General features: G+C 63.8%; 213 protein-coding genes, 5 tRNA genes, 1 other RNA gene and 6 pseudogenes (1 of these 225 cut by a window edge). 94 read left to right on the top strand and 131 right to left on the bottom strand.

Going from position 1 to position 229600, the window contains the following annotated elements; translation table 11 throughout:
- Together OS914_RS03255 and OS914_RS03260 are read left to right on the top strand one after the other, a co-directional pair.
- Positions 1 to 698 (top strand): annotated as a pseudogene (locus tag OS914_RS03255) (hypothetical protein); the annotation flags it as partial.
- 114 nt (positions 699 to 812) lie between these two features.
- On the top strand, positions 813 to 2258 hold the full coding sequence (locus OS914_RS03260) for a PucR family transcriptional regulator (RefSeq protein WP_267544640.1): 1446 nt from the start codon (positions 813 to 815) through the stop codon (positions 2256 to 2258).
- A gap of 38 nt (positions 2259 to 2296) precedes the next feature.
- Here the strand turns inward: OS914_RS03260 and OS914_RS03265 are convergent, their stop codons facing one another.
- The 11 genes from OS914_RS03265 to OS914_RS03315 form a co-directional block, all read right to left on the bottom strand.
- On the bottom strand, positions 2297 to 3376 hold the full coding sequence (locus OS914_RS03265; RefSeq protein WP_267544641.1) for a DNA topoisomerase IB: 1080 nt from the start codon (positions 3374 to 3376) through the stop codon (positions 2297 to 2299).
- Positions 3377 to 3472: 96 nt separating this feature from the next.
- On the bottom strand, positions 3473 to 4963 hold the full coding sequence (locus OS914_RS03270) for an FAD-dependent oxidoreductase (RefSeq protein WP_267544642.1): 1491 nt from the start codon (positions 4961 to 4963) through the stop codon (positions 3473 to 3475).
- Between the two features lie 53 nt (positions 4964 to 5016).
- Positions 5017 to 6282, bottom strand: coding sequence for a uroporphyrinogen-III C-methyltransferase (gene cobA / locus OS914_RS03275; protein WP_267544643.1), 1266 nt, complete (start codon positions 6280 to 6282; stop codon positions 5017 to 5019).
- A 79-nt stretch (positions 6283 to 6361) separates the two neighbouring features.
- Complete coding sequence (locus OS914_RS03280) at positions 6362 to 7324, bottom strand: ABC transporter permease (RefSeq protein ID WP_267544644.1); 963 nt, start codon at positions 7322 to 7324, stop codon at positions 6362 to 6364.
- Positions 7314 to 8099, bottom strand: a complete 786-nt coding sequence (locus tag OS914_RS03285; RefSeq protein ID WP_267544645.1) for an ABC transporter ATP-binding protein — start codon at positions 8097 to 8099, stop codon at positions 7314 to 7316. Before OS914_RS03285 ends, OS914_RS03280 begins: the two co-directional genes overlap by 11 nt.
- Positions 8096 to 9265: an ABC transporter substrate-binding protein gene (locus tag OS914_RS03290; RefSeq protein WP_267544646.1), complete on the bottom strand. Its 1170-nt coding sequence runs from the start codon at positions 9263 to 9265 to the stop codon at positions 8096 to 8098. The genes OS914_RS03285 and OS914_RS03290 overlap by 4 nt, the downstream gene beginning before the upstream one ends.
- Positions 9266 to 9596: 331 nt before the next feature.
- Entirely contained in the window at positions 9597 to 10523 is a 927-nt protein-coding gene (locus OS914_RS03295) for an ABC transporter substrate-binding protein (protein ID WP_267544647.1), read from the bottom strand.
- A 141-nt stretch (positions 10524 to 10664) separates the two neighbouring features.
- A complete protein-coding gene (locus OS914_RS03300; RefSeq protein WP_267544648.1) occupies positions 10665 to 12125 on the bottom strand; it encodes a sulfate adenylyltransferase subunit 1 in 1461 nt (486 codons plus the stop codon).
- Positions 12125 to 13087, bottom strand: coding sequence for a sulfate adenylyltransferase subunit CysD (gene cysD / locus OS914_RS03305; protein ID WP_267544649.1), 963 nt, complete (start codon positions 13085 to 13087; stop codon positions 12125 to 12127). Before cysD ends, OS914_RS03300 begins: the two co-directional genes overlap by 1 nt.
- Positions 13084 to 13794 (bottom strand): phosphoadenylyl-sulfate reductase, encoded by a 711-nt coding sequence (locus OS914_RS03310; RefSeq protein ID WP_267544650.1) that lies wholly within the window; start codon positions 13792 to 13794, stop codon positions 13084 to 13086. The genes cysD and OS914_RS03310 overlap by 4 nt, the downstream gene beginning before the upstream one ends.
- On the bottom strand, positions 13791 to 15545 hold the full coding sequence (locus OS914_RS03315; protein WP_267544651.1) for a nitrite/sulfite reductase: 1755 nt from the start codon (positions 15543 to 15545) through the stop codon (positions 13791 to 13793). Before OS914_RS03315 ends, OS914_RS03310 begins: the two co-directional genes overlap by 4 nt.
- Before the next feature lie 170 nt (positions 15546 to 15715).
- Here OS914_RS03315 and OS914_RS03320 point away from each other — a divergent pair, with 170 nt between their 5' ends.
- On the top strand, positions 15716 to 16345 hold the full coding sequence (locus tag OS914_RS03320) for a class I SAM-dependent methyltransferase (protein ID WP_267544652.1): 630 nt from the start codon (positions 15716 to 15718) through the stop codon (positions 16343 to 16345).
- Here OS914_RS03320 and OS914_RS03325 read toward each other — a convergent pair.
- Entirely contained in the window at positions 16342 to 17136 is a 795-nt protein-coding gene (locus tag OS914_RS03325; RefSeq protein WP_267544653.1) for a sirohydrochlorin chelatase, read from the bottom strand. The genes OS914_RS03320 and OS914_RS03325 overlap by 4 nt on opposite strands.
- A gap of 102 nt (positions 17137 to 17238) precedes the next feature.
- Here OS914_RS03325 and OS914_RS03330 point away from each other — a divergent pair, with 102 nt between their 5' ends.
- From OS914_RS03330 to OS914_RS03340, 3 genes are all read left to right on the top strand, one after another.
- Complete coding sequence (locus OS914_RS03330) at positions 17239 to 17898, top strand: trimeric intracellular cation channel family protein (RefSeq protein WP_267544654.1); 660 nt, start codon at positions 17239 to 17241, stop codon at positions 17896 to 17898.
- A 38-nt stretch (positions 17899 to 17936) separates the two neighbouring features.
- Positions 17937 to 18380 (top strand): hypothetical protein, encoded by a 444-nt coding sequence (locus OS914_RS03335; protein ID WP_267544655.1) that lies wholly within the window; start codon positions 17937 to 17939, stop codon positions 18378 to 18380.
- Positions 18381 to 18547: 167 nt separating this feature from the next.
- A complete protein-coding gene (locus OS914_RS03340) occupies positions 18548 to 20554 on the top strand; it encodes an acyltransferase family protein (RefSeq protein ID WP_267544656.1) in 2007 nt (668 codons plus the stop codon).
- A 23-nt stretch (positions 20555 to 20577) separates the two neighbouring features.
- Here the strand turns inward: OS914_RS03340 and OS914_RS03345 are convergent, their stop codons facing one another.
- The 3 genes and pseudogenes from OS914_RS03345 to OS914_RS03355 form a co-directional block, all read right to left on the bottom strand.
- On the bottom strand, positions 20578 to 21678 hold the full coding sequence (locus OS914_RS03345; RefSeq protein WP_267544657.1) for a polyprenyl synthetase family protein: 1101 nt from the start codon (positions 21676 to 21678) through the stop codon (positions 20578 to 20580).
- 71 nt (positions 21679 to 21749) lie between these two features.
- Positions 21750 to 23024: a geranylgeranyl reductase family protein gene (locus OS914_RS03350; RefSeq protein WP_267544658.1), complete on the bottom strand. Its 1275-nt coding sequence runs from the start codon at positions 23022 to 23024 to the stop codon at positions 21750 to 21752.
- A gap of 62 nt (positions 23025 to 23086) precedes the next feature.
- Positions 23087 to 23848 (bottom strand): annotated as a pseudogene (locus OS914_RS03355) (demethylmenaquinone methyltransferase); the annotation flags it as partial.
- A gap of 86 nt (positions 23849 to 23934) precedes the next feature.
- On the opposite strand from OS914_RS03355, the gene OS914_RS03360 reads away from it, so the two are divergent.
- From OS914_RS03360 to OS914_RS03375, 4 genes are all read left to right on the top strand, one after another.
- Entirely contained in the window at positions 23935 to 25272 is a 1338-nt protein-coding gene (locus OS914_RS03360) for an isochorismate synthase (RefSeq protein ID WP_267544660.1), read from the top strand.
- A gap of 206 nt (positions 25273 to 25478) precedes the next feature.
- On the top strand, positions 25479 to 26417 hold the full coding sequence (locus tag OS914_RS03365; protein ID WP_267544661.1) for an ABC transporter substrate-binding protein: 939 nt from the start codon (positions 25479 to 25481) through the stop codon (positions 26415 to 26417).
- A gap of 41 nt (positions 26418 to 26458) precedes the next feature.
- Positions 26459 to 27415 (top strand): amino acid ABC transporter permease, encoded by a 957-nt coding sequence (locus OS914_RS03370; protein ID WP_267544662.1) that lies wholly within the window; start codon positions 26459 to 26461, stop codon positions 27413 to 27415.
- A gap of 8 nt (positions 27416 to 27423) precedes the next feature.
- Entirely contained in the window at positions 27424 to 28239 is an 816-nt protein-coding gene (locus OS914_RS03375) for an amino acid ABC transporter ATP-binding protein (protein ID WP_324290620.1), read from the top strand.
- A 21-nt stretch (positions 28240 to 28260) separates the two neighbouring features.
- Here the strand turns inward: OS914_RS03375 and menD are convergent, their stop codons facing one another.
- Both menD and OS914_RS03385 read right to left on the bottom strand, forming a co-directional pair.
- Positions 28261 to 30030, bottom strand: a complete 1770-nt coding sequence (gene menD / locus OS914_RS03380) for a 2-succinyl-5-enolpyruvyl-6-hydroxy-3-cyclohexene-1-carboxylic-acid synthase (RefSeq protein WP_267544663.1) — start codon at positions 30028 to 30030, stop codon at positions 28261 to 28263.
- A gap of 27 nt (positions 30031 to 30057) precedes the next feature.
- The gene (locus OS914_RS03385) at positions 30058 to 31062 is read right to left on the bottom strand and encodes an o-succinylbenzoate synthase (RefSeq protein ID WP_267544664.1); all 1005 of its coding nucleotides are present in this window, start codon (positions 31060 to 31062) and stop codon (positions 30058 to 30060) included.
- Between the two features lie 96 nt (positions 31063 to 31158).
- Here OS914_RS03385 and OS914_RS03390 point away from each other — a divergent pair, with 96 nt between their 5' ends.
- Positions 31159 to 32079 (top strand): phosphatase PAP2 family protein, encoded by a 921-nt coding sequence (locus OS914_RS03390; protein ID WP_267544665.1) that lies wholly within the window; start codon positions 31159 to 31161, stop codon positions 32077 to 32079.
- A gap of 10 nt (positions 32080 to 32089) precedes the next feature.
- Here the strand turns inward: OS914_RS03390 and OS914_RS03395 are convergent, their stop codons facing one another.
- The 5 genes from OS914_RS03395 to OS914_RS03415 form a co-directional block, all read right to left on the bottom strand.
- Entirely contained in the window at positions 32090 to 33322 is a 1233-nt protein-coding gene (locus OS914_RS03395; RefSeq protein WP_267544666.1) for an MFS transporter, read from the bottom strand.
- Between the two features lie 65 nt (positions 33323 to 33387).
- Positions 33388 to 34218 carry an MBL fold metallo-hydrolase gene (locus OS914_RS03400; protein WP_267544667.1) on the bottom strand — a complete coding sequence of 277 codons (831 nt, stop codon included), beginning with the start codon at positions 34216 to 34218 and terminating at the stop codon, positions 33388 to 33390.
- A 70-nt stretch (positions 34219 to 34288) separates the two neighbouring features.
- Positions 34289 to 35695 (bottom strand): dihydrolipoamide acetyltransferase family protein, encoded by a 1407-nt coding sequence (locus tag OS914_RS03405; RefSeq protein ID WP_267544668.1) that lies wholly within the window; start codon positions 35693 to 35695, stop codon positions 34289 to 34291.
- Positions 35692 to 36807: an alpha-ketoacid dehydrogenase subunit beta gene (locus OS914_RS03410; protein ID WP_267544669.1), complete on the bottom strand. Its 1116-nt coding sequence runs from the start codon at positions 36805 to 36807 to the stop codon at positions 35692 to 35694. Before OS914_RS03410 ends, OS914_RS03405 begins: the two co-directional genes overlap by 4 nt.
- Positions 36804 to 37928, bottom strand: a complete 1125-nt coding sequence (locus OS914_RS03415) for a thiamine pyrophosphate-dependent dehydrogenase E1 component subunit alpha (protein WP_267544670.1) — start codon at positions 37926 to 37928, stop codon at positions 36804 to 36806. Before OS914_RS03415 ends, OS914_RS03410 begins: the two co-directional genes overlap by 4 nt.
- 205 nt (positions 37929 to 38133) lie before the next feature.
- Here OS914_RS03415 and OS914_RS03420 point away from each other — a divergent pair, with 205 nt between their 5' ends.
- Positions 38134 to 38586 (top strand): Lrp/AsnC family transcriptional regulator, encoded by a 453-nt coding sequence (locus OS914_RS03420; RefSeq protein ID WP_267544671.1) that lies wholly within the window; start codon positions 38134 to 38136, stop codon positions 38584 to 38586.
- 176 nt (positions 38587 to 38762) lie between these two features.
- Here the strand turns inward: OS914_RS03420 and OS914_RS03425 are convergent, their stop codons facing one another.
- The 6 genes from OS914_RS03425 to paaA all read right to left on the bottom strand — a co-directional run bounded on the left by OS914_RS03425 (position 38763) and on the right by paaA (position 43816).
- Positions 38763 to 39542 carry an enoyl-CoA hydratase/isomerase family protein gene (locus OS914_RS03425; protein ID WP_267544672.1) on the bottom strand — a complete coding sequence of 260 codons (780 nt, stop codon included), beginning with the start codon at positions 39540 to 39542 and terminating at the stop codon, positions 38763 to 38765.
- 87 nt (positions 39543 to 39629) lie between these two features.
- On the bottom strand, positions 39630 to 40856 hold the full coding sequence (paaE, locus tag OS914_RS03430) for a 1,2-phenylacetyl-CoA epoxidase subunit PaaE (protein ID WP_267544673.1): 1227 nt from the start codon (positions 40854 to 40856) through the stop codon (positions 39630 to 39632).
- The gene (paaD, locus tag OS914_RS03435) at positions 40856 to 41419 is read right to left on the bottom strand and encodes a 1,2-phenylacetyl-CoA epoxidase subunit PaaD (protein WP_267544867.1); all 564 of its coding nucleotides are present in this window, start codon (positions 41417 to 41419) and stop codon (positions 40856 to 40858) included. The genes paaE and paaD overlap by 1 nt, the downstream gene beginning before the upstream one ends.
- Positions 41419 to 42306, bottom strand: coding sequence for a 1,2-phenylacetyl-CoA epoxidase subunit PaaC (gene paaC, locus OS914_RS03440; protein WP_420713862.1), 888 nt, complete (start codon positions 42304 to 42306; stop codon positions 41419 to 41421). The genes paaD and paaC overlap by 1 nt, the downstream gene beginning before the upstream one ends.
- Positions 42307 to 42356: 50 nt before the next feature.
- The gene (paaB, locus tag OS914_RS03445; protein ID WP_267544674.1) at positions 42357 to 42815 is read right to left on the bottom strand and encodes a 1,2-phenylacetyl-CoA epoxidase subunit PaaB; all 459 of its coding nucleotides are present in this window, start codon (positions 42813 to 42815) and stop codon (positions 42357 to 42359) included.
- A complete protein-coding gene (gene paaA, locus OS914_RS03450; protein ID WP_267544869.1) occupies positions 42812 to 43816 on the bottom strand; it encodes a 1,2-phenylacetyl-CoA epoxidase subunit PaaA in 1005 nt (334 codons plus the stop codon). Before paaA ends, paaB begins: the two co-directional genes overlap by 4 nt.
- Before the next feature lie 245 nt (positions 43817 to 44061).
- Between paaA and OS914_RS03455 the strand changes: the two genes are divergently transcribed.
- From OS914_RS03455 to OS914_RS03475, 5 genes and pseudogenes are all read left to right on the top strand, one after another.
- Positions 44062 to 45504 (top strand): DUF2254 domain-containing protein, encoded by a 1443-nt coding sequence (locus tag OS914_RS03455; RefSeq protein ID WP_267544675.1) that lies wholly within the window; start codon positions 44062 to 44064, stop codon positions 45502 to 45504.
- Positions 45505 to 45599: 95 nt separating this feature from the next.
- The gene (locus OS914_RS03460) at positions 45600 to 47801 is read left to right on the top strand and encodes a S9 family peptidase (protein WP_267544676.1); all 2202 of its coding nucleotides are present in this window, start codon (positions 45600 to 45602) and stop codon (positions 47799 to 47801) included.
- A 61-nt stretch (positions 47802 to 47862) separates the two neighbouring features.
- Positions 47863 to 48288: pseudogene (paaI, locus tag OS914_RS03465) on the top strand (hydroxyphenylacetyl-CoA thioesterase PaaI); the annotation flags it as partial.
- A gap of 101 nt (positions 48289 to 48389) precedes the next feature.
- A complete protein-coding gene (gene paaK, locus OS914_RS03470; RefSeq protein ID WP_267544677.1) occupies positions 48390 to 49742 on the top strand; it encodes a phenylacetate--CoA ligase PaaK in 1353 nt (450 codons plus the stop codon).
- Between the two features lie 23 nt (positions 49743 to 49765).
- Positions 49766 to 50395 (top strand): TetR/AcrR family transcriptional regulator, encoded by a 630-nt coding sequence (locus OS914_RS03475; protein ID WP_267544678.1) that lies wholly within the window; start codon positions 49766 to 49768, stop codon positions 50393 to 50395.
- A gap of 42 nt (positions 50396 to 50437) precedes the next feature.
- On the opposite strand, the gene fabF is transcribed toward OS914_RS03475, so the two are convergent.
- From fabF to paaZ, 3 genes are all read right to left on the bottom strand, one after another.
- Positions 50438 to 51715 (bottom strand): beta-ketoacyl-ACP synthase II, encoded by a 1278-nt coding sequence (gene fabF / locus OS914_RS03480; RefSeq protein WP_267544679.1) that lies wholly within the window; start codon positions 51713 to 51715, stop codon positions 50438 to 50440.
- Positions 51712 to 53397: a class I adenylate-forming enzyme family protein gene (locus OS914_RS03485; RefSeq protein WP_267544680.1), complete on the bottom strand. Its 1686-nt coding sequence runs from the start codon at positions 53395 to 53397 to the stop codon at positions 51712 to 51714. The genes fabF and OS914_RS03485 overlap by 4 nt, the downstream gene beginning before the upstream one ends.
- 187 nt (positions 53398 to 53584) lie before the next feature.
- Positions 53585 to 55699 (bottom strand): phenylacetic acid degradation bifunctional protein PaaZ, encoded by a 2115-nt coding sequence (paaZ, locus tag OS914_RS03490; RefSeq protein ID WP_267544681.1) that lies wholly within the window; start codon positions 55697 to 55699, stop codon positions 53585 to 53587.
- Positions 55700 to 56089: 390 nt separating this feature from the next.
- Here paaZ and OS914_RS03495 point away from each other — a divergent pair, with 390 nt between their 5' ends.
- Both OS914_RS03495 and OS914_RS03500 read left to right on the top strand, forming a co-directional pair.
- Positions 56090 to 56446: a hotdog fold thioesterase gene (locus tag OS914_RS03495; protein WP_267544870.1), complete on the top strand. Its 357-nt coding sequence runs from the start codon at positions 56090 to 56092 to the stop codon at positions 56444 to 56446.
- Between the two features lie 107 nt (positions 56447 to 56553).
- Positions 56554 to 57048, top strand: coding sequence for a DUF2269 family protein (locus OS914_RS03500; RefSeq protein ID WP_267544682.1), 495 nt, complete (start codon positions 56554 to 56556; stop codon positions 57046 to 57048).
- A gap of 29 nt (positions 57049 to 57077) precedes the next feature.
- Here the strand turns inward: OS914_RS03500 and OS914_RS03505 are convergent, their stop codons facing one another.
- The 6 genes from OS914_RS03505 to abc-f all read right to left on the bottom strand — a co-directional run bounded on the left by OS914_RS03505 (position 57078) and on the right by abc-f (position 64077).
- On the bottom strand, positions 57078 to 57671 hold the full coding sequence (locus tag OS914_RS03505) for a GNAT family N-acetyltransferase (protein ID WP_267544683.1): 594 nt from the start codon (positions 57669 to 57671) through the stop codon (positions 57078 to 57080).
- An 86-nt stretch (positions 57672 to 57757) separates the two neighbouring features.
- Positions 57758 to 58636 carry a 3-hydroxyacyl-CoA dehydrogenase family protein gene (locus OS914_RS03510; protein ID WP_267544684.1) on the bottom strand — a complete coding sequence of 293 codons (879 nt, stop codon included), beginning with the start codon at positions 58634 to 58636 and terminating at the stop codon, positions 57758 to 57760.
- Positions 58633 to 59469, bottom strand: coding sequence for an enoyl-CoA hydratase/isomerase family protein (locus OS914_RS03515; protein ID WP_267544871.1), 837 nt, complete (start codon positions 59467 to 59469; stop codon positions 58633 to 58635). The genes OS914_RS03510 and OS914_RS03515 overlap by 4 nt, the downstream gene beginning before the upstream one ends.
- A gap of 44 nt (positions 59470 to 59513) precedes the next feature.
- Positions 59514 to 60716, bottom strand: coding sequence for an acetyl-CoA C-acyltransferase (locus tag OS914_RS03520; RefSeq protein ID WP_267544685.1), 1203 nt, complete (start codon positions 60714 to 60716; stop codon positions 59514 to 59516).
- A 152-nt stretch (positions 60717 to 60868) separates the two neighbouring features.
- Positions 60869 to 62332: an amino acid permease gene (locus OS914_RS03525; protein WP_420713856.1), complete on the bottom strand. Its 1464-nt coding sequence runs from the start codon at positions 62330 to 62332 to the stop codon at positions 60869 to 60871.
- A gap of 104 nt (positions 62333 to 62436) precedes the next feature.
- Entirely contained in the window at positions 62437 to 64077 is a 1641-nt protein-coding gene (abc-f, locus tag OS914_RS03530; protein WP_267544686.1) for a ribosomal protection-like ABC-F family protein, read from the bottom strand.
- A 273-nt stretch (positions 64078 to 64350) separates the two neighbouring features.
- Between abc-f and OS914_RS03535 the strand changes: the two genes are divergently transcribed.
- From OS914_RS03535 to OS914_RS03545, 3 genes are read left to right on the top strand one after another with little or no spacing between them, the layout of a single operon-like run.
- Positions 64351 to 65319 carry a 1,4-dihydroxy-2-naphthoyl-CoA synthase gene (locus tag OS914_RS03535; protein WP_267544687.1) on the top strand — a complete coding sequence of 323 codons (969 nt, stop codon included), beginning with the start codon at positions 64351 to 64353 and terminating at the stop codon, positions 65317 to 65319.
- Between the two features lie 11 nt (positions 65320 to 65330).
- Positions 65331 to 66563, top strand: a complete 1233-nt coding sequence (locus OS914_RS03540; RefSeq protein ID WP_267544688.1) for an AMP-binding protein — start codon at positions 65331 to 65333, stop codon at positions 66561 to 66563.
- Positions 66564 to 66574: 11 nt separating this feature from the next.
- Positions 66575 to 67456, top strand: coding sequence for a 1,4-dihydroxy-2-naphthoate polyprenyltransferase (locus OS914_RS03545; RefSeq protein WP_267544689.1), 882 nt, complete (start codon positions 66575 to 66577; stop codon positions 67454 to 67456).
- Positions 67457 to 67540: 84 nt separating this feature from the next.
- Here the strand turns inward: OS914_RS03545 and OS914_RS03550 are convergent, their stop codons facing one another.
- Entirely contained in the window at positions 67541 to 67909 is a 369-nt protein-coding gene (locus OS914_RS03550) for a DUF4229 domain-containing protein (protein WP_267544690.1), read from the bottom strand.
- A gap of 72 nt (positions 67910 to 67981) precedes the next feature.
- Here OS914_RS03550 and OS914_RS03555 point away from each other — a divergent pair, with 72 nt between their 5' ends.
- Together OS914_RS03555 and OS914_RS03560 are read left to right on the top strand one after the other, a co-directional pair.
- Entirely contained in the window at positions 67982 to 68389 is a 408-nt protein-coding gene (locus OS914_RS03555) for a PLD nuclease N-terminal domain-containing protein (protein ID WP_267544691.1), read from the top strand.
- Between the two features lie 197 nt (positions 68390 to 68586).
- Positions 68587 to 69537, top strand: a complete 951-nt coding sequence (locus tag OS914_RS03560) for a DUF559 domain-containing protein (protein WP_267544692.1) — start codon at positions 68587 to 68589, stop codon at positions 69535 to 69537.
- Between the two features lie 122 nt (positions 69538 to 69659).
- On the opposite strand, the gene ccsB is transcribed toward OS914_RS03560, so the two are convergent.
- The 5 genes from ccsB to OS914_RS03585 all read right to left on the bottom strand — a co-directional run bounded on the left by ccsB (position 69660) and on the right by OS914_RS03585 (position 74698).
- A complete protein-coding gene (gene ccsB / locus OS914_RS03565; RefSeq protein WP_267544693.1) occupies positions 69660 to 70778 on the bottom strand; it encodes a c-type cytochrome biogenesis protein CcsB in 1119 nt (372 codons plus the stop codon).
- Complete coding sequence (gene resB, locus OS914_RS03570; RefSeq protein WP_267544873.1) at positions 70778 to 72505, bottom strand: cytochrome c biogenesis protein ResB; 1728 nt, start codon at positions 72503 to 72505, stop codon at positions 70778 to 70780. Before resB ends, ccsB begins: the two co-directional genes overlap by 1 nt.
- Before the next feature lie 107 nt (positions 72506 to 72612).
- Positions 72613 to 73368: a cytochrome c biogenesis CcdA family protein gene (locus OS914_RS03575; protein WP_267544694.1), complete on the bottom strand. Its 756-nt coding sequence runs from the start codon at positions 73366 to 73368 to the stop codon at positions 72613 to 72615.
- Entirely contained in the window at positions 73365 to 73955 is a 591-nt protein-coding gene (locus OS914_RS03580) for a TlpA family protein disulfide reductase (RefSeq protein WP_267544874.1), read from the bottom strand. The genes OS914_RS03575 and OS914_RS03580 overlap by 4 nt, the downstream gene beginning before the upstream one ends.
- A gap of 80 nt (positions 73956 to 74035) precedes the next feature.
- Entirely contained in the window at positions 74036 to 74698 is a 663-nt protein-coding gene (locus OS914_RS03585) for a histidine phosphatase family protein (RefSeq protein WP_267544695.1), read from the bottom strand.
- A 212-nt stretch (positions 74699 to 74910) separates the two neighbouring features.
- On the opposite strand from OS914_RS03585, the gene OS914_RS03590 reads away from it, so the two are divergent.
- The 3 genes from OS914_RS03590 (at position 74911) to OS914_RS03600 (ending at position 77091) form a co-directional block, all read left to right on the top strand.
- Positions 74911 to 75468: a YceI family protein gene (locus OS914_RS03590; RefSeq protein ID WP_267544696.1), complete on the top strand. Its 558-nt coding sequence runs from the start codon at positions 74911 to 74913 to the stop codon at positions 75466 to 75468.
- A gap of 143 nt (positions 75469 to 75611) precedes the next feature.
- A complete protein-coding gene (locus OS914_RS03595; RefSeq protein WP_267544697.1) occupies positions 75612 to 76361 on the top strand; it encodes a hypothetical protein in 750 nt (249 codons plus the stop codon).
- 151 nt (positions 76362 to 76512) lie between these two features.
- Entirely contained in the window at positions 76513 to 77091 is a 579-nt protein-coding gene (locus OS914_RS03600; RefSeq protein ID WP_267544698.1) for a hypothetical protein, read from the top strand.
- Here the strand turns inward: OS914_RS03600 and OS914_RS03605 are convergent.
- Both OS914_RS03605 and OS914_RS03610 read right to left on the bottom strand, forming a co-directional pair.
- Complete coding sequence (locus tag OS914_RS03605; protein WP_267544875.1) at positions 77088 to 77741, bottom strand: redox-sensing transcriptional repressor Rex; 654 nt, start codon at positions 77739 to 77741, stop codon at positions 77088 to 77090. The two genes, OS914_RS03600 and OS914_RS03605, sit on opposite strands and share 4 nt — an antisense overlap.
- A gap of 155 nt (positions 77742 to 77896) precedes the next feature.
- Complete coding sequence (locus OS914_RS03610) at positions 77897 to 78202, bottom strand: glutaredoxin family protein (RefSeq protein ID WP_267544699.1); 306 nt, start codon at positions 78200 to 78202, stop codon at positions 77897 to 77899.
- An 88-nt stretch (positions 78203 to 78290) separates the two neighbouring features.
- On the opposite strand from OS914_RS03610, the gene OS914_RS03615 reads away from it, so the two are divergent.
- Complete coding sequence (locus OS914_RS03615; RefSeq protein WP_267544700.1) at positions 78291 to 79100, top strand: HAD family hydrolase; 810 nt, start codon at positions 78291 to 78293, stop codon at positions 79098 to 79100.
- 56 nt (positions 79101 to 79156) lie between these two features.
- Here OS914_RS03615 and OS914_RS03620 read toward each other — a convergent pair whose 3' ends face one another.
- The 6 genes from OS914_RS03620 to OS914_RS03645 all read right to left on the bottom strand — a co-directional run bounded on the left by OS914_RS03620 (position 79157) and on the right by OS914_RS03645 (position 84465).
- A complete protein-coding gene (locus OS914_RS03620) occupies positions 79157 to 79255 on the bottom strand; it encodes a 30S ribosomal protein bS22 (RefSeq protein WP_003792170.1) in 99 nt (32 codons plus the stop codon).
- 118 nt (positions 79256 to 79373) lie between these two features.
- Positions 79374 to 79610 (bottom strand): helix-turn-helix domain-containing protein, encoded by a 237-nt coding sequence (locus OS914_RS03625; RefSeq protein WP_267544701.1) that lies wholly within the window; start codon positions 79608 to 79610, stop codon positions 79374 to 79376.
- Positions 79611 to 79742: 132 nt separating this feature from the next.
- On the bottom strand, positions 79743 to 80894 hold the full coding sequence (locus OS914_RS03630) for a 3-deoxy-7-phosphoheptulonate synthase (RefSeq protein ID WP_267544702.1): 1152 nt from the start codon (positions 80892 to 80894) through the stop codon (positions 79743 to 79745).
- Positions 80895 to 81131: 237 nt separating this feature from the next.
- A complete protein-coding gene (gene gdhA, locus OS914_RS03635; protein ID WP_267544703.1) occupies positions 81132 to 82472 on the bottom strand; it encodes an NADP-specific glutamate dehydrogenase in 1341 nt (446 codons plus the stop codon).
- Between the two features lie 186 nt (positions 82473 to 82658).
- Complete coding sequence (locus OS914_RS03640; protein WP_267544704.1) at positions 82659 to 83174, bottom strand: ArsR/SmtB family transcription factor; 516 nt, start codon at positions 83172 to 83174, stop codon at positions 82659 to 82661.
- 79 nt (positions 83175 to 83253) lie between these two features.
- Positions 83254 to 84465 (bottom strand): acetoin utilization protein AcuC, encoded by a 1212-nt coding sequence (locus tag OS914_RS03645; RefSeq protein WP_267544705.1) that lies wholly within the window; start codon positions 84463 to 84465, stop codon positions 83254 to 83256.
- Positions 84466 to 84629: 164 nt separating this feature from the next.
- Between OS914_RS03645 and OS914_RS03650 the strand changes: the two genes are divergently transcribed.
- Together OS914_RS03650 and OS914_RS03655 are read left to right on the top strand one after the other, a co-directional pair.
- Entirely contained in the window at positions 84630 to 86036 is a 1407-nt protein-coding gene (locus OS914_RS03650; RefSeq protein WP_267544706.1) for a TrkH family potassium uptake protein, read from the top strand.
- Positions 86029 to 86721: a potassium channel family protein gene (locus tag OS914_RS03655; RefSeq protein WP_267544707.1), complete on the top strand. Its 693-nt coding sequence runs from the start codon at positions 86029 to 86031 to the stop codon at positions 86719 to 86721. The genes OS914_RS03650 and OS914_RS03655 overlap by 8 nt, the downstream gene beginning before the upstream one ends.
- A gap of 12 nt (positions 86722 to 86733) precedes the next feature.
- Here the strand turns inward: OS914_RS03655 and OS914_RS03660 are convergent, their stop codons facing one another.
- From OS914_RS03660 to OS914_RS03690, 7 genes are all read right to left on the bottom strand, one after another.
- A complete protein-coding gene (locus OS914_RS03660; protein WP_267544708.1) occupies positions 86734 to 87783 on the bottom strand; it encodes a glucose 1-dehydrogenase in 1050 nt (349 codons plus the stop codon).
- 134 nt (positions 87784 to 87917) lie between these two features.
- Positions 87918 to 88754 (bottom strand): pyrroline-5-carboxylate reductase, encoded by an 837-nt coding sequence (proC, locus tag OS914_RS03665; RefSeq protein WP_267544709.1) that lies wholly within the window; start codon positions 88752 to 88754, stop codon positions 87918 to 87920.
- A gap of 322 nt (positions 88755 to 89076) precedes the next feature.
- Complete coding sequence (locus OS914_RS03670; RefSeq protein ID WP_267544710.1) at positions 89077 to 90069, bottom strand: Ppx/GppA family phosphatase; 993 nt, start codon at positions 90067 to 90069, stop codon at positions 89077 to 89079.
- Positions 90070 to 90198: 129 nt separating this feature from the next.
- Positions 90199 to 92949 (bottom strand): type I DNA topoisomerase, encoded by a 2751-nt coding sequence (topA, locus tag OS914_RS03675; RefSeq protein ID WP_267544711.1) that lies wholly within the window; start codon positions 92947 to 92949, stop codon positions 90199 to 90201.
- Positions 92950 to 93096: 147 nt separating this feature from the next.
- Positions 93097 to 94860 (bottom strand): DUF7059 domain-containing protein, encoded by a 1764-nt coding sequence (locus OS914_RS03680; RefSeq protein WP_267544712.1) that lies wholly within the window; start codon positions 94858 to 94860, stop codon positions 93097 to 93099.
- A gap of 29 nt (positions 94861 to 94889) precedes the next feature.
- A complete protein-coding gene (gene trhO / locus OS914_RS03685) occupies positions 94890 to 95774 on the bottom strand; it encodes an oxygen-dependent tRNA uridine(34) hydroxylase TrhO (protein ID WP_267544713.1) in 885 nt (294 codons plus the stop codon).
- A 4-nt stretch (positions 95775 to 95778) separates the two neighbouring features.
- Positions 95779 to 96249, bottom strand: coding sequence for a hypothetical protein (locus OS914_RS03690; protein ID WP_267544714.1), 471 nt, complete (start codon positions 96247 to 96249; stop codon positions 95779 to 95781).
- A gap of 130 nt (positions 96250 to 96379) precedes the next feature.
- On the opposite strand from OS914_RS03690, the gene OS914_RS03695 reads away from it, so the two are divergent.
- Positions 96380 to 98761, top strand: coding sequence for a DEAD/DEAH box helicase (locus OS914_RS03695; RefSeq protein ID WP_267544715.1), 2382 nt, complete (start codon positions 96380 to 96382; stop codon positions 98759 to 98761).
- Here OS914_RS03695 and OS914_RS03700 read toward each other — a convergent pair.
- The 7 genes and pseudogenes from OS914_RS03700 to ssd all read right to left on the bottom strand — a co-directional run bounded on the left by OS914_RS03700 (position 98727) and on the right by ssd (position 104229).
- Positions 98727 to 99200, bottom strand: a complete 474-nt coding sequence (locus OS914_RS03700) for an Rv3654c family TadE-like protein (RefSeq protein WP_324290613.1) — start codon at positions 99198 to 99200, stop codon at positions 98727 to 98729. The genes OS914_RS03695 and OS914_RS03700 overlap by 35 nt on opposite strands.
- Complete coding sequence (locus OS914_RS03705) at positions 99197 to 99637, bottom strand: TadE family type IV pilus minor pilin (protein WP_267544716.1); 441 nt, start codon at positions 99635 to 99637, stop codon at positions 99197 to 99199. The genes OS914_RS03700 and OS914_RS03705 overlap by 4 nt, the downstream gene beginning before the upstream one ends.
- Before the next feature lie 86 nt (positions 99638 to 99723).
- Positions 99724 to 99957 (bottom strand): DUF4244 domain-containing protein, encoded by a 234-nt coding sequence (locus OS914_RS03710; RefSeq protein ID WP_267544877.1) that lies wholly within the window; start codon positions 99955 to 99957, stop codon positions 99724 to 99726.
- Positions 99958 to 100164: 207 nt separating this feature from the next.
- The gene (locus OS914_RS03715; protein WP_267544717.1) at positions 100165 to 100740 is read right to left on the bottom strand and encodes a type II secretion system F family protein; all 576 of its coding nucleotides are present in this window, start codon (positions 100738 to 100740) and stop codon (positions 100165 to 100167) included.
- Positions 100737 to 101612 (bottom strand): hypothetical protein, encoded by an 876-nt coding sequence (locus OS914_RS03720; RefSeq protein ID WP_267544718.1) that lies wholly within the window; start codon positions 101610 to 101612, stop codon positions 100737 to 100739. Before OS914_RS03720 ends, OS914_RS03715 begins: the two co-directional genes overlap by 4 nt.
- A 341-nt stretch (positions 101613 to 101953) precedes the next feature.
- Positions 101954 to 103060, bottom strand: a pseudogene (locus OS914_RS03725) (TadA family conjugal transfer-associated ATPase); the annotation flags it as partial.
- Entirely contained in the window at positions 103057 to 104229 is a 1173-nt protein-coding gene (gene ssd / locus OS914_RS03730; protein WP_267544719.1) for a septum site-determining protein Ssd, read from the bottom strand. The pseudogene OS914_RS03725 and the gene ssd, both read right to left, overlap by 4 nt.
- A gap of 296 nt (positions 104230 to 104525) precedes the next feature.
- On the opposite strand from ssd, the gene OS914_RS03735 reads away from it, so the two are divergent.
- The 5 genes and pseudogenes from OS914_RS03735 to mmsB all read left to right on the top strand — a co-directional run bounded on the left by OS914_RS03735 (position 104526) and on the right by mmsB (position 107856).
- Positions 104526 to 104816, top strand: a complete 291-nt coding sequence (locus OS914_RS03735; RefSeq protein ID WP_267544720.1) for a hypothetical protein — start codon at positions 104526 to 104528, stop codon at positions 104814 to 104816.
- Between the two features lie 619 nt (positions 104817 to 105435).
- Positions 105436 to 105915: a hypothetical protein gene (locus OS914_RS03740; protein ID WP_267544721.1), complete on the top strand. Its 480-nt coding sequence runs from the start codon at positions 105436 to 105438 to the stop codon at positions 105913 to 105915.
- Positions 105916 to 106013: 98 nt separating this feature from the next.
- Positions 106014 to 106376 (top strand): CoA transferase, encoded by a 363-nt coding sequence (locus tag OS914_RS03745; RefSeq protein WP_267544878.1) that lies wholly within the window; start codon positions 106014 to 106016, stop codon positions 106374 to 106376.
- A pseudogene (locus OS914_RS03750) lies at positions 106319 to 106944 on the top strand (alcohol dehydrogenase catalytic domain-containing protein); the annotation flags it as partial. The gene OS914_RS03745 and the pseudogene OS914_RS03750, both read left to right, overlap by 58 nt.
- A gap of 12 nt (positions 106945 to 106956) precedes the next feature.
- Positions 106957 to 107856 (top strand): annotated as a pseudogene (mmsB, locus tag OS914_RS03755) (3-hydroxyisobutyrate dehydrogenase).
- Between the two features lie 122 nt (positions 107857 to 107978).
- Here mmsB and OS914_RS03760 read toward each other — a convergent pair.
- A complete protein-coding gene (locus tag OS914_RS03760; protein WP_267544722.1) occupies positions 107979 to 109337 on the bottom strand; it encodes an MFS transporter in 1359 nt (452 codons plus the stop codon).
- A 257-nt stretch (positions 109338 to 109594) separates the two neighbouring features.
- On the opposite strand from OS914_RS03760, the gene OS914_RS03765 reads away from it, so the two are divergent.
- Positions 109595 to 111349 carry a bifunctional 3'-5' exonuclease/DNA polymerase gene (locus OS914_RS03765; RefSeq protein ID WP_267544723.1) on the top strand — a complete coding sequence of 585 codons (1755 nt, stop codon included), beginning with the start codon at positions 109595 to 109597 and terminating at the stop codon, positions 111347 to 111349.
- A gap of 18 nt (positions 111350 to 111367) precedes the next feature.
- On the opposite strand, the gene OS914_RS03770 is transcribed toward OS914_RS03765, so the two are convergent.
- From OS914_RS03770 to OS914_RS03780, 3 genes are read right to left on the bottom strand one after another with little or no spacing between them, the layout of a single operon-like run.
- The gene (locus OS914_RS03770; protein ID WP_420713857.1) at positions 111368 to 112084 is read right to left on the bottom strand and encodes an NUDIX hydrolase; all 717 of its coding nucleotides are present in this window, start codon (positions 112082 to 112084) and stop codon (positions 111368 to 111370) included.
- A complete protein-coding gene (gene nth, locus OS914_RS03775) occupies positions 112081 to 112932 on the bottom strand; it encodes an endonuclease III (protein ID WP_267544880.1) in 852 nt (283 codons plus the stop codon). The genes OS914_RS03770 and nth overlap by 4 nt, the downstream gene beginning before the upstream one ends.
- Positions 112933 to 112992: 60 nt before the next feature.
- Positions 112993 to 114291 (bottom strand): MFS transporter, encoded by a 1299-nt coding sequence (locus OS914_RS03780; RefSeq protein ID WP_267544724.1) that lies wholly within the window; start codon positions 114289 to 114291, stop codon positions 112993 to 112995.
- A gap of 273 nt (positions 114292 to 114564) precedes the next feature.
- Here OS914_RS03780 and acs point away from each other — a divergent pair, with 273 nt between their 5' ends.
- From acs to aroQ, 7 genes are all read left to right on the top strand, one after another.
- Positions 114565 to 116604 (top strand): acetate--CoA ligase, encoded by a 2040-nt coding sequence (acs, locus tag OS914_RS03785; protein WP_267544725.1) that lies wholly within the window; start codon positions 114565 to 114567, stop codon positions 116602 to 116604.
- A gap of 231 nt (positions 116605 to 116835) precedes the next feature.
- On the top strand, positions 116836 to 118158 hold the full coding sequence (locus OS914_RS03790) for an ABC transporter substrate-binding protein (protein ID WP_267544726.1): 1323 nt from the start codon (positions 116836 to 116838) through the stop codon (positions 118156 to 118158).
- A gap of 95 nt (positions 118159 to 118253) precedes the next feature.
- Positions 118254 to 119216, top strand: a complete 963-nt coding sequence (locus OS914_RS03795; RefSeq protein ID WP_267544727.1) for a carbohydrate ABC transporter permease — start codon at positions 118254 to 118256, stop codon at positions 119214 to 119216.
- On the top strand, positions 119213 to 120127 hold the full coding sequence (locus OS914_RS03800; protein WP_267544728.1) for a carbohydrate ABC transporter permease: 915 nt from the start codon (positions 119213 to 119215) through the stop codon (positions 120125 to 120127). The genes OS914_RS03795 and OS914_RS03800 overlap by 4 nt, the downstream gene beginning before the upstream one ends.
- 153 nt (positions 120128 to 120280) lie before the next feature.
- Positions 120281 to 121069 (top strand): DeoR/GlpR family DNA-binding transcription regulator, encoded by a 789-nt coding sequence (locus OS914_RS03805; protein ID WP_267544729.1) that lies wholly within the window; start codon positions 120281 to 120283, stop codon positions 121067 to 121069.
- Positions 121070 to 121117: 48 nt separating this feature from the next.
- Positions 121118 to 123340 (top strand): alpha-galactosidase, encoded by a 2223-nt coding sequence (locus tag OS914_RS03810; RefSeq protein WP_267544881.1) that lies wholly within the window; start codon positions 121118 to 121120, stop codon positions 123338 to 123340.
- A gap of 78 nt (positions 123341 to 123418) precedes the next feature.
- Positions 123419 to 123883, top strand: coding sequence for a type II 3-dehydroquinate dehydratase (aroQ, locus tag OS914_RS03815; RefSeq protein WP_267544730.1), 465 nt, complete (start codon positions 123419 to 123421; stop codon positions 123881 to 123883).
- Positions 123884 to 123968: 85 nt separating this feature from the next.
- Here the strand turns inward: aroQ and OS914_RS03820 are convergent, their stop codons facing one another.
- Entirely contained in the window at positions 123969 to 125153 is a 1185-nt protein-coding gene (locus OS914_RS03820) for a MarP family serine protease (RefSeq protein ID WP_267544731.1), read from the bottom strand.
- 229 nt (positions 125154 to 125382) lie between these two features.
- Here OS914_RS03820 and OS914_RS03825 point away from each other — a divergent pair, with 229 nt between their 5' ends.
- From OS914_RS03825 to OS914_RS03840, 4 genes are all read left to right on the top strand, one after another.
- Complete coding sequence (locus tag OS914_RS03825; protein ID WP_267544732.1) at positions 125383 to 126426, top strand: lipid II:glycine glycyltransferase FemX; 1044 nt, start codon at positions 125383 to 125385, stop codon at positions 126424 to 126426.
- Positions 126427 to 126483: 57 nt separating this feature from the next.
- Entirely contained in the window at positions 126484 to 127557 is a 1074-nt protein-coding gene (locus OS914_RS03830; protein WP_267544733.1) for a lipid II:glycine glycyltransferase FemX, read from the top strand.
- Between the two features lie 133 nt (positions 127558 to 127690).
- Positions 127691 to 128368 carry a Crp/Fnr family transcriptional regulator gene (locus tag OS914_RS03835; protein WP_267544734.1) on the top strand — a complete coding sequence of 226 codons (678 nt, stop codon included), beginning with the start codon at positions 127691 to 127693 and terminating at the stop codon, positions 128366 to 128368.
- Between the two features lie 102 nt (positions 128369 to 128470).
- The gene (locus OS914_RS03840) at positions 128471 to 129187 is read left to right on the top strand and encodes an SRPBCC family protein (RefSeq protein WP_267544735.1); all 717 of its coding nucleotides are present in this window, start codon (positions 128471 to 128473) and stop codon (positions 129185 to 129187) included.
- A gap of 17 nt (positions 129188 to 129204) precedes the next feature.
- Here OS914_RS03840 and mctP read toward each other — a convergent pair whose 3' ends face one another.
- Complete coding sequence (gene mctP / locus OS914_RS03845; protein ID WP_267544736.1) at positions 129205 to 130854, bottom strand: monocarboxylate uptake permease MctP; 1650 nt, start codon at positions 130852 to 130854, stop codon at positions 129205 to 129207.
- On the bottom strand, positions 130851 to 131201 hold the full coding sequence (locus OS914_RS03850; RefSeq protein ID WP_267544737.1) for a DUF3311 domain-containing protein: 351 nt from the start codon (positions 131199 to 131201) through the stop codon (positions 130851 to 130853). Before OS914_RS03850 ends, mctP begins: the two co-directional genes overlap by 4 nt.
- A 120-nt stretch (positions 131202 to 131321) precedes the next feature.
- Between OS914_RS03850 and tgt the strand changes: the two genes are divergently transcribed.
- Both tgt and OS914_RS03860 read left to right on the top strand, forming a co-directional pair.
- Entirely contained in the window at positions 131322 to 132605 is a 1284-nt protein-coding gene (tgt, locus tag OS914_RS03855) for a tRNA guanosine(34) transglycosylase Tgt (RefSeq protein ID WP_267544738.1), read from the top strand.
- Between the two features lie 51 nt (positions 132606 to 132656).
- Positions 132657 to 133499, top strand: coding sequence for a hydroxymethylpyrimidine/phosphomethylpyrimidine kinase (locus OS914_RS03860; RefSeq protein ID WP_267544739.1), 843 nt, complete (start codon positions 132657 to 132659; stop codon positions 133497 to 133499).
- Here the strand turns inward: OS914_RS03860 and OS914_RS03865 are convergent.
- Positions 133496 to 134272 carry a queuosine precursor transporter gene (locus OS914_RS03865; RefSeq protein ID WP_267544740.1) on the bottom strand — a complete coding sequence of 259 codons (777 nt, stop codon included), beginning with the start codon at positions 134270 to 134272 and terminating at the stop codon, positions 133496 to 133498. The genes OS914_RS03860 and OS914_RS03865 overlap by 4 nt on opposite strands.
- 96 nt (positions 134273 to 134368) lie before the next feature.
- Entirely contained in the window at positions 134369 to 135877 is a 1509-nt protein-coding gene (locus OS914_RS03870; RefSeq protein WP_267544741.1) for a helix-turn-helix transcriptional regulator, read from the bottom strand.
- Between the two features lie 113 nt (positions 135878 to 135990).
- Between OS914_RS03870 and aceA the strand changes: the two genes are divergently transcribed.
- From aceA to OS914_RS03910, 8 genes are all read left to right on the top strand, one after another.
- A complete protein-coding gene (aceA, locus tag OS914_RS03875) occupies positions 135991 to 137331 on the top strand; it encodes an isocitrate lyase (protein WP_267544742.1) in 1341 nt (446 codons plus the stop codon).
- A gap of 81 nt (positions 137332 to 137412) precedes the next feature.
- Complete coding sequence (gene aceB / locus OS914_RS03880) at positions 137413 to 139089, top strand: malate synthase A (RefSeq protein ID WP_267544743.1); 1677 nt, start codon at positions 137413 to 137415, stop codon at positions 139087 to 139089.
- 98 nt (positions 139090 to 139187) lie between these two features.
- Positions 139188 to 139913: a DsbA family oxidoreductase gene (locus OS914_RS03885; protein WP_267544744.1), complete on the top strand. Its 726-nt coding sequence runs from the start codon at positions 139188 to 139190 to the stop codon at positions 139911 to 139913.
- Positions 139914 to 140173: 260 nt separating this feature from the next.
- Positions 140174 to 140908 carry a sugar phosphate isomerase/epimerase family protein gene (locus OS914_RS03890; protein ID WP_267544745.1) on the top strand — a complete coding sequence of 245 codons (735 nt, stop codon included), beginning with the start codon at positions 140174 to 140176 and terminating at the stop codon, positions 140906 to 140908.
- Complete coding sequence (locus tag OS914_RS03895) at positions 140909 to 142066, top strand: Gfo/Idh/MocA family protein (protein WP_267544746.1); 1158 nt, start codon at positions 140909 to 140911, stop codon at positions 142064 to 142066.
- Between the two features lie 83 nt (positions 142067 to 142149).
- Positions 142150 to 143241 (top strand): Gfo/Idh/MocA family protein, encoded by a 1092-nt coding sequence (locus tag OS914_RS03900; RefSeq protein ID WP_420713863.1) that lies wholly within the window; start codon positions 142150 to 142152, stop codon positions 143239 to 143241.
- A gap of 27 nt (positions 143242 to 143268) precedes the next feature.
- The gene (locus OS914_RS03905) at positions 143269 to 144270 is read left to right on the top strand and encodes a sugar phosphate isomerase/epimerase family protein (protein ID WP_267544748.1); all 1002 of its coding nucleotides are present in this window, start codon (positions 143269 to 143271) and stop codon (positions 144268 to 144270) included.
- A gap of 145 nt (positions 144271 to 144415) precedes the next feature.
- On the top strand, positions 144416 to 145060 hold the full coding sequence (locus OS914_RS03910) for a TetR/AcrR family transcriptional regulator (RefSeq protein ID WP_267544749.1): 645 nt from the start codon (positions 144416 to 144418) through the stop codon (positions 145058 to 145060).
- 1 nt (position 145061) lies between these two features.
- On the opposite strand, the gene OS914_RS03915 is transcribed toward OS914_RS03910, so the two are convergent.
- Complete coding sequence (locus tag OS914_RS03915) at positions 145062 to 145910, bottom strand: LytR C-terminal domain-containing protein (RefSeq protein WP_267544750.1); 849 nt, start codon at positions 145908 to 145910, stop codon at positions 145062 to 145064.
- A complete protein-coding gene (locus tag OS914_RS03920; RefSeq protein ID WP_196395135.1) occupies positions 145903 to 146202 on the bottom strand; it encodes a type II toxin-antitoxin system VapB family antitoxin in 300 nt (99 codons plus the stop codon). The genes OS914_RS03915 and OS914_RS03920 overlap by 8 nt, the downstream gene beginning before the upstream one ends.
- A gap of 154 nt (positions 146203 to 146356) precedes the next feature.
- On the opposite strand from OS914_RS03920, the gene OS914_RS03925 reads away from it, so the two are divergent.
- Together OS914_RS03925 and OS914_RS03930 are read left to right on the top strand one after the other, a co-directional pair.
- Positions 146357 to 147199 carry a Cof-type HAD-IIB family hydrolase gene (locus tag OS914_RS03925; RefSeq protein WP_267544751.1) on the top strand — a complete coding sequence of 281 codons (843 nt, stop codon included), beginning with the start codon at positions 146357 to 146359 and terminating at the stop codon, positions 147197 to 147199.
- Positions 147200 to 147361: 162 nt separating this feature from the next.
- Positions 147362 to 148273, top strand: a complete 912-nt coding sequence (locus tag OS914_RS03930; RefSeq protein ID WP_267544752.1) for an oxygenase MpaB family protein — start codon at positions 147362 to 147364, stop codon at positions 148271 to 148273.
- 151 nt (positions 148274 to 148424) lie between these two features.
- Here the strand turns inward: OS914_RS03930 and OS914_RS03935 are convergent.
- Positions 148425 to 148512, bottom strand: a tRNA-Ser gene (locus OS914_RS03935).
- A gap of 94 nt (positions 148513 to 148606) precedes the next feature.
- Here OS914_RS03935 and OS914_RS03940 point away from each other — a divergent pair.
- The 5 genes from OS914_RS03940 to OS914_RS03960 all read left to right on the top strand — a co-directional run bounded on the left by OS914_RS03940 (position 148607) and on the right by OS914_RS03960 (position 155203).
- Positions 148607 to 150127, top strand: coding sequence for an HNH endonuclease signature motif containing protein (locus OS914_RS03940; protein WP_267544753.1), 1521 nt, complete (start codon positions 148607 to 148609; stop codon positions 150125 to 150127).
- A 56-nt stretch (positions 150128 to 150183) separates the two neighbouring features.
- An RNA gene (gene ffs / locus OS914_RS03945) (signal recognition particle sRNA small type) lies at positions 150184 to 150280 on the top strand.
- 67 nt (positions 150281 to 150347) lie between these two features.
- Positions 150348 to 152984, top strand: a complete 2637-nt coding sequence (locus OS914_RS03950; RefSeq protein WP_267544754.1) for a DNA polymerase III subunit gamma and tau — start codon at positions 150348 to 150350, stop codon at positions 152982 to 152984.
- A gap of 124 nt (positions 152985 to 153108) precedes the next feature.
- Complete coding sequence (recR, locus tag OS914_RS03955) at positions 153109 to 153708, top strand: recombination mediator RecR (protein ID WP_324290621.1); 600 nt, start codon at positions 153109 to 153111, stop codon at positions 153706 to 153708.
- A 208-nt stretch (positions 153709 to 153916) separates the two neighbouring features.
- Positions 153917 to 155203 carry an aspartate kinase gene (locus OS914_RS03960; protein WP_267544756.1) on the top strand — a complete coding sequence of 429 codons (1287 nt, stop codon included), beginning with the start codon at positions 153917 to 153919 and terminating at the stop codon, positions 155201 to 155203.
- A gap of 17 nt (positions 155204 to 155220) precedes the next feature.
- On the opposite strand, the gene OS914_RS03965 is transcribed toward OS914_RS03960, so the two are convergent.
- Together OS914_RS03965 and OS914_RS18065 are read right to left on the bottom strand one after the other, a co-directional pair.
- Complete coding sequence (locus OS914_RS03965; RefSeq protein ID WP_267544757.1) at positions 155221 to 155436, bottom strand: hypothetical protein; 216 nt, start codon at positions 155434 to 155436, stop codon at positions 155221 to 155223.
- A 124-nt stretch (positions 155437 to 155560) separates the two neighbouring features.
- Positions 155561 to 155689 (bottom strand): hypothetical protein, encoded by a 129-nt coding sequence (locus OS914_RS18065; RefSeq protein ID WP_324290615.1) that lies wholly within the window; start codon positions 155687 to 155689, stop codon positions 155561 to 155563.
- 188 nt (positions 155690 to 155877) lie between these two features.
- On the opposite strand from OS914_RS18065, the gene OS914_RS03975 reads away from it, so the two are divergent.
- Positions 155878 to 156363: a MarR family winged helix-turn-helix transcriptional regulator gene (locus tag OS914_RS03975; protein WP_267544759.1), complete on the top strand. Its 486-nt coding sequence runs from the start codon at positions 155878 to 155880 to the stop codon at positions 156361 to 156363.
- Positions 156360 to 157280 carry a 3-methyladenine DNA glycosylase gene (locus OS914_RS03980; RefSeq protein ID WP_267544760.1) on the top strand — a complete coding sequence of 307 codons (921 nt, stop codon included), beginning with the start codon at positions 156360 to 156362 and terminating at the stop codon, positions 157278 to 157280. Before OS914_RS03975 ends, OS914_RS03980 begins: the two co-directional genes overlap by 4 nt.
- A 91-nt stretch (positions 157281 to 157371) precedes the next feature.
- On the opposite strand, the gene OS914_RS03985 is transcribed toward OS914_RS03980, so the two are convergent.
- A complete protein-coding gene (locus OS914_RS03985) occupies positions 157372 to 160086 on the bottom strand; it encodes a sialidase family protein (RefSeq protein WP_267544761.1) in 2715 nt (904 codons plus the stop codon).
- 140 nt (positions 160087 to 160226) lie between these two features.
- Positions 160227 to 160523 (bottom strand): DUF503 domain-containing protein, encoded by a 297-nt coding sequence (locus OS914_RS03990; protein WP_267544762.1) that lies wholly within the window; start codon positions 160521 to 160523, stop codon positions 160227 to 160229.
- Positions 160524 to 160728: 205 nt separating this feature from the next.
- On the opposite strand from OS914_RS03990, the gene purS reads away from it, so the two are divergent.
- Genes purS through purL form a run of 3 tightly spaced genes read left to right on the top strand, consistent with a single transcriptional unit; the run spans position 160729 to position 164104 of the window.
- The gene (gene purS, locus OS914_RS03995) at positions 160729 to 160980 is read left to right on the top strand and encodes a phosphoribosylformylglycinamidine synthase subunit PurS (protein WP_267544763.1); all 252 of its coding nucleotides are present in this window, start codon (positions 160729 to 160731) and stop codon (positions 160978 to 160980) included.
- A gap of 2 nt (positions 160981 to 160982) precedes the next feature.
- Positions 160983 to 161786, top strand: coding sequence for a phosphoribosylformylglycinamidine synthase subunit PurQ (purQ, locus tag OS914_RS04000; protein WP_267544764.1), 804 nt, complete (start codon positions 160983 to 160985; stop codon positions 161784 to 161786).
- Positions 161783 to 164104 (top strand): phosphoribosylformylglycinamidine synthase subunit PurL, encoded by a 2322-nt coding sequence (gene purL / locus OS914_RS04005; RefSeq protein ID WP_267544765.1) that lies wholly within the window; start codon positions 161783 to 161785, stop codon positions 164102 to 164104. The genes purQ and purL overlap by 4 nt, the downstream gene beginning before the upstream one ends.
- Positions 164105 to 164218: 114 nt before the next feature.
- On the opposite strand, the gene OS914_RS04010 is transcribed toward purL, so the two are convergent.
- The 7 genes from OS914_RS04010 to OS914_RS04040 form a co-directional block, all read right to left on the bottom strand.
- Positions 164219 to 164848 carry a DUF1990 family protein gene (locus OS914_RS04010; protein ID WP_267544766.1) on the bottom strand — a complete coding sequence of 210 codons (630 nt, stop codon included), beginning with the start codon at positions 164846 to 164848 and terminating at the stop codon, positions 164219 to 164221.
- A complete protein-coding gene (locus OS914_RS04015; RefSeq protein ID WP_267544767.1) occupies positions 164845 to 165258 on the bottom strand; it encodes an MmcQ/YjbR family DNA-binding protein in 414 nt (137 codons plus the stop codon). Before OS914_RS04015 ends, OS914_RS04010 begins: the two co-directional genes overlap by 4 nt.
- A gap of 31 nt (positions 165259 to 165289) precedes the next feature.
- Entirely contained in the window at positions 165290 to 166174 is an 885-nt protein-coding gene (locus tag OS914_RS04020; RefSeq protein WP_267544768.1) for a polysaccharide deacetylase family protein, read from the bottom strand.
- Between the two features lie 88 nt (positions 166175 to 166262).
- Entirely contained in the window at positions 166263 to 166685 is a 423-nt protein-coding gene (locus OS914_RS04025; RefSeq protein ID WP_267544769.1) for a CoA-binding protein, read from the bottom strand.
- Between the two features lie 4 nt (positions 166686 to 166689).
- On the bottom strand, positions 166690 to 167106 hold the full coding sequence (locus tag OS914_RS04030) for an SUKH-4 family immunity protein (protein WP_267544770.1): 417 nt from the start codon (positions 167104 to 167106) through the stop codon (positions 166690 to 166692).
- A gap of 23 nt (positions 167107 to 167129) precedes the next feature.
- Positions 167130 to 167948, bottom strand: coding sequence for a carbon-nitrogen hydrolase family protein (locus OS914_RS04035; RefSeq protein ID WP_267544771.1), 819 nt, complete (start codon positions 167946 to 167948; stop codon positions 167130 to 167132).
- 79 nt (positions 167949 to 168027) lie between these two features.
- A complete protein-coding gene (locus tag OS914_RS04040) occupies positions 168028 to 169317 on the bottom strand; it encodes an adenylosuccinate synthase (RefSeq protein ID WP_267544772.1) in 1290 nt (429 codons plus the stop codon).
- A 374-nt stretch (positions 169318 to 169691) separates the two neighbouring features.
- On the opposite strand from OS914_RS04040, the gene OS914_RS04045 reads away from it, so the two are divergent.
- The 3 genes from OS914_RS04045 to OS914_RS04055 are packed head-to-tail and all read left to right on the top strand — an operon-like array spanning position 169692 to position 171731.
- A complete protein-coding gene (locus OS914_RS04045) occupies positions 169692 to 170438 on the top strand; it encodes an SDR family NAD(P)-dependent oxidoreductase (RefSeq protein ID WP_267544773.1) in 747 nt (248 codons plus the stop codon).
- Positions 170431 to 170934 carry a MarR family winged helix-turn-helix transcriptional regulator gene (locus OS914_RS04050; protein ID WP_267544774.1) on the top strand — a complete coding sequence of 168 codons (504 nt, stop codon included), beginning with the start codon at positions 170431 to 170433 and terminating at the stop codon, positions 170932 to 170934. The genes OS914_RS04045 and OS914_RS04050 overlap by 8 nt, the downstream gene beginning before the upstream one ends.
- Positions 170931 to 171731, top strand: coding sequence for an SDR family NAD(P)-dependent oxidoreductase (locus OS914_RS04055; RefSeq protein WP_267544775.1), 801 nt, complete (start codon positions 170931 to 170933; stop codon positions 171729 to 171731). Before OS914_RS04050 ends, OS914_RS04055 begins: the two co-directional genes overlap by 4 nt.
- Before the next feature lie 130 nt (positions 171732 to 171861).
- Here OS914_RS04055 and OS914_RS04060 read toward each other — a convergent pair whose 3' ends face one another.
- The 3 genes from OS914_RS04060 to OS914_RS04070 form a co-directional block, all read right to left on the bottom strand.
- Positions 171862 to 172284, bottom strand: a complete 423-nt coding sequence (locus OS914_RS04060) for a DUF3151 domain-containing protein (protein ID WP_267544776.1) — start codon at positions 172282 to 172284, stop codon at positions 171862 to 171864.
- Positions 172284 to 173303, bottom strand: a complete 1020-nt coding sequence (fbaA, locus tag OS914_RS04065) for a class II fructose-bisphosphate aldolase (protein ID WP_267544777.1) — start codon at positions 173301 to 173303, stop codon at positions 172284 to 172286. Before fbaA ends, OS914_RS04060 begins: the two co-directional genes overlap by 1 nt.
- A 104-nt stretch (positions 173304 to 173407) precedes the next feature.
- Positions 173408 to 174070, bottom strand: a complete 663-nt coding sequence (locus tag OS914_RS04070; RefSeq protein ID WP_267544778.1) for a TrmH family RNA methyltransferase — start codon at positions 174068 to 174070, stop codon at positions 173408 to 173410.
- Positions 174071 to 174219: 149 nt separating this feature from the next.
- Between OS914_RS04070 and OS914_RS04075 the strand changes: the two genes are divergently transcribed.
- Positions 174220 to 175014 (top strand): HAD-IIA family hydrolase, encoded by a 795-nt coding sequence (locus OS914_RS04075; RefSeq protein WP_267544779.1) that lies wholly within the window; start codon positions 174220 to 174222, stop codon positions 175012 to 175014.
- 27 nt (positions 175015 to 175041) lie between these two features.
- Here OS914_RS04075 and pyrE read toward each other — a convergent pair whose 3' ends face one another.
- Positions 175042 to 175614: an orotate phosphoribosyltransferase gene (gene pyrE, locus OS914_RS04080; RefSeq protein WP_267544780.1), complete on the bottom strand. Its 573-nt coding sequence runs from the start codon at positions 175612 to 175614 to the stop codon at positions 175042 to 175044.
- A gap of 87 nt (positions 175615 to 175701) precedes the next feature.
- Between pyrE and nadE the strand changes: the two genes are divergently transcribed.
- Genes nadE through OS914_RS04095 form a run of 3 tightly spaced genes read left to right on the top strand, consistent with a single transcriptional unit; the run spans position 175702 to position 178213 of the window.
- Positions 175702 to 176523 carry an ammonia-dependent NAD(+) synthetase gene (gene nadE, locus OS914_RS04085; RefSeq protein ID WP_267544781.1) on the top strand — a complete coding sequence of 274 codons (822 nt, stop codon included), beginning with the start codon at positions 175702 to 175704 and terminating at the stop codon, positions 176521 to 176523.
- A 40-nt stretch (positions 176524 to 176563) separates the two neighbouring features.
- A complete protein-coding gene (locus OS914_RS04090) occupies positions 176564 to 177367 on the top strand; it encodes an exodeoxyribonuclease III (RefSeq protein WP_267544782.1) in 804 nt (267 codons plus the stop codon).
- A gap of 3 nt (positions 177368 to 177370) precedes the next feature.
- Positions 177371 to 178213, top strand: a complete 843-nt coding sequence (locus OS914_RS04095) for a DUF8083 family protein (protein WP_267544783.1) — start codon at positions 177371 to 177373, stop codon at positions 178211 to 178213.
- Positions 178214 to 178223: 10 nt separating this feature from the next.
- Here the strand turns inward: OS914_RS04095 and OS914_RS04100 are convergent, their stop codons facing one another.
- The 5 genes from OS914_RS04100 to OS914_RS04120 form a co-directional block, all read right to left on the bottom strand.
- Positions 178224 to 179237 (bottom strand): LacI family DNA-binding transcriptional regulator, encoded by a 1014-nt coding sequence (locus OS914_RS04100; protein ID WP_267544784.1) that lies wholly within the window; start codon positions 179235 to 179237, stop codon positions 178224 to 178226.
- A 74-nt stretch (positions 179238 to 179311) separates the two neighbouring features.
- Positions 179312 to 179581: a hypothetical protein gene (locus OS914_RS04105; protein ID WP_267544785.1), complete on the bottom strand. Its 270-nt coding sequence runs from the start codon at positions 179579 to 179581 to the stop codon at positions 179312 to 179314.
- The gene (locus OS914_RS04110; protein WP_267544786.1) at positions 179581 to 180471 is read right to left on the bottom strand and encodes a carbohydrate ABC transporter permease; all 891 of its coding nucleotides are present in this window, start codon (positions 180469 to 180471) and stop codon (positions 179581 to 179583) included. Before OS914_RS04110 ends, OS914_RS04105 begins: the two co-directional genes overlap by 1 nt.
- Positions 180468 to 181517 (bottom strand): carbohydrate ABC transporter permease, encoded by a 1050-nt coding sequence (locus OS914_RS04115; protein WP_267544787.1) that lies wholly within the window; start codon positions 181515 to 181517, stop codon positions 180468 to 180470. The genes OS914_RS04110 and OS914_RS04115 overlap by 4 nt, the downstream gene beginning before the upstream one ends.
- A 130-nt stretch (positions 181518 to 181647) precedes the next feature.
- Entirely contained in the window at positions 181648 to 182928 is a 1281-nt protein-coding gene (locus tag OS914_RS04120) for an ABC transporter substrate-binding protein (protein ID WP_267544788.1), read from the bottom strand.
- Between the two features lie 159 nt (positions 182929 to 183087).
- Here OS914_RS04120 and OS914_RS04125 point away from each other — a divergent pair, with 159 nt between their 5' ends.
- Entirely contained in the window at positions 183088 to 185070 is a 1983-nt protein-coding gene (locus OS914_RS04125) for a glycoside hydrolase family 13 protein (protein ID WP_267544789.1), read from the top strand.
- On the opposite strand, the gene OS914_RS04130 is transcribed toward OS914_RS04125, so the two are convergent.
- The 8 genes from OS914_RS04130 to OS914_RS04165 form a co-directional block, all read right to left on the bottom strand.
- The gene (locus tag OS914_RS04130; RefSeq protein WP_267544790.1) at positions 184966 to 185586 is read right to left on the bottom strand and encodes a hypothetical protein; all 621 of its coding nucleotides are present in this window, start codon (positions 185584 to 185586) and stop codon (positions 184966 to 184968) included. The genes OS914_RS04125 and OS914_RS04130 overlap by 105 nt on opposite strands.
- A complete protein-coding gene (locus OS914_RS04135; protein ID WP_267544791.1) occupies positions 185583 to 186176 on the bottom strand; it encodes a DUF6286 domain-containing protein in 594 nt (197 codons plus the stop codon). The genes OS914_RS04130 and OS914_RS04135 overlap by 4 nt, the downstream gene beginning before the upstream one ends.
- A 13-nt stretch (positions 186177 to 186189) precedes the next feature.
- Positions 186190 to 186534, bottom strand: a complete 345-nt coding sequence (locus tag OS914_RS04140) for a hypothetical protein (RefSeq protein ID WP_267544792.1) — start codon at positions 186532 to 186534, stop codon at positions 186190 to 186192.
- Between the two features lie 35 nt (positions 186535 to 186569).
- Entirely contained in the window at positions 186570 to 186761 is a 192-nt protein-coding gene (locus OS914_RS04145; RefSeq protein ID WP_267544793.1) for a hypothetical protein, read from the bottom strand.
- On the bottom strand, positions 186758 to 187198 hold the full coding sequence (locus tag OS914_RS04150) for an Asp23/Gls24 family envelope stress response protein (protein WP_267544794.1): 441 nt from the start codon (positions 187196 to 187198) through the stop codon (positions 186758 to 186760). Before OS914_RS04150 ends, OS914_RS04145 begins: the two co-directional genes overlap by 4 nt.
- Before the next feature lie 190 nt (positions 187199 to 187388).
- Positions 187389 to 187461 (bottom strand) — tRNA-Phe (locus OS914_RS04155).
- A gap of 58 nt (positions 187462 to 187519) precedes the next feature.
- A tRNA-Asp gene (locus tag OS914_RS04160) sits at positions 187520 to 187593 on the bottom strand.
- Positions 187594 to 187666: 73 nt separating this feature from the next.
- A tRNA-Glu gene (locus OS914_RS04165) sits at positions 187667 to 187742 on the bottom strand.
- 146 nt (positions 187743 to 187888) lie between these two features.
- Between OS914_RS04165 and OS914_RS04170 the strand changes: the two genes are divergently transcribed.
- Both OS914_RS04170 and OS914_RS04175 read left to right on the top strand, forming a co-directional pair.
- On the top strand, positions 187889 to 188296 hold the full coding sequence (locus tag OS914_RS04170) for a metallopeptidase family protein (protein ID WP_267544795.1): 408 nt from the start codon (positions 187889 to 187891) through the stop codon (positions 188294 to 188296).
- 337 nt (positions 188297 to 188633) lie between these two features.
- The gene (locus tag OS914_RS04175; RefSeq protein ID WP_267544796.1) at positions 188634 to 190280 is read left to right on the top strand and encodes a C40 family peptidase; all 1647 of its coding nucleotides are present in this window, start codon (positions 188634 to 188636) and stop codon (positions 190278 to 190280) included.
- Between the two features lie 108 nt (positions 190281 to 190388).
- On the opposite strand, the gene OS914_RS04180 is transcribed toward OS914_RS04175, so the two are convergent.
- Positions 190389 to 191405, bottom strand: a complete 1017-nt coding sequence (locus OS914_RS04180; protein WP_267544882.1) for a universal stress protein — start codon at positions 191403 to 191405, stop codon at positions 190389 to 190391.
- A 460-nt stretch (positions 191406 to 191865) separates the two neighbouring features.
- Between OS914_RS04180 and OS914_RS04185 the strand changes: the two genes are divergently transcribed.
- Positions 191866 to 192453 carry an NAD(P)-binding protein gene (locus OS914_RS04185; RefSeq protein ID WP_267544797.1) on the top strand — a complete coding sequence of 196 codons (588 nt, stop codon included), beginning with the start codon at positions 191866 to 191868 and terminating at the stop codon, positions 192451 to 192453.
- Here OS914_RS04185 and OS914_RS04190 read toward each other — a convergent pair.
- Entirely contained in the window at positions 192450 to 193103 is a 654-nt protein-coding gene (locus OS914_RS04190; protein WP_267544798.1) for a copper resistance CopC family protein, read from the bottom strand. The genes OS914_RS04185 and OS914_RS04190 overlap by 4 nt on opposite strands.
- 198 nt (positions 193104 to 193301) lie before the next feature.
- Between OS914_RS04190 and OS914_RS04195 the strand changes: the two genes are divergently transcribed.
- The gene (locus OS914_RS04195) at positions 193302 to 194747 is read left to right on the top strand and encodes an NCS2 family permease (protein ID WP_267544799.1); all 1446 of its coding nucleotides are present in this window, start codon (positions 193302 to 193304) and stop codon (positions 194745 to 194747) included.
- Positions 194748 to 194840: 93 nt separating this feature from the next.
- Complete coding sequence (hutG, locus tag OS914_RS04200; protein ID WP_267544800.1) at positions 194841 to 195830, top strand: formimidoylglutamase; 990 nt, start codon at positions 194841 to 194843, stop codon at positions 195828 to 195830.
- Here hutG and hutH read toward each other — a convergent pair.
- The 3 genes from hutH to OS914_RS04215 form a co-directional block, all read right to left on the bottom strand.
- The gene (gene hutH / locus OS914_RS04205; RefSeq protein ID WP_267544801.1) at positions 195823 to 197397 is read right to left on the bottom strand and encodes a histidine ammonia-lyase; all 1575 of its coding nucleotides are present in this window, start codon (positions 197395 to 197397) and stop codon (positions 195823 to 195825) included. The two genes, hutG and hutH, sit on opposite strands and share 8 nt — an antisense overlap.
- A 152-nt stretch (positions 197398 to 197549) precedes the next feature.
- The gene (gene hutU / locus OS914_RS04210) at positions 197550 to 199307 is read right to left on the bottom strand and encodes a urocanate hydratase (RefSeq protein ID WP_267544802.1); all 1758 of its coding nucleotides are present in this window, start codon (positions 199305 to 199307) and stop codon (positions 197550 to 197552) included.
- A gap of 192 nt (positions 199308 to 199499) precedes the next feature.
- Positions 199500 to 200294 (bottom strand): IclR family transcriptional regulator, encoded by a 795-nt coding sequence (locus OS914_RS04215; RefSeq protein ID WP_267544803.1) that lies wholly within the window; start codon positions 200292 to 200294, stop codon positions 199500 to 199502.
- Positions 200295 to 200629: 335 nt separating this feature from the next.
- Here OS914_RS04215 and OS914_RS04220 point away from each other — a divergent pair, with 335 nt between their 5' ends.
- A complete protein-coding gene (locus OS914_RS04220) occupies positions 200630 to 201382 on the top strand; it encodes a GAF and ANTAR domain-containing protein (RefSeq protein ID WP_267544804.1) in 753 nt (250 codons plus the stop codon).
- A 39-nt stretch (positions 201383 to 201421) separates the two neighbouring features.
- On the opposite strand, the gene OS914_RS04225 is transcribed toward OS914_RS04220, so the two are convergent.
- The 9 genes from OS914_RS04225 to OS914_RS04265 form a co-directional block, all read right to left on the bottom strand.
- Positions 201422 to 202282 carry a spermidine synthase gene (locus OS914_RS04225; protein ID WP_267544883.1) on the bottom strand — a complete coding sequence of 287 codons (861 nt, stop codon included), beginning with the start codon at positions 202280 to 202282 and terminating at the stop codon, positions 201422 to 201424.
- A 32-nt stretch (positions 202283 to 202314) separates the two neighbouring features.
- Positions 202315 to 203265, bottom strand: coding sequence for a DNA-methyltransferase (locus OS914_RS04230; protein WP_267544805.1), 951 nt, complete (start codon positions 203263 to 203265; stop codon positions 202315 to 202317).
- Positions 203258 to 203626 carry a thiamine-binding protein gene (locus OS914_RS04235; protein WP_267544806.1) on the bottom strand — a complete coding sequence of 123 codons (369 nt, stop codon included), beginning with the start codon at positions 203624 to 203626 and terminating at the stop codon, positions 203258 to 203260. Before OS914_RS04235 ends, OS914_RS04230 begins: the two co-directional genes overlap by 8 nt.
- A gap of 3 nt (positions 203627 to 203629) precedes the next feature.
- Positions 203630 to 203830, bottom strand: coding sequence for a ferredoxin (locus tag OS914_RS04240; RefSeq protein ID WP_267544807.1), 201 nt, complete (start codon positions 203828 to 203830; stop codon positions 203630 to 203632).
- Positions 203831 to 203965: 135 nt separating this feature from the next.
- Positions 203966 to 204277 carry an AzlD domain-containing protein gene (locus tag OS914_RS04245; protein WP_267544808.1) on the bottom strand — a complete coding sequence of 104 codons (312 nt, stop codon included), beginning with the start codon at positions 204275 to 204277 and terminating at the stop codon, positions 203966 to 203968.
- On the bottom strand, positions 204277 to 205035 hold the full coding sequence (locus OS914_RS04250) for an AzlC family ABC transporter permease (RefSeq protein WP_267544809.1): 759 nt from the start codon (positions 205033 to 205035) through the stop codon (positions 204277 to 204279). The genes OS914_RS04245 and OS914_RS04250 overlap by 1 nt, the downstream gene beginning before the upstream one ends.
- A complete protein-coding gene (locus OS914_RS04255) occupies positions 205035 to 205469 on the bottom strand; it encodes a DoxX family protein (protein ID WP_267544810.1) in 435 nt (144 codons plus the stop codon). The genes OS914_RS04250 and OS914_RS04255 overlap by 1 nt, the downstream gene beginning before the upstream one ends.
- The gene (locus OS914_RS04260; RefSeq protein ID WP_267544811.1) at positions 205466 to 207298 is read right to left on the bottom strand and encodes a glycoside hydrolase family 15 protein; all 1833 of its coding nucleotides are present in this window, start codon (positions 207296 to 207298) and stop codon (positions 205466 to 205468) included. The genes OS914_RS04255 and OS914_RS04260 overlap by 4 nt, the downstream gene beginning before the upstream one ends.
- 57 nt (positions 207299 to 207355) lie before the next feature.
- Positions 207356 to 208273, bottom strand: a complete 918-nt coding sequence (locus OS914_RS04265) for a glycerophosphodiester phosphodiesterase (protein ID WP_267544812.1) — start codon at positions 208271 to 208273, stop codon at positions 207356 to 207358.
- Between the two features lie 165 nt (positions 208274 to 208438).
- On the opposite strand from OS914_RS04265, the gene OS914_RS04270 reads away from it, so the two are divergent.
- The gene (locus OS914_RS04270; protein ID WP_267544884.1) at positions 208439 to 209731 is read left to right on the top strand and encodes a DUF445 domain-containing protein; all 1293 of its coding nucleotides are present in this window, start codon (positions 208439 to 208441) and stop codon (positions 209729 to 209731) included.
- Between the two features lie 23 nt (positions 209732 to 209754).
- On the opposite strand, the gene OS914_RS04275 is transcribed toward OS914_RS04270, so the two are convergent.
- Genes OS914_RS04275 through OS914_RS04290 form a run of 4 tightly spaced genes read right to left on the bottom strand, consistent with a single transcriptional unit; the run spans position 209755 to position 213086 of the window.
- Entirely contained in the window at positions 209755 to 210663 is a 909-nt protein-coding gene (locus OS914_RS04275; RefSeq protein WP_267544813.1) for a 5-oxoprolinase subunit C family protein, read from the bottom strand.
- On the bottom strand, positions 210664 to 211359 hold the full coding sequence (locus OS914_RS04280) for a 5-oxoprolinase subunit B family protein (RefSeq protein WP_324290616.1): 696 nt from the start codon (positions 211357 to 211359) through the stop codon (positions 210664 to 210666). It lies immediately after the preceding gene.
- Positions 211343 to 212104 (bottom strand): 5-oxoprolinase subunit PxpA, encoded by a 762-nt coding sequence (locus tag OS914_RS04285; RefSeq protein WP_267544814.1) that lies wholly within the window; start codon positions 212102 to 212104, stop codon positions 211343 to 211345. The genes OS914_RS04280 and OS914_RS04285 overlap by 17 nt, the downstream gene beginning before the upstream one ends.
- Positions 212088 to 213086 (bottom strand): hypothetical protein, encoded by a 999-nt coding sequence (locus OS914_RS04290; protein ID WP_267544815.1) that lies wholly within the window; start codon positions 213084 to 213086, stop codon positions 212088 to 212090. Before OS914_RS04290 ends, OS914_RS04285 begins: the two co-directional genes overlap by 17 nt.
- Before the next feature lie 215 nt (positions 213087 to 213301).
- On the opposite strand from OS914_RS04290, the gene OS914_RS04295 reads away from it, so the two are divergent.
- The 6 genes from OS914_RS04295 (at position 213302) to OS914_RS04320 (ending at position 221047) form a co-directional block, all read left to right on the top strand.
- The gene (locus OS914_RS04295; protein WP_267544816.1) at positions 213302 to 214090 is read left to right on the top strand and encodes a DeoR/GlpR family DNA-binding transcription regulator; all 789 of its coding nucleotides are present in this window, start codon (positions 213302 to 213304) and stop codon (positions 214088 to 214090) included.
- Positions 214087 to 215067 (top strand): 1-phosphofructokinase family hexose kinase, encoded by a 981-nt coding sequence (locus OS914_RS04300; protein ID WP_267544817.1) that lies wholly within the window; start codon positions 214087 to 214089, stop codon positions 215065 to 215067. Before OS914_RS04295 ends, OS914_RS04300 begins: the two co-directional genes overlap by 4 nt.
- Positions 215064 to 217148 (top strand): PTS fructose transporter subunit IIABC, encoded by a 2085-nt coding sequence (locus OS914_RS04305; protein WP_267544818.1) that lies wholly within the window; start codon positions 215064 to 215066, stop codon positions 217146 to 217148. Before OS914_RS04300 ends, OS914_RS04305 begins: the two co-directional genes overlap by 4 nt.
- Positions 217145 to 218818, top strand: a complete 1674-nt coding sequence (gene ptsP / locus OS914_RS04310) for a phosphoenolpyruvate--protein phosphotransferase (protein WP_267544819.1) — start codon at positions 217145 to 217147, stop codon at positions 218816 to 218818. Before OS914_RS04305 ends, ptsP begins: the two co-directional genes overlap by 4 nt.
- 87 nt (positions 218819 to 218905) lie before the next feature.
- A complete protein-coding gene (locus OS914_RS04315) occupies positions 218906 to 219181 on the top strand; it encodes an HPr family phosphocarrier protein (RefSeq protein ID WP_267544820.1) in 276 nt (91 codons plus the stop codon).
- 285 nt (positions 219182 to 219466) lie between these two features.
- Positions 219467 to 221047: an MFS transporter gene (locus OS914_RS04320; protein WP_267544821.1), complete on the top strand. Its 1581-nt coding sequence runs from the start codon at positions 219467 to 219469 to the stop codon at positions 221045 to 221047.
- A gap of 158 nt (positions 221048 to 221205) precedes the next feature.
- Here the strand turns inward: OS914_RS04320 and OS914_RS04325 are convergent, their stop codons facing one another.
- From OS914_RS04325 to OS914_RS04340, 4 genes are all read right to left on the bottom strand, one after another.
- On the bottom strand, positions 221206 to 221979 hold the full coding sequence (locus OS914_RS04325) for an SDR family NAD(P)-dependent oxidoreductase (RefSeq protein WP_267544822.1): 774 nt from the start codon (positions 221977 to 221979) through the stop codon (positions 221206 to 221208).
- Positions 221980 to 222043: 64 nt separating this feature from the next.
- A complete protein-coding gene (locus tag OS914_RS04330) occupies positions 222044 to 222364 on the bottom strand; it encodes a GNAT family N-acetyltransferase (RefSeq protein ID WP_267544823.1) in 321 nt (106 codons plus the stop codon).
- The gene (locus OS914_RS04335; RefSeq protein WP_267544824.1) at positions 222361 to 223362 is read right to left on the bottom strand and encodes a hypothetical protein; all 1002 of its coding nucleotides are present in this window, start codon (positions 223360 to 223362) and stop codon (positions 222361 to 222363) included. The genes OS914_RS04330 and OS914_RS04335 overlap by 4 nt, the downstream gene beginning before the upstream one ends.
- A tRNA-Lys gene (locus OS914_RS04340) sits at positions 223335 to 223410 on the bottom strand. Before OS914_RS04340 ends, OS914_RS04335 begins: the two co-directional genes overlap by 28 nt.
- Before the next feature lie 140 nt (positions 223411 to 223550).
- Between OS914_RS04340 and OS914_RS04345 the strand changes: the two genes are divergently transcribed.
- From OS914_RS04345 to OS914_RS04355, 3 genes are all read left to right on the top strand, one after another.
- Positions 223551 to 224198, top strand: coding sequence for a hypothetical protein (locus OS914_RS04345; RefSeq protein WP_267544825.1), 648 nt, complete (start codon positions 223551 to 223553; stop codon positions 224196 to 224198).
- Positions 224199 to 224458: 260 nt separating this feature from the next.
- The gene (locus tag OS914_RS04350) at positions 224459 to 225076 is read left to right on the top strand and encodes a DUF47 domain-containing protein (protein WP_267544826.1); all 618 of its coding nucleotides are present in this window, start codon (positions 224459 to 224461) and stop codon (positions 225074 to 225076) included.
- A gap of 1 nt (position 225077) precedes the next feature.
- Positions 225078 to 226088, top strand: a complete 1011-nt coding sequence (locus OS914_RS04355) for an inorganic phosphate transporter (RefSeq protein ID WP_267544827.1) — start codon at positions 225078 to 225080, stop codon at positions 226086 to 226088.
- A 10-nt stretch (positions 226089 to 226098) separates the two neighbouring features.
- Here OS914_RS04355 and pstB read toward each other — a convergent pair whose 3' ends face one another.
- The 4 genes in view from pstB to pstS are tightly spaced (at most 10 nt apart) and all read right to left on the bottom strand, a layout consistent with a single transcriptional unit that may run on beyond the window.
- Positions 226099 to 226896, bottom strand: coding sequence for a phosphate ABC transporter ATP-binding protein PstB (gene pstB, locus OS914_RS04360; RefSeq protein ID WP_267544828.1), 798 nt, complete (start codon positions 226894 to 226896; stop codon positions 226099 to 226101).
- A gap of 10 nt (positions 226897 to 226906) precedes the next feature.
- Positions 226907 to 228007 (bottom strand): phosphate ABC transporter permease PstA, encoded by a 1101-nt coding sequence (gene pstA / locus OS914_RS04365; protein ID WP_267544829.1) that lies wholly within the window; start codon positions 228005 to 228007, stop codon positions 226907 to 226909.
- Positions 228004 to 229074 (bottom strand): phosphate ABC transporter permease subunit PstC, encoded by a 1071-nt coding sequence (gene pstC / locus OS914_RS04370; protein ID WP_420713860.1) that lies wholly within the window; start codon positions 229072 to 229074, stop codon positions 228004 to 228006. Before pstC ends, pstA begins: the two co-directional genes overlap by 4 nt.
- Positions 229075 to 229076: 2 nt before the next feature.
- A protein-coding gene (gene pstS / locus OS914_RS04375; RefSeq protein ID WP_267544830.1) for a phosphate ABC transporter substrate-binding protein PstS crosses the window boundary here: on the bottom strand, positions 229077 to 229600 show its final stretch. The gene runs 604 nt beyond the window's last position; the window shows 524 of its 1128 coding nt (coding positions 605–1128); its start codon lies beyond the right edge, outside the window — the gene reads right to left on this strand; it ends in the stop codon at positions 229077 to 229079.

Consider the following 229600-nt stretch of genomic DNA (forward strand, 5'->3'; position numbering starts at 1 on the left):
GCGGGATCACCGGGATCAACCTCCACCTCGTCATAACCGACAGGACCCTGTTCCAAGGCGACAGCGAACCCGCCCACCTCACCGGCTACGGCACCGTCCCGGCCCACTGGGCCAGAAACCTCCTCCACCACAAAAACCCCAATACCGGCGGGGCCGGGACCGGCACGAAAAACGGACCCGGCGCTGAAACAGACCACGGACTGGCCACGGCGTTAGCGGACCCGGCGTTCCGGGTCTGGATCCGCCGCCTCTACACCGCCCCCGGCACCGGGAACCTCGCCGCCATGGACTCCAAAAAACGGCTCTTCCCGCCCGGGCTGCGCAGATTCATCATCACCCGGGACCAAACCTGCCGGACCCCCTGGTGCGACGCCCCGATCCGGCACATCGACCACATCATCCCGCACCACAACCACCACCCCGGCAAAAACCACCACCCCGGCAAAAACCACGGCCCAGTCGGCGGCGGACAGACCAACGAACCCAACGGCCAAGGCCTCTGCGAACGCTGCAACTACCGCAAAGAAACCCCCGGCTGGACCTCCACCCCACACCCCGGAACCCCACCAGGAACAGAACCAACCACCGGATCACTCCCACGACACACCGTCATAACCACCACACCCCTGGGCTTCACCTACACCTCCACAGCACCCGCACTCCCCGGCACCACCCGGAACGAACCACCACCACAATAGAGGTCGCGAAACCCTGCTGTGTTATGACTTCCCCCATATCCCGACGCGCCGCCAAGGCATTGGTGCTCCCGCACGGTGACACGAGCACTTGTAGTGCATTTGTATAATCAAGGCATGTCAATCTCCTTGGCGGATCTGCTGGCAGCCCCGCAGCTTCACCTCACGAATCTCGGGGCAGCACAGGGCACCTTGAACACCCCGATCCAATGGGCTGCGGTCACCGAATTGGAGAATCCGCAGCCATTCCTCAGCGGTGGTGAGCTGGTGCTCACTACGGGGCTTAATAGTGTCACGGCCGCGGCCCAGCGATCGTTTGTTCGTCAGGTGCAGCGTGCCGGCGCAGTCGGAATCGGTTTTGGCATCGGCCTCGGCCACGATCAGGTGCCCCCGGCGTTAATTGCGGAGGCGAACCGATGGGGAGTTCCCGTCGTCGAGGTCCCGTACCGGACCCCGTTTATTGCCATCGGCAAGCTTGTGGCAGACTCCCGCTCCGCGGATCACTACGCCAAGCTCGAAAGGCTGCTGACCCAGCATCAGATTCTTGCCCAATCGCTGCTCTCCGGCGGCGGGCTGAACGCCCTCCTGGCCAAGCTGGCCGGGATGATTCGCACGGACGCGGTATTGACGCAATTTAACAGCGAACTTTTCAGCACCTGCCCCGGCACCGCCGTCGACGACGAAAACTGGCTGCCGGTGGTCCTCGCCACAGGTAAGCGCGACGCGAGCACGCTCTGGCTGCGTAAACCATTCGAGGACGGAGCGATCATCGATTATGCCAAGGGCCTGATCGGCGTCGAACTGAATAATGTGGTGCAGCGCCGACACGCGGCACGGCAGCTTGCCGGGCAGGTGATTGCGGATATTATCCGCGGCTCATTGGAGGGTCCCGAGGCCGCCGCCCGGCTACAGAGTGTCGGCATCAACCCGGGGATCAAGAATATGTTGCTGCTGGTACAGTCCCCGCCCGGCCGAGCGTGCACCCTGGGCGCCATGGCCCTGCCGCAGCTGCTGGAACCGGCGGTGGCCGCAGTTCTGGGCGACGGGGACAAGCAGGAACTGCTCATAGTCTGCCCGGCAGGCATCGGCTCCCCTGCCGCTTTAGGGCGTGCATTGGGCCGGCAAGTGGCCGATGTAGGCGTTACCGCAGCAGTGGGGATCGGGGGCGCCTATGCACAGGCCAACGGACTGAGGTGGAGCTATTTCGAAGCCAAAGAAGCCGCTTCCCGCGGGCTTGCGGTCAATGAGCCGGAACGGCTCAGCTTGACGTCGCTGTTGCTGGCCAGTGAGGATGTGCCGATGGCGGACATGGCAGCCGAGGCGTTAGCCCCCCTTCTGGCCTTTGATGCCGCTCATGCTGCTGAACTGGTCACTACGCTGGAAAGCTATCTGCAGCTCAATGGCTCTGTGGCGTCCGTGGCGGAGGCGCTGACCTTGCACCGGAATACCGTCCGCTACCGGCTGACGCAGATCGCCGAGCTGACAGGCTACGACCCGGCAGTTACGGCGGATCGGGTGCAGCTGTGGCTGGCGCTGGCCGTGCGGCGGCTTGCCCGGGCCTAGCTGCTCAACCCGGTCCGCCGGCGTCGCCCCCGGTTGTCTCAGACGCGCCCAGTGTCCCGGTTTCCCGCTGAGGCATCCATTGCCGCATTCGCCGACTTGTCGGGATCCGCGGTCTCCGGATGCAGCCGTTTACTCAGTGGAATGATGTCCCCTTCGCGATAGAGCAGCGCACGGAGCTCCGATTCCACTGAGTCCGGACGTTTCGGGTCAACCGTCTCACCCGCGGTGTAATGATCCAGTACGCGTGGATCGACGTAACTTTTCCGCGCGATCGTGGGGGTGTTTCCCAGGACGTGCGCCGCATCCTCAACTGCCCGGCTGATCGCCTTCTTGCGGTCGGTCACCTTTTTCTGTGGACCGATCCGCCCTAAACTCGCCGCCGCCGCCGCAGTGCCGCGCAAGGTGCGGAAATCCTTGGCGGTGAAATCCTCACCCGTCTGGTCTTTGACGTAGGCGTTGATTTCCGCACTGGTCACCGGATGCCAGCTTCGTCCATCCTTGTAGGCGAGCAGACGAGCCTTGCCGCCGCGCCGTTTGAGCGACCTGACGAGGGCTGCCAGATCGGGATCCGTAATTTCTGATGTCCAGGTCTTACCGCTCTTCGCCGGGAAGTTCAGCCGCAGGGTGTCCCCTTTTACTCTCACGTGAGCGCAGAGCAGGGTCGCTAGGCCACGACTACCGTTGTCGTTTGTATAGCGTTCGGACCCCACCCGAAGCGAGCCGCTGTCCAGCATTCGGAACGCTGCCGCCAACACCCGTTCCCTGCCCACCCCGTCGCGGCGCAGATCCATAGTGACCCGTCGCCGTGCGGTCGGAAGTGATTCTGCCAGGGCCAGTGCGCGGTCAAATTTGACCCTGTCCTTTTGCTCCCGCCACGTGGGGTGGTAGATATATTGGCGTCTGCCAACCGCGTCCACCCCGGTCGCTTGGATATGGCCGTTCTCAAACGGCGCGATCCACACATCCGTCCACGCCGGCGGAATGCCGATGCCCTCGAGGCGTTCCCGGAGCGCCCCGTGGGCCAGGGTTTCACCACGAAAATCCCGATAGCTGAAACCGCTGCCGGATCTGACCCGGCGGTAGCCGCGTCCGGAGGTATTGCTGCGTCGAAGCCTCACCGCTATTTCTCCTGCCCACGATGCAACGGGCCGCATTACTGTTTCTCGGCCCGTTGCTTTTGCCTATCGTAAGCCTACTGACCTGATTCGCTTGCCTCAGACCCGTGCGTTGGCGCCGCGCGCAGCGGTGAGCATATCTGTTCGTGACACCACCTTAACCCGCTCCCGCTGGACTCCGCCGTGCGCGGAGGCGGCGGCGCCCAGCACCCTTTCATGGCTGTCCAGTTCCAGCCAGCCCTCCCAACCGGTGTAGTGGATGCCGCGGGATGCGAGCAGTCCGACGACGGCGTCCGGGTCAGGGTTTGCCGCCGCCGGCAGCTGGGCCAGGTCCTGCAGGAGGTAAGTGACGGTTTCCAGCGCGTCCCCCTTGGTATGGCCGATCAGGCCCACAGGACCGCGCTTGATCCAGCCGGTGGCATAGATGCCGGGAACCGGTGTACCGTCCGCGGCCAAGACGCGGCCGCCGTCGTTAAGCACTACACCGCGCTGATGATCGAACTCAACGTCTCCCGGCGCGGAACCGAAATAGCCTACTGAGCGGTAGACGGCCTGCACCGGGTAGTGAACCATCTCGCCGGTACCGCGGGCACGGCCGGTACCGTCGAGCTCGGTCAGCTCGAACTTGATCCCGCTGACTTTCCCATCCGTGCCGGTGATCTCCACCGGGCTGTGCAGGAAATGCAGGTGCAGCCGCCTGGACGCCGGTGTCCTTGCGGGAGTGACGTCGTCATCCTGCTCCACCAGCCAGTTCGTCAAGGTGTTGACCATGGTCCTGACCTGGTTATTCGTCCGGATCGCCTCATCCGAGGCCGCATCAAAGACAAAATCCTCCGGATACAAAACAATGTCCACATCCTTCGAATGCGACAACTCCCGCAGCTCCAACGGCGTGAACTTCACCTGCGCCGGCCCGCGGCGGCCAAAAATATGCACATCCGTCACCGGCGAGGACTTCAACCCCCGGTACACATTGTCCGGAATCTCCGTCACCAACAAATCATCGGCATGCTTGGAGAGCATCCGCGCCACATCCAAAGCCACATTGCCGTTCCCGATCACAGCAATTTCCTTCGCCTCCAACGGCCACTCCCGCGGCACATCCGGATGCCCGTCATACCAGGAGACAAAATCCGCCCCGCCAAACGAGCCCTCCAGCTCGATGCCCGGAATGTTCAGATCCGCATCGTTGACGGCACCGGTGGCAAAGATGACAGCGTCATAGTAGGTCTTCAGCTCCGCCAAAGTGATGTCGGTTCCGACGTTGACATTGCCGAAGAAACGGATATCACCCCGATCCAGAACCTTGTGCAGGGCGTTCACAATTCCTTTTATCCGGGGATGATCCGGAGCCACACCATAGCGGATCAGACCGTAGGGGGCCGGGTAGCGGTCAAAGAGGTCGATGCTGACCTGCAGCCCGTTGCGGACTTCTTCGCTCTTGGTCAGGATATCGGCGGCATAAACGCCGGCTGGCCCGGAACCAATGACCGCGACGCGCAGCGGCCTTTCCGTGGAGCCAGGTGCGGCTTCTGCTGTCGGCTTCGCGGCCGGGGAGCCCGCACGTTTCTCGTTTTCGGAGGTTTTCATCGACACAGTGGTAATTTCCTTACGTCGGCCCAACTCAGTAGCAGCACCTGCAGTCAAAACGCGTTTTGCGTGCAGGTGCTGCTACTGAGCGTGCAGGTGCTGCTACTGAGTTGGGTGGGATGGGGGCTGGGTGTGTAGGGACTGAGGCGGACAACATCACCGACGACGACGACGGCCGGGTTCGCCACGCCCACGGCGTCGGCCTGGTCAGCGATGGAACCCAGTGTTCCGATGGTCACACGCTGATCCGGGGCATAGCCGTTTTCGATGATCGCGACAGGGCACTGCGCTCCCCGGCCACCGGCGGCCAGGATCCCGGCGGAGCTACGGAGCGTACGCACGGCCATCAGCAGCACCACCGTGTGGTCGCTGCCGCCGGGGACGCTGGACAATTCCTCATGGCCACTGATCATGGTGAAGGCCTTGGCAAGACCCCGGTGGGTGACGGGGATGCCCGCCGCGGCAGGGACCGAGACGGCCGAGGTCACACCGGAGACGACTTCGACATCAACGCCATGCTCGCGGCAGAACAATGCTTCTTCGCCCCCGCGGCCCAGCACAAAGGGATCACCGCCTTTGAGCCGGACCACGCTATGCCCCGCTTTGGCTTCGCGGACCAGGATGGCGTTGATCTGCGCCTGCGTTACCGGATGGTGTCCCGGTGTCTTCCCGACCTCGATGACCCGGACGTCCGGGTCCAGGTCCGCAAGCAGCGCGCGGGGCCCAAGCCGGTCCGCCACGACAACGTCGGCGGCGGCCAAGAGCCGCCGGCCGCGCACGGTGATCAGTCCGGGGTCCCCCGGTCCGCCACCCACCAACGCTACGGCCCCGGCAGAATTCCGGCGCCGGCGCAACGGCAGGTCTCCGCATTCCAACGCTGTCACTACTGCGTTGCGCAGCCGCTGCGCCAGACGCGGATCCCCACCGGCGCTGACGGCGACCTTGACGCCGTCGACCTCGGCAACCGCCGGCGTCCACGCTGCAGAGGCCTCGTGGTCGGAGGCATTAACGCACCAGGTGTGGGCCGCTTCCGCGTCCGCCGCTACCTGTGCGTCCACGCCCGGCACCCCGGTAGCGCTCTGCACAAACCACACGCCGTCCAGATCAGTGGAAACATACTGACGCTGGATCCATTGCACCAGCCCGGCGTCCACCAGGGCCAGTACTCCCGTCCCCGCAACCGGGGCGACCACCGTAACCACGGCTCCGGCGTCGAGCAGACCCCGCGCGCGCCGGGCAGCAACGGAGCCTGCTCCCACCACCAGAACGCGGCGGCCCAGCAGCCGCAGCGAGATGGGATAGATATCTTGAACAACCATAGAAAAACCTTAAGGAGAGGGGAACGGCAGAGCCAAAGACTACGAAATGCCCGGTCATGCGGCGTCACGCGCCGACACACTAGCCGGCGATGCCCAGCAGCCCACGGCCCCGCAGCAACCGGCGTTCCAACGGGGAAAACAGCAGCAGCTCGACGGCGATTCCGACAATGAGGATCAGCAGGACGGCGCTCATCACGGTGCCCATGTCGGACAGATCGCGGCCCTGCTGCAGCAAGGAACCGAGCCCGAAGCCAATAGACCCGCCCATCGCGATGATTTCCGCGGCCATCAGCGAGCGCCAGGAGAAGGCCCATCCCTGCTTGAGACCGGCCAAATAACCCGGCAGTGCCGCAGGGAGCACAATCTGCACCGCCATTTCCCAGCGGCTGGCCCCGAGCACGTGGCCCATCCGGCGGTGCTGCGGCGGAATCTGGTCCACCCCGGCAATCAGCCCGTTGATAATCGACGGCACGGCTCCCATCAGCAGCACAAAATAGACCGTCGCGTCGGAGAGGCCGAACCAGATGATTGCGGCCGGAACCCACGCGACCGAAGGGAGCACCTGCAGGCCGGAAATCAACGGCCCCAACGCGGTGCGGAGCGGGCGCACCTGTGCTATCAGCAGCCCGATCGGCGTGGCAATCAGCGCACTCACGCCGAAACCAATCAGCCCGCGCTGCACACTGGTCCACAGCGAGTCCTGCAGTTTGCCCTCACCCCACAGCAGTGCCAGCGATGCGGCGACGTCCAGCGGCCCGGGAACCAGATCCGCGCGCCTGTGGGCCAGCAGCACATAGAGCTGCCACAGCAGCACCAGAACGACGACGGCGCTCAGCGGCGCCAGGACTTTGGCGGGCTTAAGCGTCGGGCGGGCAATGGGCTGGGACTGTAGGACGTCCAGCCCGGCTTCTACACTGCCGGGTTCCGGTGATCGGCCCTGGCCACCCGCGGCCGCGCAGAGATCCTGTGGCGTGGGGGGATCCTGTGCCGCGGTGGGATCCTGTGGCGCGTCCTCGGTGAAAGTCTCCTGCTTAGCGGACATGGCGGCGGATCTCCTTGCGCAGTTCGGTGGTGATTTCCGCAGCCAACCGGGCCGCTTCTGCCGGCTCTTTTTGCCCGGCGGAGACTCGCCATTCATTGACCACACGGCCCGGGCGTGAGGACATCAGCAGTACCCGCTGGCCCAGCCGGACCGCTTCCCGCACGTTATGCGTGACGAAAACGATGGTCCTCCCGGTCTCGCGCCAAATCCGCTCCAACTCGTCGTGCAGCAGGTCGCGGGTGATCGCGTCCAGGGCGGCGAATGGCTCGTCCATGAGCAGTACGTGCCGCTCCTGCGCCAGTGAGCGGGCCAGCGCCACGCGCTGGCGCATTCCGCCGGAAAGCTCGTGTGGGCGCTTGTGCCCGGCACCGGCCAGGTGCACCAGCTCCAGCAGCTCCCCGGCGCGGGCGGCACGCTCGGACCGGGGTACGCCGCGCAGCTGCAGCGCCAGCTCGATATTTCCCCGTGCGCTCAGCCAGGGGAAGAGGGTTGCGTCCTGGAACATGAAAGCGGCGCCGTCGGCCGGAATCTCCAGGATGCCCGAACTCGGCGGTTCCAGGCCTGCCACCAGGTTCAGCAGCGTCGACTTGCCGCAGCCAGAGGCACCGAGCAGGGCCACGAACTCCCCCGGACGAATGGTGAGATTGACGTCGTCGAGCACCGGCGCCCCCGCGCCGAAGCGCTTGCCTACGCCGCTGAGTTCAATCGCGACCTGTTCACGGACACCGCGTTCAACGACATTGGATGCACCGGCGGTCCGGACCGGGGCGGTCATTGGCTGCCCAATCCGGCCGCGGAAACGGCCGGCAACCCGGCGTCGCGGAGCACCGCGTTCAGCGGGCCCAGGTCAACAATGCCGTTCAGGTCTGCGCTCTTGGTAGTGCCCGCGTCCACCCCGTCCTGGAGCAGCTTCCGGTAGGTTCCGACAAGCGGATCCTGTGTGAAACGCAACCCGGATAGGGACCGGGCGAGCACGTCCGCCGGCAGTGCCGACCCCGCGTCCGCCTTCAAAGCGCTGTTGATGCCTTCCGCCGCCAGGGTTGGGTTCTGCTGCAGCCACTGCACGGATTCCACATGCGCCTTCAGCAGGGCGCGAACCGTCTCCGGGTGCTCCTGCAGAAACGTCTTGTTCACAATGAGAATAGTGGTCGGGAATTCGCCGGCGTTGGCCGTCAGCGAACCGTCCCATAGGTCCTTCTCATCCACCAGTACCTTCGCCCCGGCCTGAAGCACCAAACGGGAGGCCCACGGCTCGGGCAACCAGGCGCCGTCGAGCTTTCCGTCCTGGAACAGCTTCAGGGACGCGGCGTTATCCGTTGGGTTAATGCTCACCGTATCCGCGGCTCTGGCTCCGGCATCCTGACCGAACCTTAGACCCTGCTTGGCCAGCCAGCCGCGCAGCGCCACGTCCTGCGTTCCGCCCAACTGCGGTGTGGCCAGCGTCGTGCCCTTCAGATCCGCCGCGGTCTGGATGGACGGCCTGACCACCAGCTGAGCCCCGCCCGAGGCGGCCCCGGCGATGATGCGCAACGATGCGCCCTTGCTCTTGACGAAGGAATTAATAGCCGGGTTCGGGCCCAGATACGCCGCATCGATGGCCCCGGCGTTGAGCGCCTCCACGGCCGCCGGACCAGCATTGAACACCTGCGTGCTCAGCTTCGTTGCGCCCAGATCCCGTTGGAAGAACCCACGGCTCATGCCGATCAGCGCGGGCGCGTGCGTGACATTGCCGAAGTAGCCCAGCTTCAGCGTTGCCGCCGGGGAGGCGGCTGGGGCGGGCGCTGCTGGCCCGCTATTTTGCGAAACGGATGCGACGGCGGCGCCCGCGCCGATCAGCAGCACCAGGGTTGCGAGGATGAGGCTTTCCAGACCGCGGCGGCGGCGCGTTGGGCCCTCACCGGCGACGATTTTGATGGTGGCCAGCTTTGGTTCAGTGGTCATTGACTCACCCTAGAGACGCCCGGCCGCCGGCTCAACGGCGCGGAAACCCGGGGTCATCTGCGTTCACGTGGCGTCACACGAAGGCTTTGCGGGACGGGCTTGGACGGCAGACAATGCGATGCATTATGAACGTTGACCTGCCCAACAGACGGCTGGGAGCATCAAAGCGCTCGCTCATTACCGAGGTGGCCCGGCGGTGCTTACCCTTGACAGCTCCGACGAATTTGCCGCTCGAGGGCTTCGACCCAGCAGGATAGTTACAGGCCAACGCACAGTGACCGAGTCATGGGCGCGGCGAGCATTTAGCCGCATCGTCTCTTCCACATAGAAGCTATTTGGCGACGTCCGGATTGACCTCGGCCTTCGTAACGGCGATGTTGCCAACGCCCCACTCATCGAGGATCTTCTTGTAGTCGCCGTTTTCGATCAGCTTGTTCATGGCCTTGGCCACCACATCCGTCAGGGGAAGGTCGCTCTTCGCTACGGCGATTCCCACCGGGGAGGCGTCATAGGCGGGGCCAAGGGCCTCGAGCTGGCCCTTGGTCTGCGTGATCGCGTAGGCGATGGTGATGGACCCTGCGGGCATGGCGTCAACACTGCCGTTGACCAGGCGGGTGGAGACATCCGTCTGGTTCTGCAGGCTGACGATCTTGATAGCAGGCTTTCCCGCTGCGACACACTTATTATTGCGGTCCACCAGGTCTTTGGTCTCCTGGAAGGACCCCGTCTGTACGGCGACGCTGCGACCGCAGATGTCGTCCAGGCTGAACTTCTTCGGGTTGCCCTTCTGCACGGCCCACTGGGTGCCGGCGTCGAGGTAACTGACAAAGTTCGCAGCTTGCTTGCGCTGATTCGTAATGAAGAAAGATGACGCGCTCAGGTCATACTTGGGCCCTAGGGAGGGCAGGATGCTGGTGAAGGCCGCACTCTGCACCTCGACCTTGAGCCCCAGCAGCGCGCCTATGGCCTTGACCAGATCGACGTCGTAGCCAATCGGAGTCTGGCCATCGGTGCCACCCAAATATTCCGCCGGGGCATACGTGGTGTCGGCTCCCATCACCAAGGTGCCCTTGTCGCGCAGCGCCTGCGGGACCGCGGCGGCCAAGGTCGCGTCCTTTTGAATGGTGGTGACATCGAACGACGCCGATGAAGGGGACACCGCTGCGTTTTGTTGGGAGGCGGTGGTGCACCCCGTCAGCGCCAGGACGCCGACGACGAGGAGGCCTGTCGAGCGCGAAATTATCGACTTTGCGGCCATGAGATCCTCCAGGATCGGGATAGGTAAAAGACGGCGGAACAGAAAATCAGAATGTGTGACACGCCCGACACTTGTCAAATTGACGGGCGATAGTTGGCCATGTATTACGGGAGCAGACCCTTGCCGGCCGGCGCGTGCCGCTTAGATCGCGTACCGCTCGCCCTCCGGATCGCCGGGATGGCTCTTGACCAATCCAGCGGCCAGGGTGTTGCCGTCGGCGGGGTCGATGACCAAAAAGGCTCCGGTGCGCCGGTGCGCCGCGTAGTCCTCCACGGGCAGCACCGAAGCCAGCCGGATCTGGACGCTGCCAATGTCGTTCAGTTCCAGGCCGGAGGCCGGTTGTTCCTGGAAGGTCGCCAGATCCAGCCTTCCGGTGACGGCGCGGACCAGTGCCTGCACGGTCCGGCTGCCGTGCTTGACGAGGACTTTGGCGCCTTCGCGCAGTGGCTTGGGCGAGAGCCAACACAGCTGGGCCGACAAGTCCTGCGCCGGAGCGCTGAAGGTCCCGGCGGCGGCAATTAGGTCCCCGCGGGCAATGTCTATCTCATCGGCGAGCCGGAGCGAGACGGACTGTGGGGCCACTGCGCGCTGCAGCTCCGAACCGGCGAAATCAATGCCGACAACGCTCGTTTGCCGTCCGGAGGGAAGTACGGTCACCCGGTCCCCCAGTGCGACGGACCCGGAGGCCAGCTGGCCGGCATAGGCGCGGTAATCGCGGAAGGTGTCCGGGCCGGCGTCGCCCGTTCCCGCAGGCCCGGCAACGAGCTCAGGCGCCAAGGCCCCCTGCGGACGGATCACCAGCTGAACGGGAAACCGGAAGGGCTCCTGCCCGCGCTCCAACTCATCGGTGGAGGGCAGCGTCTGCAGAATCTGAAGCAGGCTCGGCCCCGAATACCAGGGCGTGCGTGCGGACCGGCCCACCACGTTGTCACCCGCCAGTGCGGAAACCGGGACCACCTGCACATCCGCCAGCCCCAGCTGGGCGCTGACTTTACGGATGTCCTCAGCGATGGCGGTGAACACCTCCGCGCTGTAGTCAACCAGATCGATCTTGTTCACGGCCACGAGCACGTGGGGCACGCGCAGCAGCCGCAGCACGCAAAGATGCCGCCGGGTCTGCTCCAGCACGCCCTTGCGCGCGTCAATGAGGACGACGACGGCGTCGGCCGTGGACGCGCCGGTCACCGTGTTCTTGGTGTACTGCACGTGACCGGGGCAGTCCGCCAGGATGAAGCTGCGCCGATCGGTGGCGAAGTAGCGGTAGGCGACGTCGATGGTAATGCCCTGTTCGCGTTCGGCGCGGAGCCCGTCGGTGAGCAGTGCCAGATCGATCTGCTGGCCGGCGGGCACAGAGCCCGGCTCGCCGCCGCCGAAACCGCGCTCCGCCGAGGTCCGGGTGACCGACTCCAGCTGGTCGGCCAGGATGGCTTTGCTGTCATGGAGCAGCCGGCCCACGAGCGTTGACTTGCCGTCATCGACGGACCCGGCGGTGGCGAACCGGAAGAGCGTTCCCACCCGCTCTCCACCCTCGTGTCGCTCCGCAGGGTAGCCGTACGGGCGGGCGCCCAGTTCCGATACGAGTGTTTGTGTACTGGTGCTCATTAGAAATAGCCATCCTTCTTGCGGTCTTCCATGGCGGCCTCGGAAATGCGGTCATCGGCCCGGGTGGCACCGCGTTCGGTGATGGTTGAGGCCGCTACTTCGCGGACCACCTCTGCCACGGTGGCAGCGGTGGATTCGACGGCGCCGGTGCAGGACATGTCGCCCACCGTGCGGTAGCGCACCGTTTTCACCAAGACTGTCTCGCCCGGCGTCGGCGCGGAAACGTCCCCGACGGCCCGCCACATGCCGTCGCGGGCATATACCTCGCGTTCGTGCGCGTAGTACAGGCCGGGCAGTTCGATGCCTTCACGTTCGATGTACCGCCAGATGTCCAGTTCGGTCCAGTTGCTGATCGGGAAAGCCCGGACGTGCTGCCCGACGGTGTGCCGGCCGTTATACAGATTCCACAGCTCCGGACGCTGATTGCGTGGATCCCACTGGCCGAATTCGTCCCGCAGGCTCAAAATCCGCTCCTTGGCACGCGCCTTGTCCTCGTCCCGGCGGCCGCCGCCGAACACGGCGTCGAACTTGTTGACCCTGATCGCTTCCAGCAGGGGCGCGGTCTGCAGCGGGTTCCGGGTGCCGTCGGCACGCTCCGCCAGCTCACCGCTGTCGATGTGGTCCTGCACGCGGCCGACGACGAGGCGCAGCCCCAACCGCTCAACGGTGCGGTCACGGAATGCGATCACCTCCGGGAAATTGTGGCCGGTGTCCACATGGACCACGGGAAACGGGACCCTGCCGGGCCAAAAGGCCTTCGTCGCAAGATGGAGCATGACCACGGAATCTTTGCCGCCGGAAAACAGCAGTGCCGGGCGGTCGAATTCGGCGACCACCTCGCGGATGATATGGATCGCCTCAGACTCCAGCACGTCCAGGGACGTCAGCCAGGGAGTGCCCGAAGCATGCCATGCCGCCTCCGGCCCTTCGCCGGCTTCGTATAATTCCGTCTGACTGCTCATAAGTGAAGCCCGCATTCTGTCTTGGAGGTTCCGGCCCACCGGCCGGCACGGGGATCTTCGCCGGCGGCCACCTTTCGGGTGCAGGGCCGGCAGCCAATGGACGGGTAGCCCTGGCCGAGCAGGGGGTTGACGGGGAGCAGATTGTCCCCGGAGTAGTCCACCAGCTCCTCGAACGTCCAGCCGGCCAACGGGTTGACCTTGATCAGCCCGTTCGCTTCGTCCCAGGTGATCAACGGCGTATTGGTCCGGGTCGGCGCCTCGTCCCGGCGGACACCGGTAAACCAAAGCCGATAGCCGGCCAATGTGCTGCGCAGCGGAGCGACCTTGCGCAGTGCACAGCACAGGCCGGGGTCGGTGCGGAACAGATCCTTGCCCAGCAGGGAATCCTGTTCGGCCACAGTTTGTTCCGGCAGCACATCCACCACATTGATCCGCAGGGCCTGCGCTACCTCATTTCGCGTGGCGTAGGTTTCGTCGAAGTGGTAGCCGGTGTCCAGGAAGAGGACATCCACGCCCGGGAGTTGTTCGGCCACCAGTGCCGGGAGCACGGCGTCGGCCATAGAGCAGGCGACGGCGACGTCTCGGACCGTGAAATTCCGTGCCACCCAGGCAATAACATCCTCCGCCGGAGCATCCCACCCCAGCTCGGCAGCGCCGGAGGCTGCCAAGGCCGCCAGCGACGCCTTGTCGCAGGTCCGCGCGGTCACTGCAGCACCGCTTCGTTGGCCAGGAGCGCCCAGTGCGCAAATGACTCATCCGCGGACCGCCCGGCCACATAGGCCCGCACCACGCGCTCAACATAGTCCGGCAGCTCGGCAGCCGTTACCTTCAGGCCACGAATCGTACGCCCCAGCCCGGCCTCGGCCCGGTCCACCGCGGCCAGCCCGCCGCCCAGATGGACCTGGAAACCGGGGGTGGGCTCGCCGTCGGGCGTGGGCAACATCATGCCCTTTAGCCCGATGTCCGCAGTCTGAATCCGGGCACAGGAATTGGGGCAGCCGTTGATGTGCAAAGCGATGGGGTCCGTTAGTTCCCCGCTGTCGGTCAGATCCGCCAGCCGCTTTTCCAGTTCCGCGATCGCCGTCGCGGCTGTGTCCTTCGTGTTGACGATTGCGAGCTTGCAGAACTCGATCCCCGTGCAGGCGATGGTGGAGCGGCGGAACAGCGACGGACGGGCGCTAAGGCCCAGCTTCTCCAACTCGGCGACCAAGGATTCGACCCGCTCGCCGGGAACGTCGAGGATCACGATTTTCTGGTGCGGGGTGGTGCGCAGACGATAGGAGCCGTGTGCTTCCAACGTGTCCGCGAGCGCGCTCAGCCGTTCCCCGGAAAGCCGGCCCACTGTCGGCGCCGCGCCAATGAAAAAATTGCCGTCCTTTTGCTCATGAATGCCGATGTGGTCCCCGGGAGTCGTCGGCTTCGGCGCGGCCGGGCCGTCGGGGAGTTTAAAGCCAAGGTATTCGTCCTCAAGTATTTGCCGGAATTTTTCCGTACCCCAGTCCGCCAGCAGGAATTTCAGCCGGGCCTTGTTCCGCATCCGCCGGTAGCCGTAATCACGGAAGATGCTGGTCACGCCCATCCAGACGTCTGCCGCGGTGTCCGGGGACACGAAGGCGCCCAGCCGCTCGGCCAATCGCGGATTCGTGGACAGCGCGCCGCCGACCCACAGATCGTAGCCGGGACCCAGTTCGGGGTGCAGCACACCGACGAGTGCAAAGTCATTGATCTCGTGCACCACGTCCTGGGAAGGATGACCGGTGATGGCGGTCTTGTATTTACGCGGCAGATTGGCAAAATCCGGGTCGCCAATGAACCGGGCACTAAGTTCGCAGATCAGCCCGGACGGGTCGATGATTTCGTCCTTGGCGATCCCTGCCACCGGGCTGCCCAGGATCACGCGGGGAACATCGCCGCAGGCCTCGGTGGTGGACAGTCCCACCGCTTCGAGCCGCCGCCAGATTTCCGGCATGCTCTCGACCTCTATCCAGTGCAGCTGGATGTTCTGCCGGTCCGTCAGATCGGCCGAGCCACGGCCGAACTCGGTGGAGATGCCGCCGATGGCGCGCAGTTGCTCGGTGCTCAGCGAACCGCCGTCGATCCTTATCCGCAGCATGAAGTACCTGTCCTGCAGCTCATGCGGCTCCAGCGTCGCGGTCTTGCCGCCGTCGATCCCCTGCCGGCGCTGCGTATACAGCCCCCACCAGCGGAACCGGCCATGCAGGTCATCGGAGCTGATGCTGTCAAAACCGTGCTTCGCGTAGATGGTCTCGATGCGCGTGCGGCAGCTGAGGCCGCCATCTTCCTGTTTCCACACCTCGTTGGCATTGAGCGGCTCGGTACCGTCAACCTTCCACTGGCCGTGCGGCTTGGCGGCAGGACGGGCGGGACGTGCAGGACGGCCGGGACGGTCAGAGTCCACGGACTCCGGGGTCGCTCCAGCTAGAGCTGTCTGTGTCATGTTTCGAGCGTAGGTGTGCCATTTGCGCGCTCAAAAGAATCCGAAATGCTAAGTCACGTGCGGAAATATTGCGTCACGTTGCCGGGACATTAATCGGTAGCCCACACTTAAGGCAGCCTCGGCAGTGAGGTCGAAGGAATCCGTCGGTCCGCCGCCTCGAAAGGACAGCCATGGACGCGCAGAGTTGGGACGAGCGGTACAGTGCCGCCCGCAACGGGGAGGGTCTCTGGTCCGCGCAGCCACACGCGGCCCTTGCGCAGATCGTGGGTCCGTTGACCGCCGGCACTGCGCTTGACGTGGCCACCGGGGATGGCCGGAACGCTATCTGGCTGGCGGAACGGGGCTGGCAGGTCACCGCCGTCGACTTTTCCGCGACGGGGCTTGACGTGGCCCGTGCCCGTGCCGCCAGTGCGTCAGCTCCGCGGACCGGGACCATTGACTGGCAGCTGGCCGATGTCACCCGGTGGGACCCGGCGCGGGCGTTCGACCTGGTCACGATGACCTATCTGCAGCTGGCTGAGCAAGCCACCATGGACATCATCGCCCGGGCGTCGCGCTGGCTTGTTCCGGGCGGCACCCTGCTGGTGATCGGACACGACCGGGACAATCTCACCCGGGGCGCGGGAGGGCCGCAGGATCCGGCCGTGCTGTATACCCCGGACATGCTCCGCGCGGCAGCAGATGGCCTGCATATCTTTGCCGCGCGGCAGCTGATCCGCGATCCTGCCATGGATCCCGAAGGTCCCCGGGACGGCGGCCACGCAGCCATCGATACCCTGCTGCACGCGGTCAACGACTAGCTGTGCGTCGGGCCGGCTTCGGACTGCGCTGCCTGGTCGAACCTGTCTAACGCGATCCGGGCGAGGACGGCGGTCCCGGCGGGCAGCAGCGGCGCCGCCACGCAGTCAGCCCCTGCACCGGCAAGCTGGTCGTGAAAGAATCCGGGAGCCAGCAGATAGCTGGCAATGGCTATGCTGCTGGAGCCCTGTGACCGCAGCGCCGTGACAGCGGCCGCCACAGTCGGGTCGGCGCCGGCCCCGTAGCCTGCCAGGACGGCACGGTCCGTCAGGTGCCGCAGTGCCTCGGCAACCGCTTCCACGCTCAGCGCGGCGGCCGGATCAGAGGACCCCGCGGCCGCCAGCACAATGCCGCGCTCACGGTCGCCGCCGTGCTCGGAAGACCCAGCCGGCAGCCGATCATAAAGCAGCTTTGCCAGCCGCGGATCCGGCCCCAGCGGACCCGCCGCGGTCAGTTCCTCCCGGCCGGCCACCGCTTGGGCGATGTCCACCCGAACATGAAATCCCACGGACAGCAGCAAGGGCACTACGACGGCGCGCGTACCGGCGGGCAGGCCGGCGACGACGTCCGGCAGCGCCGGTTCCTGCACGTCCACGTACGCCGCCAACACCGTCAACCCCGGACGCTGGGCCGCTATTTCTGCCCGGAGGGCGTCGATGCAGCCCTGGCCTTCGGGGCTGCGCGTCCCATGCGCGCAGGCGATCAAAACCGGCTGCGGTGTTGGTGCCGCCGGCGACGGTGTTGGTGCCGCCGGCGCTGGCGTCGGCGCGGCAGTGGCTGTGGCAGACGTCATGCGCCCAGCCTAACGAATGCGACGTTTCATCCGCTCCCGCCAGTGACCGGCGCCGTAATGTTGATTAACGATCGTCAACCGCACCGAGCAAAGATGCAGGCCATGAATTCCGATAATGCACTGCATTTTGATGTAGCACTGGTTCTGGACCTGCTGGGGGTTTTCTTCTTTGCCGTCTCCGGGAGCCTCCTGGCGGCCCGGAAGGGCTTCGACATGGTCGGATCTCTGCTGCTCGGATGCCTTGTGGGGCTCGGCGGCGGCGTGATCCGTGATCTGATCATCTCAACTGCCGTGCCGGCGGCTTTTTCCCAGCCGCTGTATTTAGCGCCCCCACTGCTAGCGGCCGTCCTGGTGCATCTGCTCTTCAGCCATGTGGAACGCGGCGGCAGGCTGCTGATTATTTTCGACGCCGGCGGGCTGGCCCTGTTCTGCATCACCGGCACGCTCAAGGCGCTGGTCGCGGGGCTCAACCCGGTGGCGGCGATCCTGCTCGGCGTGACAACAGCCGTCGGAGGTGGCCTGCTGCGGGACATTACGGCCAACGAGGTGCCCCAACTCTTCGATTCAAAGGACTTGTACGGGATTCCGGCCTTCCTCGGCGCGGGGCTGACCACCGTTCTCTTTAGCACCGGGTTGCTGAATCTCTTCTCCGGCAGTGCTGTCGCCGTCGCCGTTTTTACCTTCCGGATTCTGGCCTGGCACTTTGGCTGGCATGCCCCGCTGGCCGCACGCCGGAATCGGGCCGGAGCCGTTCCCGGCTAGGATTGTGAATCAGATCCCCACTGACTCGGAGCCTAAGTATGAGCGACATGTTCCTGAACAATTTCCGTGCCTTGGTAGCTAAATATCTTGATGAGCCGTGGCAGGAAGCCGACGGCATCCCGCTGGCCGAGCTCGATGAGCTGCTGGCCGGGCATAACATCACGGTCCCCCAGGTGCTGCGCGAATTCCTGCATGCCCTCGGCGGCTGCGAGGACCTGATGGAGGCCTATTACTATTTCTGGGATCCTGAGGAACTCGAGATCGAGGACGGTTATCTGTTGTTTCTCGAGGATGAGGACGAGGAGTTCACCTGGGGCTTCCGCGCTGAGCAGCTGGCAGTGCCCGATCCGATTGTCTGGCGGCGCAACAATGCCACGGGCGCCTGGACCAGTGAGGACGGCACGTTCAGTGAATTCGTCTTCGATATGTTCGACTGGGTCTTCTCTGAGGACGCCGACGAGGAAGCGGACGTGGACGACTGATCCGTTCCGCTCCCGCCCCGTTGCATTCCGTGAACATCCTTTGGGCATGTCCCGAGTCGCTACCTGATTTAGTCACAGGCCCCGTCTAGCCTTGGACTCAGTCGACACTGCAGGTTCCACGACGCTGCAGGTTCCACAACATAGCGGTTGCGAGAATGGGGCGCACAATGAGCATGGAGGAACGGGCCACACAGCGCGGAGTAGCTGCGCAGCTGGCCATCGAGGAACATGCACGGCCGGAAACCGGGCGGATCAACGGCCTGGACGGTCTGCGTGCCATCGCGGTGCTGGCGGTGCTGGTCTACCATTTGTACGCCGGTCTGCTGCCCGGCGGGTTCCTCGGAGTCGACGTGTTTTTCGTTGTTTCCGGCTTCCTCATCACCACGCTGCTGCTGCGTGAGGTCTTCACTACCGGCAGGATCTCGCTGGGGCAGTTCTGGCTGCGCCGGGCGCGCCGCCTGCTTCCGGCCCTGCTGGTTGTCATCCTGATCAGCACCGCGCTCGGATTCCTCATCGGCAGGGATCTGCTGGTCGGTATTGGCCGCCAAACGCTCGGTGCCATGACGTTCTCAAACAACTGGCTTGAAATCGCCGCTGGCTCCAGTTACTTCGCGCATACGGCACCGCAACTGTTCGTCAATTTCTGGTCGCTGGCCGTGGAAGAGCAGTTCTACCTCCTGTGGCCATTCGGATTTCTGGTGCTCATCCGGTACGTCAGCAGCCGCCGCAGACGGTTGGCCGTGGCCGCCGGCTGTGCCCTGGCCTCGGCCCTACTGATGGCCGTCCTCTATACGCCCGGCACGGATGCCACCCGCGTGTACTACGGCACCGACACTCATGCCTTCGGCCTGCTGATCGGCGTTGCCCTGGCCTTCGCGTGGTCCGGCGGAACCGGAATGGACCTGAGCCGCCCCAACTGGCGGCACCGCCGCAAATTCATCGGTCTGGGTGCGCTCGCCCTGCTGATCGGCTGCATGTACTTCCTGGATGCGGCTTCGCCGTTCGTCTACCGGGGCGGAATCCTGCTGGTCTGCGTGTTCACCGCGGTACTGATCCTGACCCTGTTGGAAGGAGCGGGCCCGCTCCAGTCCATGCTTAACTTTCCCGTGCTGACGTGGGTGGGCCAGCGTTCCTATGGAATTTACCTGTGGCATTGGCCTGCCCTGGTCATCTCCGACGCCGTGGCCCCGCAGGCCATAGGCACACCGGGGTGGTGGAGCATCCGGATCATCGCGCTGGCACTGACCGTGCTGGTCTCCGCGCTCTCCTTCCGGTACCTGGAGCAGCCCGTGCGCAGGAAAGGCTTCCGCGCAACGTGGGCGGCTGCGGCCGGGGCGGTGGCTCGTGGCGGAATAAATTTCACCGGCGCAAAGCTGGCCGCAGGGCTGGGAGCCGCGCTGGCGCTGCTGGCCATCGCGGGAATCCTCACCGCCCCGGCACAGTCGCAGGTGCAGACCGCACTGGAACGCAACCAGTCGATCGTCTCGGCTGCGACGCCGGTAATAGTGACCCCCTCGTCCGCTGCTTCACCGACAGCGGATCAGCCGTCGGCACCAGTGTCCGCTCCGGTGCCGTCACCGGTACCGGTACCGACCGCAGGCAACGCTCCGACGCCGGCAACCCCGTCCGGAACCCCGATGGGGTACCCTGCCGGCGAAGAGGTCATCGCCATCGGGGATTCGCTGGTGGTGACCAGCGCGGACGGACTCCGTGACCGGTTCCCCGGCATGGCGTTCGACGCGGTCTCCAACCGGCAATGGCCCGACGGCGTCGCGGCTATTGGCACCAGGGTTGCCAACGGCAGTATGCGCCGGGCGGTTATTGTGCACTTCGGCACGAACGCAGGCGTTGACCAGGCGATGGTCTCCAAGGCGTTGGACTTGCTCGGTCGGGACCGTATGGTCGTCCTTGTGAATCTGTACGGCGCCAGTTCGTGGGTCCCCAGCGCGAACGACGCCCTCGCAAACGCCGTGAAGGGCCGCCCAAACGTCATCATTGCCGACTGGAACAAGGCGATCAGCCAGCGGCCGGATCTTCTTCAACCGGATCAGATTCATCCTGGGATTTTCGGTGCGCACCTCTACGCGGACACGATTAAGAGAGCCTTCCACGACCTCGCGGTGCGCACCGGCGGAACCGTGCCCGGGGACTATACGATCGTTGACGACTACTAAAGACCCCGGCTGCCGGCGCCGAATTAGACGGAACGGTCGACGACGGCACGGGCGAAGCCGCTCAGGGCCGACTTCACCACTCCGTCCGGAATCGGCGCCAGCGCGTCCACGGCCTCCTCCGCCCACTGCCGGGCAATCGCCCAGGATTCGGCGGTCACGGCGTGGGCCTGCAAGGCAGCAACGGCCCGGGCCAGAGCATCGTCGCTGGTCAAATCACCCTCCACGAGCGCCAGCACCTCGGCGGCGGACGGATCGGTCGCGGCGGCCCTGCGCAGCAGCAAAACCGGCAGGGTCTCCACGCCCTCACGCAGATCCGTCCCCGGCGACTTCCCCGACACCTGCTTTAACCCGGTGACGTCAATGACGTCGTCGGCCAGTTGGAAGGCAACGCCCACCTTCTCTCCGTATTCCACCAGTACCCGCTGGATCGGCTCCGCAACACCGGCAAATATCGCACCCAGCTGCCCGGATGCTGCCACCAGGGAACCGGTCTTGTCCGCGATCACGGACAAGTAATGTTCCACCGGATCCTGGTCCGGACGCGGGCCGACCGTTTCGTGCAACTGCCCCAGGCAGAGACGTTCGAAGGTCCGCGCCTGAATCCCCAGGGCCTGGGCGCCCAGCTCCGAAACCAGAATGGATGCCCGCGCAAAAATCAGGTCCCCGGTCAAAATAGCCACCGTATTCCCCCACACCTCGTGCGCTGTCGGCGCTCCCCGGCGGTACGGCGCGGAGTCCATGACGTCATCGTGGTAGAGCGTGGCCAGGTGTGTGAGCTCGACGACGACGGCGGCTTGGATCACTTCCGGGCGGCTGGCGTCCCCTAACTGGGATGCCAGCAGCGTCAACAACGGCCGGATGCGCTTGCCGCCGGCCTCTATCAGGTGCCTGCTGGTGGCATCGGCCAGCGGATCCGAGTTGGCAATGGCAAGGCGCAGCTGTTTCTCCACCCTCGCCAGGGACATCGAAATGGCGGGGCCAAGGTCGGGATCGGCGGCAATGGAGGCAAACCCTTTGGGCAGCTGCAGGCCCGTGGCAATGGCCATCGTGGTCGGATCCGGTTCAACGGATTCGGGACGGCCATGGCCGGCATGGGTCCAGCCGGAGTCTGCGGAAGTAGTCACTGCTTAACACTAGCTTTCGTAAGGGGGCGAATGTGCCGTCCCGTCGACCGCGGGCACGGCGCACCCAATGGTCAGGCGAGCTGATTGTCCGTGGCAGGGACCAGCTTTTCGAGCAGATGAATCACTCTATCCTCAAAGCCCTTGCCGCCGCTGTCTGTCAAATTGGCCAGCATCCGCACTACGAACCGCATCAGCACGGGGATGGGCATCCCGGTCCGCAACGCCAGCTTCATCACCTTGGGCCTGCCGATCAGCGTTGCGAACATCCGGCCGAGGGTGAAGTGGCTGCCCCATTGCTCCCGTATATACCCGCTGTAGCCGGACAACACGTGGTCCCGGGCCAGCTGCGAGTTGGCGCGGGCAGCGTTTTCAATGACCTCCGCCGCGTAGCGGGCGGATTCCATCGCGTAGGAGATACCTTCGCCATTGAAGGGACTCACCATGCCGCCGGCATCGCCGAGCAGCAACAGACCAGGCGAATAATGCGGGGTTCGATTGAACCCCATAGGCAGGGCGGCACCCCGGATTTCACCGATCTGGTTGTCCGGGTTAAAGCCCCACTGCGCCGGCATGGCGGCCGTCCAGTCCCGCAGCACCTGCTTGTAATCCAGCTTGCCGAATTCCCGGGACGAATTCAGGATTCCCAGCCCCACGTTGGATGTACCGTCGCCCACGCCGAAGACCCAGCCGTAGCCGGGCAGCGGATTCCCTGCCTTGTCGGGCAGCTCCAGCCAACCCTCCATCCAGTCATCGTCCGTCCGCGGGCTGGTGAAATAGGTCCGCACCGCCACCCCCAGCGGCCGGTCATCGCGCTTGTGCAGTCCCAGCGAAACGGCCGTCCGGGTGGAATTCCCATCCGCTGCGAGCACCACATCGGCCGCAAAATCCTCGGTAGCGCCGGTTTTACGCCCCGCACCGTCCAGCAGCGCCGCCGTGACGCCGATAACGCGGCCGTTGGCGTCCCTGCGGGCTGCGGTGACGCTGTGGCGTTCACGGACGACGGCGCCCGCGGCCTGCGCGTGCCGGGCCAGGGACTGATCAAAACCGAGCCGCGTCCGGATCAAGCCGTACTGGGGAAAGTCACTGAGCTCCGGCCATGGAACCTCGACCGTGCGTCCGCCCGCGATCAGCCGCAGGCCCTTGTTCCGCCGCCAGCCCTCCGCCTCGCTGTGCGGCAAATCCAGCAACTGGATCTCGCGCACAGCCCGGGGGGTGAGGCCATCGCCGCAGACCTTCTCCCGCGGGAAGGCGGTCTTTTCCAACACCGTGACCGCGATACCCGCCCTGGCCAGATAATAGGCGGCGGTGGACCCGGCCGGGCCTGCACCGACAATCAGGACCTTCACTTAACTGCTGGTCCGGAGCCGGAGGACCTTGCAGCTCCAGACAACCCCGCAGCTCCAGACAACCCTGCAGCTCCGGAAGGCTTGGTGCGATGCGTCTTTGCCACCGGGCCCACGCCGCCGCGTTCGTGCCTCCCGGGTTTAACCGCGCGGTGCACCGCCACGATGCCCCCGCTGAGATTGCGGTAGGCCACATCCTTCCAGCCAACGTCGCGCAGCCATTGTGCCAGGTGGTCCTGATCCGGCCAGGCCCGGATGGATTCCGCGAGATAAACGTAGGCCACCGGGTTGGAGGAAACCTTGGTGGCGATGGCCGGCAGCGCGCGCATCAGGTACTCGGTGTACATGGTCCGCCAGAGCGCCACCGTGGGCGAGGAAAATTCCGCAATAACCAACTTGCCGCCGGGCTTGGTGACCCGGAGCATTTCCGCCAGTGCCTGATGCGGGGCGCTGACGTTGCGCAGCCCAAAGGAAATCGTCGCGGCGTCGAAGGAATTGTCCGCAAACGGAAGATTGGTAGCGTCCCCGGCAATGAAATCGATGTCCGGGCGCCGGCGCTTGCCTACTTTGAGCATGCCCACCGAGAAATCGCAGGCCACCACGTCGATCCCGGCGTCGGCGTACGGCTCACTTGATGTACCGGTGCCCGCGGCCACATCGAGCACCCGCTGCCCGGGCTTGGCATCCACGGCGTCCACCACGATCCGCCGCCACCGGCGAGTCTGCCCCATCGACAGCACGTCGTTAACGACGTCGTACTTGGGCGCAACGTCGTCAAACATTGCGGCAACTTCTTCCGGACGCTTCTCCAACGATGCACGGTTCACCCCTTCATTGTCTCAAAGATCGTCCTCGGGCGGGTATTTTGCGCCCGTGCCGCCACGGGGCTACTGCGGAGTAGTGTTAAATCATCATGACTGCGTCCCTGACCGCCCTCACCGTACCGCTCGATCTCTCCCTTTTGACCATTCCGCTGCACCTGAAGCAAACCGCGAAAGACTACGGGCTGCGCGACCTGCTGCGCATTGACAGCGCACTATGCTGGATCCGCCGCGGCGAGGGGCTGGTGGCCTTCGGAGAGCTGACACGCTTCAGCGGAACCGGGCCGGAGCGTTTTTCCGATGCTGAGCAATGGTGGAAAGAGCTATTATCCAGCTCACATACCCAGGATTCGGTCCGGCTACCCGGTACTGGTCCGGTGGCCTTCGGCTCCTTCGCCTTCTCAAAAACATCATCCTTTAAGTCCCGACTGATCGTCCCATCTCTGCTGGTAGGCTTCCGCGGCGGGCTCATCTGGCTGACGCAGATGACGCTCGACGGCGGCCCGCTCACCGCCGCCGGCGCGCATGCCGCCCTTGGCCTGCTGATTAACAGCGCTGCCCGGCCCGAGCCCTTGGCCAGTCCCGAGCCACCCGAAGCCGTGGTCTCCAGCGGAGCCCTCAGCGAGCAGGATTGGCTGGCCGCCGTCGCAGCGGGGGTCAGCGCCATCGAATCCGGAGCGCTGGAAAAAGTGGTGCTGGCACGGGACATCGTCGCGACCTTCGACGAACCCGTTTCCCGCCCCGCCATCCTGGCGGCGCTGACGGAGCGCTACAGCGAATGCTGGACGTATGGGGTGGAAGGACTGGTCGGAGCCACCCCGGAAATCCTCATCAAGGTAGAGGGAAACACCGCTCAGGCGCGGGTCCTGGCTGGCACACTTGATCGCGAGGACGCTCCGGAGGATGCCGCCGGGTTTGCCCGCGATGTGCTGGCCGGATCGGTGAAGCAGCGGCAGGAACACGATTTTGCCGTCCGGTCACTGACCCGCCAACTGGCCCCTTTCGCCGTCGACCTCTCCTTCCCGCCGGAACCCTTTATCCTGGAACTGCCCAACGTCTGGCACCTGGCCTCCGACGTCAACGCGGAACTGGCGGACGTGGACGGCCACCTTCCCACCTCCCTGGCGCTGGTGGAGGCGCTGCATCCCACGGCGGCCGTGTGCGGTACGCCGCGCAGTGAGGCGGGGGTACTGATCCGTGAGCTGGAGGGGCTTGATCGCGGTCCTTACGCCGGGCCGGTCGGCTGGCTGGACGGCTCCGGCAACGGCGAATGGGGCATTGCCCTGCGCGGCGCAGTGCTGGAAAATCCGACGACGGCGCGGCTGTACGCCGGTTGCGGCATCGTGGCCGCATCGGATCCGGACGCTGAACTCGCCGAAACCTGGGCCAAATTCCGTCCGATGCTGCAGGCCTTGGGCCTGCGCGCCTGAACGCCCATCCCAGCGGCGCCCAGCGACTTTTGCCACGTTTCCGGCGCCAATTCCGGGATCCCGGACGTCGGGCGCCTCACTCACTTGCTTTTAGCCCACTAAAGTTATCTGATAGTGAAACGTTGTTTACTGTGATGCACATCTCTTTCGGCTATACACTATAAGACGGATAACTCCTTCCAGCCTCAGAAACAAAGGGTAAATCGATGCCGTTCTCCCCCAAGCTGTCCGCCAAGATCCTCACGGTTGCCGCCGTGGCGGCACTAGCGCTCACCGGCTGCACCACCGCTTCGCAGTCCGGTGCCGGCGCTCCCTCCGGGGCGTCCGGTTCGGCGAGCTTTGACCCCTCCGTCGTCAAAAAAGACGACGCCCTGGCAGCGGCCGTTCCCGCCTCGATCAAGAGCAAGGGCACGCTGACCGTTGGTTCGGATACCTCCTATGCTCCCGCGGAGTTCCTGGGCGGGTCGGACGGGCAGACGCCGCAGGGCTACGACGTCGATCTCGCCAAAGCAATCGGCGCAACCCTCGGGATGCCGGTCAAGGTGCAGACTGCGGAGTTCACCAGCATCCTGCCGGCGCTCGGCGCCAAGTACGACCTGGGCATGTCGTCCTTCACGATCACTCCCGAACGCTCACAGGCCGTGAATTTCGTCAGCTACTTCAACGCCGGGGTGCTGTGGGCAGTCCAAAAGGGCAACCCCAAGCACATCTCGCTCGATGACATCTGCGGCAAGACCGTAGGAGTCCAGACCGGCACGGTGGAGGAGGACCCGGATGTTTCGGGACGCTCCAAGAAGTGCACCGATGCGGGCAAGCCGGCGATCACCATTGTCACCTTGAAAAACCAGACCGATGTCACCACGCGCCTGGTTAACGGCAGCATTGATGTGATGTCCGCCGACTCCCCCATCATCGGCTACGCACTCGCCCAGACCGGCGACAAGCTGGAGACACTCGGGGACGTCTACGACGCCGCCCCGCAGGGCATCGCGATTGCCAAATCCGATACTGCCTTCGCGGATTTGATCGGCAAGGTCATGAACAAGCTCATCGACGATGGTGACTACAAAAAGATCCTGGACGGTTGGAACAACAGCAAGGGCGCGCTGACCAAGGCCGAGGTAAATCCGAAGGTGGGCAGTTGAGCGGCTCGGCACCCAGCAGCACCGGAACAAGGAAAAACGGCATGACTGCATTAGCTAATAAACGCACCGAGGGCCCGGACTTGATCAAAGCCGTCCCGGTGCGGCATCCCGGCCGGTGGGTCGGCGGCGTCATCATCGCGCTTTGCCTGTTCCTGCTGGTGCAGTCCCTGGTGACCAACCAGAACTTCCACTGGGACACGGTGGGCACGTACCTGATGGACGTGCTGGTCATTCAGGGCATCGGCTGGACCCTGCTGTTGACGGTACTGTCGATGGTGCTGGCCATTGTGCTGGCCATCATCCTGGCGTTCATGCGGCAGTCGGACAACCCGCTGTTCCGGTATATCAGCTGGGTCTGGGTCTGGTTCTTCCGTGGAACTCCCGTTTACACGCAGCTGGTTTTCTGGGGCCTCGTCGCGGTGCTGTATCCAAAGATTGCTGCCGGCGTTCCCTGGGGACCGGAGCTCTTCAGCTTCAACACCCAGGACCTGATTCGGCCTTTCCTGGCCGCCATGCTCGGTCTGGGGCTCAATGAGTCCGCCTACCTTGCGGAAATCTTCCGGGCCGGTCTGAAGTCAGTGGATGCCGGGCAGATGGAAGCAGCAGAGGCGCTTGGGATGCGCAGATCCAAAGTCATGTGGCGGATCATTCTGCCCCAGGCCATGCGCGTGATTGTCCCGCCCACCGGCAACGAGACCATCGGCATGCTCAAGACCACGTCGCTGGTGCTGGCGGTGCCGTTCACCTTGGATCTGACGTTCGTGACCAGTTCTATTGCCAACCGCATCTACCTGCCCATCCCGCTGCTGATCGTGGCGGCCTTCTGGTATCTGGTGATCACCAGCGTGCTCATGGTGGGCCAGCACTTCATTGAACGCCACTACGGAAAGGGCGTGGACAATCTGGTGCCCGCTCCCGTGAAAGCGACCCAGGCAGTGACAGCTGCCCACACCACGCCGGAAGCGGCGGCAGCGACGGAAGAAGGTGGCCACGTATGAGCACCCCGATGAATGACATTACCGATCCGCAGGCCGCCGGGACCCGGGCTGATTCCTTGGCCGGCAACCCGCTGGTCCGGGTTCAGGACGTGCACAAGTTCTTCGGCAGCCACCATGTGCTCTGCGGCATCGACATGACTATCCGGGAGGGAGAGGTCTCCGTCATTATCGGCCCCTCCGGGTCGGGAAAATCCACCCTGCTGCGCTGTGTCAACATGCTCGAAACCATCAGCGCCGGCCGCATCTACGTGCGCGAGGACCTGATCGGTTTCAAGGACATCAAGGGCCAGCTGCATGACCTGACGCCCAAACAGGTTGCCTTCCAGCGCCGGGACATTGGCATGGTGTTCCAGCGGTTCAACCTCTTCCCGCACCGGACCGCCCTGCAGAACATCATCGAGGCGCCCACGCAGGTCAAGCGGGTCAGTAAAGCATCTGCGCGGACCAAGGCCATGGAACTGCTGGACCGCGTGGGGCTGGCGGACCACGCCGATCACTACCCTGCCCAGCTCTCCGGCGGCCAGCAGCAACGGGTTGCCATTGCCCGCGCCCTCGCGATGGAACCGGAGCTAATGCTCTTTGATGAGCCCACCTCAGCGCTGGATCCGGAGCTGGTGGGAGACGTGCTCAACGTGATGAAGGATCTGGCGAAGTCCGGCATGACCATGATCGTGGTCACGCACGAGATCGGCTTTGCCCGCGAGGTGGGAGACACGCTGACGTTCATGGACGCCGGCGTTGTGGTGGAAAGCGGAGATCCGCGTGAGCTGATCGCCAACCCGCAACATGCCCGCACCAAGGAGTTCCTCAGCCGGGTACTCTAGAGCCGGTGCCCGCCCCGCCGGTCAGCTTCGCGGCAGGATCGGCGCCACTTTCAGCGCCACGGCCCGTGCGAGACTTTCCTGCAGGCTGCGCAGCCCGGCCCGGTCCGCCCGCACTTCCAGCAGGGAGCGCCCGCGGACCGGCTCGGCCAGCGCTGCGGTGAGCTCCGCCTTCGTACGGACGCTGCGATGCGTTAGGCCGTACCCGGCCGCAAGGGCCGCAAGATCGGCGGTGTGCGGCGTGCCAAAGAGGCGTTCGACGGCGGCGGCGTAGTCCGTGCGGCCGGCGAGAATGCCGTGCTCCAGGGTACTGAAAATCCCACCCCCGCCATCGTTGAGCACCACCAGCTGCAGATCCGGTTCGGCCTCGCCGGTCCCCAGCAGCAGCGCGCCGACATCGTGCAAGAAGGTCAGATCGCCGAGCAGTATCCGAGTCGGGGCTCCGCTGGCGAGCGCAACTCCAGTGCCGGTGGAAATGGTGCCGTCGATGCCCGCCAGACCCCGGTTGGCAAAAACCGGCACCTGCTCCGATCCCGGACGGCCCGCAAGATCCACGTCGCGGATGGGATTGGACGAGCCCAGCACCAGGTTGCCCTGCGTTTGCTTCCACACAGCCCGCGCTACATGCAGCCCGGTAAGCGGCGGCAACCCGGTCCCAGGTGCCGGACCGGCAAGCACTTCCTCCAGCGCCGCCTCAGCACCAAGGGCGGCAAGGCGCCAGGTTTCCAGCCAGCCGGCGGGGCCGCTGCCGGCAAAATCGCGCAGGTCGTCCCATTCTGTAAGCACCAGTTCGGTGCGCCGCCCCGGCTCAAACCAGGCCACCGGCCGGGGCAGATACAGCGCCCGCGCAATGTCCGTGCGGGCCAGCAGTGCGGCCACCGGTCTGGAGAGCGTTGGCCGGCCAAAGACCACCACGCGATCGATGGGTTCCGCCGAATCCGGCCCAAAATGCGCCAGCAGCAGGCGGTAGGGGCCCACCGCGTTCGGTCCAAAGCGGGCGTTCGACGACGGCTCGGCCAGCAGCGGCAGGCCCAGAGTACGGGCAAAATACTCCGCGGACGGACCCCCACCGTGTCCGGCGACCACGACGGTTCGACGAGCGGTACCGGTCCGAACCGCTGCCGGCGTTGCCGCCGCCGCGTTAGAAGTCGGCAGCCAGTTCCCCTTCGCCTCCGCCGGGCCGCTGCCCGCCACAGGCTCCGCTGGAGTCCGGTATCGGGGTTGTTCCCAGTCGCTGCCGTCCAGCGCGGGGGTCAACGGATCGCGGAAGGCGAGGTTGAGCTGCACCGGGCCTGCCGGCGTGCCCGGAAGCCTGCCCTGGGCCGCGCTCAACGCCGTGCCGATCGCCGCCGTCGGGTCCGTTCCGGCGGCAACATCGGCCGCGAAACGGACATGCTCGCCGAAGAGGTCAAACTGGACCGTAGTCTGGTTGGCGCCGGTCCCCCGCAGCTCCTCCGGGCGGTCCGCGGAAAGCACCAGCAACGGAACGGCGGCGTGATCGGCTTCCATCACGGCGGGCAGCAGATTCCCCACTGCCGTGCCGGAGGTGGTCAGCACCGCCGCCGGTCCATCGCTGCCAAGGGCCAGGCCCAGTGCCGTGAACCCGGCCACCCGCTCATCAATGCGAACGTGCAGCCGGAGCAGGCCCGCTGCTTCGGCCTCCGCCAGCGCGTAGGACATCGGCGCGCTGCGGGAACCCGGCGCCAGCACCACTTGGCGCACTCCCCCGGCCACCAGGGCGCATACTGCAAGCCGGGCCGCATCCATCGAGCTAAAAGAAGTCACAGCAACCATCTAACCTCATCCTCCGGCGCTGGAGATTTACTCACCGCGTGCCTCTGCGGCCAGCACCGCATGGCTGCGCCGCAGTCGCTCCAGCCACCAGGCCCGGCGCTGCCCGGAAACCGCGTACCGCTCGAGCAGATCCGGCTCCGCGGCCACGTCCCTGACGGCGATATGCCCGCCCGCTGCGACCAAAGGATCCCGCACCACGTCCCCGGCAAACAGGGACACCGTCCCCAACCCGCAGGCATACGGCAGCTCAGGCAGCGCGGCGGCCAGCGCCACCCCGGCCCTAATCCCCACCGAGCTATCCAGCGCGGAGCTCACCACCGCGGGCAGGCCTGCTGCTGCGACGATTTTCAGCGCGCGCCGGACTCCGCGCAGCGGGGCGACCTTGATAATGATCAGATCGGCCGCACCGGCGCGGGCGACGGCCAGCGGGTCCGTTTCCTTGCGCACACTTTCATCGGCGGCAATCAATACCGGCACCCGTCGCGCGGCCAACGTCCGCCGGACGGCTGCCAGGGCGGCAATGTCCGGTACCGGCTGCTCGGCGTACTCCAACTCGAAATCGGCAAGTCGCGTCAACGCCGGTACGGCCTGCGCCACGGACCAGCCGCCATTGGCATCGACCCTGATGGCCGCGGCAGGCAGCGCCGCACGGACGGCCGAAACCCGGGCAACGTCGTCGTCTAATGTTTGCCCGGGCTCCGCTACCTTGACCTTGACGGCCACGGTGGTGTCAAACGAGGCGAGTATTTCCGGGACGCGGACGGCAGGCACCGCCGGGACCGTTGCGTTCACGGGAATCAGGGTGCGCCGAGGTTCGGGAAAGCCCTGCCAGCCCGCCTCGATGGCAGCCGCCAGCCAGCGCGCCGATTCGGCGTCGTCGTACTCGGTAAAGGGGGAAAATTCAGACCAACCGCGGGGTCCGTCCAGGAGCAGAATCTCACGCGCCACGATGCCGCGGAACCTCACCCGCATAGGCAGCACCACCACATGAGTTGCCGCAATGAGCTCATCTAGATCGGGCAACGGGAGCATTTACCCACTCTAGCTTCTGGCTTCCACCCGAATAGCCCCGGTATGCGGCCGGGAACGCGGCCGGTCCTGTCAGGAATGTGTGGGAGCCTAGAGGGGATGAGATCGAGCTCCCCGGCCCCGACGAAAAATCGGCGGCCCCCGCAGGCGGCCCAGCACCCCGGCTATTTTTGGCTGGCGGCCGCGATCTCGGTAATGGCCACCATCGCCACCTACCTGTTCTACGTCCGCACCACCACCGGGCAGTATATTGACGAATCCGCCCTGAATGAGGCCGCGCGGGCCCAGGCCTGGATCGGGACGCCGATCGCCAGCTTCCTCGATGCCCTGCCCGTTACCTCGGTGGTGATCGCCGCCGTCGTTGTGCTCTTCGTGACCCTGGCCCGGCGCCGCTGGCTGTCCGCCGGGATCGCGGTGGCCGCGATGATCGCGGCCAACCTGTGCACGCAGTTGATTAAGTCATCACTGCCGGACCGTCCGGACCGTGGCGTGCTGACGCTCGGGCTGAACTCGCTGCCCTCGGGGCACAGCACTCTGGCAGCCTCCTCCGCCGCGGCTGTCTTTCTGGTCGTATCGCCGCGGTGGCGCCCGGTGGTGGCATTTTTTGGGGGCAGCTACGCGGTGTTTGCCGGCATAGCGACCCTGATCAACCAATGGCACCGGCCCGCCGATGTGATCACCGCCTTTTTGGTCGTCGCTTGCTGGACCGCGTTGGCCGGGCTGGCGGTCATGCGCGCAGGCTCGAGTTGGAACGTCTGGGACGGCTACGGCGAACACTGGGCTGCCTCCCGGCTGTGGCCATTCCTGTCGGTGCTCGTGGGAATGCTGGCCGCAGCCCTGGCCGTCGTGGTGCTGCGCGGGATCACACCCCCCGGCGGGAGCAGGGTCAGCACCACGGACTATTTCTGGACCGGCGTGGCCCTGATCGTGGCCACCGGCTACCTGCTCACCGTGGCCGGGACCCTCCTGTTCGGAATGGAAGCCCCCCGCCGACGGCATTCGCGCAGGCCTAAAACCTAAGGCCAAAGGTCTAAGGCCTGATCTGCCGCTGCGCCGCGGAACCGGCATCCGGGGCGTTGCGGGGAATCCAGTACCACAGGGCCGCTGCCGCGACCATTCCGAGAACACCGGTGGCAGCGATACCGACGGCGAGCGCGGCAATCGCCGTCAGCCCGGCCAGGAGGGCCGGGCCGCCCGAGCTTCCCACATCCGAGAGGAAGCGCCAAATGCCCAAAAACTGTGCGCGGCCGCGCGAAGGCGAGTAATCAGCGCCCAACGTCATGATCATTCCTGATCCGATTCCGTTGCCAAAACCGATCAGCAAGGACACCAGCAGCAGGGATCCGACGCCCACTGTCAGCGGCATGAGCAGCAGGGCAACGCCCATTAGGGACATCGACGGGACTGCCACCCAGGTTCTGCCTTTGCGGTCCATCACCTTTCCGGCCGGATAAAAAACCAGCATGTCAATGGCCCCGGACAGCCCGTAAACTAATGAGGTCGTTGCGGCGTCAAGACCCAAATGCTCCGCCCACAGCGGGATTACCGCCTGGCGAGAGGCTCGGACAGCGCTCACCAGCAAGACCCCCAGCCCCACAGTGAGAAGGACCCTCCGATGGCTCACCAACAGCGAACGGACGCCCGCGGGTCGCGCTGCGGCAGGACCGGTGCGTTCAGCAACAGTGTGCACTAGGTCCGGAAGTGTCCACGCCACGGCTCCGGCGGCCAGCACTGCCGCGGCTCCGACCCAATACGCCCCGGACAGACCAAGCATCCCGATCGCCAGGGCACCGGCGAAGGGTCCGGCAAATACGCCGATCCGCATTACACCGCCGAGGGTGGACATGGCCCGGGCCCGGAACTGGACCGGGACGGCCTCGGTGAGATAGCTCTGCCGCGCCAAGTTGAAAACAGCCGATGCTGCGCCAATCATGAGGATTCCCGCGGAGAACACCCAGATGTTCGGCGCCTCCGCGCAGCACACCATAGCGGTCATGCTCAGGGCAGCCGCCACAATAATTGCCCGTCGTTCACCGTATTTCGCGGTCAGCAGCGACGCAGGAATATTGCACAGTAAGGACCCTATGCCCAGCAAGGTCACGATCAGGGCCGCCGCCGCTACCGAGGCACCCAGCGAACGCGAACTCAAGGCAATGACGGGCAGGATTGCGCCTTCACCGAGGCCAAAAAGGAGCGACGGGCCGAAGGCCGGGATGGCGATCTTGCGCAGGTTCAGTTGGCCTGCGTTATCTTTTTCGCTCACCCCGCAACTCTAGACTCCCCCGAACACCGGCGAAATTCCGTCGACGGGCTCCGGCTACGGGCTGGTTACGCGCTGGTTTCCTGTAGGCGCTTTATGAACCATCTGGATTGATCCGGCCCATAGGGCAGAATCGGGATGGCTTTGGTGGCCAGGTCCGGCATCTCCCGACTGGCCTGCCGGGCCTGCCGGACCGCCGTTGTCATGGTGTCTGCCATCACGCGGACAAAATTGTCGCTGACCGGAAGTCCGTGTCCAGGGACCAGGAATTCGTAGCGGCCCCGCAGTGCCGACAGCTGACGCAGCGTGTTGGCCCAGTCCGCGGGATACGAGTCTTCGAAAGAGGGATGGGCACCCTGTTCCACCAGATCACCGGCAAAAAGTGCACTCTCCGCCCCCACCAAAAGGTCACCATCGGTATGGCCGCGTCCCAGATAGAACAACGTGGCGACGCGGCCGCCCAGATCGATGAGCACCGGTTGGTCTTTCACCGTCGCGGTAGGTAGCACCATCATCGAGTTTGGGCCCTCGCCCGCCGCCATTTCCGGCTCTGCCGCGGCTGCGTCAGAGCCGGCGGGGCTTAGCACGGCACGCTGGGACTCGGAGGATTCCGCCATCTCCCGTACGGCGTTTTCGTGCGCCCAGAAATCCGTGACGCCTGCCGCTGCGAACACGGCATTGCCGAAGTAGTGGTCAAAATGCGCGTGCGTGTTGACCACTGTCAGCGGCAGGTCCGTTAGTTCGCGGACTGCCGCCAAAATCTCCGCTCCCTGCCGGGGCCCGCATCCGGTGTCAATCACCAGTGCCCTGTCCCGCCCGATCACCAGCCCGGTGTTCAGCAGTGCCCCTGCCGTACTGAGCACATAGTTTCCTGCACCGACATCCCGCCACTGCGCCATGAATCTCCCCGTTTTTTTGCACTAACTTCCTTGTAGCCCAGCCTATTCCAGTGGCACGGTAATGCCGGCCCTATAGGTCCGCCAGCACGCCTCCCGGATTCTCTATCGCATCCGCAACGTAACGCAGGAACCCGCCGGCCGTGCCGCCGTCGCACACCCGGTGGTCAAAGACCAGCGTCAGCTCGGTCAGCTTTCGAACGGCCAAGGCGCCGTCTACCACCCAGGGCTTGTCAATGATCCGGCCAATGCCCAGGATCGCGGATTCGGGATAATTGATGATGGCAGCCGAGCCGTCCACACCGAAGACACCGTAATTATTGAGTGTGAAGGTGCCGCGCGCCAGCTCCGCGGGCGTTGCCTTTCCTGCACGGGTGACGGCGGTCAGCCGACGGATTTCAGCGTCCAGTTCCCTGGCGCTGAGTTTTTCAGCGTGCTCGACGGACGGGACCATCAGACCACGCTCGGTCTGGGCCGCAAAGCCCAGATTGATGCCGTCGAGGGCGACAATCTGCTGTCCTCCCTCCTCAGTTCCTTCAATCCGCGCATTGAGTTCCGGGTATCGTGCCAACCCGGCGGTCACGAAACGGGCGATGAAGGCCAGCAGGCCCGGAGTGCTGTCCGGATCCTGGTTTTTGAGCCCGCTGCGCAGTTCCACCAGCGCGGTGGCGTCGACGTCCACCCACACGGTGGCCTCAGGGATTTCGCTGCGGCTCCGGCTAAGATTCGCCGCAACCGTCTTCCGCAGACCCTTCAGCCCGGTGCGGCTGCGGATGGTCAGGCCGGTTCGGGCATCCCGCTGCCCTGCACTGTCCGCACCGCCAGCACTGCCAGCACTGCCAGCACTGCCAGCACTGCCAGCACTGCCAGCACTGAATTGTCCCGCCAGCGCCGCCTCGACATCGCGGCGCAGGATCAGGCCCTGCTGCCCGGAACCCGGGATGGAATGCAGCACAAGGCCGCCATCGCGGGCCAGCTTGCGGACCAGCGGTGAAATCACCAGTGGGCTTTTGTGATCGACGGAGACCGCCGCCGATGCGGTGAGGACCTCTGCAGGGCCGGTTCCCCCTGTGCTCGCAGAACCCGCCTGGCCGGCCGCGGGCTTCTTCCGCGGTCGCGTCCTGCCGCCGGCTCCATGGCCAGAGGTGCCATATCCGATCAAGACATTTCCGGAACCCTCGGATCCGCGGGCCTCCACCTGCTCATATTCCACGGCCTCATTCTCCTCGGTTCCATTCTTCGTTGACTGAACGGAAATCAGCGGTTTGCCGACATCCATCGTCTGTCCCGCTTTCCCGTGCAGCACTGCGACCTGACCGGCAAAGGGCGAGGGCACCTCGACAAGGGACTTTGCCGTTTCCACCTCCGCGATCGGCTGGTCCACGGCGATCTCGTCTCCCACCCTGACCAGCCATGTGACCAATTCCGCCTCGGTCAAACCCTCACCGAGATCCGGCAGCAGAAATACCTGCAAACTCATTGGTCCTCCCACTGAAGTTCGTCAACGACATCCAGGATGCGGTCCACCCCGGGAAGATAATGCTGCTCAAGCTTCGGCGCCGGATACGGAATGTCGAATCCGGTCACGCGCCGCAGGGGTGCGGCGAGTGAATGGAAACAACGCTCCTGAACCCGCGCAACGATCTCGGCGGCAACGGAGGCGAATCCGGGGGCCTCGGCAATCACCACGGCCCGCCCGGTCCGACGGACCGCGGAGCAGACCGTTTCGTCGTCGAACGGGACAAGTGAGCGCACATCAATGACCTGCAGCGATCGTCCCTCCGCCGCAGCCGCGTCCGCCGCAGCCAGAGCCGTCGGCACGGATGGCCCGTAGGCAATCAGCGTTGCATCCGTTCCCTCCCTGGCAATCACGGCCCGCCCAATGGACGTCGCCGCTGCCGTCGACTCAAACGCTGCCCGGAGGGCATCAATATCCACGTTCTCCCTGGCGAAATACAGCTTCTTAGGCTCGAGGAAAACCACCGGATCCGGGCTGCTGATGGCATCCCGGAGCATGAGATAGGCATCCGCCGCCGTCGACGGCGCCAGGACCGTCAGCCCCGGTGTGTGCACGTAATATGCCTCCGAGGAATCGCAGTGGTGCTCTACGCCGCCGATCCCGCCCGCGTAGGGGATGCGGATGACCATCGGCAGCCGCACCTTGCCCTTGGTGCGGTTGGCCATTTTTGCCACGTGACTGACAACCTGTTCGAACGCGGGATACGCGAACGCATCGAATTGCATCTCCACCACAGGCTTCATCCCGTTCATGGCCATCCCCACGGCCATGCCCACAATGCCGGATTCGGCCAGCGGCGTGTCAAAGCAGCGCTCTCGGCCGAAGCGCTTGGTCAGGCCGTCCGTGATCCGGAAAACGCCGCCAAGCACACCGACGTCTTCACCAAAGATGACGACGGTGTCATCAGCAGCCATCGAATCGGCCATCGCCAGAGTGAGCGCCTTCGCGAACGTCAGGGACTGCTGCTGTGCTGCTGCCGCTCCCGCCGCGGCTGCAGGGGCCTGGGCTGCCGTCACCGGTGGCGTCTGCACCGACGGATCCGCGGCCGTCGGGCTTGCTGATAGTGTCGTCATGAGGTGGCTCCTTCGCGGCTGAGCTCTTCGGCCAGCAGCTGTGCCTGTTCGATCAGCTGGGGCGTGGGCGTACTGTAGACAAACCTGAACAGGTCCTGCGGATCCACGGTGACCTCCGCATTCAGTCCATCGCGGAGCACCGTGGCCACTGCTTCGGCGTCGGCCGCGATCCGCCCTTCCTCGGCGTCCGTCAGCAGATTCGCCGCGAGCAGGTACGACCGCAGGCGCAGCAACGGGTCGCGCGGCTCCCAGGCGCGTACCTCATCCTCCGTGCGGTAGCGGCTGGCGTCGTCGGCATTGGTATGGGACTGCATCCGGTAGGTGTGCGCCTCCACCAGGGACGGTCCGCCACCGCCGCGGGCGCGCTGCACGACGTTCCCGAGCACGGCCAGCAGCGCCGCCAAATCGTTGCCGTCCACCCGCTCACCGGGCATTCCGTAGCCAATGGCCTTGTGCGCCAGTGACGGCGCCACGCTCTGCTGGCTCAGCGGCACGGAAATGGCGTACTCGTTGTTCTGCACAAAAAAGACCACCGGCAGATGGAATACGGCAGCAAAGTTCAGCGCCTCATGGAAGTCGCCTTCGCTGCTGGCCCCGTCTCCACACAGTGCGAGGACAACGGTGTCCTGCCCCCTGAGCTTGGCCGCGTGGGCGACACCCACAGCGTGCAGCAGCTGGGTCGCCAGTGGCGTGGATTGCGTGGCGACGTTGTGTTCGTAGGGGTCGTAACCGCTGTGCCAGCTGCCGCGCAGCAGCTCCATCACCTGCACCGGGTCGACGCCGCGGGCCATTACGGCGACGGTGTCCCGGTATGTCGGGAATAGCCAGTCACCGTCCGCGAGGCACATGGCCGCGGCCACCTGGCAGGCCTCCTGACCATGCGAGGAGGGATAGACAGCCATCCGGCCCTGCCGCACCAGCGCCGAGGCCTGGTCATTGACCCGCCGGCCCGTCACCAGCTGAGCGTATCCGCGCAGCAGCGTCTGCTCCTCCGGGAGCGGATAGTTCTCTTTAGATGTCCGGCCCGCGGCGGCAGTACCGGTTTCGTCAATCAGCCGCACGGGCTGTAGCGATGGCAGCATCAGCTCGTCCGTTAGCACCGGTATTGACAGTTGATTCATGGCCCATCATCCTTGATCAGCAGTGGATGCTTTGAGCTTCAAGTATGCCCTTTGGGAGCGTTTCGTATGCTGATGCGCGGATAATTCTGGAAATTATCCGCTGAAAAAGCTAGAATGGAAGACATAATGCAAACGTGAGACAGATTACCTTTCGTTTTGCCATCCGCCGCGCACCCCTCGACGCACAACCCACCCGGAGCTGACCATGCCCGATCCGAACACGGCACCGTTGGATGACGTCGACCGCAGAATCCTTGCCGAGCTCACCCGCGATGGACGGATGTCCGTGACGGCCGTAGCGGACAACGTGCACATCTCACGAGCCCACGCCTACTCGAGAATTTCCCGGCTTACGGATACCGGCGTGCTGACCAAATTCACCGCCCTGGTGGATCCGATCAAAGCGGGCCTGCGTTCCTCCGCTTACGTGACGCTGAAGGTCCGGCAGCATTCCTGGCGGGAGCTGAAGGAAAAGCTGCGCGCTATTGAGGAAATCCACCACATCGCGCTGGTCGGAGGAGACTTCGACGTCATCCTGCTGGTCCGGGCCGTGGACAATGTGGACCTGCGGCGCGTGATTTTTGATCAACTGCAGTCCATGCCCGGGGTGCTGGACACCCAAACGTTCCTGATCTTCGAGGATGTCGACACCCGCTAAACCACGGCGAGCCTCGCGCAGGCGAGCTCGCCATTTTGGGCAAGTTCTTCGAACCCGACCTCGATCCGCCGCGGCAGCACCGGAGCTCCGGCGCCCAGCGTCACCGGTGCGTACTGGATCCATATCGAGGGAACTCGTGGACAAATAGATCGATTTCATCAATTTAGCGGTCTTAGTCAGCGGCCAAAATCGGGTTTGCGCTTGGCCGCGAAGGCGGCAAAACCTTCGGCGTAATCGGACGTCGTAGACAGCCCGGCCTGCGCCATGTTTTCCTGCCCGACGGCGGACCATAGTCCCAGCCGCTCGTCCCGGATGGCCGCGACCAGGTCCTTGCTGGCGGCAAACGCCTGGGTTGGGCCGGCCGCGACCTTCGTGGCAGTGGCTCGGGTGAAGTCTAGGAGGTCCGCAGCTGGAAGGGACCGGCTGAACAGACCCGAGGCTACGGCATCGGCACCGCTCATCAGCTCGGTGGTGTAGATCAGATCCAGGGTCCGGTGGGCCCCCAGGCGCTCGGTGAAGAGCCAGTGTCCGCCGGAGTCAAGGGTGGCGCCGAGGTTTGCGAACGGGGAACCGATCTTGGCGGTGTCCGCGATGTATACGACGTCGGTGGCGATCAGCAGGCCAAGGCCGACGCCGAGACATGCGCCGTGCGCCGCGGCGAAGGTGGGTGCGGGGAACGCGCTCATTTTCTGCAGCAACGGAGTCAGTAGATCGCCCAGGTAGCCCATCGCGTCGTCCTTGTCCGGCGTGACGTGAGAGATATCCCTACCGGCGCAGAAGGCACGGCCCTCGCCGCGCAACAATAGCGCGTGGACGGATCCGTCCACGGCGGCCGCGGCGGCATCGTCATAGGCCCTGCTGAGCTCTGCCAGCCCATCCTCGTCGAGCGCGTTGAGTTTGGCCGGGGCGTTGAGGACTATTTCCGCGACTTTGTCCGTGATGGTCAGGTCGATCATGGCTGGCTCCTTGCTGCGGGACGTGGCTGGATCTCCACGCCGGCGCGGACGGTCTTGGTCAGTTGCCGGGGCGGGCCGATCCCCTGCTCAGACGTCGTAGTCAACACTCACGGCATCGCTGGTGGGGTGGGCCTGGCAGGTCAGAATGTAGCCCTTTTCCACCTCATCGGGCTCCAGCGCATAATTTTCCGCCATCTCCACGGTTCCGGTCACCAGCTTGGCGCGGCAGGTGCCGCAGACACCGCCGGCGCAGGCAAATGGAACATCCGGGCGGACACGCAAGGCTGCGTTCAGGATGGACTCCCGGGCGTGCGTGGGACTATCCACCGTGCCTTCCAAACCGTCCAGCTTAAAGGTGATTTTGTAAGACTCCGCGGCGTCGTCGGTGCTGACCGCGCGGCCCGCCTGCCCCTCCGGCCGGTCCGGGAGCCCGGTGGTGAACAGCTCGAACCGTACCCGGTCCGCCGGAACGCCGCGCTCTGCCAGGGCGTCGCGGCAGAGCTGGACCAGTTCAAAGGGCCCGCAGAGGAACCATTCGTCGATATCATCTGCATGGATAGCGGCCCGCAGGAGCAACTCCAGCTTTTCGGCGTCGATCCGGCCCGTCATCAACGGCGCTATGCGCTGTTCGCGGGACAAGATATGGTGCAGGGCCAGCCGCCCCGGATACCTGTCCTTGAGGTCCGCCAGTTCCTCCAGGAACATCACATCCATGGCAGCTTTGTTGGCATACACCAGGTCAAAGCGGGTCTGCGGATCGGCGGCCAGCAGGGTCCGCGCAATGGAAATCACCGGAGTAATTCCGGACCCCGCCGCAATCGCCACGTAACTGCCCGGGGTCCCGGCCAGCTGTTCAGGGTGGTTCATGCTGTTCATGACGTTGCGCTTGGCGCCGTGCTTGGAGATGAAGGCGCCCGCCGGGCTCATCACGTCCAGGGCGTCTCCTGGCTTCAGCTCGGCATTGGCCCAGGTCGAAAACAACCCGCCCAGATCCCGTTTGATCGCCACCTTGATTTCGGAACTGCCATCCGCAAAATGCATCGGCACAGCACAGATGGAGTAACTGCGGCGCAGCTCCCGCGGTTCCCCCGCTTCGTCGGTCAATGTTGTCCGCAGGGCCACATATTGCCCGGGGAGATAGTCAAACGCGCCTGCCAATGCCGGTGGGACCGCAAACGTCACCTCAATGGCATCCTCGGTCAGCCGGCGCACCGCCGAGACGCTAAGGGTGTGGAAGGAGGCGCGGCGCTTGGCGGGAGTGTCATTGATCTTCTCGTCAAGGTCGCTGGCCGGGGCAGTCGGTGGAACGGTCATTAGTGCACCTTGAAGTAGTCGAAGGGTTCCTTGCAGTCCTGGCAGACATAGAGTGCCTTGCAGGCGGTGGATCCGAAACGAGTGAGTTCTTTGGTGTTTAGCGAGGAACACTGCGGACATTTGACCTGCAACGACAGTCTTACCGGTCCCCGCGCAGTATGCCCAATGCCGCCCGCGGCCGAGGTCCCGGAAGGAGCCGCTATGCCGTATTCGCGCAGCTTTGTCTTGCCCTCCGCGCTCATCCAGTCGGTGGTCCAGGCCGGGGAGAGCACCAGATTCACATGAACCGCAGGGTATCCCGCCTGCTCAAATGCGCGGGCCAGATCGTCGCGGATCGCGTCCATCGCAGGGCAACCCGAGTAGGTGGGCGTGATGGTGACCTCGACGGCGGGAACGAACCCGCCGTCGTCGAACAGGCGTACCTCACGCAGGATGCCCAGATCCGCGATGCTGAGCACGGGAATTTCCGGATCGCAGACGGCGGCGGCGATCTCCCACGCCTTCTGGTCCGCGGTCCGCACCGTTCCCTGTTCCTCCCGATCCGCATACGGGTCCACGATCATCACCAGCTTGCTCCCGGATATTCGCGCGCCAGCACCTGCATCTCAGCCAGGATGTAGCCCATATGCTCCGAATGCTGTCCGCGTCGGCCGCCGCCGAGCGCCGAAGGAACGTGGGGTACGTCAATTTCGGCCTCCACCAACACCTCATCGGTCAGGCGATCAAAATCGGCGCGCAGCGAAGAGGGCGCGACGGCGGCGTCCCCGAGTCGTGCGGTCAGCGCATCGTCCTCGAACAGTTCGCCAACGTAGGGCCAGAGCAGTCGCAGTCCGGCCAGCAGACGGCCGCGGGATTCATCTGTCCCCAACGCCAGCCGCAGCACCCACTGCGCGCTGTGATCGCGGTGGTAATCCACTTCCTTGACCGCTTTGGCGGCGATAGCGGCGAGGGTGGCATCCGAAGAGTCGGTCAGCCGGCGGTACAGCTCGAACTGATAATAGGAGACGATGAACTGCCGGACGATGGTGACGGCGAAATCACCGTTGGGCTGCTCAAACAGATGCGCCGACCGGAACTCCGGCTCCCGCCGGAAGTAGGCAAGCTCGTCCTCGGTCTTTCCCCAGGCCGCGCCGGCGTAGGTCAGAAAGGAACGGGCATGGCCCAACTGGTCGAGGGCAATGTTGCCCAACGCCACATCTTCTTCCAGCTCGGGCGCACGCGAAATCCAGTGGCCCAACCGCTGAGCCAAGATCAGGGCATCATCTCCGAGCCGGAGGGCGTATTCGCCCACGTTTTCGCTGGGCTTGACGTCGCCGCGCTGCACTTCCAGGGCAATGTCCTCTGGACGCAGGGCGTTTCCCGGCGTGATGCGGGTGGCACTGGCTGGGCCCACGCCGGCGAGGGACCCGGCCTGAGCCTGCGAAGGTTGGGAGCCGGTGGCTGGGCCCACGCCGGCGAGGGACCCGGCCTGAGCCTGCGAAGGTTGGGAGCCGGTGGGGATCACAGGTGCTTCACGCCTTCACTTTTGACGTAGTAGGTGGCATGGCGATAGTCCTTGCCCTGCGGGGACTCGAAGAAGGATCCCTTGGAATCCGGGTCGCTGGCGGCAATCGCATCGGCGGGAACCACCCAAATGGAGACGCCTTCATTACGCCGGGTATACAGATCCCGCGCGTTCCGCAGCGCCATGGCCGCGTCCGGCGCATGCAGGGATCCTGCGTGCACATGGGAAAGACCGCGGCTGGAACGAACAAACACTTCCCACAAGGGCCAGCCGGTGGCTGGGCCCACGCCGGCGAGGGACCCGGCCTGAGCCTGCGAAGGTTGGGAGCCGGTGGCTGGGCCCACGCCGGCGAGGGACCCGGTCTGAGCCTGCGAAGGTTGGGAGCCGGTGGCTGGGCCCACGCCGGCGAGGGACCCGGTCTGAGCCTGCGAAGGTTGGGAGCCGGTGGGGATCATGCCGCAACCTCATTCTTCGCTGCCATTTTCGCCGCGTACGCCGTCGCTGCCTCGCGGACCCAGGCGCCGTCGTCGTGCGCCTGGCGCCGGCGCTCCATCCGCTGCGCATTGCACGGTCCCCGCCCGGCCAGAACTTCCTTGAACTCTTCCCAGTCCAGCGGACCGTGCTCCCACTTCTTCGTATCCTCATTGAAGCGGACCTCGGGATCCGGCAGGGAAAGTCCCAGCACCTTGACCTGTTCGGCCATCATCCCGACAAACCGGGAACGCAGCTCGTCGTTACTGAACCGCTTGATATTCCAGGCCATGGACTGCTTCGAGTTGGGGGAGTCATCATCCGGGGGCCCGAACATCATTAGCGACGGGGCATACCAGCGGTCAACGGCATCCTGCGCCATCTGCTTTTGCGCAGGAGTCCCGTTTGCGAGTTCCAGGAGAATTTCGAAGCCCTGCCGCTGGTGGAAGGATTCTTCCTTGCAGACCCGGACCATCGCCCGCCCGTACGGGCCAAAGGACGCCCGGCACAGCGGCACCTGATTGCAGATTGCGGCGCCGTCGACCATCCAACCGATGGCACCCATGTCCGCCCAAGTCACCGTGGGGTAGTTAAAGATGCTTGAATAGCGGGCCTTGCCGGCCACCAGCTGGCCCATCATCTCGTCGCGGGAGGTGCCGAGAGTCTCGGCCGCAGAATAGAGATACAGCCCGTGGCCCGCCTCGTCCTGCACCTTGGCCATCAGGATGGCTTTGCGTTTGAGGCTCGGAGCGCGGCTGATCCAGTTAGCCTCCGGCTGCATACCGATGATTTCGGAGTGCGCGTGTTGGGAAATCTGGCGCACGAGCGTACGCCGATAGGCGTCCGGCATCCAGTCCCGCGGCTCGATCCGCGAGTCCTCCGCCATGACATGGTCAAAATATGCCTGCCCGGCATCCGCGTCCAGCTGGGATTGCTGCTGCGAAGGGGCAACGTCTCCGACTGCCTGCAGATTTTGCGCCATGATTGCTCCTCAAGGAATTACCGACCGTTCGTTCAGGATATCGGCACGGTGTGATATGAGTCAACCACCGGTGCCCAAACAATCTCCTTCCCCGTCCCGCCAAGTTGCACCGTGCAGTACAGTCGGCATCAAAGTCCTAAGACCACGTCGGAGGGTATGTCCGTGATACTTACACTTTCAGCAGTCCGTGGCCCCGACCCTATTCATGCAGGGTCCGCACCCGGAATCTTTTGCCGGGGCCGCGAATAATGTCCCGGTCCAGCAGTGGGCGCCTGCGGGTAGCTCTTGATGCGTTGGCATCCCTGCTGTGGCCGCTGCCTGCCTTGGGCGTCGTCGTCGCCCTGGCTGCCGGAATTGGGCTGCCGCTGGTGGATGTCGCCGTCACCGATGATCTGCCGCCCGCCCTGAAGGTATCTCTATTCGGCGGGGGGCCTGCGGCGGCACGTGCGGTGCTGGAAGCCATCGCCAGCTCACTGGTTACGGTAACGTCTCTAACCTTTTCGCTGACTGTCATCACACTACAGCTTGCCAGCAGCCAGTTTTCGCCGCGGCTGCTGCGCAACTTCACCGCTGACCGCACGGTCCATGGCGTCCTGACGCTTTTTTTGGGCACGTTCACGTTCGCACTGACCGTGCTGCGGACCGTTCGCTCAGAAAATGGCGGCCAGACCGGCTTCGTACCCCAGATTTCCGTTTCCCTGGCGTTCATTCTGGAGATTGCCAGCATCATAGGGCTGGTATATTTCCTGGCCCACCTGGCACGGGAGATCCGCGTGGACACCGTTATGGCCAATGTGCACCGCGAGACGACCGCGACCATCAGCAGGCTCTTCCCCGACCGCGTTGACGGCGGGAACGGAGACGACGACGGCGGGGACGGCGACGACGGCGGCGGGGACGCAGGTGGCCGCGGGCGTCCGCGGCCGGTGCCGGAAGCGCGGACGGCCATCCTTATTGAGTCAGTGACCTCTGGCTTTTTACTTAGCATCGATCCGGACGACCTACTGGAAGCAGCCACGGCGAACAACGCCGTCATCCGCATCGACCGTGAGCCCGGAAGTTCCATCGTTCGGGGAACGCCGCTGGCAACGGCGTGGCCAGTGGTGTCGAATCAGCCGTTGACGGACCAGAACACCGAAGCACTCCGCAAGGCAGTTTCGAGTGCGGCCACCATTGGTTTTGAGCGCACCATAGTCCAGGACGTCAGCTTCGGCCTACGTCAACTGACCGATGTCGCCGCACGGGCACTCTCCCCCGGCGTTAACGACCCGACCACCGCCGTCCATGTGCTCGGCCATCTTTCTGCCATCCTGTGCGACCTTGCCGGCCGGAAGTTAGGCCCGCGCACCGTGGCGGACGGTAGCGGCCAGATCCGGGTCGTGATCGCCCAGCCAGGATTTGCTTCCTTGCTGGACTTGGCCATTGGCCAGCCCCGACGGTACGGGGTCGCAGATCCCGTGGTGGCGGGCCGGATCCTCGACCTACTCAAAGAGGTGGCCTGGTGCAGCTCAACACCCTCGCTTAGAGCAGTCTTGGCGGATCAGCTGACCCGGATGGAACAGCAGATGCAGGAGCAGACATTTGTTCCGGCGGACCGAGATCACCTGCAGTCCATGTCCCGGGGCGTGCGTGCCGCGCTGCAGGGGGTATGGACGGAGGAGGCGTTTGCGCGCGACCAGCAGCCGGGGTGACGCGACCGGCAACCCGGTGAACAGCGGCGGTACACTGACCCCGTGTCGACCTGTTGACTACGTGGCCTGTCGGCCACCTCGCTAGAGTGGCATCCATGACGAAAACCACCCCCGCTGCCCCGCCCGTCGCCAAAAAGGTTCCTACTACCCGGACCCATCATGGGGACACTTTCACCGACAACTACGAGTGGCTCCGGGAGAAGGAAAATCCAGAGGTTAAGGCTCATCTGGAGGCAGAGCAGGCGTACACGGATGAGGTGACTGCGGGCCAGGAGCCGTTGCGGCAGGCCATTTTCGGTGAAATCAAGGCCCGCACTCAGGAAACGGACCTCTCCGTGCCCACCCGCAAGGACGGCTGGTGGTACTACACCCGAACCGAAGAGGGCGAGGCCTACGGCGTGCACTGCCGGGTGCAGGCTGCGGACACCGGGAACAGTGTTCAGGATTGGACGCCGCCACTGATTGAGGCGGGCCAGCCGGCGCCGGGTGAGCAGATCCTGCTGGACGGCAACGCGGAGGCCGCGGGAAAACCCTTCTTTTCACTCGGCGGTGCCACCGTCACCCAGGACGGCACGCTCTATGCGTACGCCCAGGACAACTCCGGGGATGAGCTGTTCACCGTACGGATCAAGGATTTACGCAGTGGCATGCTCCTTGATGACGTGATCGAGAATGTCTTCTACGGGCTGGTCTTCGCACCCGACGGCAGCCGGCTTTTCTACATGGTGGCCGACGAATCCTGGCGTCCCTATCAGGTGAAATCGCATGTGCTGGGCACGCCTACCTCCACCGATGAGGTGCTCTACCAGGAGGATGACGTGGCGATGTGGACGGGCTTTGAGCTCTCTTCGGACCGCCGCGCGCTGGTCATCAGCATCGGCTGCTCGGAGTTCAGCGAGACCCGGTACCTGCGGCTCGATGCTCCCGAAAATGGTCTGCAGATGGTGATTCCACGGACGGAAAAGATCCTCTATGACGCGGAACCATTCCTGCTGGACGGGGTGGAAAAGATCCTGCTCACGCATAATAAGGACGCGGTGAACTCGATGATTTCGCTGCTGGATACTGCGCAGCTGGGCAGGCCGGTGGCGGATCAGCGGTGGGCAACGGTGCTGGAGCACGACGACGGCGTCAGGGTTGACGGCGCGACGGTCACCGCCACGCATCTGGTCCTTTCCGTCCGGTCGGACACGATCGAACGGGTGCAGGTGATTGAACTGCCCGGGTTGGGCACCGCTGGCCAGCGGGACGCGGTGGAACCGGCCTTCGATGAGGAGCTGTTCACCACCACTATGGGCGGATCCGATTACGAAGCTCCGGTCATCCGGCTGGGCTACACCTCGTATTTGACGCCGCCGCGGATCTACGACTTCGTGCTGCCGATAACCGCAACCGGTACCACCGGCAACTCCGGCGAACTCCTGCTGCGCAAGGAATCCCCCGTCCTGGGGGGCTACCGCCCCGGCAGCTACATCGCCAAGCGGGAATGGGCCCGGACACCGGACGGCACGCAGGTTCCGCTCTCCGTGATCCGCCGCGCGGACCTGCCCCGGGATGGCTCGCAGGCGGGCGTGGTTTACGGTTACGGTTCCTATGAAGTCAGCATGGACCCGGGCTTTTCGATTGCCCGGCTCTCGCTGCTGGACCGCGGGATCGTGTTTGTAATTGCCCACATCCGCGGCGGCGGCGAAATGGGCCGGCACTGGTATGAACAGGGCAAAAAGACGGAGAAGAAAAACACCTTTACGGATTTCCTTGCCGCCACGGATTGGCTGGCCGCTTCGGGCTGGGTTGACCGGACGCGGATCGCCGCCCTGGGCGGATCCGCCGGCGGGCTGCTGATGGGAGCGGTAGCGAACCTGGCCCCGGAGAAGTTTGCCGCCGTCGTCGCCCAGGTTCCTTTTGTGGATGCGCTGACCACCATTCTGGACCCGGAGCTGCCGCTGTCAGCGCTGGAGTGGGAGGAATGGGGAAATCCGATCACTGACGCCGAGGTTTACCACTACATGAAGGGCTACACGCCGTACGAGAATATCCGCCCCGTTGCTTATCCGCGGATCGCCGCGGTGACCAGTTTCAATGACACACGAGTGCTTTACGTGGAGCCAGCCAAATGGGTGCAGGCGCTGCGGGAAATCAGCACCGGCAGCGAACCAATCGTGCTGAAAATCGAAATGGACGGCGGCCACGGTGGAGCATCCGGCCGTTATGAAGGCTGGAAAGCGCGTGCTTGGGATTACGCGTTCCTTGCGGATGCGCTGGGCGCCACCGAGCTGACCGGACCCCGGCCCGCTTGACACGGAGCGCTGCAAGGGTATTACCTAATGAACATTCGGTAAGTCGGGTGAGAGGAATCACATGGTTGGCAGCAGTACCAGTCTGAACCACCCCATGCTGGCCAACGACCACGCCTCGGCGTGGCTGGGCGTCGAGGTCCTCAAGCTGGGGGACGGGCACGCAACCATCGCGATGACACTGCGCAAGGAGATGATGAACGGCTTCGGCGTGACGCACGGCGGGATGATTTTTGCGTTCGCGGACTCCGCCTTCGCGCTGGCCTGCAATCCCGCCGACGGCGACGGCAGCACCATGACGGTGGGATCCGGCGTTGACGTCAATTTTCTCAAGCCCAGTCGGGAAGGGCAGAGGATCACCGCCGAGGCCCAACGGCGGAGCAGTCAAGGGCGCAGCGGCATTTATGACGTGCGGATCTTCGCCGGAGCGCCCGAGGACCGCGACGTGATCGCCGAGTTCCGCGGCCGGAGCCGGACAGTGTTTACCAAGGCAGTGCCGATCGCGGCTGCCTCGACCACGGAGGCGTCCACGAGCGCCCCCGCCACGACCACCATGGCAACAGGCCCAAGCAGCAGGGAGATCGGTCAGCGATGACAGACACTGTAGTACCGCCAATGACAAGCCACGACCCGGGAGCACTGGACCCGGCGGAAACCATGAGCCGGGATGAGCTCGAGGCCCTGCAGCTGCGCCGGCTGCAGCAGACCCTGGCCTACGCGTATGAGCGGGTACCCCTGTATAAGCGCAAGTTTGACGAGGTGGGAGTTCACCCCGAGGATCTGCGCGAGCTCTCCGACCTGGCAAATTTCCCGTACACCACCAAGGAGGACCTGCGCTCGGAGTACCCGTTCGGCATGTTCGCCGTCCCGCAAAACAGGATCGTCCGCATCCACGCCAGTTCGGGAACCACCGGCCGGCCCACCGTGGTCGGCTACACGCAGAGTGATTTGGATGTGTGGGCCTCCCTGGTGGCACGCTCCATGCGCGCCTCCGGCGTCCGGCCCGGCAACAAGGTCCACATTGCCTACGGTTACGGACTCTTTACCGGCGGCCTGGGTGCCCATTACGGTGCCGAAGCATTGGGAACCACCGTGATCCCGATGTCCGGCGGCCAGACGGAGAAGCAGATCCAGCTCATTACCGATTTTGAGCCGGACGTCATTATGTGCACCCCGACGTATCTGCTGACCATCATGGATGCAATGCGCCAGCAGGGCCTGGATCCCCGCAAATCGTCGCTGAAAACCGCCGTTTGCGGAGCGGAGCCGTGGACGGATGAGATGCGCCATGAACTTGAAACAGGCCTGGATCTGGATGCCTGCGACATTTACGGTCTCTCCGAGGTAATGGGTCCCGGCGTTGCCGGCGAGTCGGTGGAAACCAAGGACGGCTGTCACATCTGGGAGGATCATTTCCGCCCGGAAATCATCGACCCGTTCGATCCCCGCCTCGGCAAAGATGCTGTGCTCAGCGACGGCCAGCATGGGGAACTCGTTTTTACCTCGCTGACCAAGGAAGCTCTGCCGATCATCCGGTACCGGACCAAGGACCTCACCCGCCTGCTGCCCGGCACCGCACGGCCGTCGATGCGCCGGATGGGCCGGATCACCGGCCGCAGCGATGACATGATCATCCTGCGCGGGGTGAACATGTTTCCCTCCCAGGTCGAGGAAATTGCGCTGCGGATCCCGGCGTTGAGCCCGCATTTCCAGATGGAGCTGTCCCGTCCGCAGGGGCGCCGGATGGATGAGCTGGCCATCAGGATCGAACCCCGTGAAGGGACAACGCAGCAGGAACGGACCGCGGCGGCCGCCAAGCTCCAGGAACAGATCAAAATTCATATCGGCTCCTCGGCCCGGATTATCCTGGTGGAGCCCGGCGAGTTGGAACGTTCCAACGGGAAGCTCCGCCGGATCTACGACCTGCGGCCTAAATCGCCCTAGCGGTCGTGAGAAACGAAGGAATCATGACCATCGAGTCAAAGAGCATCACCGCTACCCTCCCGGCCGGGCCCATGTCCAAACGCGGCCGCCCCGGGTACGACCAACAGTCGGTGCTGCGCATCTGCGTAGAGGTCTTCAACAAGCACGGCTATGACGCGACGTCAATGGGCGTACTGGCGGAGAATCTGGGGATCTCCAAGTCAGCGATCTACCATCACGTCCCGTCCAAAGAGGATCTGCTCCGGCTGGCCTTGGAGGAGGCCTTGGGCGCACTGGAAGGAATTCTGGCCGAGCCCGGCGCCGCGAGCGGAGCGGCAGATGCGCGGCTCGAATTCGTCCTGCGCCGCACGGTCGCAGTCCTGACGGACAAACTGCCGTTTGTCACCTTGCTGCTGCGCCTGCGCGGCAACACGGACATGGAACGCGATGCGCTCGGCCGTCGCCGGGAGTTTGATCGGCAGGTGGCGGCCCTGATCGCCGATGCCCAGCGGGACGGCGAACTCCGCCGGGACATCGACCCACGGACCATTACCCGGCTGCTCTTTGGTACCATCAATTCCATTGTGGAATGGTACAAACCGGGCGGCTCGCTGACCGCGGAACGCCTGGCCGACGACGTCATCACCATGGTGTTCGGCGGCCTGCACCACTGAGGTACCTGGCGTCCGCCATGGACGCCCGAAAAGATGCGCTGCCTAGACCCGGCCGAACACCACCACGGCGTTTTGACCGCCGAAACCAAAAGCATTCGTCATGGCCGTCCGGACGGGAACGGGCCGCGCCTCATTGGGGACGTAGTCCAGATCACACTCGGGGTCCGGTGTGCCGTAATTGATTGTCGGCGGGATCACTGCGTCGGTCAGCACCCTGGCGCAGACCAGCCCCGCCAGCGCTCCGGCGGCTCCGATCAGATGACCCGTCATGGATTTAGGCGCGGACACGGCCACGGTGTCCGCAGCGGCACCAAAGACCTGCCGGATGGCGGCCGTTTCGGTCCGGTCGTTGGCCTTCGTTGACGTTCCGTGGGCGCAGATATAACCGACGTCCGCCGGCTCCAGCCGGGCATTGCGCAGTCCGCGGCGGATCGCCTCGGCCGCGTACTTCCCGCTGGGTTCCGGTGCCACCGTGTGAAACGCATCGGAGGTCAGTGCGCCGCCCTTGACCTCCGCGTAGACACGGGCTCCACGGGCGCGCGCCGTCGGCAGCCGTTCCAGCACAAACACCACGGCTCCCTCGCCAAAAACGAACCCGTCCCGCTCCGCGTCAAAGGGCCGGGACGCCTCGGCAGGATTGTCATTGTGGGTGGAGAGGGCCCGCATGGCGCTGAGGCCGCCGAACATTACCGGCGTGATCGCGGCATCGGCCCCGCCTGCAATGACGTAGTCAGCATCACCGGCCAGCAGCGCGCGCCGCGCTTCGAGCAGCGCATAGGCGCCGCTGGCGCAGGCGAGCGCGCTGGCATTGACGGGACCATGCACACCCAGACTAATGGCGACCTCGCAGGCCGGCATGTTCGTCAGCGATGCCGCCACGAAGTTCGGACTGATCCGGCGCAGCCCCTCCGCAGCCTGGGTCTTGGTGGCATCCTCGATCTCCGTGAAGCCGGCAACCGCAGAGTTAATAAACACTGCCGCTTCCAGTTCGGAAAGATCCGGCGGCAGCCCGGCATCGGCCACGGCCTCGTACGCCGCCGTCACCGCCATCTGGGAGGTACGGGAGGAGCGTTTACGGGCCTTATACGACATCTGCCCGGTCGGTTCGAAGTCCTTGACCTCCCCGGCTATCCGGGTCGGAAAGCCTGCGGCATCAAAGAGGGTAATGGGTCCCACTCCGCTTTTCCCCTCGACCAGCGCGTCCCATGTCTGCCCCGCGGTCTTGCCGACCGGGGTGACGGCGCCCAGACCGGTGATGACAATCTTGTCCCGGTCTGGGTGCTGGGCTGATTCCCGGGCCAAGGAACCGGCCGGACTCATTCGGCGGCTCCATCGTCGTGGCGGCCCCCGGTTGACGGCGACAGCAGGAGTCCGGCAGCGCCGTCTGCGACGGCTTGCCCGGCAACTTTAAAGTGCATCTTTTTGCCGGTGGCAGTCAGCGGCAGCTCCTGCACAAAACGGTACGCCCTCGGCCGCTTGAAATTGGACAGCAGAGGATGCTCAAAGCAGTGCCGGTCCAGCTCATCGACGGTCACATCGCCGTGCGTCATTACGTAGGCCACTACCTTCTGGCCCCAGTGCGGATCGGGAAGTCCGACGACGACGGCGTCGCTGACGCCGGGGTGCTCGCCGAGCACCTCCTCCACCTGCACGGGATGAATATTCTCTCCGCCGGAAATGATCATGTCGTCCTTGCGGCCCACAATGGTCACAAACCCGTCCTCATCCCAGCTGGCCAGATCCCCGGGGTACAGCCAGCCGTGCTGGAATTTTTCCTCGTCCTTCTGCGGCAAGTTGAAGTAGGAAAAACCGGATTTCGGTGAGCGCATAATAATCTCGCCCACCTCCTGGCCATCCCGTGCGGCGAACTCGTCCGGGTTTGCCGCCCGGTCCGGGTAGATGCGGACCACGGCGACGTCGTCGTCCGTGCACGCGCGCCCGGCCGTGCCGGCATGGGCGGGAAGGTCCTCGGGCCGCAGGAAGGTGTTCCAGAACGCCTCCGTGGTGCCGTAGCCATTGAAGATGCGCGGCGTGAGGACCTGCTGATAGCGCAGCGCGGCGCCCCGGCTCAGCGGAGCACCCATGGTGACGATCCCGCGGAGCCCGGACAGGTCGCGCGGGCTGCGGACCTGCTCGTCGGCGAGCATGCCAAGCGTAACGGGCGCACCGATCAGGAAAGTGATCCCGTACTTCTCCACCCAGTCCAGCACGCGTGCGGCGTTAAAGGCACGCAGCGGGACCACCGAGCCGCCAACGTAGAACACCGGGTTGGGTCCGCCCGAGTAGAGGCCACCGCGGTGGAACCAGGGCGTCATATTCAGCGTGCGGTCATACGGCGTCAGCGGGAAATGCATGATCACGTCGTGCGCGCTCATCACCTCCACGAGCGAGGGCAACGGGACGCCCTTGGGCATGCCGGTGGTGCCGGAGGTGTATAACCTCGTGGTCTCCTCGTAGATCGAGAAGTCCTCCGGAACACTCAGGGCCCGCTCCGGAGCGGCCGCGAGCGCGGCTGCCAAGGAGCGGGTGCCGCCATCGGTCGGGGTGCCGCCGTCGTCGCCCGGACTGACGGCCAGCAGCACGGGAGACAAGCCGGAAATCTTTACCGCCTGCAGCGCACCAAGCTCCCCCGACGCGCCGTAAACGAAGACCGCAGGTTCACTGTCGCTCAGAATATGGGCCGTCTCGCCGGGGGCCAGGCGGAAGTTGATCGGCACGCCCACGGCACCCAGGCGCTGGGTGGCCAGATACAAAATAGCGAACTCGGGGCAGTTGGTCAGCTGATAAACCACCCGGTCCCCGCGCCCCACGCCGAGCTCCGCGAGCGCGGACGCGGCACGGGCCACGTCGCCGTCGAGCTCCCGATAGGTCCAGGACCGGTCCGTCTCCGGATCCAGGATGGCCAGCTGGGCGCCGTACCGGCTCACGTTCCGGCGGAACCCGGCCGCGTAGCTAAAAGCGTGTTCGAAGTATTCCCGGAACCGGCTGGCGTCATAGCTCATTTGCCCCTCCACATCGGCTGAACGCGCTGCGGCCCGACGAGCAATGCCAGCAGCTTCTGCACTTGTCTGTGATTGTTGCACCGGTCACGCCAACGGCACAAACATTGCGGCGCCGGCAGCACCCGAATGAACCTTTTTGCCCGGTACCTCTAGCACGGCCGTGGGTCAGCTCCTGTGGCGCCCGGGGCTAATCCTTGGCCACCAGGGTCAGTACGTCGTACGTCGCCACAATCTCGTCGTTCTGGTTGTGCAGGATCGCATCCCACCTGACTTCCCCGTAGGCATCAGTTTCGCGGGGTGTGATCTGTTTGGCGGTCAGCGTGACGCGGAAGGAATCCCCCGCGGCCACCGGGGTGAGGAACCGCAGGTTGTCCAGACCGTAATTCGCCAGCACCGGTCCCGGTTCTGGATCCACGAACAGCCCCGCCGCCCAGGAGAGCAGCAGGTAGCCGTGCGCCACGATGCCGGGGAAGAACGGGTTGGCGGCGGCCGCATCCTGGTTCGTGTGGGCATAGAAGGTGTCGCCGGTGCTGTTCGCGAAGGCGCTGACGTCCTTGAGGGACACCTGCCGGAGCCTGGAGGCGAAGGCATCGCCGATCTGCAGCTCCGCCAGTGACTTGCGGAACGGGTGGCCTTCCCCGGTGCCAAATCTCCGGTCTGCTCCGGCGTGCCAAACGCCGGTGATGGCCGTGAGCATGTTCGGCGAGCCCTGCACCGCGGTGCGCTGCATGTGGTGGTAAACGGAGCGGATGCCGCCTAGCTCCTCGCCGCCGCCGGCCCGGCCGGGTCCGCCGTGCACCAGGTGCGGCACCGGTGAGCCATGCCCGGTGGAACTGCCGGCGTCCTCCCGGTTGAGCACCAGGACGCGTCCGTGATGGGCCGCGATCCCGCTGATCAACTGCTGCGCAACGGAGGGGTCATTGGTGCAGACGGTCGCGACCAGCGACCCGCCGCCCAGAGCCGCCAACCGTACGGCCTCACTGACGTCCCCGTCCGTCGTCGGATAGCCGAGCACGGAAGCCACCGGGCCAAAGGCCTCCACGGAGTGCAGTTCCGACGTCTCCGGGTTGTCCCAGTCCAGCAGCACCGGGGACATGAAGGCGCCGCAAACCCCGTTGCCGGCCCCGCCAGAAAGTAAACGGACATCTTCCGGTGCCTCCACAGTGCCGTAGGCCAGCGTGCCACCGGCAGCCTGCAGCCTGCCGACGGCGGAGCGGACTTCGGCGAGCTGGTCTAAGGATGCCAGCGGACCCATGGTGACGCCGTCGGCCCGCGGATCGCCGACGACGACACGCTCCCGGAGCGCGGCTCCGACGGCCTCGACCACCTCCCGGCGGCATTCCTCAGGCACGATCACGCGCCGGATGCTCGTGCATTTCTGCCCGGCCTTCGACGTCATTTCGGTGACCACGGAGTCAACGAACGCCGCAAACTCCGGTGTTCCCGGAACAGCATCGGGTCCCAGGATGGCGGCGTTGAGCGAATCCGTTTCGGAGGTGAAGCGCACCCCCGCTGCCACGACGTTCGGGTGGCTCTTGAGCGTCCGGGCGGTCCCGGCCGACCCGGTGAACGCCACCAGATCGCGGTAGTCGAGTTCATCGAGCAGATTACGTGCCGAGCCGGAAATCAGCTGCAGGGAGCCGGCGGGCAAAATCCCGGAATCAACGATCAGCCGCACCATCGCTGCGGCCACATAACCGGTGGGCGTGGCGGGTTTGACGATGCTGGGCACGCCGGCAAGGAACGCCGGCGCGAGCTTTTCGAGCATGCCCCAGACGGGAAAATTGAATGCGTTGATCTGCACGGCCACGCCCGGAATGCGCGTGTAGATATGCTCACCGATGAACGAACCGTCGCGGGAGAGCACCTCGGCAGGCCCGTCGATGACCACCTTGGCGTTGGGCAGTTCACGCCTGCCCTTGGAACCGAAGGTGAATAGCACACCGATGCCGCCGTCAATGTCCACCTTGGAATCATTCACGGTGGCACCGCTGCGGGCGGAAACCTCGTAGAGCTCGTCCCGGTGACCGTTGAGGTACTGCGCCAGTTCCTTGAGTTTCAAGGCACGCTGGTGGAAGGTCAGCCGTCCCAGCTCATGCTGTCCCACCATCCGGCCATGGGCGACGACCGCGCCCAGGTCCAGACCGTCGGCGCTCACCGCGGCCACCGGTTCACCGGTGCTGGCGTCACGGATCGCGGTACCCGGAACGTCAACGCGTTCGGGTTTCCACCAGGCATCGAGGACGTAGCTGGGGACCGTTTCCACGGTGTATCCGGTGACTTCAGCGGCGGTGGTTGTCATCGTCGACGGTTCCTTTCGGTAGGTACTCGCGGCAGTGCTTACTCACGGCCACTCGCGGCGCCGATATACCGACCGGGCGTTCAGTAATGTGACCAGACTACATGACGGACCACGGGGTCGGGGGGAACGGATAAGGCCTGCAGTGGCGGCCACGGACCTTCGTAGGATACTGGTGTCATGACCGAACGCTACCCACCTCTGGAGCCCCATGACTCGGCAACCGACGACCGGTAGCCGGATGGCCGCCAACCAGATCCCAGCAGGAGCGCACTAATGAGCGAGAACGAAACCACATCCCTCAGCAGCGCCACCGGCGCGTCCGCTGCCGGATCCGCCGCACCGGACGCGGACCAGCCGTGGCAGATCGTGCTCGGCGAGCTGGACGTCAAGATGGGCGTTGCCATCCTTGAACAATCTGCGCAGCGGGTCGTCGCAACCATGCCGGTGGAGGGCAACCGGCAGTCCTTCGGCATGCTGCACGGGGGCGCCTCGCTGGCGTTCGGTGAAGCCATCGGCTCCTGGGCCGCCGTCATCCATGCCAGCGCCACCGGCCGGACCGCCGTCGGCGTCGACGTTTCCGCCACGCACCACCGGTCTGCCCGCAGCGGCCTGGTCACCGGCATCGCCACCGCCATCCATCTGGGCCGGACCACCACCAGTCACGAGGTGATTCTCTACGACGAGCAGGAGCGGCGCCTGTGCACGCTGCGGATTACCAATCTGATTCTGGACCGTCCGCACGCCTGATGGGGCACCAGCGGCAGAGTGGCGGGGGTTCCCCGACCGGATAGCGGGTTGCACGATCAATCAAAAGGTTGATGGATCCCTGAACCCGGACGGCTAAACTGAAAAATATGGAAACTTTGCTGAACGTATTGCATGTTGTGGCCGCCGTTTTTCTGATCGGCCCGATGGCTATTCTGCCGATGTCAGCCATGCGAATGCTCCGCAACGGCCACAAAAGCGAAGTCGCTTCGCTGGCCAAATCGACGAACCTGTTTACACTGCTGTCCCTGCTGGTAGTTGTCTTCGGTTTCGGCGTACTCGGGATGAGTGATCCCAAGGACCATCTGTCGGTCACCACCGGATGGGTCCTGATCTCGATCATCGCCTACGTCGTGGCGCTGGCACTGAACCTCTTCGTCGTGGTGCCGGCCATGCGCAAGGCGGCCGAGAGCCTCCAGGTCGTTGCCGCCGGCAATGTATCCTCCGATGCCGAGGTTGCACCCCGTGGCGCAGAAACGACAACCGCGCAAACGCGCACCGGATATCCGCAGATCGCCATCTCATCGGGGGTCGTCACCTTGCTGCTGGCGCTCGTCGTCGTGCTCATGGTGTGGAAGCCGTAGCCGCAGGTGCTCGCACCGCTTTCAAATCGTCATTTTTTTGATTTTAGTCTGTTGACCAGACCATTGCGCACCATGGGCCATTCGGAAGCGATGATGGAAAACACCACAGTGTCCCGCAGCGACCCGTCGGCGAGTCGACTATGATTGCGCAGCACGCCGTCCTGCTTGGCGCCAAGCCGGACGATGGCTGCCCGCGATTGCTGGTTCATCCAGTGCGTGCGGAATTCCACGGCAATGCAGGCCAGGACGTCAAAAGCATGGGATAGCAGCAAAAGTTTGGACTCTGCATTAGTGCCGGACCCCTGCGCGCCGGCGGAATTCCAGGTGGAACCGATCTCAAGCCGGCTATTGGCCGCATCGATGTTCATGTACGTGGTCATGCCGATAATCCGCCTATCCGCGTTCCGACGGGTGGCAAACGGAATCATCTGTCCCTGTTGCTGCAGCCCCAGCCGCCGCTCAATCTCCGCACCCATTCCCTCCGGACGAGGCACGGAGGTATACCAAAGATTCCATAGTTCGCCGTCTTGGGCCGCGGCTACAAGGCCGTCGTGATGGTCCGTGGACAGCGGCTCCAGGGTCACAAGCTGACCGGCAAGAGTGAGCGGTTGTATTGGCATCATAGCCCGAGCTTAGCGGGGCAGGCCGCACGGGAAACGTCCGGATGCTGCGGGGCGCACGTTCCGGCGTCAGCGATTAACCAGGATGTTCAGGCCTGCCAGTCAAAGAAGCCGCTGCCGGATTTGCGTCCTAATTCCCCGCGGGCCACCTTATCGCGCAGTATCTGCGGCGGTGAAAACCTTTCCCCGAGGGTCGAGTGAAGATACTCCGCAATCCCCAGCCGGACATCGAGTCCGACGATATCCGTGGTCCTGAGAGGGCCCATTGGGTGTTTGTAGCCCAGCACCATAGCCGCATCAATGTCCGCAGCGGAGGCTACGCCCTCTTCCACCATCCGCATGGCTTCCAGCGCGATGGCAACCCCCAGGCGTGAGGAGGCGAAGCCCGGCGTATCCTTGACCACCACGGGCGTTTTACCCAATGCCTCCACCCAGACGCGGGCCCGCGTTTCCAGCTCAGCGGAGGTCTGCTCGGCCAGCACAATTTCCACCAGCAGCGACGCCGGCACCGGGTTGAAGAAATGCAGCCCGCAGAAACGCTCGGGGCGTCGCAAGTGCTCCGCAAGGGAACCGATGGACAGCGAGGAGGTATTGGTGGCCAGCCAGGCGTCGGGCTTCAACTGCTCCTCCACAGCCTTCAGCGCGGTGCTTTTAAGCTGTAAATCCTCTGGAACCGCTTCCACCACCAGGGCGCAACCGGCAAAAACGGCGTAATCCGTGGCCACACTGATCCGCGAAACCAGAGCCGCCAGCGACTCAGTCGACGTCCCGCGCTCCACGCTTTTGGCCAGCGCCGCGGTGAGGCGATCAAGCGCGGCGGCGGCAGCGTCGTCGTCGCGCTCCACGACGACGACGGCGGCACCAGCGGCGGCGAAGGCATGCGCAATACCGGCGCCCATCCGGCCACCGCCGAGCACTCCGACGAACGCAGGAACGGCAAGTACCTTAGAGACGGCGGAATATTTCATTTAGTGTCCCCTGTGTCCTGGTTGGTGTCCGGCTTCTTGCCCCTCTTGTCCTTCTTTTCCAAAAACGCCTGCATGCGCTCGAACTTGGCGGGGGATTCAAAAAGCACAGCCTGGGCGTCCATATCTGCCTGCGGATGCATCGCGCGGGGCAGATGAAAAACGGCCTTAGTGAACTGAACGGCCAGCGAATCCTGCTTGGCGATCCGGTCCGCGAGTGCGTTCGCCGCGTCCAGCAAAGCGTCCTTCTCGTGCAGCTCCGTGATCAGGTGCAGGGCCAGCGCCTCCTGGGCATCCAAAACACGCCCGGCCAGCAGAATTTGCTTCGCCACCGGCTCGCCCACCAGCTCACGCAGCCGCCAGCTCGCTCCCGCCGCGGCCATGATCCCCAACCCGGTTTCCGGATTACCGATCTTCACTGATGGAGTCCCGATCCGAAAATCGGCGGCATAGGCCAGTTCCGCACCCCCGCCGAGGGCGTAGCCATCCAGCGCGGCGATAACGGGCATCTTCAGGGCCGAAATCCGGATGAAAAGCTTAATATTGATGCCCTGCAGCGCGTCGTCGCGGCGGCGTTCGTGCAGCTGGGCAATATCAGCACCCGAGGCGAAGACAGGCGTGGCCGTCGCACCACCGGCGGGGTCTGCGCCGGAGAGGATCAGTATTTTCGGCGACTCCTCCAACCGGGTGCAGACAGCGTGCAGCTCATCCACCATCTGCTGGTTGATTGCGTTGCGCGCCTCGGGTCGGTTCAGCTGGACCAGCATCCGGTCCGCCCGCTCCTGAACCAGCAGGGTCTGGTATGTCTCGACAGGGCCATTGGGCGTCCCGGGCATTTCCGGCGTCCCGGGCTTTTCCGGCGTCACAGGCTTTTCCAGCGTCACAGGGCCCCCACCATCATGGCCGTACCCTGTCCAACGCCTACGCACATCGTTGCGAGGCCGGTCTGCGCCCCTTCGCGTTCCATCCGGCCCAGCAAGGTGATCGCGATCCGGGAACCGGAGGACCCCAACGGATGGCCCAGGGCAATTGCACCGCCATCCCGGTTAACGATCTCCGGGTCCAGCCCCAGCCGGCGGATGCAGGCCAAGGACTGGGTGGCAAATGCCTCGTTTAGTTCCACGGCCCCGACCGCAGACAGCTCCGTACCCGTGCGGGCCAGTAGTTTCTGCGTAGCCGGAACCGGACCCAGGCCCATAATCTCCGGAGCCACACCGGCGCTGACCCCATCCACAACCCGGCCGCGTGGTGTCAGCCCGAACCGCCGCAGCCCGGCTTCACTGGCAACAATGATCGCCGAAGCGCCGTCGTTGACCGACGACGAATTGCCGGCCGTGACGATGCCGCCCGGCTTCACTATGGAGCGCAGCTTTCCGAGCGCCTCGACAGTAGTCTCGCGGCGCGGCCCCTCGTCCGTATCAACCAGGCCCTTGGCCGTCTGCACGGAAACAATTTCCGCCGCAAAACGGCCGGCATCGATGGCGGCGATGGCCTTTTGGTGTGAGGCGAGGGCGAAGCCATCGGCATCCTCGCGGCTAATGCCGTCGAGTCCGGCGACTTCCTCGGCGGTCTCAGGCATCGAGTAGGTCGCCTTGTCCCGCGATTTAAACGCCTGGTTGGCGAAACGCCAGCCGATCGACGTATCCGCCAGCTCGCCGGGCTTGGCGAACGCCTTCTCCGGTTTCGCCAGCACCCACGGCGCGCGGGTCATGGATTCCACGCCCCCCGCAATCACCACATCTGCGGCACCGGATTTGATCATCTGGGCGGCCATGATGATGGCGGAAAGTCCCGACGCGCAGAGCCTGTTCACGGTAATCCCGGGAATTTCGTCCGGCAGGCCCGCCAACAGCGTCGCCATCCGGGCCACATTCCGGTTATCCTCCCCGGCCTGATTGGCACAACCCAGGATCACCTCGTCGATCCCCGCCGGATCCATCCCGGTCCGCGAGAGCGCTGCGCTAATCGCCAGTGCGGCGAGGTCATCGGGCCGAACGCCCGCCAGCGCCCCGCCATAGCGTCCCACCGGAGTCCGTACTCCGCCGACCAGATAAGCCTGAGGTCCGTCAATGGCGTGGGTCATCAGAACTTCCTTTGCGCGTAGTGGGTCAGGACGTCTGGCGTTCCCCGCCATCAACGTCTCGGCAAGGATTACCGACCGCTCGTTCTATAAATAAAGCACGCCGTCGACGCCCGGTCAACCGGTGACCAGCCCGATCCCCCTGCACCGGAGGGTCAGTTGAAGAGCGCGCTCTTGGGCTCGTTTTTCTTCACCAACTGCCAGCCGAGCCACAGCACCACCGCGAAGAACGGGACGGTGGCCAGCGTCCAGAGGCCGAGCAGGAAGACGCTCCCGTCCTTACCCGTCATCGTGTCAAACCCGATCAGGACCGTGATCACCAGCAACGCCAGCAGACCGAACCAGCTGGTCCACGGGGCCCCGGGCATCAGCAGCGTGGAGACCTTGCCCTTCTTCCTGCGCAGCATGATCTGGCAGGCGAAAATGGACGCCCAGGTGAAGATTACCCCGATCGATGCGGTGTTCAGCGCGAGGTCAAAGGCATGCGAGCCACCCAGCAAAATGTTGAGCAAAATACCCACCAGATAGACGCCGGCGATGCTCAGGATGGCCGCATACGGCACATGCCTGGAGGACATCTTCGTCAGCCACTGCGGCGCGTGCCCGTTGTTGGCCATCGTGCGGAAAATCCGGCCAATCGAGTACAGCCCCGAATTGCAGGAAGACAGCGCAGCCGTGATCACCACAATATTCATCACCGAGCCAACCCATCCCAGACCCATGGTACTGAAAACGGTGACAAACGGACTCTCGCCGGTCTTGTAGTGATCCGACGGCATCAGCATCGCCAGCAGCGTCACGGAGCCTACGTAAAAGACCACAATGCGCAGCACGACGGCGCGGATAGCCTTGGGAACTTCGCGTTCAGGATTCTGCATTTCACCGGCAGTGATGCCCACCAGCTCGATGGCGTTGTAGGCAAAGATCACCGCGTTCAGCACCAGAATCATGACCATGGCGCCCTTGGGGAACATCCCGCCGTCGTCATAGAACAGGTTGTTCACGGACGCGCGCGAGTCACCGACCTGCGCATTGGTGATCACCATGATGGACCCTGCGATCAGGAATAGAACTATGGCGGCGACTTTCAGGCAGGAGGCCCAGAATTCAAACTCGCCGAAAGCCTTCACGCTCAGCAGGTTGACCGCCACCAAGAGCACCAGCGCGCACAGGGCGCTGAGTTCCACGGGCACGTGCGGGAAGAAAAATTGGAAGTACAGACCGATGGCAATAAGCTCGGCAATCCCTGTCATGGCCCAATTGATGAAATACATCCACCCGGAAAGGAAGGCGCCTTTTTTGCCGAACAGCTCTCCGGCGTAGGAGACGAAGGAACCGGAAGTCTGCCGGTACATGATCAGCTCACCGAGGGCACGCATCAGCAGATAGGCAATTACACCTGCGATCGCGTAGGAGAAAATCAGCGCCGGTCCGGTGGACGCCAGTCGGCCGCCAGCTCCCATGAACAGGCCCACGCCGATGGCCCCGCCCATGGCGATCATGGTGACATGACGGCGGGACAGGGTCCGCGCGTAGCCCTCTGCTGTCAGGGCATCGGTATCCGCGCTTTCGCTTACTGCCGGTGAACTTTCTTCGGCTAACTTATTCGACACACACATTCCTTAAAGCGAGACGTCGTTGCGGGCGCAACAACCGGGACCGCACCGGACAGGAGTCTAACCACGGCCAAACCGCGGCAACAGTGCGTGAAGCAGCTAACAGTTTAGTGCCCGTTTAAGGCGCCGCTGTCCATTCGGAGCACAGTGCCGCCCTCGACCCCCTTGAACCACCGCTTCAGTGAGCGGTCGTGGCTGACCATGACCAGTGTTCCTGCATAAGCGGTAAAAACCTCTTCAAGTTCGGCCACGAGTACGGGAGCGAGGTGGTTGGTCGGTTCATCAAAGAGAATGACGTCGTAGCTGCCCACCAGCAGCCGGGCCAGGGCCAGTCGCCGGTACTGCCCCACCGACAGCGAGCCAACCGGAATGTAAAAATCTTCGGTCCGGAACAATCCCAGCCGCAGCAGCCGGTCGGCGTGCTCGTCGATGTTTCCGCCCCGACCCGCCGCGAACGTAGGAAGGAGCCTGCGCTGCGGATTTTGCGCAGGTGGCAGTTCCTGCGGCAGATAACCGAGTGCGCCGTATCTGACCACGGAGCCGCTGTCCGGCTCCCTGATGCCGGCCAACACGTCAAGCAACGTGGTCTTACCCGCCCCATTGGGACCGGTAATCAGCAGCTTCTCCCCCGCCTGGATGCTAAACCGCGGCACCTGCAGTCGTCCTGCCACGGCGATGGCGTTGGCGGCCAGAACTTCGCCACGGTGTTTCCCCGCCCCAAGGTCCGCCGCCAGTGTCAACGGCTCCGGTGGCCGAGCCACCGGAGCCTCTTCCAACCGTCGCAGCCGCTCCTGGGCGTTGCGGATCCTGCTGGCCGCAGCCTGCTGCCAGCTTTCAGCCTTGAAACCGAAGGCCATTTTGTCACCGTCGCGCCGCCGTCCGTAGCCCATCTTTTGGGCCACGGTCTGTGCTTGGTGCCTTTCGGCCGCCAGATCATCGAGCCACTGCTGGTATTGCTGTTCCCAGCGGCGCCGTTCCGCAGCCTTCTCGGCCAGATACCCCACATAGCCGTTGCCATACCGGCGTACCTCACGCCGGTCGGCGTCGACCTCAATGACGGCAGCGGCAATTCGCGTCAGGAACGTCCGGTCGTGGGAAATGGCGACGACAGTCCCCCGCTGTCCACTCAGCTGCGCCTCCAGCCATTCGACGGCCCCGGTATCAAGATGGTTTGTGGGCTCATCGAGCAACAGAATGGGCGGCGGATCCGCCAGCAGGCATGCCAGCGCCAGCCGTTCCTGCTCACCACCTGACAGGGAGGCCAGCATGCGTTCGCGTCCAATCCCAGCCAGGCCGAGGTGGTTCATGGCGGAGTCTACCCGCGCATCCGCCTGGTAGCCGCCGCGCAACTCGAATTCACCCAACAAGGCACCATAGAGCTCGAGGTCCTCCTCCGGGGCCGCGGCCATGGCCTGCTCGAGGCCTCGGATCCGCGACTCCAATGCGCGAAGATCTGAAAGTGCCCTATCAATGGCTTCGGCCACGGTGGAACTGGGAAAAGCCTGCATAGTCTGCGCCAGGTAGCCGACGTCCGCACCGACGGTGACGCTGCCGCCGTCGGGCACCTCCAACCCGGCAATCAGCCGCAGCAGCGTGGATTTCCCCGCGCCGTTCTCACCGACGATCCCCACATGCTCGCCGGCATCGATGGCTAAATCAACATGGTCCAGCAGGAGCTTGGCGCCGTAGCCGTGCGAAACGTCCAAGAGTGCTATGGCCCCGGGCGGGTGGTCAATGGGTTGGGTCATGTGAAGTCCTTGCGGTTTCGCCAAAAGATTGCCGCTGGAAACCGCTCGCCGCAGTGTTGATCCACAACACTCGCGGGACGGCACATCACCGGCACGGGCATGAAATCGCGTTACTTCTTCATCCCCCAAGCCTGAGGCACGGGACAGCCGCACGTCAATCCCGTGCGCTGCCGATCCCCGTCGGTCAGCATGACCTGGCTCAATGCGCCCTCCGTCGGTCCGGACGTGTCGTCCGGATGGGAAGGAACAGAGAAAGACGCATAAACTCGATCCGTGACTACAGCTGATCGATCCCTGGAATTGCCCGCCAAAGTGTCGGATATCTTCGATCCGCAGCGCTGGCGGCTCGTCCGCGGTTTTGAGGACCTGAGCGATGTCACGTACCACCGCCAGGTCGATCGCACAGCCGGCCGGGATCTGCCCACGGTGCGGATCGCTTTCAGCCGCCCGGAAGTGCGCAATGCCTTCCGCCCCGGCACCGTTGACGAGCTGTACCGGGTCATGGACCATGCCCGGATGACGCCGGACGTGGCGACGGTCCTCCTGACGGGTAATGGCCCCTCGGCCAAGGACGGGGGGCACTCCTTCTGCTCGGGCGGGGATCAGCGCATCCGCGGTCGCGATGGCTACAGGTACCCAGTTCAAAACGCCGACGCCCAGACCCAGGAAACCATCGATCCGGCGCGTGCCGGCAGGCTTCACATTCTGGAAGTCCAGCGCCTCATGCGCACCATGCCCAAGGTGATCATTGCCGTCGTCAATGGTTGGGCGGCCGGCGGCGGGCATTCGCTGCATGTAGTGGCGGACCTGTCCCTTGCTTCCCGCCAACACGGCAAGTTCAAACAGACGGATGCCACCGTTGGCAGCTTCGATGCCGGCTACGGTTCCGCCCTGCTTGCCCGGCAGATCGGCCAGAAGGCCGCAAGGGAAATCTTCTTCCTGGCGCGCGAATATTCCGCAGAAGACATGTACCGGATGGGGGCCGTCAATGAGGTGGTGGATCATGAAAACCTGGAGGAGGTGGCGCTGGAATATGCCGCCGACATTGCCCGGCAGTCCCCGCAGGCCATCAGGATGCTGAAGTTCGCCTTCAATCTGGCCGACGACGGGCTGGCCGGCCAGCAGGTCTTCGCCGGCGAGGCGACGCGGCTGGCGTACATGACGGATGAGGCGGTGGAGGGCAAGGAGGCCTTCCTGGAGAAGCGCGACCCTGACTGGTCCCGTTTCCCTTACTACTTCTGAGGAGCCGCCGCATGGACATCAACCCCGCTCTGCGTGCCCTGGCCGCGGCACTTTCCGGCGATGGACCAGCGGTTGAGCTGGAGCCCGTTTCCTCGCCCGACGGGGCACCCGGGATCACGCTCCTTCCCGACGGCGGATCTGCCTCCGACGGCCGGAGTGGATCGGACGGCGGGACCCACATGGCCGTCGTCGTCTCGACCTCGGGCTCGACCGGCGAACCCAAGCGGACGATTCTGAGCGCCGACGCTCTGGCCGCTTCTTCGATGGCGACGGCTATCGCACTTGGGGGTGAGGGGCAGTGGCTCCTGGCGCTGCCGGTCCATTATGTTGCAGGAATCCAGGTACTCGTGCGTTCATTGTTCGCGGGAACCAGGCCATGGGTGATGGATCTCTCCGCCGGCTTCACCGCCGCCGCCTTTACCGCCGCCGCCGCGGAAATGACCGACCGGATCCGTTACACTTCCCTGGTGCCGACCCAGTTGCACCGCCTGCTGACCGACCCGGCGCCCGGCACGCTCGCCGCCCTGCAGCGCTTCGATGCGGTCCTGCTTGGCGGCTCACCGGCGGCCCCTGCCCTGCTGGAGACAGCCCTCGGCGCCGGGATCAAGGTGGTCACCACCTATGGCATGAGTGAGACCTGTGGCGGCTGCGTGTACGACGGCGTCCCGCTGGAGGGCGTGCAGGTCGCCATCCGGGACGGCCGGATCTGGCTGGGCGGTGATGTCCTTGCGTCCGGTTATCTTCATGCACCCGAAAGGACGGCGGAGAGCTTTTACCCGGGTCTGCCCGAGCCCCAGGCCGGCACCGATTGGGCCAGCCGCACGAGCGGTGGCGGCGCCGGAGGCAGCCCGACGCGTTGGTACCGCACCGAGGATGAGGGCGAGCTCACCCCCGACGGGAAGTTGACGGTCCTGGGACGCGTGGACGATGTGATAATCACCGGAGGCATCAAGGTCTCCGCCCGGCTCGTGGCGGACTGGCTTCGCCTCCTGCCCGGCGTCCAGGACGTCTTTGTAGCCGGCCTCCCGGACCAGCAGTGGGGGCAACGGGTCAGCGCCGCCGTCGTCGGAAGCTGTACCGTGGAGGAACTGCGCGCCGCCGCCCACCGCATGAGCGAGCCCTACGCGGTCCCAAAAACGGTGCTGTTCATGACCGAACTACCCATGCTGGTCACGGGGAAGCCGGACCGCCAGGCACTACTCAAGGCCCTCGCCGCAGCGAAAACAACGTTCACTGAAGAATAAGGAGCATCCCCGTGGCCACTGCTGGTCAATGGATCGAAGGAGCCAGGCTGCGCACGCTGCCGATGGCCATTGCGCCGGTTATTATCGGCACCGCTGCCGCCTACGATCTGAGCGCCTTCCGGCCCCCGAACGCCGTCCTTGCGGCGCTGGTGGCTTTGTTGCTGCAGATCGGGGTCAACTATGCCAATGACTATTCCGACGGCGTCCGGGGAACGGACGACGTCAGGGTAGGCCCGCTGCGGCTCGTCGGTTCGGGCGCTGCAACGCCGCGGCACGTGAAGATGGCGGCCTTTGCCGCCTTCGGATTGGCCATGCTGGCCGGACTGGCCCTGGTCCTCCTTTCGCAGACCTGGTGGCTGCTGCTGATCGGCGCCGGGTGCGTGCTTGCGGCCTGGGGTTACACCGGAGGGAAGAATCCCTACGGCTATCTGGGGCTGGGAGATGTTTTCGTCTTTGTCTTCTTCGGCCTGGTCGCCACCCTCGGCACCGCGTACACGCAGGCTGGCGAACTTAGCGCCGCGGCCGTAGTCGGAGCCGTCGGCACAGGTTTAATCGCCGTCGCGCTGCTGATGGCCAATAACGTCAGAGATATCCCCACGGACGCAGAGGTCGGGAAGCGGACTCTTGCCGTCCGCCTGGGGGACCGCAATGCCCGGCTAAGCTACGTGGCAATGCTGGCCGTTGCCCTGCTCCTGGTGCTGACCATCGCGCCGCAGAAACCATGGATTTTGCTGGTGCTGCTGCTGATACCCGCTTGCCTGATGCCTAGTTGGCTGATGCTCAAAGGCAAGAAACGCAAGAGTCTGATTCCGGTCCTTCAACAGACCGGCCTGATCAATCTGGGCTACAGCATCCTTTTCGCCGCAGGCCTGGTGTTGTCAAAGGGGTGGTAAGGGAACCTGCCGACATTCGGCCGCTGCGGGTCAGAGCCGCCAGTCAGCCGGTCCGGGTCAGAGCCGCCAGTCAGCCGGTCCGGGTCAGAGGAATTCCCGCGGAACCGCATCCGGCATCATCGGATTACTCTTGCGCGTCGGAGCAGCGGGCGGTTTCTGGCGCCTATCCGCGTTCACGGTGACGTCCGGATTGGCGTCGGTCATCGCGTCCTCGGCGTCTGCATCCAGCAACTCCGTTGCGCTCCGGATCGGCTTGGCGTTGGCGGAAAAACGGTTGCGTAGTTGCTCCGCCGCTGCCTCCCGCTGCGGCCGGAAGAAGAGATAGCTGACGCAAAATGCGATCAGCACGGCGAAGATTCCCGCCAGAATAGGCGCCATCCCCAGCAGGAGGAACAACACCAGCAACGGAACAAAGACGCCGGCACGGATCAGAAAGTACTTGAAGAAAGCCACGCCTAAAGTTTAGCCGCTGAAGCTGGGGAAACCGCCGGGAGCTTTGGCCCCGCGCACACGCTAGAATAAAGCATGATCCGCCTTCTTATGGTCATTCTTCCACTGGCCTTCCTCATTTACGGGCTGATCGACGCTTTGCGCAGCGACGCCGCTGACGTCCGCAGCCTTCCCAAGACCGCTTGGGTCCTCATCATCGTCTTGCTGCCGCTGATCGGCGTTGTCCTCTGGCTCATTTTCGGGCGTCCCTCTTATGCTCCGCAGTCCAACGCCTATCCGAAGCTGCCGGTGGCGCCGGATGATGACCCCGACTTCCTCCGCAATCTGGAGACCGCGCGCCGGCACCGGACCGAGGACGAGCGGCTGCGTAAACTCCAAGCCGATCTGGCGGCCCGCGAAGCGAAGCTTCGGGACGATAAGCCGGACGACGACGGCGCAAGGGACGGCACGAACCGCCAGGACAAGCCGGGTTCGGCCACCTGAGCTAATCTTTGCCGGCCGCGGCCGGGCTAGACGCGGCAACCTCCCCGGGCAGGCCAGCCGCGCCACCCACGCCGGCAGCACCGAAACGTCATTAAGTGCCGTCATCGGGCTCTTTTGGCGGCACTTAGTGACGTCTGGGCATAGCCACGCCTGGGGAAAACCGCTTCGCTTGTCGGTTTTCGGTTCACACTGGACAAATGCGTCCCGCTTCCGAGTTACCCAAGCCCTTTGACACCCAGGCTTTTACCCTTGGCCAGGGCACCGATGCGCGGTTGACCCGTCGGCGGCTGCTGGGCGATGACTTGGTTCGTCCGACCCGTGGAGTACGGCTTCATGCCTCCCTTGCGGCTGAATTCCTTGATCGCGCCGTGGCCTATCAGCTCGCGGTCCCGGATAGTGTGATCAGTCATATCACGGCCGCCGCCTTGTGGGGATTCTGGCTTCCGCTGGATCTGCAGGCTTCGACGGACGTCCACCTCACCCGGCCGCCAGGTTCCCGCGGCCCACGGCGTTGTGGGTGCATTGGCCATACCGGCCCCTTACTGGCGTGCGACATCGTACGTGGGCGCAAGGCCGTGGTTACCAGCCCGGAGCGAACGTGGTGCGATCTTGCCGCCGTGCTGGAATTGGACGCGCTGATCATCGCGGGAGATTTTTTGCTTAAACGGCGCGGCCCATTTAGCACCGAAGCCAAATTGGCGGCCGCCGCTGCGGCTATGACCCGGCGCCGGGGATGCGCAGCCGCACGCGAGGCCCTGCTGTGGATTCGTCCCCGAACCGACTCGGCAAAGGAGACCGAACTCCGGCTGCGCCTGGTCAGAGCCGGATTGCCGGAGCCGGCGGTCAACTGTGCCATACTCGACGGCGAGGGCAGACCCGGTGACGGCGGCCGATACGTCGAAGAGCCGGACATGATGTATGGAAAGTATAAGATTGCCCTGCAATACGACGGCGGTCATCACATCAGCGAGGCCCAGAGGCGCCGGGACATCGGCCGTGATGAGCAAATCATCGAGCTGGGCTGGCGGGTCCTTAGATTCACCCAACAGGATCTCGATGATCCGTGGAGCACCGGGCCCGCTGCGGTTGCCAGGACCAGGTGCGCCCTGCTTGAGCGCGGTTGGTCTCCCGATCCGCTCAAGGAGTGAGCGTCGACGTGTGCGGGTCGCAGTGTCACGGTCGGCGCCGGCCGTAAATATTGAGAGGTGGCTAAGTGCCGTCATTTCAGGGAAATGACGGCACTTAGCCACCTCTCAACTTCGCGGAGCTGTCAGCTGATCCCCGCGTAGGAGTGCAGTCCGGCGAAGTATACGTTGACGATGCTGAAGTTAAAGACCACGCAGAGGTAGCCAACGATGGACAACCACGCCGCTCGGGTCCCGGTCCAGCCACGAGTAGCCCGGGCGTGCAGATAGCCGGCATAAACGACCCAGATGACGAAGGTCCAGACTTCCTTGGTATCCCAGCCCCAGAAACGCCCCCACGCCGCTTCTGCCCAGATGGAACCGAACATCAGCGTCAGGGTCCAGCCCACGAACGCGATGGCGTTGATCCGGTAGGCCATATTCTCCAGGCTCAGGGCGGACGGCACCAACCGCATGAACGGCAGTTTGTCCGCCGTTCCGGTTGTCAGGGCTGTCTCGCGGCGGGACTGCACCAGCTGCAGGACGGACATGGCGAAGGTCAGGGTGAACAATGCCGAGGACATCACCGCGATGGAGACGTGGATGATCAGCCAGTAGCTCTGCAAGGCCGGGGGCAGGTGACCGGCGGGCGTCCAAAAGGCGACGGAAGCGGCAGTCAGCATCACCAGTACCAGACCAATAACGAACGTCCCCAGGAAACGCAGGTCCCGGCGCGTGAGCACAATCAGGAAGACCGCCGCGACCACGAATCCGCCGGTAGTACAGAACTCGTACATGTTCCCCCACGGGACCCGGCCGGCGGCGAGGCCCCGAGTCAGCACCCCTGCGCCGTGAACAACGGCCGCCACCAGCGTCAGCGCCACGGCGACCCGTGCCGTACCCCGGCGGACAGTGCCGTAACGCATTGAATCATCGGCGGTTAGTGCGGTGCCATCAGCGCCACCAGCGGGGACCGCAGCATGAAAAGTGGGCCGTTGGACTCGTCCTTCCGGGCCCTCCAGTACCGTTTCCCGATAGGAAGAGTCCTCCGGCCCGTCCCCGGAAGCGCCGCCGGCCATCGCTCCGACCCTCGTCTTGGCTGCAGCAGTGGCGGCCCGCTGGCTCTGGGCCAGCACGGCCTTCGTCGTGCGGCTGTTCTGCACCAGGTCCCAGGCGAAGGCGACGAACGCGATCGCATAGGCAATAGCCGCCAGCAGCATGAATCGCTCGCTGTACAGGGCGAATGTCTCGTTGATTTGTGGCATTACTGGTCCTTACCTACCGTCGCAGAGCCGGTGCCCGCCGGATGTGTTGATGATGAAGCCGTTGATAACGGCGCCGTTGACGACGCCAAAAATGTTTGCGCCCCGTTGCTATCTTCCGCCTGATCAGCCCCCGGTGCCAACCAGCGCTTTTCCAGCAGCTTGCGGATGGTTGCTGCCTCCGGTGCCAGCCGGTGATCCTCGCCGCGGGCCAGCAACCCGTACTCCACCATGGTCCGTCCGTCCGGATGGTTTCCGGTCCTGATCCAGACCCGGCGCCGATTCAGGAACAATGAACCAACCAGCCCGAGTAGAGCGGTCACACCGAAAATCAGGGTCCACAGCTGCGCCGGATTATGGTGAATGTCCAAGGCGACGTACCGCTTCAGGCCGTCAAAACTGATGCTTCCCTTGCCCTCAGGAAGCGTGTAGGAGGCCCCCGGGCTCAGGACAATTCCACCGGCCGCCAGATTTCGGCCGTTGAGCTGCGTCAGTTTGGAGGTGTCCAGAGTGAAGACATTCTTCGGCTGCCCTCCATCAAGCCCCAGGTTTCCGTAGTACGCGTTGAGATTCAACTGCGGGTTGAACGGGTCCGGGTCTGACGCAACCGCAACACCCTTGTCATTGATCAGCGCCGTTGGCAGGAAAAAACCAACAAACCCCAGCTGGCTGGGCTTGGCGTCGGGCGCCTTGATGACCAGCAGCGAGGTGTAGGCACCATCGCTGGGAACGGAGACCACAGGTCCCTGAAACGCGACCTTGCCATTCCCATCCTTGACCGTGACCACGGGCGCGTAACCGTTCCCCACGAGGTAAATACTGGTGCCGCCGAGGCTGACCGGCGCGTTGACCTTCAGATCCTGCTGCTGAGCGGGCGACGACGGCGAGGACTTGGTGGTCAGGCTGGCCTTAAAGTCCAACGGCTGCCCGTAGTGCGCCTTCGATTCGCGGTCAAACGTCACACTGAATTTATCCAGCTGGACCGAGTACGGCTCCAGCTGTGCCGCGTTGAAGTTGCTGCCGGGCGTGAAGGTGTCGTAACCGACCAGCGTGTTCACAAAGGTCTCTCCCTCCACCAGTACCCGCTGCCCGCTGTAGCCGAACAGGCCACCGAGCGCAACAGAGACCAGGACACCGATCAGTGCCGTATGGAACAGCAGGTTTCCCACTTCTTTGCTGAAGCCCCGCTCGGCTCCCACTGAGGGCCGCTCGCCGTCCGCATCGCGGACCTCCACCCGGTAGCCTCGGGATTTCAAGGTTGCTGCGGCATCGCCGATTGCCTGCCCGGCGTCGATTCCCCGTCCCGCCGGAATTTCCAGCGTTCCGTATTCGGGAAGCCGGGACAGCCGTCGCGGCGTCCTGGGGGGCTGTGATCGCATCGCCTTGTAGTGCGCAATCGCACGCGGAATAACGCAGCCGATCAGCGAGACAAACAGCAGCAGATAAATCGCCGAGAACCATGGCGAGGAATAAACATCGAAGAGCTTGAACCAGTCCAGCACCGGCCCGGTGTCAGGATGGTCCTGCAAATACTTCGTGACGACCTCGGGACTGGCAGGACGCTGCGGAAAGAGTGAGCCGGGAACCGCGCCCACGGCCAACAGCAGCAACAGGAACAGCGCGGTCCGCATACTGGTCAGCTGGCGCCAGCCCCAGCGCAGGCTGCCGACAAAGCCCAGCCGCGGCAGGATGGCCGCAGCATTTTCCTGCGCCGCGGTTTCCGGCGCCATACTTACCGGGCGGGCGTTGTCCGAAGCGTCACCAACGGTGGATTTCTGTCTCTTAGTCACGGCATCTTTCAAGGAATCGGTGGTGTTAAACGGATCGGGTTCGCTCATCAGATGGGCATTCTTACGCTATTGGCAAACCAGAACTGCAAGTGGTTGATCCAAGTGCCCCACAGTCCCGTCACCATGAGCACACCCAGAACAATCAGCATCCCACCGCCAAACCATTGCAGGGCGCGGCGGTGGGTCCGGAAAAAGGCCAGCGCCCCAAGCCCGCGGCGCACACCCAAGGCGATCAGCAGAAACGGCAGGCCAAGGCCCACACAGTAGACAAAGGTCAGTACGGCACCCTTGGCTGCGCTTGAACCATCGGAAAAGGCCAGCGCCTGTACCGCGCCGAGCGTGGGCCCGGTGCACGGAGCCCACCCGAGCCCGAAGGTGATTCCCAATACCGGGGCACCCCACAAGCCGGCGGGAGTCCGGCTGTGAATTTTCGCTTCCCCCTGAAACCAGGTCAGCCCGCCCAGGAAAATCACCCCGAGCACTATCACCAAGACGCCCAATAGCTGTGTCACCCACGCTGCGCTTGGCCCTTTAAGCCATGCACCCAGCTGGCCAAAGACGGCGCCGATCAGCATAAAGACGACAGAAAAACCCAGAACGAACAGCCCAATGCCGGCGACCATCCGGCCGCGGCGCTGCTTTTGCAGATCGACGCCGGTGAGCCCGCTGACATATCCGAGGTAACCGGGGACCAGCGGCAGCACGCACGGTGACAGGAAGGATACTAGTCCTGCCAAGAGGGCGACGGGCATGGCGAGCAGCATCGAGCCGCTGAGCACCGTCTCGGCGAACGGATTGTTCACGGGCTTTCGGCCAGCGCAGCGGTGATGAGCGTTTTCAACGTGCTCTTGTCCGCCAAGCCCAAAATCCGTGCCGAGACTCTGCCCTTTTTGTCCAGCACCAATGTGGTGGGAACGGCAGCCGGTGGAACGAACGCCGTCAGCGCCAGCAGCAGGCCGCCGTCCTTGTCATTGAAACTCGGGTAGCCGAGGGAGAAGGTGCGGGTAAAAGCGTCGGCGGTGGGTGCTTCATCCCGGATATTCACGCCGTAGAAAACCGCCCCCTCGGGATTGAGCTCCCGGTACAAAGTCTCCAGGTCCGGCGCCTCTGCCCGGCAGGGAGCACACGCGGCGTACCAGAAGTTCAGCACGGTGACCTTACCGGCAAACGAGTCTGAGGTGACTACCGTTCCGTCAAAAAGCTTGCCGGAGAAACGGACCGCGGGTTTACGTTCAGCGTCCCCGTACTCCGTCACTGAGCCATCGCCGGCTATGTAGTTCTTGTTATCCCCTGCGTTCGCCTGCTGCGCCAGCGGGTCCTTGGCGGTGCAGGCTGACAGGCCAAGGGCGAGGACAGCGCCGGAGGCAGCCAGCAGTGAGCGACGGCTCATGTTAGTGCTCACGGAACTATCCACCTCCAAATTCTACAACGCGTCGAAAAGTGCGCTTTTCCTTGACGCCGGGCACTTAATCAGGCCCCCCGCGTTGTTGCCGCGCCGGGCAGCAGTGCGGCAGCGGGTTCGCAGTACCGCACGGCTGTCACGGCGTCGCCGGCGAAGACCAGGGACGTCAGCGAGGCCAGAGTGCATTCGCGATGCCGCGGGTCGTGCCACAACGGCTTATTTTCCGCGGTGCGCCGGGCGACCCAGATGGGCAGTTGATGGCTGACGAGCACGGCTTCGGCACCATCGCCACCCAGCTCGAATGCCCGCCGCCGAGCATCCTGGACCGCTTCCATGACCCGGGCGGCCTGCTGTTTGTATGGCTCTCCCCAAGAGGGCCGCAGCGGGTTCCAAAAATACGGCCAGTGCCGTGGCTTGAGGATTTCGTGTCGGGACACCTTGGACCCCTCAAAGTGGTTCTCCGCTTCGATAATTCTAGGATCCGTCACGATGCTCAGCCCCAACGCATCGGCGGCCGGTTGGGCGGTTTCCTGGGCACGAGTCAGCGGTGAGGCGACCAGATGAACCAGCTTGGCGCCGTCGTCCGAACGTTTTTGCAGATGTTTAGCCACTAAGGCGGCCATCGCATGCCCCCGTTCGGACAGATGAAACTCCGGCAGCCTGCCGTACAGGACACCATCGGGATTGAAGACCTCGCCGTGGCGCAGCAGATGGACAGTAATTTCAGGCATGTCACTAAGTTTCTCAAAGGTGCCGGACAATCGCTAAATCAGCTGATTCCCAGCTTGGGGCGGCACACTTCACAGCTGCGGCCCAACGAATCTGAGAACGTCGGAATAATAGATGCGTTTGCATCCTTATACCTCTCGATGGACGGGAAGCAGCCACTCGGCCACTTCCACACCAGCCCATTGCCCGGCAAGCATTTTCACTAGGAGAACCAATGTCTATTTCACCCCAGCTAACCTCGACCGGCCTGACCCAAGGCGTTTGGAACCTCGACGCAGCGCACAGCGAGGTGGGATTCACCGTCCGACACGCCGGCATCAGCAAGGTGCGCGGAAAGTTCACTGACATCGCCGCCACCGCTACCGTTGGCGAGACGGGCGCCGACTCTTCCGTAACGGCGACCATCCAGGCCGCCAGCTTTGATTCCGGTGACGCCAACCGCGACGGCCACGTCCGCGGCGCCGACTTCTTCGATGTGGCGCAGTTCCCGGAACTGACCTTTGTCTCCACTTCCCTCTCCGGCTCCGGCGACGATTACGAGCTCTCCGGCGATCTGACTATCCGCGGCATCACCAAGCCTGTCATTTTCAAGACCGAGTTCAACGGCGTCGCCGTGGATCCTTTTGGCGCCACCCGCGCCGGGTTCTCCGCGAAAACCAGCATCAGCCGCAAGGACTTCGGCCTGACCTGGAATGCGGCCCTGGAAGCAGGCGGGGTGCTCGTCGGAGACAAGGTCACCATTACCCTTGAGGTTGCTTTCGTCAGGGCTTAATTTTCCCGCAAGACCCGACAAGCGGCCGCTGTGTGCGCCAGGGGCGATGCCGCGCCCATGCGGCGGCCGCTTTTGCTTTCGATAGGTCACTCCGGCCCCGGCATTGCCTATGCAAGGCTCTGGGCCCGGGCTAAAGTTTGACCATGAGCACACCGTCTGAGTATCCCGGCTCCGAGCAGTCCGGCACGCAGCCCCCGGCTGGAGATCCGGGAACCCGTCCGGCCACGGATCCTGCATCCGAACCCAGCCGGCAGCAGGTTCCGCCGGGGTACGCATCCCCAGCTGGAAATCAGCAGCCGGGCTACCAGCAGCCCGGCTACCAGCAGCCCCCGGCCTATCAGCAGCCCGGCTACCAGCAACCGCCGGCTTATCAGGCACCGCCTGCCTATCAACACACCGCCGGTGGGTTTCAGAACGAATACCAGCAGCGGCCCAAGTCGCCCGCAGCTAATTTCAGCAATTTTCCGCAGCGGCTCCGGGACCTCAGCTCAATTCCACGCGAAGTGAAAAACGCATACCTGCTCTTTGTTGCCGGTGCGCTGCTGAACGTGCTGGCATCCCTCATCGGAATTTTTGTGGCCGCGAGCCGAGGAGGCATATTCGTCGCGGCGGGAATTGTCGGGTTGGTCTTCTCGGTGAGCTTTGCGGCCGTCTTCATCTGGCTCGCCCTCCTGACGAAGGAAGGCGTTGGCTGGGCCCGCATTGTCATGCTCGTACTGGCGGCCTTGAGCATCCTCGGCGCCCTTACCTCGCTGCTGGGAATGTTCGCCAGCGTCCTTGCCTTCATCAACGTCCTCGCCTACGTCGCCTCCGTTATTGCCGGCATCATGCTGCTGCTTCCCCCGGCACAGGCATACTTCGCAGCCCGGAGACCGCAGGGGCGTCTGCGGTAGCTATCCGGACAGGCGATGGGCACCTGTATTCAGGCGGCCACGGTAGGGTTGAAGAACCCTGCCGTGGCCGCTTTTTGCCTACAACCTACGACACAGGTTTTGCCGCCGAGCTAAGGCACAGGACCGCCTGCCGCTGATCGATTGGACCCCCATGAGCACCCCCGAGCAAGACCCCGCCACCGGTCCGCAGCCGCCGGGGCCCGGCCACTATGGTGAGATATCGCCGGGTGTTCCCCGCTATGGGCAGTATGCGCCGCAGGGATACCAGGCCCCGGATGCTACGCCAGTGTCGCCTTCTGCGCCACTTCCGGGCAGCACCCGCCAGACTCCACCGCGTCAGGTTGAAATTGCGTTCCGGCTCATCCTCGCAGCAGCTGTCATCGAGGCCTTGCTCGTGATTTTAGGCGGCCTCGCGCTGATCACTCCGGCCGGACAATCCACCGCCGGGCAGATGCTCCGCAACGCCGGGATCACCGACGACAGTTTGCTCCAGCCACTGCTCGTTACCGCAATGGTCATCGGCGTCGTTTCTGTTGGCATCTATGTTCTGCTCGCTTACCAGATCCGCAGGGGCCGCAATTGGGCCAGGATCACCGGCGCTGTCCTGGCGGCGGTTTCTTTGCTGTCCTTGCTCCAGCCGGATCTGGTCACCGCAGTCCAAATGGTCCTGGGGATCGTCGCCATCATTTTGGTGTTTCTGCCGGCCGTGCGGATTTACTTTAGGCGTTAGGACGCCCCGGCGGCATCGCTGGGCTCTTCAAAGCGCTGCGCGTGATACGCCAGAATCTGCAGTTCGGTGGCCATATCCACCTTGCGAAGGTTGACGGAGCCTGGTACCTGCAGGACCACCGACGCAAAGCTCAGGATGCTGTGCACGCCAGCGGCGACGACCCGGTCGCATACTTGCTGTGCTACCGTTCCCGGCAGCGCCAGGACGACCATGTTTGCCCGCGTGCGCACCAGGACGGCTTCGAGGTCCCGTACGTCGCTGACCCTGAGCCAGCCCACCTCATTGCCAACTATGAGTTGGTCGGCGTCAAAAAGCGCAACGACGTCGAAACCCCGGGATTCGAAGCCCGTATAACGGGCCAAGGCACGGCCCAGGTTACCGGCACCGACAATTGCCACACGCCAATCGTGGGTCAGTCCCAGGGTGGCCGCAATATTGCCGCTCAAGTGCTGGACTTCATAGCCGACACCGCGCGTGCCGTGCGACCCCAGGTAGGACAAATCCTTGCGGACATTGGAGGAACTCACTCCCGCCGCTTCCGCCAGCGCCTCCGACGAAACCCGCTCGACGCCGTCGGCCAGCATGGCGGACAAGGAGCGCAAATAGATTGTCAGCCGCGCCACGGTCGCGGAGGGCAGCCGACGCGCCATTTCCGGCAGCGCGGCAGGGGATGGCGGCCGAATCGGTGATGTTGTCAAAGGCGTTGCTCCAGAATTTCTTCCAGTGGTATCCACGGCGGGATTCCACGGCGGTTGAACTCCACTGTAGGACGCAGGGCCGAGCCGGCCAAGCCGTGAAGTGGCCCTTAGCCCGCGGGCGGCTCCCTAAGCGCCAGCAGAATGCGGCGCAGCCGCTGCGGATCGATGGTCCAGAAATCCCGCTGCACGCCGTTGACGAGTACCACTGGGACTTCTTCCGCGAAGCGCCCGGCCAGCACAGCGTCGTCGTCAAGGGAGCGCTCCTGCCACGCCAGGCCCAGCTCCTCGGCCACGGCTGCCACCGTTGCCCGGGCAGCCACGCACAGATGGCAGCCGGTTCTGGTCACCAGAACGAGTTCCGGCTGCGCGGCTGAGGGTCCACAGGAACGGTTGGCGTCATCGGGTGTGTGCATGGAACAAATCTAGCCGGTGGCGAAAGGCCGCACGGGCGTTGGGATGTGGATTCAGGTATTGGGCGTTCCGATTGACTAGACTCAAGCCATGCCCGAAGTGAATATAGTGAGAGCCGAGGAAAACTCGGCTAGCTCGGACCACAAGGGCGAAGCCGCTTTTTTCGACGTGGACAATACGCTGATGAAGGGCGCCAGCCTCTTTCATGTGGCGCGCAAAATGTACCAGAAGAAGGCGTTTACCCTTCGTGATGCTGCCGGGTTCGCCTGGAAGCAGGCAGCATTTGTCCTGCGCGGGGAGAGCCTCGAAGATGTCCATTCCGTCCGCGACTCGGCCTTGGTCCTCGCCGCCGGAATCCGGGTTGAAATGATCCAGACGATGGGCGAAGAGGTCTTCGACGAGATGATCGAGTCGAAGATCTGGCCCGGCACACTCGCTCTGGCCCAACAGCATCTGCGCAGCGGCCGGCCGGTGTGGCTGATGACCGCCACGCCCATTGAAGTAGCCAGCGTGATCGCATCCCGGCTGGGCCTCAGCGGCGCCTTGGGCACTGTTTGCGAGATCGAAGACGGCCAGTATACGGGCAGGCTGGTGGGAGATATTCTGCACGGGCCAGCCAAGGCGGTGGCCGTGCGCGAACTGGCCGAGCGCGAACAGCTTGATCTATCGCGCTGCTGGGCCTACAGCGACTCCTTCAACGACGTCCCCCTGCTCAGCACCGTCGGGCACCCGGTGGCTATCAACCCGGATGCCCGTCTGCGCCGGCATGCACGGGACAATAACTGGCCAATCTACGATTTCCGCTCCGGGCGCCGCGCCGCGACCTGGGGACTGCGGGCCGCAACCGGCGCCGGGATCATTTACGGGGGATGGAAAGGCTTCAGCCGCTTCCGTCGATGAAAAAGAACCCGCCACCGGGACCGGTGACGGGTTCTTTCACGCTCTGCGAAGTATCTCTACTTTTTGTTGCGGCGCTGGTGACGGGTCTTGCGAAGCAGCTTGCGGTGCTTCTTCTTGGCCATACGCTTGCGGCGCTTCTTAATAACTGAACCCACGAAAGTCCTCACAAACTGTTGAGCGACAACGTCCTTGCGGGCGGTTGTCAAGGAATTAGCTGACCGATCCCAAGGTATCGGTCACAGCCGAAAATGGATCTTTAACAGGGTACCGCTTCTAAGCCGTGTCCGCCGAACCAGCCGCCCGGCGATCCGCCGCGCCCTCGGCTAATGCTGACTGCACAAGAAGGGCCACTGCAGACTCTGGGATGCGGTAGGACCGGCCGAACCTTACGGCCGGAAGCTCCCCGGAATGCACCAAACGGTAAACGGTCATCTTCGACACACGCATCACGTCCGCAACCTCCGAGACGGTCAGGAAGCCCGGATTCAAAAAGTTCTCATCCTGCGCCATGATTTCCGCATTCCTAAGCTGGCGTCCATCTGTGCCGGCGCGGAGGGACGCTTAATCCACCAGATAACCGTGTCATAGTAACTTTAAGGGTAGATGTGGCTATTATGAAAGCCCCCCTCCGGCACGACGACCTTACTGACGGGCCAGGACAAGGTCACTCGACACGCTCATGCTGCGGCGGGTGCGTGAACTTGCGGCTAAGTGGTCCAGCACGGCAACGGTGACATCCCACTCCATACAGGCGTCGGTGACGCTCTGCCCGTAGGTCAGCTCGGCGGTCCCGTCGGCGACAGCGGCAACATCAAGTTTCTGCGCGCCGCCGACGAGGAAGCTTTCCAGCATGACGCCGGCAACTGCATGCGAAGCCGCTCCGCCCGCCGCCAGCTGCGCCCCGATCTCCAACGCCACCTCGGCTTGGCGGTGGTGACTCTTGCCGCTGTTTGCATGACTGGCATCAACAATCAGCCGAGGATTCAATGCGGCGCCGCCGAGCCGGGCTGCGGCCGCAGCCACGTCCTCGGTTCCGAAGTTTGGCCCCTGCCGGCCGCCCCGCAGGATCAGGTGGGTATCCTGGTTACCCGCGGTCGTCACCAGAGCCGCGCGCCCGTCGGCGTCAATCCCGAGGAAGGACTGCGCAGCCGAAGCGGCCGAACAGGCGTCCAGCGCCACCTGCAGATCGCCGTCGGTCCCGTTCTTGAAACCCACCGGCATGGACAGGCCGGAGACCAGCTGCCGATGGATCTGACTTTCGGTGGTGCGTGCCCCTACCGCCCCCCAGGACACCAAGTCAGCGGTGTATTGCGGGCTGATCGGCTCGAGGAATTCGGTCCCCACGGGCATTCCCAGCTGGCCGACCTTGAGCAGGAACTCGCGGGCCCTGTGGAGCCCCGCAGTGATGTCATGGCGGCCATCCAGCCCCGGATCATTGATCAGCCCCTTCCAACCCACCGTCGTGCGCGGCTTCTCGAAGTAGGCCCGCATCACGATCAACAGATCGTCCTTGTGGCGGTCGGCCGCAGAGACCAGGCGGCGGGCGTATTCCAGCCCGGCCGACGTGTCGTGAATTGAGCACGGGCCAACAATCACCAGCAGGCGGTCATCCAACCCGTCCATGATGGCCCGCACCTGGTCACGTCCACGTTCGACGGCGGCGCTAACCTGCGCGGACAGCGGCAGCTCCCCGGTCAGCGCGGACGGCGACGGGAGCGCGGTGAATTGGCTGACGCGAAGGTTAGAGGTGACCGGCACCGCGGCCTCGCGCGGGTCTGATGCGCTGCTGTTCATGGGTCCTGCTCCTTAGCTGGAAGCGGGCCCTGGACAGAACCCGCCGGAAATGGCGAAGGACAGAGAATAATCTCTGTCCTGTGGGCTCTGAAGGTCGGCTGCGTGTCAGTTAGACGCGGGCTCCTCCAGAGCCAACGAAAAATACGCATACCAACGGTTTGTCATAGCCACACCCTAGCGGCGAACCTGCCCGGCCGGCAAATTGCGGACAACGCCGGCCGGCAGCACCCTCCCGGCTTAGATCAGTCCCTGGGCGAGCATGGCATCCGCCACCTTCACGAAGCCGCCGATATTGGCCCCCATCACGTAGTTGCCCGGGGACCCATAGGTTTCCGCGGTTTGCGCACAACGGTCATGAATACCCACCATGATCTCCGCCAGGCGTGCCTCCGTATGCTCAAAGCTCCAGGAATCCCTGCTGGCGTTCTGCTGCATCTCCAGCGCAGATGTCGCGACGCCCCCGGCGTTGGCGGCCTTGCCCGGACCAAAGAGGATCCCCGCGTCCTGAAACAGTGCCACGGCCCCGCTGGTACACGGCATGTTGGCACCTTCCGCCACGGCAAGCACGCCGTTTTTCAGCAGCCGGTCGGCGGCATCGGCGTCGAGTTCGTTCTGTGTTGCACAGGGTAAGGCAACCGCGGCCGGCACGTCCCAGACGGATCCGCCCTCCACATAGCTGACAGCGGAACCGCGCCGGGCCGCATACTCACTGAGCCGGCCGCGCTCCACTTCCTTAATCTGCTGCAGCAGATCCAGATCGAGGCCCTGTTCATCCACAACGTAGCCGGCGGAGTCCGAGCAGGAGACCACCTTCGCGCCAAGCTGACGGGCCTTGGCGATGGCGTAGATGGCAACGTTTCCGGAACCCGATACCACCACGCGCTGTCCGTCCAGGGACAGACCCCGGGTCTTGAGCATCTCCTCGGTGAAGAGCACCGTGCCGTAGCCGGTCGCTTCCGGTCGGACCAGTGAGCCGCCCCAGGATATGCCCTTGCCGGTCAGAACGCCCGATTCAAACCGGTTAGTGATCCGCTTGTACTGGCCGAAAAGGTAGCCGATCTCGCGGCCACCGACGCCGATGTCGCCGGCCGGCACATCGGTGTACTCGCCGATGTGCCGGTACAACTCCGTCATGAAGGACTGACAGAACCGCATCACCTCGGCGTCGGATTTACCGCGCGGGTCAAAATCCGAGCCGCCCTTGCCCCCGCCGATCGGCATCCCGGTGAGCGCGTTCTTGAAAATCTGCTCGAAACCGAGGAACTTCACAATGCCCAGATACACCGAAGGATGGAAGCGCAGACCGCCCTTGAACGGACCCAGAGCCGAGTTGAATTCCACCCGAAAGCCGCGGTTGATCCGGACCTGTCCCGCATCATCCATCCACGGCACCCGGAAAATGATCTGCCGTTCGGGCTCACAAAGGCGCTCGAGCACTGCGGCGTCCAGAAATTCGGGGTGTTTATCCAGCACCGGTCCGAGGCTTTCAAAGACCTCGACAACGGCCTGGTGGAACTCCCCCTCCCCTGGGTTGCGGGCTAATACCTGATCCTTAATGGCTTCCAGTCTCGTGTCCATGGGTAAAGTCCCCTCTACAGGTCCTGCGCATCGCAGCATACAGATGCGCAATAAAGTCGGCAGCCTTTGCCGCTCCATCGTTCCAGCCCGGAGGTCATACGTGTCAATTACGGGCCACCGGCCGGGACGGAATCGCGTAACGGCCGCGGCCCCGGAAGCGTCACATTACTGCACATTCGGGCGCGCTCAGTCCTTGCGGCGGCCGAATTTGGGCAGATTGGCGAACAAATCGGCAGCCTTGTAAGCGGCGCGCCCCACGCTCCGGCCCAGCTGCTGCGGCATTGATCCGTCGCCCTGCTGCGTCATTGACGGACCCGCAGCGGCAAGGACGGCGGGAGCCTCGGTCACGGCCGCCGGAAGAATCTGCCCATTGTCCGCTGCCTGCACCGGCTGCAGGCAGGGCCCGTCGGAGGAAGCGCCGTCGAGCGGCGGCGCCAGGGCCGCCCCATCGAAACCGGCGAGCCATCCGCTGACGAGGTGCAGACCCGTCGGGTTCAGCGCGTAGAAACGTTTTTGTCCCTCGGCGCGCATGGTCACCAGGGATGCCTCCCGCAGCACGCGCAGGTGCTTGGATATGGTCGGCTGGCTCGCACCAAGTTCGTCAACCAACTGGCCTACCGCTTTATCCCCCGCTTTGAGCGAATCCAGGATGTCGCGTCGGGTCACCTCCGCGATGACCGCGAAAACATCGTCATTCACCATGCCCCAACCCTAACGACATATGCGCCCAAGGGCATCCGTCGTGGCCGTTTTCGTTGGCCACATCCGGCCCGTAAATTTTTCAGTCAAACCACGGATCCAGACCATATAGCGGGAAGATCTCTTTCCTGGTGGCCATCACGGTGCGGTCCACGGCGTCATTGGGGTTATAGCCGACCTCCCACGAACGCCACCAGAGGTCGACGTCATCGCCCATCAATTCCGGCGCCGCACACCCGTACTGGTCCAGTACGTGGTCCCGCCATATCCGCGGCACAGCGGTTTTCAGCGGTAGCGCAACGCCGGTGGAGATCGCGATCAAATGGCTCCAGACCCGCGGGACCACACTGGCCACGTTGTAGCCGCCACCTCCGGTGGCGATCCAGCGGTTCTCGCATAACCCTTCGGCCAGGCGGGAAATCGCTAGGGCCGCCTCACGCTGAGCGTCCACGCTGGTATTCAGATGCGTCAGCGGATCGTCCCTGTGGGAATCGCAGCCATGCTGGCTGACGATCACTTCCGGCTTGAAAGCGGTCACCAGCTGAGGGACAACGGCATGGAAGGCGCGCAGCCAGCCGGCATCTCCGGTCCGCGGCGGAAGAGCAATATTGACGGCCGATCCCGGTGCATCAGGGCCACCGCTTTCATTGGCGAACCCGGTCCCGGGAAAGAGTGTCAGCCCGCTTTCATGCAGCGAGATGGTGAGCACACGGGGATCGTTGAAAAAGATAGCCTGTGTCCCATCGCCGTGATGAGCGTCGATGTCAATGTACGCCACACGACTCACCCCGCCGTCGAGCAAGCGCTGGACTGCCAGGGCGACATCGTTGTAGATACAAAAGCCGCTGGCTTTGTCCCGGTCTGCGTGATGCATTCCGCCGCCAAAATTCACCGCGCGCGCCGTCCTCCCCGCCAGGACAGCCTCGGCAGCGATCCATGACCCACCAGCGAGCCGGGCGCTTGCTTCGTGCATGCCAGCAAAGGCGGGATCATCCTCCGTGCCCAGACCGTGGGCAACGTCAGGATTTTCCGGGTTGTCACTGATGCGCCGGACCGCTGCAATGTATTCGTGGCTGTGCACGGTCTCGAGCTGGCCGTCGGAGGCCACCGGCGGCTCCAGCAGCACCACCGCGGGACGGTCGAAGAGCCCCAGGCAATCTGCCAGCCGAGCGGTCAGTGCCAGCCGGTCAGGGGCCATCGGGTGACCCGGACCGAAGTTATAGGCGGTCATCGCCTCGCTCCAGACTATGCTGGTCGGGACGGCCGATGGTGCGGTGCTGGCAATCGATGACATCCCTCACAGATTACCCAATCCGAGCGCAGCGCGCCGCCCGCATCGACACCGCAGTTCCCACGGCGGGTAGGAAAGGTGGTTAACTACTCAACGGAGCGTTTCCCGGCAGGGACCGTTCTTTTCTTGCCGGGCAGAACAATTATGCGGGGAGGGACGGGTCTTCGATGACGACAAACCGAGATGTCTGGCACCCGCCGAAGGATTCTGCCCGATTCGGCTTCACGGCCGTCCGCGATTTCGTTGATCGCGTGGCCAACAGTTCCCCCGCCCGGCTCACGCTGATCGTTTTTGCCCTGGTGATTTTGCTGTTCACGACACTGCTGTCGTTGCCCATCGCTGCCTCTGACGGCAAGGCCACTGCCTTTCACGATGCACTGTTCACAGCCGTTTCCGCCGTCTGCGTCACCGGACTTACCACCGTCTCCACCGCCCTGCACTGGACGTTTTTTGGCCAACTAGTCATTCTGATCGGGATCTTCGTCGGCGGCCTCGGCATTCTGACGCTGGCATCATTAATGGCCCTCACCGTCAGCAGGCGGCTCGGCGTACGCGGCAAGCTGATTGCCCAGGAAGCCATGAACGCCAGCCGGCTCGGCGAGGTCGGAACGCTGCTGCGAATAGTCATCACCACCTCCGTCTGCATCGAACTCGCGCTGGCGCTGATGCTGGCACCGCGTTTCATGCTGCTCGGCGAAAGTTTCCCGCAGGCAACGTGGCACGCCGTCTTTTATGCCATCTCAGCCTTCAACAATGCCGGCTTCACCCCGCACTCCGATGGCGTAGTCCCCTATGAAAACGATCTGTGGGTCTTGGTTCCCCTGATGCTGGGCGGATTCATCGGCAGCCTTGGTTTTCCGGTGCTCATGGTCCTACTCAGCTCCGGGTTCCACGTCAAACGCTGGAACCTGCACACGAAACTCACAGTCCAGGTTTCGCTCATTCTGCTGGCTGCCGGGGCCATTCTCTGGGGGGCAATGGAATGGTCCAACCCGGCGACCATCGGCCATATGGGGACGGGGGACAAGATCACGCACTCGATCTTCGCGTCCGTGATGACCAGATCCCTCGGGTTCAACATCGTGGATATGAACTCTATGAATTCCTCCACCATGCTGCTCTCCGATGCCCTGATGTTTGCCGGCGGCGGCTCTGCGTCAACGGCCGGCGGCATCAAAGTCACGACCCTGGCCGTGATGTTCCTGGCGATCGTGGCCGAGGCCCGCGGCGACAATGACGTGAAAATCTACGGCCGTACCATTCCACAGGGCACTCTCCGGGTGGCAATTTCGGTCATAATGATGGGCGCGACCCTTGTCATGGTGGCCACCGGTGCGCTGCTGGCCATCAGCGGACAGAGCCTGGACCGGGTGCTCTTCGAAGCCATCTCCGCGTTCGCCACGGTGGGACTGAGCACCGGGCTAAGCGCACAACTGCCACCGGCCGGGGTCTATGTCCTGTCCATCCTCATGTTTGCCGGCCGGGTCGGAAGTATCACGCTGGCCTCGGCATTGGCGCTACGGCAACGTCGTCAACTGTTCCATTACCCGGAAGAAAGACCGATCATTGGCTGAAAAAACCAGCTCCAGCTCCAACAACCGCCCCTCGCATAACGCACCCGTCCTGGTGATCGGCTTGGGCCGATTCGGCGCCTCGACGGCAGAACAGCTGGTGAAGCAGGGCCGGGAGGTTCTCGCGATCGAGCGCGATCCCGTCCTGGTGCAGAAGTGGGCAGGCACCCTGACCCACGTGGTTGAGGCCGATGCCACCAACATCGACGCCCTGCGCCAGCTCGGCGCGCAGGACTTTTCCTCCGCTGTCGTCGGCGTTGGCACCTCGATCGAGTCCAGCGTGCTGATCACCGTCAATCTGGTGGATCTGGGCATCGAGCACCTGTGGGTCAAGGCCATCACCCAGTCGCACGGAAAAATCCTGACCCGGATCGGCGCCAATCATGTGATCTATCCGGAAGCCGACGCCGGCGTCCGGGCCGCACACCTGGTCTCCGGACGGATGCTGGACTTCATTGAGTTTGACGACGACTTCGCCATCGTCAAAATGTACCCGCCGAAGGAAACCCAGGGATTCACGCTTGCCGAATCCAAGGTGCGGAGCCGGTACGGCATCACTGTAGTGGGCGTGAAATCCCCCGGCGAGGACTTCACGTACGCCCAGCCGGACACCAAGGTTTCCGGCCGGGATATGCTCATTGTCTCCGGTCACGTGGACCTACTGGAGCGCTTCGCCGCCCGGCCCTGATGGCCGCCGACCCTAGGTGGCCTTGATCTGCAGCACCACCTTCACATCCCCGTCGCCGTGCTTGAAAGCATCGGCGAACTGCGCCAGCGGAACTCGACGGGTGATCAATCGTCCCAGCCACGAGGCATCCGCCTTTCCCAAGGCCTGGACGGCTGCTTCGTAGTGCCGCCGGTTGGCATTTACGCTGCCAAAAACCACCTGGTTACCAAGGACCGCCTGGCGGTTCATGGCGCCGACATCGACGGAAGTTGTCTTTCCCGTGCTGGAAACGCCCGTCAAACAGGCGACCGAGTCGGTTGCCCCGCATGTCATCACCTCGATCACTACCGATGCCACGCCCGTGCATTCCAGCAGCACGTCGGCCTTGACTCCGGAGTCGGTGAGCGTATCCGTATGGTAGATGGCGCCGAGGTCGCGGACCAGGCCCGGCTTGGGTCCGTCGGTCACGCGATCGAAAACATGGACTTCCAGGCCGCGCTGGACCCCGAGCAGTGCGGCCAGCAACCCGACCGGACCGGCTCCCGTCACGACTGCTACCTGGGGATCGAAGAACGCCCGGGCGCCGATGCGGTCAATCTGCTCCCAGGCCTTAGCCACGATCGTGGTCGGTTCCAGCAGCACCCCCACGTCCGCCAGAGACTTATCCAGCCTGACCAGAGCACTGGGCTCCGCACGCCACTGCTCACGGGCAAAACCGTGTCGTCCTTTAATCCCGTGCTCGGTGTATCTGCCATTGCGGCACATATCCCACTCCCCCGCCGCGCAGGCCTTGCACGGCACCGGGTCAGGCCTGCGGACTATGCCGACCACCAGGTCACCGGGCGACAGGTCTGAACCCTCCGGGACCCGGAGTACACGGCCGATGTTTTCGTGGCCGAGCACCAGAAACGACGAGCCTTCAGGAGCCTCGCCGTACTGTGCGTCGACGATTTCCATGTCTGTGCCGCACAGCCCCACAGCCAGCCCTTCCACCAGCACTGATCCTTCTGCGTCAGCGGGCGCGGCTATGTCACGAAGCTCGAGCGAATCTTTCTTTCCCGGGACAATAGTCAGTGCTTGCACGGTGATTCTCCTTCTCGCGGGATCTTGCAGGGTCTTGCGGGGGCTTGCCGGATACGTCCGGTGTTATCTTCAGCATACTTACCAACCTTGGCAGGTCCCCGGCCGTCCGCCCAGGCTCCTGGGTGCATTTCGACCTAGCCGGCTGACAGTTCTGCGGTGATGGCCGCGGCGCGCGCAGCGGCGGCCTGGGCTCCCGCTGCAATAACGCCCGCCAGCCCCTGCGCCTCCAACGTCGCAATGGCTGCTTCCGTGGTCCCGCCGGGGCTGCTGACTCGGCGGCGCAGGACAGCGGGATCAGCCCCCGGCTCGGTAAGCATCAGGCCTGCGCCTGCGACGGTTTCCCGGGCCAGGATCCTGGCCGTGTCTTCATCCAGGCCAAATTCCTTAGCGGCGGCCGCAAGTGCTTCGGCCAGATAGAAAACGTAGGCTGGCCCGGAACCGCTGATGGCTGAAACGGCATTCTGTGCATCTTCCGGCACGTCCAGCACCACACCGGAGGAAGCGAAGACCTCATGTGCCAGTGCCAGCTGCTCCGCCGTCGTCGCCGGACCGGCAGAAAGCGCGACGACGCCGCGACGCACCTTCAGCGGAGTATTGGGCATCGCGCGAACCACCGGCTGACCCTGTGGCAGAACAGAGGACAGCTGGTCCAAGGACACCGCGGCCGCGACGCTCACCACCACGGTCCTAGCATCCAGCGCGGGTGAGATCTCACGGCACAGCTCGGCGATGCCAACCGGCTTCACGCCAAGAATCACCACGTCCGCAGCTTGCACTGCCAATGAGTTCGCGTCCGGCTCCTCCGCCCCCGCCAGCGCGGTGATGCCATAACGGTGCGCCAGTTCCTCCGCCCGTTCTACCCGACGAACGGTGGACACCACGGCCGCAGGCTGAAGCTCCGCCCCGAGCAGTCCGGCCAGAATGGCCTCGCCCATGGACCCGCAACCGAGAAATGCAATTCTTTTGATCATGCTGCCATCTTTTCATGCCAGCCAATCCTTGGGCAGACCTTGGCCTTCCGGTGAAAAATAGCTGCCAGTGTTTTCCCAGTCTTCGGACAGGTATCATCCAGAAACCCGCGCTAGAGTCGTAACTGCCTCATAAAGGTGCGAGTGATGCCGATTGGATCCGGCTAGTCCGGCTCCAATCACCGCGTCGGGGAGTTGAGCCAATGTTTCCCCCCAATCATTGGCTTACTGCTCCCCGACGCTTTCGCTTTTAACGCTTGCCCAAGATGGCGGCGTGTGAACGCCCCGCGTCGGCGCATGTTCTCCGCGGGTCGTCTGCAAATGCCTATCCAGCTGCAGCGAGGCTGCTGTCCTGCAGGGGAAGCTGTGTCGGATACTCCAGCGGACCAGCATAAATCAACTGATCCAGCCGGCGGAGGATCAGGCCCTCCCGCAGGGCCCAAGGACAAATCTGCACGCTGTCAACCTTGAACAGCTGCAGTGCGGCTTCCGCCACCAGGGCCCCTGCCAGAACCTGGTGGGCCCGGGCGGTGGAGACTCCGGGAAGATGAAGCCTGTCCGCGGCGGACATCGCGGTTAGCCGCTGACACCACAGGCCCAGATCGGACAACTGCAGATCCCGCCTGACGTACGGTCCCAGTGAACTTGGCGCTGCACCCGTAATTCGGGCCAGTGCCCGGAATGTCTTCGACGATCCAGTGACAAGATTCGGAGTACCTAGCGTGAGTGTCTGAGCCACCGGAGTCTTTAGCGTTGCGCGGATGTGCTTGCGCAGGTCTTTCACGCTCTTGGCTGAGGGCGGGTCCTCCGGCAGCCAGTCCAACGTCAGCCGCCCAGCCCCCAGCGCCACCGAATTGGCGATGCCAGGCAGCTCGTCCTGACCCATGGCGATTTCAAATGACCCGCCGCCGATGTCCAGGTTCAAGATTGTGCCCGCACCCCAGCCATACCAGCGACGGACAGCGAAGAACGTCATTTCGGCTTCTTCTTCGCCGGTCAGCTCTTGGAGCGTGATCGTGGTTTCGCGCTGCACCCTGGCCAGAACTTCAGCGCCGTTGGCTGCTTCCCGAATGGCCGAGGTGCAGAAAGCCAGTAAATCCTGCGCTTTGTGCTTGGCCGCAAACTCCCACGCCTCGAGCATGAATTCGATCAGTTCAAACTGGCCGGCTTCGCTGATGTTTCCGTCAGCATCCAGGTAACGCACCAAGGACAGCGAGCGTTTGTGGGAAGCAAAAGGCACCGGACGCGCGCCAGGGTGTGCGTCCACCAGCAGCAAATGGACGGTGTTGGAACCAATATCGAGGACGCCAAGACGCATAGACCCATTATTGCGCGTCCCGGCATCCTCGCGTTAACCGCCCCGACAGCTCTTGCGCGCACAGTGGTCTCGACGGACATACCTAGGCGGAAAAGGGCAGCGGCCGCTCTCATGCAGCGGTCCGCGGCCCTACTTCCTGGCCGCGACCTTACGCTTGGCAGGGGCCTTGGTGGCCCGCTTGACCGGGCCACGCTCGCGCTTGTCAGCCAGAAGCTCCACGGCGCGTTCGCGGGTGAGCTCCTCCATGGACGTATCCCGGGGCACCGTAATGTTCGTGACGCCGTCGGTAATATACGGGCCGAAGCGGCCCTCTTTCACGACAATAGCCTTGCCGGAGACGGGATCTTCGCCAAATTCCGCCAGCGGGGCCACCGCCGCGCGCACGCCCCGCTGTTTAGGCTGCGAGTAAATAGCGAGCGCGTCCTCAAGGGTGATCGTGAAGATCTCCTCTTCGGTGCCGATCGACCGTGAGTCGGTGCCCCTTTTCAGATACGGGCCAAACCGGCCGTTCTGCACCGTAATTTCATTGCCGTCCGCGTCGGCTCCGAGCACCCGCGGCAGGCTCATCAGTGCCAGCGCCTCATCGACACTGACAGTTTCAACCGTCATCGATTTAAACAAGGACCCGGTCCGCGGCTTAGCCTTCACGGGTTTCTTCGGCGGCTTTGGCTTGCCGTTCTTGTAGTACTCCACCGGAGCATTCGCCAGTTCCTCGGCTGTGGGCTCCGGGATGATTTCAGTGACGTACGCGCCGTAGCGGCCGTTCTTGGCCACCACCGAACGCCCGGTCGCAGGATCGGTACCGAGCACACGTTCCTCCGGCGCGGCGGTGTTCATCAGCTCCACGGCTTTCTCCGCCGTCAGCTCATCCGGGGCAAGGTCCTCCGGAACATTCGCCCGGGCGGCTTCGATGATCTCCCCGGTTTTTTCATCCAGGGTAGGGACGGAGCTTTCCAGATAGGGGCCGAATTTACCCACCCGCAAGGTGATCTCGTCGGTGATCGGAATGGAGTTGATTTCCCGGGCGTCAATTTCGCCGAGATTGTTCACGATATTCAGCAGCCCGGCATCATGGTCATCACCGAAGTAAAAATGCTTCAGCCAGTTGGAGCCGACCTCATCGCCCTTGGCAATGCGGTCCAGCCCTGTTTCCATGCCCGCGGTGAATTTGTAATCCACGTAGTCGGTGAAGTGCTGCTCCAGTAACCGCACCACGGAGAAGGCCACCCAGCTCGGCACCAGAGCCGAGCCCTGCTTACGCACATAACCGCGGTCCATGATGGTGGACAGCGTCGAGGCGTAGGTGGACGGGCGTCCGATATCCCGCTCTTCCATTTCCTTGGTCAGGGAGGCCTCCGTGTAGCGGGGAGGCGGGGAGGTCTCATGGCCCAGCGCCGCCACATCGGCGGCCCGCAGGGCATCGTTTTCCTTGACATTGGGCAGCCGGCGGTCAGCGTCCGATTCCTCGGCGCCACGTACCTCATCGCGGCCCTCTTCATACGCGGCCAGGAAGCCACGGAAGGTGATCACGGTTCCGGACGCGGAGAACTCCGCGTCCTGGTTGCCGGACGGGCCGGTGAAGGGGGCACCCAACCGGATGGTCGCCGTCGAACCTTTCGCATCAGCCATCTGCGAAGCAACGGTGCGCTTCCAGATCAGCTCGTAGAGCTTGAATTCGTCGCCTTTAAGCGCGCCGGCAACCTGCGCCGGCGTGCGGAAGGAGTCCCCGGCGGGACGAACCGCCTCGTGCGCCTCCTGTGCATTGGCGCTCTTGTTCGCGTAGACACGCGTGGCGGCCGGAACAAATTCGGCGCCGTACAATTCCGAGGCCTGCCGGCGGGCGGCATTGACGGCCTCGTCGCTGAGCGCGGAAGAATCCGTACGCATGTAAGTGATATAGCCGTTTTCATATAACCGCTGTGCCACCTGCATGGTGCTCTTGGAGGAGAAGCGCAGCTTACGTCCCGCCTCCTGCTGCAGGGTCGACGTCGTAAACGGTGCGGCCGGGCGTCGGGTGTAGGGCTTGTGTTCCATCGAACGAACGGTGAAATCGGCGCTTTCCAGCGCCGTGGCTATGGCCTTGGCCGATTCTTCATTCAGGTGGGCCACATTTTTGCCGGTCAGCTCACCGGCGTCATTGAAATCCCGACCGGAGGCAACGCGCTTGCCGTCCAATGCCGCCAACTTGGCCTTGAAGGCCTCCTCGGAGTTCACCGGCGTGAAGGAACCCGCCAGATCCCAGTAGGAGGCGGACCGGAAGGCCATCCGCTCACGCTCGCGCACCACCACCATCCGGGTGACCACCGACTGCACCCGTCCGGCGGAGAGCCCACGGGAGACCTTTCGCCAGAGCACGGGGGAAATTTCGTAGCCGTAGAGCCGGTCCAGCACGCGCCGGGTCTCCTGCGCGTCCACCAGATCCGTATCCAATTCGCGCAGATTGCCCAGCGCACGCTGGAGGGATTCCTTGGTGATTTCCGCGAAGGTCATCCGAAAGACAGGGACCTTGGGCTTGAGCACCTCGAGCAGGTGCCAGGCAATGGCTTCGCCTTCGCGGTCCCCGTCGGTTGCGAGGTAGAGTTCATCGGCGTCTTTGAGTGCCGCCTTGAGCTCAGCGACTTTCTTCTTCTTATCCGGCGAGACGACGTAATAGGGCTTGAAATTGTTGTCTATATCGACGGCGAACTTGCCGATGGACGTCTTCTTCAGCTCCGCGGGCAGGTCTGAGGGCTGAGGCAGGTCACGGATATGGCCGATCGATGCCTCGACCACAAACCCCTCGCCAAGATATTTGCCAATGGTCTTGCTTTTGGCCGGTGACTCGACGATGACAAGCTTCTTGCCGGTTTTCGCCTTGGCAGCTGTTGCCTTGCTGGGCACGGTACTCCTACATGGGACAGATTAGGTGGGCAGACTCAGCCCCCGAGAGCCTAGTTCACCATATTTTCTCACTCAACGCGCATTCGCGCTCCCAACGGAGTAGCAGCACATGTACTCAAATCACGTTTTAAGTGCAGGTGCTGCGACTCAGTTGGGAGGGCAGGGCAGGAGGAAACCGTCCCGGATTAAGTTGCGGGTCCCGTGCAGCAACCCGCTCATAAATTGGCCCTCCGCTCCGCCGTTTTCTGCGCTGCCGTTAGCCGCACCATGACCCGCGCTGCCGTTAGCCGCACCATGACCCGCGCCGCCGTTTTCTGCACCGCCGTTTTCTGCACCGCCGTCGTCCCGCCGGTCCAGAAACGTCGCCAGTGCCGCGATGATCTGCCCAACGGTAAGATCTCCGTCGCACACCGAGACGAAACCGGCCAGCTCGGTACTGAGCAGATTGGTCCGGCGCAGGCCGGCGCCCTGGCGCAGCAGGATCACCCCGGGGTGCTCCGCTCCGGGCCGCTGGTGTCGCTCCTCGGTGACGTCCGGGGCCACAATCAGCCGGGTCTGCGGCAGGGCATCCGGCGCCAGCCCGGCGAGCCAATCCGCGCGGTCAACGGCGGCACCCAGGTGCGGGCCGACGGGCTGTTCGATCGGGTACAGAATTTCCTCGAACCTGCTGATCCGTTCCGCGCCCTGCACCCCGTCCAGCGGGGCAGGACTGCGCAGCCAGATCAGTCCGAAACCTATTCCACTCACATCACGGGAAGCGAAGTCAGCCAAATAGGCCGCATAAGACCGCCCGTACAGCGCCAGATCGCGGTTCTGCGAGGCATCCTGCAGCCATGTTTCCGCATATTGGCCCGGGCTCACTTGTTCGCGCTGGATGAACCAAGCGTCGGTGCCCTCCCTGATCCAGGATTCCGGCGCCGCACTCCAGGACGCGCCGCTGGGAATCTCCCAGTTCCCCAGCAGCTGCGCTGTACCTCCCGCCGCCAGCACATCCGGCAATCCGCGGACAAGCGCTGCAACCAGCTCATCCCCGGCTAAGCCGCCGTCCCGGTAGGTGAACCGGTCAGCGGCATCCTCGATACTGCTCCGAGGCGTGATCACGAACGGCGGGTTGGAGATCACGAGCTCAAAAGTCTCCCCTGCCACCGGTTCCAGCAGGCTGCCCAGCCGTAGATCCACCCGTGCCTGCAGATTTTCCGGTTGAATCCCCAGCTGCGCGGCATTGAGCAGGACGTTAAAGCGTGTGAACGCCAACGCCCGGACGGAAATGTCCGTGGCCACCACATGCTGCGCGTGTTCAAGCAGATGAAACGTTTGTATTCCGCAGCCGGTCCCCAGATCCAGTGCAGTCTCCACCGGTCTGCGGACGATGCTCTGCGCCAGCGTCAGGGAGGCCTGCCCTATCCCGAGCACATGATCATGGCGAAGCACGCCCGGCCTCTGGTGCGCCGCAAGGTCGCTGGCCACCCACAGGTCGGTCCCGTGGCCGCCCTTCCCGTTGTTCGCCTCGTCTGCCGCGTTCGCTTGGGCCGGCCAACCGTACGGACGAAGGTCGACGGCGGCCCGCACGGTTTCGCAGTCGGCTACCGGACCGGCTGGTTCGATCAAGCGCAGCGCCAGCAGCGCTTCTACTCCGGTTTCCGGCAGCGCCGTGTTCACAGCTGCCCGCGGGATCGGCTCCGCCAACAGCCAGAGTCTGACGACGGCGGCCAAGGCGCCGTCGTCGTCCCTGGTTTTCAGCAGCGCCGGCACGGGCTGGTCCCGGGCAAACGCCGCGTAGGCTTCCGCCCCCAGCAGCGCTTCGACGCCGTCCACCGTGTACTTCAGCGCCGCCAAGTCCCGTGCCAGCGCAGCCAGAACTTGAAGATCATCGCTGGCGGTGGCAGCAGGAATATTGGAAAAATCGCTCACGCTTACCAGTTTATGGGCGGCTGCCGCAGCTAGTCAGCGCAGCCTTGCGGGCAGAGCAGCGTTGACTGATCCTCCGCGCAGGCAGCGCAATAGAGCGCCAGGTTCCGGCAGCTCGGATTGGAGCAATTTTCAAACTTGCTGGTCGGAGCGGCGCACCGGACGCACGCACCGATGGTCGCCGACTTTTCACTGAATTCCAAGTGCATGCGCTTGTCGAAGACGTACAGTGAACCGTCCCAGAGTCCCTCATCCTTAAAGGTTTCGCCATAGCGGACAATGCCGCCGTCGAGCTGGTAGACCTCGTTGAAACCGCGGCTGACCATGAGCGAACTGAGCACTTCGCAGCGAATACCGCCCGTGCAGTAAGTCACCACAGGCTTATCCTTCAGGGCGTCATATTTGCCCGAGTCCAGTTCTTTGATGAAATCGTGAGTGGTCGAAACGTCCGGGACCACCGCGTTTTTGAACTTGCCGATCTGCGCCTCAAAGGCATTGCGGCCATCGAAGAAGACCACATCCTCACCCTTCTCCTCGACAAGGTCATGCAGTTCCTGGGGCAGGAGATGGGTTCCGCCACCGACGACGCCGCTCTGATCCACCTTCAGCTCCCCCGGCGCGCCAAAGCTGACGATCTCGTCGCGGACTTTCACGCTCAGTCGCGGGAAGTCCTCCGCTGACCCGTCCGACCACTTAACGTCGATGTCGGTGAAGCCGGCATATTCTCGGGTGGTCTTGAGGTACGCCTTGACGGCTTTGATATCACCGCCGACGGTGGCATTGATGCCGTCCGGGGAAATTAGAATACGGCCGCGAAGACCCAGCTTCTCGCAGAGTGCGCGTTGCCAGAGCCGGACGGCCGCCGGGTCCGCAATGGGAGTAAACGCGTAAAAAAGGACAATCCGGTTCAGGGCCACACTATTAAGCGTACGCGGCGCGGGCAAAGCGGCGCATTCGGCGGTTAAAGAAGGCTTCTATGCCGCGATAAATCAGGCCCAGAGCCAAGATCAGGACCAGCCAGAGCAGCACCGCCTGCAGGAGCAGGGGCAGTGAAAGCGCCGACAGCAATGGTGCCAGGAAGGCAATCACCGCCGGGGGAATCAGAAAGAACACCCCCATTGCCAGCAGCTGGCCCAACCCGTCACGTTTGATGCCCGGCACGGAATTCGCGGTGGGCCACATCCGGGGAAAAGGCCCGGAGGCCACCACCAGCTTTGCGGCCAGGAGTCCGGCCCCCGCGACGGCACAGAAAACGACGACCAGCAGCACGGTGTTGTCCCGCAGATACTGGGCGAACAGCTGCAAAGCGGCAATGGAACCGGTAAGGACGAGCAGATAGCGTCCGGGGACGGCAAACGGCTCGGAGGTCCTGTCCGCCTGGGGAGTCTTCATCTGTCCATTGAACCAAGCGGGACCAAACGGGACGAAAGCCGTCAGCCGATCGGCGTCACCTCGGCCCATGCGGCGCGCGGTCCGGGCGGGGACCGCGTCCTGGCCCGCCCCGGGTGGCAGAATACATCAGGTGGCCCTGGACAATTCGCTGATCCCGCTGCTGGGCCGCGGTACCGCCCCGGAGCAGCTGCAGCATGTGCGGACAATTCCGGCGCGCACTGCGGTTACGGCCCTGTGGCCGGACTGGGTCCATCCTGACGTCATTGACGCCTACGCTGCCGTGGGTGTGCATGAACCTTGGCGACATCAAATCCGGGGTGCCGAATTGGCACACGCCGGCCGCCACGTTGTCATCGCAACCGGCACGGCGTCGGGAAAGTCGCTGGCCTATCAGCTCCCCGCCGTGGACGCCGTCCACCGGGCGGAACTTTCGGTGCTGGCGCAGCCGGGAAGAATTGACCCGGATGGAGCCGTGGCACTATACCTCTCCCCCACTAAGGCGTTGGCGGCGGACCAGTATGCCGCCATCCAGTCGCTGCAGCTGCCCACCATCCGGGCTGCCACCTACGACGGCGACACGGAGGTTACCGAGCGCCGCTGGATCCGTGATCACGCCAATTTTGTCCTCTGCAACCCGGATATGCTGCATTTTGGCGTCCTGCCGAACCACACCTGGTGGGCACGATACTTCCGTCGCCTCAAATACGTCATCGTGGACGAGGCCCACAGCTACCGCGGCGTCTTCGGCTCGCACGTGGCCAATCTGATGCGCAGGCTGCGTCGAATTAGCGCGTATTACGGAGCCGACCCAGTCTTCATCGCAGCCTCGGCCACGTCCTCCGACCCGGAAGTCTCCTTTGGCAGGCTGATCGGTGCTCCGGTGTCCGCCGTGACGCAGGACTGCTCGCCGCATGGGGCCACGACTGTGGCATTTTGGGAACCGGCGCTGATGGAGCTTAAGGGAGAAAACGGTGCCCCGACAAGGCGGACGGCCATCGCGGAAACCGCAGACCTGATGGCCAATCTGGTGTCCTCGAGAGTGCGCACCATCGCCTTTATTAAATCCCGACGTGGTGCCGAGACCATCGCCGCGATCACCAAACGGTTATTGGAAGAGGTGGATCCCCGTCTCCCACAGCGGGTAGCCGCGTACCGATCCGGGTACCTGCCGGAGGAACGCCGGGCCTTGGAGAAGGCACTGCGTTCCGGCGAGCTGCTCGGTGTCTCCAGCACTTCGGCACTGGAACTGGGTATCGACATTTCCGGTTTGGATGCCGTACTGGTGGCGGGCTGGCCCGGGACCAGAGCTTCGCTCTTCCAGCAAATCGGCCGTGCCGGGCGCGCCGGGCAGGATGCCATCGCTGCGTTCGTGGCCAGTGACGACCCGCTCGACACCTATCTGGTCCACCACCCCGAGGCCATTTTCGATGTCGCCGTGGAAGCGACTGTCTTCGATCCGTCCAACCCGTATGTCCTGGGTCCGCATCTGTGTGCCGCCGCCGCCGAGCTTCCGCTGGGACCTGCCGACGTTGAGCTCTTCGGTCCTTCAGCGCCGAAGCTTCTGGCCACCCTGGTGTCGGACGGCTATCTACGCCGGCGCCCCGCCGGCTGGTTCTGGACCCACCCGCAAAGCGCTGCCGGTATGGTCAATCTCCGGGCCGACGGCGGCGGTCCGATCAGCATCGTCGACGCTGACACGGGCTCGTTGCTGGGCACGATGGATTCGCCACAGTCCCATTACCAGGCCCATCGGGGCGCCGTCTATGTCCATCAGGGAGAGACCTTTGTGGTCGAGGAGCTCAACGAACAGGACCACTGTGCCATGGTCCGGCGAGGAAATCCGGATTACTACACGACGGCACGCGATGTCACCCAGATAGAGGTCCGGGAGTCTCTGCGCCATGAGTTCTGGGGACCGGTGGAGGTCCATTTCGGTGCTGTTCAGGTCACCACACAGGTTGTCTCCTTTCAGCGCAAGGCGTTTGTCTCCAATGAGGTGTTGGGCGAAGAACCGTTGGACCTGGGCGCCCACGATCTGTTCACTAAGGCGGTCTGGTTCACCTTGGATAACGCAACCTTGCTGGCCGGCGGGTTGGTGGAACCCCAGTTCCCCGGCGCCCTCCACGCAGCGGAGCACGCCGCCATCGGCCTGTTACCGCTCGTCGCGTCAAGCGACCGATGGGACGTGGGCGGAGTTTCCACCGCAATCCATGCCGATACCGGCCAGCCCACGATCTTTGTCTACGATGGGCATCCTGGCGGTGCCGGGTTTGCGGAGCGGGGTTTTGAGGCCGCCCGGATTTGGCTCAGGGCAACCCGGGACGCGATCGCCGCATGCGAGTGCGACGCAGGCTGCCCATCGTGCGTCCAATCGCCCAAGTGCGGCAACAAGAACAATCCGCTGGACAAGGGAGGCGCAGTGCAGCTGATCGACATTCTGCTGGCCGGAGCAGCCGTAGCCGACGGGACACCACCATTCAGCGAGCACCGGCGTGGCGCCACGGCGCAGTAGCCGTATTAGGCGGTGGCCCTGCACGGGAGTGCCCGGTTGCCGCTCCCCACGGACCCGCTAGAATTACCCTCGTCCTTACCTCCACGATCTCCCCGTCAGGACCTCCCACGATGCAGCTGACCATTACGGCGTGATGCTGGACCACGATGTCTTCTGCTACGCCGCATGGTTCACCGATAATGATGTGCCGGGCCGCATCGGCGCCTGCCAAGGCTCCGAGATCGGCTGCGGTTGCGGCCCGGGACGCCCCGATGGCGGCCTGAGCCAGCAGGAGTAGCGCTGCCAGCAACATGAGCAGGACCAACGCTAATCCAACGGTCAGGACGGTGCCCGAACCGCAGTCCGTGGCACCGGGACGCCTTGCCTGGGCCGGAGTCGTCGATCTGGCCCTGAGTCGCGTCATCGCGCTGGACATAGTGCCCACACCTGCCGCAGTCATGGTCCTAAACCAGGCGAGGGGTCGCTGCCGCAGTTTCGCCAGCCCTTCTGCGAAACCAGCGCTACCGCTACCGCGACCGGCACAGATTCCTCCCTTGCCACCGCATCCGCGGTCAGAGGCCAACTCACCAGACCCGATAGCGGGCCGGAGACCCGGATACTTACTTCCGCTCGGACATAGCCGCCCGCCCTACTGACAGTTACCACCGCGTCATGTCCAGCGATCTGCCTGACGGCTGCCACGGCGGTGGCTGCTGGATCTCCCCGTGCCAGGGCACGTGCTGCGGAACGCGCAGATTCTTCCAGTCTCAGCTGTGTAACCCCGATCAGCGCGGCCAGCAAGAGCAGTGCCAAGAGAACGGTCAGCGACGGTAGTGCAACCGCCAACTCGGCCGTAACGGACCCGCGCTGCCGACCGCTGCGAACGTGGCATGACACAAAATTCCGCTGGCCAGCAGGCCGGCTATAGGGCCCCTCGCCTGTGCTGTTCCAAGCGCAGCCGAAACCACGCGCTGGACCCAACGTCACGGCAGACTCAGAGCGGTGCGGATGATGCCGAGCAGGAAGCCTCGCACCTCATCGCTTTTCAGGATCACGACCAGCAATCCGGCAAATCCCACCGCTGCTAAAGTACAGATTGCATATTCAGCGGTCGCCATCCCCAGTTCGTTGTCCCTTCGCCGCAGGCGTCCGGATTCCCTGACCAGGTACCCGGCGGTGGCTCCCGGATAGATTTCCGAGACGTTGTGATACTCCATATCGGTTTGGCCTTCCTTCCCTGTCTCCACGGTTCGTATTCCTGTTGGTTTTGCCATTTGATCCTCCTGGATCGTTCCAGACCGCCCCAGCTGCGGGTTCCAGTTAAACGATCCTTTTCCAGTGCCGTCAGCGACACTGGCCGATGTAAAGAGGTGCATCACGCTGCCACCGACGAAGGTTGTGGAGGGCTTGTCTGCCTGTCGCCGTCAGCGGAATGCCGGCACCATGGCCAGGACCACGGGGACTACTCCCAGACACAGAAATGCAGGCAATGAACAAAGCCCCAAGGGGATCACTAACTTCACGCCGAGGGACGCCGCACGGTGTTCGGACTCACGCTGGGCGGACCTGCGCAGCTGGGCCGCCTCAGCGTAAAGCAACGCGGCCGAGGGCGCACCCGTTATGGCGGCGAAGGTCAGCGCCTCGTACAATCCGTCCATTTGCGGGTGTCCCCTGACCGGGCGCCAGGACGTCTGCCAAGAAGCCCCGATGCTCAGGCCTGCAACCACTGTTGCCAGGCCCTCCCGTGTCCGTGTCGTTGTCACAGCGGCAAGGAGTTCCAGAGACCGGCACAGCGGGAGTCCGGCATCGAGACAGGTGGCGAGCAGTTCCAGCATGAGCGGAACATTGGCGATGCCCCCGCCCGGCGTATCAGTGTCCGAATCGCCGATCCGTTTCCGAACTGCACCCAGCTGCCGCCAACGGCTACTCCCGGTGGAAACCAGCAACAATGCATTCGACGCGCCAAGGAGGGCTAATGCCAGCCATAGCCACCCTGTCACGGCGAATCACGTGCCGCTGCTCTGACCAGGGCTCGGGACCAGAAACGGCCGGCAGCCATCAGGGCGACGCCGATGGAGAGCGCAGCCCAGCCAACCGGACCACCGAAAAGAACCGTCAGCGGGTCAACACCCATAAGCATTCCCAAGAGGAGACCCAGCAGGGGCAGCCAGCTCAGCAGCCGGATGGTTGCCTTTGGCCCGGCAAGCGATGTTTCCCGGCTGGCGGCGGCGTCCATTTCTGACTCCAGTCCCCCGGCATACCGTTGCAGCACCGCGGCCACCGGCGACCCGCTGATCTCAGCGACATCCAGGCAGGCAGCCAGCTCCTGCCAGTGCTTGCGCTGCGGGTATTGACTAGAGGAGACGCTGACGGCTGCGCAGCCGAACCGGATCGCCGAACTGGCGCTGAGCCCTAAAACGGACGCCTGGTACGCCGCCCGGAGGAGCTGCGCGTTCAGCCCTTGGCCGCCGCTTGCCAACAGCAGCTGTGCTCCGGGGGCAGTGGCTCTTCGGCCAGCCGCAACCGGCGCCGCAACCCTGGTTGCCAGCATATCCGCCCACAAATTTGGACCCGAGCGGCCAGCCGCGAGCAGAGCGGACAGTTCCCGGACCAGCCGAGCCATTTCGGCAGTATCCACCGCCAGCGGCTGCCCTCCGAAAAGCTGACGCACGCTGGACGGACGCCGGACGCCGCGCTCATTTCGGATCCCGTCGCGGGTTGCCACGTCAAGACCAGGCGACGGGTTGGCGTATACCCCGCAAGTGCGGCCACTCCTCCCTTGTTCTCGCACTGCGGTCATCCACCGGATGCCGGAGAACGAAAGAAACACGCAGCCGAGCGCCGGAAAAACGAACATCAGGATCAGGTTCACCCGCGCCTCCTGCTCCGGGTGGTACCCCGATCTCCAGGGGTCTGCACTTCACGGCCACCGCAGGCCGAGTCCCGATCGGTGGAATCCCGATCGGTGGAATCCCGATCGTGGGCAGCCTGCTCCTGCTGGACCCGAGCGGCGAAGACCCGACAGGCGTCACCGCGATCGTCGGAGGGGGCCGGCGGGCCGGGGTCCGGGCCACCCAAGAGCTCCAAAAGCCGCTCCCAGCCAGCCCCGTAAACCAGCCTGCGCGTGTCGCGGCCAGCCGCCGACCCCGGAGGATCCGCCGGCGACGCGGACCGTCGGCCGGTGGCCACACCGACAAACGATCCATCCTTAACGCTCACCGCCGGTGCGACCTCGAGCCTGCCCGCTTTCAATGTCGCCACCCCGATTTGCGCCACCCTGCGCCCGGAGGGATGCCGTTCGAGATGCACCACTACGTCCAGCGCGCTGGCAGCCTGGATTGCCACGGCCTCGGTGCTCAGCCCGGCGAGCGCGCCCAGAGCCGCCAGCCTCGCGGGGACATCCAACGCACTGTTCGCATGGATCGTGCCCCCACCGCCCCGATGGCCGGTGTTCAGGGCTGAGAGCAACTCCCGCACCTCCGCGCCGCGGCACTCCCCCACAATCAGCCGGCTTGGGCTCATCCGCAGGGCCTGGCGTACCAGCTCGGTAAGCTCCACCGCGCCTCCGCCCTCGGCATTGGCGTGCCGCGCCTCCAGCGTCAGCACGTGGGGATGATCCGGTTCGAGTTCCGCGGCGTCCTCGATCAGCACAAGCCGCTCGCGAAGCTGACATATTCCAAGCAAGGTCGAGAGCAGGGTGGTTTTGCCCGTTCCGGTGGCGCCGCTGATCAGGAAACTGAGCCGCCTGCCGATGACGGCACGCAGCAATGCAGCAATGCCTGGCTCGGCAAACCCGGAGAACACCAGCTCGTCCATGGTAAAGACCTCGGCCCGTCTGATCCTGACCGATAGGATCACCCCCTGCGCCGAGATCGGCGGCAGAACCGCGTGAATCCGGAAGCCGCCGTCGAGCCTTACATCAACACACGGTGAGCCGTCGTCTAACCGTCGACCGCCGGAAGCAATCAGCCGCACAGCAAGCGCCCTGAGCTGCTCTTCGCCCGTAAAGGAAATATCCACGACTTCCGCTCCTTGTCCGCGGTCCACCCACACCGACCGCGGGCCATTGACGAAGATGTCGGTGATTTTCGGGTCCTTCAGCAATGGTTGAAGTGGTCCCAGTCCGCTGAGCTCGGCATTGATGCTCTCCACCGCGGCCAACGATCCGGCCGTCCCTAAAAGTCTGCCGCTATCCCGCACCGCTGCCGCGACACGAAGGGACGTGACAGGCCCGGCCTCCGAGAGCACCGCGCGGCGCACGGTGTCCAGGAGCGTCTCATCCACTGCGCGCAAGTGCGGGAGCTGGGAATGACGTCTCATCCCGGCACACTTCGCAGGCTTACCAGTACGCGGTCGGCAAGCCTCCTGACCTTACGAGACTTGGCCAAATCGGCCAGCTGTCCACGCTCGGTAGCAGCCGCGGCTGCGCGCAGAACCGGCATGATCCCGAGGACTGCGCAACCCACGGAGTCCGCGATCAGTTGCACATCCAACCCTTCACGCAGCGGCGCGCGGACCACCAGCGCCGTCGGCAGCGAGGGAAGGTCGTTCAGCAACCTGGCACTCGCTGCTGACGGCCGCAATTGGGCTGGAACCACCGTTAGCAGCTGATCACAATGCTTCCCGAGCGACGACAGAGCATTCCGGTTGCGGCCAAGATCCACTACCGCGAGCTCATAGCCGCGCCTGGCGGCCCGCAGGACTTGGGCGCCGGTTGTTCCGGGGCCAAAATCGGTCCCGCTGGACGCTCCATACCCGCCCCAGGAAAGCAATGAGAATCCGGCGACGACAGGCAGCGAGGCTGCCAACTGGTCGGGGTTGATGGTGCCGGACGCCGCCAGTAGATCCGGCCACCGCAGGCCGGCAGGATCCTCGGCGGTCACGGCGATGTCCAGACCCCCTCCCCATTCGTCACCGTCAACCAGCAACGTCCGAACACCAGCCCTCGCCGCGCAGGCGGCCAGCAGGACAGCCAATGTGGATGCACCCGCCCCACCACAGCCGCCCACAACGCCGAGAATGAAACCTTCCGCGGCCGGATCGCGCAGCTGGCTGAGGAATTCCGCCAGCCATTCGGAAGCCTCGGGCAGGACGGCGACCCGATCCGCGCTGGAAAGCGATGCCTGCCGCCACAGCTGCTCCCTGTCGGCGGAAAATCCAACCAGAAGGGTCGGGCCACGCCGGCGCCGGAAGTCCGATGCCACATCGATCCCGACCATTACAGCGGCAGCGGCGTCCCACTCTCCGCGCGCCTCCTCAACCGTAGGAAAGATCATCAGTCCGACAGAGGCAGCAGCGGCAACCCGCCCAATCTCATCGTGCAGCGGACCGGATTCCGTCACCAGCAAGACCCGGCTGCCGTTCGGCGGCACCCACGCGGCCCGGTTACCGGTGTGGTCGGCAGCAGCCTCTTGGGGGTCCGAAGCCGCGGCGGGACCCTTCGGCAAATGCACCGCCCTGCGCGTCCTGGCTATCGATTGTTCCTGCATCGTCTCAGTCTTCGCCCCGATGAGCGGGAATATTGGTGCAGCTTCGAAGATGTGAACCGGAGGCGGTGCAGGAGTGCTCGTGGAGGAGTGGTGAGGAGACGGCCACCGCGGCGGCGCCACCGCGAGCTGTCACTGACAGTCACTTCCAAGGCCGCGAATGACATGAATTGGCCGTGCACTCGCCGCCCGCCCGGGGCGCGCATCCCTTAGGGGTGGAAATCGCAAGCAAAGGTCTATCAGGTGCGCGGGTAACGGGGAATGGATCCACTCACCTCCTTATCGGCAGGCGTGCGCGCGTGCCACGGACCCCGCAGATCGACGACCGATGGGATGCCTGCAACAACGCCCCTTACCGCGAGTGCGCACCGTGGATCCCATTGCGCGAGCTCAGTGAGCAGGCGCCCGCAAGCACCTATCGGGAACTCCGGATCGACGCAGACCCCGACGACACCGTCTCCGACTCGACAGATGTACTGGCCAGGATGGCGACGTGGCGTCGTGGCCGGATGTGCCGAAATTCCCTCCTCGGACTGCCCCCGAGCGCCGCGGTCTTCTCACGAGCATCGACACTGCAGCGCTGGAGATGACGGCCGTGATGCTGCTGGGCATCTTCGACCCGCACCGCGTCATGACCCCGGAAATCGTGCAGGCCTACAAGCAGTCCGCCGATTCTTACACCGCGCTGGCGCTTCGATCCGACATCTTGCCACATGGCCTCATCGGCGCGGGAGGTTCGAGGCACACTTCAATGCAGGCTCCCCTGCATTCGGCTGGCTCGTCCCGGCCACGCACATCAACACCCTTTTGCCGCGGCCGCCCTTGTTGCCGGCTCAATCGGCGAACTCGGCCCCACCATCGAATCGGCCGTCGCAACGCTGCGATCTCCGGGATCGGGGCAGCCGGGCACACCAGCACGATTTTTTCGTGCAGGTGGCCTGATTCGCTGTGCCAATCAGCGTCGGCGGCCTATTTCCATCGGGTAGAAATCCCCGATCTCGATGTCGAAACGGCCGGTCCTCCGCATGGCGGAATCTAAGCGCTTCGCACCACGACGCGCCTTCCCACAACCTCTGGGGATCAGATTCTGCGCTGTCGCCATCGAGGGCGGCACGAGAGCTCCCCTTGACAGCAAGAAATCCGGATCCAGAATATAGGTATGGGCCCCGCCGTGGGTTCGAGGATTCCGATGTCATCTGGAGACCAATCATGGACAACTTCGAGGATGATGACGGAGGGCTGTCGACGTGCGTCGCAGCTGGCTCGTCGAAAATTGGTTTGATCGTCCCTTCCACTACGACCCTGGGGACGGAACTACCGCAACTGTTCCGGCGACAGTCAGCTGCTACGGGTCATCGCTATACATTTCATTCGGCTCGAGCAAAGCTGCGCAACGTCACGGTTGAGGAACTGGCCGCGATGGTCGACAAGGCGGCCGAGTGCGCACACCGGGTTGCGATGGTCGCACCGTATATGCCGGTCCGCACACGGCTCGTCAATGACTCTATCGAAGGCGCGGGGGTCGCAGTCCAGAAAGTCGAAGACGAACTCGGGCTCCCAGTCGTGACCGCCGCGACAGCCAGCGCGTACGAGATCCTCCGGACGCTTGGCCTCGAGCCCGCCATGGCCGGTGCAGGTCGGGTGCTGGCTGACCGCTCTACCGTCGATGCGTCGGCGTCACTGGCATGAAGGCATCTGCAGACCCGGCAGCGGACGGAACGCGGGGCGCCCTACAGGATCTGTTGGTGTTGGACCTGACTCGGAAACTTTCCGGCCCATTTGCCACGATGACCCTAGCCGATCTCGGTGCCGACGTGATCAAGATCGAACAACCCAGCACCGGTGACGACGCCAGGGCGTGGGGCCCACCGTTCCAGGGAGAAGAAGCGGCGTACTTCCTCTCCGTCAACCGCAATAAACGCAGCGTGGCCGTCGATCTGAAGTCTACCGAGGGGCATGAGTCGGTGTGGAAGCTGGCCGCGAGGGCAGACGTGCTAGTGGAGAATTTTCGACCGGGTACTGCGGCGGGTCTCGGCTTCGGATTCGATAAACATTCGAAGGCGAATCCCGGATTGGTATATGCGTCTTTGAACCCATGGCGTTGGGCCACGAAGCAATCGGCCGCTTGCTCACCTCGGGCGAAGGCGTAAGTGATGTGCGTGTCGGCGACCACGTCGTGCTGGTGTTCGTACCCAGCTGCGGCAGCTGCCGGGCGTTCGCCGCCGGTAGCCCGGCGCTGTGCCATTGGGTCGCCGTTGTCAACGGCTCCGGCGACCTGCTGCACGGGGAAGCCCTGCTGAAAACCGCCGGAGGAGAGCTAATCAACCATCACCTGGGAGTCTCCGCGTTCGCCGACTACGCTGTCGTGGCTCGGGAATCCGCGGTGGTCATAGACGACGATCGATCGATCCGAATGCGGAAAAGCACAAGCTTGCCCTGGATTGCGGGGCGGCCACGGTGGGGACGCCCGACGACGACGCCCGGCTGGTCGCCGAGGCTGCAATTCGCCGGCCCCGGCAAAAAGCTGCTCGGTTCCTACCTGGGGTACTGGCGGAAGGGAAACTACCGGTGGACCTGCTGCACTCCGGCACCAGGCCGCTGACAGAAATCAACGAAGGCCTGGATGATTTGGCGGCAGGCCGCGTGGTACGCAGGCTCTTCCAGGCGTGGCGCCTGGAAGAACTCGTGATAACTGAACTGGTTGACGTAACCGAGTGAAGGAGCTTGACGATGGCTGTAGTTGGATGGATCGGACTTGGCAACATGGGCGGCGGCATGTCCGCGAACTTGGTCAACGCCGGGCATGAAGTGCGCGGCTTCGACCTAAGCGAGGCCGCCATGGCGGCGGCCGGGACAGCCGGCGTGAAGCTTGTCGGCAGCATCGCAGAAGCAGTCGGGGACGCCGACGTCGTCTTCACCATGCTGCCCAAGGGCGATCACGCCAGAGCAGTCTACCTGAACGACGACGGCGTATTGGCCCACGCCGACCCGAGGGCCCTGCTGGTCGACTCGTCCACCATCGACATCGAATCCGCGCGGACGTTGCATGATGCCGCTGCCGCCCGCGGGTTTCGCTTCGTGGACGCCCCCGTCTCCGGGGGAGTGAGCGGGGCGCGGGCCGGAACGCTGACTTTCATGGTCGGCGGGGAGGGCCGCGCGGTCGAGGATGCCGGCGTCTTCATCAAGCCCATGGCCGGGAACATCATCCCTACCGGCGGTGCCACCACGGGTCAGGCCGCCAAGATCTGCAATAACCTCATGCTCTTCATCAACCTCGCCGGCACGGCCGAAGGTGCCGTGCTGGCGGACCGGCTTGGCCTCGATAAGCAGGTCTTCTGGAATATCGCCTCAGTTTCGTCGGGGGACAGCTGGGCGCTCCGTACCTAGTACCCGGTCCCCGGGGTCGTGTCCACCGCGGCATCGAACAACGACTTTGCGCCCACCTTCACCGTCGAGTTGGCCAAGAAGGACATCGGTCTCGCCATCGCTGCGGCCAAGGGCACCGGGACTCCGCTGCACATCGGCGAGCACGTCGAGCAGCTGTTACAGCGTCTGATCGACGCCGGCGACGCCGGCAAAGACTGCTCCATAATCGTCAAGGTGGTGGATGGCACGCTGGAGCAGCAGTAGCCGCTGTAGGAGCGGCCGACCCCTCCCGGACAGCTGTAAGAGCGGCCGACCCCTCCCGGACAGCTGTAAGAGCGGCCAGCCCCTCCCGGAGTTCCCGAATGTGGCGGCTCCCCGGTCAGCGGCTACGAAACACGCCGCGAGCCTTTAACCTCTCGTGCATAGGTTTCGGGGTCCGAAATATCGGACTTGGAGTAGTCCCTTAGCCCGAAAGCCGCCGCAATCGTGATCAGGGCCGAGACCAGTATGTATACGGATACCGCATACCCGGTTCCGAACTGATGGAGCAGGAAAGTGGCAACCAGTGCGGCCGGCCCGCCGGCGATGATCGAGGCTAGCTGATAGCCCAACCCAGCGCCGGTGTACCGGAGGTTGGTCGGGAAGTTCTCCGCAATGATCGACGCCTGCGGGCCGTATTGCATCGCGTGCGGGATGAGCGCCACGCACAAGGCAGCGAAGACCAGCCAACCGACGCCGCTGTCGAGAAGTGCGAAGTAAACAAAGCCCCAGACGCCGGTGATGGCCGCCCCGATCAGGTAGATCTTTTTGCGACCAACAGTGTCGGACAGGTGCCCGAAGTATGGCACACAAAAGAGCTCGATGGCCGCCGCGATCATGGTGCCGATCAGAACGAAGTTGTACGAGTAATTGTGGTTCTTGTCGGTCAGGTAGGACAACACAAAGGCGGTCACGATGTAGAACGGCATCTGCTCCGACATCCGTAGGAGCGCCGACAGGATGATCGCTTTCGGGTACCTTTTGATCACCTCGAGAACCGGAGCCTTTTGGGTCTTTTGGGTCTTGACCACCTCGGCGAACATCGGGGTTTCCAGGATTCTGAGCCGGATGTATAGCCCGATGCCGACCAGGACCAGGCTGAGCAGGAACGGGATCCGCCAGCCCCAGGCAATGAAGGCGTCCGTGCCAATGATGGAGTTGAATACGGCAAGCAGACCGGTGGAGAGAATGATGCCAATGGCGACACCAAGCTGCGGCCAGCTGGCCATCAGACCTCTGCGCTTCTGGTCGCCCCACTCCATCGAAAGAAGAATGGAACCGCCCCACTCGCCACCGACGGCTATGCCTTGAAAGATGCGAAGGATGATCAGGACGGCTGGTGCAGCCTCGCCCCAGGTCGTCGCACCGGGAAGCACACCGATCAGGGCGGTCGAGATCCCCATCATCAGCAGCGTGATAATCAGCATCGCCTTGCGGCCAATCCGGTCGCCCCAGTGCCCGAAGATCGCCGCTCCGACCGGACGGGCCAGGAACCCGACGAAGTAGGTGGCGAAGGCGGAGATCAGCCCTAGATAGGGGGACATGTGGGGGAAGAACACATGTGGGAACACCAGTGCCGCCGCTGTACCGTAGAGGAAGTAGTCGTACCACTCGATTGTCGTCCCGATCGTGCTGGCGATCGCCGCTTTTCGCGCCTGACTTCGCTCGTCGAGGCCGCTCACTGCAGCTGGTTCGAGTTTGGACATTACTGTCTCACCTTCCCTGTTGAACGTTCAACTGGGTCCAGGCACGCCGCCCGGGCTCGGGTAACGGGGTGCGCTCGCTTTCCACGACTGTGTGTCTCGTGTGCACCGTGCTTACACCTAACTGTTTAGCCAGAGTCGAATAAGTTGTCAAGGAATCCAATGCAGCGGCGGATTCACAGGCGCGCAGCCAACGAATCCGAGCTCCACCAGCGCCGCCGCAAATCGCCGGAAGCTGGGGCACAGGAGACAATGGAGGCATGTACCTGCTGCTGGCCGCAACCGACGCGCGCGTCGCCCCCGAGGGCACCGACAGCCAGAGCGCGCCCATCGGCCCTTGTGCGGACATTGTCCCTGTCAACGCCCTTGGAGAAGCCACGGCTGCCAGACGCACTTTGGCCGTTGCCGACCTACCGGCCGCCGTAACACAGTTGGAAAGCGAGCAGCGGCCGCGCTGGGTGTGGGATCGGACGCAGAACTGGTATCCACAGCTGCTGGACGCCGGAGTCAGTGTCGAGCGCTGCCATGACGTGGCACTATGCCGCAACATTCTGGTCTTTTCGTCCCTCACCGCAGACACTGACTACGCCAAGACCACGGCACCGCTCCGCTTTGATGACATTCTTGACCCGAGCACCGAAACCGCGAATCAGGACAGCCTCTTTGATACGCCCGTCAACCGGGGCGGACCCTTTATCGACGCCCTGCGGCAGGAATTCGCCGCCCAGCTGGGAGCCGTCCGGCGCTCCGTTCAGCCGGGTCGTCTGGCCTTGCTCTTGGCGGCCGAGTCCGCCGGCGCTTTAATTGCCGCGGAAATGCGCCACACCGGGCTGCCGTGGCGTGCCGATCTGCACGAGCAGATCCTCCTGACGCATCTTGGCCCGCGCCCGGCCGGTGCGCGGCGGCCGGAGAAGCTTGAGTTTCTGGCCGGCCGGCTCCGCGAGGAGCTCAACGCTCCTACTCTGAATCCGGATTCCGCCCAGGAACTGATGCGGGCCCTGCACCGGGCCGGCATTGAGACGAAAACCACCCGATCGTGGGAGCTGGAGCAGATCTCCCACCCGGCCATTGAGCCCCTGCTGGCCTACAAGAAAATCAGCCGATTACATACGGCGAACGGCTGGGCGTGGCTGGACCAGTGGGTGGCTGGGGGCCGCTTCCGTCCCGAGTACGTGGTGGGCGGCGTTGTCTCCGGGCGGTGGGCATCGCGCGGGGGCGGTGCGCTGCAGATCCCCCGGCAAATCCGCGGTGCAGCGCATGCGGATCCGGGTTGGAAGCTGATTGTCGCCGACGCCGCGCAGCTGGAGCCTAGGGTGTTGGCTGCCTTGGCCCAGGACAGCACAATGGCCGAAGCCGCCCGGGATAAGGACCTCTATGCCGGGATCGCGGCGCAGGGCTTCGGCGGTGATAGGGCCAAGGCAAAGGTAGCGCTGTTGGGTGCCATTTATGGCGCGACGACGGGCGAGTCCGGGCGGCTGATGGGCCAGTTGAGCAGGACCTATCCCGACGCGGTGGGCTTCGTGGAAGCAGCGGCGAGGGCCGGCGAGCGAGGCGAGGTGGTGACCTCCAGATTGGGACGCAGCTGCCCTGCGCCGTCGGATCAATGGTGGGCCACGCAGCGCAGCAGCACGGAGGAGGAGCAACGACGGGCGGAGAGCGCGGCACGTTCGCGGGGGCGTTTCACCCGGAATTTCGTGGTGCAGGGGTCAGCGGCGGACTGGGCTGCCTGCTGGCTGGCCGAAGTACGACGGCGGCTGGGCACCTTGGCCGCCGAACGCACGGCCACGCCCGTCGCCGGAGCGGAAGCCGGAACCCCCTGCTCCAAGAACGGCCCGGAGCTGGTCTTTTTCCTGCATGACGAGGTGATGGTCCATGCCCCGGATGAGCTGCTGGCCACCGTCGTGCAGATGTTGGAGGAATCGTCGCGGACTGCTACCCGGTTGCTGTTCGGGAACATACCGATCGCATTTCCGGTGAACATCGCCGTGGTCGATTCCTACGCCGACGCGAAGTAGCCGGTCCGGGCACCGCCGTTAGAGCGGGGCAACGATGACGCGGTCGGCATCCCAGGGAACAGACCAGCCCAGATGGTCGAACAAGCGGCTCAGAATTCCCGCGGTGAACCCCCAAACCAGGACGCCGTTTACCAGAAAAGCAGGGCTGCTGTACGTCCGCGGACCGCGTTTCAACGTCGCCGTGTACCGATTGTCCGGATCCAGCAGATCACGGACCGGGACACGAAATACCTGGGCGGACTCACCGTAGTCCACCACGGCTACAGGCGACGGAGCCATCCACCAAGCCAGAACCGGCGTTACCATGAAATTACTGACCGGAAGGGCAACCTCGGGCAACCGGCCCAGGATCTGGACTCCGGCCGGGTCCAGTCCTGTTTCCTCCACGGCCTCCCGCAACGCCGCCGCATCCACAGAGACATCCCCCGCGTCGACTCCGCCGCCGGGAAAAGCGACCTGCCCCGGATGATCCGTCAGTGTGGCGGCCCGCTCAATCAGCAAAACATCCAACCCGGCGGGAGCCAACGGCTTGCCAGAGGCGGCGGGAACGTCATCCAAGGCACCAAAAAGCAGCAGCACCGCAGCCTGCCGTGCCGTGCGTGGATCCAACGGGCGCGGCCAATGATCATCGCGGGCTGCATCGAGCCCGCCGGCAGCAGCTTCCTGCGCAACGGCCGCCAGCTGGGCATACACACTGTCCGTCCGCCGGCCTAGCACTGAGGGTTCCCGGCTCACGGAAGGTCCGTTCCCGGCGCCGCCGGCCCGGGCTCCGGGCCGGACGACACCCCCTGCCGGGCCAGTAGCTGTGCCTCCCGGCGGTACTCGGCCGCGCGGCTTACGTCACCGAGCATCCGCGCCAGCAGATCCTCGTTGCCTGGCGCCAGCTCGTACTTGAGCAACTTCTTCGCCTTGACCGGATCCGTCTCACCTTCTCCGTAGGAGGGACACAAAGTGGCGACCGGGCAGGCGCCGCAGGCGGGTTTACGTGCATGGCAGACGCGGCGCCCATGGAATACCACCCGATGCGAGAGCATCGTCCACTCAGCCTTGGGAATGAGTCCGCCTACATCGGCTTCGATCCTGACGGGATCTTTGGACTCGGTCCAGCCGAAGCGCTGTGCCAGCCGGATGAAATGCGTATCCACAGTGATCCCGGGGATCCCGAACGCATTGCCCAACACCACGTTGGCCGTTTTGCGCCCGACCCCGGCGAGCGTTACTAGATCGTCCAGCCGACCCGGCACTACGCCGTCGTACTCGTCAACAATCCGGGTGGCCAGCGAAATCAGGCTCCGGGTCTTGGCGCGGAAAAAGCCCGTTGGTTGGATCATCGTTTCGAGCTCCGCGACATTGGCCTCCGCCAGCGCGCGCGCATCCGGGTATCTGGCGAACAGTGCCGGCGTGGTCTGGTTTACCCGCACGTCGGTGGTCTGGGCGGAGAGCACGGTGGCGACCACCAGTTCGAACGCGTTGCGGAAGTCCAGCTCCGCATGGGCATAGGGGTAGGCCTTTGCCAGCTGCCGGTTGATCTTTCCCGCCCGGCGCTTGAGTGCCAGCAGAGATTCACCGGTGTGGGGGCGCACCGCATCGGGCGTCGCTGTCTTGGCAGACGCGCTCTTGGCAGGAATGGTCGGGACCAAAGATTACTCGCTCTCCGGTGCCCGCTCGATATTGCTCAGATCACGCAGCACTCCCGCGCGGCCTTCGGTGTTCTGCACCAGGAAGTCGTGACCACGATCCCGCAGGGCCAGAATCCAACTGCCTGGTTCCACGTTGTAGAGGAAGGCCCCGGTCTTCTCATCGAACACCGGCCGCTTGCGGTCCACGGCAAACCAAAATGCGTCGTAAACGGCCTTCTCCCCGTGGCCCTTTCCTGCATCGTGGCTGTGGTCCGGTTCGTGGCGTGATCCGGGATCGACGGTGGCACCGATGCTTTCCGGTACGGCTCGTGAAGGCGTGTCGACCGCAGGATTAAGCGTGGTCTGCGGGGTCGGCGCGGCGGTTTCGGCAGCGTGCTGCACTGAAGCGCCCTGACCTGCGGCGTCCTGCCCGACGGCGTCCTGCCCGACCGCGTTCGACGGGACCGCGTTGGACGAAACCGCGGCCGAACCGGCCGGATGGGAGAGGCCTGGTATCGGCTGACTGGACGTCTTCGCCGCGGACGGCGTCGGCGCGGGCTCGTGGGCAGCGCTCCGATCAGCATCCCCCTTGGCAGCGCCAGGCCGGGAAGCGTCGGGCGTCAAAGCAACTGACGTCGCAACAGCAGGCTTCGCAACCGCAGGCTTCGCAACCGCAGGCTTTGCAACCGCAGGCTTGACAACCGCGGGCTTGGCTACCGTAGGCTTGGCGACCGCGGGAACGACGTCCCGAGCGACGGGATGGGCAGGCAATTCCGGACGATGGGCGAAGTCGGCAGCGAAGAACGGAAGCCAAGGCGCGACGACGGTGGATGCCAGCAGGCCGAGGGAACCTATCAGCCCAATCAGGAAGGCCCAGCGGAAATCAGAGACCGTGTAAAGGAAGAAAAAGGAGGTGGCAAAGGAGGCAACTACGGAGCCGAACTGGTCAACGGAGAGCGAGCCGATCCGCGTTTTGACGCCCGCAGAGAGCCGCCGGGCCAGGAACAGGATGCCGGTGAGTAACGGCAGCACCACCCCAATGCCCAGGAAGAACAGGGAAAATCCATTCCATAAATTGAGGTAGTAATCGGCGCGGAACAGCGGCAGTACGGAACCGATGAAGATCACGACGACCGATCCCAGTGCCACCACGTCGCGCAGGGTCAGCGGACCAAGCAAGGCGTGGCTGGCCTGGGGCCCCGAGGGAGCGCCCATGGACGTGCTGCCAGCCGCTGGCTCCGCACCACTGTTGCTGCGGCCTCTTCCGCCGTCGTCGTTCCGGCTTCCTCCACCGTTGTCGGCGCCGAATTGCTGCTCTGTCATCTCGTACTCCTTGCCGGACGGCGATCCTGCAGCCCGCGGGTATGTCTGGCACGGACTCGCCTCAGGCGGCCCGCGTCGCTCTGTTGGAAAGTCACGATCCTATTACAGACTAATGACACAACCCTGACATCTCTAGCCGGATGAATTCGCCAGTCGCGGCAGCGCGTCACAGACGGGCCAATTTGCTGCAGTGACTGTGATCGCCGACACGTGCGGGTATTCGGCGCGCTAAAGTTGAAGCCAGAACCCGTCTTAGCTGAAATTGAGGTAGAGATGTCCCAGGACACAACTGCGGCTTCGTCCGGAGCCGGAAATACCAGCGCCGGCGCTGCCGCCCATAACGGTGACGCGCTGGAAAACCTGCTCCACGAAGACCGCAGATTCCCGCCCAGCGCCGAATTCGCCGCGGATTCCGTCGTGAAAGCCTCCGACTATGCCGACGCGGCCGCTGATGCCCCTGCCTTCTGGGCCAAGCAGGCGCGCGGGCTGCTTACCTGGCATAAGGACTTCACCGAAACACTTGATTGGTCCAACCCGCCGTTCGCGAAGTGGTTCGGCGACGGTCAGCTCAACGCGGCCTACAACGCGCTGGACCGGCACGTCGAAAACGGGCTCGGCGAGCGCGTTGCCATCTACTTTGAGGGCGAACCTGGCGACACGCGCAGCTACACCTATGCGCAGCTGACCGAGGAGGTCAAGAAGGCCGCCAACGCCTTCGAGTCCCTCGGCGTTGCCAAGGGCGACCGGGTGGCCGTTTACCTGCCGATGATCCCGGAGGCAGTGATTACGCTGCTGGCCTGCGCCCGGATCGGTGCCGTACATTCCGTGGTTTTTGGCGGGTTCTCCGCGGACGCGCTGCGTTCGCGCATCGACGATGCCGAAGCCAAACTGGTGGTCACCGCCGATGGTACCTACCGCCGCGGCAAACCCAGCGCCCTCAAGCCCGCCGTTGATGCCGCGCTCACCGCACCCGGGCACACAGTCGGGCACGTCGTCGTCGTCAAGCGCAACGGTGAGAACGTGGACTGGACCGAGGGCCGCGATCTCTGGTGGGAGGACGCCGTCGGCGGTGCAGCCGCCGAGCACACCGCCGTCGGCCATGCTGCCGAGCACCCGCTGTTCATCCTCTACACCTCCGGTACCACCGGCAGGCCCAAGGGCATCCTGCACACCACCGGCGGCTACCTGACGCAGGCCGCGTACACGCACAAGGCCGTTTTTGACCTGCATCCGGAAACCGATGTGTACTGGTGCACGGCCGACGTCGGCTGGGTCACCGGGCATACCTACGTCGCCTACGCGCCGCTCATTAACGGCGCTACGCAGCTGATCTATGAGGGCACCCCGGATTCCCCGCATCAGGGCCGCTGGTGGGAACTGATCGAAAAGTACAAAGTTTCCATCCTCTACACTGCGCCCACCGCCATCCGGACCTGCATGAAGTGGGGCCGCGAGATCCCGGGCCGGTACGACCTGAGCTCCATCCGGGTGCTCGGTTCGGTGGGCGAGCCGATTAACCCCGAGGCCTGGATGTGGTACCGCGATGTGATCGGCGCGAACGCGGGGAAGAACGGCGAGAAAAAGAAGAACCCGGCGCCGATCGTGGACACCTGGTGGCAGACCGAGACCGGCGCGCAGATGATCGCCCCGCTCCCCGGCGTCACTGCCACTAAGCCGGGCTCGGCCCAGACGCCGCTGCCGGGCATTGCGGTGGACGTGGTGGATGAAATGGGCGAGTCCGTGCCGAACGGGTCCGGCGGCTACCTGGTGGTCCGCGAACCATGGCCGGCCATGCTGCGCGGCATCTGGGGCGACGAGCAGCGGTACAAGGACACCTACTGGTCCCGTTTCGATTCGATGTACTTTGCCGGAGACGGTGCCAAGTTCGACGACGACGGCGACGTCTGGCTACTGGGGCGGGTCGACGACGTGATGAATGTCTCCGGGCACCGCCTCTCCACCACGGAGATTGAGTCCGCACTGGTCAGCCACCCGTCCGTAGCGGAAGCGGCCGTGGTGGGGGCTGCGGACGAGACCACAGGGCAGACCGTGGTGGCGTTTGTGATTCTGCGCGGGAGCGCGGCAGATGACGCCGATATTGTCACCACATTGCGCAACCATGTGGGCAAGGAAATCGGCCCGATCGCCAAGCCAAAGACGATCCTGGTGGTGCCCGAGCTGCCCAAGACACGGTCCGGGAAGATCATGCGGCGGTTACTGAAGGACGTCGCGGAGGGCCGCGACGTCGGTGACGCCTCCACGCTGGCAGACAATTCGGTGATGCAGCAGATCGCGGATTCGCTGAAAAAGTAGCGCACCACCGGCAAGGCGGCACTAGGCGAGGTGCGCGCGATGGGGTCGTTTCGACGAACAACCCATTGCGCGCACCTCAGTTGCTTTAAGGCGTAATCCAAACGTGACAAAATGATCGAAATTTTTCTCTTTTGGGCATTGACGTTCGATTTCTGGCGTTTATGCTTGGTCTATGTGATGCGTTTCACAGCTGCATGTCTTTCCAAAGCCAGTCTTTCAAAGGGAGAAACCATGTCATCGATTGAAGAGCGGTTTGCTGCCGGCGCCAACCGGCCCGGCCTGGACCGCCGTACGCTGCTCAAGACCTTGGGAGTGGGCGCCGTTGGGCTGGCCGGCATCCCCCTCCTCTCCGCCTGCACCGGAGGCAGCGGGCCCGGTGCCTCCGCAACCGCATCGAAGTCGCTGAGCTTCGGTTCCGGCTCCTCCGATGAGGTCCCCAAAGCCGGGTACAAGGCGGTCACGGATGCCTTCACGAAGAAGTCAGGCATCACGGTCACCACCAACGTGGTCCCGCACAACGATTTCCAGAACAAAATCAACACCTACCTGCAGGGCAGCCCGGACGACGCATTCACTTGGTTTGCCGGCTACCGGATGCAGTACTACGCAGGAAAGGGACTGCTCACCCCCGTGGACGATGTCTGGGACAAGATTGGGGCCAACTTTTCCGACGCCATGAAGAAGGCCTCGACCGGACCCGACGGCAAGAAGTACTTTGTGCCGAACTACAACTATCCGTGGGGCTTCTTCTACCGCAAGAGCTTCTGGGCTGAAAAGGGCTACGAGGTCCCCACCACGTTCGACGCCCTCAAGACCCTCAGCGCCAAGATGAAAGCCGACGGCATAATCCCCATCGAGTTTGCGGACAAGGACGGTTGGCCGGCGTTCGGCACTTTCGACTACATCAATATGCGCCTCAACGGCTACCAGTTCCACATGGATCTCACCGCCCACAAAGAATCCTGGGACCAGAAGAAAGTCAGCGACGTCTTCGATACGTGGAAGGCACTGCTGCCTTATCAGAACCCCGGCGCACTGGGAATGACCTGGCAGGACTCGGCGAAGTCCTTGGGAGACAAGAAATCCGGGATGTATCTGCTCGGCTCGTTTGTCACCCAGCAGTTCACCGATCCGGCGCTGCTGGCGGACATTGATTTCTTCCCGTTCCCGGAAATCGCCATGGAAGGAATGGACGCCGTAGAAGCACCGATTGACGGGTTACTGCTGTCCAAGAAGGGCGGCCAGAATCAGGCGGCCCACGACTTCCTGGCCTTCATGGGCACGGCCGAAGGCCAGGACGCGTACGCCTCCAAGGACCCATCGAACATCGCCACTGCGAAGGGCGCCGATCAATCCAAGTTCAGTCCGCTGAACAAGAAGTGCGCGGATGTGATTGCCGGTGCCAAGAGCATCAGCCAGTTCTTTGACCGGGATGCCCTCCCCGCGATGGCGAACAATGTGATGTTGCCGGCGCTGCAGGGATTCATTAAGGACGGCTCGATCGACGTCAAGAACCTCGAGGCCCAGGCGAAGTCGCTCTACGCCGCGCAATAACTGCTGCGCGGCTCCGCCCCGGACCTCGTTGGTCCATATCAGTCGGGGCAGGCTCAAGGGTCTGCCCCGACGTTCGATCAGAAAAAGAGTCTGTCATGACCACCGGAATAGAATCACCGATCAGCGTTGTCGGCGGACAAGGCGCCGGGCGCCCCCGCAAACGGCGCCGGATACGGCTCCTCTCCCGCACCGACAAGATCGTGCTCAGCATCATGGTCGGGATACCCACCCTGATCCAGCTGCTGCTGATCTGGATTCCAACGGTGCTCTCCATCGGTCTGTCCTTCGTCCGATGGAACGGCTTGGACCTCACGGACATCAAAGCTGCCGGAGTGGCCAATTACAGTTACGTGTTCAAGGATTACCCTCCGTTTTGGCCGGCGGTGCAGCACAATGTGCTCTGGCTGGTCTTCCTGGCCGTCATCGCGACCCCGCTGGGACTGCTGCTGGCGGTCCTGCTGGACCAGAACATCCGCGGTTCCAAGATCTACCAGAGCATCTTTTTCATACCCGTGATGCTGTCCTTGGCCTTGATCGGCATTATCTGGCAGTTGTTTTACCAGAAGGACAACGGCTTACTGAACTTCCTGCTTGGCACCGCCGGCACGCCGCAGGCCGTGGACTGGTTCGGGGACTCGGATGTGAACATCTGGGCCGCCCTGATTGCGGCGACCTGGCGGCACGCCGGTTATGTGATGATTCTGTATTTGGCCGGACTCAAGGGCGTTGACGCCTCACTGAAGGAAGCCGCATCCCTGGATGGCGCGAACGCGTACCAAACCTTCTTCCGTATCGTCTTCCCCGCCATGCGCCCTATCAACATAGTTATCGTGGTGATTACGATCATCGAATCACTGCGTGCCTTCGACATTGTCTACGTGATCAACCGCGGTACCAACGGACTGGAACTGATCAGTGCGCTCGTCATCCAAAATCTGGTCGGTGAGGGACAGGTGATCGGGGTCGGCTCCGCGCTGGCAGTAATTTTGCTGGTCATTTCCCTCGTCCCGATCGTCTTCTACTTGTCCCGCGCCTTCGGGAAGGAAAAAGTGCAATGAGCTCAGCAGTCGCATCCCGCACCCGCCTATCCGCCAGCGGCGCACCCAAGCCCCGCGGAGGGAAAAAGCGCCACTACGGTACCCACATATTCCTCATCGTGATGGCCGTCATGTGGTTGATTCCGCTGGCCTGGTCGCTCTTCACCGCCCTTCGCCCCAAGGCGGACACGGACAAATACGGCTACTTCAGCCTCGGCGGGACCTTCAACTTTGACAACTTCGTCCAGGCCTGGACGCAGGGCGGCTTCCCCAAGTATTTTATGAACTCACTGATTATCACCGTCCCAACGATCATTCTGGTCCTGCTGCTGTCCTCGATGATGGCTTTCGCGGTCAGCCGCGTGAGCTGGAAGTTCAACATCACACTGCTGATCATGTTCACCGCCGGGAACCTTCTACCGCCGCAGGTCTTGGCCGCACCGCTGTTCAGCATGTTCAAGCACTTCAACCTGCCCTACGCCATTAGCGACTCGGGAAACCTGCTCAACACGTATTTCAGCGTCATCCTCGTCAACACCGCCTTCCAGACCGGTTTTTGCACGTTTGTACTGTCCAACTACATGAAGGCTCTCTCCGCGGACCTGACGGAGGCCGCATTGGTCGACGGTGCGGGCATCTGGCGCCAGTACTGGAACATCATTCTCCCGCTGTGCAGGCCGGCAATCGCCGCGCTGGCAACGCTGGAACTGATTTTTATCTACAACGACTTCTTCTGGCCGCTGCTGTTCATTCAAAGCGGGGACCGGCTTCCGGTCACTACCGCCATCAACAACCTGCAGGGCACTTTTCTTTCCGACTACAACCTGCTGGCCGCCGGAGCAACCATCACTGTGATCCCCACGCTGATCGTGTACCTGCTGCTGCAGCGGCACTTCGTGGCCGGGTTGACCCTCGGGTCAAGCAAGGGATAGCACGGGCACTGTGAGCGTCGCGGCCAGGGGTGCGCCGTCGTCCGTCTTTGACCAGCACCAATGCTGCCCGCCCGCCCGACCAACACCAGACCTGTATCAACACCAGACCTGTATCAATACCAGCCGTCAATCAACAACAGTGAGGAAGCGAAGATGCTCGCCGACGCCCGACGCTCCGCGATAGCCGCCACAGTTGCACGCGAAGGCGTGGTGCGGGTGGCGGATCTGGCCGGCATGTTCAACGTCTCTTTGATGACGGTGCGCCGGGACATTGATGTACTGGACGAGGCCGGCCTGCTGGAAAAGATCCATGGCGGCGCAAAGATCCACGGCGGCGCCAGTACCCATGAACCCGGGTTTGAGCTCAAATCGACGCAGGCTCTGGACGAAAAAGAAGCGATCGCGGCGGAAGCTGCATCGATGGCGCAGGAGGGCATGGCGATCGGGCTCAGCGCGGGCACGACCACGTTTGCGCTCGCCAAGCTGCTCTGCCAGATGAGCGGACTGACCATAGTGACAAATTCGGTGCGCGTGGCAGGTGTATTCCATGCCGCCGGGGCCAAGCTCTCCGTTATCCTCACCGGCGGTGAAAGGACTCCCTCCGATGCCCTGGTAGGTCCGATTGCCACGTCTTCGGTGCGGCAGCTGCACCTGGACCTGTTGTTCCTGGGGGTGCACGGCGTTGATGCACAGGCCGGCTTTACCACCCCGAATCTGCTCGAAGCGGAGATGGACAGGGCTCTCATTACCGCTTCCCGCAAGGTGGTGGTGCTGGCGGATCACAGCAAATGGGGCATGCAGGGCATCAGCACAATAGCCGCGCTGGAGGACGTCGACGAGGTGATCAGCGATGCCGGACTGGGCTCGGAGGCCCAGCGGGTGCTGCGGCAGCGGGTGGGGCGGCTGCGGCTGGTCAACGTCCCGCAACGGCAAAGCGCCTAATATATTCATCCGCTCACGACGCAGAGGTACCCGATGGAACCGAACCCACTGAACCCAATCTACCTGCGCGCTGCCGGGGTGAGCCTGCTGATCGATCTGAGTTCCGGTGAGCCGTCGGTGCTGCATTGGGGCGCTGACCTGGGCGGGATTTTGCCGGATCTGTCGCTGGCAGGGGTCATGTCCGGACCGGTGCCGCATTCGGCCCTGGATATTCCGGTGGTCCTGGGCCTACTGCCGCAGGCCTCCTCGGGTTGGCGGGGGCGGCCGGGGCTGCGCGGACACCGGCTGGCCGCAGGCAATGGCGGTCGCGACGGGGTCGACGGCGACGCCCTCGGGATCGGGGTCGACCGCGACGGAACCCGACGCGGCTTCTCCGCACGGTTGCGGCTGACCGGGTGCCGGGCTACCGAACGCTCAGCCGTCATTACCACCGCCGATGCACAGCTTGGCCTGACGGTGGTCACCGAAGTGACACTGCACGACGGCGGTCTGCTCGAGTTACGCCATCATCTCACCAACGACGGCGGCACTGACTACGCGCTGGAGGAACTCGCGGCCGTCCTGCCGGTTGGCCCCGAAGCAACCGAGATACTCGACCTGACCGGTCGCTGGTGCCGCGAACGCCACCCGCAGCGCCATAGTGTTCAGCAGGGAACCTGGCTGCGCAGCGCCCGGCACGGCCGCACCGGCCATGATTCCTCGCTGTTGCTGGCCGCCGGTTCCTTAGGGTTCGGCAACCGGCAGGGAAAGGTCTGGGCCACGCACTTTGCCTGGAGCGGGGACCATGAAGCCTATCTTGAATCGCTGGCCGATGGCCGTTCTGTACTGGGCGCCAGCGAGCTAGTGGGGTCCGGGGAGATTGTGCTGGCACCGGGCGAAAGCTACCTCACTCCGGCACTGTTCGCCGCCTACTCCAGCCACGGACTGGACGGGATTTCCGACGCGTTTTATGCATGGTTCCGGGGCAGGTCGAAACACCCCTCCACGCCAAGGCCGGTGGTCCTCAATACCTGGGAAGCGGTCTATTTCAACCACGACTTGACGGTGCTCACTTCGCTCGCCGATGCGGCCGCGGATCTGGGAGTGGAACGCTTCGTGCTGGACGATGGCTGGTTCCGGCACCGCCGCGACGATCACGCCGGCCTGGGTGACTGGTACGTTGACCCTAACGTGTGGCCCGAGGGCCTTCACCCGCTCATTGCCGCCGTCACGGACCGGGGAATGGAATTTGGGCTGTGGGTGGAACCGGAAATGATCAATTCGGATTCGGACGCCGCGCGGGCACATCCGGACTGGATCGCCGGGCCAGGCTCCGGCCTCCCGCTTCAATGGCGCCACCAGCAGGTGCTGGATCTGGTCAACCCACAGGCCTGGCAATATATCTATGACCGGCTGGACGCTCTGCTCAGTGAGTACCGCATTTTTTATCTCAAATGGGACCAGAACCGGGATCTGTCCGAAATGGGGCATGCGGGCGGACCGTCCGTGCATGAGCAGACCCTTGCTGCCTACCGACTCCTCGATGCCCTGCGTGCAGCGCACCCTGGCGTGGAAATCGAAAGTTGCTCCTCCGGAGGCGCCCGGGCGGACCTGGGGATCCTGCAACGGACGGACCGGATCTGGGCCTCAGACTGCAACGATGCGCTGGAACGGCAGACCATCCAACGCTGGACCTCGATGATCGTCCCGCCGGAACTCGTCGGCGCGCACGTCGGGCCGCCCACTTCGCATACCACCGGACGCACGCATACGCTGTCCTTCCGGGCCATCACCGCATTGTTCGGCCACTTCGGGCTGGAATGGGATATCCGCTCCCTGACCGGCCCCGAACACGACGAACTGCGCGGTGTCATCGAACTGTACAAAGAACACCGCACACTGCTTCACACCGGCCGAATGGTCCGTGCCGATCTGCCAGATCCGGCACTGCTGCTGCACGGTGTGGTCGCCGGGGACGGCTCCGAGGCACTGTTCGCGCTGGTGGCGACGTCGACGTCGTTCTCGGAGCAGCCGGGCCGCGTCGCCATTCCCGGGCTGGCGCCCGAGCTCAGCTACCGCGTTGAGGTGATCTATCCGCGCCCGTTGGACCCTGACCGTGAGGACCCTGGCGTCACCGGCCGCGACGCAGCCAGTACGTATCTGCAGACGTCCGCGCCGGCGTGGCTGGCCACTGGGGTCGTGGCCTCCGGGCAATTCCTGTCAGAGTCGGGCCTCCCGATGCCCATCCTGAACCCGGAACACGCCATCCTCCTGCACATCAGCGCCGCCTGATCCGCCTCCTCAGTGGCGCGTTCGGCCGTTTCGGCGATTTGGCCCCATCGAGCGCACTCCAGATGGGATAGTGGGGAAATGACTTCTGCTGCGCTCTCCGCCGATCGGGGCACCATCGTGGTGCTCAACGGACCCAACCTGAATCTGCTGGGAACCCGCGAGCCCGGCGTCTACGGCAACGCAACTCTGGCCGATGTGCAGGAACTGGCGGCTCAAACGGCTCATTCGCTGGGCTTTGGCACCGATTTCATCCAGTCCAACCACGAAGGTGACCTGGTGGACGCCATCCAAGGGGCGAAGAATTCCGCGGTGGGCATCGTCATCAACGCCGGGGCCTACACGCATACCTCCGTAGCGATCAGGGACGCTTTAGCCGCTATCGGTCTGCCGACGGTGGAAGTACACATCTCGAATGTGCACCGGCGCGAAGAGTTCCGTCATTTTTCCTACCTCTCAGCGGTGGCGGATGCGGTCATAGTTGGCGCAGGGGTGCACGGATACGAGTTGGCCATCCGTTATCTGGGAAGAATGCTCCCGGCCTAGGTCCTTCCACGAAGCACGTTACTTTTTCGCGCCGGCCGCCCTACGGCGCCGGCTGCTTATTGGTGCCAGTTATTTCCGGTGCCACTCATTTTTTGGTGCACAGCCCCGAAGGGACCGACTGATCCAGCCTTGGCGCGGCTTGGGCCACCGGAGCCAATTCCGTCAGGGTAAAGGCGTAGCCGATCTGTGTCGTGTCCGTCGATTTGGCAAAGACGGCGCCGACCACTTGCCCCGCTTCGTCCAGCAACGGGCCCCCCGAGTTCCCCGGCTGCACGTCAGCGGAAAGCTGGTAAACCTCCTCGCTGGAGGGGTTCTGGCCGTAGATATCCGGCACCAGCACGGTGGAAACCCGCTGTACCGTCGCCGGTTTGGTCTGGAACGGACCGCCATGCGGATAGCCGGCGAATGCTGCCGGTTGCCCCGCGTGCAGTTGCTGGCCGAGCGGAAGCGCCCGGGCCTGGAGCCCGTCGACGGCGATGACGGCCAGGTCCTGCTGCGGGTCAAAAGAGACGACCCGGCCCGGAAGCGAACCACCGGAGGGAAGCTCCACCACGGGACGGGCCACACCGGCCACCACATGTGCATTGGTCACCACTCTGCCGGGGGCGACCACGAAGCCGGAACCGGTCTGGTTTTGGCCGCACTGGAATGCCGTTCCGGTGATCTTCAGCACTGATTGCGCCGCCGTGTTCAGCGCCGGGGTGTCGGTGCTGGTGCTGGGCGGATCCATCGGCGTTACCGGGCCAAGCTGATCGAACAGCCGGGGAATTCCCTCGTTCAAAACGATTGAGCGAAGCTGCGCGACGGAGGATTTCACCGGCGTCGGGGTCAGTGAATCGATAGTGCCGATCACCTTGGATTGGCCCAACTGCGCCGAGACGAGCGGTATTCCAAGGTTGGATACGCTAAAAGCCAGGACGGAAATCATCAGCGCTCCGACGGCAAGATTCAAGACTCCGCCCAGCAACCGGTCCATGGAACGCACGGGCCGGAACTTCACCCGCCGGCCGATCAGCATGCCAATCCGGAGCCCCAAGGTGTGACCGAGCCCCACGAGCACCAGCACCGCCAGGATCACCAGCGCCGTCCGCCAGCCGCTGTCGGCCGCCAATGAGCTGACAAACGGCACGGCAAAGAAGGCCGCCACGGCCCCGGCAACGAAACCGAGGATGCCGGCCAGGCTCACCAGCAAGCCCACCCGCAAGCCATAAACGGCCTGCGCCACCAGCCAAATCAGCAGCGCCAGGTCCAGCCAGGTGAATCCGAACATGCCCGTCCTTGCTCCGGACCACGACCGGTCCCGGACTGTTGAGTTTACCGGCTTAGTCTGACAACTCGCCCCCGATCCGGCGCCAAAGAGTGCAGGGAGGGTTTAGCGGAGCGACGGAGGCCAGCGGCACGGCAGCGGCCGGCGGGCGCCACGGACGGCACTACTGCCATGCCGCTTAGGATGGAACCATGAAGAAGCATGCGACTGCGACGAACTACGGGCTGCCACTGTGAGGCTCCGTGACGCTACGACCGAGGAGTTCACCGACTGGGACGCCCTGGTCTTGACTAATCCGGACCGTGGGGAATTGCTGCAGAGCACGTTCTTCGCGGAACAGAAGCGGGCCAACGGGTGGGTGCCGCGCTTTATGGTCTACGACGGTGGCCCGGACCGTATCTACGCGCTCTACCTTGTGAAGAAAGTGCCGCTGATCGGCGAGCTGTGGTATTCCCCTAAGGGTCCCGGCGCCGGGTCTGCCGAGACGTTCGCCGCCGTCGTCGCGGCCAACGAAACGTACGCGCGGGAACATCCCGGCATTTTCCTCTTCAAGCTCGAACCCGAGCTGTCCGCCGGAACGTCCCTGCCGCCGTCGTTATTACCCGTCCGTGCCATCCAGCCGAACGTGCACACCGTAATCATCGATCTGGCGCCGGAGGAAGAGACGGTCTTTGCCTCGTTCCGCCAGCGCGGGCGGCGTTCGGTCCGCAAGGCGGAGAAGAACGCGGTGACGGTGCGGGAAGTGCCTGTCGAGCCGGCGACGTCGGCCCTGATGTATGCGCTGTACAAGGAGACGTCGGAGCGGGCCGGTTTTTACCTGCGCGCGGCAGATTACTACAAGAATTTCTGGCGGGACGCCGCGGCGCAGGGCTACGGTTCCCTATATTTTGCCTACCTTGACGATGAGGTGATCGCGGGGATCTTCGTGACGCATTTCGGCACTAAGGCCCTCTACAAGGACGGCGCCAGCTCGCGCAGTTATGACAACACCGGCGCCGCGCATCTGCTGCAGTGGGAGACCATGAAGGCACTCAAGGCCCGCGGAGTCCTAAGCTATGACCTGCACACCACGCCGCCGGCCGATCAGCTCGATGACAAGAACCATCCCAGCTACGGGCTGGGACAATTCAAGACGAGCTTCTCCAACGAGATCACCTCCTACGTTGGCACGCTGGACCAGGCGGTCAACAAGCGGGCCTATGGACTGTGGACAAGGCTCGGCGAGCGGGCTGCGCAGTCACTGTCGCACCGGCTGTTCAAGCGCATCTACTACTGAGCTACTCACAACGGGCCATTTACCACGGGCCACTTACTACGGGCAGGACAAACGACAGTGAAAGAGTTCACGGCACGGTTTGCCACGTCCGCCGAGATTGACGGCTGGGACGGGCACGTCACCGCAAATCCGCAGGGCGGCAATGTGCTGCAATCAAAATCTTTCGCCGCAATCAAGGACTACACCGGCTGGAAACCCCGCTTCGTGGTCCTGGAAACACCGGACTACTCCAGCTACAACTTAGTGCTGGAAAAGACATTTCCCGTGTTGGGCCGCTTTTGGTACATGATCAAGGGCCCGGATGCGGCTGCTGCCGAGGACCTGACGGGGATGTTACGGGCCCTCAAAACGTTCATTGCGGCCGGCGGACTGCGGGTCTTTGCCCTCAAGATCGAACCCGATATTCCCGCGAATGCGCAACAGCACGCCCTCTTCACCCGGCTCGGCCTGCTCCGCGCCCCCGTGGTGCAGACCAACACCAATACCGCCATCTTGGATATCGCTGAAGAACCGCAGGAATTACTGCGAAAGCTGGGCAGCCGCGGACGGCATGCCGTCCGGAAGGCCATCCGGTCAAATGTTGAAGTGGTCAAAGCTCCGGCAAACGAGGACACCTACCGCAGTATGTACAACCTGATGGGCCAGGTTGGTCAGGGCAAGGCCAACGTGGTGCTGCGGCCTTTCGAGTACTACGCGAAATTCTGGCAGCTCTTTTCCGACGCCGGGCAGGGCCGGATGTATTTTGTCTACGAGGACGGCAAGCCTGCGGTGGGTGCCTTTGTGCTTAACTACGGGCGCAAGGGTACCTACAAGGACGGCGGCTCCATTCCGGCCCGCTCCCAATATGGCGATTCGCATCTGGTGCAGTGGACCGCCATCAATGAGCTCAAGGGCCTGGGCGTGACCGAGTACGATTTCTGCGGCACCCCGCCGGGCGACAAGCTCAAGGATGAGACCCATCCCGCCTATGGCAGGGGTCTGTTCAAGACCAGCTTCACTAAGAACGTCATCGATTGGTGCGGCCCCTATGATCTGCCGTTGAGCCCGTGGCGCTACAAGGTGTGGACAAAGCTGGTGGAACGGGCGATGCGAAAGCTGTATTGGCGCCGCACCAGACAGCCCTATTACTGAGGCCATTGCCGCTCGATCCCTAAAGCAGCGACGCAAGCCATGACGTCCCATGCCAAGTTGGTCACAAAACTGTCAAACTTCTGAAACAATCGAGAGAGCGCTTTAGACCCAACACTTGAACTCAGGAGATTTTATGGACATCGAGGTACTGCGCCGGGCCCCGCTTTTTGCCACGCTCGACGACGAAGCATTCCGGCTGTTGACGGATGAGCTCACCGAGGTGGATCTTTCCCGTGGTGCCTCCGTCTTCCGCGAGGGCGACCAGGGCGACCAGCTGTACTTCATTGTCTCCGGCAAGGTGAAGCTGGGCCGCACCTCCCCCGACGGCCGTGAATCCCTCGTGGCCATCCTCGGCCCCGGCGAGTTGTTCGGCGAAATGGCGCTCTTTGATCCGGCGCCGCGCAGCACTACCGCCACGGCGGTTTCCGAGACGCGATTGGCTGGGCTTAAGAACGAAAGCCTTAAGGCGCTGCTGCGCAACCGTCCGGAGGTGTCCATGCAGCTGCTGCAGGCCCTTGCCCGCCGGCTCCGCCGCACCAATGACAATCTTTCAGATTTGGTCTTCTCGGACGTTCCCGGCCGCGTTGCAAAAGCACTGCTGGATTTGGCGGACCGCTTCGGCCGTCCCGCCACGGACGGTGTTCTGGTGGCCCATGAGCTGACGCAGGAAGAGCTGGCCCAGCTGGTCGGCGCCTCCCGCGAAACGGTCAACAAGGCGTTGGCGGAGTTCGTTCAGCGCGGCTGGCTGCGCCTGGAGGCCCGCGCCGTCGTCATTTTGGACATCAACCGGCTGCGTCAGCGCTCCCGCTAGGCGACCACCGAGGCAGCAGCCGGCGAAACACCACCGCAATGCTGGCGAAGTAGTCACCCCGGGACCTAGCCGCTGTACGCCAGCTCCGGTACATTCGGGGCTATGGGCAACAACGGGCTTTCAGTACACATCAATGCCGATGCCGAGCAGGTCTGGCGGATGCTTCGCGAGCCGGCGCGGACGGCCCAATGGCACGGCTGGGAGTCGGACGCCCTGGCGGAGGAAATTAGCCAGATTTACTACGTGGGAGTCACTGAGGGCGCCGATCATCTAAGCCTGAGCCTGGCTATGGGTGATGTCTTCACCCTCCAACCCGTGGCGGATGGCACTGTCCTGACCATGACCCGGGGCAAAGCGACGGGCGAGTGGGCTCCCTATGATGGCGATATCACGGCGGGCTGGGCCATGTTCATCCAGCAGCTGCGCTTTGCCTTGGAAAGGCATCCACACGCCGCGCGGAGAACCATCTTCGCTGAAGGAATGACCTCTTCTTCGCGCTCCCTGTGGGAAGCACTCGGGATCGACACCGGATGGCTGCCGGAGACCGGAGGAGACTATTCGCTTCAGTTGAGCACGGGGGCACAGCTGCAGGGCAAGGTCTGGTACCGCTCCGACACGCAGCTTGGACTTACGGTGCACGCTTATGCCGAACACGGGGACGGTCTGCTGATCCTCGCTGAGCAGGCGCCGCGGGAGGGAATCCGCCCTGCAAAGGGAGCACAGCTTATTGCGTCGACCTATGATCTGGGCGCTGCCGCCTATGATGCTATCGCTGAACAGTGGGACGGCTTCATGGAGCAGCATTTTCCCGAGGGCTAAGGGCAGCTGGGGCGCCTTCAGGCGATCGGCTCCGTGGGCAGTTCACGCGCCACCTTCCGCACCTTGGGATCGTCTTCGTCGGCTCCGTAATCCGAGCTCCGGGTCAGGTCGCTGCCCTCGGGAGCCTTCAGCACCCGCAGGATCAGGGTCAGCAGCACCGCGACTATAACGTTCACTGCGAAGGCCACGATCGCAATATAGACCGGGACATTGGTGCCTGGTATCGCTGCAATGGAGCCGCCGAAATGTGCCTTCGTCACTGGATTGACCACCGAGTAAGCGGCCACCGTGCCATAGATGATGCCCGCCGCCCAGCCGGCAAAAAGGGCCCACCTGTGGAACCAGCGTGTGTAGAGTCCGGCGACAATGGCGGGGAAGGTCTGCAGAATCCAGATGCCGCCCAATAGCTGCATATTAATGGCGGCAGACTGGTCCATCGCGATGACAAAGATCAGCGCCCCGAACTTCACTGCGAGCGAGACCAGTTTGGAGACCTTGGCTTCCTGCCGCGGGCTGGCATTGGGCCGGAAGACATCCCGGTAGATGTTGCGCGTAAATAGGTTGGCCGCCGCAATGGACATGATCGCAGCGGGCACTAGTGCGCCGATTGCAATCGCTCCGAGAGCGATGCCGGCAAACCAGGACGGGAAGTTATCCAGGAAAAGCTGCGGTACCACCAGCTGCGGATTGATGGTTCCATTCAGTTCCTTCGGCTTTGTACCAGCGGCAATGGCGACATAGCCGAGCAAGGCAAGGAAACCGAGCATCAGCGAATACAACGGCAGCAGAGCCGCGTTCTTGCGGATGGTGTTTCGGCTCTTGGAAGCCAGCACACCGGTGACCGAGTGCGGATACATGAACAGCGCGAGCGCCGAACCGAGCGCCAACGTCCAGTAGGCGGAGAAACTGGCGGCCCCGGGGATGACGGAGCCGACCGGTTTGCCGGTGGCCGCACTGACCGCACCGAGTTTGGTCTGTGCTGCACCGAAGATGTGGTCCCAACCGCCGAATTTTCCGGGCAGATAAATGATGGCCACCAGCACGGCCAAGTAGATCAGTACATCTTTCACCACGGCGATCATGGCCGGCGCACGCAGCCCTGAGGTGTAGGTGTAGGCGGCCAGCACTACGAAGGCGATGATCAGCGGCAGATCGTTCAGAAGCCAGTTCTCGCCGCTCCCCACGCCCAGGACCGTCAGAACCGATTTGATGCCCACCAGCTGCAGCGCAATGTAGGGCATGGTGGCGACAATTCCCGTGACGGCGATGGCTAACGTGAGCGTCCTGCTGCCGTACCGGCCGCCGACAAAATCAGCGGTGGTAACGAAGCCGTGCCGATGCGACACGGACCAGAGCCTGCTCATCAGCAGAAATACGATCGGATACAACACCACGGTGTACGGCACCGCGAAAAAGCCGCTGACCGCGCCGGTTGCCCACATCGCAGCGGGCACCGCGACGAAGGTGTACGCGGTGTAGAGATCGCCGCCGAGCAGGAACCAGGTGATCCAGGAACCGAACTTCCTGCCGCCGAGTCCCCATTCGTCCAGGGTGTGCAGTCCATCCTTTCCGCCGCCGCGCCACCGGGCGGCATAGAACCCCAATAAGCCCACCAGGACGAAAAGTACGACGACGACGGTCAGCGCCACGCCGTCGACGGGCTTCACCGGGCCTCACCGCCCTCAGTAACGCCGTCGTCGGTGACGCCGTCCTCAGCGCCGCCGTCGTCGGTCCTCCCCGGATCCGGACACCGCAGGATTTGCCGCCGCCGCCTGTCCTCCCTGCTCATCAGCGCGTAGCACACCCCTATCAGTGCCGCGTCGATGGGAACCCAGAGCATCTGGTACCAGTAGAAGAAGGGCAGGCCGCCCAGCTGTGGCGTACTCCTGGCATACGTCGGCACCAGCAGCGGAAAAATTACCGCAATGGCCAGCAGCACGCCGCTGATCACGTAAGGGCCGGGTTTCGCGGGGCCGCGCGTTGGGATATCCGGCGGGAGCTGGGTACTGGACATGGTCAGGTCCTTACGTTTTTGATAATTCCCAGCGTACTTATCTTTGGCCCGGGCGCCACCCCTGGGGGGCAACAAATTTTACCGTCGGGAGCGGGTCCGCGATGCTGGCAAAATAGGGAGGTGCCTTCCTCCCCCCAGCAGTCCCAGTTCTCCTTCACCGTCAACAAGCGCCTGGCTGATTCTGCCGCGCCCACCGCGGCACAGCTCGGTGCCAACGGGGGTGCCTTCGAGGGCCGCACGGGCACCCTGGTCACACCGCACGGGACGATTCAGACGCCGGCCTTCATTGCCGTCGGCACCAAAGCGACGGTGAAGGCCGTGCTGCCCGAGTCAATGAAGGAACTCGGCGCGCAGGCGCTGCTGGCGAACGCTTATCATCTGTATCTCCAGCCCGGCCCGGAGTTGGTGGATGAGGCCGGCGGACTGGGAAAATTCATGAACTGGGCCGGTCCCACGTTCACCGACAGTGGCGGATTCCAGGTGATGTCGCTGGGGTCGGGCTTTAAGAAGGTCATCAATATGGACGGCGCCTCCCCCGCGGAAGGCAGCGGCGCCGACGACAGGGTTGCGGCCGGCAAGGAGCGCCTGGCGCACATTGACGACGACGGCGTCTGGTTCAAGTCGCATCTGAACGGTGACCGGCACCGCTTCACTCCCGAGGTGAGCATGGCGGTCCAGCACCAACTGGGCGCGGACATCATGTTCGCCTTTGACGAGCTCACCACGTTGATGAACTCCCGCGGCTATCAGGAAATGTCGTTGGAGCGGACAAGGCGGTGGGCCCAGAGATGCGTGGACGAGCATTTCCGGCTGACGGCGGAGCGAACCGGGAAACCGTATCAGGCGTTGTTCGGCGTTATTCAAGGCGCGCAATATGAGGATCTGCGCCGCAAGGCCTCCCGGGACCTGGGCGGGATGAATTTTGACGGCTTTGGCATCGGCGGGGCACTGGAGAAGGAGAATCTGGGCACCATTGTCCGCTGGTGCAGCGAGGAACTGCCGGCGGACAAGCCCCGGCATTTGCTGGGCATCTCCGAGCCGGACGATATTTTTACCGCTATTGAAAACGGCGCGGACACCTTCGACTGCGTGTCCCCCACGCGCGTGGCCCGGACCGCCGCGTTTTACACCCCGCACGGCCGGTTCAACCTCTCCAATGCACGTTTCAAACGGGACTTCGGCCCACTCGTAGAGGGCTGCGACTGCTACGCCTGCGCCAATTACAGCCGGGCCTACATCCACCATCTGTTCAGGGCCAAGGAAATGGTGTCCGCAACACTGGTGTCGATTCACAATGAGCGCTTCGTGGTGAAAATGGTCGACGACGCCCGGCTGGCCATCGAGGACGGCAGCTTCTTTGAGTTCAAGGCCCGGACCTTGGCTGGCTACTACGCGGACCGCTGACACTGCCCTCCCGGCTTTGCCGAAGCCGGTATCCCGGTGCAAGATGGAGCAATGTCCTTCCACATCCCTGCATCCATATCCCTTCCCCGGCCGGCCCTCGCGCTGACCATAGCCGGATCGGAAGCCACCGGCGGCGCCGGCGCGCAGGCAGATCTGAAGACCTTTCAACAGCTCGGCGTTTTCGGCATCGCCGCTCTGACCTGCATCGTGTCCTTTGACCCGAACGACAGCTGGAATCACAGGTTCATGCCGGTCGATGCGCAGGTGATCGCGGACCAGCTGGAAGCTACTTTCACCGCCTACGATGCGGATGATCTGGCTACCGTGAAGATCGGCATGCTCGGAACCCCGGCCACCATCGATACCGTGGCGCAGGCGTTGCAGGGACGTTCCTGGAAAAATATGGTGCTGGATCCTGTGTTGATCTGCAAGGGCCAGGAGCCGGGCGCCGCTCTCGACACCGACACCGCGCTGAAGAACCAGATTCTTCCGCTGGCCAGCTTTGTCACGCCCAATCATTTCGAATCGCTGTCCCTGTCCGGCATGGACGCCATTAATGACGTCGACGACCTCACGGAAGCCGCGCACCGGATTCATGCGATCAGCGGGGCCGTGGTGCTGGCCAAGGGCGGCGTCCGACTGTCCGGGCCCGACGCCGTCGACGTGTACTACGACGGCAGCACACTCGAGGTGCTTAGCTCACCGAAGGTTGGCGAAGTCGCCGTCAGCGGAGCCGGCTGCTCGCTCGCCGCCGCCGTTGCCGCCGAACTAGCCAAGGGAGCGACGCCGTTGGATGCTGCGCGGACCGCGAAGGAATTTGTCACCGCGGGCATCAAGGCCCGGGTCTCCTCCAACGCACCCTTTGACGCGCTCTGGCAGGGCGGCGTTCGCTAAATGGCTGGCTCCCTCGGGGCCCAGGTTGGCAACGCGGCCGGCAACCCGTAGGTCGGTTCTCGTTTCTTGATCCATTTGATGACGACGGCGGTCAGCGGCACGAACAGGTACTCCACAAGGGTCTTGTAGACGAATCCGATGACGACGTAGTTGGCGAACATACCAAAGCCGGTAATCCCGATGACGGGTGCGGCAATGGAGCAGAAAATCACGGTGTCCACGAATTCGCCCATTCCGCTGGAACCCATCAGGCGGACCCACAGCCGGCGCTCGCCCTGCCGGGCCTTGAGCCGCACCATGACCAGTGAGTTGATGGTCTGACCGGCCAGGAATCCCAATAAGCTGGCCAGCACAATCTGCGGCACTGGTCCCAGTGCCGCCCCCAGAGCAGCCTGTTTGGCCTGGCCGAAGTCGTCCGTGAAGCCGGGCAGAATGATGATGATCCAGTAGCTCAAGGAGGCGAAGACGGAGAGTGCGAAGGTGGTCGTGATGGCCCGGCGTGCCACCTTGAAACCGTAGACCTCACTGATCACGTCCCCGAGGATGTAGGCGAAGGGGAAAAGGAAGAAACCGCCATCGGTGGTGATCGGCCCGATCTGCACACCCTTGGAGCCGCCGATATTGGACAGGATCACGATGACCGCCATGAAGGCCAGCATGATACTGAAGTAAGGGCTGCCGACCGAGGCGAAGTGGGGCGCGGTTTTACCTGCCGCGAGTGGCGGATTCTCGCGGAAGGCGGTTTTTTGCAGGGTTTTTTTGTCCGAAGGCATAACAGATCTCATATCTGGAAGTAGTGGTTTGCGAACGGGGCCGGGGAAATTCCGAAATTCACCGGCAGCTGTCCGAACCCGAGGCACGATGCCGGGCTAACGTACGGAGTGCGCCTGCAGGAAACTGTAAACCTCGGTTTCATCCACACCGGGAAACGCCCCAGGCGGCATTGCGGCGAGCAGGTGCGAGTGGGCGCGGGCGCTGGGCCAGGCAAACCCGGACCAGTCATCGGCGAGATCCTGGGGAGGCCGCTTGCAGCAACCCTCGTCCGGGCAGGTTGATTTGGAGCGCTCCGTAGTGTCCCGCCCACGGAACCATTTCACATGGGCGTAGGGAACTCCTACACTCAGTGAGAATTCGCCGCCGGCACTGCGCTCCGTCCGCGCGGTGCACCAAAAAGTTCCGGTCGGGGTGTCGGTGTACTGGTTGTAGGCGCTGAACTTGTCCTCCACGTCAAAGACGGCCCGGGACGTCCAATGTTTGCAGGCCGGCTGTCCCTCGATGGCACCGGTGTGATCCTGCGGAAAGACGATGCCATCGTTCTCGTATGCTTTGTAAATGATGCCGCTCTGATGGGTCTTCTGAAAGTGTGTGGCGATGCCTAAGTGCTCAGTCGCCAGATTCGTGAAGCGGTGCGCCGCGGTTTCATAGGAGACGGCGAAGGCATCGCGGATATCCTCGACAGCAATCTCCTTCGCACTCTTAGCCTTTTGCAGAAAATCCACGGTGGCCTGTTCCGGCAGCAGCAGCGCCGCGGCAAAGTAATTCGTGGCCACCCGCTGGGCAAGGAATTCGCCATAGTTAGCCGGGGTTTCGTGCCCCAGCACATAGTGTCCCAAGGCCTGAAGAAGCACCGAACGGGGGTCGTGATCGGAGCGCTGCCCCTGCGTTAGGTAGATTCGTCGATTTTTCAGGTCCGTAACCGAACGGGTGGAATGTGGCAGGTCGCCGACATGGTGAAGGGTAAACCCAAGGTGTCCGGCGATGTCCGCAATGACATGCTGGGAGAGCGGGCCTGTGGTGTGACCGACGGATTTGAGCACCTTCAGGGCTTCGGCTTCTAACTCCGAGAAGTAGTTATTGCGCCGGCGCATCATCGCGCGCAGCTCACCGTTGGCCCGCCGTGCTTCCTCCGGTGTGGCCACCTGCTCATCAAGCCTGCGTTCCAGCTCATGCTGAAGCCCCACCAAGGATTCGAGCACATCCATCGGCAGCCGCGAACCGATGCGGATTTTCGGCAGCCCTAACGTTTCATACAGAGGGCCGCGTTGATAGCGTTCCAGCTCAATTTCCAGCGCCGCCCGCCGGCTGGGCGGTTCGGCTCCAAGGAGTTCGTCGATGCTCACTTTCAGCGCGCCGGCAAGCTTCTGCAGCATTCCGAGCTTAGGCTCACGCTTTCCGTTTTCGATCAGGCTTAATTGACTTGGCGCGGCGCCAATGGCAGCACCCAGATCCTCCAGTGTCAGGCCGGCGCCTTTGCGTAAATGTCGTACGCGCCGGCCCAGGCTGATGACATCCAGCCCCTGAGCAGCTGCCGCGCCTTTGCCCGTTCCATCGGCACCGCGCGGTTGTTGGGCCGGTAGGTTCCACGTAGCTGTCGTCATTTCTTAACAGTACGCGAAGAACTGCGTTTCTTTCCAACAATTTCCTCTAGCGATGGACCCAAAAATGCTGAAACATTGATTTCACGAAGAAGAATCCCTCAAAGGAGCACATCATGAGCGCAGCTTTCGATCCAACAGATAATCCCGCAACAGCCGATCCTGCAGCGGCAGGTTCTTGGACCGCCGCCGCACTGGAACTTGAGTGGGCAGCCAATCCCCGTTGGGAATCAGTGACGCGCGATTACTGTGCTGCAGACGTCGTCCGTCTGAGCGGCCGGGTTCAAGAAGAACAGACGCTCGCGCACCGCGGTGCCCGGAGGCTGTGGGATCAATTGGCCGCAGGACGTGAAAACGGTGGCTATATCCACGCACTGGGCGCCCTCACCGGCAACCAGGCCGTTCAGCAGGTCAAAGCTGGGCTGAAGGCCATCTATCTTTCCGGCTGGCAGGTTGCAGCGGATGCCAACACCGCCGGCCAGACGTATCCTGACCAGTCGTTGTACCCGGTCAATTCGGTTCCCACCGTGGTCCGCAGGATCAACAATGCGCTGCTACGGGCCGATCAGATCGAATTCGCCGAGGGTACGCGGTCCGTGGATGACTATCTTGTTCCGATCATTGCCGACGCCGAGGCGGGATTCGGCGGCCCACTGAACGCCTACGAGCTGATGAAGTCCATGATTCAGGCCGGTGCCTCGGGCGTGCATTGGGAGGATCAGCTGGCGTCGGAGAAAAAGTGCGGCCACCTTGGCGGCAAGGTCCTGATTCCGACTCAGCAGCATGTGCGCACGCTAAACGCCGCACGTCTGGCCGCGGATGTTTCCGGTACCCCGACGGTGATCATCGCCCGTACCGATGCCGAAGCTGCCACGCTGATCACTTCTGATGTGGATGAGCGGGACCAGGAGTTCATCACGGGTGAGCGGACCGCAGAAGGGTTCTACAAGGTCCGGAACGGAATCGAACCGTGCATAGCCCGCGCCAGGGCCTACGCGCCGTACGCTGATTTGATCTGGATGGAGACCGGCACCCCGGATCTGCAGCTCGCCCGGAAATTTGCCGAATCGGTCAAGGCCGAGTTTCCCGACCAGATGCTCGCCTACAATTGTTCGCCGTCGTTCAATTGGAAAAAGCACCTCGACGACGACACGATCGCCAAGTTCCAGCACGAGCTCGGCGCCATGGGCTTCACTTTCCAATTCATCACGCTGGCCGGTTTCCATGCCCTCAATTACTCGATGTTCGATCTCGCCCACGGTTACGCCCGCAACGGGATGAGCGCCTACGTCCAATTGCAGGAGCGGGAATTTGCGTCCGAGGACCGTGGCTACACCGCTACCAAGCACCAGCGGGAAGTGGGAACCGGCTACTTCGATCAGGTGGCCACTGCCCTGAACCCTACCGGAAGCACACTGGCTCTGGCCGGATCCACCGAAGCACAGCAATTCCACTGACAAGATAGCTGGTGCCCTCGTTCCGACGTCGTCAATACGCAGGGATCTCCCCGCTCGACCCATACTCCAGGAGCAACGGACATGAATTCGACCAACAGCCCCAACAGCATCACCGGTTCAGTCACTACTCTGAACGGCGTCACCCTGACTGCCCAGCCCGTTGATCGCGAGGACGAGGTGCTCACGCCGGAGGCACTGGACTTCGTTGCTGCACTCCACCGCGCGACAGCGCAGCGCCGCCAGGAACTGCTGCAGGCGCGGCAAACTCGGCGCACGCAGATTTCCAACGGCATGGACCCCCGCTTCCTCCCGGAAACTTCCGGTATCCGGGAAGATCCACACTGGCAGGTGGCACCCCCGGCACCAGGTCTTCAGGACCGGCGGGTGGAAATTACCGGCCCGGTAGAGCGGAAAATGGCCATAAATGCGTTGAACTCCGGTGCCAAGGTCTGGCTGGCGGACATGGAGGATTCGTCCACTCCCAGCTGGGGCAACGTGATCCGCGGCCAGCTCAACCTGATCGACGCTCTGGAACGGCGGATCGACTTCACCTCCCCCGAGGGTAAGGAGTACCGGCTGCGGCCGGCGGACCAGCTGCCCACCGTCGTCGTCCGGCCGCGCGGCTGGCACCTGCCGGAGAACCACATGTTGGTGCATGGGCAGCCTGTTGCCGGCGGCATCTTGGATTTCGGCCTGTTCTTTTTCCACAATGCGCGCCGCTTGATTTCCCAGGGCAAGGGCCCGTACTTCTATTTGCCGAAGATTGAAAGCCATTTGGAGGCCCGGCTGTGGAATGACATCTTCATCTTGGCGCAGGATTTGCTGGGAATTCCACAGGGGACCATCCGCGCCACCGTGCTGATCGAAACCATCACGGCTTCATTTGAGATGGAGGAAATCCTTTACGAGCTTCGCGACCACGCTGCGGGCCTAAATGCGGGCCGTTGGGATTACATCTTTTCGGTGATCAAGAACTTCCGCACCCGTGGCCCGCGCTTCGTACTGCCGGACCGTGACCAGGTCACGATGACTGCGCCGTTCATGCGCGCTTACACGGAGCAGCTGGTGCGTACCTGCCATCGCCGCGGCGCCATGGCTATCGGCGGCATGTCCGCCTTTGTTCCGAACCGACGTGATCCGCATGCTAATGCCATCGCCATGGAGGAGGTACGGGGGGACAAGACGCGCGAAGCCGATGATGGATTCGACGGTTCCTGGGTGGCACATCCGGATCTGGTGCCGGTCGCGATGGAGGTGTTCAACGAGGTCTTGGGCGCAAACGCGAACCAAATAACGCGCACTCGAGAGGACGTCGTCCCGGATGACGGGGCGCTACTGAATATCGCCGACACAGCGGGAACTATTACCGAAACGGGTATCCGAAGCAACCTCTGGGTCGGCATTCAGTACATCGAATCCTGGCTTCGCGGACATGGCGCAGTCACCCTGAATAATCTGATGGAGGACGCTGCCACGGCCGAAATTTCGCGCTCGCAAATCTGGCACTGGATTCATGTCCAAGCCATCACACACGACGGAGAATTAGTGTCCGCGCACTGGGTTGCCGAGCTGCTGGAGGAAGAATTCGCCAAGCTGCCGCGCTTCGACGGCGACCGTTTCGACGACGCCCGGGAAATTTTCGAGGAAGTTGCCCTCGGCGATGAATTCCCTGAATTCCTCACCCTGCCCGCCTATGACCGGTTCCTCTATGAAGGGGTGGATGAGCCGGCGCGGAAGAAGGACCCGGTAGCAGCCTGACTCCCGGCGGGGCGCCGGGTCCGCAGCCGGGGCGCCGGGTCCGCAGCCGTGACCCGTCGGCGGGAATGCCGCCGACGGGTCACGGCGTTGGCCACAGTATGAAGATTGAAATCTGGTCCGACATCGCCTGTCCCTGGTGCTACATCGGTAAACGCCGCTTTGAAACCGCGCTGGCGGCTTTCAGCCATAAGGACGAGGTCGAGGTGCACTGGCGCAGTTACCAGCTGGATCCGTCCCTCCCGGAGCACTACGACGGCACCGAACTGGCGTACCTGAGCGAGCGCAAGGGGATGGATCCGGAGAGCGTGCGGCAGATGTTCGGCCATGTTAAGGAGCAGGCGGCGGCCGAGGGACTGCACTATGACTTCGACAAGGCCGTGGTCGCCAACAGCTTCCAAGCGCACCAGCTGCTGCATCTGGCCGCCGCACATGGCAAGGGCGACGACGTTAAAGAGGCGCTGCTGTCGGCGCACTTTGAGCGCGGCGAGGACATCGGCAGCCGGGAATTCCTGGTCAAGACGGGCAGCCAGGCAGGGATTCCTGCGACCGAGGTCGCCGAGGCGCTGGCGAGCGGCAAGTATGCCGACGACGTGCGCACCGACATTGTTCAGGCCCGCAGCCTCGGCGTTACCGGAGTCCCGTTCTTTGTGATCGACCGCAAATTCGGCATCTCCGGCGCCCAGCCGGCGGAGCTCTTCGGTCGTGCACTTGAGGAGGCGTGGACCCAGGCGCACCCGTTGGTGATGGTCAACCAACCAAGTACGGCGGGCTCCGTGACGGTGGAAAACGGCGAGGTGTGCGGCCCGGACGGCTGCGCCGTCTGACTCCTGGCAGAGCTGACCAGAAGTCGAGCCCAGCACAAGTCAGGGGTGGCATTGACATCCCCTAGTGCTGGGACGCCGGGATGCCGGGGCGCACCGGGAGCTGCCGCAAATGCGCACTCACGTGCACTCAGCACGTGCACTCAGCACGTGCACTGCATTGCCCCTTTTGCTTGACGCTCGGTAAGACGGGCCTTACGTTGTTGAATGGCCGCCGTTGGTTAATGACGCCAAACCGCCCGTCGCCACCGTCAGGAGAACCCGTGATCTACTCTCTTCAGCTCTACACCGTCCGAGGCCCCTTGGAGGCGGATCTTCCGAGAACCATCAAGCGGGTGGCCCAGATCGGCTACACCGCTGTGGAGCCCTACAATTTCGTGGCCACCGCCGATGATTTGGCGGTCGCCCTGACAGCCAACAATCTCACCGCGCCTTCCGGCCATGCTCCGTTGTTGCGCGCGGACCAGGATCAGATCTTTGCCGCCGCGCAGAAACTGGGCATCACGACGGTCATCGATCCCCACGTGGACAGCGGCCGCTGGAACACCGAAAAGGACATTGTGGCCACCGCCCAGGCGCTGAACGCCGCGGCCGCGAAGGGCGCCAGCTACGGCATCCGGGTGGGGTACCACAATCACGAGTTCGAACTGGAATCGCGCATCAACGGCCGCTCCGGGCTGGAGGTCCTAGCCGACCATCTTGAACCCTCGGTTGTGCTGGAAGTGGATACCTACTGGGCCGCCGTCGGTGGCGAGGATCCGGTGAAGCTGCTCGGCCGCCTCGGGGACAGGGTCAAGCTGATCCATATCAAGGACGGCCCGCTCACCAAGGAAGACAAGGACCAAGTGGCCGTTGGACACGGCAGCGTACCCATCTGGGATGTCATCGCGGCCGTCCCCGGACTGGAGGTCGGCGTCGTCGAGCTTGATGATTTCAACGGCGACATTTTCGACGCCGTGACCGAAAGCTTTAACTATCTCAAGGCGGGGCGGACCTAAATGAGCCAGCAACCGAACCAGGCCAGCGGCCGGCAAGCGGCTGGACGGACCGGGCCCGTGGGCATCGCAGTGATCGGTGCAGGAGTCATTAGCAGGGAATATCTGACCAATCTGACCAGTTTTCCGGACGTCAAGGTCCACATAGTTGCCGATCTGTTCGAGCAGATCGCAGCGGAACGCGCCGCGGAATTCGGCATCGGCGCCTCCGGTAGTGTCCAGGCGGCGCTCGATCACCCGGACGTCGAGATCGTCGTCAACCTCACCATCCCCGCCGCCCATGTAGAGGTCGCGACGGCGGCGCTCAATGCCGGCAAGCACGTCTGGAGCGAGAAACCGTTCTCACTGGACAGGGAGAGCGGACTCGGGCTGCTCAAGTCCGCCGATGCCGCAGGACTGCGCCTCGGCTGCGCACCGGATACGTTTCTGGGTGCCGGGATGCAAACCGCGCTGCGCATCATTGCCCGCGGCGACATTGGCGTGCCACTGACTGCGCTGACGCTCATGCAGTCCCCCGGGCCGGAGTCCTGGCACCCCAACCCGGCGTTCCTCTTCCAGGAAGGTGCGGGGCCGCTGTTCGACATTGGCCCGTACTACCTCACAGCGCTGGTGCAGACCTTTGGTGCCATCACCAAGGTCGCCGCCTTTGGGTCCACATCCCGCAAAACCCGGATCATCGGCTCGGGTCCTAAGGCAGGCGAGGAATTCGCCGTCACGGTCCCCAGCCACGTCAGCGCCATTGCCCAGTTTGCCGGCGGTGAATCTTCGCAGAGCATCTTCAGCTTTGACTCCCCGCTCAAACGCGCCGGTTTCGTCGAGATCACCGGGACCCAGGCGACTATCGCCATCCCGGATCCCAACACATTCGACGGCGACATCGTCCTGACCCGCCGAGGCCAGGACGAGCCGGAGACTTTCCCCGCTGTGGGCGCCACCAGCACCCGTGGCTCCGGTGTCCTCGAAATGGCACGCGCCCTCCGGGCAGGACGTCCGCACCGGGCGCAGGGAGCCGCTGCATATCACGTTCTCGATGCCATGGTCTCCATCGCCGAGTCCGTCGACACCGGTCAATTCGTTACCCTGCAGAGCAGCGCGGCTGCCGCCGAGCCGCTGCCGGAGGACTGGGACCCCACCGCCGCTACGCTGCAAGGTGCGCTGTGAGAATCCCCCAGTCTGTTCCGCCGGCGGACGGTACGCTCGGATCAGGCCGTCCGCTGGGCGTGGCAGTGATCGGTTATGCCTTCATGGGTAAGGCGCATTCGAACGCCTGGCGCAACGTGGGCGCTTTCTTCGACGTGCCCGCTTTTACGCAAAAGGTGCTGGTCGGCCGGGATGCTGATGCCGTTGCGGCCGCAGCAGCACGTTACGGCTGGGCCGAATCGGCCACCGACTGGCGGGAAGTGATCTCCCGCGAGGATATTGACATCGTGGACATCTGTGCGCCGGGGGTCCTGCATGCCGAGATTGCCGTTGCAGCGCTGGCGGCTGGAAAGCACGTACTGGTGGAGAAGCCGCTGGCCAATTCGCTTAGTGAGGCCGAGTCCATGGTTACCGCGGCGCAGCATGCCCGTGACCGCGGGGTCCGGTCCATGGTCGGGTTTACCTACCGCCGCGTTCCCGCGCTGGCACTGGCCCGCAGTCTGATTACCGGCAGAAAACTGGGCGTGGTCCGCCAGGTCCGCGCGGCCTATCTGCAGGATTGGCTGGCCGATGACGAATCCCCCATGACCTGGCGGCTGCGCAGGGAATCGGCCGGTTCCGGGGCGCTCGGTGACATCGCCAGCCATGCAATCGATCAGGTGCAGTTCCTGCTCGACGATACCGTCACCGAAGTCTCCGGCCGGCTGCACACCTTTGTCAGCGAAAGGCCCGGTCCGCACGGACCGGAACTGGTATCGGTCGACGACGCAGCCTGGGCCACGCTGTCCCTCGCCGGCGGCGCGGTGGCCAGCGTCGAGGTCTCCCGAGTGGCCCTGGGCCGCAAAAATGCCCTGCAGATCGAGGTCTTCGGCAGCAAGGGCAGCCTCCGGTTCGATCTGGAGAACCCCAACGAACTGTCCTTCTTCGACGGTACGGATCCCATCCGGGAACAGGGGTTCCGCCGTATCCTCGTCACGGAACCCGAGCACCCTTACCTCGATGCCTGGTGGCCGCCCGGACATGTGCTTGGCTGGGAGAACAGCTTCACACACGAGATCAGGGACTTCCTGCTGGCCGTCGGCGCCGGCACGGACCCATCACCGTCGTTCGAAGACGGACTGGCCGTCCAACGCGTGCTGGCTGCCATCGAGGAATCGGCAGCAGCCAACTCCCTCATCCAACTGGCCCACCGCTGACCAGCAGCCAATTCCAAGGAGCCAGCTATGACCCGCCCGTATACCCTTTTCACCGGTCAATGGGTCGATCTGCCCTTCGACGAGGTTGCCGGACTCGCCGCTGGCTGGGGCTATGACGGTCTGGAAATCGCCGTATCCGGGGACCATCTGGATGCCTCCCGATGGGACGACGACGACTACATTGCCGGCAAACTGGCCGTGCTGGAAAAGTTCAACCTTAAGGTCTGGGCCATCTCCAACCACCTCAGGGGCCAGGCGGTCTGTGACAACCCGATCGACTTCCGGCATCAGGCAATTGTAGGCACCAGGGTGTGGGGCGACGGCGACCCCGAGGGAGTGCGGCAGCGTGCCGCCGAGGACATGAAGGACACCGCACGGCTGGCCAGGAAGCTCGGTGTGAAGACCGTCGTCGGCTTCACCGGCTCTTCCATCTGGCAGTACGTGGCCATGTTCCCGCCGGTTCCCGAATCCGTGATCGACGCCGGCTACCGGGACTTTGCCGACCGCTGGAACCCGATCCTGGACGTCTTTGATGAATGCGGCGTCCGCTTCGCCCACGAGGTCCACCCCGCCGAAATCGCCTATGACTACTGGACCACGGTCCGAACGTTAGAGGCCATCGGCCACCGGGAAGCCTTTGGCATCAACTGGGACCCCAGCCATTTTATCTGGCAGGGCACCGATCCGGTCTCCTTCATCTGGGACTTCAAGGACCGGATTTACCACGTCGACTGCAAGGACACTAAGCTGCGCCTGACCGGTCGAAACACCGTTCTGGGTTCACACTTGCCCTGGGGAGATCCGCGCCGGGGCTGGGACTTCGTCTCCGCCGGACGAGGGGACGTGCCGTGGGAATCGAGCTTCCGGGCGCTGACCGCCATCGGCTACGACGGACCCATCTCCATTGAATGGGAAGACGCGGCGATGGACCGGCTCGAGGGCGCCCCCGAGGCCCTGGCTGCCCTGAAAAAGTTCAACTTCTCCCCCTCCGGCCAGTCTTTCGACTCCGCCTTCAGCAATCAGGACTAGGCACGCACGGACTATGGACGCCCGGACTAGGTATGCGTGGCCTAGGTAGGCCCGGCTAAACACACACGTACCAGACACACCGGGACCGGAGTCGGACAGGCCTCCGTCGTGCACTTTTACTGACAGTTCGCGGTAAAGTGTCTACATGCCTCGGATAGCCGCCCCGACGAACGTGGAACAGCGCGAGCAGACCCAACGCAAAATTTTGGCCGCCTTCGGTACGCTCCTGTTTACCCACGGCCTGCCCGGTCTGACCATGACCGACGTCGCCCGGCAGGCAGGCGTGGGGCGAACCGCCGTCTATAACTACTTTGCGGATCTGGAGCAACTCCTGGTTGCCTATGCTCTGGACGAAACCGGGCGGTTTGTCAGTGACCTGAAGTCCGAGCTGGCCCTACTTGACAGTCCCGTGGACCGCCTGGCACTGTACATCCGCGTCCAGATGGAGGACCTGGCCCGCCGGCATCTCCCGCCCGGGCCGGCCATGCGGTCCGTTCTTTCACCCGGATCCTTCGCTAAGCTCGGTGTCCACGTCGGCGAACTCAACGCCGTGCTGCAGGACATTCTGCGCGATGGCATGGAGCAGGGATACATTCCAACCAATGATGTAACAGCCCTCTCACCCCTCATCCACGGCTCCCTTGCCGCCAGCGCCTCCCGGGGGAACGAGCAGCACGCAGGGGAACACGCGGCCCATATCGACGGCGCCGTCCGCTTTATCCAGGCAGGCGTCGGCGTTGTCTTTAACGCCGACGGACACCCTGTCAGAGGCTTCCCGGCTGCCGGCTAGCCTACCGCTGGCTGGTCGCGCTCGGAGTCGCGCTCGGACTCATTTGCGGGCAGGACAGTAGGCCAGGCGTCTGATCAACCTTCGAGGCGGCCACCAGCTCGCTGAACCCGCTGGCCAGGTAAACATCCACGCTGGCATCGCTGCGGTCGTCCTGGACGTAGTCCGTCCCGGCGAGATTCCGCTGCAGATTGAACGCAGCAGATTGGCCCGCCGCACCGGAAACTATCGCCGCCGGACCCGTATAGTTCGTGGTTTTGTTTGCAACCGTTCCCACCTGGAAGCCGCGATTCTTTAGCTCCGCTGCCACCGCTGAGGCGAGCCCTTCCCGCAGCGTGCTGTTGTACACATTCACCCGGACGTCCTTATTGGCAGGATAGTCGAACGTCGCCGCCGGACAGGCGAGCGCCGCCGTCGTCCGGCTCTGCCCGAACGGTAGGACAAGGTCTCCGCGGGACAGCAGCATGGCGAAAACCACCCCAGCGATGACAAGCGCCGCGAGCGCCGTCAAAATCACGCCGTGCACCAGACGATGCCGGAATTGTATCGGGTTCTCCAGCTCCTGCGTCGGAGCAAAAACCTGCTGCAGGTCCGGACCACTGACCACGTGGTGACCGTGGAAGACCGCGACATCCTTCGAACGCCGCAGCGCGCGCCGCTGTGCCCGCAGTGCACGCTTTTCCGCCTGACGCTGCGCACCCCGCATCTTTCGGGCACCCTTGGCGCCAACGGCCGGCGCCGTCGAACCCGGCTCCGTCGGACCCGGCTCCGCCGAACCAGACGGCGTCGAACGTCCCGCTGGAGGCAGCTGCGGCTTGGGCGGCAGTCCTAGCGCAGTCGGATCTTTAGTCATCGACGACCAGAACGCGCGCGTGCAGAATTGTCCGCTGATGCAGCGCCGTCCGCACGGCCCGGTGTAGGCCATCTTCGAGGTACAACGTGTTCCGCCACTGCACCACATGCGGAAAAAGATCGCCGAAGAACGTTGAGTCCTCCGCCAGCAGCGCTTCCAGATCCAGCGTGGTTTTCGTGGTGACCAGCTCATCCAGCCGGACCTGCCGCGGGGCTACCGCGGCCCAGTCCTTGGGCGAGACATAGCCATGTTCCGGGTAAGGGCGCCCGTCGCCAACCGCTTTAAAGATCACTCGTCCAGACTAGAGAAAAGCGCCGACCGTGGGAACTTGCCGTGCCCATGTGTCGCGGGCCGTTGCCAAAAGGTTACGGCCCATAGCGCCATGCGAGGACCCGCTGGAACGCGCCCGGTGGGCAATTTGGGTCCGGTCCTGCGACGATGGAGCCATGGTTTCACTTCCCGTTCCACTGGCCCTCCTGCTCGACGTTGACGGGCCCATCGCCAGTCCTGTAACCAGGGACGTCCAGCCCCGCATCATCACGGACCTGCTGCGGCTCGCAACCGCCGGCATCCCCGTCATCTTCAATACAGGACGCTCCGATACGTTCATCAAGGAGCAGGTGATGGACCCGATGATCGCCGCCGGAATGTCGCCGGAGACCAAGATCCACGCCATCTGCGAAAAGGGTGCCGTCTGGTTCAGCTACACGTCCGACGGCGCCACACCCCTGCACGTGGACAGCTCGCTGGCAGTGCCGAAGGCCTTTGCGGATGACATCCGCACTTTAGTTACGCAGGATTACGCCAGTCACATGTTTTTCGACGAGACTAAACACGCCATGGTCTCCGTGGAGCAGCGCCTGGACGTCTCCACCGCGGATTACACGGCCGAGCAGAAACGCTTTGACGCTCAGGCCCTGGAGCTGATGACCCGGCACGGCCTTAGCGCTCTCCGCGTGGATCCGACCATCATTTCCACGGACATTGAATCCGTCCGGCTCGGCAAGGATCTGGGAGCCAGCCGCGCAGTCGAGCTCCTGGCCGCTGCGCACATCGTGCCGCAGGGGTGGCGGACGGTCGGTGATTCCCGCACCGACTATGCCATGGCCGACTGGCTGCACCACCACGACCACGAGGTCAAGCACGTCGACGTTCGCCCCGCAGACGGCGTCCCGGACAAGCCGTACCAAATCCTCACCGCCGCGGACCTGGGACTGGATCCGGACGTGATTCACGACGAGGCGGGGGCGGCTTTCCTGGCCAAATGGCTTGACATGATGGTCGGCTAAACACAGGTTATCCACAGGCCGAGCCACGGCTCCGCCGGCTTCAAGCCATAGTGGCAGGATTCCCATGCTGCCGCTGCTGGACACGGTAGCGCACGACCGTGTGCCAGGCCGCACTCGAGGCAACCCTTCGTCCCTGGCGGTCATAGTGCCTGATAATGAGCCATGGCCAACTTCCTGAAAACCTGGCAGTCCGAACTCAAGAGGACCCTGACCGGATCTGCGGACGCCGTCCCGGAGTGGGTCCCGCAACTCGCTGACGGTCACGACGCGGGCTACTTCCTGCCGGGCTCCGCTACCTGGGCCGTGCACGGTTCCATGTCCCCCATCGTGGCCGGAATCCGTGCGCTGCTGATGCAGGCCCTTCACCCCGGTGCCCTGGCCGGCGTATATGACCACTCACACTTCAGGGAAGACCCGCTGGGCCGCCTCGCGTCGACCATTCGATGGATTTTTACCGTGACATACGGCTCAACGGAGGCGGCTCAGGCCGCCTCTGGATGGGTACTGCGCATCCACGAACGGGTCAACGGCCGGTACGTTGACGGCCACGGGGTGGAACGTGACTATTCCGCCGCCGACCCCGAACTCCTGCAGTGGGTCCACATCGCATTCACCGATGCCTTCCTCAGCACACACAAGATCTGGGGTGCCCGGATTCCCGGCGGCCCCGACGCCTACGTCCGCGAGTGGGTCCAGGCCGGAACGCTGATGGGCGTCCGGGGCGTGCCGGCCAGCGAGGCGGAGATGCGCAGCATGCTGGACAAATGGTACGACGACGGCGACCTCAAGTTTGACACGCGCGTGGCCGAGGTAGTGGATTTCCTCCGCCGTCCTCCCCTGCACCCGACTCTGATGGCTGGTTACCGGGTGCTTTTCGCTGCCGCCGTGGCATCCTTGGAACCCAAATACCGCGAGTTGCTGGGCCTAAAGAGGGCGCACTTAGGACCGATTCCTCTACCCGTCGTCACCAGCACGCGGATCGTTCTCTGGGTAATTCACCTGGCCTTGGCCCGGGTAGGACCCAGCGAAATCGCTGCCCGAAGCCGCCTCAAGCGTCTGGCCCTGCTGCCCTAGACAACCGGCGATTTCCGCGGCCATGAGGGCCGGTGGAAAAACTTGGACAAGGCACTTTCGCTTCCACACCACACGTGCTGACGAAGATTACACCGGAGAACAAGAAAGCCCCGCTGGTCTGCGCGAAATGCAGAACAGCGGGGCTTCTCCCTGGCGGAGGATGGGGGATTTGAACCCCCGAGGGCGTTAACCCAACACGCGTTCCAGGCGTGCGCCATAGGCCGCTAGGCGAATCCTCCAGTGTTTGCTCGCAATGAGCAGGTTCCAGAGTACCTGCTCGCTTCACATTGCACCTAATCCTTAAATGTCTGACCCTGCTGGTTGACTTAGTTCATGGAAGAGCAGCAGATCCGCAGAAGTCTGGAAACCCGCGTGTCAGGTCCTGACGTTGCTTCCGATTCTGCCGCTGTCCCGGCTGCGCTGCCGGACGCTGCGGCTGTCCCGGTCAATGCCGTGTCGGATGCTGCGGTGGCGGCGTTGACGGTGGATGCGTTGTTCCCGAGGCTGGTCAACGCCCATCCGATGGCGTACCTCGCCCGGGAACTGACTGGCACTATTGTGGATGACCTTGATACCCCCGCCGCTGTCGCGGCCCTCGCGGACGCGGCACGGTTAGAGTCCTACGCCGCGGCTATGAAAGCGAGCCTGTCCGTGCGGATCGGGCAAACCGTACTCGACGAAATGCCGGACCGGGCCCGTAACACCGTCAGCGGGCAGTCCCTGGCCTACAACACTGCGGTCAGCGAAATCGGGTGTGCCCTGCACCTGGCCGAACGGACCGCCGGATTCCTCCTCAACGACTCCACCACCTTGATCGAGAACTTCCCCGCGACGTTCGCGGCCCTGACCTGCGGGGACCTGGACTACCAACGCGTCCGCACCATCCTGGCCCAGGCCGAAGGAATACCTCTCCAGACCCTCCCGCAATACGAAACCGCCGTCCTCACCCGCGCGAAGGAACAAAACAACCCCCAAGTAGCGGCCCGCGCCCGGCGGCTGCGGGAAACCCTGCACCCCGAAGCGTTCATCACCCGCAAAACCAAAGCCGCCGCCGGCAGGTCCCTGACCTTCCGGCCCGCCCAGGACGGCATGGCTTACCTCGAAGCGTTCCTCCCGGCCGAAACAGCCCTCGCCGCGTACAACACCATCACCGAAGCCGCCCAAAAAGCCCAAGGACCCGACGAACCCAGAACCCTGAGCCAACTCCGCGCGGACCTCACCGCCGCCTACCTCCTGGGCCTCACCTGCCCCCACACCACCACGGACAGCGCCAGCAGGGACAGCGCCAGCAGGGACCGGACAGACGGTGATGAGGACCACGGACCGCGACGGGATACGCACGGCAGCGGCCACGGTAGGGGATCAAGGGCCGGGGTGCCGAAGCCTAAAGCGCAGATCATGATCATGATCCCGCTGTTCTCGCTGCTGGGTATCAAAGATGAAGCCGCCGAACTCGCCGGGTACGGGCCGATGCCCATCGAAACGGCCCTGGACCTCGCCAAAGATGAACCCGCCTGGTACCGGATGCTCACCGACCCCGTCACGAACATTCCTGCCAAACAGGACCGGAACCTCTACAAAATCCCGCAGAAAACCCGCACCTGGTTACAGATCCGGGACGGGACCTGCCGATTCCCCGGCTGCACCCGGCAAGCCCGCTTCACCGACACCGACCACACCATCCCCTGGCCCAATGGACCATCACACATAGAGAATCTCGCCTGTCTCTGCAAACGCCACCACAAACTTAAACACAAAATGGGCTGGAAAGTCAGCCAAACCGGAAACGGCATCCTGACCTGGACGGCACCCTCCCACCAGACCTATACCACCCACCCCAAAGACACCCGATAACCAGCCACGCCCGCACCGAGGTTAAATCCCCGCGCGAAACTTCGGGTAAGCTAATTCCCGGCCCCTCATGTGGCGTCACCCTGTTGAACTCCCCCAGGACCGGAAGGTAGCAAGGGTAAACGGGCTCTGGCGGGTGCATGAGGGGTCTTTACTTTAAATGGTTCCACAGGTCTCCACCGTTGCCTGCGGAATGTCAGTTGCACCAGATAGGGTTTCACCTGTGACCGCTCCCACCGCTTTGTACCGCCGCTACCGTCCCGATTCGTTCGCGGACGTTATTGGGCAGGAGCATGTGACCGAGCCGTTAATGGCGGCGCTGCAGAAGAACCGGGTCAATCACGCCTACCTCTTCTCCGGACCGCGTGGCTGCGGCAAGACGACGTCGGCCCGGATTCTGGCCCGCTGCCTCAACTGCGCGCAGGGACCGACTGCCATTCCCTGCGGCAAATGCGACAGCTGTATCGAACTCGCGCGAGGTGGCTCCGGTTCCCTGGACGTCATCGAAATAGACGCAGCGAGTCATGGCGGCGTGGATGACGCACGGGATCTGCGGGAACGTGCAACTTTTGCACCGGTCCGGGACCGCTACAAGATCTTCATCATCGATGAAGCTCATATGGTCACCTCCGCCGGCTTTAATGCTCTGCTGAAGATCGTTGAAGAGCCCCCGGAGCACATCAAATTCATCTTTGCGACCACGGAGCCGGACAAGGTGATTGGCACCATTCGTTCGCGGACTCATCATTACCCTTTCCGACTGGTCCCTCCGGAGCCGCTGATGGAGTATCTGGGCCTACTCTGCCGGCAGGAAAACGTTCCCGTGGCGCCGGGGGTCCTGTCCCTGGTGATCCGGGCAGGTGGCGGTTCGGTCCGCGATTCACTCTCGGTGCTGGATCAGCTGATGGCGGGCGCCGGGCCGGCCGGTCTGGACTATGAGCTGGCCGTCTCGCTACTGGGCTATACGCACGCGTCGCTCCTGGATGACGTCGTCGACGCTTTGGCAGCATCTGACGCGGGTACGGTTTTCAGGGCCGTGGACCGTGTGATTCAGACAGGTCATGACCCGCGGCGGTTCGTCGAGGACCTGCTGGAACGATTCCGCGACCTCATTATTGTCCGAGCCATGCCGGAAAGTGCCCATGCCGTCCTGCGCGGGATGCCAGAGGACCAGATCGCCCGGATGCAGACGCAGTCCACTCAATTGGGTGCCGCGGAATTGTCCCGCGCGGCGGACGTTACCAACACTGCGCTAACGGAGATGACAGGCGCTACGTCACCGCGGCTGCATCTGGAATTGCTCAGTGCCCGGCTGTTGCTGCCCGGCGCCGACCAATCCGAGCGCGGAATGGGAGCACGCCTGGACAGGATAGAACGCCGGCTCAGCTATGGCGGCGCAGACACATTACCGGCCGTTGAAAGTGCGACGGCGGACGGCAAGCCTGCCGGCTCAGCTGCAGCCAGCGGTCCGGCCGTTTCCGGGGATACGCCCTCGTCCGGCGCGGCTGAGGAGCGGCGAGGCAGTGCCCAAACCAAACCGGAGCCCTCGCCGCAGGATACGCATTCCGTTCCTGCCCCTGTGAGCCCCAGTCCGTTGGCCCCAGCGCAATCCGGTCGTCCTCCGTCGAATTCAGCAGCGTCGAGTTCAGAATCTGGAGCTGACTCGGCGCCAGCGGCCCAGCACGCACCGGCGGCTTCCGGCGCAACGGGAGTAGAGGTCCTCCGCCGGGCGTGGCCTGAGATTTTGGACAACCTGACGAAGGTCAAGCGAAGCAGCTGGGCGTTGGTTGCGCCTAACGCGACCCCGCAGACTTTTGACGGCGAGGTCCTGCAGCTATCGTTCAGCACTGCGGGCCTGGCCGGAGCCTTCAGCCGCGGTGATCATGCGGACAACCTTCGCGCGGCCATTCATAAAACCTTGGGGATGAATTGCCGGATCAATGCGGTCGCAGGAGATTCCTCTTCCGCGGGTTCGAGCGCTGAGCCAGACCCAAAAGCTCCTACTAGCCGGGCAGTTCCGGCAGGCCGGCCTCCCGCTGCCATGACGGCCGCCAATCCCGCGACGCCTGCGGGTGCAACCGGGGCCACAGGTACCGGCGGAACAGCGGATGCCGCCCGAACTGCGGGCAGCGGCGGAACAGCGGATGCCGCAGGCGCCCGCGCAATGCGTTCCGACGCTTCGAGCCGTACCCCCGACGAGGCATCTGAAGACGCACCCAAGACGAACTCAGTTATCTCGTCGTGGGGGTATGAGCAGGAAGAGCCGCCTCCGCACGACGAGGAACCGGCACCAGAATGGGGTGCTCCAGAGGCAGCCCGGCCTGACTTTCTATCCCGGGCAGCGGCGGATAGTCGGCCACCTGCCAGCCAGCGGCCCGGTCAGCAGCCCGGTCAACGGGCCGGTCAACGGGCCGGTCAACAATCCGATCACCGGCCCGCTGAGCCGGTGGACCCCGGTTGGGGGGCGATTGCCGATGCCCCGGACTGGGCGGCGCCCGTACCGGCGTCGATATCCTTGCCTGCAACCGGAACCGCAGGCGGAGCTCCGACTGGATCTGCCAACGTTTGGGCGGCCGATCAGTCCGTTCCCGCCGTGTTGCCGACCTCCAGCTCCACGTCGGCCGCAGACGCTGTAGCCGTCAAACCCAAGATGAGCCTCTACGAACGCCTCAAAAACAGCCCGGAGGCCCAGGCTGGACGGGTGGCAGCGCCGCAGCGCAAAGTAGACTTGCCGTACGTTGAGGACATTCCGAGCGCGGATGACGAGACCATCGAGACTTCGCAGCTGGTGGGGCGCGCCGCCGTGGAACGGATCCTCGGCGGCAGGCTGGTCGAAGAGCGCAGCTTGGGTGGCTCCTGACGGTTATGCCTGCTGCGGCCGTCGACAAAGATCCGCAGCCGTCGGCAAAGAGCCGAGGCAACTGGGTGAGACCATCAACAAACTGCAAATGCAACCGCAACCGCAACAACAGAACGAGGAATGGGTGTACGAAGGAGCAGTTCAGGAGCTCATCGATGAGCTGGGGCGCCTGCCCGGAATCGGTCCGAAGTCCGCGCAACGACTCGCGTTCCATATCCTCGAAGCGGATCAGGACGATATCAAGCGCCTGGTGACCGCCCTGGTGACAGTGAAGGAGCGGGTTAAGTTCTGTTCCATCTGCGGAAATGTGACGGAACAGGATACGTGCAATATCTGCCGCGACTCCCGGCGCGACCCCACTGTCGTCTGCGTAGTTGAAGAGTCCAAGGATGTGGTGGCAGTGGAACGAACCCGTTCGTTTAGAGGCCGTTACCACGTGCTGGGAGGTGCTATCAATCCCATCGCCGGAGTGGGCCCGGAGCAACTGCGGATCCGCGAGCTCCTTACCCGGCTCAACGACAGCCAGATCGAGGAGGTAATCATTGCCACGGACCCCAATCTGGAGGGCGAGGCGACGGCCACCTACCTGGCCAGGATGCTGAAGACAATCGGCATTCGCGTGACCCGCTTGGCCTCGGGTTTGCCGGTCGGTGGGGATTTGGAATATGCGGACGAGATCACCCTCGGCCGAGCTTTTGAGGGCCGGCGCAGCGCCATCGGGTGAGCGCTCCCCAGCGTCTTACTCCTGCCATAAATTCAGCCGGGAACGGGATGGACGATAAACTGGGCCCAGCCGTCTGCCGCGCTGATCCATGGAAAACCTATTTGGGTAGAACCCGATCCGTGTCCAACGAGTCTCGGTGTCGCAAGAAGTCAGTGTTTAGCAGAGCCCTTCGGGAGATTGTCAGTGGTTAGCCGATGAGTAGGCAGATATGAGCCTCATAGTTCAGAAGTACGGCGGATCTTCTGTGGCCGACGCCGCCGGAATCAAGCGAGTGGCCCGACGGATAGTGGATACCCAGCGTGCCGGCAACGAGGTCGTCGTCGTCGTTTCAGCGATGGGTGACACCACTGATGAACTGCTGGATTTGGCCTCCGAAGTGGCCGGGCGCCCTCCCGCACGGGAGTTGGACATGCTGATGACCGCCGGCGAACGGATTGCCATGGCCCTGCTGGCCATGGCAATCCACGATCAAGGCGCTGTGGCCCAGTCCTTTACCGGCAGCCAGGCCGGAATGATCACGGATGGGATTCACGGCAAGGCCCGGATTATTGATGTGGACCCGCACCGCGTTAGGACCGCCTTAGACAAGGGAAACGTGGCCATTGTGGCCGGATTCCAGGGCATGAGCCGGCAAACGCACGAAATCACCACTATGGGACGCGGGGGTTCTGACACGACGGCCGTCGCACTGGCGGCGGCGCTGGACGCGGACGTCTGTGAAATCTATACCGATGTGGACGGCGTCTACACCGCGGATCCCCGCGTGGTGAGCAGCGCCCGGAAGATCGATCGAATTTCCAGTGAAGAGATGCTGGAAATGGCGGCCTCCGGAGCGAAAATCCTACATTTGCGTTGTGTAGAATATGCCCGGCGGTTCGGGCTGCCAATTCACGTTCGGTCCTCGTTCAGCGACCATGAGGGAACCTGGGTCCTGCCCAGCCCCGACGACAAAATCAAGATCTCAGAGGGAGTTGCCTTGGAGCAGCCAATTATCTCCGGCGTCGCACACGACCGGTCCGAGGGCAAAGTCACCGTCGTCGGAGTACCCGATATTCCCGGAAAGGCCGCGGAGATCTTTGGCATTATTGCCGGCGCACATTCCAATATCGACATGATTGTGCAGAATATTTCAACCCGTGGGACGGGCCGAACGGATATTTCCTTCACCCTCCCGATGGTGGAAGGCGCCGAGGCCCTCGATGCGTTGCGCGCCGCGCAGGACTCCGTAGGCTTCGATTCGCTGATTTACGACGACCAGATTGGCAAGCTTTCACTGATTGGCGCGGGCATGCGGTCCAACCCAGGCGTCTCGTACAGGTTCTTCAAGGCGCTGTCCGATGCCGGCGTCAACATCGATCTGATTTCCACCTCGGAGATCCGTATCTCCGTGGTGACTCGGGCGGATCTGCTGGACACAGCCGTGCGCGCCGTCCATCAGGCATTTGACCTCGACGGTCAGGACGAAGTCACCGTCTATGGTGGTACGGGTCGCTGAACGGATCAGCGCACGGATCACTCCGGCGGCGTTTTGCGGACCGCGTAGTGGTGTCCCTCGGAGTCTGTTTCAACCTCGAAGTGGGCTAGGTCCTCCTCGGAAGCCTTCTCAAAATCGTCGTGCAGATGAACCACCGGCGTATCAGAGTCCAACCGGTCCGCAGGGCCGAAGACCCGCTGCAGATGATCGGTGAACTTCATGAATCTCGCCATTCTGGGTTGCTTCTCAGTCATTGCCAACACCCCTTCCCTCATTCGTTTAAGGTGATGCCCAACAGTTCCCAGCTTACGCCCGAAAGGACTCAATGGGCCGGTATCACCGGTTCGGTACCTGCTTGGTGAGCGTGCACCCGCTGGGTCAGCGCAGTGACTGGTCTTCGGCATCCTTGGGCACCAGATAGGTGCTGCCGTCGGGGCGGCGAACCGTAGTCCGCTGCTGGGCTTGGAGTTCCTGGCGGTGCAGCAGCTGTTTGTTCTCCTCAGTCATTTCATGAGTAAGCGAACTGCTCGAAGCGGGTCCAAAAATCATCCGTAGCTTACCGGTAGCCCGCATGAATTTTTCCACGAAACTTTTCTCCGGCATGTACTCCCCTTGTTCGTGCAGTCGCTGTTCAGGAGCTAATAGTATCGTGATAGTTAGTGCACTAACTAATGCCCGCAGGAGGAGAGAGATTGATGGAAGAGACAGGGGACGACCTTCGGCTGGAGCGGCAGCTTTGTTTCGCTTTGAGTGTCGCCTCGCGGAGCGTGGTCGGCGCCTACAAACCCGTGCTGGCACCGTTGGGCCTGACCCACCCGCAGTACCTGGTAATGCTCGCCCTCTGGGAGGACAGCCCGCAAACAGTCAAGGACATCAGCGCGGCCTTGCTGCTGGAGCCGGCCACCTTGTCACCGCTGCTGAAACGGCTGGAATCCGCAGGCTTGGTCAGCCGTGCCCGGGCCCAAAACGACGAACGCGCTCTTGCCATCGGGCTGACCCCTTCCGGCATTGCCCTGCGCCAACGTGCACTTTCGATACCCGCAACGATGGCCGCCCGGCTCGGACTGAGCAGGGGCGACGTCCAAGCCCTGCATGCTGCTATGACCTCAATGACCTCGGCAACTTTGTCCCCGTCAGGACTTGGTGGCCATCCGCCGACGGCTGAGACAATGGAGCCATGACGGTTCCCGAGGTTGCCCTGAGCGCACTGCAGCCCGAGCAGTGGATGCAACGGCAGCAGGCCCACGAACAGCGGGTCGCCCGGTATGCGGATCCCTATCTTCAGCGCCGCTCGGCCGGCTTGAAACATCCGGTGGAAGATTTTCTCTTTACGTACTACTCGCACAAACCCGGGCAGCTTCGCCGCTGGCATCCCGGTGCCGGGGTTGTGCTGGCAGGTCAGCAGGCCCAGGACAGGCTGGCGTGGAAGCACTACCGGATGGCCGACGACGTCGAACGCCGGGCTGTCGGGCTGCCGGACGGTTGTCCGGGCGTAGTTTTTGACGCCCAGTCCTTTTGCACCGGACGCCGGGAGGTACTTGACTTCACCCGGATCATTCTGCAGCGCACCGCCGCCCGGCCGGCCCAGTTCGGATGTTTCGGACTGCACGAGTGGGCCATGGTCTATCGGCAGCAGAGTAACCAGGTGCGCCATGACTATCTCTCCTTGCGGCTGGGTCCGGCAGGAACGGATGAGGTGGTGGAGAAGAGCAGGATCCGCTGCACGCATTTTGATGCCTACCGTTTTTACACTCCGCAGGCGGCGCCGCTCAATGAGCTGGAACCGACGCGGGAGAACCAGCGGGATCTGGAGCAACCGGGATGCCTGCACGCCAATATGGATCTCTACAAGTGGGCCTACAAACTGGGTCCGGCGCTATCCAGCGAACTCGTCATGGATTGTTTCGAATTATCGTGGCAGATCCGCGCGATGGACATGATGGCCTCGCCGTATGACCTTTCCGACTGGGGCTACCCGCCGATCACCATCGAAACCGCCGCAGGAAAATCTGAGTACGTCGCCCAGCAGCGGCATTTCAGCAGCCGCTCCGCGCAGCTAAGGACAAGGCTGCTGGACGCGCTTGTGCCACTGGGCTGAATCCGCACCGCGGCTTTAACCCGGCGAGGGCCGCCGTCGGGGTTAAACCGACGGCGGCCCTCGCTGCCCGGCTGCTGGGCCCTAACTACCTCTATTTGCTCCCGGAAGGCGTCACCTGGAAGGCCCCGAAGGACAGCTGATGTCCAGCCGAATCCAGTACTACCAGATCGTCCATGCCGTTCTTGGCATCGGCCGGCAGCACAAAGTCAAAGCTGTTTTGCTGGTTCGGAAAGTACCAGCCGATCGGGGTGCTGTGCTTGTTCAGGTAGACGTAGTACCACTGGCCGAAGCCGGCATTGTGGACCGTCACCGTCTGACCCGTACGGTATTTGTCCGTCCCAAGCCCCAAGTCAACCGGCGCCGTTCCCTTCAGCTTCTGCACAGACAACTCGGGCGTAAAGCCGGGCTTAGCTGGCTGGACCACCAGGAGCGTTGGTTGCCCCGTTAGCTGCAATGCCGCTGATTTGGCACCGTTTTCGGCACTTACTCCCACCGAAACTCCGGCTACGTGCCCGGCCGCAATGTCCGCAGCCGTCACTGCGTAGCTGCTCGTGGCGGTGGCGGATTCTCCGACGCCAAGAGCGGACTGGGAGAAGCTGATTCCGCTGGCGGCCAGGTTACTCAGGGCCACGTTGCCGGTATTGGTCACCGTATAGCTGTAGTCGATGGTGTCTCCGACTGCGGCATAGGGCCAGCCCGGCGTCTTCGCGGTCCAGCGGACGCTCACGGTGCCGGTGAGCCGGGGATTACGGACCAGTAGGTCCACTTCTTCTCCGGTGACGGCCAAGGTATGGTCTACCGAGTTGTTGTCCGCGCCGGTGACCCAGCTGGACGTCGGCACGAAGTAACCCTGCGCTGCTTCGGTTGCAGTCACCGTGTGCTTGGGTGTGGAGCACACGTAGGACGCACCCACGGCGAGGGCGCCGAAGCGGCAGTTTCCGCCGCCGTCGGCCGGTATGAACGGCGCGAAGTTCCCGGAAATCGGGCGGACCGATTCGGTGATGTTTCCGGCGCTGTAGATCCTGAATTTGTACGGCACGGCATCGCCGGGCGTGTAGGGGCTGGCTGCCAGGTCGCGGCCGGCATCTTTACGCTGACCGTATACGTAGGCTCCCGTGACGTTGGCGGTGGCACCGCCGGTGATGGTCACGATCGCCGCCGTCTGGATTTTGCCGGTTCCGGTGTCGAGCACGCCGGTCAGCGTTTGGTTGCCGGCTTTCAGGTACGACGGCGACGTCACCGGCAGCTGGATCGTCACCGTGGCGCCGCCCGGGACGGCGGGGACGTGGACCGCGTCCGAGGTCCAGTCCACGGCGTCCTGCAGCGAGAGCGTACTGGCCGGGAGCGGTTGGGAGTCCTTGTTGCTAATGCTGAAATTGAGCGTTGTGCTTGCGCCATTGGGCACCGAAGCGGGAGCTGCCGTGACGCTGGCGCACAGCGGAGCAAGCCAGGTCTGGTCGAATTTGCCGAACGTGATGGTGTTGCTGTCGCCCTCATAAAGCACGCCGAAGGTTCCGTCGCTTAGGGCGGTGATGGTGGAATAGGACATTGCGCCGGACTTGAATTGGCGTGCGCTGCTCCAGCTGGCGCCATCGTCGCAGGAATATCGGACCGTGCCGTTGCTGCGGCTGGACGTACTGGCGGCGTTGGAAAACAGCAGCTTCTTCGCATCCGCCGAGCCGGCGGGAGCCGCGGGGTACATCCGCGTGAGGCCCGCGTTGTTGGTCGGGTCGATCAGCGACGCGTTATTGCTGACCGCACCGTAGCTGGCGCCGCCGTCCGTTGAGATGGCGGTTTTGCGGCCGTGACCGCCGGCGCTGTCACGCGAGTTCAGCATGACGTTTCCGTTGGAGAGCTCGACGGCTTTGTTTTCATCCATCCCGGTGCCGGTCGGCGTACCCATCTGCCAGCTCCTGCCATGGTCATCGGAATAGACACTGTAGGCCTGGAGCGTGGTGCTGCCGTTGGGCTGGATGATTTTTCCGGCAAACTGCTGGATCAGCCGCCCCGCGTGGGCTCCGTATTTTAGCTGGATGCCCTCGCCGGAGCTGGCGAACATGCTGACAACGCCGCCGACATTTTGGACACCGCCAACGGCCGCGCCGTTGGGCTTGACGACGTTGGTAATCAACGGTCCGGCGAAGTCAGCGTATTTGGAGCCCCTCGAGTAGGTTGACGGCGTCGGCAGGGCCGGCTGATTGGCCGGGTCCGTTGACCAGCTCACTCCACCGTCGGTTGAGACCGATACCTCGCTGCTGATCACATTGACGTTCGTATCATCGTTGCCGATGACACTGCCGCCGAAGCCCTGATTTTTGGAATACACGTGGAAGTTAAAGACGGTGCCGGTCGTCTTGTCCACCACGTAGCTCGGGTCGCTGAAACCGTAGCGCTGCGACCCGGCGGAGCTTTCCTGTCCGCGGGCAATGTAGGTCGGAGCGCCCCAACTGGCGCCGTTGTCGGTGCTGCGCCGCTGCACGATCGAGTTGGCGGACGGGGCATCAGCGCCGTCGGGCCGTCCGTCGTAGGCGGCCAGCAGGACGCCGTTTCCGAGATCAGCCATGGCGACAATGCGGTAATACCGCCCTAAGACCGGATCGATGGCATTGTCGCCGTTGCTGGCCAGCACCTGCTCGGTGTAGCTGCCCGGCGGAGACGTCGGGGTGGTGCCATTCGCCGGAAAGGGGTTCAGTGCAGCGCTGGCCGGCACCGCCACCGAGGCGATCAGGGCCGCGGCAGCCATGCCCGCCGCGGCAGCTTTACCCGCCCGCCGCCATCGGAGGTTCCTTCTGTCGGGTTTCCTCACTTGTTTCCTCAAAGACAGAACACTAATTGGCAGCTGCATTGGCGGAGACCTCTCGTGGACGGATTGATTACACGTGCTACATAGAACGTCCTACCACCATAGTGTGGTCCCAGTCACGTTTCAAGCGATGCAGAAATGTTTCACTCGTCGGCGCCGCTGGCGAGCCGGCGGCGTGCGCTGAGCAACTCCACTTCCGGATGGGCCGCAACCAGCCGTTCGGCGGCATCAAGCACCTCCACTACGTGGCCACCGTCTGCGGCTACCACGGCAACGCCGATTTGTGCCCGGCGTAACAGGTCCTGGCTTCCCGTTTCGGCTGCTGAGAGCTCAAAGCGATGGCGGAGCTCGCTCACCAACGGGCGCACCACGGAGCGTTTTTGCTTGAGCGAACGCGTTTCGCCGAGCAGAACGTCGAACTCAATCCAACCGACCCACATGAGTGCATCCTGCCGCTGCGGGCCTGTTGTGGCAAGGAAGCCTGGGAACCTGCGTCGGCGGAGCTTGGGTTCGCAGCTCCCGCGCACCTCCCGGTAGAATGGACAGGCAAGCTCGCGGAGCGCTGTCTTACCGGCCGGCAGACCCGGCCGCCCAGCGTGAGACGGCACTTTCCGCGGCCCCTCTTTAACCCCAGGAGTTCGACGGATGCCCAGGATCGTTGTCGATGTCATGCCCAAGCCCGAGATTCTCGACCCGCAGGGGAAGGCCATCGTGGCCGCGCTTCCCCGGCTGGGCTTTACGGGTTTTAGTTCCGTGCGGCAGGGCAAGCGCTTTGAACTGACCGTCGATGGCGACGTGACGCCGGAGATTTTGCAGCAGGCCCGCGAGGCGGCGGAGAAAATGCTCTCCAACCCCGTGATCGAAGACGTGGTCAACGTCGAAGTTGTGGCGGACTGACCATGACCGAAACTCCTCTCCTTGGCTCTGCCTTGCCTGACACGGCAGGCGGCGAGGCCGCCAACTCCCTTCTCGCGGGTGCCCGCATTGGCGTGGTCACATTCCCCGGCTCGCTCGATGACCGCGACGCGGCGCGCGCCGTACGAATTGCCGGCGGAACCGCCGTCGAACTCTGGCATGCCGACACCGGTGCTGAAGCATTGCGCGGCGTGGATGCCGTGATTATCCCCGGCGGTTTTTCCTACGGCGACTACCTGCGGGCGGGCGCCATATCGCGTTTTGCCCCACTCATGCAGGAGATTGTCCGGGCCGCCGGCTCAGCATCCGCGGCCAACCTGCTGCCGGTGCTCGGCATCTGCAATGGCTTCCAGATCCTCACCGAATCGCATCTGCTCCCCGGTTCCATGCTCAAGAACGATCACCTGAAGTTCATTTGCCGCGACCAGAAGCTGCGGGTGGAAAACAACAGCACGTGGTGGACCTCCGACTATGCGGCTGGACAGGAAATCACCGTCCCGTTGAAGAACCAGGACGGCCAGTACATTGCCGACGAGAAGACGCTGGATGCCCTCGAAGCGGAGGGGCGTGTCGTGTTCCGCTATGTCGGCCTGAATCCTAATGGTTCGCGGCGCGACATTGCCGGTATCAGCAATGCCACCGGCAACGTCGTCGGCCTGATGCCGCACCCGGAGCACGCGGTGGAGGCCGGCTACGGCCCGGAGTCCGCCAGTGGGCGCAGTTCGGGCACGGATGGTCTGGGATTTTTCACCTCGGTTCTTAGCAAGCTTGTTGGAGGCACAAAATGAGCGGGGAACACCAAACTGTGGAGACCAGGAAGTTCAACATCGACACGGTCGACCATGCTGCCCGCACGCCGGAGACGCCGCTTCCGTGGGCGGAGCTGGGCCTGAAGGAGAACGAATACAACGAGGTCGTAAAGATCCTGGGCCGCCGCCCCACTGCCGCGGAACTGGCCATGTACTCGGTGATGTGGAGCGAGCACTGCTCCTATAAGTCCTCCAAAAACCACCTGCGCCAGTTCGGCGACAAGGTCACCGATGAGATGAAGGAACATCTGCTGGTGGGCATTGGCGAGAATGCAGGCGTGGTGGATATCGGGGACGGCTGGGCGGTGACGTTCAAGGTCGAATCACACAACCACCCCTCCTTCGTGGAGCCCTACCAGGGCGCGGCGACCGGTGTGGGCGGCATTGTCCGGGACATTATTTCGATGGGCGCACGCCCTGTTGCAGTGATGGATCCGTTGCGCTTCGGTGCGATCGACCACCCGGATACGGCGCGTTTGGTGCACGGCATCGTTTCCGGGATCGGCGGCTACGGCAATTGCCTGGGCCTTCCGAACATCGGCGGCGAGGTGGTTTTTGACGCGGTGTACCAGGGCAACCCGCTGGTGAATGCGCTGGCCGTAGGCGTGATGCGGCACGAGGACATCCGGCTGGCCAATGCCTCCGGAGTCGGCAACAAGGTGGTGCTCTTCGGCGCCCGCACCGGTGGAGACGGCATCGGCGGCGCATCGGTGCTGGCCAGCGAATCCTTCGATTCCAGCAAACCGTCCAAGCGCCCCGCGGTGCAGGTGGGCGATCCGTTCGCGGAGAAGGTGCTTATTGAGTGCTGCCTGGAACTGTTCAAGGCCTCCGTGGTGGAGGGCATCCAGGATCTTGGCGCTGCCGGCATCTCCTGTGCCACCTCTGAGCTGGCGTCCAATGGCGACGGCGGTATGAACGTCGAACTGACCAAGGTACTGCTCCGCGACCCGAGCCTGACACCGGGTGAAATCCTGATGTCCGAGTCGCAGGAACGCATGATGGCCGTGGTCACGCCGGAGAACGTTGCTGCCTTTGAGGCGATTATGGACAAATGGGCGGTGGAATACTCTTGGCTGGGCGAGGTCACGGACACCGGGCGGCTGATCATCGAGTGGGATGGCGAGAAGATCGTGGACGTGGATCCGCGTACCGTAGCCCACGAAGGACCCGTGTACGACCGGCCGTTCCATCGCCCACAGTGGCTGGACGGCGTGCAGGCGGATTCGTTTACCGCCTCCCCTGCCGCTGCCCACCGGCCGGCCGACGGCGCAGCCTTGGCTGCCGCCGTCGTCGAACTGATGGCGTCCCCGAACATGTGTTCAAAGGACTGGGTCACCGACCAGTACGACCGGTATGTGCAGGGCAACACGGCGCTGGCGATGCCCGACGACGCTGGCGTAGTCCGCGTTGACGAGTCAACCGGGCTGGGGGTGTCCATTTCCACGGATGCCAACGGCCGCTACTCGTACCTGAACCCGTATGAGGGCGCACGGTTGGCGCTGGCGGAGTCCTACCGCAACGTCGCCACCTCCGGCGCCCGGCCGCTCGCCGTCACCGATTGCCTGAACTTTGGCTCGCCGGAGGATCCCGAGGTCATGTGGCAGTTCGCCGAATCCGTCCGCGGTCTTTCCGACGGCTGCCGCGAGCTGGGCGTCCCTGTCACCGGCGGCAACGTTTCGCTGTACAACCAGACCGGCGGCGTGGCGATCCATCCGACTCCCGTGGTCGGCGTCCTGGGCGTGTTCGACGACGTTGCCCGCCGTACGCCGTCGGGCTGGGTTGAGGACGGCCAGGCAATCTACCTGCTGGGCACCACGGCGGACGAGTTGGACGGCTCCGAGTGGGCCAATCTGCGCGGCCATCTGGGCGGTCAGCCGCCCAGGGCGGATCTGGCGCTGGAGCGTCAATTGGGCGAGATCCTGGTCAACGCCTCCCGGGACGGCATGGTGGATTCGGCCCACGATCTCTCCGAAGGGGGTCTAGCGGCAGTGCTGGTGGAGTCATCCCTACGCTTTAACGTCGGCGCACGGGTCAGCCTGGCCGCGGTCTGCGAGCGCGACGGTGTGGACGCTTTCACCCTGCTGTTCTCCGAATCGCAGGCCCGGGCCGTCGTCGCCGTTCCGAGGTCAGAGGAAATCCGCTTCACCGACATGTGCACCGCGCGCGCCTTCCCTGCGGTCCGGATCGGCATTGTGGACGCGGAATCCGGGTCCTTGAATGTCCAGGGACAGTTTGAGCTCTCGCTGGACGAGCTGCGCGAAGCCCACGAGGGAACGCTACCGCGCTACTTCGGCTGATTTCTCCCCCGGTAACTGTGCCGCAGCGCTTTTTCGGATAACCCGTGAAACTCAAGCGCTGCGGCACAGTCATTTTGAGATCTGCCGCGCAGGGGTCATCTACTCCCCCGACGATCAGGGGGATCCGCCAGCGGCGATGCGACGTGCAGCGTGCAGATAGCGCTGCGTGATCAACCGTTGGGACAGCGTGGTGACCGGAGCGGCAAGACGGAAGATCAGGCCAGCTGGCTTGCTGAAGGCAAGCACGTCAAACCGGACTGCGCCGTCCTCGCCAAAACGGGCGATAAAAGCCTCTTCCCCGCTGGCTGGATGCCCGGGGAGAGTTCCGTAGCCGAACCCGGCCATCTCCCCCCGTGCCGGTCCGCATTGTTCGTCCGGATCAACAGTGGCAACAGGCTCCTGCGCCCAGACCACCTGGCACGGCACCGGCAGGCGCAGATCGCCGAGCCCGAATCCACTGATCACTCGCGCACCGGGGACGGCGCGGTCTGGGCCGCGCACAGCCAGCCCGGCGCCGCGCTGGATTTCCCAACTGAGTATGCCTTCGGCAAGGCGTTCGTAGACGGCGCGCCCGCTTCCGACAACAATGCTCTTGTGCACCCAACGGTATCCGGGTGCAGTGACGGAATCCCGGCCTGTGGGGTCAGCCCCGTTGCCGTGGTCCTGCCCGGACAGCCCGCGGGCGAAAATCCCGGTCAGCCCATGCTCCGGGTAGGTCAGTTCCCCGTGCCCCGGGTGCCTCATTGGGCTGCTCCCGCGTCGATGATTCGCCGCCAGCTAAGGGTTTCACGCTGCGCCCGGGCCAGAGTCGCCACCACCAGATCGTAGGAATCTTCAATCATGTCCTTAACCATGGTGTCCTCCAGCTCTCCGTCGCAGCGCACTGCGTTCCAATGGGTCTTGTTCAGATGGTAGGCCCCGGTGATTTCCGGATGCGCGGACCGCAGCGCAAGAGCCAATTCCGGATCGCATTTCAGGCTGACCGACAACGGACTCGCAGCAAAGCTGCTCAGCGCAAACATCTTTGCCTCGTGCCGAAACGTCCCGCTGATCGCCGGCCTGACCTTGAACACGGCGGTCTCCGGCCCGAACGGAAACTCCTCGACGGCACAGGGGAGGTCCAGACACGCTTCCCGGAGCTGTTTTATATCCACAGCTGGAGTGTATACCGGGCCCCTCCCGCGATCAGTCGGTTTTCAGGTAGTCCTCCAGGAGAACCACTTTGAGCCCGGCAGCCTTCTGAGCCGACAAAAATGCCTGCATGTCCGCGGCGAATTCGGGCCGGAAGTGCATCAATACTATGTCTCCGGCCCGCAGCGAAGCACCGTACTGATAATCCATCTTGCCCGCGTTGGCCTTGGCTTCCCAGTCAATGATGGCCTTCATGCCGCAGTCCGCAGCTGCTTTACGGGTGGCGTTAGTGTAGGGTCCACCAGGCGGGCGAAAGAAGACCGGGCGGCGGCCGTAGTGTTGCTGGACATAGTCGGCCATCTGGCAGATCTCGGCCTTCTGCGCAGCGTAGGGGAGCTGGATCATGTTCAGGGAGTGGCTGACCGAGTGGTCCTCCACAACACTGCCGGCGGCAACAAAATCGGTGAAGAACGCCGGGTTGCCGCTGACAAAGGTCTGGGCCAGGAACAGGGTCGCCTTGATCCCGTTGTCCTGGAGAATTTTCAGGTCCTGCGGCAACTTGGTGGCACCGTCGTCGATGGTCAGGAAAACAACCTTTTGTTCGGTCGGCACCTTGGTCAGCACCGGCACCATGCCATCGGTGACAGGCGGCAGAGCATGGTCCGGCACGAGCGGCGGGTCCGCAGGGAAAGGAACGGCCGACGGCGTGACAACGGCCAGGTTCGATGCGGCGGCACCGGACGGAAACGGCGATGACCCCGTTCCAGGTCCTTTTCCGGCGGCAGCGGTTGCCGTGCTCGCCGTTGCGTCCGGGACTCTCTGCCCCACTCTCCCGGAGGCCCACAGGCCTGTCAGCACCAGCGCACAGAGTACGACGGCGACAAGAGCGATCCCTATCCGCCGACCCAGGGGTGGGAACGACTTGAAACGACGGGGCACTGCTGTCCTTGCTGTAAGAGGACTACTACACTCTGCATATTAGCAGACGGGCGTGGGCAGTCCGTTACGGTGCGATTCCCCGAAGGATTCAGCGGCCGATTCCCAGTTTCGGCGCTTCGATGGCCGGGCAACGGTCCATCACCACCCGCAGACCTGCCGCCGCCGCGCGCTGGGCAGCCGCCGCATCAATAACTCCGAGCTGAAGCCACACCGCTTTGGCACCGATGGCAATGGCCTCGTCCACGACTGCCCCGATCCGCTGGGAATTCACGAAACAGTCCACCACATCGATTGGTCCCGGGACGTCGGCCAGCCGCTTGTATCCGGTCGCCCCGTGCACATCTTCGCCTTTCAGCGACACGGGGATAATGTCCATGCCTAATGACTTCTGCAGCATCAGCGACACGCCCAGAGCGGCGCGTTTCGGGTTGTTGGACAGCCCGACGATGGCCCATCGGGCGGGCGTGGACAGCACATCGGCAATGACCTGCGGATCGTTGACGGGCAGCATGCGGCTAATTACTGTTGCTGAGTTCTTCGGCGTACAGGGACCAGAATTCATTGGGCCGGGCCGCGGCGGGATCTATTTTCTTAAGCCGCTGTTCAAAGTCAACGGCAACCTTGGCGAAATCGGCATCGTCATCTTCCGGGCCCAGGGAGTCGCGGTCGATCGCCCCCCAGACGGTGGCAATATCCACCAGCTGAGCCAGCGAGGACGCCATCAGGCACTCGTCATCCTCGCAGACGCAAGAGACCTCGCCGGTGCTGCGGTTGACCGCCACGAACTGGAAATCCCCATCATTGAAAATGACGGCCCGGCCCATTTCATCGTTGTTGAACGGGGGCTCCAGCCAGTCACCGTCCAGCGGAATGTCCTCAAGTCCGATCGGCACCAGCGGCGCCAGACCCTCGACAATCTCATCATCATTCATTGGTTCCTCCCGTATTCCCGACACTAGCTACCGGTTCGGGACACGTCAATAACCTGATAGTCCTGTGCAGACCGGCGGTTCTGCAGGACGGGCAGGAATTCCCGGACCTCATCGATACGCTTTCGGCTGACCTCGGCCGTGACCACGCCTTCCGCCTCATCATTGAGGAAGGTCTGCGGAACCCCCATCGGATCCAGAATGGCCGAATGGCCGACGCAGTGGTCGCTGGAGGTACCGGCGGCCGCCACCGCACACGTATTCTCGATCGCGCGGGCCTTAAGTAAAGTCTCCCAATGGTCGATCTTATGTTCGCCCTTGAACCAGGCTGCCGATACCGTAATCAGCTCGGCACCCTGGACCGCCAGGGCACGCGACAACTCGGGGAAGCGGAGGTCGTAGCACGTCATCATCCCCACGCGCAGGGCGCCGATAGAGACTACCTTAATGCCGCCGTCGCCCGGTTTAATCCGCAGCGATTCCTGATACGAGAACGCGTCATAGAGGTGCAGTTTGCGGTAAGTAGTCAGTATCCGGCCGTCATGGTCGATGGCAATCAGGGTATTGAAGGGGCGCTTTTCACCGCTGGATTCGTAACCACCGGCGATGATTGCGATGCCGACCTCGCTGGCGATGCGCGAGAGTCCCTGCACAAAGGAACTCCAGTGCGCAGCCACGGCGGCCGTGAAATCTCCATCCACCCGGCCTATGGAAAACATCGATTCTTCCGGAAAGACGATCAGCGACGATTCCCCTTCCCGCGCCGACGTTGCGAGCCGGCGCATGGCACGGAGGTTACCCTCGACGTCCCCGCCTGGGGTGAATTGCCCTACGCTGACTTTCATCGCCACTCCCGTGCTCGTTGCCGTCAGTTCCAGCGTAGCCGCTTCCAGCTCTTCCGCGCCGGGTACGTATATTTTCGCGTCAGGCGTTGATCAAATCGTGAATCACGATGGTCTGGTCCCGGTCCGGGCCGACGCCAATGGCGGAAAACCTCGTGCCTGAAATGGATTCCAGGGCCCGGACATAGCGTTGTGCGTTTTCCGGCAGATCCGCCATGGTCCGGGCCCCGGTAATGTCCTCGGTCCAGCCGTCAAAATATTCAAAGACGGGCTTAGCGTGGTGGAAATCCGTCTGTGTCATGGGCATCTCATCGAAACGCACGCCGTCGATGTCGTAGGCCACGCAGACCGGGATCTGGGCTATCCCGGTGAGTACGTCCAGTTTGGTAACGAAGTAGTCGGTGAAGCCGTTCACCCGGGAGGCATACCGCGCCAGCACCGCGTCGTACCAGCCGCAGCGGCGCGGTCGCCCGGTATTGACGCCGAATTCCCCGCCGGTCTTCTGCAGATACTCACCCATTTGGTCGAACAGCTCCGTGGGGAACGGCCCCGCACCTACCCGTGTGGTGTAGGCCTTGATAATGCCCACCGCACGGTTGATTCTGGTCGGTCCGATGCCCGAGCCGACACAGGCGCCCCCGGACGTCGGATTGGAGGACGTCACAAAGGGATACGTGCCATGGTCCACGTCCAAAAAGGTGGCCTGGCCTCCCTCCATCAAAACGACCTTGCCGTCGTCAAGCGCCTGATTGAGGACGTGTTCCGAGTCGATAATCAGCGGCCGCAGCCGTTCGGCGAAGCCCAGGAAGTACTCCACCGTCTCGTCGATGCTGATCGCACGGCGGTTGTAGACCTTGACCAGCAATTCATTTTTCTGCTGCAGCGAGCCCTCCACCTTCTGCCGCAGGATCGACTCGTCGAACACATCCTGCACTCGAATACCCAGCCGGGCCACCTTGTCCATATACGCCGGGCCGATCCCGCGCCCCGTCGTGCCGATGGCACGCTTGCCCAGGAACCGTTCGGTGACCTTGTCCAATACCTGATGGTAGGGGGCCACCAGGTGGGCGTTAGCCGAAATGCGGAGCTTGGAGGTGTCGGCGCCGCGCGCCTGCAGTCCCTCGATTTCGGCAAAGAGCGCCTCGAGGTTCACCACACAGCCGTTGCCGATGATCGGTACGGCATTTGGACTGAGAATACCGGCCGGAAGGAGCTTTAGCTCATACTTCTCACCGCCGACGACGACGGTGTGCCCGGCGTTGTTGCCGCCGTTTGGCTTGACCACGTAGTCAACGCGGCCGCCCAACAGATCGGTGGCCTTGCCTTTGCCTTCGTCGCCCCACTGGGCACCGACGATTACGATTGCGGGCATGGGATCCTCCCCCATTGGTTGGGCACTGGGTCGCGGACCCCTTGGGGCAACCGGCCTTGCGCCACACATCAGAATGCCCCACTCACACGCGTCCCGGCCGGCAAAAGATCCGGCCCGGGACGGAGTCGCAAGTTGGGGGCTCTTACCCGCTAAGTTTAGCCGACTTCGACTGTGCCATTTAGCCGACTTCGGCCGTGCCATTCAGCCGACTTCGGCCGTGCCATTTAGCCGACTTCGGCCGTGCCATTTAGCCGACTTCGGCCGTGCCATCGGCTTCCGCTGGCGAAGCGCCAGCGGGGCGGGCCATCCGACACTCCCATATACTGTCTACAGGACAGTAAATGCACGGTTAGCGATAGTGGAAAAGAGAAACCATGTTCTTCCCCGACAAAGTAGCCCTGGTAACCGCGGCCGGTGCCGGCATTGGCAGGGCCTGCGCCCTGCGGCTGGCGGCGGAAGGCGCCGACGTGGTGGTTTCCGACGTCGATGACTTGGCCGGAGCCGGGACCGTGGAGGAAATTACGGCCGCCGGCGGGCGGGCCGCATTCAAACACACCAATGTGGCCCTGCCTCAGGAGATCGCCGAGCTGCTGGACTTCGCGGTGGCTACCTTTGGTGGCCTCCATCTGGCGGTCAACAACGCCGGGATTGGCGCAATGCCTAAGCGCGTTGAAGACGTCTCTAACGATGAGTGGGACCGCATCATTAATATCACCCTGCGGGGGACATTCCTGGCCATGAAGGCCCAAGTGGGCCATTTCCGGGCAAACGGCGGTGGCGCAATTGTCAACATTGCTTCTTTAGCTGGCCTGTCCTCCACCCCGATGCTCACCCCCTACGGGGCCTCCAAGCATGGTGTTGTCAGCCTGACCCGCAGTGTGGCGATGGAAAACGCCGAGCAGGGGATCCGGGTTAACGCCGTGGCGCCGGGAGCCATAGAAACTGCCGCACTGGCTTCCTTGCCGGCGGAATCGAAGGCCGGTTACGCGGCCGAAATTCCCATGAAGCGACTGGGCAAACCGGCGGAGATAGCCAATGCTGCCGTTTGGCTGCTTTCCGACGAAGCGGCGTTCATCACCGGTGTGGTGCTGCCCGTGGATGGCGGAACGCTTCATGCCTGATCTCTGGGCCGCCGTAGATTACCGCTCCGGCCTCATCTCGGCCCTTACCCGCGTCCTCGGTGAGTGGACCGCGCCGGACTTCCTCCGGAAGGTGGCTGCCCGGGAGGGCCTGGACCTGGACCCCGGCGCCATCACCATGATCACCATTCTGGCCAACCACGGAGCCCAGCGGCCGTCCGCACTGTCGGAAAATATGGTCACTGGTGCCTCCAACGTCAGTAAGATCCTCGCGCGCCTGGTCAAAGCCGGACTGGCGGTCCGCGTCGGTGACCCCCTCGATGCCCGGGCCCAGCTGGTCAAGCTCACACCTGCCGGTCAAAGCGTGGCGGACGCGTTTGTGCGTGCCGGGAACGGACTTGTCGATGACCTTCTTCACGACTGGTCCGAGAAGGACCGGCGTGAATTCACCCGACTGCTGCAGATGTTCGAGCAATCCACCATCTCGTTCAGCGCACAACTGGCCGAGACCAGCCTCAATAAAGGAGCATTAAAATGACAACTGCCACCACAGCCCGTACCTACATCATCACTGGAGCCGGTTCGGGCATCGGCGCCGCCACCGCCGGCCTGCTGCGGGAACGCGGAGCCAGCGTCATCGGTGTCGATCTGCGCGGCACAGAGGTGACCGCGGACCTGAGTACCAAGGAAGGGCGCAGGGATGCTGCTGCCAAGGCGCTCGAGCTGGCCGGCGGCCGAGTAGATGCCGTCATCGCCTGCGCAGGCATCTCGGCCCCTAGCCCCTTGACCGTGAGCGTAAATTACTTTGGCGTTACCGAGTTTCTCCAGCTGCTCGCCCCTGCCCTGGCCGCCGGCAGCTCCCCGCGCGCCGCCGTCGTCAGTTCCATGGCGTCGCTGCAGCCGAACTCCGCAGAACTGGTCGACGCCATGCTCGCCGGGGATGAAGACCGGGCCGTCAGGATCGGGGCGGAGTTAGCAGCCCAGGGGCCGCAGATCGGCTACCTGAACTACCCCTCCAGCAAACGCGCGCTGAGCCGCTGGGTTCGCAGGGAATGCATCACCGGGCGGTGGGCCGGCGCCGGCATTCCGCTCAACGCCGTGGCACCAGGTACCGTCGTTTCGGCCATGACCGCCGAGCTGCTGTCCACGCCCGAGGGCCGCGAACTGACGGACAAGCACGTTCCGATGCCGTTGAACTACCACAGTGACGCCGTTGTGATTGCCAGGCTTTTGGCGTGGTTGACCAGCGAAGAGAACACGCACACCACCGGGCAGACCATTTATGCCGACGGCGGCGCCGACGCCTCGCTGCGCGGAGACAATATCTGGGGCTGAACCCGACGCCGCCTTCATGGCCGTTCCGCAGGTGACCTTGACAAGTTTGAGAAGGACACCTGCGGCACAGCCGGCCCAGAAACCGGTCAATCAGCCGATACCGGCGCTGGTCCGGTTTGTTGCGGTGCGGCTAGCGGGCCTCGATGGCCGCGGCCGCCAGTGGATCTGAGTCGTTGAGGAAGGCGGAGATCCGCTCCGCTTCCTCGGTCTCACCGATGGCGCCGGCCGCCCGGCCCAGGGCATACAACGCCCGCAGGAACCCCCGGTTCCCCTCGTGTTCGAAAGGAACCGGCCCGGTTCCTTTCCAGCCGGCGCGCCGCAGCGCATCCAGCCCGCGATGGTAGCCGGTGCGGGCGTAGGCATAGGACTCGATGACCCGGCCCTCCGCGAAGGCTTCGTCGGCCAGAATGGCCCACAGGAGCGAGGATGTCGGGTGCTTTGCCGCCAGATCGACGGCCTCGTCGCCGGCCGCCAAACGGGCTTCAACGTCCGGCTCGCCCGGGAGCATGGTGGGCGCCGGACCGAGCAGGTTCCTGCGGAAGTTGTCCGTCATCAGAAGGTCTTGCCAGCGGAGCCGAGTTCCTGGGCACCCACGACAACGCGCGCTGCCAGGCCCTTCTCGGCAGCGGCACCCCAGACACGCGGGTCATACGTCTTCTTATTGCCGACCTCGCCGTCGATCTTCAGCACGCCGTCATAGTTCTTGAGCATGTGGTCCGCCACCGGGCGGGTGTAGGCATACTGCGTATCCGTATCGATGTTCATTTTGATAACCCCGTAGGAGACGGCGTCCTTGATTTCCTGCTGGCTGGATCCGGACCCGCCGTGGAAAACCAGGTCAAAGGGCTTGTCCTTGCCGAGCTTGGCTCCGACCTGCTCCTGGATTTCCTTGAGGATCTCCGGCCGCAGCTTAACACCGCCGGGCTTGTACACGCCGTGCACGTTACCGAAGGTCAGCGCCGTAATGTAACGGCCGTGCTCTCCGGCGCCGAGGGCCTCCACGGTGGCCAGGCCATCGGACACCGTGGAGTAGAGCTTTTCATTGATGGCGTTCTCAACGCCATCTTCCTCCCCGCCCACGGCACCGATCTCCACCTCGAGGATCATGTGCGCGGCCGAGGTGCGGGCCAGCAGCTCCCGCCCGATGCGCAGGTTCTCCTCCAACGTTTCCGCGGAGCCGTCCCACATATGCGAGTTGAAGATCGGGTCCTTGCCTGCCTTCACGGCCGCTTCCGAGGCCGCCAGCAGGGGCAGTACGAATCCCTCCAGCTTGTCCTTGGGGCAGTGGTCGGTGTGCAGCGCCACGTTGACCGGATAGTTTTTCGCCACTTCACGGGCAAATGCGGCGAAGCCCAAAGACCCGGCAACCATGTCCTTGACCGACGCTCCGGACCAATAGGCCGCGCCTCCGGTGGAGACCTGGATGATACCGTCGCTGCCGGCATCGGCGAAACCCTGCAGTGCCGCATTCAGGGTCTGCGAGGAGGTCACATTGACCGCCGGGTAGGCGAAGCCTCCGGCCTTGGCGCGGTCAATCATTTCGACGTATTTGTCCGGGGATGCAATGGGCATGCTGACTCCTTGAGAAGGGACGGTAGCTGACATGGCGGAACTATCTCCATCCTAGCCAGACCGGGACGACGACGTCGGCGTCCCGCGCGGGACGTCCAGCGCCCCTAGATATGCTGGCCGAAAACGTGCCGGCGGATCCACGCGTGCATCGCAATGGCTGCAGCGGCCGAGGCATTGATGGACCGGGTGGAGCCGAACTGGGCAATCGACAAGGTGGCCTGAGCCGCCGTGTGCACCTCATCGGTCAGTCCCGGCCCCTCCTGGCCGAATACCAGGACGCAGTCCCGTGGCAGGTCGTAGGTTTCCAGCGGGACCGAATCGGGGAAGTTATCGATTCCGATCACGGCCAGGCCCTCGGCCTGAGCCCATTGGACAAACTCCTCGACGCTCGGATGGTGCCGCACATGCTGATAGCGGTCCGTAACCATCGCACCGCGCCGGTTCCACCGCCGTCGGCCAATGATGTGCACTTCCTTGGCCAGAAAGGCATTGGCACAGCGGACCACGGAACCGATGTTGAGATCATGCTGCCAGTTCTCGATGGCGACGTGGAAGTTGTGGCGTTTGGCGTCCAGGTCCGCCACGATCGCTTCGTGATTCCAATACCGGTACTCGTCCACGACGTTGCGCGTGTCGCCCTCGGCGAGCAGTTCCGGGTCCCAATGGTCACCGACCGGCCGGGCGCCCGGCCACGGGCCGACACCCACCGCCGGCTGCTGCGGATCCGGGTGGTGCGTGCCGCCGTCGTCGGCCTGGTGCGTATTCACCTGTCAACACTACCGTTGCCGGCACGTGATGAAGCCCCTACCGGATCGCCTGCCTCCTCTGGAAGACTGTTATCTGGAAGACCGGCGGCGGACGGCGGCGTTCGCATTCAGCTTTACAACCAGCTATCAACAATCAGGAGGACGCTGCCATGGGAAATCTTGAACCGCGCAGAACGCAGGATATCGAGTGCTGGCTGACGGACATGGATGGAGTACTGGTCCATGAAAACCAGGCGGTTCCGGGCGCCGTTGAACTACTGCAGCGGTGGGTGGATACGTCGAAGCGTTTTCTGGTGCTGACCAATAACTCCATTTATACGCCGCGCGATCTCTCGGCCCGGCTGAGGGGTTCGGGGCTGGAAATACCGGAGGAAAACCTTTGGACGTCCGCGCTGGCCACCGCGCAGTTCCTCAAGGGCCAGATGCCGCATGGTAAGGCCTTCGTGATCGGCGAGGCCGGTTTAACCACCGCCCTGCACGAGGCCGGGTTTATTCTCACCGATCAGAATCCGGATTACGTGGTACTCGGTGAAACACGCACCTACTCCTTCGAGGCAATTACCAAGGCGATCCGGCTGATCGGCGACGGCGCGCGTTTCATTGCCACCAATCCGGACGCCACCGGCCCGTCCAAGGAGGGGCCGCTCCCGGCCACCGGTGCGATCGCAGCGCTGATCAGCAAGGCCACCAACCGGGAACCGTATATTGTCGGCAAGCCAAATCCGATGATGTTCCGTTCCGCCATGAACCGCATCGAGGCCCACTCGGAGACCACCGCTATGATCGGCGACCGGATGGACACGGATATCATCGCGGGCATGGAGGCGGGGCTGCACACCGTCCTGGTCCTGACCGGAATCACGCAGCCCGAGGACGTGAACGCTTTCCCGTTCCGACCGGATGAAATCCTGAATTCGGTGGCGGATCTGATCCCGCGTATTTAGCGCCGGTGATTGCCGGAGGCGGACCGGCTAAAGCCCCAGGTCGGTCTTGCTGAAGGCAAAGAGGTAGGGGATGCCGGCCTCGGCCTCAATCCGCTCTTTGGAACCGGTGTCCCGGTCCACGATCACTGCCACGGCAGCCACCTCGGCGCCGGCACGTCGCAGGGCTTCCACGGCCGTCAGCGCAGAGCCTCCGGTAGTGGAAGTGTCTTCGAGGGCCACGACGCGTCGGCCGAGCACCTGCGGGCCCTCCACCTGCCGGCCCATGCCGTAGGACTTCTGCGCCTTCCTTACCACGAAGGCGTCAATCGCCCGGCCCTGGTCCGCGGCAGCATGCATGAGAGCGGTTCCCACCGGATCGGCGCCCATGGTCAGCCCTCCCGCTGCGGCGATGCCGGTGATGCCGGCATCGTCGAGCAGCGCCAGCATCACCTGCCCGACCAGCCGGGAGGCTTCGTGGTGCAGTGTGATGCGGCGCAGATCAATGTAGTAATCCGCCTCGGCTCCGCTGGAGAGGATCACCTTGCCCCGGACGATGGCCAGTTCCTTAATCAGGTTCAGGAGGCGGGAACGGGCAGCGGGCAGGTCCAGAGGCGCAGTCATGGCTTCCATCCTATAAGGCAGCAGTTCCCGCGGCATCGGCATTCACAGCAGCACGAGTGGTCAAAGCGGCACAGTAGGCTTGCAGGTATGCGTGAACTCCAGAGGCAAATCATTGAGGAAATGGGTGTAAAACCCACTATTGATCCCGCGGCTGAAATCCGCCGCCGGGTGGATTTCCTCAAGGAATTTTTGCTGGCCACGGGCGCCAGCGGCTTCGTGCTGGGCGTCAGTGGTGGCTTGGATTCCACCCTCGCCGGCAGGCTGGCCCAACTGGCGGTAGAGGAGCTGAATGGCGCCGGAACCGCTGCGGACTTTGTCGCTGTCCGGCTCCCCTATGGCAGGCAGACCGACGAGGAGGACGCGCAGCGGGCCTTGGAATTCATCGCGCCCAAAACGTCGTGGAGCTATAACGTCGCGGCGGCAGTGGACAGTTTTGTGGCTGAGTTCGCGGCGACCACCGGAGAGCCGATCACGGATTTCACCAAGGGCAATATCAAGGCCAGGGCAAGAATGGTGGCCCAATATGCCTTGGCCGGCGCCCGGAATCTCCTGGTGATCGGGACCGACCACGCGGCCGAATCGGTGACGGGATTCTTCACAAAGTTCGGTGACGGCGGCGCGGACGTACTGCCGCTGTTCACGCTGGACAAGCGCCAGAACCGTGCACTGCTGTGCGAGCTTAATGCGCCCGAGCGGCTCTACAACAAGGCGCCGACGGCGGATCTGCTTGACGGGGTGCCTGGCCGCACCGACGAAGACGAGCTAGGACTGCGCTACGACGTGATCGACGATTATCTGGAAGGGAAGGACGTCCCGGTGACAGATGCTCAAACCATCGAAAAGCGCTATTTGGCCACCCGGCATAAACGGACTGTCCCGGTTTCCCTGCTGGATACCTGGTGGAAGTAAGGAGTTCGGTAAATTGAGCGATGTGAAGATGGTAAAACCGATGAAAATTGCAACCTGGAATGTTAACTCGCTGCGGGCCCGCGCAGACCGCGTGGAGGACTGGCTGCGTCGGACCGACGTGGACGTTCTGGCCCTTCAGGAAACCAAGTGCAAGGACGAGAACTTCCCGTGGGAAATGTTCGAGAACAACGGGTACGAGGTGGCGCACTTCGGGTTCAGCCAATGGAACGGAGTAGCGATTGCCTCCAGGGTAGGGCTCGACGACGTTGAACGCACCTTCGCTGCCCAGCCGGCCTTCGGCAAGGCGGACAAGGACCCAATTCAGGAGGCACGCGCGATCGCGGCAACCTGCAATGGCGTCCGCGTCTGGAGCCTCTATGTACCCAACGGCCGCTCGCTGTCGGATCCGCATATGCCCTACAAGATTTCCTGGCTGGCGGCCCTGAAGGAACACGCCATATCCGGGCTGTCCGCGGATGCACAGGCTCAGATAGCCCTGATGGGCGATTGGAACATCGCTCCTCAAGACGAGGATGTGTGGGACATCGACTACTTCCTCAGCGAAGGCCTGACGCACGTCAGCGCTCCGGAGCGAGAGGCCTTTCATGCCTTTGAAGCAGCGGGTTTTACCGATGTAGTGCGCCCTTTCACCCCCGGGCCCGGCGTCTACACGTATTGGGACTACACGCAACTGCGCTTTCCCAAGAAACAGGGCATGCGGATCGACTTTATCCTGGCCTCCGAGGCGCTGGCCGCCCGCGTCACCGGGGCGTCCATCGACAGGGAAGAACGCAAAGGCAAGGGCGCCTCTGATCATGCCCCCGTCGTCGTGGAATTGGGCTAATCCATGCGCAGCGGGCTGTATTTGGGCGGAACGTCCCTTCCCTTCGTCTCCAGCCTGCGCATATTCTCACCGATGACGGCCTTCACCACGATGGAACAGCGTTACATCCAGGAGCACCTCCTGCCGGACCAGAGCCGAACGGCCGTGGATATGCAGGAACTCATCGATTCCTTGGGGCGGATCACCAGGCCCAATGGAGATCCGCTGCCCACAGCCGCCGCGGATAGAATCCGCACGTTGAGCCTTGCCGAGGACGCGCCGCTCCTATATTCGCCTGGCCAGATGGTGCTCCGTTCCTTTGCGGCGGTGGGTGAATTCCACCGGGGGTACACCGCACAACTGGCGAGTATGCTGGTGCCCGAGCGGTTCCGGGAACCACACCAGCGCCGGACGGAGGCGGCGCCGGGATATCCCGGGCCGCCATTCACCAGGATATCGACCTGGGGCATTCCGTTCAGCTGGTTTGTGCTGGTGACGGAGACGGATCGGACTGAGGTCGTGGAGTCCGCTGGCCGCATTCTGACGGTACGTATCCAGGTGCCCCTGACGGCTGCGCTGCGGCGTGCGGAAGCCTGCGTCAGCATGCTCGAAGGAACCGCGGAAGAGCTGGACCTGCACGAAGAGTTGGCGGACGTCAAGAACTGGCTTGAGGGCTTCCGGGAAGGATCCATCCTGGAGCTCGATTACGGCCCGGTGGCGGATCGTGTCTACCCAGATGATTCACCGATGGACGTCAGACTGGGGCTCGAATGCCTGGCCGAAGGAGACCTGACCGGGGCCGCGGCTGCCTACCGCAGGCTCGCCTCACGCTGGATACCCATCCGGCAGCTGGCACGGGCGTCCTGACCGATCCCGCTCAATGACGCGGCGGCGCCGTCGTCCCTCTGACGATCAGCTGGTGCTCCACCACTCTGTCCCGCACGGCCCCGGTCTTGCCCGCGAGCTCGCCCATCAGCATGCGGGCGGCAATCGAACCGTGGGCGGTCGGATCCTGGCCTACGGTGGTCAACGCCGCCGGCTCGGAAAACTCGTGGTCGTCGATGCCTATGACCGATAAGTCTTCCGGGATCCGGATCCCCCGCCGGCGCGCCTCAAACATTAATCCCAGCGCCATTTCGTCCGAGGCGCAGAAGACAGCCGTCGGCATGGGCGACGGACTGTCGAAAAGCCGTGCGGCTGCACGCACTCCGTTACGCACCGTATAGTCCCCCTCCACCTCCCACTCCGATCGGGGTCCCAGACCGGCGGAACGCAACGTCGAATGGAATCCCTCCGTCCGCAAACCCGGCACCGTGAAGTTCAGCTGGTCTTCCCGTCCACCGTGCAGGTGTCCTATGTCCTGATGGCCAAGATCAAGAAGATGCTGCGTTGCAGCAGCCGCCGCCTGCGAATCGTCTATGCGGACGCTGCTGCAGCCGCTGACCGGACCACCGACGGCGACCAGCGGGATCTCCGTGCGGTGCAGCTGTTCCAGCTCCTGATCGGACAAGGACAAACACAGCACCACCAGAGCGTCCATTTGTTTGCGCACCATGTTCCGGTTGAACAGCCGCTGCCTATCTGAAGCGTAGCCGCCCAGGCTGAACAGGAGGAGGTTATAGGAGTGCTGTCTGAGCTCCTGTTCCACACCCTCGAGGACGCGGCCGAAGTACCACCTGTCCACGAACGGAGCCAGCACTCCAATGGTGCGCGTACGCCCGGTGGCCAATGTGCTCGCCGACGGAGAGGCAACGTATCCGAGGTCATCAGCGACGGCCAGGATTCGGGCCCGGGTGACGGGGCTGACCCTGGGCAGACCGCGGATGGCGCGGGAGACCGTGGCGGTAGAGACCTTGGCTGCCGCCGCTACATCGTCGATACTTGCCGCCATGAGTCCCCTCCTCTTCAGACTGTCAGGGCATCCTGGCGGGTGCGGTCGGGTCCTGGTTATGCTGGCTGTGCCGGCTACATATGGCGCCTGGCCCGGCGCTGCGGCAGTTTACGGCGCAGCCGGAGCATACCCCACAGAGCCAGCACGATGGCCAGCAGCCCCATCGCCCAGCCCAACGCCGGTTGCCCGGTGAGTTCCAGCCAGAGCGTCATCGCCAGCAGAATGACGCCCCAGAATGCGAGGAAACCGATAATAATGTCAAAATCCTCCCCAGATCGCTGGCGCTGGCTGACACCCGGCCGGACCGCGCGGCCCTGCACAGGAACGCGTGCGGAGTTGCGCATTATTTCACCGCCCCGGCCGTCAGACCGGCCACAATCTTGCGCTGGAAGATCAGCACCAAAATGACCAAGGGAATGGTGACCACCGTTCCGGCCGCCATCACGGCTGTGTACGGCTCCTGATGCGGCTGGGCGCCGGCAAAGTAGGCGATGGCCACGGTGACGGGTTTGGTGTCCTCGTTGGACAGCTGACTGGCAATCAGAAACTCATTCCAGGCCGCGATGAACGCCAGGATGGCAGTAGTGAAGATCGCCGGTGCTGCCAGTGGCATAATCACCTTGCGGAAAGCCTGCCCCTGCGTGCAGCCGTCAATCCGTGCCGCTTCTTCCAGTTCCCACGGCATCTCCCTGAAAAAAGAGGTCAGGGTATAAACGGTAAGCGGGAGCACAAAGGAAATGTCCGGAATGATCATGGCTTGGTAGGTGCCCATCCAGCCGATATTGGTGAATAGCTGAAACAGCGGCGTCACCAGTGCCACGCCGGGGAACATCGAGGCACCGAGGATGACTCCCAGGACCAAAAACTTGAAGCGGAACTCCAACCGGGCCAGTGCATAGGCGGCAAAGACCCCAACGACGAGGGCGACGACGGTAGTAACTCCACCAATAATGAAGGAGTTGAGTAAGTTCCGGGCAAAGTGATTACCCAAGTCGGTGGAAAACACCGTCGTGAAGTTGTCCCAGGTCAGATGCGTAAAGAACGGCGTGGGATCGAAGGTGTAGCCGACCTCCCGGAACGCCGTGACAATCATCCAGTAAAACGGCAGCAGGCACCAGATCAAAATCAGCGCTGCGCTGATATAGGTTCTGCCACTGGCCCAGCGGGCCCGGTTACGCGCGGCGGTTTTAGGCGCAGAATCGAAGGCCGGAGTTTTTAGTGCTGAGACACTCATTTGCCTTTCCCCTTTCCACCGGCGGCAGATTCCACGGCGTTCGCGCCGAGAAATCTAATAAAGATGAAGGCCACAATGAAGATAATCAGGAAGGTGATGGTCGAAAGCGCGGCGGCTGAATTGAAGCCGTTACGAATTTGGGCCACTACCAGCAGGGAAAGTGTTGTGGTGTCATTGGCGCCGCCGGTCATAATCGCCGGCAGATCGTACATCCGAAGAGCGTCCAGCACTCTGAACAAAATGGCCACCATAAGCGCCGGCTTGACCAGCGGCAGGGTAATCTGGGTGAACCGCTGCCAAGCCGATGCCCCGTCCACCTTGGCGGCTTCGTACACGTCTGCCGGTATCATTTGCAGCCCCGCCAGGATCAGCAGAGCCATGAACGGCGTAGTTTTCCAGACATCGGCAATGATGATGGCCGCCCGGGCGGGCCCGGCGCTGCCGGTCCACAGAATCGCCGTGCCAAAGAGCTTGTTGGCAATCCCTTCGAAGGCGAAGATGAAGAACCACAGTTTTGCCGTTACCGCGGTGGGAATTGCCCAAGGAACCAAGACCGCCGCACGAAGCGCGCTGCGTCCGCGGAACGCCCGGGCCATGATGACTGCCATCCAGAATCCCAGGATGGTTTCCAGAACCACTGTGATCACGGTAAAGAAAAACGTTGTGTAGGTTGCGCTCCAGAATTGTGAGCCAACGCTTCCGGGGGAGCAGGCCTGCGTTCCGCCGCTGGGCGAGGCACATTGCTGAAACAACCAGCCGATGTAGTTGGAGATGCCGGCAAAGCCGCCCGCAACGAATGTTCCCGTCACCGGGTCCAACCCCTGGTCGTGTTGGAGGGACATCACTATCGCGTTGATGACGGGGTAGAGAATGACGATCGCCAGAAGGATCAGCGTCGGAGCTATGAGCAGCGTTGCCCATTTGCCCTGAGTCTTGGCCCGGCGATCCTGCCCGACCCCGTTTGTTTCTTTTCCCTGCTTGTCCGGCTTTGCCGGTTTGGGGCCCTTAGTCCGGTGCGTCGTCGTTGGTTCCGCTCCGATTGACATGTCCCCTCCTTTCCAAACGGAATCGATCGCTGCGCCGGAACACAGGACGTGCCCGGTTTACTGTGACTTCAGCTGGCTGCGGCAGGATGCCCCTGCAGGCGGCGCTTGTCCGCCGGCAGGGGCTCACCTGCTAGGAATTTGCGGAACTGATGGCCGACTGCATATCGGATAGGGCCTGATCGACGGGCTTTTCACCCTTGATTGCTGCATAGGCGTTGTCTTGGATCGCCTTGGTGACAGCAGGGTAAAAGGGCGTCACGGGACGCGGGACTGCGTTTTCGATGGAGGTCTTCAGCACCGGGAGGTAGGGCAGCTGCTTGACCAACTCCGGGTCCGCATACAGCGAGGCCATCACGGGGGCGAGCGAACCCTGCGTGGCGTAGAACTTGCCGGATGCCTCACTGGTCATGAAATTAACGAAGTCCAAGGCAGTGGCCTTGTGCTTGGAATACGCGCTGATGGCCATATTATGGCCGCCCAGGCTGGAGGCACCGGGACCGTCCTTGCCCGGCAGCGGAGCGACACCGAAGGTGTCCTTCACGGTGGAAGAACCGTCAGTCTTGGCCAGGTTGTAAACGTAGGGCCAGTTCCGCATGAACAGGAGGTTTCCGGCCTCAAAGGCCTGCCGCCCCTGCTCTTCCTGGAACGTGATGGCTTCCTTGGGAATGTTGCCGTCCTTGTAAGCCTGGACGAGATTATTCAATCCGGCCTTAGCCTGATCCGTATTGACCGTCGGCTTGCCGTCCTTGTCCACCACAGTGCCGCCGGCGGTGTTGATCGCTTCGGAGACGTTCACCGTCAGCCCTTCGTACTTGGCAAACTGCCCGGCGTAGCACCCTATCCCCTTAGCCTTGGCGATCGAACACATGCCCATCATCTCGTCCCAAGTCTTCGGCGGGGTGGGAACCAGATCCTTGCGGTAATAGAGCAAACCGCCGTCCGAGGCCTGCGGTACGGCATAAAGCGTGTCCTTGTATGTTCCGGTTTTCACGGTCGCCGGCAGCATTTTCGAGGTGTCCACCGCCATCTTGTCCTTCAACGGCTGCAGCCAGGATTTTGCGGCGAATTCGGCGGTCCAAATGACGTCCACGGAGGCAACGTCGTAGCTGGCATTCTTGGCCTGGAAATTCTGCACCAGGTCGTCATGCTGCTGGTCGGCGTTGTCGGATTGCTCCTTAAAGGTCACTTTCTCATCCGGATGGGCGGCATTCCATTTGTCCAACTGCGGGCGGACCACGTTGCTGTTGTCCTTGCCCTGGACGTACGTGATTGGCCCGCGATCCGTGAGGTTGCTGGCCGCGTCGCCACCGCCTGATCCTCCGGAGCCGCCGCCGCTGCCGCCACAAGCTGCCAGCGCCAATGCCAGCACGCTCACGGCCGCCAGGGGTGCAATCCTTTTTGAATTTCTCATCCTGCGCTCTTCTCTTGAACTAAACATGAGTTGATACACACAGCCCCGGTTCATTTTCCGGCGCGTGAGATTGAGTGGTGCAAGTCACTCTAGTAAGCTTTCTGATGATTGTGCAAGCGCTTACATCAAATCGTGATCTTTGTTCTCAGGAGGGCAAATATGGATTCCGCCATTCCCCAGTCCAGCGACTCGCAGGTCCAGGCAGCCCCCACTCCGGGGGCTCCCTGGTGGGCCGCCGCGGTTATCTATCAGATTTACCCGCGCTCCTTTGCGGATCTCAACGGCGACGGAATGGGAGACCTTCCCGGCGTTACCTCCCGGCTGCCTTACCTGCGGCGACTGGGGGTTGACGCGATCTGGCTTTCGCCTTTCTACCTCTCCCCGCAGGCCGATGCCGGCTATGACGTCGCGGACTACCGCGCCGTGGACCCGCGCTTCGGCGAACTGCGCGATTTTGATTCGCTTCTGGCACAGGCTCACGACATGGGAATCAGGGTAATTGTGGATCTGGTGCCGAACCACACTTCCGACGAGCACATCTGGTTCGAAGAGGCGTTGGCAGCCCCGGTCGGTTCCCCGGCACGGGACCGTTACCTTTTCCGCGACGGGAAGGGTGCGCACGGGGAGATTCCGCCCAACAACTGGCAGTCGATTTTTGGCGGCAATGCCTGGACCCGGCTGCGGGAAAACGGGCTGCCCGGACAGTGGTACCTGCACCTGTTCGATACCAAGCAGCCGGATCTGAATTGGGATAACGCCGAGGTGCAGGAGGAGATGCGCTCGGTGCTGCGTTTTTGGCTGGATCGTGGCGTGGACGGCTTCCGCGTGGATGTAGCCCATGGACTGGTCAAGGAAAAGGGGCTCCCGGACTGGTCCGGGCAGGCCGCGATGGTCGAAGGAAGCGAGGCCGCCGGGCACGCTCCGCACCCTGCGACGCCGGAGGCGCTCAACGTCGTCGATGACCCGACAGCCGATCCGCCGCAGTACCGGCCGAAACCGGCGATGGATCCGCCCTCACCGTATCTGGACCAAGACGGCGTGCACGAGATCTACCGTGACTGGCACCAGGTGCTCAAGGAGTACGACGGCGACCGAATGATGGTTGCCGAAGCCTGGGTCGAGCCTGCCTCGCGACTGGCCAGGTATGTCCGTGCGGATGAGATGCAACAGGCCTTCAACTTCGACTTCCTGCTGGCTGGATGGGACGCGCGCCGAATGGCCAAAGCGATCGACGAATCGCTCGACGCCGCTGCCGGGGTCGGCGCACCGGCCACCTGGGTGCTGTCCAACCATGACACCGTCCGCCACCCCTCCCGTTTCGGGCTCAGCGACCCCACGACTTTCCCCAAGGGCATTAGCTCCGAGGACGAGCAGCCGGACGAGGAACTCGGACTCAGGCGCGCCCGCGCCGCAACCTTGATCATGCTCGGCCTGCCCGGATCCGCCTATCTCTATCAGGGTGAGGAGTTGGGGCTTCCCGAGCACACCACTCTGGCCGCCCATGACCGCCAAGACCCCTCGTTTTTTCGGACCAACGGGGCGGAACGCGGCCGGGACGGGTGCCGGGTGCCCTTACCCTGGCGGGCCGACGCCCCCGGCTATGGATTTGGCGGCCCCGGTTACAGTTTCCCTGCTGACGGCGTCACCGACCCGGCCAACGACGCCGCGGCCAACAACGCAGTGCAAGCTCCGTGGCTGCCGCAGTCTGAAGCCTTCGCGGAATATGCCGTGGACCGCCAGGAAGGACTTCCCGGCTCCACCCTGGAGTTCTACCGCCGGGCCCTGGCCCTGCGCGCACGCCTCGACGCCGGGCACGGACTGCTGGTCTGGAGTCCGCTCAACAGGCCAAGCGAGGGGATCCTCGCCTACCGCAACAGATCACTGCTGGTCCTGGCGAATGTGAGCGACGAGCCGATCCCGCTGCCCGAAGGCTACACTGTGGAGCTGGCCAGCGCCGCCGCAGCGGACGGCGGCGTCTTGGCCCCGAATAGCTCGGTATGGCTGCTTCCGCGGATCGGAGCCGCTCCCGGCCCTGGCCTACGCCACGCGGTCAGCCTTGGTAAACCTGGTCCGCGTTCCCGATCCAATCCGCAGGAGAACCGGCAGTTGACGGCCGGCCACCAGGTCCAGCGCCCGCACTAGGGCGGACACGTCTGCGGCCACCTTGTGCGGGGAGACTCCCTGCCGCGGGTAAACGTGCACCCGCAGGGCTGGCCGGCCGCGTACCTCGTACGTGCTCACTGTCGATGCCAGCAGATCTGGACGTTCGGCGAGCGCAGATTTGAGCGCCTGTTCCGCCACGGCCGCGCTGATGATCACGCGGCCGGCTGCGCCGTCGTCGTCAGCGTCACCGTATTCATCCGCGAGAATGTTGCTGCGTCCCTTGCCCTGGTTCGCAATCCACGCCACCATGGCAATGATCAGCGCCACCAGAACCAGCGCTACCACGATCCAGATCCAGCTGCTACTGCGCCCGGCCACAATGGTTCTCGCCGTCAGTGAGCTCAACTGTTCCGTAGCGGGCTTGGCCCAGTCCTGCCACCAACGCCCTACTGGGGGGATGGACGCGAGGGCGATCAGCAGCGCTCCCGCTCCGAGGAAGATCAGCCCCAAAAGAGCCAAGAGCAGCCGGTTGAGGGCCCGCGGAGTGCCGTTCATACGCCCACCACCCCGACGGCGGCCACGTTGATCCGTACTTGCGGCCGCGGTTCCAGCGCCATCCGATCCGCTTCCTCCTGCACAGCGGCAAGTACTGCCGGTTCATCCACCGGGATACCCGAGGTGGGACGAATATTGACCGTCACCGACCGGCGCGAAAGGATAACCAGGACCTGCTCCCGGGTAACCCCGGCGGCAAGCCTGGCGCACCGGGCCAAGGCAGAAGCAATTACCTCATCATCGGCCACCACGGCAATCCGGTCATCGGCAATCACGTGCCGCGACCGTTTCCCGGGCAGTACTGCGGTCAGAAAGAACATTAGTCCGAGCAGGGCCAGCAGAGCTCCCAACGCGCCCAGCAACGCCGGCTCGATACCTTCGGGAAGGTCAGCCAGCCGCTGGGCAGCGGTCAGCGGATCGGCCAGCCATGGGGGCTGGTCAAGGGCACGCAGCGCAGCTTCCAGTAGGCAATACACCGCAATCAGGGTGACAGTCACTGCCGCAACAGCGGACAGGGCGGCCCGGGAGGAATGGGTCTCGCGCCGGAGAACCCGCTGCATCAACTTCTCGTCGGAAATAGGCTTACTCATCGGACACACTTTTTCATCGGACCCGGCTCCGTTCCGTCGCCCGGACTCCGGTAATCCTGATATTTACTCGGCCCAAACCGGATCCGGTCAGCCCAGACACGCGGTCAAGGATCATGGCTTTCGCCTGGACCGCACGGGACCAAATGGGTCCGCCGTAGGCAGGGACCCGACCGGGATCGCGCACGACGGCGGCCAGTGGCGGGATGCCGAGCGGCAGGGACAGCGACAGCGCCAGCAGGCCGCCGTCGTCGGCAAAGCTGACACGCACGTCTGCAGGCTGCACATCGAAAATCTCCGCAGCAGCCCCTCGAGCCACGCTGGTCAGGGCCTGTGTGCTTATCCTGTTGTGACCGGTCAAGGAACCGGACTCCCTGTGCCGGGCGGTGCCGCCGGTCACGAGGATGAACGTCTTCCTGTGACGGCGTCAACGATGCTGCGCAGATCCAGTTTTCCATCAGCTGCGCGCCCGAGCAGCGCCCCGGCAGCCATGAAAGCTGCGGCGCCAACGAATCCCCAGAATCCAAAGGCAAACGCCATAAAGGCCAGAAACGCACCAATTCCGAGGCCTAGGATGGTTAGGTTCACAGCTGCCCCCCGTTTTCGGCAGGACGGTACGCAGCCGCGGCACGTTCCGCAAAGGCACTGTGCCGGGAACGGCCCAGCAGCTTCTCCGGCGCGGAATCGGGAAGGTGGACGTCAGTGACTTCCACATTGACCTCACTGACGCTCAGCCCCACGAGGTTTTCCACAGCAACATAAACCGCAGCCCGGACGCCGTCGGCCATCTGCTGGAGTTCAGTACCATACTCGGCCACTAACTTGACGTCCACCGCGGTCTGTGTTGCGCCCACCTCGGCATGTACGCCCGCGGTACCGAGCGAACGCCCGGAGCCGGAGCCGAGGGTACGGACTCCCGGGACGGTACGCGCCGCCAGCCCGGCCACTTTGGCAACCGCTGATTCGGAAATCACCGTCCGCCCCGACCTAACCGCGGCAATTGGCGGCTGAATGGATCCAGCCATCAACGGAACATTTTGGCCATCCATCCCGAGTCGCCCCCTTCTGCTGAGTCCAGCTGCCATTGCTCTTACCGTAACCCTATGCACCGAGAGGTATGCAGGCAACGCCGCGCCCGGGCTGCCTGCACCCACCCGGTTAAAGCAAAAAAGACCCGCAGCTCCCAGGCATCGGGAACTACGGGTCCTACAGCGGTGGCTCCGACCGGCGTCGATCCGGTGACCTTTCGATTTTCAGTCGAACGCTCTACCAACTGAGCTACAGAGCCGTGGTGAAGTCAAACTGCTCACGTCACCTGATTTGACGGATTTCTCCACAAACCAAAGCGACCCTGACGGGACTCGAACCCGCGACCTCCGCCGTGACAGGGCGGCGCGCTAACCAACTGCGCTACAGGGCCATGCAATTCCACGCTTTCGCATGAAACAAGAGTTACATCGTATCAGTCTTTTCGGACCGATTATGCTGCTCTTTGGTACCCCCAACGGGATTCGAACCCGTGCCGCCGCCGTGAAAGGGCGGTGTCCTAGGCCGCTAGACGATGGGGGCATCGGACACATTCGAGACCCTCACAGTTGCCTGCGATCCTCCCGAAGTGGACTTAGAAAACTATAGGGCCTTGGCCGGGAATACACAAAACGCCCGGATCCGATACGCTCCGGCGGCAGGGACCATCTCAAGCGTACGCTGGAGCAATGCCGCGTAATCCCCTGGCGTCCATGCCATCCTTTGACCGATGCGAACTCACGCTGGCCGAATTCGAGGACGCCGCCGATGCCGCTGTGGCCCGGATCCCGCCGGAGCTGGCACGAGCCATGACAAACGTGGCCATCTTCATTGAGGAACGGTACATTCCGCGGGCGAATGAAGATCCTCAGACGTCCCTGCTGGGACTTTATGAGGGAACGCCGCTGACCGAACGCGATGCCTGGTGGGCTGCCGGCTCATTGCCCGACAGGATCACTCTCTACCGGCAGGCAATCCAGGACAGCTGCCTCTCGCGGGAGGAAGTCATCAACGAAATCACCGTAACGGTGGTTCACGAAATTGCGCATCACTTTGGCCTCGATGACAAGCGGCTGCATGCGCTGGGCTGGGGCTGACGCCTCTGGCCGATTGCCCGACCGCGGGCTTTAGCGCTCCCGCAGCTGCGCCCGTTAATATAGGGCAACGACACGCCGCCACAAATGGGACCAAACGTTGCCAGTGTTGTTTATGTTATTTATGTGATCAATGTTGCCAAAGTGACGTGGGCAACGTAATCTCAGGACTGCTGTATGAATGCAGCCCGGTTACGTCCTGTCCGCCCGGCGAGTCCGCTTCCATCGAAGCGCAGGCTGCCGGATGGATCCAGGAATAGCCTCCCCGATCGACGATCGCTTGTCTGTAGACGTCTACAGACCTGTGCATTCATGCGCCGAGCCGTAGTGAGGTTATTGAATGAATCTGGCGCCGCGTTGCACAGGGAACTCACGGACACCGTCCGAAGGGTCCGCCAAGGATCGTTCCTCCGCTGGCGTTGATCCGCGGGTTGGACGCAATTCCAGCGACGCCCGGCTGCGGACGTTGGCCCGCGGGACGGCTCTTGCCGCCACCGCCGTCCTGCTCACCGGTTCCTTCTTCTCCCCGGCTCAGGCCGCGCAACCGGCAGCTCCCTACACGGCCGCATTCCCTGCCGGTCCGCAGACTCCTTCCGCCGACGACATCGCAGCGGCGAAGGGCAACGAGGCAGCGACGAAGACCGAAGCGGACAAGATTGACTCCGTCCTCGACGACGCCACCAGGACTCTCGAGGGCACTGTCACCACATCGATGCGCGCCAACGACGACTACACCAGCGCGTTGGTGATCTCCCAGGACAAGCACGCGGCAGCCGATGCCGCCCAGGCCAGGGCCGAGGCAGCCGGCCAGGCGTCTGCCAAGGCCAAGGTGCAGGTGGGCCAACTGGCGGGGGACCTCTACAAGAACGGCGGGATGACGCCGAGCGTGCAATCCATGCTCAGTGGTGCCGCCTCGGCGGATTCGCTGTATCAGGCGTCCACGCTGATGGTGTTGGGCGAGAACCGCAGTAAGACTTTCCAGAGCGCTGAGGTCACAGCGTCCACCGCGAGTTCGCTGAGGGACCAGGCCGAGGCCGCACGCAACGCCGCCGACGACGCTAGTAAGGCAGCCGAGGACGCCAAGACAAAGGCTGTGGCCGCCAACGACGCGCAAAATACCGTGGTCACCGACAACGCACACAAACGCACTGCTCTCGTAGAGCAGTTGGCCGCCCTCCACAATACGACCGTGGCCCTGGAAGACACCAGAGTCACCGCGCTGGAGACGCAAAAAGCCGAGGCCAAGCTGACAGCGATAGTCGCCGCCTCCTCGAGCCAGCCCGCTCCCGTCGCCCCGGCTGCCGGGACGCAGACCAGTGGAACTGGCGCGCCCGGAACTCCAAACGCCGGTAATTCAAGTGCAGGAAATGCCGGGGCCAGCAGACCGGTGCCGCCCGCCGCCGTCGTCCCCGCACCAGCCCCCGCCCCCGCACCGCAGCCAGCACCGGCCCCGGCACTGCAGCCAGCACCCGCACCGCAGCCAGCACCGGCCCCCGCCCCGGCACTGCAGCCAGCACCCGCACCAGCGCCGGCACCAGCCCCGGCACCGCTGCCGGCACCGCTGCCGGCACCAGCCCCCGCACCGCCGGTCGCTGCACCGCCGACGGGCAATGGCATTGCGGGCATGGTCAATTTCGCGATGAATCAAATTGGCAAACCCTACGTCTACGGCGGCGACGGGCCGAACGTCTTCGACTGTTCCGGATTGGTTCACCGAGCCTTCGCCTCGGTAGGCATCAATGTTGCCAGGACCGGCACCCCGCAGTTCTGGAATGCCCCAGTCCGGGTCCCACTGAGCCAAATGCAGTACGGCGATCTCCTGGTGTTCGATGAATACCCCGCCGGCAGCGGCAACTTCGGCCATATCGCGATCTACATTGGCGGCGGCAAGGTAGTGCAGGCACTCAGCCCCACACAGGGAATCCAAGTCACCGAGCTGTCCTGGATGTCCGGAATGTCCCTCTATCCGTACGCCGCCCGCTACTAACCGACCTTCACTACCCGGTGAGTGTGGACATCTGCACACTAATGGCACCTGCCAAGGGGCAGACGTACCCACTCACCGGGTATTGAGGTAGGGGTTGAGGTTTTGGGTTCAGCCTTGGAAGACGGGGCCGAAGTCCGCGCGGTCGGCGAGCCTGGGATCTCCAGCCTTATCTTGGACCACCATGACGGGTCCCTTGGCGTGATGGAGTACCCCGTCCGTCGTTGAGCCCAAGAGCATGCCGGCGAAGCCGCCGCGCCCACGCGTTCCCAGGACCAGCAGCTCCGAGGACTGGGTGGACTCGATCAGGACCTCTACCGGCGGGCCTTCGATGAGCTCCGTTTCGATCGGCAGTCCGGGGAAATGGCTCTGCAGCCAGCGCTTGCCGGCTGCCAACTGCTCCTGAATATCCTTGAACAGCGATTCCCGGTCCAGCGGCGTCGGCACCCAGGCCAGCGATCCGGTGTACGGCGGCACCGCACAGATCACCCGCAGAGTACGGCCGGCGAGCTGGGCCTGCTCGGCAGCCTTCAATACGGCCAGCCGCGCACGGTCGGAACCGTCCACGCCAACGGACACCACATTGCGCACTTCTACCTTCTCCTGCGTGTTCCGCCGCGCCGAGGCCGGCCCGGACGGCTCGCCGAGGCGCTCACCGCAGCTCCACGGAACGGTCACGGTGGGGCACTTTGAGTGCGCCGGCAGGGCGCTGCTGACGGACCCCAGCAGCCGCCCCAGAAAGCCGCCCTTGCCGCGCGAGCCGAAGACCAGCAGCTCCGCAGTTTCGGACATGTCCCGCAGAACACCAGCCGGGTCGCCGTTTTCCACCCGGGCATCCATTTCAATGTTGTAGTCCGCCACTTTGGCGGCCGCCTGCTGCAGGACAGCCTCCGCGCCCTGCCGGATGACGTCGTCGTCAACCGTTGCATATCCGCCGTCCAGCCCGGACGCGGCAAAAATCGGCACCGTGTAGGCCGTCACCAAATGCAGCGGGCGCCCCCGACGCTGTGCCTCCCGGGCGGCCCACACCAGCGCGCAATTGCCCTGCTCCGAGCCGTCCAGCCCTACGACTATGCCAGTGGGCGCGGGAACTGCACGAGCCTGGTTCCCCGCCTCGTTACTGCCCATCGATTCGTCCACGACATTGCTCCTTTGCGGTTCCGGAGGTGCCCCGTCGACTGCACAGGCGCGAGTCAGGCCCCCCTAAATGCGACTATTGCCGGTTAGGCAGTGCGCGTCAAGTTGGCGCTCCAGTGCCGACCTACAACGACGACGGCAAGGCACGCGGCATGCCCACCTCCAGCACTTCCGGCCGGGCGCTATCCAGAATTCCAAAACTTCTGTAGTGTTCGAGAAAGTGCGGATTCGTTCGACGCTTTTCTTTCTACACCCAGCCACGCTGCGGACGCAGATTCTCTGGCTCAGGAGCGTCCGCGCCGGAATACTGCAGCCCCTGCAGCGGCTGAAAAGGGCACTGTGTCCTAGTGCTGAATATCCTCGGTGCTTGCTGGCTTGTGCTTGCTGGCTTGTGCTTAATGCCTTCTGCTTAATGCCTTGTCCTGAACGCCGTTGAAGGAGGAAGTACCCGATGACGAGTGCGCCCGCAGGTCCTGCCGGAGAATCAACCAGCACAGTGGTGATCGGTTCTGGATTTTCGGGTCTGGCTGTTGCCACCGAACTCAGCAGGCACGGCATCGACGCGATTGTGGTCGACGGCCTGGACTTCCTCTGCGGCGCTGTCCCGGGACGCCGCACGGAGCTGACGGATCCTGGCACACTCAGCGAGCGCGGCGATATCCTGCGGCTGCTGCGCCATTACGCAAGCAGACATCACCTGGACGTACGCGACTCAACCCGTGCCGTCCAGCTCAGCCGGGCAGCAGGCGCATCGGGCCGACAACCGAAGTGGATTATCCATACCGCTGATGGAATTCTGTTGGCAGATAACATTGTGCTGACCCGCTGCGCGCAGAACCAGCTGCGCCGGATTTTGATCTCGCTGGGCATTAAGATCGGCCGGGACGTTCTCAGTGCCATGCGTGCCCTCGGGCTATTCTGGGTCGGCGCGGGCGATCTGGTCGCGCCAACCACTCGGGAGATTCTGCATCAGGCAAAAGTAGTCAGCCAGGCAATTTCCACGCGCAACATCCCCTCCGCCCTTCCCGCTCTGTCCTAATCCGTTTTATTGAGCCGGCGCTTGGCCGTTATCGCCAGCCCGGCCACCAGTGCCACCAGCACCACAATCATCACGATCACGGCCCAAGGAATACCGTCAGCCGAGGAAACTGCGGGAACGGCTGCCGGCGTCGCGGAGTCTGTGGGCGGTACGATCGGCACCTGTGTTCCCGCTGAGGCACCCCCGGCACCCCCGCCTCCCGCGGCGGCCGTGGCCGTGAAGGTGAAGGTTCCTTCAATCGGATGACTGTCCGAGGACGCTATCCGCCACAGGACGGTGAATTTCCCCGCCGGTGCGCCGGGCTTCAGCTGCTCTGTCACGGTCCTGTCAAGCACCGCCACGGGGCCTTGCGCCCATTCGGTGCCGGCGCTGTCTTTAACGGAAATGGCGGAGCCCAGAGCCCCCGGGGTGTTGTTTAAAGTCACAGTGATCTGCTCCGGAGCTGTCGTCACCGTCGAGCCATCCACCGGGCTGGTGGATTCCACCGTGTCGTGGGCGGAGGCTGCGCTGGCAGAACCGAACAATCCGATGAGGAGAACGACGACGGCGAGCACCGCGCTCACGATGCCGCCCCTTGGGCTCGCGGCAACGGTGGGCGATGCGCGCCTTGGGCGCGCGCCAACGATGGGCGATTGTGTAATTCCGGTCATGACCAAGCTCTCCGTTAGCGGGGGATTTTCCCCTAACGCTACGCCAACGTGCCGGTTCGGGCCCACGTTCCATCCGGGACGAACGTCCCGGTCAGTCCTGCCGGGACCGGCGTAAAAAACAGTGCGGGAGGCAGAATACCCGCCATAAGCACTATTGTGAAGAGTCAGATATTTTTGCTTAGTGCTGGAGGGCATTCCATGGCGTCTCAAGACTCCGCTCTTGACCGTTATTTCCACATCACGGCTCGTGGATCCAACATCTCCCGTGAAATCCGCGGTGGTTTCGCCACCTTCTTCGCGATGAGCTACATTGTGGTGCTGAATCCGCTGATTCTTTCCGCGGCAGATTCCTCCGGTGATGCCCTCGGAATCGAACGCGTCGCCGCGGCGACGGCGTTCGTGGCCGGTGTGCTGACAATTCTCATGGGGGCCTGGGCCAAGCATCCGTTCGCCCTGGCCACGGGTTTGGGCGTGAATGCCTTTGTCGCCGTCACCGTGGCCACACACCCGGGCCTGACCTGGCCGGACATGATGGGCTTGGTGATGCTCTCCGGTATCACCATGTTCATTCTGGTGGTGACCGGCTTCCGGACCGCTGTCTTCAAAGCGGTACCGGAAGGCCTGAAAATAGCCATCGTCGTCGGGATCGGCATGTTCATCGCGTTGATCGGGCTGGTCAATGCCGGATTCGTTCGCCGCGTTCCGGACGCCGCGGGCACGACGGTGCCGGTAGGACTTGGCTTTGACGGCAAGCTGATCGGCTGGCCCACCCTGGTCTTTGTCTTTGGGCTAGTGCTGACAATTGCGCTGCTGGTCCGAAAGGTCAAGGGGGCTATTCTGATCGGCATCATTGCCTCGACTGTGCTGGCCAACATCCTCGAACTCACGTTGCACATCGGCCCCGCCGTGGCACCCGGCAAGCCGGCTAATCCGCAGGGCTGGTCCCTGGTTGCTCCCAAGCTCACCGACTGGAACCTTCCGGACCTGTCCCTGGTGGGGAAATTCGATCTCTTCGGTTCCTTCGCCCATCTGGGCTCACTGGCCGCGGTGCTGCTGGCCTTCGTGATTCTGCTGAGCATCTTCTTCGACGCCATGGGCACCGTGGTTGGCCTGGCCGGAGAAGCGGGCAGCATCGAAAAAGACGGCACCATCCCCAATCTGGACCGCGTGCTGATGGTGGACGCGTTTGGTGCGGTCGCCGGCGGCGGCGCATCCACGTCCTCCCACCAGATTTATGTCGAGTCCGGTGCCGGCATCGCCGAAGGCGCGCGCACCGGATTGGCCAGCATCGTCACGGGAGTGCTGCTGCTGATCGCCATGTTCGTCACCCCGCTGGTCCGGCTCGTTCCGTTCGAGGCCGTCGCCCCGGCCCTCGTCGTCGTCGGCTTCATGATGGTCTCCCAGGTGGGCAAGATCGACTGGAAGGACTGGGGCATCGCACTCCCGGCCTTCCTGACCTTCATCCTGATGCCCTTTACCTACTCGATCGCCAACGGCCTGGGTGCCGGGTTCATTGCGTTCGTCCTGATCCGCACCTTCCAGGGCCGCGCCAGGGAAATTCATCCGCTGATGTGGGTGGTGGCGGCGGCCTTCGTGATCTTCTTCGGCATCGGTCCGATCGAGCAGCTGTTCGGGGTCAAGTAGGCATCGGAGAGCCCGCGGGAACGATCCGGGATTCCGGACTGGTCTCGCCGTTTGGTGCTGGCGTCGCCGCACCCGATGGGGTGAGGTAGAAGGATGGACCTCGCACCGCTGACCATTGACATTCCCGCGCAGCCCTGGAGCGGGCGTAACGACGGCGACGGCGCCGAGCACCGCCGATGGTGGCAGGCCGTCACGGCGCTGGGCGGAGAAACCGCACTCGGTGCAGCCCTGCCCGCCGGGGGTACGCGGCCCGCCGTGCTGCTGGGCTTTTGCTCGGACGAGGGGGTCCGCCGCAATCAGGGCCGAGTCGGCGCTTCGGCGGCACCGGCGGAAATCCGGGCCGCACTGGGCTCGCTGGCCTGGCACGGCGAACGGACGCTCTACGACGCCGGCGATGTCCTGGTCTCCGGCGCCGGCCTGCTGGCCGGCCAGCTACGGGCGGGCGCAGCGCTGACGGCTATGCTCGACGGCGGCGCGCTGACGGTAGTGCTCGGCGGCGGCCACGAGATCGCGTACGCCAGTTACCTCGGCGTCGTAAACTCCCGGCGGGTACGCGAAGGTGCCCGGTGGGGAGTGCTTAATCTGGATGCCCATTTCGATTTACGCGATGCCCCGGTCCCCAGTTCCGGGACTGTGTTCCTACAGATGGCCAACGCCGAAGCCGAGGCGGGGCGCAGCCTTAACTACGCCGTCGTCGGTATCAGCGAACCGAACAACACCCGCGCACTTTTCCGCACCGCGGACCAGCTGGACGTGAAATATCTGCTCGATGAGGACTGCTCGCTGGAACGGGCCCGGGAGTTTGTCGCCTCTTTTCTGGAGCGTATCGACGTGCTGCATCTGACCATCGATCTGGATGTGTTTGAGGCATCGCTGGCCCCCGGCGTCAGCGCCCCGGCGGCCTATGGCGTTCCGCTTCCGGTCATCGCCGCCATCTGCCGGCAGGTCGCGGCGAGCGGCAAACTCTTTCACGCCGACGTAGCTGAGCTTAATCCGGAGTTCGATATCGACCACCGCACCGCCAAGCTGGCGGCGCGGCTGGTCAATACCGTGCTCCGGGCCGAAAGCTGCGGCCTTAGTTGAGCGCGCCGACGGCGGATTCCGCGGCCGCACGGATGGCACCACTGCCGACCAGACGGTCGGCTTCCTGCAGCTCCGGAGAGAGGAACCTGTCTGCGCCGGGCCCACTGACGCTCTGACGAAGGACGGCCAGGACGGCGGCACCGGCCGGGCCGGGCTGCAGCGGAGCGCGCATGTCGATGGCACGGGCCGCGGCCACCAGCTCAACGGCAAGGACGCGGCGCAGGTTCTGCACCGATTGACGCAGCTTGCGTGCCGCATGCCAGCCCATGGAAACGTGATCTTCCTGCATCGCCGAGCTCGGAATCGAATCGACCGAAGCGGGCACGGCCAGCCGTTTGCTGTCCGAGACCAGGCCGGCCTGCGTGTACTGGGCAATCATCAAGCCGGAGTCGACCCCCGGATCCCCCGCAAGGAAGGCGGGCAGGCCCTGCGAGCGCGCAGGGTCCAGCATTCGATCCGTGCGGCGCTCGGCGATGGAGGCAACGTCGGCGGCAACGATGGCCAGGAAGTCCAGTACGTAGGCTACCGGAGCGCCATGGAAGTTACCGTTGGAGCTGACCCGGCCGTCCGGCAGCACCACGGGGTTGTCGATGGTGGCCGCGAGCTCCCGGGTCGCCACCAAATAGGCGTAGTCCACGGTGTCCCGTGCGGCTCCGGCGACCTGCGGAGCGCAGCGCAGGGAATAGGCGTCCTGGACCCGGCTGTCCCCGACGCGGTGCGAGGCCACGATGGCGGAGCCGGAAAGGACACGCAGCATGTTATCCGCACTGGCCGCCTGGCCCGGGTGCGGCCGCAAGGCACCGTGCAGTTCGGGCAGGAACACCTGATCCGTCCCCAGCAGGCCTTCGACGGACAGCGCGGCGGTGATGTCCGCCGTCGCCAGCAGTTCACGCAGATCCGCAATGGCCATCAGCAGCATTCCGAGCATGCCGTCAGTACCGTTGATCAGCGCCAGGCCTTCCTTTTCCGCCAGCACCACCGGTTCAATCCCCGCCTCCGCGAGCAGTTCGGCGACCGGCCGGCCCGAGGGACCAAAGACCGTGCCGTCGGGGCCGGTCGCCTCGCCCTCGCCCATCAGCACCAGTGCACAGTGCGAGAGCGGTGCGAGGTCTCCGGAGCAGCCGAGTGAACCGAACTCGCGGACCAGCGGCGTGATGCCCGCATTGAGCACATCCACCATGGTCTGCACTACGACCGGACGGACACCGGTACGCCCGGACGCCAGCGTTTTGGCGCGCAGGAACATCAGCGCCCGGACCACTTCGCGTTCCACAGCCGGGCCCATTCCGGCCGCGTGCGAGCGGATCAGCGATTTCTGCAGCTGGGTGCGCATATCCATCGGAATGTGCCGGTTCGCCAAGGCTCCGAAGCCGGTGGAGATGCCATAGGCCGGAACATCGGAGTGCGCGAGCTTGTCGATGTGCTCCCGCACCCTGGCTACGGTGTCCAGGGCATCAGGGCTGATGGTCACCTTCGCATCGTGACGGGCTACGGCGATCACGTCTTCGGCCGTGACGCCGGAGCTGGAGAGGAGGACTTCGCGGGTTTCGAGAACTTCTGCGGACATGATTAGTTACTTTCTGAGTCTGGAGGATCGGTTCTGACGATCAGGTGGGCCGTGGACGTCCGCTACGGGGCTGCCGTAGCGGACATCCGGTACTGAGGCGATGGGACGGGTTCCCCTTGGCGTCATGCCGGGGAGGGGCGGGCCTGTGCGTATTAAGGCCGGGCGTCGGTCTCCAACATGGGAATCCGGACGCCGCGCTCGGCGGCTACCTCCAGCGCCCGGTCATAACCGGCGTCGGCATGGCGGATAACGCCCATGCCTGGATCATTAGTCAACAATCGTTCCAACTTTTGCGCGGCCAGCTCGGTGCCGTCAGCAACCGAGACCTGGCCGGCATGAATGGATCGGCCGATGCCGACTCCCCCGCCGTGGTGGATGGAGACCCAGGTGGCGCCGGAGGCGGTATTCAGCAGCGCATTGAGCAGCGGCCAGTCCGCAATGGCGTCCGAGCCGTCCGCCATTGATTCGGTTTCCCGGTACGGGGAGGCCACGGAACCGGAGTCCAGGTGATCACGGCCAATCACCAGAGGAGCCTTCACCTTGCCCTCGGCCACCAGTTGGTTGAACAGCACGCCGGCCTTGGCCCGCTCCCCGTAGCCGAGCCAGCAGATCCGTGCGGGCAGACCCTCGAATTCCACGTGTTTCTGGGCCGCATCGAGCCAGCGGTGCAGGTGAGCATTGTCCGGAAAGAGCTCCTTGAGGGCCTCATCCGTGACCCGGATATCCTCCGGATCGCCGGAGAGTGCCACCCAGCGGAACGGCCCCATGCCCTCGCAGAAGAGCGGGCGGATATAGGCGGGCACGAACCCGGGGAATTCGAACGCCCGGTGGTAGCCGCCCTTGCGCGCTTCGTCGCGGATCGAGTTGCCGTAGTCAAAGACCTCGGCGCCGGCGTCCTGGAACTCCACCATCGCCTGTACCTGGTTGGCCATCGACGTCTGGGCCTTTTTGGTGAATCCGTCAGGATCTGCACCGGCTTCACGCTGCCATTCATCCATCGCGATACCCTCGGGGAGGTAGCTGAGCGGATCGTGTGCGCTGGTCTGATCCGTGACGATGTCAATCGTCAGTTCACCGGCTTTGTGACGACGCAGCAGCTCAGGGAACACCTCGGCGGCGTTCCCGACATAGCCGACCGACAACGGCCGCTTCTCCTTTTTCGCGGCCAGCACCTTGGCGATGGCGGCAGTCAAGTCCGTTTCGACGTCATCGAGGTAGCGCTTGCCGGCACGACGGCGCAAACGCGTCTCGTCGACGTCGACAATCAGGACGGCGCCGCCATTGAGCGTGACGGCGAGCGGCTGCGCGCCGCCCATTCCGCCGCAGCCGCCGGTCAGGGTCAGCGTGCCGGCCAAGGTACCGCCGAACCGTTTTTGAGCAATGGCGGAGAAAGTTTCGTAGGTACCCTGCAGAATGCCCTGCGTACCGATGTAGATCCACGAACCGGCAGTCATCTGGCCGTACATCATCAGGCCTTCGGCCTCAAGGCGGCGGAATTCCGGCCAGTTGGCCCAGTCGCCGACGAGGTTTGAGTTGGCCAGCAGCACACGCGGCGCCCACTCGTTGGTACGGAAGACGCCCACCGGCTTACCGGACTGGACCAGCAACGTCTCATCCTTTTCCAGCGTGGTCAAAACGCGCGTGATTGCATCAAAGGCGTCCCAGCTGCGCACGGCACGGCCGGTTCCACCGTAAACCACCAGATCGTCAGGGCGCTCGGCCACCTCCGGGTCCAGATTGTTCATCAACATCCGCAGCGGAGCTTCCGTCTGCCAGCTCTTGGCCGTCAGCTCGGTGCCGCGGGCCGCCCTTACCGGGCGGGCACCCTTGGAGAAATCTACGCCCGGGCTCTTCGATGCGGGCGTATTCGATGCGGGCTTGGTGCTGCGGGACAGATCGGTCTGCGCCATCTCGACTCCTGATGGTTGTAAATGGAATTCTTATCTCCTACATCAAACAACGTGAGGCGGCGCACACCAAGACGTTTTGCCGCAGAGCCGTCTGGTATTCCAGACTCGGTGACCGAGTGGATCGCAGCTCAGGGTATTTGGCCGACCGGATCGCGCGCAGGCTATTCGGCCGGCCGGATCGCGCGCAGGAAATTAGGCCGCCGGCCGGCCATGAATGCGAAGAGATAGGTCATCGGCGACCTTCTGCACCCGCCGGGCCAATTCCGGCCACTGTTCCGCCGGGACCTTCTCCTCCAGGAACGTCACGGCAACTGCCGCCGTCGGCCAACCAATGTGGTCAGTGACAGCCGCGGCCACCGACCCAAACCCGGCGGTGACCTCACCGTTCTCGGTGGCATAGCCGCGCTGACGAACCTGATCCAGATGTGCCTGAAGGGCCGAGTATTTCAGGATCGGTGATGAGGTTTCGGTTCGACTGCTGAAGGCTGCGGCATTAGGGTACAGCGCCCGCACTTGAGATTTCGGTAACGCCGCGAGGATGGCACGCCCGCTGGCGGTCAAGTGGCTGGGGAGGCGGACGCCGACGTCGGTCACCAGGGAAGGCCTGTTTTTGGCACGCTCCTCAACGATATAGAGCACGTCCCGGCCATGTAGGACGGCGAGGTGTGCACTCTCACCGATCACGTCCACTAGGGCCGCCAGCATTGGACGCCCCAGCCTGGACAACGGCTCCTGGCGTGAATAGGCGCTGCTCAGTTCGAACGCACTGATACCCAGACCGTAGCGTTGCTCCTCGTGCAGATGAAGCACAAACCCGCTCTGCTCCATCACGCCGAGCAGGTGGTAGACGCTCGAACGCGGCAGCTCCAAGGCTGTCGCTATCGTGGATGCCGCGAGCGGGCCGCGCTTGGACGCCAGCAGTGTCAGGATCCGCAGAGTGTTTTCCGCGGCCGGAACCTTGGACGCCGCATTGGTCTGGCTGCGCATCTGGTCCTTCTCCTCGTCCTTTGCTGCCCGGGGGTTTGAGACCGGGCGGGAGATCCCCAGTCGTCTGGGATACCGTACTCAAGTTTGCCTCATCCCGCAGGGCTTCCCGCCCTCAGCTGACCACCATGTGTCTGGAATACCAGATAGGTGACACTCCGGCCGGCCTTCCGGGCAGGAAGACTATGATTGGGATTGACGGTTTAGCAAAAAACCGTTGGCACGCTCTCGGGGTCTGACGCCGGTACCCGCATCTGGACCTCATGCCAGCCGTGGGAACCGGAAGCGTCGTGATCGCATCGGGCACCGCGGAGCACCCATACGAACGGCGATCCCACGTGTCCAGTGAAGTAGCAGCACAGAACGACAAGGCCGAATCAGCCATCCACGATCATCTGCATAGTCTGATCCTGCAGAGTGTGGACGTCGAGGACTTCCTCGATGGCCTTGCCAATTACTCAGCGCAAAGTCTCTCCACCCCAGGAGGCAAAGTCCTGTGCGGAGTCACAGTTCTGCGGGACCGGAAGGCAGCAACCGTTGCCAGCAGCAGCGTCCAAGCCGGCCGGATGGACGAAATCCAATATAGCTTTGGCGACGGTCCTTGCATGACTGCATCCCGGGTACAAGCCACTATTTACGTTCCCAGCGTGGCGGAGGACTCCCGCTGGCCGGAATATCTGGCCGTCATAGCTGAACACGGCATCCGTTCGATTCTGGCAGTGCCTTTCAACCTTGAAGGGGATGCTAAGGCGGCCTTAAACCTCTATTCGGAAAAGGCGGCCACGTTTGATGCCCATGCCATTGATCTGGCCGAATCCTATACCCGGCAGGCCTCGCAGGCTCTGCGCCTGGGACTGCGCTTCGCCCAGCACATCGACACCGCCTCAAACCTGCGATCCGCCATGGAGTCCCGGACGGTAATCGATCTGGCAGTAGGCATCATCATGGCGCAAAACCGCTGCAGCCAGGAAAGAGCCTTCGGCATTCTCAGCTCGGCATCGAGCACCCGTCATATGAAAGTTCGTGATGTAGCGTCCACTTTGGTGGCTTCCATCGGTCAGGAAGCCCCCAACACGCACTACGAAAACTAGCAAGGGTTGCTCTGATCCATACCTGTCCAGAGCGGGAGGTCAGTCCTGCGGTTTGTCCGTGAGCACCTGCGCGGTGCGTCCAAAACTGCGCACCTCGGAGTCGTCCCACAAATGCGCCGGCATGGCTCCGCCCAGCAGTTCCCGAGGCAGCGAGGGGCTTTGCCCCAACGGGACGTCGCTTCCGGCAATGATGATGTTGCCGTACCGGCGACCCTTCAGCATGGTCGGGTCGGCAATGATCGCCGTATGCCGGAAGACGGCGCCTATGGTGGCCGCTTCACGCCTGGCCGTTGCCAGGGCAGGGCCGTCACCGCAGTTGACGATGTACATCCCGCCCGGGGCCAGGACCCGTCGGGCCGCAGCGGTGAATTCGGCGGTGGTCAGCGGCTTTGGCGTAAAGGCACCAGCAAAAACGTCCCGGATAATCAGGTCGCGGCTGCCGTCGCTGAGTGATTCGGTGACTTGCCGCGCCTCGCCCACCCGGATTTTCAGCAGCGGCGCCCGCGGCAAATCGAACCAACTGCGTACATAGCCGGCCAGTTTGGCGTCGATTTCGACCACGACGTTGCGTGATTGCGGGTAGGCGGCCACCAAGTAACGGGCCATGGAACAGGCCGCCCCGCCCAGATGAAGAACACGCAGCTTTTCGTCCGGCCTGTCCGCTGGAACCGGCCAGTGGCTATGCACCAAGGCGATGATCCAGCGCATGTACTCAAAGTCCAGCCGCAATGGATCGCCCAGGTCCAAGTGGGAACTCTGCACCCCATTGAGCTTGAGCAACCAACCATCGGGATGGTCGCCGTCGGCAATCAGTTCGGCCCGGCCGGTGTCGATTTCGTAAATTCCGGCGACGGGTCCGCCCGTGGTTCCAGCGGCCGGCTTATCCGCAACAGCGTCCATGCCTTTGCCCGATTTGGATCGCTGTCTGCCCACTAACGCGATCCCGCCTCAACCCTTAACAACGGCACGGGCGCGAACGTTGTATTCACCGGATACTGCCCCACGATGCGCACCTGGGATGTTCCGCTGGCCAGTCGTTTCCGCATGACCTCGATGGCTTCGGGATTCTGGTCCACAAGGACAAATTGCCGCTGAAGTTCCTGGGCAGCGGCACCAGTTGTGCCGCTGCCTGCGAAAAAGTCCAACACCCAGTCACCACGTTCGCTGCTCGCCTGAATGATCCGCCGCAGGATGCCCAGCGGTTTTTGTGTCGGATAGCCGGTTTTTTCCTTACCGTTGGGGGAAACAATAGTGTGCCACCACGTGTCCGTCGGCAACTTTCCGAGCGCGGCCTTCTCCGGTGTGACCAGGCCAGGGGCCATATACGGTTCGCGATCCACTTCCGTGCTGTTAAAGAAATACTTATCCGGGTTCTTGACGTACACCAGAATATTGTCGTGCTTAGCCGGCCATTTCTTCGTGGACCGCGCCCCGTAGTCGTACGCCCAGATAATTTCGTTGAGGAAGCAGTCGCGCCCAAACAGCGCGTCCAGAAGCACCTTGGCATAGTGCACCTCGCGGTAATCCAGGTGCAGGTAAAGCGTTCCATCCTCCGTCAACAGGCGCCAGGCCTCTTCCAACCGTGGCTCAAGGAATTCCCAGTACTCGGCAAAGGAGTCGTTGTAGCCCAAGGCCATCCCTTTGACGGTGTCGTAGCTTTGCCCCTTGAAGCCGATGCGGTTCCCAGTAGCGGAACGGACGTTCTTCATGGTCTGCCGGGTCTGGACTTTGCCCGTATTGAAGGGCGGGTCAATATAGATCAGCCGGAACGTTTCCGCCGGCAAAGTTTTCAGGAATTCCAAATTGTCGCCGTGGACAACCAGATTCCCTCCTTGAGGCGACCAGAGGCAGGACGTTGCGTCGCAAAACGGGGCCTCAGTCATCGCCCAGCGCCTTTTCCAGACGGTTCACCTTTCCGGTCAATTCATCCGTGTGTCCGGGTCGAATGTCCGCTTTCAAGACCAGGGACACGCGGCTGCCGAATTGGCCAACGGCCTCGGTGGCCCGTTTGACCACGTCCATGACTTCGTCCCAATCTCCCTCAACGGTGGTGAACATGGAATCCGTGTGGTTCGGTAGTCCGGACTCCCGAACAACCTTGACGGCGGCCGCGACGGCGCGGTGGACCGAACCGTCCTGAACGTAGGCATCCGCGCCTGATCCGACGGCGCTGGAGCCGGCGTGGACAGCGTCCCCGGTCTGCGCCGGGGTTCCGGAGGGGGCGAGTGAGAAGGCAACCAACATGCGCTAGTCCTCCTCTGCCCATTCGATGGCCTGGGCCGGGCACAGGAAAATGGCCTTATCAACATTCGCGTGCTGATCCTCCGGCGGCTCGTCCGTCTTCAGCCGGACCCGACCATCCTCGGGATCCTGATCGAATACCAACGGCGCGGCGATAATGCAATTGCCGCTGCTGACACAGCTGTAAGGTTCAATTTCAATCTTCATCGCTTGGTCTCCTGCCAAAAACGGGACATCGGCGGGCTGCAAGCCTGCCCCCGCCATCCTTCATTTTCCCCCACCGCAGCAGCCAAGTCCATGTGGCGGCAAGGCAAGCGCCTGGGATCACGGGGGAGGGCGCCGCTAGCTCCAGCCGAGGAGTCGCAGGACGGCAGCGACAGCTGCCCCGGCCAGGACTACCAGCAGAAACGGCGCCTTCAAATACAGGGCGACGGCGGCGCCCACCAGGGCGCCGAGCCGGGCGTCAGCGAGGACCTGGTGACCGCTGACGGCGGTGTTCAGTACGGTCAGGGCGGCCAGCAGTCCAATGGTCAGGGTGCCGGCAACGCGGGACATCCGCGGGTTAGCCAGCACCTTAGCCGGGACCAGGTACCCCAGGAGCTTGGTCGCAAAAGCCAGCGCAGCAGCCAGCAGTATCCAAGGCCACAGGTTCATTAGCGGCCACCCGATCCCTCGGCCGCTGAGGGGCCCGTGCTGGGCGGCCCGGGAGGACTGTGGGGCTCAATATCGGGCTCCATGCCGTCATGTTCGTGCCCGTGCCGGAACCAGCCAATCAATCCCGCCACCACTGCGGCTACCAAGATCGGCACGCCAGAGGGTACGAAGGGGACCGCCAGCAGGGTCGCCACGGCGCAGAGGACGGCGATGGCCGCCGGCTGCCGGCTCTTGACCCGCGGCCAGAGCAGGCCCAGGAAAGCCGCAACGGCGGCGCCGTCCAGGCCCCACTGCTTCGGATCGCCCAGCGCATCGCCGATCAGCGCGCCCACGGCGGTGAAAACATTCCAGAGCAGGAATACGCCAAGTCCGGCCACCCAGAAACCTCGGCGTTGCTCGGATGGATCGCTCTGACCGGTGCCGGTGGCCGTCGATTCATCAATGGTCACGTGCGCGGCAGCGATTTTCAGCAACCCCCGCGGAGCCAGCAGGGCATTGATTTGCATGCCGTAAACGCCGTTGCGAATGCCCAGCAACGCCGCCGCACTCATGGCCGCCAGACCGCTGCCGCCGCCGCTGAGTACTCCGATGAAGGCGAATTGCGACCCGCCGCTGAACAGCAGCAGGCTCAGCGCCATGGTCTGCCAAAAAACCAGTCCCGATGCTGCCGACAGCGCTCCGAAGGAGACCCCGTAGAGGCCGGTGGCCACGCTGATGGACAGCCCGATGCGAACGGCGGGCGATTGGAGGAACGTCATTAGCTCCGGCGCAGGCGCCAGGCCCAAAGGATCAGGGGAACCTGGAGCGGTAGCCGCAGCGCGTGAATGAGCCTGGTCTTCGGCGTCCCCCGCGGCCCGAACGCCCGGCCAAGGGCGCTGAGGTGACCGGCAGTGAAAGCACCGAACATCACCGCTGTCGCGGTTGCGGCCGGCTTCCGGGCCGCGGGAATGAGGAGTCCGACGGCGGCGGCAGCCTCCGGGATGGCGCTCAATGTCACCCATTGGCGCCGGCTCAGCACCCCGAAGCGACCGCCGGCGTCTGTGCACAGTACCGGCGGCACGACGGCGTAGAAGAACTTCGGGTTGCGCAGATGCGTGGCGGCACTGGCCGCCAGTACTGCCGCGAGCCCCAGCGCCGGATAGCCAGGCCGCAGGACGCAGCCAGGCAGCGGCCCGATCCGCGCGGCCCTCATCCGCGTTCCCCCTGACCGGCAGCGACGAGGCTCATTGGTTCAGCGGCGTGCAGCGCGTCGGCCGCCCGGACCAGAGCCAGATGGGAAAAGGCCTGCGGAAAGTTGCCCGCCATCCGGCCCTCGGCGACGGCATACTCCTCGCTGAGCAGACCGAGTTCGTTGGAGAGCCCCACCAGCCTGTCCATCAGTTTTACGGCTTCCGCCTCCCGTCCGCTGTGCGCGTACTGCTCCACGAGCCAGAATGAACACGCCAGGAAAGGATGCTCCCCCGAGGCAAGACCATCCACTGACGTCTCGGTGCGGTAGCGCAGCAGCAGCGAATCGGGGTTGTCCGCATCCAGCAGCTCCTGCTCAAGGCACGCCACCGTGCCCAGCATTTTCTCGTCGTCGTACGCCAGAAAACCGACCTGCGGGATACACAGCAGCGACGCATCCGTCTGCCTGCCGCCGTACGTCTGGGTAAAACTGTTCAGCTCGGCGTTGAAGCCGTGGGTCAGGATCTCTTCGCGCAGTTGATCACGCAGCTGCTCCCAGCGCTTGACGGGCCCGGTCATGCCGTGGTCCCGGACGGCCCGGACGGCGGAATCAAAGGCGGCCCACATCATCACGCGGGAATGGGTGAAATACTCCGGCTCACCGCGCATTTCCCAGATGCCATTGTCCTTCTTCTCCAGATGCTTTTCCGCAAAACCCAGCAGGGCCCGCTGCAGCGGCCAGGAAAAAAGATCTTCGGTGCCGCCGGCTTCGCGCAGTTTCTCCAAAGAAACCATCACCTCGCCGACCACATCGGCCTGGTACTGGCCCACCGCCCCGTTGCCAATCCGCACCGGCGACGAATATTCATAGCCCGAAAGCTGCGGCAGCTCCTGTTCGGTCAGCTCCCGCTCGCCTGAGAGTCCGTACATAATCTGCAGATCCTCCGGGTCCCCGGCAACGGCCCGCAGCAGCCAGTTGCGCCAGTGCATCGCCTCATCCGCATACCCGTGGGTGAGCATCGCCTGCAGCGTCAGTGCCGCGTCCCGGAGCCAGCAGTAGCGGTAGTCCCAATTGCGCGCGCCGCCGAAATCCTCCGGCAGCGACGTGGTGGGGGCGGCGACGATGCCGCCGGTATCCTCATGCGTGAGTGCACGGAGCACCAGCAGTGAGCGCTTCACCGCCTCCGCGTACCGGCCATCCAAGGTGCAGCTCGAGGCCCAGGCAGCCCAGTAGCTGATGGTGGCCGCGAGCGCCTCGTCCACGTCGATCGCGGCAGGCAGCTCCCGATGCGACGGGAACCACGTCAATTCCAGATCCGTGACCTGCCCCGCGGTAACGGTGAATTCCCCGCTGTGCTTGTTCTCAGCGGCCACCGGAAGCACATCCGCGCGCAGCACCAGAGCATCCGGCCCGGCCACCCCGCGAAGCACTTTGTGGCCCTGCGGATCAGTCAACTTGCTCATCCAGGGCAGCACGGTCCCGTAGCCGAAGCGAATTTTGATCTCGTGCTGCATCTGGACGGTGCCGCTGAGCCCTTCGACCCGCCGCACCAGCGATGCTCGCCGGTCCCCCACCGGCATGAACTCCGTAATCCGCACGCTGCCGCCGTCGGCCTGCCAGTGAGTCTGCAGCACGAAGGTGCCGTCAATATAGCTCCGCTGTACGACGACGGCGTCCGCTGCCTTGGGCGCCAACAGCCAGCGCCCGTTCTCCTCCGTCCCCAGGAGCGCCCCGAACAAGGACGGTGAATCAAAACGGGGGAAACAGAGCCAATCGACACTTCCGTTGCGCGAGACCAAGGGCCCGGTGTGCATGTCCGAAAGCAGGGCGTAGTCCTCGATGCGTGATGCCATAGATCCATGCAATCACACCCAACCGACGGTTTCCCTTTCGGGAACGTGCGCTGCACCTCAGCGGGTGAGGGAAGCCCGGAGCTCGGCGGGCGCATCGGTGGTGAGTTCCCCGACCCCCAGCGAAAGGCAGAAGCGGGCGTCTTGTCCGTCATTGACGGTCCAGATCCGGAGCCCGACACCGGCATCGGCCCAGCGCCGGACCCGCTCCGGATGGGCACGCACGTACGCCATCCCGGGACCGGCCAGACCCGTCACGCCGTCCTCAACCAGTCGCTCGCCTGCCGCCATGGTTGAAAGCCATTGGGGCGGCGCAGCGTCCCCGGCCCCACCGGCGGCTCCAGCTTCCTCCATCGAGACATTTTCACCAACGGCATCCTTTATGGCGGTATCCTCCATCAGGGCGCAAAGCGAGCGCCCCGGGACGCTCGCGGCCAAGTGCAGCATGGAGTCGGGATTAAAACTCATGAACGACACCAGGACATTTCCGGCCGTGGAATCCTCGGGCCGCCAACCCCGGGCGCGCAGCACCTGCAGCGTCCGGTCCTCCAACGACCTGTCCTCCAGCGACCTGTCGCCCGCTGCCGCCCTGTCCCGTAATGCCTGCGGTACGGCGTATTTGAACTCTATGGCCAAGCCGATCCGCCGCCCCGCGCCGCTGAGGATATCCAGCAACGCTTCCAGCGTCAGCAGCTGCGCGCGGACTGATCCATACTCCGGCGGAACTGCCGCGCCCTTCCAGGAGCAGAAATCCAGCTCCCGCAGTTGGGCCAGGGTCCGTTTCGCCAGCGGTCCGGAGCCGCTGGAAGTTCGGTCCACGGTCTCGTCATGCAGCAGCACAAGCTGGCCGTCCGCGCTGAGCTGCAGATCGCACTCGACTCCGTCGGCGCCGTCGGCAATGGCCTGCAGATACGCGGCCCGGGTGTGCTCGGCGTAGCGGGCGCTGGAACCGCGGTGAGCGTAGATCAAGGGCATCATTCCCCCACGATATTCCATCCGGCCACACCCGGACCTGCAGCCGTCCCGACGCTGCCCGTCGTCTCCGCGGGGGCACGGATGGGCCCTCTTTGGGGCACGTCAGGAGCGTGGTTGGCCTACGCTTACAGTATGGCGCTCACCGATCAGTCCCGACCGAAGGAATCGATGTCCGGGCAGACGGCCGGTCCTGCGGGGAGCCGGCCGCGCAACCTGACGGGCAGCGACGACGAAAAGGCCGCCGGGCTGCGCCGGATGAAGACGCTGGCGTTGTCCCTGTTGATCCTGATGGCCATAATCTTCACCGTCTCGTTCGCCTTGCAGCGCCAATATCCCTGGCTGGAATACGTCCGGGCGGCCAGCGAGGGGGGTATGGTCGGTGCGCTGGCTGACTGGTTTGCGGTGACGGCGCTTTTCAAATACCCGATGGGGCTGAAGATTCCGCATACGGCCATCATCCCCAACCGGAAGGACGCCATCGGCGCCAGCCTGGGCGACTTCGTGGAAACCAACTTCCTCTCCGAAACGGTGGTACAGGAAAAACTCGCCAGCGTTGGTATCGCCCAAAAAGCCGGCGCTTGGCTGGCTAAACCGGCCAGCGCCGAGCGCATCGCCACCGAGGCCTCCGCCGCGGTCCGCGGCGCCATGAAAATCCTCAAGGACGACGACGTCCGCGACGTGATCGAATCCATGGTCCGCAGGCATTTTGTGGACCCGCCGTGGGGTCCTCCGGTGGGCAGAATGGCGGAGCGGATTTTTCACGAAGGCCATCACCACCAGCTGGTCGATCTGTTGGTGGACACCGCGGCCGATTGGATGGACCACAACCATGAAGTCATCAGCTCGCTGGTCGCGGACCGCTCGCCGCTGTGGGTGCCGACCTTCGTGGACGGTCTGGTGGGCGACAAGGTCTATACGGAGCTGAACAAGTTTGTGCACGCCGTGCAGACCAATCCACAGCACCAGGTCCGGCTGCAGCTGGATAAATATCTGAATGACCTGGCCCAGGATCTGCAGCACGATCCGGCGATGATTGCCCGGGCAGATGCCATCAAGGAGCAGATCCTCGACGATCCGCGCGTTCGTGACCTGGCCGGGCGCACCTGGGAAACTATAAAGACCGCGCTGCTGGACGCCGCCGATGATCCCAACAGTGAACTGCGGATCAAATTCACCGCAGCCATCCGCGACTTCGGCCGCCGCCTGGTGGAGGATCCGGAGCTGGCCGGCAAGGTCAATAGGTGGATCAGCGACGCGGCGTCCTACCTGGTCAAGACGTATCGGCACGAGATTGCCTCCGTTATCACCGACACTGTGGAACGCTGGGATGCGGTGGAGACCTCGCAGAAGATCGAGCTGCAGGTGGGCAAGGACCTGCAGTTCATCCGGATCAATGGCACCGTGGTGGGCGCGCTGGCCGGCCTGACCATCTTCGCCGTGGCCAGCCTGATTTTCCGATAAATCAATCGGCGGCCATCTCGGGCTCAATGCGGTGGGGCCAGAAAGCGGATTCTCTGTCCGGTCATGGCCTGCCCCACCGCGTCCAGATCGCTGCGCCGGACGACGGCGATCACGGGATAGCCGCCGGTGACAGGATGGTCTGCGAGGAAGATAGTGGGCAGGCCCGACGGCGGCACCTGCAGTGCGCCGGTCACCATGCCCTCGCTGGGCAGCTGCGCTCCTGCTTCCTCCCGCCGCGCCAGCGGCCTGCCGAGCAGCCTGGTCCCCACCCGATTGCTGTCCGGGGAGACCTCCCACTCCTGCCCGGTCAACAAACTCCACGCTGAGCTGGCGAACATGTTCCGTCGCGGGCCCTCGGTAATCCGCAGAGCAAGGGTTTGCCCGGTGTGCGGCGGGTCCTTGACCGTTGGCGGTCCGGCAGCTGCCGTTGTAGCGCCCGCAGTGGCCGCATCAGCTGCGGTCCGAACCAAATGCATGGCTAGGACGTCGTCGGCCTGCAGCGGCCTTGGGCCCATACCGGAGAGCAGATCCGAGCTCGCAGAACCGGACAATAGCGGCACAGCCAAGCCCCCGGAGACCCCCAGGTAGTAGCGCAGGCCGGCCTCCGGAGCGCTGAATTCCAGCACTGATCCGGCGGATGCAAACAGCGCCGTGTTCAAGGGGCACGGTTCGCCGTTAAGCAGGACCAGCCCGCGCGCGCCCGTGACGGCCAGCCACGCGCAGGCGGTAATATCCAACCGCAGGCCGCCGAGGAGGATTTCCAGCCCGGCCGCCCCGGCAGCGTTTCGCAACAGCCGGTTGGCCAGCATCAGCGAGCGGCGGTCCAGCGCCCCGGAGGGGCTAAGGCCCATGGCGGCAGCGCCGGGGCGGCCCAGGTCCTGCACCAGCGTCAGCGGACCTGCGGCAGCAACTCGTGCAAAGGGAGCACTCATTCAACTCTCCCGAAACCGCACCAGCGTACCGGGCGTGAGCAATGCGGCGCCGGCGCCGTCGGGCCTGCTTCCGCCACCCCACAGGGCTACGTCGGTGTGCCCGATCAACTGCCAGCCGCCGGGGGAGGCCGAGGGATAGATCGCACTGAATTCCCCGCCGAGGGCGACTGCACCGGCGGGCACCTTGGTGCGCGGAGTATCCCGGCGCGGCACGTGCAGCCGCTCATGATCGGTCACCAGATAGGCAAACCCGGGAGCAAAGCCGGTGAAGGCAGCGGTCCATCTAGAACCCGTGTGCAGGCCGATCACCTGCGCCTGCGACAGGCCCAGAAGCCGGGCCACCGCGGCGAGATCCGGGCCGTCGTAGCGCACGTCGATGGCAACCTCCGGGGCGTGTGCGGCTTCTGCCGGCTGCGGTGGGGTTTCCAGCATCCAGCGCCGAACGGTTTCCACGCTGACACGATCCGGATCAAAGATGGCCAGGACGGTGCGGGCGGCGGGCACCAGATCCAGCAGCCCTGCCGGGGTACAGCCGGACAGCCCGCGATAAAGGGCCAGGACCGCCTGCAGGGTTGGCAGTTCGGCCAGCACGGCATGATTGCCGCATGGCAACAGGATAGGCTGCGGCGCAGGTGTCAGCTGCTTCCCTGGCTCCTGCGGCGGGACGTGCCCCGAATCCTCAGCAGAATGACTCAACCCGGACTCCCGCCGCTGCGAGCGCTGCCCGGACCGCTGCGGCCATCGCTGCCGCACCGGGAGTGTCCCCATGCACACACAGCGAGTGCACATCCAGCCGCACCGGGGACCCATCGGCAGCCTGGACCGTCCGCTCGCACGCCATGCGGACGGCGCGGGATGCGATTTCGTCCACATTGTCCAGCAGATCCCCCGGCCGTCCGCGCGGGATCAGCGTACCGTCCGCCAGATAGCCGCGGTCAACAAACGCCTCACCAAAAAACGGCAGCCCGGCCGTCCTGCACTCCTGTGCAATCACCGAGCCGGGCAACCCCAGCACCGGTAAGGCCAGCGACCGGCCCAGGCCGAAGTCCAGCACCGCCGAACACACGGCGCGGGCCTGTTCCCGGTCATAGGCGATCCGGTTATACAGCGCGCCGTGCGGCTTGACGTAGTCCACCTTGCCGCCGGCGGTCCGGGCCATTCCATCCAGCGCGGACAGTTGATAGAGCACGTCGCCGTACAGCTCGTCCGGGCGGATATCCATTGCCCGGCGCCCAAAACCTGCCAGATCCCGATAGCTCACGTGCGCGCCGATCCGGACGGAGCCGGCCACGGCACGCCGGCAGGTGTCCAGCATCGTCAGCGGGTCACCGGCGTGGAACCCGCACGCCACGTTGGCGCTGCTGACCAACGTCAGGAGCGTGCCGTCGTCGCCCATCCGCCATGCACCGAAGGACTCGCCCAGATCACTGTTCAGGTCCACGCCCGCGGTCCTTTCGACCGAAACGCGGCAACTGCGGCATACTCGGCAATGCAAGACGGCGGCCCGTCCGGTCAGTCGTAATAGGCCCGTCCGCGGCAGTGCCGTTGGTACTTGTGCGGTCGTTACTTGCGCCGTCGGTGAGACTGCCGTCGGAAATACTGCCGCCGGTAATACTGCCGCCGGCCGCGTCTGCACGGCCGCTGGATCGCTCCAGCTCCGTCAGGAGCTCCGCGGGAATCATCAGCGGCGCGGGGCCAAAGGCCTTTCGGGTGGCGGCCACGACGGCCCGCCCCATGATCAGATTTCCCCCTCCACCGATGACGGCGCCGATGCCGAACGGGACGGCCCGCCCGGCCCAAGCCGCTCCCTCACGGATGAGAAATTTCTTCAGGAAGCGCTTTTGGATCTGCCCGCCGACGCTCTTCACAGCCGACGTCGGCAGACCCTTGCCGACCGCCAGTCCCCATGCCTTCATCGGGGTCTGCCCGGTCCCCAGCACGTGGCCGGTCAGGCCCTGGACCATAGACGTGCCTTCCTCGCCCAGCATGATGGCCATCACCGTGGTCCGTGCGCGCTCCGGATCCGCCAATCGGACCCCGTGCAGCTCCGCCACAGACTGCGCGTACAGAGCTGTCGTTTCCAGGAACACCACCGTCGCGGCGGCCGAGATGGATAGGGAGGCCACGGTTCCCAGTCCGGGGACAATGGCTGTCGCGCCGATCGCCGCGCCGCCGCCGGCCACCGCACGAAGAAAGTCACGTTCCAGCAGCGAACTGAGCTTGGCGGTACTGGCCTGCGGGTGTTTGCGCTTGAGTCGGCGCAGATTGGCCAGCACCAGCGGCCGCTGGACATCCACGGCGCGCAGCAGCATCTTTTCGACCGCTGGCTTGGGTCTGCCGTGGGGGTCAAACGCCGCCTCGGTAGCGATCCGTACGGCCGGATTTGGTTTTCCGTGTCCCTTTGACTTCAACTGCTTCGCCATCTGTACCCCTGACCTCGATTGTCAGTTTAAGCGTAGGGCACCGGTCCGTGAGTCGAATTTCGTAGGCGCAGGACACCGACCTGCCAGACGGACTCCCCTGCGGGCTGAGTTAAATCTGTGTTTCTATTTTTCTCCTTGACATACAAAGACAAACACAGATAAAGTCAACCAAACAGACATTGCTGTGATGTCTGTCACGATTTCCTGGAGGCCCGATGTTTGCCGAAGAACGGCAGGACAAGATCGCCGAACTTGTAACCGCCCGCAGCCGGGTAACGGTTGTAGAACTCGCAGAGTTGTTCCGGATTACCACCGAAACTGTTCGCCGGGATCTCGCCGGGCTGGAGAACATGCGCCGCCTGCGCCGCGTTCACGGAGGCGCCGTCGCACTGGATCGGCTCAGTATGTCGGAGCCGAGCCTGGGCGAACGCCAGTCACAGCATTTGGCAGAAAAAATCCGTATTGCCGCGGCGGCTGCGGCCCTCATTCCCTCCACCCGTACCGGGTCGGTCCTGCTCGACTCCGGGACGACCACCGCTCTGCTGGCCGAACAGCTCACCAATTGGGCCCCGGCAAGCCGCGGCGATGCCCTCCTGGTCATTACCAATGCCCTGCCGATCGCCCACCGGCTCTCCGCCAACCCCGAACTACAGTTGGAGATCCTGGGCGGCCGTGTCCGCGGCCTGACCAGCGCCATCGTCGGTGCCACCGCCAGTGAACGCCTGGAAGCGCTCCGCCCGGACATTGCCTTCGTGGGCGCCAATGGAGTCCACGCGCACTTCGGCCTCAGCACTCCGGACAGCATGGAAGCCGCCGTCAAGACGGCGATCGTCCGCTCCGCGCGCCGCGTAGTGGCTCTGGTCGACTCCTCGAAACTCGGCGAGGAAACCCTGGTGCGGTTCGCGACCCTGCGGGAAATTGACACTCTCATCACCGATGCCCGACCGGCCGAAGACCTTGCTGCGGCGCTTGCCGCAGCCAACGTCGAGCTGGTAATCGCATGATCGTCACGGTGACTCCCAATCCCAGCCTGGACCGGACCATCGAGCTGACGGCGCCACTGGGCCGAGGGGAAGTCCAGCGCGCGAGCGGCGCGCACCAGGAACCCGGCGGGAAGGGCGTCAATATTTCCCGGGTGCTTTTCGCCTCCGGCGTGGACACTCTGGCCCTCCTGCCGGGAGACTACGACGACGCCGTTTTGGTGGCGTTGCGTGCCCTGGGCATTCCGCATCGGGGCCTGCCACTGGGATCCCCGCTGCGCAGCAACATCACCATTACCGAGCCGGACGGCACCACCACCAAGCTCAATGAGCCCGGCCCGGTCATGGCCAAGGCGCAGCAGCGCGCCCTGCTGCAGCTGGTGACCGAGAACTCCAAGGACGCCAGCTGGCTGGTTCTGGCCGGCTCTCTGCCGCCCGGGCTGCCGGCCGATTTCTATACCCAACTGACCGTGGGCGTGCGCTCGGCCTTCGGTGCTGCGGCGCCGCGGATCGCCATCGATTCATCCGGCGCTCCACTGGCCGCCGCGTTGGCAGGACCCGCCGGCTCCCTCCCGGATGTCGTCAAGCCCAATGCCGAGGAACTGGCGGAACTGACAGGTTTCCCGGACCCGTATCTGTTGGAAACAGATCCGCTGCTTGCTGCCAAAGCCGCTCAAACGTTGGTGGATGCAGGCGTAGGAGCCGTACTTGCCACGCTGGGCTCCAAGGGCGCCGTGCTGGTGACCAACGAGGGCAGCTGGCTTGCCCGCAGCCCGAAAATCGTTGCGCGAAGCACCGTCGGCGCAGGCGATTCCGCGCTGGCGGGCTATCTGTTGAGCCAAGCAGCCGGTGCTACCGGCCCGCAAAGCCTGCAGCAGGCGGTGGCACATGGGGCTGCTGCCGCCGCCCTGCCCGGATCCACCGTTCCGGCGTTGTCCCAAACCAATCCCGCTGCCGTGTCCGTCACGGCCCTTAGCCGATGCCAAGGAGAACTGACATGACTACACTAATCACCCCGGAACTGGTCGCCCTCGATGCGGATCTGGGCGCTGAACCCGCCACCGTGATCCGTCGCCTCGCCGAGCGGATCGCTGCCACCGGCCGGGCCAGCGAAGTCGAAGGTCTTTCGGCCGACGCGCTCGCCCGGGAACAGAAAACAGCCACCGGCATTCCCGGCGGCATCGCCATCCCGCACTGCCGCTCCGCCGCCGTGATCGAACCGACGCTGGCCATGGCCCGGCTGGCTCCGGCTGTTCCCTTTGGCGCGAAGGACGGTCCGGCGGACCTGATCTTCTTCATCGCCGCTCCCGAGGGTGCGGATCAGGAACACCTGCGGCTGCTCTCCAAACTGGCCCGGTCGCTGATTAAGAAGGAGTTCACGGCTGCCCTGCGCGCGGCATCGTCCGCCGTTGAGATCGTGGCGCTGGTCGAGGGCGCCATCGCGGACAAGCCAGCAACAGGCTCGACGGCGACGAAAGCGACGACTGCGACGGCAGCGACGTCCGCAGGAACGCAGACGTCCGCGCGGCCAAAGCGCCTCGTTGCCGTAACTGCCTGCCCCACCGGCATCGCCCACACCTACATGGCTGCCGATTCGCTTGTTGCCGCGGCCAAGGAGGCCGGTGTCGAACTTCAGGTGGAAACCCAGGGCTCAGGCGCCGTCACCCCCTTGGACCCGGCCGTGATCGCAGCCGCGGATGCAGTGATCTTTGCCGTCGACGTCGATGTCCGTGGAAAGGAGCGTTTTGCCGGCAAACCCGTCATAAATGCCCCGGTAAAACGAGGCATCGACGAGCCGGCCAAAATGGTCCAGGAGGCTCTGGCCGCGGCGGATAACCCGAACGCACATCGCGTACCTCATTTCGGTGCCGAGGAACAGGCCGAACACGATGCGGAGGCCTCCGGTGAACACCTCGGCCAGAAGCTGAAGAAGGCGCTGCTGACCGGCGTAAGCTATATGATCCCGTTCGTCGCCGGCGGCGGGCTGCTGATTGCCCTGGGCTTTCTGCTTGGCGGATACACCATCAGCACCATCGCGGACAAGGTGGTGCTGGCCAAAAGCCTCACGAATTTGCCCGACGGCGGACTGCCCATCTATCTGGGCGCCGTTGCCTTCAAGATCGGCGGCCTCTCGCTGGCCTTCCTGGTTCCAGCGTTGGCCGGCTACATCGCCTTCGGCATCGCGGACCGACCGGGCATCGCGCCCGGCTTTACCGCCGGCGCCGTCGCCGGTTTCATGGGTGCGGGCTTCCTGGGCGGCCTTGTCGGCGGTCTGCTGGCCGGGTTCATCGCGCACTGGATCGGCGGCTGGCCGGTACCGCGCTGGCTGCGTGGGTTAATGCCGGTGGTGATAATCCCGCTGCTGGCCTCGATCGTGGCCTCGGGTCTGATGTTCCTGGTTCTGGGCGGCCCGATCGCGTGGTTCACCACGGTCCTGAACCATTGGCTGTCCGGGATGACCGGCGCCTCCGCCGTCGTCCTCGGAATCATTTTGGGCCTGATGATGTGCTTCGATCTGGGTGGTCCGGTCAATAAGGTTGCCTACTCCTTCGCTGTCGCCGGCCTGGGCGCCGGGTCGGTCACCAATCAGGCTCCCTGGCAGATCATGGCCACAGTGATGGCCGCCGGCATGGTTCCACCGCTGGCCATGGCACTCGCCACGGCGCTGGATAAGAGCCGCTTCAGCCTAGCCGAACGCGAGAACGGCAAGGCCGCGTGGCTGCTGGGTGCCTCATTCATCTCCGAGGGCGCCATTCCCTTCGCCGCAGCGGATCCGCTGCGGGTCATCCCTGCCAGCATGCTCGGCGGGGCTGTCACCGGAGCACTGTGCATGGCGACCGGCGTCACCTCGCAGGCCCCGCACGGAGGAATCTTCGTCTTCTTCGCCATCGGCAACCTGGTAATGTTCATCGTTTCCATCCTGGCCGGGATGGTGGTCACCGCGTTGGCTGTCCTGGCGCTGAAACGATGGGCCGTGCGCCGCCCGGACGGCACGGCTGCCGATGGCGTCAAAGCTGACGGAGCGGCTACGGTTGCAGGAACCGGAACGGCACCGGCAGACCAGCAGGGGGTAACGGCGTGAAAACCTTCAACGGAGTCGGCGTAACGCCCGGCCGCGTGATCGGACCGGTGCGCCTGATGCCACCGGCGGTGCCCGCTCCCGCGGCCGGCGAACGGCTGGACCCGGGAACTACGGCGGACGCTGCGGCCGCGGCCCTGCGGACGGCAGCCAAAACCGTTCAGGCGGAGCTTAAACACCGCGCGGAGAGTGCCAACACGGATGCTAAGGCCGTCCTCGAGGCAACAGCGCTGATGGCTGCGGACCCGATGCTGCTCAAAGCCGCCGTCAAACTGATCAACGGCGGCACCTCGGCGGAGCGGGCCATCTGGGACGCAGCCGAGGCAGTGGCCACCATGCTGCTGAACCTGGGCGGATACATGGCCGAACGTTCCCACGATGTCTTCGACGTACGGTCCCGGATAGTAGCGGCGCTGCGCGGTGTCCCGGCTCCCGGCATTCCGGATGCTCCGGAGCCCTTCATCCTGCTGGCCGAAGACCTTGCGCCAGCGGATACCGCCACGCTGGATCCGGCCAACGTGCTGGCACTCGTTACGGCTGGAGGCGGCCCGCAGTCGCATACCGCCATCATCGCCCGCGCGCTGGGCCTGCCGGCGGTGGTGGCCGCCGCTGGCGTGACGGAACTGACCGATGGCACCATGCTTTACGTTGACGGTGCGGCCGGCACAGTCACCTCAGACCCGGACGCCGCCTTGATGGACAAGGCCGCACTCTGGGCCAGCGACACCACCGGACCCGACGAATTCGACGGCTGCGGCCGGCTGGCGGATGGCTCGGCCGTGCCGCTGCTGGCCAACGTCGGCGGAACGAAGGACGCCGTGGCCGCGGCTGCTGCCGGTGCCGAGGGCGTGGGACTGCTCCGCACCGAATTTTGCTTCCTGGGCCGGGACGCAGAGCCGTCCCAGACCGAACAGGCGGCGGAATACCGTGGCGTCTTTGAGGCGTTCGCCGGGAAAAAGGTGGTGATCCGCACCCTCGACGCGGGCGCGGACAAGCCACTGCCCTTTTTGACCGATTCCACCGAACCAAACCCCGCTCTGGGCGTGCGCGGCTATCGTACCGATCTCACCTCCCCTGGGGTTTTGGAGCGGCAGCTGCAGGCAATAGCCGCCGCGGCAAATGGTTCGTCCGCCGAGGTCCAGGTGATGGCGCCGATGATCTCCACTGCTGCTGAGGCAATGGAATTCGCGGCGCTGTGCCGGGCGAACGGCCTTAACACGCCGGGCGTCATGGTGGAGGTTCCCGCCGCGGCCCTAACGGCAGCCTTGCTGCTGGCGCACGTTGACTTCGCCAGCATCGGCACCAATGATTTGACGCAGTACACCATGGCCGCGGACCGCCAGTTGGGTCCGCTGGCCGCCCTGAACGATCCGTGGCAGCCCGCTGTCCTGATCCTGGTAAAAGCCACGGTCGACGGCGGCGCGGGAAAGCCGGTGGGCGTCTGCGGCGAGGCAGCCGCGGACCCGGCCCTCGCCGTCGTACTGGTTGGTCTGGGCGTGAGCTCGCTGTCCATGACCGCCCGCGCGCTGCCGGCCGTAAGCGCGGTTCTGCACAGCGTTACCCGCGAACGCGCCCGCACACTTGCGGCGCTGGCCCTGGCAGCGCCAAGTGCCACACAGGCGCGGTCGATGGTCCGGGAGCAGCTGCCGCTCCTTGACCAGCTTGGTCTGTAAACAACTCCAAATAGCAACCAAGACCGACGCCCTACCAACCCATTGTTCATTAGCCGCTGAAACCACAGCAGAATGCAGGAGCTCACCATGAAAGAACGAACCGCCACCATTGCCAGCCGCGTGGGTCTACATGCCCGCCCGGCCGCCATCTTTGTCGAAGCCGCAGCCGAGCTCCCGGTCGACGTCACCATCTCGATGCAGGGGGAACCGGCAGAAGATGCCATGGACGCCAGCAGCATCCTCTCCCTGATGGGCCTGGGGGCAGCGCAGGGCGACGTCGTGGTGCTCCGTGCCGAGGGCGACGGCGCGGACGATGCGCTCGAGACCCTGGTGCGGATCCTCGAGACGGACCACGACGCCTAACTCCGGTCCGCCCTCCATCGGGAATGGGGCGTGGAGTTCCCGGGGCAGCATCCCGGGGCGACGATAGCTGTAATTTGCCGGTAGACGCTGCTCCCGTCAGCGCTGGAGTGGTGATGGCGGCCGGCACGGGATCGGGGACCGGTGGCAGGACCGGAGCAGCACCGGATCGGCACCGGATCGGGGAGCCAGCTGGGGTTATACCCCAAATTCGTGTAAAATTGAAGGTCTGCCCCGAGCGCGGCAGCAAAACGTCGCAAGCAAATGACCTCCACGAGAGCTGACCAAATGCCCACAGACCTAAGTTTGAACAACGCAAATAACGGTGTCCAGGACACCAAAAAACAATCCCGCCCCATCAGGCTTCCGCGGCTCAAACGCCGGCGCCTGGCCGTTGGGGACGTAAACGTCGTAAATAAACCGATGCTCAGAAAAGCCATCAACGGCACGATCGTCGGCAACACGATGGAATGGTATGACGTTGGTGTTTTCGGTTACCTGATCACCACAATGGGGCCCGTCTTCCTCCCCCACTCCGACCCGACGGTACGGACCCTGTTTTTGCTGGGGACCTTCGCCGCCACGTTCATTGCCCGTCCCTTGGGTGGGGTGATTTTCGGCTGGCTGGGCGACAAGATCGGGCGGCAGAAGGTGCTGTCCACCACGCTGCTGATCATGGCCGCTTCAACCTTTGCGCTGGGTCTCATTCCCGGGTATGCACAGATCGGCATCTGGGCCGCGGTGCTGCTGGTGCTGGTCAAGCTGGTCCAAGGGTTCTCCACCGGCGGCGAGTACGCCGGTGCCACCACGTTCGTGAGCGAATACGCACCGGACAAACGCCGCGGATTCTTCGCCAGCTTCCTGGATATGGGCAGCTACATCGGCTTCGCCGCCGGCGCAGTTTTGGTATCCGTCATGCAGCTGATTGTCGGTCAGGACGCCATGGAGTCCTGGGGCTGGCGCGTGCCGTTCCTGCTGGCCGGCCCGCTGGGCCTGATTGCCATCCACTTCAGGAACAAGATTGAGGAATCCCCGCAGTTCCAGGCCACCCTCGACGCACAAGCGGCCGAGTCCAAGGACGCCCAGGCCGCGGATGAAGATGCCGCTAAGGGACCACTCGGAATAGTCAGGGCGTACTGGCGGCAGATTGTCCTGGCCATGATCCTCGTCGCGGCGGCGAACACGGTGGGCTATGCCCTGACGTCCTATATGCCGACGTATCTGACGGAGTCCAAGGGCTACGACGAACTGCACGGCACCATGCTCACCATTCCGGTACTGGTCATCATGGCGGTCTGCATTCCGCTGACCGGCCGGCTCTCCGACCGGATCGGCCGCCGGCCTGTGCTGTGGACCGGCGCCATCAGCACGGTGGTTCTGGCCCTCCCCGCCTTCATGCTCATCGGTGTGGGCGATGTCTGGTCCACCCTGCTGGGACTTGCACTCGTTGCGTTCCCGGTGACGTTCTACGTGGCGAACCTGGCCTCGGCCCTGCCGGCACTGTTCCCCACCGCCAGCCGCTACGGTGGCATGGGCATCGCCTACAACTTCTCGGTGGCAATCTTCGGGGGAACTACGCCGTTTATCCTCAAGGGGCTGATTTCGCTCACCGGTAACGACATGATGCCGGCGTATTACCTGATGGTGACCTCGGCCGTCGGCGCCGTAGCCATTTTCTTCCTGAAGGAATCCGCCGGCAGGCCGCTGCCTGGCTCGATGCCCAGCGTCGCTTCCGTCGAAGAGGCACACGCGCTGGTTGCCGGTCAGGATGAAAACCCCGATCTGGACCTGGCGGAGATGCCGTTCGATGAGACCTACGAACCGGCAACCCCGGGTAAGGGTATTCCCGAGACGGCTCCGGTCGGCTGACAGCTGCCCTTTGTGACCGCGTCGACCGCGTCTTCAACGGCGGTAACGGCGGTAAGGAAAATCACGACGGCGTGCACCTCACGGTGCGCGTCGTCGTCGGAGTAACCGTAGCCGTAGCCGTAGCCGTAGCCGTTACGAACAATAGGTCGACACGAAAACTAGCGTCTGCGCCATCCGGCAGCGGCGCCCAGCCTTTCGGGCAGAAACTTACTGAGCCGGGCAAGCGCCGCGTAGCGCCGGGACGGCACGGACACGCTTTTCCCGGCCCAAGCAGCGGCCAGCCCCTCACGCACCACGCGATCGGGATTCAACCACAGCCAGCCAGGGATCTTCGCCGTAGAGGCGCCCATCCGCTGATGGAACTCGGTGTGAACAAACCCCGGACACACGGCGGTTACGTGCACGCCCCGCGGTCCGTAATTGACGTTCGCCCACTTACTAAAGCTGATGATCCAGGCCTTCGACGCTCCATAAGTGCCGCGGGGGATGAAGCCGGCCAGACTGGCCACGTTGATGATCATTCCCTGTCCGCGCGCCAGCATGGGCTCCACGGCAGCGTGCATAAGCTGCATCGGCGCGCTGACCAGGATGGCCAGCTGGTCGGCTTCCTGCTGCACAGTGTTCTGCTCGAACGGTTTCGCCAGGCCGTAGCCGGCATTATTGACCAAGATGGTCACCGGGTTCTGCGGCTGCGTCAACCGCGCCGCTACAGCGGCGACGCCGGATGCGGTCTGCAGGTCCGCAGAAATGATTTCCACGTCGATGGCAAAATCCTGGCGCAGCCGCACGGCCTTGGCTTCCAGCCGGGCGGTGTCCCGGGCAACGAGCACCAGGTTGTGCCGTTGTGCGCCGAGCTGTTGGGCAAATTCTGCACCAAGTCCCGCCGTCGCACCCGTGATCAAGGCAGTTGAGTTGTTCGCAGCGTCAGTCATTCCCCCATGCTACGCAGAACTCCTGGCTCTAGCCCTGCGTAGGGGTAACGGGCCGCGGCGGACGTCAGTCCGTCTCCGGCCAGTCCGTGATCTGGCCGTAGTCCTCGTGACGGCGCAGGAACCCGGCGATAAAGGAGCAGTGCGGGATGATCCGCTTGCCGGAGGCAGAAACGTCATCGAGGGCGTAACGCGCCAGAATCTTCGCCATCCCTTTTGCGCGGGCAGGGTCCATGGTCTCCGTATGCGTGAAATCCACGTGACCGGGTAGCTCACGGAACCGGGCCACACTGGCCAGTTCCCCACCCACCCGCAGTTCATATTGATGCTGCGCATCGTTGCGCAGCATAGTCACGTCGTTGTGGAATGTCTCGGCCGTGTCATTCATATATCGACCTTGGCACGGCCGTCCCGTGCTGGCAATCCCCGCTCCGAACCACCCCAACCGACCCATGACGGGGCGGGCGCCGGACGGACGGCGGCGGGATGGGACGCGGCGGCCGGTTCAGGTTGCGCCGCGCTGACCGGCTCGGCACAAGGGACCCCGGCGGCCAGCTCCGCAGCCGCCAGCCGTTCTTCGAGCCGGGTGACGGCAACAGCATAAACCGCACAGGCCGAATCAGCGCCCCCGCGGTCAATGGCGCCCTTGGCAACGCCAACACCTCTGCGCAGGATTGCCGCCTCCCGCATGGTCCGGATCAAGACAGCCGTCTCGGCCCGGCGGACGTCGGACAGATCCGGATAGTCGATCATTTTGGCCGGGTCCAGTTCATAGTCGCTCCAGCGCGCCAGGACCGCATCGTGCCGGGTGGCCAACGCGCTAAAGTCACGCGCGTCCGCCCGCCTGCCTAAGCACTGGCGCCGCCGATCATCTTGCCCCGGCGTGCCGCGGTACACCCACGCGCCAACTGTTACCGTCAGCAGCAACAGCACTGCGCCAGCCACCGGGTTTACGACAGCCGTAATGATCACCGCGGGTAACACAAACGCCAGGCCCAGAAACCCGTGCCAGAAGAGCGCATCGCCGCGGCACCCGGCCTCGCGGCGCAATTCCTGGCGCAGCGCATAAACCATGACCGCGGTACTGACCCCGGCCACCACGGCGCAACAGAGCAGTTGAAAGAGCAGTTGAATAGGTCCCGTTGCTGGTAAGGACACTGAGCCACCTCCGGCCGGGGTTTTATCCCCTACCTCAATTGGAGTACTTCGGCCGCGTTTGGTCAATGCCCGCTCCGGCGCCCGTGCCGCTTTGGCGAAGACTTTGCCGGCGGACCTGGCAGGGTGCGGCCGGCCGCCGGACGTGAGTGGAGGCTTAATGCACAGCAGGCCGGCAGCTATCAGCTGCCGGCCTGCTGTACTGGTGGGCCCTATGGGGCTCGAACCCATGACCCACGGATTAAAAGTCCGATGCTCTACCAACTGAGCTAAAGGCCCTCACCAGTGCACACCGCTTGCTGCGGCGAACGCTTTTCTACAATAGCGCACACATTGCGCCGCCGGGAATCGTGGTCGTTGACGGCCTTCGCCGGGCACCTGTTCTCGACCCGTCCGAGGCACAGGAGTAGTCTCGGGGGATGAGTGCAACACAGGGTTCCCAGCCTCCACGGCAGCACAAGCCCAAGCTGTTTGCCCCTGCGGATTTCGAGCCTTTTGCCGGCGGACCGGACCCGGCCAGGGTCTCGGAGGCAGCTCACCTGGCCGCGCAGGCGCTCGTAAGCCGCGGGCGGGAAAGCGACGATCCCGCGGTCACAAAGCGGCTGGTCAAACTCGCGGACAGGCAAGGCCTCGAGGCGATCGCGGAACTGTGGGCGCAGAGTCCGGCCCGTTCACTGCCCGGGGCTCTGTGGCGGCTCTACGCCCTCCGGGCCTCTATGCAACAGGACCCGGAGCGTATTTCGGTCTATTTCCGGGCCGGCCAGGACACGGCACAGGTGTCCCGGGCGGTGGCCGGGGTTGCCGAACCGCCCGGCGCTGATGAGCTGAAGACCATGGCTGATGCCATCTTGTCCGGGGCGTTCGACGGCGAATTTGACGTTGCGCTGGAACGCTCGGCGGCCTTCTGCCGGGTGGTGGCGCTGGGCCAGTCCCGCATTGCGGATGAGCGCGAACACGCCGACGGCGCCCACGCTGACCGGCTGACCCGCAATGCCGGCCAGCTGATCCGAACTGCCGAGGACCTGGAACAGGCAGCCGGCTCTTGGCGCCGTGGCGAATTGGATTAGCAGCACCGGAGCGTTCGGAGCGTCCTGTTGACACAGCTTCGATGAAGTAGAACACTGAAGGAGGTGCCGGACTGCGGAACCCCCGGGCTCCATCTTTTAGCCGCCTAGAGCGGCCTAACGCCGAGAGGCGCTCCCAGTCCGGCACCACCTTTGTGTTTCAACTGTGTGTCAACGCGCTCCCGCCAGCGAAGTAAAGTTAGGTCGTTGCCACAGCCCATCCGGCCGTAGCAACCGTCGGCTCGATCCGGGAGGGACCTATCGTGAAGCTGCGCCTGTTCCCGCAGGAAAAAACAGGGCTGCGAATTTTGGCCGGGATGGCACAGGAGATTGTCCGCAGCGTCCAAACGCTCTCGGAGTTGCTGGGAGCTCCAGCGAGCGACTTTGCGCCATTGACCGAGCAGATGCGCCAACACGAGGCTGCGTCAAGTGACCTCTTGGTGTCCCTCTTGACGCATATGCGGACCAGCTTCATCAATCCGCTGCCCCGGGAAGACCTGTTTGCGCTGGCCCGTTTCCTCAATGAGGCCAATGAAAAGCTCACGGGCGCGGCGGAGCTGATCTCGCTGAATAAGCTGGAGCGTATTCCCGCCCGGGCCTCCGAGCAGCTGGAGGTGATTGCCCGGCAGGCCGAGCTCACCGCCGAGGCAATGCGCCGGATGGACAATCTGGAGGAACTGGAGGACTACTGGATTCAGGTCCTGCGGCTGGCCCGGCGTGCCGAGCACACGCACCGCGTTTTCGTCAGCGAGCTGCTCCGCGATTACAAGGCTGCAGCCTACATCCGGTACCGCGATGTGGCCGACCAGCTGGTCAACGTCACCAAGGACATGCGCCAGGTAGCCACCGCGGTAGGCAGCATCATCGTCAAGGAATCCTAGCTTGATCACAGCATTCCTGCTGGCAGTGCTGATCCTTGCCGCCGTTTTCGCCTTCCTGAACGGCTTTCGCGACGTTTCCTCCGCCGTCGCCGTCGCCGTCCGCACTCGGTCGCTGACGCCGAGCATCGCCGTCGTACTGGCGGCCTTTTTCAATCTCATCGGAGCGCTGCTCAGCGGCGGCTTCGCCGTTGCGCTTGGCGGCCGGCTCTTTCGTGTCCCGCCCGGCAGCGCGGGCCTGGGACTTCTGCTGGCGGGGCTGGCCGCGGCGGGCGTGTGGGGAATCTACCAGTGGCGCCGCGGCTACCCCTCGTCTTCCACGCACGCGCTGATCGGCGGCCTCGGTGGCGCCTCCGTCGCCTCGGTCATGGTAGGACGGGAGCCGTTGCAGGGGCTGGATGTCACGGTACTGATGCTGGTGGTCCTGCCGCTGCTGCTCTCCCCCGTGATTGCCTTCGCCCTGTCGTTTCTGCTGGTCTATCCGGCCGTCTGGGCGTCGCGGCACAGCCAACCAAGCTTCGTCAACAAACGTGTCCGGCGGGTGCAGGCTGTCGCGACTGCCGCCGTCGCCTTCGGTCATGGCCTGCAGGACGGGCAACGGACGACGACGGTCCTGCTGTTTGCGCTGGCGGCCGCCGGGCTGGGTGGGTCAGGCACCGTTCCTATGTGGGTGCTGGCATTTTCCGCCGTCCTGCTCGCCGCCGGCACGCTGGCCGGGGGCTGGCGAATTTCGCATACTCTGGGCAGCAGGCTGGCGCGGATCGATCCGATGCGTGGCCTGGTGGCCCAGCTGGTCAGCGCCGTCCTGCTTTTTGTCGGTGCGATCGGTTTTCACCTGCCGTTATCCACCACCCACACCGTGACGTCGGCGATCATTGGGGCGGGCCTGAACCAGCGGTTCTCGGTGACCAACGGCCGGCTCTGGCTGCGGATTCTCACCGCGTGGGTGGCCACTCCGCTCGCCGCGGCGGGACTGGGTGGGATCTTTTACCTCGCCATCTCCGCGCTGCTCTAGACCCACGGACCTACCCGAAGCGGCCTGAAACGTAATCTTCAGTGGATTTCTGCGCGGGGTTATTGAAGATGGTGGTGGTCTGGGCGTATTCGATCAGCTTCCCCGGTTTCCCCGATCCGGCAATATTGAAGAACGCGGTCATGTCCGAAACACGGGCGGCCTGCTGCATGTTGTGGGTCACAATCACCACCGTGTAACTGTCCTTGAGCTCGTTGATCAAGTCCTCCACCGCCAACGTGGAGATCGGATCCAGCGCCGAACAGGGCTCATCCATCAGCAGCACCTGCGGCTCCACAGCAATGGCCCGGGCAATGCACAGACGCTGCTGCTGGCCGCCGGAGAGCCCCTGGCCTGGCTTATCCAACCGGTCCTTGACCTCATTCCACAGGTTCGCGCCGCGCAGCGACCTTTCCACCAGCTCGTCGGCTGCGGAGCGGGAAATGCGCCGGTTATTAAGCCGGACCCCCGCCAGCACGTTCTCCTTGATGGACATGGTGGGGAACGGGTTGGGCCGTTGAAAAACCATCCCGATCTGCCGGCGCACCGTCACCGGGTCAACCCCCGCGCCGTACAGGTCGTCCCCATCCACCAACACCTCGCCGGTAACATGGGCCCCCGGCAGTACCTCATGCATCCGGTTCAGCGTGCGCAGCAGGGTGGACTTCCCGCAGCCTGAAGGCCCGATAAAGGCCGTCACCGATCTCGGGGCAATGTCGATGCTGACATCATGGACGGCCAGGAACTCGCCGTAGTAGACATTGAGGTCTTTGACACTGATGCTCTTGGCAACACCGTTGCTCTTGGACATGTGTTTCCTTCTAACGGGAGGTCTTGGGGGCGAAAATCATGGCGATGATTCGGGCAACCAGGTTCAGTACAATCACCAGCAGCACCAGCAGCAGCGCCGCGCCCCAGGCCTGGCTGTTGGACAGATCGATGTTCTGACCGGGGAACTTATAGCCGGTATACGCCATCACCGGCAGCGTCTGCATGGGGCCGGAGAGCGGGTTCGCGTTGAACGAATCGGTGAAGCTGGCCGCCATGAAAATCGGGGCGGTCTCACCGATCACGCGGGCAATAGCCAGCGTGACGCCGGTCGCGATCCCGGCGATCGCCGTCGGAATAACAATGCGCACAATGGTGACGTACTTGGTCACTCCGAGCGCGTAGGACGCCTCGCGCAGATCGGCGGGAACCAGACGGAGCATCTCCTCGCAGGATCGCACCACAGTCGGGATCATTAGGACCGAAAGGGCGACGGCGGCGGAAAGGCCGCTGAACGCTTTAGGTCCGAGCAGCAAGGTGAACAGCGAAAATGCGAAGAGACCGGCGACGATGGATGGGATGCCCGTCATGACATCGACAAGGAAATTGACCGTGCGCCGGAGCCAGAATGCGGGCTGGGCATATTCCACCAGGTAGATCGCCGTCAACAGGCCAATCGGCACCGAGAACAGTGTGGCCAATCCGGTGATCTGCAGTGTTCCAACGATCGCCTGCAGCGCCCCCGAGGACGAGACCAGCTCCAGGGTGTCCGGATTGATTCGGGCCGCTCCCCCGGAGGTGCTGATGAACTCCCAATTCAGGATGCCCAGGCCCTTGCTGACGACCGTCCAGAGCGTGGAGATCAGCGGCGCCAGTGCCAGCAGGAACGCCACCGTCACCAGTGAACGGATTAAACGGTCCAGCGCCTTGCGCCGGTTCTCCTTCACACGGGAAAGTAAGTAAATCGCGGGTAAATAGAACACACAAGTGAGCGCCAGCAGGGCAAACCAGTTGAAGCCGGTCAGCCCTTGGACCGCTGCGGCAAGGATAAAGGCGCCGATCAGGGTGTAGAGACCGGCCCGCTTGGGTAACTGCCGCGTCGTCAGGCGGTTCCGTACGGCGGGATGCCGGAATGCTTCGGTTGCAGCGGTCATGACGTCGATACTTTCTCTTTGCGCCAGAACACTTTCTTCCTGCCAGTACCGGCATTCACGATCAGCCGGGCCACCATGTTCACGGCCAGTGAGATCACGAACAGCACCAGCCCGGTGCCAATCAGCGCGTCCCGCTGCATTCCGGTGGCGATCGGGAAGTTCAGCGCAATATTGGACGCGATGGTCTGCGAGTTTTCACCCTCAGTGATGATCCGAAAGGACGCGATAATGGCAGGCGAGATGATCATCGCGACGGCCATGGTTTCACCCAGCGCCCTTCCCAGGCCCAGCAGGATGGCACTGACCATACCTGAGCGGGCATAGGGGAATACGCACAGCTGGATCATTTCCCAGCGGGTGGAGCCCAACGCCAGCGCGGCCTCCTCGTGCAGTTTGGGAGTCTGCAGAAATATTTCGCGGCAGATGGCGGTGATGATCGGCAAAACCATCACCGCCAGGACCACAGCGCCGGTCAGAATGCTGGAGCCTGTGGAGGTGACCTTACCGCTGAAGAGCGGAATCCAGCCCAGATAGGCATTGAGCCATTCCTGCAGCGGCAGCAGGAATGGCCGCATTACCAAAATGCCCCAGAGTCCGTAGACCACTGACGGTACTGCGGCGAGCAGATCAATGATGTAACCGAGGAAACTGGCCATCCGGCGTGGGCTGTAATGCGAGATAAAGAGCGCAATGCCGATTGCCACCGGAGTGGCCATCAACAGCGCGATCACCGAGGCCCACACGGTCCCGAAGGCCAGCGGAGAAACATACGCCCAGAAGCTGGCGAAGCCTCCGGTGACCCCGGACTTGAGCTCCGGATTGGTGCTCCAGCTCGCCGTGATCGCTGGCAGTGCCCGGATGATCAGGAACAGCGCCACCCCGGCCAGAATCACCATGATCGACACGGCCGCCGAGGTGCTCAGGAATTTGAACACCCGATCCGCCGGCCTGGTCCTGGCTGCTGCGTTCGGTTTGCCCGATCGTGGCTTTCCCTGCGTTGGCTTACCCGGCGTTGGCCTACCCGGCACGGCCGGGTCCTTGGACTCTGCGATTAGTGAGCTGCTCACATCTAGGAAACCGTCTTCAGTGTCGCCCGGATTTTGTCAGCTAGCTCGATCGGCAGCGGCGCGGAGCCGGCGTTCTTCGCTGCGATCTTCTGCCCCTGATCGCTGACAACGTAGTTGATGTAAGCCGTGGCGAGCTTGGCCTGCGCCGCATCCTTGAACTTGGTGCAGAGGATGTCGTATGAGATCAGCGGAATCGGGTAGGCATCCCCGCTGGTGAGCTTGGTGTAGTCAATGTCCTGACCCAGATCGCCGGCCACTGTGCTCTTAGCCGGCGTCACCGCCGTCGCAATTGCCTTGGTGACGCCGTCCTGGCTGAAGGAAACATATTTGTCCCCCGCCTTGATGGCTGCAGCCGGGAGGTCACCGATGGCGCTGTGGTCCGCGTAGCCGATGGTTCCATCGCCGGCCTTGACCGTATTGACCACGCCCGAGCCGCCCTGCTGGGCCGAGGAACCGGCAACCGGCCACTTGTTGCTGACCGGCGCGGTCCAGACGTCAGGAGCAACCTGGTGAAGATAGTTGCTGA

The organism is Arthrobacter endolithicus (assembly GCF_026627425.1).
Classification (GTDB): domain Bacteria; phylum Actinomycetota; class Actinomycetes; order Actinomycetales; family Micrococcaceae; genus Arthrobacter_M.

Coding starts and splice junctions, on each gene's coding strand:
- OS914_RS03500 (WP_267544682.1), top strand. CDS start 56,554: ATGGAAACTTTGCTGAACGTATTGCATGTTGTGGCCGCCGTTTTTCTG.
- OS914_RS04110 (WP_267544786.1), bottom strand. CDS start 180,471: ATGAGTGTCTCAGCACTAAAAACTCCGGCCTTCGATTCTGCGCCTAAA.
- OS914_RS03295 (WP_267544647.1), bottom strand. CDS start 10,523: ATGGCCGCAAAGTCGATAATTTCGCGCTCGACAGGCCTCCTCGTCGTC.
- OS914_RS03285 (WP_267544645.1), bottom strand. CDS start 8,099: ATGACCGCCCCGGTCCGGACCGCCGGTGCATCCAATGTCGTTGAACGC.
- OS914_RS03495 (WP_267544870.1), top strand. CDS start 56,090: ATGGGCGTTGCCATCCTTGAACAATCTGCGCAGCGGGTCGTCGCAACC.
- OS914_RS03760 (WP_267544722.1), bottom strand. CDS start 109,337: ATGTCCAAACTCGAACCAGCTGCAGTGAGCGGCCTCGACGAGCGAAGT.
- OS914_RS03335 (WP_267544655.1), top strand. CDS start 17,937: ATGAGCGACATGTTCCTGAACAATTTCCGTGCCTTGGTAGCTAAATAT.
- OS914_RS04025 (WP_267544769.1), bottom strand. CDS start 166,685: ATGCTGCCCGTCAACGATCCGCAGGTCATTGCCGATGTGCTGTCCACG.
- OS914_RS03900 (WP_420713863.1), top strand. CDS start 142,150: ATGGGTAAGGCGCATTCGAACGCCTGGCGCAACGTGGGCGCTTTCTTC.
- paaB (WP_267544674.1), bottom strand. CDS start 42,815: ATGATCCCCACCGGCTCCCAACCTTCGCAGGCTCAGACCGGGTCCCTC.
- OS914_RS03905 (WP_267544748.1), top strand. CDS start 143,269: ATGACCCGCCCGTATACCCTTTTCACCGGTCAATGGGTCGATCTGCCC.
- OS914_RS03260 (WP_267544640.1), top strand. CDS start 813: ATGTCAATCTCCTTGGCGGATCTGCTGGCAGCCCCGCAGCTTCACCTC.
- OS914_RS04330 (WP_267544823.1), bottom strand. CDS start 222,364: ATGAATGACACGGCCGAGACATTCCACAACGACGTGACTATGCTGCGC.
- OS914_RS04275 (WP_267544813.1), bottom strand. CDS start 210,663: ATGAGTGCTCCCTTTGCACGAGTTGCTGCCGCAGGTCCGCTGACGCTG.
- OS914_RS04335 (WP_267544824.1), bottom strand. CDS start 223,362: ATGGGTTCGAGCCCCATAGGGCCCACCAGTACAGCAGGCCGGCAGCTG.
- OS914_RS03765 (WP_267544723.1), top strand. CDS start 109,595: ATGTACCTGCTGCTGGCCGCAACCGACGCGCGCGTCGCCCCCGAGGGC.
- OS914_RS04170 (WP_267544795.1), top strand. CDS start 187,889: ATGCCGCGTAATCCCCTGGCGTCCATGCCATCCTTTGACCGATGCGAA.
- OS914_RS03870 (WP_267544741.1), bottom strand. CDS start 135,877: ATGACGACAGCTACGTGGAACCTACCGGCCCAACAACCGCGCGGTGCC.
- OS914_RS03795 (WP_267544727.1), top strand. CDS start 118,254: ATGACCACCGGAATAGAATCACCGATCAGCGTTGTCGGCGGACAAGGC.
- OS914_RS03520 (WP_267544685.1), bottom strand. CDS start 60,716: ATGACCCACGCCATTGACGGACCTCAGGCTTATCTGGTCGGCGGAGTA.
- OS914_RS03415 (WP_267544670.1), bottom strand. CDS start 37,928: ATGAATCAACTGTCAATACCGGTGCTAACGGACGAGCTGATGCTGCCA.
- hutU (WP_267544802.1), bottom strand. CDS start 199,307: ATGGCGCAGACCGATCTGTCCCGCAGCACCAAGCCCGCATCGAATACG.
- OS914_RS03925 (WP_267544751.1), top strand. CDS start 146,357: ATGGTTTCACTTCCCGTTCCACTGGCCCTCCTGCTCGACGTTGACGGG.
- OS914_RS03455 (WP_267544675.1), top strand. CDS start 44,062: ATGTCCCGGTCCAGCAGTGGGCGCCTGCGGGTAGCTCTTGATGCGTTG.
- OS914_RS18065 (WP_324290615.1), bottom strand. CDS start 155,689: ATGACTGAGGAGAACAAACAGCTGCTGCACCGCCAGGAACTCCAAGCC.
- aceB (WP_267544743.1), top strand. CDS start 137,413: ATGAATTCGACCAACAGCCCCAACAGCATCACCGGTTCAGTCACTACT.
- OS914_RS03360 (WP_267544660.1), top strand. CDS start 23,935: ATGACTGCGTCCCTGACCGCCCTCACCGTACCGCTCGATCTCTCCCTT.
- OS914_RS04235 (WP_267544806.1), bottom strand. CDS start 203,626: ATGTTGGTTGCCTTCTCACTCGCCCCCTCCGGAACCCCGGCGCAGACC.
- hutG (WP_267544800.1), top strand. CDS start 194,841: ATGGACCTCGCACCGCTGACCATTGACATTCCCGCGCAGCCCTGGAGC.
- pstB (WP_267544828.1), bottom strand. CDS start 226,896: ATGTCCAAGAGCAACGGTGTTGCCAAGAGCATCAGTGTCAAAGACCTC.
- hutH (WP_267544801.1), bottom strand. CDS start 197,397: ATGTCCGCAGAAGTTCTCGAAACCCGCGAAGTCCTCCTCTCCAGCTCC.
- OS914_RS04095 (WP_267544783.1), top strand. CDS start 177,371: ATGCGCAGCGGGCTGTATTTGGGCGGAACGTCCCTTCCCTTCGTCTCC.
- OS914_RS03790 (WP_267544726.1), top strand. CDS start 116,836: ATGTCATCGATTGAAGAGCGGTTTGCTGCCGGCGCCAACCGGCCCGGC.
- OS914_RS04260 (WP_267544811.1), bottom strand. CDS start 207,298: ATGGCATCACGCATCGAGGACTACGCCCTGCTTTCGGACATGCACACC.
- OS914_RS03930 (WP_267544752.1), top strand. CDS start 147,362: ATGGCCAACTTCCTGAAAACCTGGCAGTCCGAACTCAAGAGGACCCTG.
- OS914_RS04180 (WP_267544882.1), bottom strand. CDS start 191,405: ATGGGCAGTAACGAGGCGGGGAACCAGGCTCGTGCAGTTCCCGCGCCC.
- resB (WP_267544873.1), bottom strand. CDS start 72,505: ATGGCGCCGGAAACCGCGGCGCAGGAAAATGCTGCGGCCATCCTGCCG.
- purQ (WP_267544764.1), top strand. CDS start 160,983: ATGACCGAAACTCCTCTCCTTGGCTCTGCCTTGCCTGACACGGCAGGC.
- menD (WP_267544663.1), bottom strand. CDS start 30,030: ATGGTTGCTGTGACTTCTTTTAGCTCGATGGATGCGGCCCGGCTTGCA.
- OS914_RS03410 (WP_267544669.1), bottom strand. CDS start 36,807: ATGACGACACTATCAGCAAGCCCGACGGCCGCGGATCCGTCGGTGCAG.
- OS914_RS04250 (WP_267544809.1), bottom strand. CDS start 205,035: ATGACGTTCCTCCAATCGCCCGCCGTTCGCATCGGGCTGTCCATCAGC.
- OS914_RS04215 (WP_267544803.1), bottom strand. CDS start 200,294: ATGCGCAGCCAGACCAATGCGGCGTCCAAGGTTCCGGCCGCGGAAAAC.
- OS914_RS04305 (WP_267544818.1), top strand. CDS start 215,064: ATGACTACACTAATCACCCCGGAACTGGTCGCCCTCGATGCGGATCTG.
- OS914_RS03965 (WP_267544757.1), bottom strand. CDS start 155,436: ATGACTGAGAAGCAACCCAGAATGGCGAGATTCATGAAGTTCACCGAT.
- OS914_RS04225 (WP_267544883.1), bottom strand. CDS start 202,282: ATGGACGCTGTTGCGGATAAGCCGGCCGCTGGAACCACGGGCGGACCC.
- OS914_RS03940 (WP_267544753.1), top strand. CDS start 148,607: ATGGAAGAGCAGCAGATCCGCAGAAGTCTGGAAACCCGCGTGTCAGGT.
- OS914_RS03510 (WP_267544684.1), bottom strand. CDS start 58,636: ATGAAATATTCCGCCGTCTCTAAGGTACTTGCCGTTCCTGCGTTCGTC.
- OS914_RS04185 (WP_267544797.1), top strand. CDS start 191,866: ATGACGAGTGCGCCCGCAGGTCCTGCCGGAGAATCAACCAGCACAGTG.
- OS914_RS03615 (WP_267544700.1), top strand. CDS start 78,291: ATGCCCGAAGTGAATATAGTGAGAGCCGAGGAAAACTCGGCTAGCTCG.
- OS914_RS03860 (WP_267544739.1), top strand. CDS start 132,657: ATGTCCTTCCACATCCCTGCATCCATATCCCTTCCCCGGCCGGCCCTC.
- OS914_RS03710 (WP_267544877.1), bottom strand. CDS start 99,957: ATGGAGTATCACAACGTCTCGGAAATCTATCCGGGAGCCACCGCCGGG.
- aceA (WP_267544742.1), top strand. CDS start 135,991: ATGAGCGCAGCTTTCGATCCAACAGATAATCCCGCAACAGCCGATCCT.
- OS914_RS04130 (WP_267544790.1), bottom strand. CDS start 185,586: ATGAACGGCACTCCGCGGGCCCTCAACCGGCTGCTCTTGGCTCTTTTG.
- OS914_RS03850 (WP_267544737.1), bottom strand. CDS start 131,201: ATGTCCAGTACCCAGCTCCCGCCGGATATCCCAACGCGCGGCCCCGCG.
- ccsB (WP_267544693.1), bottom strand. CDS start 70,778: ATGCCACAAATCAACGAGACATTCGCCCTGTACAGCGAGCGATTCATG.
- OS914_RS04100 (WP_267544784.1), bottom strand. CDS start 179,237: ATGGCGGCAAGTATCGACGATGTAGCGGCGGCAGCCAAGGTCTCTACC.
- OS914_RS03980 (WP_267544760.1), top strand. CDS start 156,360: ATGACGGTTCCCGAGGTTGCCCTGAGCGCACTGCAGCCCGAGCAGTGG.
- OS914_RS03340 (WP_267544656.1), top strand. CDS start 18,548: ATGAGCATGGAGGAACGGGCCACACAGCGCGGAGTAGCTGCGCAGCTG.
- paaK (WP_267544677.1), top strand. CDS start 48,390: ATGACAGACACTGTAGTACCGCCAATGACAAGCCACGACCCGGGAGCA.
- OS914_RS04035 (WP_267544771.1), bottom strand. CDS start 167,948: ATGAAAGTCAGCGTAGGGCAATTCACCCCAGGCGGGGACGTCGAGGGT.
- OS914_RS04175 (WP_267544796.1), top strand. CDS start 188,634: ATGAATCTGGCGCCGCGTTGCACAGGGAACTCACGGACACCGTCCGAA.
- OS914_RS04265 (WP_267544812.1), bottom strand. CDS start 208,273: ATGATGCCCTTGATCTACGCTCACCGCGGTTCCAGCGCCCGCTACGCC.
- OS914_RS03320 (WP_267544652.1), top strand. CDS start 15,716: ATGGACGCGCAGAGTTGGGACGAGCGGTACAGTGCCGCCCGCAACGGG.
- OS914_RS04120 (WP_267544788.1), bottom strand. CDS start 182,928: ATGAGAAATTCAAAAAGGATTGCACCCCTGGCGGCCGTGAGCGTGCTG.
- OS914_RS03780 (WP_267544724.1), bottom strand. CDS start 114,291: ATGACAGAGCAGCAATTCGGCGCCGACAACGGTGGAGGAAGCCGGAAC.
- OS914_RS03385 (WP_267544664.1), bottom strand. CDS start 31,062: ATGCTCCCGTTGCCCGATCTAGATGAGCTCATTGCGGCAACTCATGTG.
- OS914_RS03840 (WP_267544735.1), top strand. CDS start 128,471: ATGGGCAACAACGGGCTTTCAGTACACATCAATGCCGATGCCGAGCAG.
- OS914_RS04245 (WP_267544808.1), bottom strand. CDS start 204,277: ATGAACCTGTGGCCTTGGATACTGCTGGCTGCTGCGCTGGCTTTTGCG.
- pstA (WP_267544829.1), bottom strand. CDS start 228,007: ATGACCGCTGCAACCGAAGCATTCCGGCATCCCGCCGTACGGAACCGC.
- cobA (WP_267544643.1), bottom strand. CDS start 6,282: ATGGTTGTTCAAGATATCTATCCCATCTCGCTGCGGCTGCTGGGCCGC.
- OS914_RS03990 (WP_267544762.1), bottom strand. CDS start 160,523: ATGTGGGTCGGTTGGATTGAGTTCGACGTTCTGCTCGGCGAAACGCGT.
- OS914_RS03960 (WP_267544756.1), top strand. CDS start 153,917: ATGAGCCTCATAGTTCAGAAGTACGGCGGATCTTCTGTGGCCGACGCC.
- OS914_RS03315 (WP_267544651.1), bottom strand. CDS start 15,545: ATGACACAGACAGCTCTAGCTGGAGCGACCCCGGAGTCCGTGGACTCT.
- OS914_RS03330 (WP_267544654.1), top strand. CDS start 17,239: ATGAATTCCGATAATGCACTGCATTTTGATGTAGCACTGGTTCTGGAC.
- OS914_RS03515 (WP_267544871.1), bottom strand. CDS start 59,469: ATGCCCGGGACGCCCAATGGCCCTGTCGAGACATACCAGACCCTGCTG.
- OS914_RS04090 (WP_267544782.1), top strand. CDS start 176,564: ATGAAAATTGCAACCTGGAATGTTAACTCGCTGCGGGCCCGCGCAGAC.
- OS914_RS04315 (WP_267544820.1), top strand. CDS start 218,906: ATGAAAGAACGAACCGCCACCATTGCCAGCCGCGTGGGTCTACATGCC.
- OS914_RS04135 (WP_267544791.1), bottom strand. CDS start 186,176: ATGAGTAAGCCTATTTCCGACGAGAAGTTGATGCAGCGGGTTCTCCGG.
- OS914_RS03270 (WP_267544642.1), bottom strand. CDS start 4,963: ATGAAAACCTCCGAAAACGAGAAACGTGCGGGCTCCCCGGCCGCGAAG.
- OS914_RS04270 (WP_267544884.1), top strand. CDS start 208,439: ATGTCCGGGCAGACGGCCGGTCCTGCGGGGAGCCGGCCGCGCAACCTG.
- OS914_RS03835 (WP_267544734.1), top strand. CDS start 127,691: ATGGACATCGAGGTACTGCGCCGGGCCCCGCTTTTTGCCACGCTCGAC.
- purL (WP_267544765.1), top strand. CDS start 161,783: ATGAGCGGGGAACACCAAACTGTGGAGACCAGGAAGTTCAACATCGAC.
- abc-f (WP_267544686.1), bottom strand. CDS start 64,077: ATGACCCAACCCATTGACCACCCGCCCGGGGCCATAGCACTCTTGGAC.
- OS914_RS03700 (WP_324290613.1), bottom strand. CDS start 99,200: ATGACTGCGGCAGGTGTGGGCACTATGTCCAGCGCGATGACGCGACTC.
- OS914_RS03585 (WP_267544695.1), bottom strand. CDS start 74,698: ATGCCTGAAATTACTGTCCATCTGCTGCGCCACGGCGAGGTCTTCAAT.
- OS914_RS04040 (WP_267544772.1), bottom strand. CDS start 169,317: ATGCCCGCAATCGTAATCGTCGGTGCCCAGTGGGGCGACGAAGGCAAA.
- OS914_RS04230 (WP_267544805.1), bottom strand. CDS start 203,265: ATGACTGAGGCCCCGTTTTGCGACGCAACGTCCTGCCTCTGGTCGCCT.
- OS914_RS03865 (WP_267544740.1), bottom strand. CDS start 134,272: ATGCCTTCGGACAAAAAAACCCTGCAAAAAACCGCCTTCCGCGAGAAT.
- OS914_RS04255 (WP_267544810.1), bottom strand. CDS start 205,469: ATGAGGGCCGCGCGGATCGGGCCGCTGCCTGGCTGCGTCCTGCGGCCT.
- OS914_RS03650 (WP_267544706.1), top strand. CDS start 84,630: ATGACGACAAACCGAGATGTCTGGCACCCGCCGAAGGATTCTGCCCGA.
- acs (WP_267544725.1), top strand. CDS start 114,565: ATGTCCCAGGACACAACTGCGGCTTCGTCCGGAGCCGGAAATACCAGC.
- OS914_RS03670 (WP_267544710.1), bottom strand. CDS start 90,069: ATGCGTCTTGGCGTCCTCGATATTGGTTCCAACACCGTCCATTTGCTG.
- OS914_RS03475 (WP_267544678.1), top strand. CDS start 49,766: ATGACCATCGAGTCAAAGAGCATCACCGCTACCCTCCCGGCCGGGCCC.
- OS914_RS03910 (WP_267544749.1), top strand. CDS start 144,416: ATGCCTCGGATAGCCGCCCCGACGAACGTGGAACAGCGCGAGCAGACC.
- OS914_RS03460 (WP_267544676.1), top strand. CDS start 45,600: ATGACGAAAACCACCCCCGCTGCCCCGCCCGTCGCCAAAAAGGTTCCT.
- OS914_RS03625 (WP_267544701.1), bottom strand. CDS start 79,610: ATGGCGCAGGATGAGAACTTTTTGAATCCGGGCTTCCTGACCGTCTCG.
- OS914_RS03420 (WP_267544671.1), top strand. CDS start 38,134: ATGCCCGATCCGAACACGGCACCGTTGGATGACGTCGACCGCAGAATC.
- OS914_RS03800 (WP_267544728.1), top strand. CDS start 119,213: ATGAGCTCAGCAGTCGCATCCCGCACCCGCCTATCCGCCAGCGGCGCA.
- OS914_RS03690 (WP_267544714.1), bottom strand. CDS start 96,249: ATGAAGACTCCCCAGGCGGACAGGACCTCCGAGCCGTTTGCCGTCCCC.
- OS914_RS03915 (WP_267544750.1), bottom strand. CDS start 145,910: ATGACTAAAGATCCGACTGCGCTAGGACTGCCGCCCAAGCCGCAGCTG.
- OS914_RS04150 (WP_267544794.1), bottom strand. CDS start 187,198: ATGGCTGGATCCATTCAGCCGCCAATTGCCGCGGTTAGGTCGGGGCGG.
- OS914_RS03590 (WP_267544696.1), top strand. CDS start 74,911: ATGTCTATTTCACCCCAGCTAACCTCGACCGGCCTGACCCAAGGCGTT.
- OS914_RS04300 (WP_267544817.1), top strand. CDS start 214,087: ATGATCGTCACGGTGACTCCCAATCCCAGCCTGGACCGGACCATCGAG.
- OS914_RS03805 (WP_267544729.1), top strand. CDS start 120,281: ATGCTCGCCGACGCCCGACGCTCCGCGATAGCCGCCACAGTTGCACGC.
- OS914_RS03370 (WP_267544662.1), top strand. CDS start 26,459: ATGACTGCATTAGCTAATAAACGCACCGAGGGCCCGGACTTGATCAAA.
- OS914_RS03610 (WP_267544699.1), bottom strand. CDS start 78,202: ATGCACACACCCGATGACGCCAACCGTTCCTGTGGACCCTCAGCCGCG.
- OS914_RS04045 (WP_267544773.1), top strand. CDS start 169,692: ATGTTCTTCCCCGACAAAGTAGCCCTGGTAACCGCGGCCGGTGCCGGC.
- OS914_RS03400 (WP_267544667.1), bottom strand. CDS start 34,218: ATGGCGCAGTGGCGGGATGTCGGTGCAGGAAACTATGTGCTCAGTACG.
- aroQ (WP_267544730.1), top strand. CDS start 123,419: ATGACTTCTGCTGCGCTCTCCGCCGATCGGGGCACCATCGTGGTGCTC.
- OS914_RS03525 (WP_420713856.1), bottom strand. CDS start 62,332: ATGTGTGTGTCGAATAAGTTAGCCGAAGAAAGTTCACCGGCAGTAAGC.
- OS914_RS04050 (WP_267544774.1), top strand. CDS start 170,431: ATGCCTGATCTCTGGGCCGCCGTAGATTACCGCTCCGGCCTCATCTCG.
- ssd (WP_267544719.1), bottom strand. CDS start 104,229: ATGCAGGAACAATCGATAGCCAGGACGCGCAGGGCGGTGCATTTGCCG.
- OS914_RS03605 (WP_267544875.1), bottom strand. CDS start 77,741: ATGGCGCGTCGGCTGCCCTCCGCGACCGTGGCGCGGCTGACAATCTAT.
- purS (WP_267544763.1), top strand. CDS start 160,729: ATGCCCAGGATCGTTGTCGATGTCATGCCCAAGCCCGAGATTCTCGAC.
- OS914_RS04240 (WP_267544807.1), bottom strand. CDS start 203,830: ATGAAGATTGAAATTGAACCTTACAGCTGTGTCAGCAGCGGCAATTGC.
- OS914_RS04325 (WP_267544822.1), bottom strand. CDS start 221,979: ATGACTGACGCTGCGAACAACTCAACTGCCTTGATCACGGGTGCGACG.
- OS914_RS03975 (WP_267544759.1), top strand. CDS start 155,878: ATGGAAGAGACAGGGGACGACCTTCGGCTGGAGCGGCAGCTTTGTTTC.
- OS914_RS04105 (WP_267544785.1), bottom strand. CDS start 179,581: ATGCGCAACTCCGCACGCGTTCCTGTGCAGGGCCGCGCGGTCCGGCCG.
- OS914_RS03560 (WP_267544692.1), top strand. CDS start 68,587: ATGCGTCCCGCTTCCGAGTTACCCAAGCCCTTTGACACCCAGGCTTTT.
- OS914_RS04125 (WP_267544789.1), top strand. CDS start 183,088: ATGGATTCCGCCATTCCCCAGTCCAGCGACTCGCAGGTCCAGGCAGCC.
- OS914_RS04320 (WP_267544821.1), top strand. CDS start 219,467: ATGCCCACAGACCTAAGTTTGAACAACGCAAATAACGGTGTCCAGGAC.
- OS914_RS03375 (WP_324290620.1), top strand. CDS start 27,424: ATGAATGACATTACCGATCCGCAGGCCGCCGGGACCCGGGCTGATTCC.
- OS914_RS04030 (WP_267544770.1), bottom strand. CDS start 167,106: ATGAATGATGATGAGATTGTCGAGGGTCTGGCGCCGCTGGTGCCGATC.
- OS914_RS03895 (WP_267544746.1), top strand. CDS start 140,909: ATGAGCCAGCAACCGAACCAGGCCAGCGGCCGGCAAGCGGCTGGACGG.
- OS914_RS04010 (WP_267544766.1), bottom strand. CDS start 164,848: ATGAGGCACCCGGGGCACGGGGAACTGACCTACCCGGAGCATGGGCTG.
- gdhA (WP_267544703.1), bottom strand. CDS start 82,472: ATGGACACGAGACTGGAAGCCATTAAGGATCAGGTATTAGCCCGCAAC.
- OS914_RS04075 (WP_267544779.1), top strand. CDS start 174,220: ATGGGAAATCTTGAACCGCGCAGAACGCAGGATATCGAGTGCTGGCTG.
- OS914_RS03325 (WP_267544653.1), bottom strand. CDS start 17,136: ATGACGTCTGCCACAGCCACTGCCGCGCCGACGCCAGCGCCGGCGGCA.
- paaD (WP_267544867.1), bottom strand. CDS start 41,419: ATGATCGTGGACCCGTATGCGGATCGGGAGGAACAGGGAACGGTGCGG.
- OS914_RS04345 (WP_267544825.1), top strand. CDS start 223,551: ATGAGTGCAACACAGGGTTCCCAGCCTCCACGGCAGCACAAGCCCAAG.
- OS914_RS03580 (WP_267544874.1), bottom strand. CDS start 73,955: ATGAGCCGTCGCTCACTGCTGGCTGCCTCCGGCGCTGTCCTCGCCCTT.
- proC (WP_267544709.1), bottom strand. CDS start 88,754: ATGATCAAAAGAATTGCATTTCTCGGTTGCGGGTCCATGGGCGAGGCC.
- OS914_RS03885 (WP_267544744.1), top strand. CDS start 139,188: ATGAAGATTGAAATCTGGTCCGACATCGCCTGTCCCTGGTGCTACATC.
- OS914_RS03600 (WP_267544698.1), top strand. CDS start 76,513: ATGAGCACCCCCGAGCAAGACCCCGCCACCGGTCCGCAGCCGCCGGGG.
- OS914_RS03820 (WP_267544731.1), bottom strand. CDS start 125,153: ATGTTCGGATTCACCTGGCTGGACCTGGCGCTGCTGATTTGGCTGGTG.
- OS914_RS04055 (WP_267544775.1), top strand. CDS start 170,931: ATGACAACTGCCACCACAGCCCGTACCTACATCATCACTGGAGCCGGT.
- OS914_RS03405 (WP_267544668.1), bottom strand. CDS start 35,695: ATGAGTTTGCAGGTATTTCTGCTGCCGGATCTCGGTGAGGGTTTGACC.
- OS914_RS03645 (WP_267544705.1), bottom strand. CDS start 84,465: ATGTCATCGATTGCCAGCACCGCACCATCGGCCGTCCCGACCAGCATA.
- OS914_RS04060 (WP_267544776.1), bottom strand. CDS start 172,284: ATGACGGACAACTTCCGCAGGAACCTGCTCGGTCCGGCGCCCACCATG.
- OS914_RS03365 (WP_267544661.1), top strand. CDS start 25,479: ATGCCGTTCTCCCCCAAGCTGTCCGCCAAGATCCTCACGGTTGCCGCC.
- OS914_RS03555 (WP_267544691.1), top strand. CDS start 67,982: ATGATCCGCCTTCTTATGGTCATTCTTCCACTGGCCTTCCTCATTTAC.
- OS914_RS04290 (WP_267544815.1), bottom strand. CDS start 213,086: ATGGCGAAGCAGTTGAAGTCAAAGGGACACGGAAAACCAAATCCGGCC.
- fabF (WP_267544679.1), bottom strand. CDS start 51,715: ATGAGTCCGGCCGGTTCCTTGGCCCGGGAATCAGCCCAGCACCCAGAC.
- OS914_RS04115 (WP_267544787.1), bottom strand. CDS start 181,517: ATGTCAATCGGAGCGGAACCAACGACGACGCACCGGACTAAGGGCCCC.
- OS914_RS03485 (WP_267544680.1), bottom strand. CDS start 53,397: ATGAGCTATGACGCCAGCCGGTTCCGGGAATACTTCGAACACGCTTTT.
- OS914_RS04190 (WP_267544798.1), bottom strand. CDS start 193,103: ATGACCGGAATTACACAATCGCCCATCGTTGGCGCGCGCCCAAGGCGC.
- OS914_RS03640 (WP_267544704.1), bottom strand. CDS start 83,174: ATGGTGAATGACGATGTTTTCGCGGTCATCGCGGAGGTGACCCGACGC.
- OS914_RS03390 (WP_267544665.1), top strand. CDS start 31,159: ATGAGATCGAGCTCCCCGGCCCCGACGAAAAATCGGCGGCCCCCGCAG.
- OS914_RS03740 (WP_267544721.1), top strand. CDS start 105,436: ATGGACAACTTCGAGGATGATGACGGAGGGCTGTCGACGTGCGTCGCA.
- paaZ (WP_267544681.1), bottom strand. CDS start 55,699: ATGACAACCACCGCCGCTGAAGTCACCGGATACACCGTGGAAACGGTC.
- cysD (WP_267544649.1), bottom strand. CDS start 13,087: ATGAGCAGTCAGACGGAATTATACGAAGCCGGCGAAGGGCCGGAGGCG.
- pyrE (WP_267544780.1), bottom strand. CDS start 175,614: ATGACTGCGCCTCTGGACCTGCCCGCTGCCCGTTCCCGCCTCCTGAAC.
- OS914_RS03595 (WP_267544697.1), top strand. CDS start 75,612: ATGAGCACACCGTCTGAGTATCCCGGCTCCGAGCAGTCCGGCACGCAG.
- OS914_RS03290 (WP_267544646.1), bottom strand. CDS start 9,265: ATGACCACTGAACCAAAGCTGGCCACCATCAAAATCGTCGCCGGTGAG.
- paaE (WP_267544673.1), bottom strand. CDS start 40,856: ATGACCGTTCCACCGACTGCCCCGGCCAGCGACCTTGACGAGAAGATC.
- OS914_RS03630 (WP_267544702.1), bottom strand. CDS start 80,894: ATGAACAGCAGCGCATCAGACCCGCGCGAGGCCGCGGTGCCGGTCACC.
- OS914_RS03505 (WP_267544683.1), bottom strand. CDS start 57,671: ATGATGCCAATACAACCGCTCACTCTTGCCGGTCAGCTTGTGACCCTG.
- OS914_RS04295 (WP_267544816.1), top strand. CDS start 213,302: ATGTTTGCCGAAGAACGGCAGGACAAGATCGCCGAACTTGTAACCGCC.
- fbaA (WP_267544777.1), bottom strand. CDS start 173,303: ATGCCCATTGCATCCCCGGACAAATACGTCGAAATGATTGACCGCGCC.
- OS914_RS03540 (WP_267544688.1), top strand. CDS start 65,331: ATGGACATCAACCCCGCTCTGCGTGCCCTGGCCGCGGCACTTTCCGGC.
- OS914_RS04195 (WP_267544799.1), top strand. CDS start 193,302: ATGGCGTCTCAAGACTCCGCTCTTGACCGTTATTTCCACATCACGGCT.
- nadE (WP_267544781.1), top strand. CDS start 175,702: ATGCGTGAACTCCAGAGGCAAATCATTGAGGAAATGGGTGTAAAACCC.
- OS914_RS03280 (WP_267544644.1), bottom strand. CDS start 7,324: ATGTCCGCTAAGCAGGAGACTTTCACCGAGGACGCGCCACAGGATCCC.
- OS914_RS03425 (WP_267544672.1), bottom strand. CDS start 39,542: ATGATCGACCTGACCATCACGGACAAAGTCGCGGAAATAGTCCTCAAC.
- OS914_RS03300 (WP_267544648.1), bottom strand. CDS start 12,125: ATGAGCACCAGTACACAAACACTCGTATCGGAACTGGGCGCCCGCCCG.
- OS914_RS03745 (WP_267544878.1), top strand. CDS start 106,014: ATGACCCTAGCCGATCTCGGTGCCGACGTGATCAAGATCGAACAACCC.